The organism is Azorhizobium oxalatiphilum, assembly GCF_014635325.1.
Lineage (GTDB): Bacteria > Pseudomonadota > Alphaproteobacteria > Rhizobiales > Xanthobacteraceae > Azorhizobium > Azorhizobium oxalatiphilum.
In genome coordinates, this window is record NZ_BMCT01000001.1 from 924,557 (window position 1) to 1,150,893 (window position 226,337).

The following is a 226,337-nucleotide window of genomic DNA, read 5'->3' on the forward strand; positions in this document are numbered from 1 at the left end:
CAGGATGATCGTTGGCTTACCATCGCCGTGCGAGGACAGGAGCAATGGCTGGCGCTGCTGGCGGCCATGGGGCGGCGGGAGCTGGGCGAGGATCCTCGCTTCCGCGATGCGGCCGCCCGGCTGCGCAACGCCGCCGCGCTCGATGCGCAGATCGAGAGCTGGACCGGGACACAGATTGCCGAGGAGGCGGTGGTGCGCCTTCAGGCGGCCGGTATCGCAGCCTCCCTTTCCGCCACCACAGCTGACCTTGCGCGCGACGTGCATCTGCGGGATCGCGGCACCATCGTGGACGTGCACGACGCGGACGGAAAGACGCGGGCTGCCCTGTCCGTGCCGATCCGCTTCTCTCGCTCCGAGGCGGGGCTGGCGCGCGGAACACCCATGCTGGGCGAGGATGAGGATTACGTGTTCGGCGAGCTGCTCGGCATGAATGCCGCCGCACGATCCGAACTGATTGAGTCTCAGGTCATCTATTAGAGCCGGAGCCCATGTGCTGCGGCGGACAGGCGGGATGGAGATGAACCAGATCAGCGAGACGTCCGGCGGGGAGAGCTGGCAGGACTGGGTGGGGCGACAGGAAACGGTCAGCGAACTGCTGGCCGCCGAGAAGGTGGCGGCGCTCGCCGCCACGCTGGATGTGGCCATGGCGCCGGTGCCCGGCGACGAACTGCCGCCGGGCTGGCACTGGCTGTTCTTCAATCCGTTCGTGCCGCGCAGCGGCCTCGGGCCGGACGGGCATCCGAAGCGCGGCGGCTTCCTTCCCCCGGTCCCCCTGCCGCGCCGCATGTGGGCGGGCGGGCGCGTGCACTACAGCCGTCCGCTGACCATCGGCAAAATGGCGGCCCGGACCAGCACCATCTCAAAGGTGGAGACCAAATCGGGACGCGCCGGCACTTTGGTGTTCGTCACCGTGGTCCATCGCACCGTCTGCGATGACGTGGAGTGCATCGTCGAGGAGCAGGATATCGTCTATCGCGAGGCGGCGGCGCCGGGCGCGCCGGCGCCGACCCTGACACCGGCGCCCGAGGGCGGGCAGTGGCGCGCGGTTGTCACCCCCGATCCGGTTCTGCTGTTCCGCTACTCAGCACTCACCGCCAACGGGCACCGCATCCACTACGATGCGGATTATGCCCGTGCGGAAGAGAATTATCCGGCGCTCGTCGTGCATGGGCCGCTGACGGCGACCCTGCTGCAGAATTTCGCCGCCGAGCTGCGCCCGGACGCGGACCTGTCCCGTTTCGAATTCCGCGGCGTCCATCCCCTGTTCGTCAGCGCGCCCTTCGTCCTTGAGGCGAAGCTGTCCGAAAACCCCGAAGACGCGCTGGAGGTCTGGGCGCGCGGCCCGCAGGGCGAACTCGCCATGCGCGCCACCGCTCATTTCACCCGCTGAAGGCGGGGTGCGACAGGGACCGTAATCGACAGAAGCGTGATCAACACGCCTGTTCATCGGAAGGAGGAACGCCATGAGGGTGTGTCACGCACCGGAAGCGGTGGCGGTGCTGGAGATCGCGAAGCCGGCGGTCGAGTTCAAGGGCGTGCGCAAGGTCTTCCAATCCCGCAGCGGGCCTTTGGAGGTGCTGCGGGATTTTTCGCTGACGGTGGGCGAGGGAGAGTTCCTGGCCGTCGTCGGGCCGAGCGGGAGCGGCAAGTCCACGGTGCTCAACCTGCTCGCGGGCCTCGATGCCCCCGATGAAGGCGTGATCACCTGCAACAGTCGCTTCGTCGACGGCGTGAATACGGACGTCGGCTATCTCACACAGCACGACAGCCTTTTGCCCTGGCGGACGGTGGAGGAAAATGTCGCCGTGCCGTTGGAGATCCGAGGCGTCCCCATCGCCGAGCGCAGGGAGCGCGTCGGGGCGATGATCGCGGGCGTTGGGCTGAAGGGCTTCGAGCGGCATTATCCCAGCCAGCTCTCCGGCGGCATGCGCAAGCGCGCCATGCTGGCGCGCACGCTCATTTACGACCCCGCCACGCTCCTCATGGACGAGCCCTTCGGTCCGCTCGATGCCCAGCTCAAGCTGGTGCTGCAGGCGGAATTGATGCGGCTGTGGAGCGAGAGCCGCAAGACGGTGATCTTCGTGACCCACGACATCGTCGAGGCCATCACCCTTGCCGATCGCGTGGTGGTGCTGTCGCCGCGCCCCTCGCGGGTGAAGCTGGGCGAGCGCATCGCCATAGGCCGCCCGCGCAGCGTCCATGACGTGCGCTTCGCCCCCGCTTTCGAGGACCATTACCGCCGCCTCTGGGGCGCCATCGAAGCCGACATCGGGAGGCCGCAGCATGACCACCAATGACGTCGCCGCCCCCGCCGGCCGCACCGGTTTCAAGCCCCATGGCAGATCATGGCGGGTGAGCCGGATCTGGGTCTATCGCCTGCTGTTCGCGGTCGGTTTCCTGGCCTTCTGGCAATTCGCCTCGGGCCGGCTGGCCGATCCGTTCTGGATCAGCAGCCCCAGCGCCATCTTCGCCCGCCTGACTGAATGGGTGCGCGCCGGAACGCTCCAGCACAATCTCCTGATTACCTTCAAGGAGACCATCGCCGGCTTCCTCATGGGGGCGACGGCGGGCGTGCTCGCGGCGTGCGTGGCGGGCGCCAGCGACACCATCCGCCGCACCATCGATCCGTTCGTGACCGCCATCTATGGCCTGCCGAAGGTGGCGCTGGCACCGCTGTTCATCATGTGGTTCGGCATCGGCATGGCGCCGAAGATTGTGCTGGCAGCGGTCAGCGTCTTCTTCCTCGTCTTCTTCTCCACGCTGAGCGGTGTGCGCGAGGTGGACCGCAAGATGGTGGACGCCCTGCGCACCATGGGCGCGGACCGGCTCAGGATTCAGCGCTGCGTGATCCTGCCCGCCGCCATGCCGTGGATATTCACCGGCCTGAAGCTTGGCCTGCCGTACGGCTTCGTCGGCGCCGTGGCGGCCGAGATGATGGCCTCCAACGCAGGCATCGGCTTCCTCACGCAGAACGCCGCAGGCCAGCTCGATACGGCAGGCGTGTTCGCCGCCCTGTTCGCCCTCATGGTGGTGACGAGCCTGCTCAACGAGGGGCTGGGGCGGCTGGAAGCGTGGATCTTCCGCTGGCGCTGAGCCGTCGGTTTTCGATGCCAAGGACAACAAGAGAAGACAGGGAGGATCATCATGATATCTCGCAGGTCCGTGCTGCGTGGGATGGGGCAGGCCTCTGCCATCGCCACGCTTCCGTCCTTCAGCCTGACGGCGCTGGCGCAGGCGCCCAAGGCCGTGCCGCTCACCATCGGCATCGGCGGCTACACCTTCGCCTATCTGCCGCTGCTGGCGGCGAAGGCAACCAACATCCTCCTTGAGGAAGGGCTTGATGTCTCACTGGTCAATACGGGCAGCGGCACCAACACGCTCGCCGCCATGCTGGGCGGCAGCATCGAGGTGAGCGGCCTGGTGATGAGCGACGTCATCCTCGCCGCCGCCAAGGGGCAGAAGATCCAGGCCTTCGCGCCGCTGATGTCGCAATATGCCAGCGATGCCATCATCAGCGTTTCGGCCGCGAAGAAGGTGGGCATCGAGCCGGGCATGCCGCTGAAGGAGCGCATGGCGCGCATGAAGGGGCTGGTGCTGGCGGTGTCGGGGCGCGGCAGCGGCATCGACAAGCTGTGGCGCTACATGCTGGCGCTCGGCGGCCTCGACCCGGATCGCGACGTGACGCTCACCGTGGTGAAGCTGGACCAGATGTACTCCGCCCTGAAGTCCGGCCAGATCGACGGCTTCAACACCACGGCCCCGGCGAACAATCGCGCCGTGGACGAGGGGCTGGCCGTCTGGGTGGCGCGCCCCTCGCAGGGGGAGGTGCCGGGCCTTGAGAATTTTCTCTACACCGCCTTGTGCGCCCGCCCGGGCTATACGGCGGACAAGGCGGATGTGGCCGGCAAGCTCACGCGCGGGCTGGCGCGCGCATCGCAGATGCTGCAGGACAATCCGAAGGAGGTCGGGCGCCTGATGCAGAAGGAGTTCTTCGGCCAGACGGATCTGCAGCTGATCGAGAGCGCAGTGGTCGACCAGCGCAAGACCGCCGCCGTGCCGCCGACCCTGAGCCAGCAGCAGTTCGACCAGAATCTGGAGTTCATGGTCCGGTTCGGCCACGACGTGAAGGGCGTGACCTACAGGGATGTCATCGACCCACGCCTGCTGAGCGCGTGAACCGGGCGCGTGAGCCGGATGGCAGGCGCGCGCCGGGAGGCGCGCCCGCCAGGGCTTACGGCCGGCTGGTGAAGAGCCAATGCTCTCCGGCCAGAACGCGGTCCATCCGGCCGGTCACTTCCAGCCGCCGCAGATGCGCCAAGGCTTCGCTCAGGCCGAAGCCGATCTGCTCCGTGGGCAGCGGGCGGAACAGGATCTCCAGCGTATCCATGACCGTGCGCGGCTCGCGGCAGAAGGCGAGCAGCTTTTCGAGGCGTTCCTCGTGATGCGCGGCCAGATCCCGAACGCGGCCCCGGAGCCCGTGGAAGGGCTCTCCGTGCGAGGGCAGGACGAGGGTTTCGTCCGGCAGCTTGGAGAAGGGCACCAGCGAGCGCAGGAAGGCGCCCAGCGGATCATCCAGCGGATCGGACGGATGCGCGCCGATATGCGGTGAGATGCGCGGCAGGATGTGATCGGCGGCGATCAGGATCTGGCGCTCGGCATTGTACAGGCAGACCATTTCGGGCGCGTGCCCTTCGGCGATCATCACCTGCCACGGGCTGCCGAGAAGATCGAAGCGGTCGCCCTCGGATACGCGATGGTAGCAGCGGGGCAAAGGCGACACCCATTTGTGGAACAGGGGGCCTCGCCGCGTCAGAAGCTCCAGATAGTCGTCCGGGGCGGCGCAGCGGCGGGCATGCTCCACCAGTTGCTGGATGATCTCGACCGGCCGCTCGTTGAGCAGCAGGCGCGCCTGCAGCCATTCGATGCGGCTCATGTGGATGGGCGCGCCGGTCTGCTGCTGCAGCCAGCCGGCCAGTCCCACGTGGTCGGGATGAAAATGTGTGACCAGCAGGCGCTCGATCGGCCGTCCCTCCAGCATGGGATGGGACAGCAGCTCGGTGAAGATGGCGCGCGTCTGCTCGTCATCGACGCCGGAATCCACCAGGGTCCAGCCATTCCGGCCGGCCAGCAGCCAGGCATTGACCGTGGTGGGCGGGAAGGGCAGGGGCACCTTGACCCGCAGCAGGCCGGGCACCACTTCGCTCACGTCACACCGCGTGAGCCCTTCCACATCCAACGTCACTCGCACCTCCTACAGAACGCCCCGCGCCATGCCATAGTCGGCGTTCGCAGACCAGAGATCAACGCCCGGACGTATCATGAATCCTCTGCCGCCGGGGCATGTGCCGTTTGCTGCCGGCACGCAAGACGGTACATCGCGCTGCCGATGAGCGGATCTTCACCGCTCTCCTTCAGCCGGCGAAGTCCACGTCCGTGCTGGCCTTGATGGAGACGAAACGGGCCATGGAGCGCAGCGCATTGTCGTGCTCCTCGGCCGTGGCGCCGGCGCAGCAGTCCTCCAGCACGATGCAGGCATAGTCCCGGTCGTGAGCCTCGCGCGCGCCGGCATGGACGACGCCATTGGTGGAGACGCCCGAGAGGATGAGCCGCGTGATGCCGCGCGCCCGCAGGGCCGGTTCGAGCGCCGTGCCATAGAAGGGGCTCACCCGGTGTTTCACGAAGTCGAAGTCTTCCGGTTCCGGCGCCAGCGCCTCCAGCACTTCGGTGCCCCAGCTGCCGAGCTTGAACAGGCCGTTCTCGCGCGCCTTGGAGAAGACCGGCGAGGAAGCGGGGCAATCCTTGTAGTCGGGCGCGAAGCCCACGCGGACATAGCCGATGAGCGCGCCGGCGGCGCGGGCCTTGTCGATGGCGGCGCGGGTGCGGCCGACCACATCGCGCGCCGCCATCTGCGGTACGTAGCTCTTGCCCCCGGCGCCATCGGGATGGACGAGGTCGTTCAGCATGTCCATGACGAGAAACAGGGTGGACGTCATGATGTCACCGTCTCCTGCGCTGATTCATTATCCTTGGCCGCCGGTTTGCGGGCGACTGGTTCCTCTCCCGCGCGCGCCGTCTCGAAGCTCTGGCGGAACTCGTGCCAGCCGGATTCGATGTGGCGGCGCATGGTCAGCATGGCGCTGCCGGCGTCTCCCTCGATGAAGTGGCGCAGCAGTTCGGCATGCTCGGCGGCGGCGCGCTCGGCGCGGCCTTCCACGCGGTTGATGACGTCGAACGGATAGCGCGCCCACAGCACCTGCACGAAATGCAGCGTCTGGGGCAGCTGGGCGAAATCATAGATGCGGCGGTGCAGCCGGTAGTTGATGCCGCGTGCCGCGCTGCTGTCGCCGGCCCTGGCCGCGGCCTCGAACTGGTCGGCGATCTCCTTCAGCTCGGCGATGTCGGCCGAGGTGAGATTGCGGGCCGCGCTTTCCACCAGCTGCGTTTCCAGCGTGATGCGGAGTTTCAGGATCTCGGTGGAGGCGCTGATATCGAAGGGCACGACGGTGGCCCCGCGATAGGAGTTGCTCTCGATATAGCCTTCGGCCTCGAGCAGCTTGAGCGCCTCGCGCACGGGGGTGATGGAGGTGCGCAGCTCCTCGGCGATCTCCTGCTGCTTCAGCCGCGCGCCGCGCGGCAGACGGCCGGAGATGATGCCTTCGCGCAGGAAGTCCGCAACCTGCTCTTCCTTGGTCCTGTATTCCATTGTCGTGCTTCGGGTGCAGGGTTTCGGTTCCGAAAGGCTTCCGGTCCGGAAGCTTCCGTCTCGCCAGCCATAGCATAAGGCGATCCACGACAGAAGAAGAACATATGATGCATGATGCATTATAATGAAGGATGTAGCCTCGCCCGCGTCGCCTGCGTTGTGTTCCGCGCGTTGGTGCGCGGCCCTTGGGTGGTGAAGAAGTCCCCAGCTGTCAGTACGGCACGGGCCTATGCTCGGGAAGATATGCGTGCGCCGGGCGCTGCGAAGGTGCGGCGCCGAGATGCCGCGCAGGTGGCCGGTGATCGCCCTCGCACGAGCCCGTGGCGACAGGTTGGTCAAAAATAATGCATCATGCACTTTAGGTTTGACCGGCTAAGTTCAGTCAACTATCGTTCATTCCAACGGGCGACAAAAGCCCGATCATGGTCCCAGGGAGGCCATCATGAACCGGCGCACAGCGCTCAGGTTACTCGCGTCCGCTGCCATCTCAGCGCATCTCCTGCCATTCCGCTCCGCCTTCGCGGACACAATCGGAATTGATCAGGCGAACAAGACGGTCACCATCGGCGGCTTCACGCCGATCACCGGCCCGGTGCCTTTCTATGCCATCCTCACCCATGCGGCGGAGGCCTTCTTCCGCGCCGCCAACGAGGCGGGCGGCATCAAGGGCTGGAAAGTCCGCTATGTCACCATGGATGACGGTTATGATCCGGCGCGCAGCGTCGCCGTCACCCGGCGTCTGGTGGAGGATGAGAAGATCTTCGCGCTGGTGGCCGCGGTGGGCACGGCGCCCAATGTGGCGGTGATCCCCTATGCCAGGGAGGCGGGGCTCGGCATGTTCGGCCCCATCGGCGGCGCCTCGGTCTTCTTCACGCAGCCGAACGTCTTCCCGCTGCTGCCGGACTATGGCTGGTCGGCGGCCTCCAATGCGGAATACGCGCTGAAGGATCTCAAGCACGAGAAGATCGCGCTCCTGTGGGAGAATGACGAGCTCGGCCGCTCCGCCAAGCGCGGCTTCGACCTCTATATGGAGCAGCAGAAGATCACGCCGGTGGAGTCCGTGCCGTTCGAGGTGAAGACCACGGATTTCACCCCCCACATCCGCCGGGTGGCCAATTCCGGCGCGCAATCGGTGATCCTGTTCGGCTCCAACGCCAATCTGGCCGGCGCGCTGAAGGCGGCGGACCGGCAGGGCGTGGCGGCGAGCTGGTTCGCCCCCTTCTTCACCGCCGATCCCTCCACCTACAAGCTGGCGGGCAAGTTGCTGGATGGGGTGTATTTCTCCTCCTGGCTGCTGCCCGTCACCAGCGATGATCCGGCGATCAAGGCCTATCGCGATGCCATCGGGAAATATTATCCTGATGATCCGGTCGGCGTGTTCGGCCTCAATGGCTGGAGCAATGCGGCCTTGTTCGCCAAGGTGTTCGAGGCGCTGGTGGACAGCGGCAAGCCGATCACCCGCGAGAACCTGATCGCTGCCGGCAACACGCTCACCGATGCCTCGGTCGGCGGCGCTCGCAAGGTGACTTTCACGGCGGAGGATCACCGGGGCACGCGGCAGGAGGCGATCCTTCAGGCGAAGGACGGTGCCTTCACCATGGTCCGCGACTTCCGGCCCTATCCGGCCGTCGCCTTCGACGCCAAGCCCGCCTAGAGCGTTTCATTGTTTCATGGAAACACTGAAACACTCCAACTTGTTGATAGAGAATGTTTTTCGACTTGGATTGCGGAGCAATCAAAGCCGAACATGCTCTAGAGCGTTTCGGTGTTTCATGGAAACACGGAACCGCTCCAGCTCATTGATAGAGACTGTCTTGCCGCTTGGATTGCGGAGCAATCAAAGCCGGACATGCTCTAGCGGCGTTCCGCGGGCGTAACGCCTGCCAGGGATCGCGCGGGCGGTTGGCCGCATCGCCCGCGTCCATGCGTTTACGAGTGCGGCCAGCCAACGGAACAAGGATCAGTCTATGGCTGGATCTCCTGTAAGTGGCCCTCCGCGTCTGGATGGTCAGGTTGCGCTCGTCACGGGCGCGGCCGGTGGTATCGGCCGCGCCGTCGTCCGGGTTCTGGCGGAGGCGGGTGCGCAGGTTGTGGCAACGGACATCGTGGCCGATGCGGACCTCGCCGGGGCCGCAGTCTACAAGCGCTGCGACCTCACCTCCCAAGAGGATAGTGAGCGCCTGATCGACGACGTCTGCGCCGAATTCAAGGCCGTCGACATCCTCGTCCTGTGCGCCGGAAACATCTCCAACAAGCCGCTCTGGGAGAGTACGGACGAGGAGTGGCGGAACGTCTTCGACGTCAATGTGATGGGCGTGGTCCACCCCGTGCGCAAGCTCTATCCGCTGATGGCCGAACGCGGCTATGGCAAGATCGTGGCCCTGGGTTCAATCGCCGCGAAGATCGGCGGCGTGGCGTCCGGCCCCTCCTATGTGGCAGCCAAGTCTGCCGTTCATGGCCTGATGAAATGGGTGGCGAAAGCGGGTGCCGGCAAGGGCGTCTATGCCAACATCATCGCCCCCGGCCCGGTGGAGACGCCCATGTGGGCGAGCGTAACCGGGCAGGCGCCGCCCTCCGCCAATGGCAACGTGCCGCTCGGCCGCTTCGGCGTGCCCGACGACATCGCCCAGAGCATCCTCTTCCTCTGTTCGCCCGCGTCGAACTGGATCACCGGCACGGTGCTCGACGTGAATGGCGGCATGCTGATGGACTGACATCATGGCAGCTCACGAAACCATCGGATTCATCGGCCTCGGCGTCATGGGCGGCCCCATGTGCCGCAACGTGGCGCAGAAGCATCTGGGCTCCGTCATCGCCTTCGATCTCAATGCATCCGCGCTCGCGGACCTCGCCGACACCAAGGCGGTGCCCGCCGGGAGCGTGCTGGAGCTGGCGGGACAGGCCGATGTCATCCTCCTCTCGCTCCCCGGCGATGCGCAGGTCGAGCGGGTCTGCCTCGGCCCCGACGGCATCATCGCCACGGCCCGGCCGGGATCCGTGGTGGTGGATCTGAGCACCACGTCGGTCGCCGCCGCGCGCCGGGTGGGGGAGGCGCTGGCGGCGCGGGGCATCAGCTTTGCCGACGCGCCCGTCGCCCGCACCCGCGAGGCCGCCCGCAAGGGGGAGTTGAGCATCATGGTGGGGGCAGGGGCGGAGACCTTCGCCCGCATCCAGCCGCTGCTGGCCTACATGGGCACGGACGTGACCCATTGCGGCGCCATCGGCACCGGCCAGACCGTGAAGCTGATCAACAACAACCTGCTGTTCGAGCATGTGGTCGCGCTGGCCGAGATGATGGTGCTGGGCGAGCGGGCAGGCGTTGCGCCGCAGACGCTGCTTGAAGCCGTCTCCAAGGGTTCCGGCGACAGCTTCGCCCTGCGCAACCACGGCATGAAGGCGATGCTGCCGCGCGCCTTTCCCGAGAAGGCCTTTCCGCCCGAATATGTGCTGAAAGACATCGACTATCTGCTGGCGCTGGCGAAGGAGCACGGCCTCGATGCCAAGGGCGTCGAGCTGGCGCGGCATTATTACGATGCGGCGCGCACCCATGGCATGTCGGGCCGCTATTTCCCCGGCGTGATTGCTGTGGTGGAGGCGGGCGGCATGCACGACCTCAAGGTCGCCTCATGAGCGCGCTCTCAGCCCTCCCGCAGGATCTGCCGCCGCTGCTGTGGTCGGGCCTCGTGTCCGGCTGCCTCTACGGGCTCGGGGCGTTGGGCCTGGTGATGGTGTTCAAGAGCTCGAAGGTGGTGAACTTCGCCCATGGCAATCTGGCGGGGCTGGCGGCTTTCCTGGTCTATGGCTTCTCCTCCGGGGTGCTGCTGAACCTCTCGTGGGGCAGCGCGGTGGCGCTGGCCCTCGGCCTCACCGCGATCATCGGCGTGCTGGGCTATGCGGTCATCGCGCCGCTGGTGTTCAAGTCGGATCTCACCAGCACCATCGCCACTCTGGGCATCGGCCTGATCCTGCAAGGCACCATCCAGATCGTCTTCGGGGCGGAAATCGTCAGCCTCGAACTGCCCATTCCCTCCTTCGGCTTCGGGCTCGGGAGCCTGCGCATCACGGCCTATGATCTCACCGTTCTGGCCGTCACCGCGCTGATGATCGGCGGGCTGTTCTTCGTCATCGAGCGCACCCGGCTCGGCATCGCCTTCCGGGCGGTGTGCTCCAATCCCTTCGCCAGCCGCGTGTGCGGGCTCAATTTGCGGCTCGTGCATCTGTTCTCGTGGGTGTCCGGCGCGGTGCTGGGGCTTGTTGCGGCCCTGCTCATCGTGCCCACCACCTTCCTCAGCTCCACCACGGTGGCCTCCTTCATGCTCACCGCCTTCACGGCGGCGGTGGTGGGCGGCTTCTCCAGCCTGCCGGGGGCCGCGGTGGGCGGCATCGTGGTCGGCATCGCGATGAATTTGTTCTCCTTCTACGTCTCGCCGGAGTTCATGAACACCTTCCTGCTGGGAGTCATCATGCTCACGCTGAACTTCTTCCCCGATGGACTCCTCGAGAAAGCAGCAGGTGGCCGTGTCTGAGCTGGTGCATCCCAAGGGGGCCATCCGCAGCCCCGCCCGCCCGCTGCCGGAGCTGCGCAACCTGCGCACATGGGCCAGCCTTCTGGTGGTCGCGGTGCTTGCCGTCCTGCCGGCACTGTCCGGCTCCTTCCTGCTCTACAGCCTGTCGCTCTGCTTCGCCAATGCGCTGGCGGTACTCTCGGTGAGCGTGCTGGTGCGCTATGGCGGCGAGGTCTCCATCGGCCACAGCTTCTTCGTGGCGCTGGGCGCTTACAGCGTCGCCATTCTGGAGAAGCATTTCGGCCTCGGACTCTGGATCAGCCTGCCGGCGGCGCTGGCGCTGGGCTTTGTCGCCGGCCTCCTGTTCGCCATTCCCTCCCGTCGCATGTCCGGCATCTATCTGGCGGTGGCCAGCATGGCGCTGGCGCTCTGCCTCCCTGAGCTGCTGATCCATATGGAACGCTGGACCGGGGGCTTCGAGGGGCTCTACATCTCCCGCGATCTGGTGCCAGGCGTGTCAAAGGCCGGGCAGCGCTATTATCTCGCGCTGGCGGCGCTCGTTCTGGTGTGCCTCGCGCTGGCGCATTTCCGCGGCTCGCGGCAAGGCATGGCGCTGCTGCTGGCCCGTGCCCATCCGCGCGCGGCGGAAGCCTTCGGCATCACCCGCAGCTGGGCGCGCATCAGCATCTTCGCCCTCAGCGCCACGCTGGCCTCGCTCTCCGGCGCCGTGCTCGCCTTCGCCAGCTCCACCGTCTCGCCCAACAGCTTCACGCTGTGGTCGGGCATCTTCTATCTGGTGGGCTCGGTGATCGGCCTGCAGGGTACCTCGCTCATCGCCGCGCTGATCGGCGGCGGCGTCATCACCCTCATCCCGCAATATCTCGCCAGTGCAGGGGACTATGTCCCGATCCTTTATGGAGCGGCACTGCTGATCGTGACCCTTGTGGCCAACAGCGGCTCCGGCCTGCGCCGCTTCCTGCCCGGAAAGGCGGCCTGAGATGCAGAGCGCGAACCTCGCCCCTCCATCCCCGCAGCCGGGGGCGCTCATCGCCCATGGCCTCAACCTGTCGTTCGGCGGCATCGAGGTGCTGAAAGGCGTGGATCTTGATCTGCGGCCGGGCCTCGTCACCGGCCTGATCGGCCCGAACGGCGCCGGCAAGACCAGCCTGTTCAACTGCCTCACCGGCCTCTATCGGCCGACGGCAGGGCGGATCGCGCTGGGCGACACCGGCCTCGATGCCCTGTCGCCTGCCCGGCGGGCGGGCCTCGGCATGGTGCGCTCGTTCCAGCACATGGCGCTCAGTCCCGATCTGACCCTGCTGGAAAATGTCATGACCGGGCTTACCTTGTCCCGCCGCAGCGGCTGGGCGAGTGCCTTCCTGCCGCTCCCCGGCGGGCGGGCGGAGACTCAGGACGCGCAGCGGCGGGCCATGGCCGCACTCGATGAACTGGGCATCGCCGCCGCTGCTCATCTCGCCCCGCCGGAGCTGCCGCCGGGCACGCAGCGGCTGGGCGAGATCGCCCGCGCGCTGGTGGCGCATCCGCGCGTGCTGCTGCTGGACGAGCCGGCCGCCGGGCTGAACGCGGTGGAAACGCGGGATCTCACCCGCGCCCTGCGCCGCGTGATGCATCCGGGCCTGATCATGGTGGTGGTCGAGCACGACATGGATCTGATCATGCAGCTCTGCGACAGGATCTATGTGCTCAATTTCGGCAAGGTGATCGCCTGCGGCTCACCCGCCGCGGTGCAGGCCGATCCCGAGGTGCTGCGGGTCTATCTGGGGGCGGACGATGAGTGAGCTTCTGGAGGTGCGCGCCTTGAGCGTGCGCTATGGCGCCACCTGCGGCATAGCGGAGGCCGAGATCAGCGTTCCGGCGGGCGGCGTGGTCTCCCTGCTGGGGGCTAACGGCGCCGGAAAGTCCTCCATCCTGAAGGGCGTGGCGGGGCTGGCGGATGCGCAGGGCGAAGTGATCTTCGAGGGGCGGGATCTCAGCCGCGCCTCCGCGCGCGAGCGTGTGAAGAGCGGCATCGTCTATGTGCCGGAGGGCCGCGAGATCGTCACCGCGCTCACCGTGGATGAGAACCTGACCCTCGGCGGCTTCCTGCTGGACGGGCGGACGCGGGCGGCAAGGCGCAGCGCGATCCTCGACCTGTTCCCGGAGATCGCCAACCGCACGCGTGCGCCGGCCTGGATGCTGAGCGGCGGCGAGCAGCAGATGCTGGCCATCGGCCGTGCGCTCATGAGCGGGCCGCGCCTGCTGCTGCTGGACGAGCCCTCCCTCGGACTGGCGCCACTGCTGATCCGGCGCGTATTCGAACGGCTGGCGCAGATCCGCACCGAAACCGGGCTTTCCATCCTGCTGGTGGAGCAGAATTACGCCATGGTCTCGCGCTTTTCCGATGTGCTCTATTTCGTGCGCAGCGGCCAGATCAGCGGGCATCGCCTCGCCAGCGAGATCGACATGTCCGAGGAGGCCCGGCGCCAGTTGCTGGAATCCTATCTCGGTGCCCGACATTGACGGCTGGGCCGTCGCCCCGATCCGCACAGAACGGCTGATGTTCATCTGAACGTCACAAAACTGACGTCGGACGTTCAATGAGCGTCGATAGGGTCCGCCCGCATGTTCGAACGAACATCGAAACGGGCGGGAATGAACATTACTCCACGACAGCACGGCATCGTCGATCTGGCCCGGCAGAACGGGTTCCAGAGCGTCGAGACGCTGGCGGAACGGTTCGCGGTGACGCCGCAGACCATCCGCCGCGACATCAACAGCCTGTGCGATGCCAATCTGCTGCGCCGGCGGCGCGGCGGGGCGGACTATATGGAGGCCCCGCGTCTCAACCAGCCCTATGACTCGCGCCGCATCATCCATCCGCTCGCCAAGCAGGCCATTGGCGCTCTGGTGGCGGGGCTGATCCCCAATGGCGCGTCGGTCTCCTTCGGCATCGGCACCACGCCGGAATTCGTGGCGCTGGCCATGCAGGCGCACGAGGACCTCACCGTCGTCACCAACAATCTCAACGTGGCGCTGGCGCTGAGCGTCACCCGCTCCAATCGCATCATTCTGCCCGGCGGCACCATGCGCCTGCCCGACCGCGACATGCTCGGCCCGCAGGTGGAGGAAATGTACCGCAGCTACCGCGTGGACTTCGGCGTGTTCGGCGTCGGCGGCATCGAGGCGGACGGCGTGCTGGTGGATTTCGACCGCGCCGAGGTGCTGGCCCGCGCCGCCATGCGCGAGAGCTGCCGCCGCTCCGTTCTGGTGGCCGATGTCAGCAAGCTGGGCCGGCCCGCGCCGGTGCGCGGCGGCCATCTGGCCGATGTGGACATGCTGGTTCTGGATGCGCCGCCCCCGGCCGATTTCGCCGCGCTGTTCGACAGCGCTGATCATGGCGCGCGCCTCAGGGTCGCCGCGTCCGACACCTCCACCCTTGTCGCGACGGGAGCCGGCGCATGACATCTCTCGCCGGCAATGCCGCCGCCGATCCCGCCTTCCTGCGCATCGATCGCGTCACCCGCACCTTCGACGGCGGCGGCGGGGTGAACGATCTGTCGCTCACCATTCCGCGTGGCGGCTTCACCGTGCTGCTCGGCCCCTCCGGATGCGGCAAGTCCACCACGCTGCGCCTCATCGCCGGGCTTGAGACGCCGGACAGCGGCCGCATCGTCATCGATGGACGCGATGTGACCGCGCTGCCGCCCTCGCAGCGCGGGCTCTCCATCGTGTTCCAGTCCTATGCGCTGTTCCCGCACCTGTCGGTGGAGGAGAACATCGTGTTCGGCCTGAAGGTGCGCCGCATCGCCCGTGCGGAGCGTGAGCGCAAGCTCAAGGAGGCGCTCGCCCTCACCGGCCTCACAGGGCTGGAAGCGCGCCGCCCGGCCCAGCTTTCCGGCGGCCAGCGCCAGCGCGTGGCGCTCGCCCGCGCCATCGTGGCCGACCATCCGCTCTGCCTGATGGACGAGCCGCTTTCCAATCTCGACGCCAAGCTGCGCCATTCGGTGCGGCAGGACATCCGCGCCTTGCAGCGCCGCCTCGGCATGACCGTGGTCTATGTGACCCACGACCAGACCGAGGCCATGGGCATGGCCGATCAGGTGATCCTGATGCGGGCAGGGCGCATCGAGCAGATGGGGCCACCGGCCACGCTCTACGAGACGCCGGCCACCGCCTTTGCGGCGGGCTTCCTCGGCGCCCCGCCCATGACGATGATCCCCGGCGATCTCGTGCCGCTCACCGCGCCCGGCGGCTCTGCCCGCGCGCGGCTCGACGTGGGCGTGCGTGGCGAGGCGCTCAAGCTCATGCCGGAAGGCGAGGGGCTGCTGCCAGCCACCGTCATCGCCAGCGAATTCCTCGGCGCGGAGACCTTCGTCTATCTGGCGCTGGCCGGCGGGGCGCAGGTGACGGCCCGTGTGCCCGGCCGCGACGAGCGCGCGCCCGGAACGACGCTCTCGGTGAGCTGGCCGGAGGCCGCCACCCACTGGTTCGATCGCGACAGCGGCGCGCGGATTTCCGCCGCTGCGGTCGCGCCCTCTTCGGCGGCAGGCGCCGCCGGACCGAACCCGTCCGCGCCGGTGCGCGCGGCCGGCTGAGTTTTCCGTTCACCCCTCAACGCGTTGCCTCCCACAGAAGGACACGACCCATGAAGCGCTTTTTCACCGCCGCAGCGGTGGCGGCGGGATTGCTGGCCTCCACCGTCACCTCGTTCGCCAAGACCGAGCTGACCATGTTCTACCCGGTCTCCGTCGGCGGTCCGCTGACCAAGGTGATCGACAACATGATCAAGGGCTTCGAGAAGGAGAACCCGGACGTTGCCGTGAACGCCGTCTATGCCGGCAATTACGACGACACCCGCGTGCGTGCGCTCTCCGCGCTCAAGAGCGGCAAGCCGGCGCAGCTCTCGGTGCTGTTCTCCATCGACGCCTATGACCTTGTCGAGCAGGAGCTCATCGTCCCCTTCGAGGACGTGGTGAAGACCGATGAGGAGAAGGCCTGGCTGAAGAGCTTCTACCCGGCGCTCATGGCCAACAGCATGGTTGAGGGCAAGACCTGGGGCATTCCGTTCCAGCGCTCCACCATCGTCATGTTCTACAACAAGGACATGTTCAAGGAAGCGGGCCTCGATCCCAACAAGCCGCCGAAGACCTGGGACGAGATGGTCGCCTACGGCAAGAAGCTGACCAAGGACGGCCGCTACGGCCTGATGATCCCGTCCACCGGCTATCCCTACTGGATGCTCCAGTGCTTCGCCATCGAGAATGGCAAGGAGCTGATGAGCAAGGACGGCGCCTCGGTGAACTTCACCGATCCGGACGTCATCGCCGGTCTCGCCTTCTGGAAGTCGCTGTCCAGCGAGCACAAGATCTCGCCGGCGGGCATCGTCGAGTGGGGCACGCTGCGCCAGGCCTTCGTGCAGGGCCAGACGGCCATGATGTGGCACACCACCGGCAATCTCTCCGCGGTGAAGGCCGAGGCCAAGTTCGACTTCGGCGTGGCTGAGCTGCCGGCCAACAAGCAACCGGGCTCGCCCACCGGCGGCGGCAACTTCTACCTGTTCAAGAACGCCACCGAGGCCGAGCGCAAGGCGTCCCTGTCGCTCATCCGCTACATGACCGCGCCGGAGCGCGCGGCCGAGTGGTCCATCACCACCGGTTATGTGGGCGTGTCGCCGGCCTCCTACGAGACCGAGCAGCTCAAGGCCTACGGCAAGGAGTTCCCGCAGGCCCTCGTCGCCCGTGACCAGCTCAAGGTCGCCATCGCCGAGTTCTCCACCTGGGAAACCGCCCGTGTCCGCGAGGCGCTCAACAACGCCGTGCAGGCGGCCCTCACCGGCACCAAGACCCCGGCCGAGGCCTTGACGGCGGCGCAGGCGCAGGCCGACGCGCTGCTGAAGCCCTACCAGAAGAAGTGATCTTCTGCTGAACCGGCAGGGGGCGGCCCGTCCGCCCCCTTGCCTTTTCCTCCTCCGCCAGAGACGCCCCGCGAAGACGCTCATGACCCTCACGAGCCCTATGGATACGCGCCCCGCCGATCCGCGCCCGATGGACCCCATCGCCCGCCAGCGGCGGCGCATGACGGCCATCTACGGCTGGCTGCTGGTGATGCCGGCGCTGGTGCTGCTGACGCTGTTCGCCTTCCTGCCCACCATCACCACGCTGTGGGCCAGCTTTCATTCGCGCGGCACCGCGCGCCGCCCCTCCGTCTTCAACGGCGTCGAGAATTATGCGGACCTCCTGGCCGATCCCACCTTCTGGACGGTGATCGGCAACAATGTGCTCTACGCCGCCGTCACCATTCCGGTGTCCATCGCGCTGGCGCTGCTGATGGCGCTGTGGGCGGATGCCAAGCTGCCGGCGCGCGGTTTCGTGCGCAGCGCCTATTTCACCCCCACCGTCCTGCCCATGGTGGCCGCCGCCAACCTGTGGCTGTTCTTCTACACGCCCGGCATCGGCGTCATCGACAGCTTCACGAGCCTGTTCGGCCTGCCCTCCGTCAACTGGCTCGGCCAGCCGCAGACCGCGCTCGGCGCGGTGATGGTGGTGACGATCTGGAAGGAGGCGGGCTTCTTCATGATCTTCTATCTGGCCGCGCTGCAGACCATTCCGCCGGACCTGCGCGAGGCGGCGCAGGTGGAGGGGGCCTCGCGCTTCACCTATCTGCGCCGGGTGCTGCTGCCCCTGCTGATGCCCACCACGGCCTTCATCTTCATCAACGCGCTGATCAATTCGGTGAAGCTGATCGACCATCTCTTCATCCTCACCAAGGGCGGGCCGAACAACGCCACCAAGCTCGCGCTCTACTGGATCTGGGAGATGGCCTTCTCCTATTTCGACCGCGTCCACGCCGCGGCCATGACGGCGCTGGTGCTGCTGGTGCTGGCGGTTGTGGCCATCGTCCAGTTCAGCGTCATAGACAAGCGGATCCACTACCGATGACCGATCTCTCGCTGAGCGATGCCGCACCGCGCGTTCATCCGCGCTTCGATGCCGGAAAGCTGCTGGACACGGCCGGCGCCTGGCTGCTGGCGCTCATCTGGGTGGCGCCGCTCATCTTCGCGCTCTGGGCCTCGCTGCGTCCGGCGGGCATGGCGCTCGATTTCTCGCAGGTCTCGTCCTTGACGCTGGAGAATTATCGCGCCGCATGGCTCGCCGCGCCGTGGCTCACATATGGCGCCAACACGCTGGGGCTGGTGACGTTCACCCTCATCGGCCAGTTCATCCTCTGCACGCTGGCGGGCTATGCCTTCGCGCGGTTCGAGTTTCCCGGCCGCGAGGCGCTGTTCGTGCTGGTGCTGCTCCAGCTCTTCATCCTGCCGGAAGTGCTGATCGTGGAGAATTACGCCATGGTATCGCGCCTTGGCCTCATCGACAGCATCACCGGCATGGGCCTGCCCTATGTGGCCAGCGCCTTCGGCATCTTCCTGCTGCGGCAGGCGTTCAAATCGGTGCCGGTGGAGCTGGAGGAAGCGGCGCGCGTGGAGGGCTGCTCGTGGCTCGGCGTGCTGTGGCGGGTCTATGTGCCGGCTGCGCGGCCGGTGTACCTCGCCTATGCGCTGGTGTCGGTGGCCACCCACTGGAACAATTTCCTGTGGCCGCTCATCGTCACCAACAATCCGGACACGCGCCCGCTCACGGTGGGGCTATCGCTGTTCGGCGCGCCGGAGAGCGGGGTGAACATCTCCATCATCAGCGCGGCGACCCTCATGGTGGCGGCTCCGCTTCTGGTGGCCTTCCTCATCTTCCAGCGCCAGTTCATCCAGGCGTTTCTGCGCGCGGGCATCCGCTGATCCCGCGCGCCGGGCAGACTTTCGCGATGTGCCGCAAGACGTGCCCTGCGGTTTCGCAACCGGCTGGACTTCCACGCTACTTAACAAATGTTGCGTGGTTTTTAGGTACCATTCCAGCGACAGCCTTGTGCAATCTCCGCATGCCATCACTCGCGCCTGGTGTGTGGGGATGTGCGTATGTTCTTCGATCGTTTTTCCGTTTCCTGTTCTGATCGTTCGGCGCAGCGCGTCTCCACTTCACGCCGTCTCCTCACGGCCCTTCTGCTCTCCAGCTCGACCCTTGCCGTCGCTTTCGCGGCTCCGCGTGCGGCAGAGGCGGCGAGCGCCATCCGCATCGTCAATCAGGGCGGCAACGGCAGCAATGCCGAGCACACCTTCGGTGCCTTCTACAATTACGCCACTGCCGGCGGCGCGGCGGCCGGCGTCAGCCTGAACAATGCCACGGCGCTCCCCGGCATGGCCGGCCCCGCCATCGAGCTGGGCTCGGTGGGCGGCAAGGGCGGCACTGGCCTTTATGGCGTGCTGCGCGATGCGCCGGGGGCGGCAGGCGGCAATGCCGGGGCGGTCTCGCTGGTGCAGAGCGGCGATGTCTCCGGCGGCACCAATGTCACCAGCCCGACCGCGCTGCTGATGCTCTATTCCCGCGGCGGCAATGGCGGCTTCGGCTATAGCGGCATGGGCGCAGGCGGCAGCGGCGGCGCCGTGACGCTGAATCTCTCCGCCGAGGTCTTCGCCAACAGCAGCTACACTGCCGGCGCGGTGCTCCAGTCGCAGGGCGGCGATGCGGGCGTGGGCGCGCAGGGCGGCACCACCTCCACCCGCATGGCGCTTGATGGCGGCGGCGCGGGCGGGGCGGTGCGCCTTACCATTTCGGAAGCGGGCTCGATCATCACCTCGGGCGCCTATGCGCCGGCCGTGGTCGCTTCCTCGCTGGGCGGGGCGGGCGGCACGGCAGATACTGGCCTTGGCTCGCGTTACCCCTCCAATGGCGGCGCGGGCGGGACGGTCACGCTCATCAACGACGGCATCGTTGCCACCTACGGCGTGCAGGCCTCCGCCATCACGCTCCAGAGCGTGGGCGGGGCGGGCGGCAGCGCCGGCACCGCCACCTTCTCCACCGCCGTGCCCGGCGGGCGGGGCGGCGATGGCGGCGCGGTGACGGGCACCAATACCGGCGTCGTCACCACCGACGGGGCTTATTCCTTCGGTATTCTCGCCCAGTCGGTGAGCGGCGCGGGCGGTAAGGGGGCTGCGTCCACCTTCACCTCCGGCGGCACCGGGGGCGCTGCGGGCGTGGGCGGCAGCGTCACCATCACCCAGGCTGGCGCCGTGGCCACGCTGGGCACCGGCGCGACCGCCGTCTTCGCCCAGAGCGTGGGCGGCGGATATGCACTGGATGCCTTCCAGGCGACGGCGCCCTCCACGGCCCATGCGGGCGGCGGGGCCGGCGGCAGCAGCGGCATCTTCTTCTGGAACAGCGGCGGCACCGGCGGGGCGGGTGGCAATGGCGGCGCGGTGAGCGTCACCAACAGCAACTGGATCAGCACCCTCGGCGATAAGGCTTATGGCGTGCTGGCGCAGAGCATCGGCGGCGGCGGCGGCACCGGCGGCGTGTCCGCCACCTCGGGCGCCTTCCTCGCCGTGGCGCTGGGCGGGGCGGGCGGCGGCGGGGGCGATGGCGGCCTCGTCACCTTCACCGGCGACATGGGCTATGTGCTGACCTCGGGCGATGCGGCCACGGCCGTGCTGGCGCTCTCCGTGGGCGGCGGCGGCGGCACCGGCGGTTATGCGTCCGCCCAATCCGTGGGCTACGGCCTGTCCGCTTCCTCATCCGTGGGCGGCACCGGCGGGGCCGGTGGCAAGGGCGGGCAGGTGGTGGTGAACAACACCTCCTACATCGCCACCGATGGCAAGGCGGCGCTGGGCATTCAGGCGCTCAGCATCGGCGGAGGCGGCGGCGTGGGCGGCGGCGCCAATGCCTTCGCCGTTGCGCTGCCGGCGGTGACGCCCTCGGGTGATCCCTTGCCCTCGGTCGCCATCTCCAAGGCGGTGGGCGGCTCCGGCGGCACCGGCGGTGCGGGCGGCGGTGTTTCCGTCACCAATGGCGCGGAGGTCTCCACCTTCGGCGATGAGGCGACCGCCATTCAGGCCATGAGCATCGGCGGCGGCGGCGGCACGGCGGGCGATGGCAGCGCCTATGGCCTCGCCATCGCGGCGCCCGGCGCGGCCGCGGTCAACGTCACCACCGCCGTGGGCGGCAGCGGTGGCGGTGGCGGTGCGGGCGGCGCGGTGTCCATCACCAATAGCGGCGACGTGATCACCTATGGCGACCGGGCCATGGGCCTTCAGGCCATTTCCATCGGCGGCGGCGGCGGCAATTCGGGCGCGGCCTCGGTCTCGGCCGATGGCATGAGCCTTTATCGCACCATCGTGCTGGGCGAGAGCATCGGCGGCTCGGGCACCAGCGGCGGCGGTGCGGGCGGGGTGGTGACGATCACCCATACCGGCGCGGTGGAGACGTGGGGCGAGGGCGCGGTCGGCCTGTTCGCCCAGTCCATCGGCGGCGGTGGCGGCAATGGCGGCGGCATCGACGTCTCGGCGGCCTCCGGCCTCTCCTTCGACAAGACACTGAACGATCTCGCGCAGAAGCTGCCGCTGGCCGACAGCCTGACGCTGGTCCATGGCCTCGGCGGCTCGGGCGGCGGGGGCGGCAATGGCGGCACGGTCACTGTCACTGTGGGGGCGGACGCCAGCATCCTTACCCATGGCGCGCAGGCGGATGGCATCTTCGCCCAGAGCGTGGGTGGTGGTGGCGGCACCGGTGGCGGCGGCTCGGCGGCCACCGAGGGCACGCTCGCCATTCGCTACACGGTGGGTGGCACCGGCGGCTCGGGTGGCAAGGGCGGCGCGGTGACGGTGGAGAACAAGGGCGCCATCATCACCTATGGCGACGGCGCGCACGGCGTTTTCGCGCAGAGCGTGGGCGGCGGCGGCGGCGCGGGTGGAAACCTCAGTGCCGATGCCAGCACCACGCCCGATCGCGTGGGCGAGATCTGGGCCACGCTGAAGGATGCGGTGGGCGTGACCGCCTACAACACCTGGGCGGAAGACAAGGGCAATGCCGAAACCAAGGAGCAGCTCGACGCCTTCATCAAGGATCTGCAGGACAGCGACACCTACAAATACCTGTCCGACAGCTTCAAGAATTCCGATTTCTACAAGCAGATGCAGGCCTTCGGGGGCAACATCTCCGACTATCTGGACAAGCAGGCGAAGGGCGCCACCAAGCTGCCGGATCTTTCCCTGACGCTGGCCATGGGCGGCGCGGGTGGCTCCGGCAATGTCGGCGGCGACGTGAAAGTCACCAATGACGGGCTCATCGCCGCTTATGGCGATGTGGCCTATGGCGTCTTCGCCCAGTCGGTGGGTGGCGGCGGCGGGCAGGGCGGCGTCGCCTATGCCTCCGGCACCAACAAGACCAACCTCTCCGGCACGCTCGGCGGCTCGGGCGGCAGCGGCAATCTGGGCGGGCAGGTCTCCGTGACCAATGACGGCGAGATCTTCACCGCCGGGGCCGCCTCCTACGGCGTCTTCGCCCAGTCCGTGGGCGGCGGCGGTGGCGTGGGTGTCGGCGCGCTCTCGGGCGACAACAAGAACCTCACTCTCAATCTCACCATCGGCGCCAAGGGCGGCACCGGCGGGAATGGCGGCAAGGTCTTCGTGACCAACACCGGCACCATCGACACCTATGGCGCCGAGGCGCACGGCATCGTGGCGCAATCGGTGGGCGGGGGCGGCGGCGCCTTCCTCATGAATCCGGCCAATGCCGCGAAGACCGAGGAGAGCACGGCCGAAGGCGATGGCGAGGAAGCCACCGCCGACACCATTCTCGCGCTGCTGAAGGCGGTGGGCATCGAGCAGGTGCCGGCGGCTTCCACCACCAAGGATGCGCCGAAAAAATCCGGCAGCGTCACGCTGGGCGGCGCGGGCGGCGCGTCCGGGGCGGGCGGCGATGTGCTCGTCACCCACACCGGCGCCATCGTCACCTCCGGCGAAGCGGCATTCGGCATTCTCGCCCAGTCGGTGGGCGGTGGCGGCGGCATCTCCAATGCCGCGGGCAGCCCCGGCGGGGTGAAGTATGCGGCCTCCCTTGGCGGCGCGGGCGGGGCCGGCGGCGCGGGCGGTGCGGTGAACGTGCAGTTCCAGAACGATGCCCGCATCGCCACCAGCGGCGACAATGCCATGGGCGTGTTCGCGCAGAGCGTGGGCGGTGGCGGCGGCTATGGCGGCGCCTCCGTGCTTCAGGGCTGGACGCTGCCCATCATCGGCGGCGCGGGTGGAGCCAGCGGCAGTGGTGGGGCGATCAACATTTCCACCGAGGGCCTCGGCAGCACCCTGACGCTATTCACCTCGGGCACCGCCGCGCATGGCGTGTTCGCCCAGTCGCTGGGCGGTGGCGGCGGCACGGTGAGCAATCTCCTGAAGACCGACAGCACCGTGCGCGCCACGCTGTTGCAGGTTTCCAGCGTGCTCAACGGCCTCATCACGGCAGGCGGCGGCAGCGGCACGGTGGTGGACAATATCGACCGTGTGCCGGAGAGCCTGCAGGGCATCGTGCGCCTGCTCGGCAACGACACCGATACGGTGAATACGGTCCTTACCCGCCTCACCAGCCTGCTGGACCAGCGCAGCGCCTCCACCGGCACCGGCGAGGCCATCACCATCAATCTGAAGGGGCTGATCGAGACCTCCGGCAAGGATGCCTACGGCATCTTCGCCCAGAGCGGCTTCCAGGCGCTGGACGGATCGCTGGATTCGAGCCGCATGGGCGGCAATATCGCCATCACCTACACGGGCACGCTGATCGGCGGCTCAGGCGAGGGCGCGGCCATCGGTGTGGATGGCGGCAAGACCAACACCATCACCATCGGCGCGGGATCGCTGGTGGGAGCGGATTCCGGCATGGCGATCCGCGCCTCCTTCGGCTCGGAGACGGTGCGCAATTCGGGCACCATCTTCGGCGACATCAACCTCTCCACCAGCACCGTGACGGGCGAGGTGAACCGCTTCGAGAACCTCTCCGGCGGCACCTATATTTCCAATGCCGGCGGCACGGTGGAACTGGGCACTGCGGGCGTGTTCCAGAATGCCGGCATCTTCAACGTGGGCGGCACCGACGTGATCGGCACCGCCACTGTGAGGGCCGCGCGCTTCCAGCAGATGGCGGGCGGCATCCTCGCCGTGGACGTGACCTCCACGCCCGCCGCCGGGCAGGCGAAGAGCGATCTCCTGAAGGTCACGGGCCAGACCCAGCTGGCCGGCGGCATTCTGGTCAATGTGGTCAACGGCCTGACGCCGGACACCTTCCGCGTCATCACCAGCGACGGTGCGCTCTCCGGCAGCATCGCCACCGCCAGCCCCACGGGTGCGCCCTTCGTCTGGCAGACCAGCATCGCCGGCAAGTCGGTGGACATCTCCCCCGAGGCCCGCTTCGCGCCGGTCAACGGCCTCGGCGCCACCAACAGCGAGCGCTCGGTGATGAACTATCTGCAGACCATCTGGTCTTCGGGCAGCATCGATAGCGACATGGCGCTGCTGTTCGGCGCCTTCGCCAACGTGTCGTCGGCGGAAGACTACATGGCGGGCATCGACGCGCTGGTGCCGGAGGAATCCTCCAGCACCCTCACGTCGCAGACGCTGAACGTGCGTGCCTCGCTGAATGCGGCGCTCAGCTGCCCCATCTTCGAGGGCTCCGGCACGCTCATGCAGGAGAGCAACTGCCACTGGGCGCGGGTGATCGGCAACTGGACCCACCAGACCAGCGCCGCCGACCTCTCCGGCTACGACCAGAGCGCCGTCACCTATCGCATCGGCAGCCAGCGTGAGGTGGTGGACAACTGGTTCGTGGGCGCCACGGCGGGCCTCACCCAGTCCTGGCTCAGCGGCACGGACGGCGGCTCCCACACCGAGGGCACCAGCGGCGATCTGGCGCTCTCGCTGAAGCATCAGGCCGGCCCGTGGCTGTTCGCGCTCTCCGGCCACATGGGCTACGGCCGCTATTCCACCGATCGCACCATGACGATCGGCGAGGATGCCTATACGTCCAGTGGCAGCTCCAGCGTCTATACGGCCGGCGGCCGCTTCCGCGCATCCTACGAGTTTGCCTTCACGGACTGGTATGTGCGTCCCTATGCGGACTTCGACCTGATGTACACCTACATGCCCGCCTATCGCGAAAGCGGGCAGGTGCTGGCGCTGGAATTCTCGTCCGCCGACCAGTTCAACTTCGCCTTCAGCCCCAATGTGGAATTGGGCGGGCGCGTGAATCTCCAGCCCGGCCTGTGGCTGCGGCCCTACGCATCGGCGGGCATGACCTTCCTGGCCAAGGACAACATGCCGGTGGGGGTGGGCTTCGCGGATGACGGCGGCGTGGTGCAGGAATTCACCACCCACGTTCTGCTGCCGGCGACGCAGGTCAATCTGGCCGCGGGGCTCCAGCTGTTCGACACCAAGGGCTATGAGCTGCGTGCCGAATACAAGGCGGACATCGCCGACAGCTATCTCTCGCAGGAACTGAGCGCCCGCTTCGCGGTGCAGTTCTGAGGGCGCGCGATTGTCCCTCTCTTCCCCTGGCGGAAGAGAGGGCCAATCGCACACGGCTACACCAAGGTATGGTCCGGCCACATCCATGCGCTAGGCGGGCGATCCTGCGTATGATTCAAAGCGGACGGCCATCGCCGCATAGTCGGATCACCAAATCGGAGTGACCGACATGACCCGCCTGACCAACATCCTCGCCATCGCTTCCACCAGCGTTCTGCTGGCGACCTCCACCGCCTTCGCCGGCCCGTCCATCGGCCCGGAGAACGAAGTCCAGTACATCGTCTCCGCCCATGAGCGCCTCGTGCCGCAGCCCGGCCGGACCCTGACGGCCCCCGCGATCGCCGCTCCCCATTTCGATCCCCACTGGGGCCCGGCTTTCGACCCCAGCGTCAACTGATCTTCCGCTGGCGCCCGCCCGACGGGCGAAGCGGAAAGCCGCCGCGGCCGGGGCCATTAAGCTGCCCGGCAGACGTATCGCCGAACGGGATGCGCGCCGCGCGGCGGCGGACAGACATCAAGCATGTGATCGCGGCCTCACCTTCGGCTTCGGAGACGGGCGTGATCTTCTCCCCAACGGGTGGAATGCCGGGCCGCGTATCGGTCGGGTAGCACCACTCGGGAACCGTGGCCGGCCGGGTATCGCCCCCCTTCCGGCCGGCCACGGGTTCCTCCCCTTCAAACACATGCGCAGCCGGCCGGACCTTGTGCGTCGCCGGCGCGTTTCCCTTCCAGTCGCGTCCGTATCCCAGCCGCCGCGCCCACTGGCGCCCTGTCCCGAGGAGGCATCGCGATGCCGCGCACCATGGCCTTCACCAGCATGACCGCCGGCCTGCTCCTGCTGGCCGTGAGCGGCGTGATGACGCTCGAACTGATGCTCCCGGCGGCAACCGTGCCGCTGCCGGTGCTGCTCGGCGGCTCCACCGCCGCCACCGCGGCGCTGCCTGCGCTCCCCATCGGGCACGGCTGAGTTTCCAGACAATCCCGCCTTCCCCCGGCGCTGCGGGCTCCGGGGCAGACCTCCCAGCAAAAGGACCACCCCCATGCCTACCGTGACCACCAAGGACGGCGTCGAGATCTTCTACAAGGATTGGGGTCCGAAGGACGCCCAGCCCATCTTCTTCCACCATGGCTGGCCGCTGTCCTCGGACGACTGGGACACCCAGATGCTCTACTTCCTCGGCAAGGGGTTCCGCGTTGTCGCCGCCGACCGGCGCGGCCATGGCCGCTCGGCGCAGGTGAGCGAGGGCCACGACATGGACCATTATGCCGCCGACATGGCGGCGGTGGTGGAGGCGCTGGACCTGAAGAATGCGGTCCATATCGGCCATTCCACCGGCGGCGGCGTGGTGGCGCGCTATGTGGCCAAATACGGCCAGGGCCGGGTGGCGAAGGCGGTGCTGGTGAGCGCCGTGCCGCCGATCATGCTGAAGACCGAAAGCAATCCCGGCGGCCTGCCCATGGAGGTGTTCGACGGCCTGCGGAAGGCGCTGGCCGACAACCGCGCCCAGTTCTTTCTGGATCTGCCCACCGGCCCCTTCTACGGCTTCAACCGCCCCGGCGCGGTGGTTTCGCAGGGCGTGATCCAGAACTGGTGGCGGCAGGGCATGATGGGCAGCGCCAAGGCCCATTACGAAGGCATCAAGGCCTTCTCCGAAACCGACCAGACCGAAGACCTGAAGGCGATCGAGGTGCCGACCCTCGTTCTGCACGGCGATGACGACCAGATCGTGCCCTATCAGGATGCCGGCGTACTCTCCGCCAAGCTGCTGAAGAACGGTACGCTGAAAATCTATCCCGGCTATCCGCACGGCATGCTCACCACCCATGCGGACGTGATCAATCCGGATCTGCTCGCCTTCATCAAGGGCTGAGCAGAAGATCATCGCGAAATGACAGAGGCGTCGGCCACGCGTGGCCGGCGCCTTTGGCTTGTCCGGGCTCTGGATCTGGCGGTAGCGGGGAAGATACGATCGGGCAGCCGGATCGGATGACGGGAACGGCCGCCAGTAGCGTTATGTTGGGCTGGAATAAACCTTCGTATAAGCGGTGGGACTCAAGGCACATGCTACGTTGCGGCATGTCTCGCCTGCACCTTTTGCATGGCTCCTGCGTGGGCGCCCCGTTCCGTGGCGGCTCCGCAGGTGCCCGGCTGGTGGCGAGGCGACCTTTTCGGTCCCAAGCGAAGGAATGGCTCCATGATTGCCGCCAAGATGCCGCTTCCCTCCATGTCCGTTTCCGCCTCTCGCGCCGGTGCGGCTGCGTCTGCTCCGGCAGACGAGCAACTGGCGGTGGTGGTGGATGACGATCCTTCGGTGCGCGAGGCGCTCTCCAGCCTGCTGCGCTCCATCGGCCTCAAGGTCGAGCTGTTCGCCTCGGCGGCGGAGTTCATGGCGGCCCGCATCGCCGATGTGCCGCGCTGCCTGGTGCTGGACATCCGCCTGCCGGGCATGAGCGGCCTCGATTTCCAGCGCCAGATCGCGGCCACCGAGCGCAACATGCCGGTGATCTTCATGACCGGCTTCGGCGATATCCCCATGACCGTGCGCGCCATGAAGGCGGGGGCGGTGGACTTCCTCACCAAGCCGTTCCGGGATCAGGAACTGCTGGATGCGGTGCTGGCCGGCATCGGGCAGGACCGTGATCGCCGCCGCGCCGATGGCGTGACGGACGGCCTCAAAGCCCTCTACGACACGCTCTCCGGCCGCGAGCAGGAGGTGATGACGCTGGTCTGCTCCGGCCTCATGAACAAGCAGGTGGCCGGTGAGATCGGCCTGAGCGAAGTGACGGTGAAGATCTATCGCGGGCAGGTGATGCGCAAGATGAACGCGCGCTCACTGGCCGATCTTGTGCGCATGGCCGAGGCGCTTGGCCTCGAGACCGGCCGGCGCGGCTGAGGACCACCTTCCGTCCGGCCGAAAGACTCCCCATCGCGGCCATGAATGATGACGTTCGCTTCCGATCCGTGGGCCGATGGAATCGGCGCTTGTGGCTATAGCCAACGTTGATCCCGGATCCATTTCGTCCACACATCGCAATGATGTGAACGGCGGCCAGAATATTCTCATATTGGGGGGATCAGGCAGCCTTTCTGGCGCCGGTTGATCTGTGATTGTGGCCGCCATTTGGACAAAAATGGCCGCGCAATTCGCATTTTTGGCGGAAGTGTGATAGTTTAAGATTATCGCATGCCACGGAAGATGGCATCGCAGCCCCGTTTCTGGGGTGCATATCCCCTTCGCATAGCCGGGAGGAAGGTTGGTCGCGTCGCCCCCACGGGGCGTTTGAGCGCGGCATGGGATCAATCGTCTTGGAGTACGTTTTGCACGAAGCAGAGACCCACATTCTCACCGCGCCCGCCGGCGTAATGTCCTCCCAGCGTGCGCAGGACGAGCGGCATCTGGAGCGCGTCGTTTCCCAGATCGACATGGACAAGGGATCGCCCGGCACGCTGCGCGTCGCGGCCTTCGTCGCCGCCATCTGCGGCGGGCTCTATGGCTATGACACCGGCATCATCTCGGGCGCCCTGCTGTCCATGACCGATGAGTTCGGGCTCAATCACCGCATGCAGGAGGTCGTGACCGCCGCCATCCTCGCCGGCGCGGTTCTGGGGGCGCTGGCCACGAGCTGGCTGTCGGAGAAGGTGGGGCGCAAGCGCACCGTGCTGGTGGTCGCGGCGCTGTTCGCGGTCGGGGCCGTCGCCTGCGCGCTGGTGCCCTCGGTGCCGCTGCTGGTGGCCGGGCGCCTGCTGCTCGGCGTTGCGGTCGGCGCCTCCACGCAGGTCGTGCCCATGTATATTTCCGAGCTCGCCCCGCCGGCGAAGCGCGGCAATCTCGTCACCATGTTCAATGTGGCCATCGGCGTCGGCATCCTCGCCGCCAATATCGTCGGCTTCGGGCTGCACGATGTGTGGAGCTGGCGACCCATGGTCGCCATCGCCGCCATTCCCGCTGCCATCGTCTTCTTCGCCATGCTGTTCATGCCCGGCTCCCCGCGCTGGGTGGCCGAGAACCGCGGCCTCGCGCCGGCGGCGGAGATCCTGAGCCAGGTGCGTGACACCCGCCACGAGGTGCGCGCCGAGCTGCGGCAGATCCAGGCCATCGCCCGCGACACCCGGCCGGAGGAGACCGGCTGGCGCGGCATCGGCCAGCCGTGGGTGCGGCCGGCGCTGATCGCGGCGCTGGGCGTCGCCTTCTTCACCCAGTGCGGCGGGCTGGAGATGATGATCTATTACGCCCCCACTTTCCTCGCCGATGCCGGCTTCGGCCGCTCCTCGGGGCTGCTCGCCAGCCTCGGTGTCGCCGGGGTCTATGCGGTGGTCACGCTGCTCGGCTGCCTCTATGTGGACAGGATCGGTCGCCGCCGGCTGATGCTGGTGATGATCCCCGGATCAGTGATCAGCATGATCGGCCTCGGCACCATGTTCGCCATCGGCGCCCATGGCGGGGTCGGCGGCTGGCTCACCATCTTCTTCCTGCTGGCCTTCATGCTGTTCAATTCCGGCGGCATCCAGGTGTGCGGCTGGCTGCTGGGTTCGGAGATGTTCCCGCTTGCCATGCGCGGGCCGGCAACCGCCCTGCACGCCGCCATGCTGTGGGGCTCTAACCTCATCGTCACCGGCACCGCGCTCTCGCTGGTGCATGCGGTGGGGCTCGGCACCACCATGTGGATCTATGCCGGCATCAACTTCCTGTCTTTCCTGTTCGTGCTGTTCTACGTGCCGGAGACGGCGGGCGCGAGCCTGGAGGACATCGAGGGCGCGCTGCGCAAGGGCAACTTCCAGCCCGAGAGCGGGCGCACCGCCATCGCCGCAGCCTGAGGCCGCAAGGTTCGGGGCCGGCCGGCCCGTGGTGGGCGCAAGTCCGCCGCGATCGACCGGTCCCGGTGGCTGCCGCGCCTCGGCACGGCAGACGCCCGGGGGACTGGCCGGTGGCAGACATGCCGCCGGCCAGTTTCCGTTGGTGCGCCTTCATGCGTGGCCGGAGCCGGCTTCCCCGTAGGCGCCTTCATGCAGCGTGGTCTTGCCCCGGAACACCCAATAGGCGTGAGCCTGATAGGCGAGCACGATGGGCAATACCACCACCATCCCCACCGCCACGAAGGCGAGGGACTGCGGGTCCGAAATGCCATCCCACACGGTGACGGCGCGCGGCACCACATAGGGCCAGAGGCTCACCACTAGCCCGATGAGGCCAAGGGCGAACAGGCCGAGCGCGCTGAGGAGGGTGCGCACTTCCGCCCCCTCCCAGATGCCCCGCCACGTGGCGATGACCAGCGCGAGCGTGACGAGCGGCACCGGGGCGAGGAAGGCGATGTTGGGCCAGGCGAACCAGCGCGCGGCCACCTCGGGCACGGTCAGCGCGCTCCATGCGCTCACCAGCGCCATCATGACAGCCACGAGGATGAGCGCCGCATGGGCGATCTCGCGGGCGAAGACCTGCGTGGCGCCGCTCGTCTTCCAGATCAGCCAGCCGGCGCCGATGAGCGCATAGCCGCCGATGAGGCCGATGCCGCAGAGCACGCCGAGCACGCTGAGGAAGCTGAACGGCCCGCCCGCGAAGGCGCCGTTGGCCACCGGCACGCCGTCGATGAGACCGCCGAGGATGAGCCCCTGGCAGAAGGTGGCGAGCAGGGAGCCGGCGGCAAACGCGATGTCCCACACCAAGCGGAAGCGGCTCGCCTGCAATCGGAAGCCGAAGGCGACGCCCCGGAAGATGAGGGCGAACAGCATCAGCACCACCGGCAGATAGAAGGCCGGCAGCAGGATGGTGTAGCCGGCAGGGAAGGCGGCGAGCAGCAGCGTGCCGCCCATCACCAGCCAGGTCTCGTTGCCATCCCACACCGGCTCGATGGAGGCCATCATCAGGTCGCGATCGGCCTCGCGCGGGGCGGCGAGGAAGAGGATGCCGACGCCCAGATCCAGCCCGTCGGCCAGCACATAGACGGTGACGCAGAACACGGCGGCGGCGGCGAAGAGGAGCGGCACATCGGCCGCCAGAAGATGGGCGAGCATGGGGCTCTCCTGTGTTCAGTTGGTCGTGCGTGCATAGGCGGGGGCGCGCCCGGTGGTGTTGGTGCGCGCGAGGCCGGGCTGTTCCAGATCCGGCTCTCCGGTATCCGACGGCCCCTTGATGGCGATGCGGCCGGCGAACCAGAAGAAGCTGAGCAGCAGCACATTGTAGATGAGGGCGAACAGGATCAGTGTCGCCGTCACCGCCCCGGCACTTACGGGAGAGACGGCGTCCGTCGTGCGCAGCAGACCGTAGACGAGATAGGGCTGGCGGCCCGCCTCCGTCACCGTCCAGCCGGCCAGCACGGCCACGAAGCCGAGCGGCGTCGCGGCCATGGCGGCATACTGGAACCAGCGGGCCGTATAGAGTTTTCCACGCAGCCGCAGCACCAGCGCCATCACCGCGAGGCCGAGCAGCAGCATGCCCACGCCCGCCATGATGCGGAAGGCGAAGAACACCACCGGCACATTGGGCTGGTCGGCGGGCGGCACCGCTTTCAGGCCCTGCACTTCGCCGTCCCACGAATGGGTGAGGTACAGGCTGGCGAGGTGGGGGATGTCGAGGGCGTAGAGATTGCGCTGCTGCGCCATGTCCGGCCAGGCGATGACGGTCATGGCCGGGCCCTTGGTGGTGTCCCACAGGCCCTCCATGGCGGCGAGCTTGGTGGGCTGCTCAACAAGCGTATTTCGGCCGTGCAGGTCGCCGATGGCGATCTGGGCCGGGGCCAGCACAAGCGCCAGCCACAGCGCCATGGAGAAGGCTTTTCGCGAGGCCGCCACATGGGTGCCGCGCCACAGGTGAAAGGCCGAGACGCCGGCGATCATGAAGGCGCAGGTGAGGAAGCTGGCGCACACCATGTGCGCGAGGCGATAGGGGAAGGAGGAGGTGAGGAACGCCGCCCCCCAGTCCACCACATGGAAGATGCCGCTGGCGTCCCGCACGGCGCCGGCCGGGGTCTGCATCCAGCTGTTGGCGGCGATGATCCAGGTGGTGCTGATGAGCGCGCCCACCGAGACCATGATGCTGGCGAAGGCATGCATGCCCCGGCTCACCTTGCCCTCGCCGAACAGCATGATGCCGATGAAGCCGGCCTCCAGGAAAAAGGCGGTCAGCGTCTCATAGAGCAGGAAGGGGCCGATGACGTTGGAGGTGGCGCGGGCAAATCCCGACCAGTTGGTGCCGATCTCATAGGAAAGCACGATGCCGGTGATGACGCCCATGCCGAAACCGAGCGCGAACAGCTTCATCCAGAAGCGCATCAGATCGCGGTAGAGGGTGTTGCCCGTGCGCCAGAACATCACGCTCATGAGCGTGACGAAGCAGGATGTACCGATTGAGAAGGTGGGCCACAGGATATGGTAGCCCACGGTGAGGGCGAACTGCAGGCGGGAGAGGTCTGCGGCGTCCATGTCACTTCACTCCCTGCTGGGCCGGAGTTGCACGGCTGGAGAGGACAAGCCGCACCGGCACGCCCTTGGAGGCGGGCGTGTGGCTCTGCGGATCGTGCGCTTCCAGCGGCACGAGCGGATTGGTCTCGGGGTAATAGGCAGCGCAGCCGCCATCCGGGAAGGCGTAGGGCACCACGCGGAAGCTGCGCACCGCGCGCTCGATGCCGTCGTCGGACACGGCGATGATGTCCACCCGGTCGTCCGCCTTCAGGCCGCGCTTGTCCATCTCGGCTTCATTCAGGAACAGCACGTCGCGCTGGTTATAGACGCCGCGATAGCGGTCGGAGCGGGAATAGAGCGTGGTGTTGTACTGGTCGTGGCTGCGCACCGTGGTCAGCCAGAGCGTGTCCGGCTCCCGCTGCCTGGGATCCTCGCACAGGCCCTCGATGACGAGCAGGTTGGCCTTGCCCGTCGCCGTCGCCCACACACGCTCGCGGGCGGTGGAGGCGAGATGGAAGCCGCCGGGCGTCTTGATGCGGGTGTTGTAGCCCTGGAAGATGGGGAACACCGCCTCGATATCCTCGCGGATGAGCGCATAGTCAGCGGTGAGCGCCTCCCAGTCGATGCCGCCGCGCGCGCCCAGCGTGGCGCGCGCCATGCCGGCGATGATGGCGGGCTCGCTCTTCAGATGCGCGGAGGCGGGCGGGTTATGGCCGGTGGAGGCGTGGACCATGGACATGGAATCCTCCACCGTCACGCTCTGCACGCCGCCCGCCTGCATATCCAGCTCGGTGCGGCCGAGGCAGGGCAGGATCAGCGCCTCGCGGCCATGCACCAGATGGCTGCGGTTAAGCTTGGTGGAGATGTGCACGGTGAGGTCCAGCCGGCGCATGGCGTCCTGCGTCTGCACCCAGTCGGGAATGGCGGAGGCGAAGTTGCCGCCGAGGCCGATGAAGACGCGGGCCTCGCCCTTCACCATGGCTTCCAGCGCGGTGACGACGCTATGGCCGTGCGCGCGCGGCGGCTCGAAACCGAAGCGGGCCTTCAGGCTGTCGAGGAAGGCGTCGGTGGGGATTTCGGTGATGCCCACCGTGCGGTCGCCCTGCACGTTGGAATGGCCGCGCACCGGGCAGATGCCCGCGCCCTCGCGGCCCACGTTTCCGCGCAGCAAAGCGAGGTTGGCGATCTGCTGCACATTCTGCGTGCCGTGTTTGTGCTGGGTGATGCCCATGCCATAGACGAGGATGGCGCGCTCGGCCTGCATATAGGCCGTGGCCGCCGCCTCGATGTCGGCGCGCGGGAGGCCGGAGACGCGCTCGATGTGGTCCCAGGTGGTGGCGTCCAGATCGGCGATCAGGGCCTCGATGCCCAGCGTGTGGCCGTTGATGAAGTCCCAGTCCAGCACCGGCGCGCGTTCCTCGCGCCGCGCCGTACGGTCGGCGTCCACCATCACCTTCATCATGCCCTTGAGCACGGCCACATCGCCGCCCACCTTCACCTGAAACAGGCGGGAAGAGATGGGCGTGGAGGTGAGGGTTGCCATCTCCACCGGGTTCTGCGGCGCCTGAAAGCGCTCCAGCGCCCGCTCGCGGAAGGGATTGAACGACATGATCACCGCCCCGCGCCGGGAGGCGTCGCGCAGGTTGGTCATCATGCGCGGCGAGTTGGTGCCGGGGTTCTGGCCGAAGATGAAGATGGCGTCTGCGGTGTCGAAATCCTCCAGCAGCACGGTGCCCTTGCCGACCCCGATGGAGACCGGCAGGCCGACGCTGGTCGCCTCGTGGCACATGTTGGAACAGTCGGGGAAATTGTTGGTGCCGTGCAGGCGCGCGAACAGCTGGTAGAGAAAGGCGGCCTCGTTGGAGGCGCGGCCGGAGGTGTAGAATTCCGCCATATTGGGGTCGGGCAGGGCATTCAGATGCCGCGCCGTGGTGGCGAACGCCTCCTCCCAGCTCACCGGCACATAATGGTCGGTGGCCGCGTCATAGCGCATGGGGTGGGTGAGGCGGCCCACCATTTCCAGATCGAAATCATCCCATGTTGAGAGTCCGCTCACCGTGTGGGTGGCGAAGAACTCCGGCGTGCAGCGCTTCTGGGTCGCTTCCCAGGCCACGGCCTTGCCGCCATTCTCGCAATATTCGAACGGCGAGGGGTTTTTCGGGTCGGCCCAGCCGCAACCGGGGCAATCGAAGCCGCCGGGCTGGTTCATGCGGGAGAGCGTGACCATGCCGGAGAGGGCGATGTCCTGCTCCGCCAGCGCCGTGCCCATGGCTTTCAGGGCGCCCCATCCGCCCGCCGGGCTGTGATAGGGGCGGATGGTTTTTGCGATGCCCATCGGGGCCTCCTGTGGCGCTTGTGTCGAAGGACGGATCAGGCGGCGCGCAGGCCGTTGGCGCAGCGCCAGCGGTGCGGGGTCTCGCCCACGAAGCGGCGGAACACCGTGGTGAAGTGCGCCTGCGTCTGGAAGCCGGCGTCGAGGGCGATCTGAACCAGGCTGTCGCGGGTCTCGCACATCAGCTTCTGCGCGCATTCGATGCGCCGGCGCAGCAGGAATTCATGCGGGCGCAGGCCGGTGGCGATGCGGAACTGGGCGGCGAAATGCATGCGGCTGAGGCCGGCGGCGGCGGCCATGCCGGCGAGCGTCACGCTCTCGGCGAGGTTCTCGTCCATATAGGCGACCACGCGCTTCAGGCGCCACTTGGGCAGGCTGGACATGGTGCGCACGCGGGGCGAGGTGGCTTCCGGCGCGACCAGCTCGGGTGCGTTGCCGGCCGACTGGCGCAGGCCGAGCACGCGGGTGACGATGGCAAGGCGCAGGGCATCGGCATAGAGGCCGCCGAAGCCGCTCTCGTTGCGCTCGGCGACGCTCAGCGCCTGCTTCAGATCCAGGATCACCTGATCCTGCGCAGCGGCATCGCGGCTGGAGAAGGCGGCGGGCGCATCCATGCCGGGCGCCGGAATGGCGATCTCCAGCCCCATGGCGTCGAGCCGCACCCGCAGGGTGCCATTGGCATCGGGCGCGGCCTCGGGGAAGGGCAGGCCGGCGGGACGGGAGATGGCGGGCGAGGCGGGGATCACGTCGAGATACATGGCTGGCTCCTCGATTGGAAAGATTGGGCCGATGTCATGCGCGCGGAGACTTGCCCGTTACTTCGGGAAGGGGGCGAACCCGCACTGGATGGTCTGTTCTGTTTCAGGAAGAGGGTGAAAAGTATTCCGCCTCTCCATGATGAACAGAATAAGCTGCGGGCCGGCCGGAACAACGCTACGTGGGTCTAGGCGTGGCGGTTCTAGGTTTGGGCGGGCCATACTTGAGTATGGTTGGCTGGATTGATTGGGGAGGTGCAGGCGGATTCACATGTGCCGATGGAGAATGACCGGACGGTCAAGGCGATGTCCTCTCCACGCGTCGTGGCCGACATCGGAAACATCCGGCTTTGGGATCAAGTCCGGGGATGACGATGCCCTTGGGGTAATCCGTCGATCAAAAGACCATCAATCGGGCGTGAACGACGCTCTCGCCCGCTCTCAGTAGCGCGGGCTGATGGGGCCCTGCGGGGCCTTGCCCAGAAAAGCCACGACCAGCATGCCGGCGATGGCCGCCCAGAAGCTGATCTGGAAGCCGTCCACATAGGCCAGCACATTGGCCTCGCGCGCCACGGTGGCGGCAAGCCCCGCCATGCCGCGGGCGGTGGCGAGGCCGGTCGAATCGCTGTGCCCCGCATAGTGCGCCGCGAAGCCGGAGAGGGCCTGCATCACCGTGCCCGAATGGGCGGAGACATGCAGGCCCAGCAGATAGGAATGCAGCTGCTCGCGATGGCGCAGCCAGGTGCTCATCAGGCTGAGGCCGATCTCCGCTCCGCCGAGGCGCAGCACCTGCACATAGGCGGCCATGGCGGTGGCCTGCTTCGGGTCCGCGTTCGAGAGGATGTAGACCACCGTGGCGAGGAAGGTGAAGCCCTGTCCCACCGCTTGCACCAGCAGCACGGGCATGAAGCTCCAGGGCGACCACTCATGGGTGAGGTGCGTGCCCATCCGCCCGGCGATGGCGAAGGCGGCAAAGCCGATGAGCATGGTCAGGCGCGCGTCGAAGCGGCGGATCATCAGCACCGCCAGCGGCACCACGAGGATCTGCGGCCCCACCGTTCCCAGCAGGATGGGCCAGCCGGTCTCCTCCGGCCGCAGGCCGATGACCGCAACGAGGAAATTGGGCACCAGATAGCTGTTGGAGAGGCTTGCCACCGTGAAGCAGAGGATGACGCAGAAGGCGAGCAGAAGGTTGCGCGAGGCGATAACGCGATGGCTCGCCCACGGATGGCGCACCAGCATCTCGTTGAGGGAGAAGCACGCCAGCAGTACCACGCCGGTGCCGAGCAGGCTGACGATGAGGCCGGATTGCGCCCAGTCCAGCCGGTTGCCCTGGTCGAGCCCGGTATAGATGAGCGCCCATGCGGTGCCGAACAGCACCATGCCGCCCCAGTCCGCACGCGCCAGCATGTCGCGGTCGGTGCTGTCGCGGGGCGTGCCCAGCGTCACCAGAAGGCCGATGAGGGGGGCGAGGAAGATGTCCTGCCAATAGACCCACTGCCAGCCGAAATGCGCCTCGTAGAAGCCCACCAGCGCCACCCCCGCGCTCTGGGAGAGCGCGAGGCGCAGGGCATAGATGGCAAGCGCCGGCACCCACCAGCTGATGGGCAGGTTGCGCAGGATGATCATGATGGTGGCGGGAATGAACACGCCCAGCAGCAGCCCGCGCACCGCGTGCAGCGCCAGCAGGGCCGGGAAGTCGCTCACATGCGGAATGGCGAGCGAGATGAAGGCATAGACGAGGCTCGGCCAGAACAGCACCCGGCGCACGCCGAAGGTGGCGGCGAGCCAGGCCACCGCGGGTGCGACGAGGATCTGCGGTGCGGTGGCGATGGTGGAGAGCCACGCGCCCTGATCGAAGGAAAGGCCGAAAGCGCCGCGCAGGTCCGGCAAGGCGATGGAGAACAGGCGGGTGTCGAAGCCCACCAGAAACGAGCCGAACAGCACCGCCGCCACCGCGAACACCGGCTGCGGCGGCAGGATCGCGCAGGCGGACCAGAACGAACGCTTGGTGCCGGCAAGCTCGGTCATCTCTCCCCCCTGCGCGGGCGCTCAGTTGGCGGTGGTGGCGACGGCGGGCGTGTCGACCCGGCCGAAGATGTTCCGGTCGTCGCCTTCGCCCACATGGATGCGCGTTTCCACGGACATGCCGGCGCGCAGGCGCTGGGTCAGCGGCTGGCCGGGATCGACCGCGATGCGCACGGGGATGCGCTGTACCACCTTGGTGAAGTTACCCGTGGCATTGTCCGGCGGCAGCAGTGCGAACACCGCGCCGCTGGCCGGGGCGACGCGCGCCACATGGCCGTGCAGCACCTCGCCGGGGAACGTATCCACAGTCATGTCCACCGCCTGTCCGGGGACCACATGGGTGAGCTGCGTCTCCTTGTAATTGGCCATCACATAGACGTTGGGAACGGGCACCACGGAAATGAGGCTGGTGCCAACGTTCACATAGTCCGCCGCCTGCACGAGGCGGGTGCTCACCTGCCCGTCGAAGGGGGCGTTGACGGTGGTGTAGCCGAGCTTCAGGCGGGCGGTCTCAAGGTTGGCCTGCGCCGCCTCCACATTGGCGGCAAGGGTGCCTTCCTGTCCCGCGAGCACGGCGAGCTGGCGCTTCTGCGCCTCGATGGCGGCGGCCGCCTGCCGCACGTCCGCATCCGCCTTGCCCTGCGCGGCGGTGGCCTGCTGGAGCTTCTGCACCGTGCCGGCGATGCCGCCATTCACCAGTGCCTGCTGGCGGTCGAATTCCTGCTTCGCCTGCACCTGCGCGGCCTGCACGGCGGCAAGCTGTGCTTCGGCCTCCGAGACGACGGCCTGTTGCAGATTCTGCTGGTTCTTCAGATTGGCGAGGGCCGCCTGCGCAGCGGCGACGGCGGCCTGGGCGGCGTCGGCGGCGGCCTTGTAATCGGCGGGGTCGATCTCCACCAGCGGCTGGCCGGCCTTCACCTGCTGATAGTCGTTCACCAGCATTTTCAGCACATTGCCGCTCACGCGGGCGCTCAGCGTCGAGACATCGGCGCGCACATAGGCGTCGTCCGTATATTGCTGGGTCTGGGCGGCCACCCACTGGTCCCAGCGCGCATCCGTGAAGGCCAGCATGCCCAGCGCGGTGACGATGGCGGCGGCCGGCAGCAGCAGACGGCGCAGGCTGGCCGCACCCGACACCGCCGGGGGGGCGGTGGGGGCAGGGGGCGCCAGCGCGGCCGGCGGGGGCAGTTCGGTCACGATGCTCATGGGGACCTCCGGCGCGGATCGAAAGGGGGCCTTGGTTCGCGGCTGCTCAGGGATGTCACGGCTTGCGGACGAGGATCGTGCCGGGCCTGCGGCCCATCACATGGCTATGGAGCTGGAGGGCCATGGCGATGGCGGCAAAGGCGATGCCCAGCGTGCACACCAGCATCCAGCCATCCTGCGCGAAGGCGAGGGTGGCGAGCGCCGAGCCCGCCGCGCCGCCGAGGAACATGGCGCCCATGAGCACGGTGTTGAGCCTGGCGCGGGCGGCGGGGCGCAGGGCGAAGACGATGTGCTGGTTGGAGACCAGCGCCGTCTGCATGCCGAAATCCAGCAGCACCACGCCCACCACGAGGCCGGGCAGGGCGCCCCAGATGCCGAACACGAACCAGGAGACGAGCGTGGCGGCAGCGCCCAGCATCACCGCCTGCTTGGCGCCATGCCGGTCCGCGAAGCGCCCGGCCAGCGGTGCCGCGAGGATGCCCACGGCGCCCACGAGGCCGAACAGCCCGGCCACATCCGCCCCCAGCCCGAAGCGGGGTTCGGCGAGGCGGAAGGCGAGGATGGTCCAGAACACGGTGAAGGCGGCGAACAGCAGGGCCTGCGTCAGCGCGGCGAGCCGCAGCTCGGGAAATTCGCCCCACAGTTCCACGATGGAGTGCAGCAGGCGGCCATAGCTCATGGTGGCCTCCGGCGGGCTGTGCGGCAGCACCAGCGCCATCACCCCGCCGGCCACAAGCGCCATGGGCACCGCCAGCCAGAACATCTCGCGCCAGCCCCAGTGCGTGGCGACGAAGCCGGACAGCGTGCGGGAGAGCAGGATGCCGGTGAGCACGCCGGCCACCACCATGCCGACCGTGGCGCCTCGCCGCTCGGGCGCGGCGAGATGGGCGGCCAGCGGCACGATCTGTTGCGCCACCGTGGAGGCGAGCCCGACAGCAAAGGAGGCCAGCACGATGAGCGCCGCGCTGGGCGCGAGTGCCGCCAGCACGAGGGCGGCGGCCAGCGCCACGAACTGCGCCACGATGAGGCGCCGCCGCTCCACCAGATCGCCCAGCGGCACCAGCAGGAACAGGCCGAGCGCATAACCGAGCTGGGTGGCGGTCGGCAGCGTGGCGGTGAGGCGGCCGGGCAGATCCTGCTCGATCACCGCCAGCATGGGCTGGTTGTAATAGATGTTGGCGACCGCGATGCCGGCGGCGGCGGCCAGAGTGAAGGTGCCGACGCGCCCGATCCCGGTCTGGCTGGACGTCATGTGCTGCGTGGTCATGTCTGCCTCCATCGCGCCGTCCGCCACGGGGCCGCGCTTGAAACGCCCGGCCTGATGCCGGACGGTAGTGATCGAGTGCTCCGCAAAGGGGCGGAAGGGACGCCCGGGCATCTGCTTAGGAGGACGGATGCCCGGGCGCTGCGACGGGGGCGCTGCGCCGGGACCTGCGGGGATTTCCGGCGCCCGTGCCCCCGCGCAAGGGGATGCGCGGCGTCCGTCAGGAGGCCGCGTGCGCGGCGCTGGCGACCGCTTCCAGCACGGTGACGAGGCTTTCCACATCACGCGGGCCGTCATAGCGCTGGCCGTTGATGAACAGGCTCGGCGTTCCGTTCACGCCGCTGCGTACGCCGCCCGAGAAATCCGCCTCGATCTTGGCGTCGTAGCGGCCCGCGAAGGCGGCTTCGAGCGCCGCCGCGTCGAGGCCGAGGCGTGCGCCATAGTCCATGAGGCTGAAATTGCCGAGCGCATCCTGATGTTCGTACAGCAGGTCATGTGCTTCCCAGAAGCGGCCGGCGGCGGCCGCAGCCTCGGCGAGTTCCGCCGCGCGCACCGCATGGGGATGCATCTGGCTGAGCGGGAAGTTGCGGAACACGAAGCGCAGCTTGTCGCCCATCAGGCGCTGCACCTCTTTCAGGACCGGATAGGTCTCGCCGCAATAGGGGCATTCATAATCGCCATATTCGACCAGCGTGACCGGAGCATTGGCCGGCCCCTGAACGTGATCGGACGGGCCGACGGCGGGGGTGAGGCGGCTCATGACAGGGCTCCGGAAGCGGGTTCGGCATGCGGGGTGGCGAAGGCGTCGAGCGCATCGAGGATGCCGTCGGCGCCGGGGTTGAGGCCCACCGGCGAGACGTGGCTCCAGCGGATCACGCCGGTGCCGTCGATGACGAACAAAGCGCGGGCCGAGGTGCCCTCATGGTCGCGATAGACGCCGTAGCGGCGGGCCACCTCGCCCTTGGGCTGGAAGTCCGCCAGCAGGGGGAAATGCAGCTTGCGATCCTGCGCGAAGGCGGCATGGCACCACACGCCATCGGTGGAGATGCCCACGAGCTGCGCGCCATAGCGATGAAACTCGGGCAGGATCTGGTTGTAGAGCGCCATCTGGTCGCCGCAGACCGGGCTCCAGTCGGCGGGATAGAAGGCGAGGATCACCGGCTGGCCGGAGAGATCGGACAGCGACAGCTGCTGGTCCGGGGTTGCCGGCAGGGTGAAGTCCGGCGCGCGCACGCCGGCCGCGAGGGCGGTCTCCGGTTCCGTGACGGGCAGGTTGGGCTGAAGGCTCGACATCGCAGGTCTCCTGTCAGGCATTCCAGAAAAAAAGAGCCGGGCGGTGCGGGGGAGGAAACACCGCCCGGCAGGGGCTCACGGGCAGCTGGAGGGACTCAGCGGCGGGTGGCCTCGTAAAGGAACCAGGCGCGGCGTTCGGCCTCGTCGATCCACACTTCGATCAGGCTGGTGGTGGCCACGTCGTTATGCTCCTCGCAGACGGCGTGGGCGGCGCGCAGCTCGGAGATGAGCAGGCGATTATCTTCAGCCAGCTCGGCCAGCATGTCCTGCGCGGTGACGAACTCAGCATCATTGTCGGCGATGCGCTGGAGGCGCTGGATATGGCCGATGGAGCGCAGCGTGGTGCCGCCGATCTTGCGGGCGCGCTCGGCGATGTCGTCGGTCATGGCGAAGATCTGGTCGCCCTGCTCGTCCAGCATCAGGTGATAGTCGCGGAAATGCGGGCCGGACATGTGCCAGTGGAAGTTCTTGGTCTTCAGATAGAGCGCGAACACATCCGCCAGCACGCGGTTGAGGGCGGCGGCGATGTCGCGGGTGGCGTCCGCGCCGAGGTCCGTGGGGGTGCGGAGGGGCGCGATCTGGCGCGCCTGAACAGCCGTGGTCATGATGGCAAATCCGTTTCTGAAACCCGTTGGTCCGACACGGCCCGGCCGATCCGCGCCGGAACGGTGTGTCCCGTGGCGCTGCGTCCGTCGTGTCCTGCCCTCAAAAGCTAGGCGGGGGAGGGGCTTGCCGAAATCGGCCACAGGGTTCGCGGTGGCATACCTTGGTGTGAGGAAGCTGAACGCGGGGATCACCCGGTGCATCGGTTCCCCTGCGTAATGAGTGGCGTTTCAGGGATGTTCACCGGGAAAGCGAAATTTTGTGCTGCGCTGCACAATGTCGCGTCTTGCCTGCCGGCGGCGCGTGGGCGTATGGCATGGGCCAGATGACGGCCCGGGCGGCGCCCTTCGCGCAGCGCCCCGCCGTCCGCCCCATCGAGCCATACCCATGATCGTCCGCGAGAAGCCCGGCGTCCTTTCCCTGTTCCTCGTCGTCAGCCGCAACGGCGGCTCCATGCTGCCGCGCATCTATCCGCAGATCCTGCTGGTGATGGCGCTGTCCGGCCTCATCGTGCTGGGCCACCGCCATGCGCCGCAGTGGGTTCCCTCGGTCAACAGCGGGCCGTTTTCCCTGATCGGCATCGCACTGTCCATCTTCCTCGGCTTCCGCAACAGCGCCTGCTACGAGCGCTGGTGGGAGGCCCGCAAGCTGTGGGGCGAGCTGGTCATCGCCTGCCGCGTACTCGCCCGCCAGACCCTGCTGCTGGATGGCCGGGGCGAGGGCCGGGGCGAGCAGGCGCGGGTGGATGTGGTCACGCTGTCCATCGCCTTCGTGCGCGCGCTGGTGCTGCATCTGCGGCCCGGCGGCGGCGTGGAGCAGGTGCTGGAGCGCCTGCCGGAGGCGGCGCGGGAGGGCTATGCGCGCAGCAACAACCCGCCCTTCTTCATCCTGCGTCTGATCGGCAGCCGGATGGTGGAGGCCCGGCGCGAGGGCCTGCTCAGCGACATCGAGTTCTCGATGATCGACGGCACAGTAGGGCATATGGGGGCCGTTCTGGCCTCCTGCGAGCGCATCCGCAACACGCCGGTGCCCTTCGCCTATTCCCTGCTCCTGCACCGCACGGCGCACATCTTCTGCTTCATGCTGCCGTTCGGCTTCGCCGACCAGATCGGCTGGCTGGCGCCGATCGCGTCGGGCATCGTCGCCTACACCTTCTTCGGCCTGGATACGCTAGGGGACGAGCTGGAGGAGCCGTTCGGGGAGTCACCGAACGATTTGCCCATCGGCGCCATCGCCGAGACCATCACCATCAATCTGCGCGAGGCGCTGGGCGAGACCGACCTGCCGCCGCTTCCGCAGCCGGTGGACTATGTGCTGATGTGAGCCGGGAGGCGGTGCCCCGCCTCAGGCCAGCGTGACGCGGTTGCGGCCGGTGCGCTTGGCCTCGTAGAGCGCCACGTCGGCGCGGGCGATGGCCTCGTCCATGCCCTCGCCGGTCTGCGCGGGGCACAGCACATGCGCGCCCACGCTCACCGTAGTGGGCTCGCGGAAATCGGTGCTGGCGGCGATGGCGGCGCGGATGCGCTCGGCCGCCGCACCGGTGCCATCCGCATCCACCGCCGGCAGCACCACCAGGAATTCCTCGCCGCCGAAGCGGCCGACCACATCCCCTTCACGGCCGGCGGCCACGATGGCGCGGGCGATGGTGCGCAAGGCGTGGTCGCCCTCCATGTGGCCATAGCGGTCGTTATAGGCCTTGAAGCGGTCCACATCGACCATGAGCACGCCGAGCCCGGTGCCGTTCTCGAACGCCGCCGTGTGCAGTTCGTCGATCTTCTGGCGCAGGGCGCGGCGGTTCAGCACCTCGGTGAGCGGGTCGATGGTGGCGAGGCGGGTGAGCTTGTCGTTGGCGGCCTGCAATTCCGCCTGCTGCTCTTCCAGCTTGGCGATGAGCGCCTTCTGGGCGTCGATGCCCTGGACCTGCGCGACGTAGCAGCGCGGCGTACCGTCCGGCTCGCGCACCAGAGCCACGTTGAGCTCGGCCCAGATGACGTGGCCGTCCTTGTGGAGATAGCGCTTCTCCAGCCGGTATTCGGGGATCTCGCCGTCGGTCAGCGCGCGCAGCAGTTCCAGATCGGCGTCGAGATCCTCCCGGTAGGTCACGGTCTGGAAATGGAGGGCCTGGAGTTCGCGCTCCTCGTAACCCAGCAGGCGGCAGAGTGCGGCATTGGCTTGCAGGAAGCGCCCGTTCGCGTTCACGAGGGCCATGCCGATGGCCGCCGTGTCGAAGGCGGTGGAGAGCAAGGCGGTCGTCTCGCGATGCCGCCGCTCGGCCGCTTCGCGCTCCCGGTCCAGCCGGTCGCGCTCGATGATGCCGCCCAGCGTCTGCCCCATGAGGTCCAGCAGGGCGATCTCGGCGGCGTTGAACGGCTCCGGGCGCGGGGTCGCGCCGGCCATGGCGATGACGCCGAACAGGCGGGTGCCGAACAGGATGGGCGAGCCGAGATAGACCTCCGGCCGTTTCTCGCCGGCAAAGGGATGGTCGCGCAGCAGGGGATCGCGGCTCACATGGTGGGAGGCGATGCTGCGCCCGGTGGAGGCGACCGTGTAGGCGAAGGTGGAGCCGAGATCGAGCGTGTCGCCGATCTTCACCGGCACGGTGCAGTCGATGCCGACCATGGCGAGGATGGTGAAGTGGTTGCCGTCCGCCTGCAGGATGAGACCCTTCTCCAGCTCGAACTGCGTCGCCGCCATGGCGAGGAAGTCCGCGAACACCTGCTGCAGGGTGGTGGAGGGGCGGCTGACCAGTTCCTGAAACGCCCGCAGGCGCCGCGTCCAGAGCGCGGCGATCGGGTCGGTGACGGACGGGTGGTGCGGCGTATGCTTCGACATCCGGGTTCCAGCGCAATCACATGTGGCGCCCGCCTGATGACCCGCTCGCCCCGCCGCGCGCTGTCCTGATGGCTGCCCCGAATGGTCGTGAGCAATCAGGATGAAAGCGCGGCAGTGCCCGCGAAGGCCCAGCCTCCCCCGTGGCTTGCCGTTTGGGCAAAGCCATAGCGCCCGCCGGCCTGTTTGTGGAGGTATTTTACGGCCGATCTATGCCATTTTGAAGGTATCTAGTGCTGGAGTCGGCACCCAAGCCATCCTGAACCTGCTCCTGCTGCGCGAGCTCCTGCGCGCGCGGCGTCTCCGTTCCCTCTGCCTGCGGGCAGGGTTCGCGGGTGAGGCGGTCGCTTTCCTCCAGCGCCACGAGCCGCTCGGCCATGGCCCAGTGCAGGTCGCCGCGCCCTTCGGGCCGGCCTTCCTCTTCCCAGAGCTGATGCGCCCGATCCCGGACGCGGTCTTCGATCCGCGACATGCGCGTGTCTCCTCGGCTGCTGCGGGAATGGCTTCAGGGGAAACGAGTGCAGGGGGCGGGGGTTCCACAGCCGGCGGCCGGTGTCTGCGGCCAAGCTTTCCACCCGGCCGGGGAATGCTATAGGAGGCTCAAGCGTATCCGAGGGACGCCAGAAGGGACGCCATGACCGAGATCGCCACCCGCGTCTACAATCACACCTGGAAGATCGACCCGATCGTCCGCTCGGTGCTCGATACGGATTTCTACAAGCTGCTGATGGGCCAGATGATCTTCCGTCGCCACCGCGACGTGAACGTCACCTTCGGCATCCACAACCGCACCAGCCGGGTGCGGGTCGCGGACATCGTGGACGAGGGGGCGCTGCGCGAGCAGCTGGACCATGTGCGCACGCTCAGCCTGTCGCGGGGTGAATCCACCTGGCTGCGCGGCAACATGTTCTACGGCAAGCGGCAGATGTTCTCGCCGGACTATGTGGCCTGGCTCGAGAACTTCCGCTTTCCCGCCTACCATCTCGAAAAGCGGGACGGGCAATACGAACTGACCTTCGAGGGCCCGTGGCTGGAAACCACCATGTGGGAGGTGCCGGCCCTCGCCATCATCAACGAGCTGCGCTCGCGCGCCGTGCTGAAGGATCTCGGCAAGTTCGAGCTGCAGATCCTCTATGCCCGCGCCATGACGCGGGTGTGGGAGAAGATCGAGTTCATCAAGAGCCTCGGCCCGGTGAATCTGGCCGATTTCGGCACCCGGCGCCGCCACGGCTTCCTGTGGCAGGACTGGTGCGTGCAGGCGCTGCGCGAGGGGTTGGGGGCCACCTTCCTCGGCACCTCCAACTGCCTCATCGCCATGCAGCGCGAGGTGGAGGCCACCGGCACGAACGCCCACGAACTGCCCATGGTCTATGCCGCGCTCGCCGACAGCGACGCGGCGCTGGCACAGGCGCCCTATCAGGTGCTGGAGGACTGGCAGCAGGATTATGACGGCAACCTGCGCATCATCCTGCCCGACACCTACGGCACCACCGGCTTCCTCGCCCACGCCCCCGACTGGGTGGCGGGCTGGACCGGCATGCGCATCGACAGCAAGGACAATATCGAGGGCGGCGAGGAAGCGATCGCCTGGTGGCAGTCGCGCGGGCAGGATCCCACGCAGAAGCTGATCATCTTCTCGGATGGCCTCGATGCCGACGAGGTGGCCCGCATCAACACGCGCTTCCGGGGGCGGGCGCGGCTCGGCTTCGGCTGGGGCACGCTGCTGACCAACGATTTCCGGGGGCTGGCCCCGGACGGGGTGCTCGACCCCATCTCCATCGTCTGCAAGGTCATTTCCGCCAACGGCCGTCCGACCGTGAAGCTGTCCGACAATCCCACCAAGGCCATGGGGCCGCCGGACCAACTGGAGCGCTATCGCCGGGTGTTCGAGGTCGGCGCGCAGGCCGAACGGCGCGTGCTGGTCTGAGGACGGTCCATGGTTGGAGCGGCCTTTTCGTATTCAGGTGCCCATATCGCGGCTGCGATCGTCGCGCGGCGCGGTGGCGGTGGCCACCAGCGAGCGGTAGCGGCGCAGCGCCTGCCGGCGCGACCCATCGTCATTGAGGGCGGCTTCCTGCAATTCCGCCAGCACCCACTCGGAGGGCTGCGGCGGCAACACGGCACCGGACGATCCGTCCGCCATCAAGGCGGTCAGGTCGTCGCGCGTCAGCGCGCCCAGCGCATAGGCGGCACAATGGCGCTGGTAGGCGCGGCGTTCGGGCGAGAGCTTGTCCCAGGGCTCCAGCAGGGGATAGCGTTCCTGGGCGGCGAGATGGGCCGCGCGGGCCATCCGCTCGAAGATATGCGACATGATTCCGCCTCGTCACAGGACTTTGTTGCGTCCGAAGATGGGCGTGGTCCACTTTCCCCATTCTTGCCGGTGCTGCGGAAACCCCAGCGTTTCCCGCCCGTGGTGAACGATGCCTTAATCTGGAGGTGGCACGGTGTGGCCATCCCCCTGAGCGGAGAAGACCTATGAAGTTGCGGACCCTGCCGGCGGCGTTGCTTCTCGCCAGCCTGACGGGCGTGCCCGCATGGGCGGACAAGGCGCCGCCCCGCTCGCTGGAGGTGCTGCGCGGCGAGATCGACCGTGTGGACCAGAACCTGCTGCGCCTGCTGAACGAGCGTGCGGCCATCGTCGATGAGGTGGGGCGCTCCAAGTCCGGCACAAAGGCCCCGGTGTTCCGCCCCGGCCGGCAGGCGGCGCTGCTGCGCAAGCTGGTCTCCGCGCAGGGCCTGCAGACCCGCGAGACGCTGACCCGCGTGTGGACCGCCATCATCGCCGGCTCCATCCTGCAGCAGAGACCGGAGTTCACGGTCGCCGTGGTCGATTCGGCCAATGGCGCCACCGCCTTGCTGGCACAGGACTATTTCGGCACCCAGCCGCCGCGTCTCGCGCTGCCCACCGCGGAAGCGGCGCTTTCGGCGCTCGCCGAGCACCGGGCCGACGTGGCGGTGATGAGTCTCGACGGCACGTGGTGGCAGCGCATGCCGGAAGGCGTGCAGGTGCTCGCCTCCGCCCCCCTCGTGCGGGCCGACAGGGAGCGGCCGGCGGCGCTCATCCTCGCGCGGCAGGACATCGACCCGTCCGGCGACGACGTCACGGTCGCCCGCCTGCCGCCCGACGTGGAGCCGGCCGGCGCGGTGCTGCTGGCGTCCGACAGCGGGCGCCGGCTATGGGCATTCGCCAAGGGCGTCGCACTTCCGTCGTCGGCGGAGCCCATAGGCATCTATGCCAAGCCCATCGCGCCGACGCCCTCGGCTGAGGACAAGGCGAGCGCGCGGAAGTAGGCTGCATCAGAACAGACAAACCGGCAGTTGCCTGGAGGAAAGTGGAATGTCTTTGTCTTTGGCCGATTTGAACGTGAAGCTGTTCACCGATGGCGCCGACAAGGCCCAGATCGTCGAGATGGCGAAACAGCCTCATATCGCCGGCTTCACCACCAATCCCTCGCTGCTGCGCAAGGCCGGCGTCACCGATTACGAAGCCTATGCCCGTGATCTCGTCGCCGCCGTTCCCGATCGCCATATCTCGTTCGAGGTCTTCTCCGACGATCTGCCGGAAATCCGCGCCCAAGCCCGCGTGATCGCCACCTGGGGCGAGCATGTCCATGTGAAGCTGCCCATCACCACCACGAAGAACGAGAGCCTGCTGCCGCTGGTGCGGGAGCTGGTGAACGACGGCGTGAAGGTGAACCTGACCGCCGTCTTCTCCGAGCGGCAGGTGGAAGAGGGCGTTGCAGCGCTCGCCGGCGGTGCGCCGTCCATCATCTCGGTGTTCGCCGGCCGTCTCGCCGATCTCGGCATCGACTATGTTCCGGCCGTCGAAAAGGCTGTGAAGCTGTCGCGCGCCACGCCGAACGTCGAGGTGATCTGGGCCTCCACCCGCGAGGTGTGGAACGTGATCGAGGCCGACCGCATGGGCGTCCACATCATCACCGCCCCCGCCGACGTGCTGAAGAAGCTGCCGGCGCTGGGCTCCAAGACCGCCGACGAGCTGTCGCTGGATGCGGTGAAGGCGTTCCGAACCGATGCGCTGGCCGCCGGCCTGACCCTGGACCTGAACGGCCGCGACGCTGCCTGATACCGTGTGCCCGGAGGCTGTCGGCCTTTGATGGCTCCGCGATCCAGGCCGAAAGACAGCATCTGTTGACGTGTCAGAGGCGGACATGACCTGAAGACCGGGAGCGGGCGTAACCATACGTCCGCTCTTCGCTTTTGTGACGCCCGGCTGGCCCCTTGCCGGATTGCACACACGGGCTGCGGTGTTACACTCTGCCCAACTTTGATCATTCGCGTGCAGTTTTGGCCCGGATTCCGGCTTAGCCGAAGCTGCGCTGCAAGGGGAATGCAATGAGGGACGAGACGCACCGGCCCTCACCGGAGCCGAGGTGCGACACGCACGCGGCCCCGGAACGGGTGCCGGCGGAAGCCGTCGCGGACGCGCATGCGTCCTCCGGCGGCTCCTGTGCCGGGACGGAGCAGGGGACCGGAACCGTAGCGCGCGGTTCCGAAACGATCACGGCCGGCAGCTTCCGGGCCGATACCTTCAGGACCGACACCTTCAGGGCGGATACCTGCGGGACGGATACGCCTGCGCCGCTCGCCGGGGCGGGCGCGGAACGCTGCGCGCAGGAGCGGCCCGGACAGGGGCCATGTGGTGACGGGCTCTATGCGGCGCTCGATCTTGGCACCAACAATTGCCGTTTGCTCATCGCCCGCCCCACCGCGCGCAACTTCCGTGTGGTGGACGCTTTCTCGCGCATTGTGCGGCTCGGCGAGGGCCTCGGCGCCAGCGGCCGGCTGAACACCCACGCCATGGACCGGGCGGTGGGAGCGCTGGAAGTCTGCGCCGGCAAGATCCAGGCGCGGGGGGTGAAGCGCATGCGCATCATCGCCACCGAGGCCTGCCGCGCCGCCGCCAATGGCGATGAATTCTGCGCGCGGGTCTCCAACCGCACCGGCCTCGAACTGGAAGTGGTGGACCGCCGCACCGAGGCGGGCCTTGCCGCCGCCGGCTGCGCGCCGCTGGTGGACCCCACCTGCGACGGGGCCATCCTGTTCGACATCGGCGGCGGTTCCACGGAAGTGGTCTGGCTCGGCCGCCGCTCGGCGGGCGATGACGGCCCGCCGCGGGCCCGCATCCGCTCCTGGGCTTCCATGCCCGTGGGCGTGGTCACGCTGGCCGAGCGCCATGGCGGGGTGAAGGTCTCGCACCAGCTGTTCCGCACCATGGTGGATGAAGTGACCCAGATGCTGGACGGTGTGCGCCAGAGCTGGGGCCTGCGCCAGCCCGGCCGCATGCATCTGCTGGGCACCTCGGGCACCGTCACCACGGTGGCCGGCATCCATCTCGGCCTCGACCGTTACGACCGCACGCGGGTGGATGGCGCATGGCTGCATGCGCAGGACATCTGCGAAGTGGTGGACCGGCTGATGGACATGTCCTTCGAGGAACGGGTATCCAACCCCTGCATCGGCGCCCAGCGCGCCGACCTCGTGCTCGCCGGCTGCGCCATCATGGAAGCGGTGCGCGAAGCCTTCCCCACCGACCGGCTGCGGGTGGCCGACCGTGGGCTGCGCGAGGGCATGCTGGTGCAATTGATGCGGGCCGACGGCGTTTGGAAGCGCCATCGCGGCCCCGCTTATACCGTTTCGGAGCAGTATTCTTGACCTCGACCCCCCGCGGCCCCGACGCCCGGCCCCTGAAGGTGCGCGTGAAGAACGCGCGCAGCCGCACCAGCTCGTCGCAGAAGTGGCTCCAGCGCCAGCTGAACGACCCTTATGTCGCCAAGGCCCGGCGGGAGGGCTGGCGGTCGCGCGCGGCCTTCAAGCTGATCGAGATGGACGAGAAGATCCATGTCCTGCGCAAGGGCATGCGCATCGTGGACCTCGGCGCCGCTCCCGGCGGCTGGAGCCAGGTGGCGGCCAAGAAGACCGGTGCGGCGGACGGGCACGGCAAGATCGTCGCCATCGACCTGCTGGAGATGGATTCCGTTCAGGGCGTGATGTTCGCCCAGATGGACTTTCTGGAGCCCTCCGCGCCGGAAAAGCTGTTCGCCATGCTGGACGGCAAGGCGGATCTGGTGATGTCCGACATGGCGGCCAACACCACGGGCCACAAGAAGACCGACCATCTGAAGATCGTGGGGCTGGTGGAGCTGGCGGCGGATTTCGCCCGTCAGGTGCTGGCGCCGAACGGAACCTTCATCGCCAAGGTGTTTCAGGGCGGCACGGAAGGGACGCTGCTGGCGGACCTGAAGCGCGATTACACCAATGTGCGGCATCTGAAGCCGTCGGCGTCGCGCGCCGATTCCGCCGAACTCTATCTCGTCGCCACCGGCTTCCGGGGACAGGCGGACCGCCCGGCCGGGGAGGACGAGGCCTGAGGGGTGAGGGCTCTCACGAGCCCGCATTCACCTCGCCGCGCGGGTCGGGCAGGGTGTCGGGCTTGGCCTCGGGCTTCCCGCGGCCGGACATTTCGGCGCCCGCATCACGCGGCAGCCGCAGGAAGCTGAAGATCGACAGCGCGCTCACCGCCGCCACGATGACGAAGGCCGGGGTGAAATCGGACAGTTCCAGCACCTTCCCCGGCCGGCCGCTGCGCATGTATTCCAGCACCATGCCGACCAGAGCCACGCCCATGGACAGCGACACCTGCTGCGCCACGCTGACGAAGGAGGTGGCCCGGCTCATCTCCTGCTGGGTGACGTCCGCATAGGCGATGGCGTTGAGCGCGGTGAATTCCAGCGAGCGGAAGAAGCCGCCCATGAGCAGCACCGCCGCGATGGCGAGCTGCGGTGTCTCAGGCGTGAACAGCGCATTGGCGGCGATGAAGGCCGAGGACAGCACCGAATTGAACACCAGCACCCGCCAGAAGCCGAAGCGGCGCAGGATGGGCGCGGCGGTGGTCTTCATCACCAGCGCGCCCGCTGAGGACACGAAGGTGAGCATGCCGGAGGCGAAGGGCGACAGGCCGAAGGTGAGCTGAAGCATCAGCGGCAGCGCGAACGGCATGGCGCCCACCCCGATGCGGAAGATGGAGCCGCCCACCACCGCGGCGCGGAAGGTGGGGATGCGCAGCAGCTTGAGGTCGATCACCGCATGCGGCGTGCGCCGGGCATGGCGCACATAGAAGCCGAGCGCGATGGCGCCGATCAGCGTGACGCCCGCCGCCATCCAGTAGGGCACGAGGTGCTGGCCCAGCACCGCGAGGCCGAACACGAGGCCGGACAGGCCGATGCCCGACAGCACCAGCCCGCGCAGGTCGAGCGGCGGCACGTCTTCCTCGCGCACATTCTCGATGAAGCGGGTGGCGAGGATGATGCCGAGGATGCCGATGGGTACGTTGATGAAGAAGATCAGCCGCCAGTCGAAATAGGTGGTGATGAAGCCGCCCAGCGGCGGGCCCATCACCGGGCCGAGCAGGGCCGGGATGGTGAGCCATGCCAGCGCCCCCACCAGTTCCGATTTCGGCACGCTGCGCAGCACCACGAGGCGGCCCACCGGCACCATCATTGCCCCGCCCATGCCTTGGATGATGCGGTAGAGCACGAAGTCCGCGAGGCTCGTGGAGAGCCCGCACAGGATCGAGCCGAGCGTGAAGATGACGATGGCCGAGCGGAACACGGTGCGCGCGCCGAACCTGTCCGCCGCCCAGCCGGAGGCGGGGATGAACACCGCCAGCGACAGCAGATAGGAGGTCAGCGCCAGCTTCAGCGCCACCGGATCGTCATTGAGCGCCGCCGCGATGGCGGGCAACGAGGTGGTGATGACGGTCGAGTCCACCTGCTCCATGAACAGCGCGCAGGCCACGATGAGCGGGATCAGGATGCGGCGGGGCACGGCGGGGCGGACAGGCGCGAGCATCGGGGCTCCGGGGTAAGCGCCGGGCGGCAGGCGCTGGCCCCCATCTAGACCCGTCCGGTTGTGGGCTCTACCCCATGCCGCTGCGTATCAGGCATGAAAATTCGGAAATGACCGGTGGAATTGCAATCTGCGGTATTCCGATGACATTGCAGGCCATGCAGCCCTTACGCGGCCTTTATGTAAGGCCGATGCTTCCGAATGGAGAGCTTACGGGGCGAGGGCCATCTTGCGGGGCGTCGGACGGGTTCACGGCCCGTCGCTTTCCAAGGAGGCGTCATTGCCCCTCGCTTATTCCCTGCCGGTCGAGGCCGCCGATGCGGCCCAGAAGGAGCCCCCCCGATCGTCCGCTCTGCCCGCGCCGCTGCTGGCGCGCATGAACGAGGGCGGGCTGGTGGCCAAGGACCATGTGCTCGTGCTGGGGGCGGATTGCCTCACGCTGGCGCTGGGCCTGTGGCAGGCCGGCTTCACCAATGTGGGCTGCGCCCCGCGTAATCTGGACTGCGTGGCCCACGGCATCACCGACAGCCTGATCATCACCGGCGCGCCCTGCGGCGATGCGCTGGACCGGCTGCTCGCCCGTGCCCGCTTCTCGCTGCGCGACCGTGGCCTGCTGTTCCTGCATTTCGCGGTGGCCCGCAGCTTGTCGCTGCCGCGCCTCTATGCCCAGCTCACCGCAGCGGGTCTCGTGGTGGGCGACATCTCCGCAGATGGCCGGGGCGGCCTGTGGCTGAGCGCCCGTGCCCGTGCCGCGCTGCGCGTGGTGGGCGGCAAGCGCCGGATGGCGCATGAGGAGGAACAGCGCCGGATGGGGGAGGAAAAGCCCTGTGAGGACAAGGCGCGCGGCCTGACCGGCGCGCGCCGCGTCACGCACTAGACGTGTGTTGCGGAGGCGGATTCACGGGGCAGATGGTTTCCATCTGACCCGATCCGGCTCTGACAGGGCTGCCGGCGGAAGCCCGGACCAGCGTCCCCGCAGCGAACGGCCTTCCGCAAGGACGAAGCCCCCGGATCCGTCAGGGTCCGGGGGCTTTGTGCATTCGGGTGTCGGTGCAGCGATCAGAAGAAGCGGCGCTTGGGCGTCTCGCTGTCTTCCTCGGCTCCGCTGTCGCGCAGGCGGGCGGCCTCCTCGCCTCGACGGGCGAACTCCGCGAACGGATCGGCCTCCTCCTCGCGGGCGCGGGCAGCGGGAGGAGCGGCATCAAAAGGGACGGAGGGGCGCTCCGTCGCGGGCTGGGCCCGGGTGGAATCCGTGAAACGGCTGGCCTTGCTCTCCAGCCACGGCAGCGGATAGGGGGCGGCGGCATAGGCCACGCCGTCTTCCTGCTCCCAGGCCACCATGTAGATCTGCTCTTCCGCCGGCAGGCCCGGCAGCGCGAACATCTGGGGCGCTTCACGGACATTGCCGCTCCAGCCCAGCGAGTGGGCGAGCTGGAAAGCCTCGTCGAGGAAAACGGTCAGGGTGGCAATACGATCGGCGCGGGGGGTGAGCCCCATGTCGATCTCCATCAGCTGCCGCAAATAGGCCTCCACGCTGTCGCCCGGCGCCCACTGGGCGCCCGAGGCGAACTGGTAGAGATGAACGCGGGCACTTTCCATGTAATGGCTCCGTCCGGTTCCGACCCTTCAAAAGGCGGCGTGGCGGGGTAGGTTTCAATTATGGCGAGACCAAGTGTAACGCGCGTATCCAAACAAAGCGTATCCATCCGGCTGGGGATGAGATGCTTGCGCTTTGCTGGGGTGAATACGGTTGTACCGCTTGGGTCCCGGCCGGAACGAAACACCCGTCCGGAGGAAAAAGTGATGTCTGACAGAGTGTTAGGCGATCAGGCCGCGAGCGTTGCCACGTAGCCGGCAAAGGTTTCGACGGTCGGATAATCCTCGGTCACGGAGGGATAGAGCTCGACGCCGAACCGATCCTCGATTTCCAGCACGAAATGCACTGCCATGGCCGAATCAAGCCCGAGGCTGGCGAAGGTCGCGTCCGGGGCGATGCCGGCGGCCTCGATCTCCAGCGTCGCGGCAAGGCGCTCCCGGCAGAAGTCGGTGATGTCGGGCAGGGAGGGCATGGCAGGTCCGGGGCTGGGAAAGGGGAGGGAAGCTTTAGGGCGTGAAGGAGGAAACGGTAATCAACGCACAACGGCCGCGTTGCAGAAGATCGTCATCCCCGGACTTGATCCGGGGATCCACGTCGGGCCGATGGTGGCCGGTATGAAGGCGAACTCCACGGCCACCGCTCATGAAATCACCCCATCCTCCCGGCGGAGGGACGTGGATGCCCGGATCAAGTCCGGGCATGACGATGCTTTGCTGCATGGATGCCCAGAGATGAATGTTGACCCCGCTCTATAATGCCGCGTCTTCGGAGGCTGGCTCCGGGGCGCGGGAATCCCACACTTCCAGCGTGCCGTCCAGCCACTGCTGGCGGGTGCGGCGGCGCTGAATCTTGCCGGACGTGGTCTTGGGAATGGTGCCGGTGCGGATGAGCACGATCTTCGAGAGGAAGACCTCGTGATTGTTCGTCACCGCCGCACGCACGGCGGCGAACACGTCCGCCTCCACGATGTCGCGGCGCTTGGTTCGCTCCACTTCCTGCACGAGGATCACCTGCTCGGTGCCGTCTTCGGCCGACACGCTGAACACCGCGCCATAGTCGCGCCGCAGCGCCGGATGCGCCTCGGAGACGGTGGCCTCGATGTCCTGCGGATAATGGTTCACGCCCCGGATGATGAGCACGTCCTTCAGCCGCCCGGCGATGAACAGGTCGCCGTCCGCATCCAGATGTCCGAGGTCTCCGGTGCGCAGGAAAGGGCCGTCCTCTTCCGCGCCTGCGATGCGGGCGCGGAAAGTTGCCTCGCTCTCCTCCGGCCGTTGCCAGTAGCCGCCCGCAATGCTCGGGCCGGAGACCCAGATCTCGCCGATCACGCCCGGCGCGGCGCGGCGCAGCGTCTCGGGATCGACGATGGCGAGGCCCACGTCCGGCATGGCCGGGCCGCAGGCGGGGATGATCTGCGCGTCCAGCTCGCTCTCCGGCGCCGCGATGCGCCGGGCCTGCAAGCCCTTCGCGCTCACGGTGGAGGTCTTTACGCCGCTGCCGCGCGGGGCGGAGGACACCACCAGTGTCGCTTCCGCGAGCCCATAGGTGGGATGCAGCGTGCGGGCGTTGAGGCCATAGGGCGCGAAGGTTTCGGCAAAGCGCACCATGGTGGCCGCGCGCACCGGCTCGGCGCCGTTCACCGCCAGCGTCCATGAGGAGAGGTCCACCCCCTCCATCTGTTCGGGGCGGAAGCGGTCCACGCACAGGTCGAACGCGAAGTTGGGCGCTGCCGCCACCTCGGCCCTGAAGCGGGAGATGTTCCGCAGCCAGTTGAGCGGGCGATGCATGAAGCCGGACGGCATCATGAGCACGCAGGTCGCACCCACATAGAGCGGCTGGAGCAGGTTCAGGATGAGCCCGAGATCATGATAGAGCGGGATCCAGCTCACATGGGTGGAGCGGGCCATATTGCCGAAGCGCTGGCGCATCATCTCAAGGTTCGAGATGAGATTGCCGTGGCTCACCATCACGCCCTTGGGCGCGGAGGTGGAGCCGGACGTATATTGCAGGAAGGCGATATTCTCGCGGCCGAGGCCGAGGTCGGGAATGTCGGACTGATCCACGCCCGCGAGCGCGACCGTGAGATGGTGGATGCCGGCATCCGAGAGGCGCTGGCGCAGGGTCCCGCGCGGGTCTTCGTCCTCCCCCGCCGGGCTCAGCGCGAGGCGCGGGGCGCAATCGGCCATGATGGCGGCGCTGGCATCCTGCGCCGCATTGCGCCGGGGCGGCATCAGCGGCACAGCGATGACGCCCGCCATCAGGCAGGCGAAATAAGCCACCACGAATTCAAGCCCGGACGGGAAGATCAGCAGCGCCCGGTCGCCGGGCTGGGTCTCATCCATCAGCGTGCGGGCGAGGGTCGCGGCCTCGGCAGCGAGCTGGCCATAGCTCAGCTCGGGCTCGATGCCCGGCTTGCCGGAGGAGAAGACAAGGGCACGGGCTTCCGGCGTGGTGGCGGCGCGATGGCGCAGGATATCCACCAGCGAGGAAAAGGGCCGCACGGGAAAGTTCGACATATGGTCCATCATGCCCCGGCCCGTCGCACGTCTGCGGCCTTGCTTGAAAAGCCGGACCTCTCTTGTACGATCCCGGCCTGCCTGCCCATCCCCGCCGCTCCGGATCGAACCCTGACGGCCCGGCCCGCCCACGTGCCCAAAATCATTCCCGCGTCATTCCAATTGTCTCAGCCCGGATTTCAGTTTAGCCGAACCCGCATGATCGTTTCAAACGCAGCGCACACGGCGATGGACAGGTCTACCTGCGGGGGAGCGGCCTGATGGCGGCGGACGATCAGCGCGTCGCGCCCGATTTCTCACGTGAGCGCGACATCCTCTCCACCATGGAGGTGCGCCTGCCCGGCCGCCGCAAGCCGGACGGCACGGTGGCGCAGGATCTCGTGGTGCCGGTGCGGCTGTTCCTCTACGGCCCCTTCCTGCGCCTGCCGGCGGGCCGCTATGCGCTGCGATTCGAAGGGGATTTCCCGGCCCCGCTCCAGAAAGGCCATCCGCTGCTGGGCGTGGAGGTGATCGCCCAGAACCGCATGCTGCGGGCGTGGCGCGACTTTACCCACGAGGAACTGCAAACCGGCGACCGCACGCTCCTGTTCGAGGTGCCGCACGCCCTCTCCATGGAGAGCGGGGCGGATGCGCCGTTCGAGTTCCGCTTCACCGGCTTCGGCACCGCGCGCTTCACCATCACTGGCCTGACGCTGCGCACCGCCTCGGAGGCGGAACTGGCGCAGGCACCGCCCATGCGCTGGCGCATGCTGGGGCGCATCCGCACCCTGCCGCTCTCCGGGGCGGTGGGTGTCTCGCCGGTTACGGTGAGCGCGCTGAAATTCTGGCGCTCGTGGTCGCCGCTCTTCCTGCCCGCCGGCCTGCACCGGCTGGACATCGCCTGCGATCCCGGCCGGGGCGCCGGGCCGGACGAGCCGCTGCTGGAGGTGAGCGTGCGCACCCGCGAGGGCGGCACGCTGGGCACCGAAACCTTCAGCGGCGCGGCGCTCAGGGATGGGGCGGGCAGCTTCCTGTTCGAGGTGCCGCCGGATGCCAGCCTCGACAGCGGCGTGCCGCAGAAGATCGACATCGCGATCCGCCATTTCCGCAACGGCGCGCTGAAGCTGAAGGCGCTCGACATCACCCATCTGCCCGATGGGGTGGGGGCGGCGGAGGGCGTCATTCTGCGCTCCACGCCGCGCGGGGGGACCACGCGGAAGAAGATCCTCATCTTCGGCAATTGTCAGGGCAGCCTCGTCGCCCGCGCCTTCCGTGAAAATCCGGGCTTCTCGAAGCGTTTTTCGGTGAAGCACCATTTCATGGAGCTGCCGCCCAACCTGCACGAGCAGGGGCGCCGCGACATCGAGGAATGCGACCTGCTGCTCATTCAGGACATCAAGGAGTGGGAGGCGTATCCGCTGCGCGCGCACGTCCCGGATGATCTTCCGACACTGCGCTACCCCTGCGTGCGCTTCGCCTCGCTCTGGCCGTTCGATGCCTTCAACGGGCCGGACGACAGGATCGCGCGCAACAAGGATTATCCGAACTTCGAGTTCACCTATTTCGACGGTCTTCTGGCGCGGCTGCGCAAGGACATTCCCGATCCGGACGCGCGCTTTGCCGCCTATCGCGATCTCGACGTGAAGGGCGTCATCGACCCCAGGCGCCTGCACACGTTCGAGGAGAAGCGCCTGCTGGCCATGGACGAGAAATTCCCGGCCGGCATGGGTGCCTACATCCTGGAGAACTTCCGCAGGAAGCGGGTCTTCTACACCACCGCCCATCCCAACGGCGCCATCCTCGGCATGCTGATGAAGCATCTGGCCAAAGAACTGGGGGTGCGCCAGCCGTTCTGGTTCTCAGGCCCGCTGGATTCGCTGAAAAGCCTTCAGATCCCCGTCCACCCCAAGGTGGCCTCCGCCCTCGACGTGACATGGGCCGGCGCGGATGCCCGCTATCTGGTGCGCGGCGAGAAGGTGCGCTGGGAGGACTATTTCCGGAAATACATCAGCTATTACGGGTGAGGACGAAGGCTGATACGCGCCTGTTGCCCCGTTTGAAGCGGGTCTCGGTCCTCTTCGCTCGTCATGCCCGGGCTTGACCCGGGCATCCACGTCGGGCCGACGGTGGCTGTTGTGGCGCATGGGGCTGCCACTGCCGTTCGCCCTTTCGTAGATCGGCCGCCCGGCGGTGGGACGTGGATGGCCGGGTCAAGCCCGGCCATGACGAATGGCGAGGGAGCTTCCCCCCATCGCCTTGACGATGCATGGCTCCCCATGGTCTGTGGCATACAAAACACCAAGACAACACGAGGAGACCGCCCCATGCTGCTGTATCTCGCCGGCCGCTCGCCCAATCCCCGCCGCGTGCAGTTCTTCCTCGCCGAGAAGGGCATCGAGGTGCCGACCCGTACGGTGGACATCGGCGCCAAGGAGAACCGGCTCGCGGAATTCCTGGAGATCAACCCGCGCGCCACCGTGCCGGTGCTGGTGCTGGATGACGGCACCCCCATCGCCGAGAGCATCGCCATCTGCCGCTATTTCGAGGCCGTGCAGCCCGAGCCGAACCTGTTCGGTGCGGATGCCAGGGAGATCGGCCTCGTGGACATGTGGCAGCGCCGGGCCGAAATCGAGCTTATGCAGGCGGTGCAGTTCGCCTTCCGCCATGTGCATCCGGCCATGGCCGAGCGCGAGATCCCGCAGGTGAAGGAGTGGGGCGAGGCCAACAAGCCCAAGGTGCTGGATTTCCTCGGCTTCATGGACCGTGAGCTGGCGGGCCGCGAATATCTGGCGCTGGACCGCTTCACGGTGGCCGACATCACCGCCATCGTCGCCATCGACTTCATGCGGGTGGCGCGCATCACGGCGCCGGAGGAGTTCACCAACCTTGCCCGTTGGCGCGCCGCCGTTTCCGCCCGCCCGGCCGCTGCCGCGGGGGCGTGAGGGGGCGCACCCGCCGCCCGCTGCCTATATGGAGGCGGGACGGCGGGGTGCCGTCGCGCGAAAGGCGCAGCACGAGGCGCACATGGCGAGCGATCGCAGCCGGCTCACCCCCGGCGCGGACATCAGCGCATTTCTGGATGAGGCCGGGGCCGGCGATCCCGCGCTGGCGCATCTGCTTGGCGAAATCCGCGCCTGTACCGTCTGCGTGGACACGCCGCGCGGCAAGCCCATGCCCCATGCGCCGCGCCCGGTGCTGCGCGCTTCGGCGAGCGCCCGCATTCTGGTCGCCAGTCAGGCGCCCGGCACGAAGGTGCATCTCACGGGGCTGACCTTCAACGATGCCTCCGGCGACCGTCTGCGCCAGTGGATGGGCGTGACGCCGGCCGAATTCTACGACACGTCCCGTGTCGCCATCGTGCCCATGGGCTTCTGCTTTCCGGGACAGGATGCCTCCGGCGGCGATCTGCCGCCGCGCCGGGAATGCGCCAGCCAGTGGCACGATCGCCTGTTCGCCGCCATGCCGGCGTTCGACCTCGTGCTGGTGATCGGCCGCCCGGCGCAGCTCTATCATCTGAAGCGCCTCGGCAGGCACGCGCAGATCGGCGCCAGTCTGACCGAGACGGTGGCCAACTGGCGCATGGTGCGGGAGGCGGGGGCGCGGCCGAAGGTCTATGCGCTGCCCCATCCCTCCTGGCGCAACACCGGCTGGCTGAAGCGCAATCCGTGGTTCGAGGCCGACCTGCTGCCGGAGTTGCAGGCCGACGTGGCCCATGCACTGCGCGTGCGGGACGCCACTTAAGATAGGGTTCCCTCCTGTGCCTCGCGTGCATTAGACAGGGTCCAAATAGGGCGCACCGCGCCGTACGAGTTTGGGAGAGAGTTCGATGTCCGACGTCACCGAAGACATGGTCCGCGCCGCGCTGGCCAATGTGCGCACGCCGGACGGCGTTGCCCTGTCCGCGTCGCCTGCTCTGTCGGGCATCGTCGTCACCAGCGGCAAGGTCTATCTGTCCGTGACCGTGGACGCATCGCAGGCCCGCGCCTGGGAGAGCGTGCGCGGCGAGGCGGAAGAGATCGTGCGCCGCATCCCCGGCGTTGCCTCCGCCCTCGTGGCGCTCACCGCCGAGCGCAAGGCCGGCGGGCCGCGCCCCGCCGCCCCGCCGGCAGCCGGCGGGCATGGGCACGGCCACAGCCATGGGCAGGCCCGCGCCGCGTCCGGCGGCATCGAGGTGCCCGGCGTCGCCAACATCATTGCGGTGGCCTCCGGCAAGGGCGGCGTGGGCAAGTCCACGGTCTCGATCAATCTCGCGCTCGGCCTGCGCGATCTCGGCCTCAAGGTGGGCCTGCTCGATGCCGACATCTACGGCCCCTCCGTGCCGCGCATCGCCGGCGTGCATGCCAAGCCCGAGGTGATCGACGGCAAAACCATGCTGCCGCTGGAGAATTTTGGTCTCCAGCTGATGTCCATCGGCTTCATGGTCGAGGAAGACACGCCCATGATCTGGCGTGGCCCAATGGTCATGTCCGCCATCTCGCAGATGCTGCGCGAGGTGAAGTGGGGGCCGCTCGACGTGCTGGTGGTGGACATGCCCCCCGGCACCGGTGACGCGCAGCTCACCATGGCCCAGCAGGTGAGCCTTGCGGGCGCGGTCATCGTCTCCACCCCGCAGGATCTGGCGCTCATCGATGCCCGGCGCGGCATCGCCATGTTCCAGCGCGTGAACGTGCCGATCCTCGGCGTGGTGGAGAACATGGCGACCTTCGTCTGCCCCCATTGCGGCGGCCGCTCCGACATCTTCGGCCATGGCGGTGCGCGCGCGGAAGCGGAAAAGCTGAAAGTGCCTTTCCTCGGCGAGATCCCGCTGCACATGCGCATCCGCGAGATGTCGGATGCCGGCGTGCCGATCATGGTCTCCGATCCCGACAGCCCGCAGGCGGCGGACTATCGCGCGGTGGCGGAGAAGGTGAAGGCCTCGCTCAGCCGCTCCGGCACCTCGGCGCGCCCGGCGCCGCGCATCGTCATCGAGTAGTCTTAGATGACACCCGCCCGTCGCGCCTTCAGCGCGCGGGCGGCGCTCCAGCAGCCGTAGAGCGCCAGCGGCGCGCTCACGGCGGTGAGGAAGCAGGCAGGCATCACATAGGCATCCGCAATGGGCAGGCCCGCCGCATCCCCGAGAATGAGGATGGTCAGGCGCGTCACCACGCCGAGACCCAGTGAGAGCGCGATCAGCAGACTGAACGGCAGCCGCCGCGCCAGCGCCGCCAGCACCAGCCCCACGAGACACGCCAACACGCCGATGGCCGCCAGCGGCGGCAGCACGAAGGGCATGGCGGCGGCGAGGCCGGAGCGGATCATCTGCGAGGTGCGGTAGCGCACATCGCCCAGCGTGCCCGCGCCATCCACCAGCATCTTGCTGATCCGGAACGAACCTTCCGGCGTGCGCACGCGCGAGCCGGCGCTCATCAGATCCCACAGCCGTAGGCGGGTGATCTGCCGGTCCTTCTGCGTCACGTCGATCCAGCAGGCGGCGAGCGGGCAGGTGGCGGTGATGCGCAGCAGCTGTTCACCGGGCGGCGGCGGGCCGGGCCGGCCGGGGGGCGGGGGCAGGGGTTCGAGCGTTGCGGGGATGGCCGCGCCCGCCGCATCCACAAGGCGCATGACCAGCGGCGTTGCGTCCGGCCCGATGAACTGGGCTTCGAGCACCACCTTCTGCATCTGTTCGAGGGTGGGCACCATGGGCGGGCGGTTGAGGAAGGTGAGCGCCTCGGCGATCTCCACCGGGGTGCCGGTGCTCGGCCCGCCGGAAACCGGCCCCCAGTCGATCATCGTCACCTTGCGCAGCGCGCCGATGATGCGCCGGGGCAGCGTCTCCACGAAATCGGGGGCGAGGCGGGGGACGGCGTTGCTGAGCATGCGGCGGCAGGTGAGCCGTCCGTCGGTGCAGGCCGCCTCCACCTCGTCGGCCACCCGCCGGTAATAGGCCTTGGCCTGCTCCAGCGTCTCGTGCTGGCCGAGGCCCTTCACCGCGAACAGGAAGGCCACGTGGAACCAGCCGCCGGCCATGTCGTCGCAGCCGGTCGCGTAATGCGGGCAGCCATTGACCCAGAGCGGCGCGCCGGGCGGGTCCAGATAGGGCTTCAGCGCCGCGAAGGCCGGGCTCACCGCATAGATGCGCATGCGGGTTGCCCGCGACACCGGCACATAGGCCACCCTGTCGCCGTCCTCGACCGAATAAAGCGCGCCCAGCGCCCGCTCGAAGCTGGCTTCCTTGATGGCGACCGTGGTCCAGCTGCCATAGGCGAGGCGGTTGATGCCGGAATAGGCTCCGAACACCAGTGCGAAGCCGAGCCCGAACCAGACCAGCGCAAGACCGGTGGCGGCGAGCCGGGCGGGCGCCCGCGCGCCGCCGTCCGCGCCCGTGCGCACGAGGGGGAAGGCGAGGAACAGCAGGGCGAGCGTGGGCAGCACCCACAGGCCTTCCTCGCGGGTGAGCCACAGCCAGCCGAGCAAGGCGCCCGCGCCGATGCCCCGCCCCGCCATGTCCGGCGCGCGGCCGCGAAACAGCAGCCAGATGACGGCCGCGAACAGGAACAGCGTCTGCCCGCTGTAGATGGCATCGCGCAGCACGCGCAGGCCCGAGGCCATGGCCAGCACCGGCACCATGGCGAGCGCCAGCAGCACGGCGATGCCAAGCGCTGTTGAGCCGGTGACGCGGCGGATGACGGCAGCGAAGGTGAGGCAGGCGGCGGCATGGAACAGTCCGTGCGCCAGCGAGACCGGCAGCCCCAGCCAACTGCCGAGCGCGAGGAAGATGGAGTAGCCGTTGCCCTTGTGCAGGGTCAGGAAATAGTAGGTGCCGAACCAGTTGCCATTGGCGAAGCGGCGGGCCAGCGTGAGGAACAGGCCGTCGTCGAAGGCGGCATCCGGCTGGATGCTGATGGGGGCGAAGGCGTGGGTGATGACGATGAGGAGGGCGACAAGCCCGAACAGGACCGCAACGCCCCTCTGCCGGATCGTCCCGCGATCCATCGCCCAGCCACCCATGGTCCCCACCGTCCCGGACAGGCGCGGCCCCCCGGCCGTGCAACACGGTTTGTGCTCTAGCGGTACGATCGCCCGCTGCGCAAGGGGTTTCCGGTGCGGGGTTGCGCGCCATGGATTTTCGCGCAGGTCCATTCCCCAGTCCCGCAAAACCCACTAGAAGAAAGTCGAGGATGACCTGGCGTCAAAGACCGGGTACCGCTTATGCCAACGGGTGTGCGCCAAATCAAAACACCCAATAAGTGTCCTAGGGAGTGAACATATGAAACGCCGTGAGTTTCTCGCCTCGGCCGGCGCCGGTGTCGCCGCGTCCACCGCCATCGCTATGCCGGCCATCGCGCAGTCCGCGCCGGAAGTGAAGTGGCGTTGCACGTCCTCCTTCCCCAAGTCGCTGGACACCATCTACGGCGCCGCCGAGCTGATGGCCAAGACGGTCTCGGAGGCCACCGACGGCAAGTTCCAGATTCAGGTTTTCGCGGCGGGCGAGATCGTCCCCGGCCTGCAGGCGCTCGATGCCACGCAGAACAAGACCGTGGAGATGTGCCACACCGCCTCTTATTACTATGTGGGCAAGGATCCCATCTTCGCCTTCGGCTCGGCGTTCCCGTTCGGCCTCAATGCGCGGCAGATCAATGCGTGGTTCTTCCACGGCAATGGCCTGACCCTGCTCAACGAATTCTACAAGAAGTATGGCGTCTACATGCTGCCCGGCGGCAATACGGGCGGCCAGATGGGCGGCTGGTTCCGCAAGGAAATCAAGACCGTGCAGGATCTTCAGGGCCTGAAGATGCGCATCGCGGGCATCGCCGGCCAGATCCTCGCCAAGCTCGGCGTGGTGCCGCAGCAGCTTGCCGGCGGCGACATCTATCCGGCGCTGGAAAAGGGCACCATCGACGCGGCCGAATGGGTCGGCCCCTATGACGACGAGAAGCTCGGCCTCCAGAAGGTGGCGCAGTATTATTACTATCCCGGCTGGTGGGAAGGCTGCGCCTCGCTGACCTTCTTCTACAATCAGGAACAGTGGAACGCGCTGCCGAAGAATTATCAGGCCATCCTGAAGGCGGCATCCCTGCAGGCCAATGCGGACATGCTGTCCAATTACGACGCCAAGAACCCGGCTGCGGTGCAGCGTCTGGTGAAGGCCGGCGCCCAGCTGCGCCGCTTCCCGAACGAGATGATGGACGCCTGCTACAAGGTGGCCCATGAGCTCTACGAGGAAATCGGTGCGAAGAGCCCCGAGTTCAAGAAGGTCTATGACGACGCCAAGGCGTTCCGCAACGAGGAATACCTGTGGTGGCAGATCGTCGAATACACCTATGACGACTATATGGTGCGCGCCCGCACCCGTGGCTGATCTGCCGCGCTGCTATTGAGCTGAACCGGCCCGGAGCGATCCGGGCCGGTTTTTTGTTTGGGCCTCTGCTCAACACATGGGAGGCACGTCTCCCGCGCGGACGTGCTCTGTCCGGCGGTCCGGCGCGCTCGTCCCCCATGCGCAACGCGCTCCCTCTCCCGCACCGAAGTCGGATGTTTCCGACTTCGGCACGTTGTTGCCGTAACCGGCATGAGCCGGTTACGGGCGGGAGAGGGCTTTGCCTTCCGTTTCCGGCCCGCGCCGCGAAAGCCTATTTCCCGATCAGCGGCCCCAGCGCCGTCACCACCTTCTGGGCGTTGCTGCGGGCGGTGGCGGGGTCGGCCGCCAGCGAGCGGACGGTCAGCATGTCGCCGTCGCGCAGGATGATGGCGGTGGAGGCGGACATGTCGCCCATGGGCCAGGCGCTGATCCAGCCTACCGCAGGCGCCACCTCCAGCTTCGTGAGCTTGCAGGTGGGGCTCTTGTCCTGACACAGCTTCTCCATGTGCGCGATGCTGGTCTGGCCGGAGCGGATGCGCTGCTCGGTGCCGTCGCTCTGGCGGCCGATCAGCACGTCGATCATGGGATTGCCTTTGCAGTCCTGGCACATGAGCGTCACGCGCTTGGCCTCCGACCGGGCAATGAAGCCGGAGCCCAGAGCCGAGGTCAGTCCGCTCGATACGCTGGTCAGGTCGCGGGTGGTGAAGCCTTCCGCCTGTGCCGGTGCGGCAAGGCTCGCAAGGGCGATGGCGGAAAAGGCGGCGAGGGGAAGTCCGGAAAGGCGCATGGCCGTTCTCCTGTCGGTGCGGGGGGCAGGGGAAAGCGGAAAGCGGAAAGCGGAAGGCGGAAGGCGGCCATGACGGCGGCCTGATGAAGAGGGGCTACTGGCCGATCACCGGACGGACGACGGCCAGCGTCTTGTCCACATAGGCGCGCGCCTGTTCGGGATCGTTGGCGAGCGCGCGCACGGTGAGCTGGTCGCCATCGCGCAGGATGACGGCGGTGGAGAGCGCCTGCCGCCCCTGCGGCTGGGCGCCGATCCAGCCCACGGCGGGGGCCACGTCGAGCATGGTGGCCGTGCACTGGTCATTGATCTTCTTGCAGAGCGCGTCCACTTCCGGCTGCCCGGTCTTGCCGGAGCGGATGTTCTGCTCGATGCGGTCGTTGCTCTCCCGCCGCTTGATGGTGACATCGACCAGCGGGCCGAGGCCCGACTTGCACACGATGGTGACGCGTTGCGGATCAGCCACCGTCTGGCAGCCCTCGCCGAGGGCGGCGCTGACGGTGGTCGCGAAGGGGACGAGGTCGCGGGTCGCGAAGCCTGCCGCATCGGCGCTCGCCGTCATCGGCAGGGTGGCGGCAAGGCCCATCATGCTCGCGATCAACAGGCGCATTGAGTTGGTTCTCCTGAGGGGACGTCGAGGACGTAACGCTCGGGAAGCCAAAGCGTTGCCGTCCGCCTCAGCGATTTTCCAGTCCCTTGGCGGCGCGCTCGGCGCGGATGCTGTCGGCCTCGGTGCGGATCTGGTCGCGCATGCCGATGAGGCCCGCGCGGGCGCTCTGGCGCGCGGCGGCGGGAATGCCGGGGGCGGGGTTGGCCTCGTCCCATGTCAGCACGCGGTCGATGGTGCGGATGAGGGCGGAGATGTCGCCGAAGGCATATTCGTTGATCGGCCGCCCCACGGTTTCCATCAGGGATGAGAACAGTGCCGGCGCGCCGGAGGGGTCGATGTCCGGATGGGCGGCGAGAAAGGCGCGGAAGCGCAGTTGCCCGGAATAGAAGGCGAACACCGCATCCTCCTTCTTGCCGGTGCCGAACAGGCGGTTGGCGCGGCGGATGAGGGCCACCGCCTCCTGCGCATCCGGGGCGGTGGCGGAAGGGACGGCGGGTGCGGGCTGGGCGAGCACGGGCGGTGCGCCGGCCACTGCGAGCAGGAGCAGAAGGGCGAGCCGGTGGACGCGGCGGCCGCGCCGGGGATCGCTGGGCAACGGCACGGTCTTGGCGCGTGTCGGGAGCACGGTCTTGGCCCTTGTGGAGAGGTGCCCGTCAGGGCCGGATGCGGCCATTGCAGGCTGGTCGGCGGGAAGGCGCGTCGGGTCGGCGCCTCAGACGTGGATCACACCCTTGAAGATGAGCGCTGCGGCCACCGCCAGCAGTGGGATGGCGACGAGGCAGAGCGTGAGCGTTATCCGCCGTGCGGTGGTGAGCGGCGGCGTACGCGCCTCGGCGGGCGCCTTGCGGGAGCGCACATAGCCGAGGAGCCCCACCACGAGGCCGCCGCCGACGATCTGGCCGAGGATCCGCGCCGGGGTGACGTCACCGTTCCGGGTGAGATTATACGCCACAAGCGCCAAGGCGATGGCGACGCCCAGCGCAGCATGTCGGAGAATGATGGCAGTACGCAGGGTCATTTCCAGTATCCCGTGGGCCACGGGAGATAACAGATATGATTAAGGTCGAGCAATAGCGGTAACATTTCCGAATGTGGATTGTGGTATGAAGATACAATAGTCTTTTATAATATTTCTATGGCTAGGGATGCGTGTGCAGCGGCGGGGCGTGTGCTGTTCGGATGTGCCTTCCGGACAAAGAAAACCCCCGGAGCGCGGGCGCTCCGGGGGGCTTCGTCAGCGATGCCGGCCTGTCAGGCTCAGCGGGTCGGGCCGGGGGTCGCCTGGGTGCGGCCACCCTCCTGCGCCGGGCCCTTGTGCGGATCCTGCGTGGACACGCCGGAGCGCGGGGTCACGGTGCCGGTGGTATCCATGGTCGAGCCCGAACCGCTGGCGCCGGGCGTCGCCTGGGTACGGCCGCCCGCCTGCGCGGGGCCGGAGTGGCTATCCTGGGTGCTGAGGCCGCTGCGGGGCGTGGGCTGGGAGGCCTTGTCGCCCGGCGTCATGCCGGAGTCCGGCGTATAGCCCGGGGTGGCCTGGGTGCGGCCGCCTTCCTGTGCGGCGCCCTTGTGCGGATCCTGCGTGGACAGGCCGCTCTGGGCGGACGCGCCAACGGTGGACAGGGCCAGAAGGGCAGCGGCGGCAAGGGTGATCTTACGCATTCTCAGGTCTCCTTATGTGTTCCTCTGACCCAACCAACACCCTGTGGTTAAGATGGTTCATTCACACAAAAGCGAAGCCGGCTTCCGTAAATGCATGGAACCAATTGGGCTTGCGACGGCGCAGCTTGATCTGGCCGGGGCCGTTCTCTAGTGTCCGCACGCGCTCCGAAACGAGCGCGTTCCGTCCCGCCACGCGGCGTCGGCAGGGGGCGCTCCGGCCGCCTGATGGCACCGCCGCTGACATGAAGCGCCATGATCGATCCCGCCCTTCTGCCCCACATGCGGCCCGACCGTTCCTTCCAGGGCCTGCTGCTGACCCTCCAGACCTTCTGGGCCAACCAGGGCTGCGTGGTCCTTCAGCCCTATGACATGGAAGTGGGCGCGGGCACCTTTCATCCGGCCACCACCCTGCGCGCGCTGGGGCCGAAGCACTGGAAGGCCGCCTATGCGCAGCCCTCCCGCCGCCCCAAGGACGGCCGCTATGGCGAGAACCCCAACCGCCTCCAGCATTATTACCAGTTCCAGGTGATCCTGAAGCCGTCCCCGGCGAACCTTCAGGACCTCTATCTCCAGTCGCTGGATGCCATCGGCATCGACACGAAGCTGCATGACGTGCGCTTCGTGGAGGATGACTGGGAGAGCCCGACGCTGGGCGCGTGGGGCCTGGGCTGGGAGTGCTGGTGCGACGGCATGGAAGTCTCGCAGTTCACCTACTTCCAGCAGGTGGCCGGCTTCGAATGCGCGCCTGTGGCGGGCGAGCTGACCTACGGCCTTGAGCGCCTCGCCATGTATGTGCAGGGCGTGGAGAACGTCTACGACCTGAACTTCAACGGCCGCGAGGGCGCGGAGAAGGTCACGTATGGCGACGTCTTCCTGCAGGCCGAGAAGGAATATTCCCGGCACAATTTCGAGCATGCGGACACCGACATGCTGCTGGAACAGTTCCGCATGGCCGAGGCCGCCTGCGCCAAGTATCTGGCGGCGGGCGAGGATGGCGAGCGGCATCTGATGGCGCAGCCGGCCTATGACCAGTGCATCAAGGCGTCCCACGTGTTCAACCTGCTGGATGCGCGCGGCGTGATCTCCGTCACCGAGCGGCAGAGCTACATCCTGCGTGTGCGCGAGCTGGCCAAGGCCTGCGGCGCGGCGTGGCTGAAGACGGAAGCCGGCGGCGGTGCCGCCGCCTGAGCCCTTTTGTGGTGCCGCCGCCTGAGGTTTTCGGGCGCGGGCCGGTTCGCTCTATCCTGCATCCGTGAGGGCCGTGCCCGCCGGACGCCCGTTTCGCCCCGAAGGGCCAAAGACCCATGCCTGATCTGCTTCTTGAACTCTTCAGCGAAGAAATCCCCGCCCGGATGCAGGCGCAGGCGGCGGATGCGCTGCGCAAGCTCGTCACCGATGCGCTGGTGGAGCGCGGCCTCATGTATGAGGGCGCGAAAGCCTTCGTGACCCCGCGCCGTCTCGCCCTTGCCGTCCACGGCCTGCCCGGCCGGCAGGCGGACAGCAAGGAAGAGCGCAAGGGACCGCGCGTGGGCGCGCCCGAAGCGGCCATCCAGGGCTTCCTGAAGAGCACGGGTCTTGCCTCCATCGAGCAGGCCGAGGTGGTCAAGGATGCCAAGAAGGGCGAGTTCTACGTCGCCCTCATCGAGCGGCCCGGCAAGGCGACCACCGAAGTGATCGCCGACATCATGCCGGACATCATCCGCACCTTCCCGTGGCCGAAGTCCATGCGCTGGGGCACGGGCACCATGCGTTGGGTGCGCCCGCTGCACTCCATCGTCTGCACCTTCGGCACCGACATCGAAGACCCGGAAGTCATCCGCTTCGAGATCGAGGGCATCGTTTCCGGCGACGTGACGCGCGGCCACCGCTTCCTCGCGCCCGAGGCTTTCCCGGTGCGCCGTCTGGAGGACTGGCTGGCCAAGTTGGAGGCGGCGAAGGTCGTCGCCGACCGCGACCGCCGCAAGGCCATCATCCTCAACGACGCCAAGGATCTGGCGCTGGCCAACGGGCTGGAGCTGGTGGAGGACGAGGGCCTGCTGGAGGAAGTCTGCGGCCTCGTGGAATGGCCCGTGACCCTCATGGGCAGCTTCGAGGAGCGCTTCCTCGACATTCCCGACGAGGTGATCCGCGCCACCATCCGCGCCAACCAGAAGTGCTTCGTGCTGCGCGACCCGCGCACCGGGCGCCTCGCCAACCGCTTCATCCTGGTGTCCAACATCGCCGCCACCGATGGCGGCAAGGCCATCGTGGCGGGCAATGAGCGCGTGATCCGCGCCCGCCTCTCGGACGCGAAATTCTTCTGGGATACCGACCGCCGCACGCCCATGGCGGACCGGCTCGGCAAGTTCGACAACATCACCTTCCACGAGAAGCTGGGCGCGCAGGGTGCGCGCATCGGCCGCATCGTGACGCTGGCGCAGGAGATCGCCCCGCTGGTGGGCGCCGACGCCGCGCTGGCCGGCGAGGCGGCCCGCCTCGCCAAGGCGGACCTGCTCACGGAAGTTGTGGGCGAGTTCCCCGAGCTTCAGGGCCTCATGGGCCGCTATTACGCCCAGCACGAAAACCTGCCGCCGGAAGTCGCCGCCGCCAGCGAGGAGCATTACAAGCCGCAGGGGCCGTCCGACCGCGTGCCCTCCGCGCCGGTTTCCATCGCGGTGGCGCTGGCGGACAAGATCGACACGCTGGTGGGCTTCTGGGCCATCGACGAGAAGCCGACCGGCTCCAAGGATCCTTACGCGCTGCGCCGTGCGGCGCTGGGCGTCATCCGCATCATCCTCGACAATGAGCTGCGCCTGCCGCTGCGCCCGCTCCTCGTGAGCGCCGCCCGCCAGATTCTGGGCGAAGAGCATTACGAGCACAATCCGCACGACGCCCTCGGCGTGGAAAGCTTCGCCGACCGGCTGGTGGGCGAGATCATCAAGGGCCTGACCCGCCGCCTCGCCCACGTGCCGCGGGGTGAGGAGAGCACGGCGGCCGCCGGTGCCGAGCGCATCGAGGGCGCGACGCTGTCGGGCGATCTTGCCGCCGACCTGCTGTCCTTCTTCGCCGATCGCCTGAAGGTGCATCTGCGCGAGCGCGGCGCCCGCCATGATCTGGTGGATGCGGTGTTCGCGCTGGAGGGGCAGGACGACCTGCTGCTCGTGGTGCGCCGGGTGGAGGCGCTGGCCGATTTCCTCGGCACCGAGGATGGTCGCACCCTGCTGGCGGGCTATCGCCGCGCGGTGAACATCCTGCGCATCGAGGAGAAGAAGGACGGCGTGGCCTATAAGGGCCCGGCAGAGGCGAAGCTGCTGAAGGAAGCTGCCGAGGAACATCTGGCCGCCGCCATCGAGACGGTGAAGCATCAGGTGTCCGAGGAAGTGAAGCACGAGCATTTCGCCGCCGCCATGGGCGCGCTCTCGCATCTGCGCGGGCCGGTGGATGCCTTCTTCGACGCGGTGATCGTGAATGCGCCCGAGGCGCCGCTGCGCGCCAACCGCCTGAAGCTGCTCGACGAAATCCGCTCCGCCACGCGCGGCATCGCGGACTTCGACCGCATCGAGGGCTGAGGGGGCGGGCGACCTGTTTGCAAGGGGGATGCCCTCGTTCTTAGTGAGAGGTCGTTGACGCGCAGGGCTTCCCTCCCGCACGACCTATCCCCTCTCCCGCTTGCGGGGGAGGGTTAGGGAGGGGGCAGACCGGGCGGAACATCTGGAAGCCACGTACCTGGCGGAGCGCGTCCCCGCCTGCGGCGGGCCCCCTCCCAACCCTCCCCCGCAAGCGGGAGAGGGCTTTCCCGCGCGCTACCCGCGCAAGTATTTCCAAGTAATATTTTCTTATCCATCTTCGCTGACTGCGCTGGCCGGATAGACCACAGCTGCCTCTTCGGCGTAGGTGGGCTGCGACATTCTCGCGCAGAGCGCGTATCCGCCCGGCAAGCGCACGGACGCCGTCACGCCACCACGCCGACCCTCAGTCCCGCGCCCCTCGCAGCGTCAGGAAACCGGCAATAAAAAAGCCCCGGAGGCCGATGGCATCCGGGGCTTGTCTGGTTAATGAAAGATTACTGGCGATAATGCTGAATGCGTGTGGTGCGCAGGCCCGGCAGGCCGTGACGATCAATGGAGGCCTGCCAGGACAGGAACTCGTCCACCGTCAGCGTATAGCGCTTGCAGGCTTCTTCCAGGCTGATGAGGCCGCCGCGCACGGCGGCCACCACTTCCGCCTTGCGGCGGATCACCCAGCGTCGCGTGTCAGGCGGCGGCAAATCCGCAATTGTCAGCGGACTGCCGTCAGGCCCGATCACATACTTGGCTCTGGGCCGATAGGCATCGGTCATCGTTACGCTCACCCGTTACTACCCCACTCTTGAATTGAACTGTGGCAGAGGGCGATGAAGAATTCCCTAAAGGACAAATGGAGGATGTTGTTTACTTCTCTTAATGGAAGCTGAAACAGGCATTCCTTAACGAATGGCGCATGAAGTTGTTAACCAATTCCGCGCCGTGGTTGCAACATAGGTTGCATCGCTATTTGTCGCCAACTTGGCGCGCCCGGATCAAAGCACAAGAACTGCCGAGTATCCGCGAAGATTGCAGCTGCTCGTCTGCTCATCATGCGCAGATGCGGCGTACGCCCTGTTCTGCCGGGGGCGCGGGGCAGGGCGGGCGAATGCGCGGAAAGCGCCCCTCAGGGCGCGCCGGGCGGGGCGATGCCGGGCTCGGCTACGTTGCGCATCCAGTCGGCAAGGCGGGACATGGCGGCGTCGATGCCCTGCCGGGTCCGCTCATCCGGCACCGCGTCCTCAAGCGCGCCACGCATGCACATGAGCCAGGCATCCCGGTCGGCCGCCTTGATGGGCACGTGCATGTGGCGCTGGCGCATGCGCGGGTGGCCGCGCTCGGGCGTGTAGAGCTTCGGGCCGCCCAGCCATTCGCTGAGGTAGCGCTTCAGAACGTCCTTGGTCTCGGTGAGATCGGGCCGGTGCAGGGAGCGCAGGTAGGCCGCATCGGGCAGGGTGTCCATCCGGTGATAGAAGTCCTCCACCAGCCGGTCGATGGTGGCCGCGCCCCCGATGCGCTCGTAGACGGACACCTCGGTCCCGGCCGTGGCCGCATTCTCCTGGGACATGACCTTCCCTCCCGCCGCAGTGCAGCCTTGCCTGTCATCGCCGGCTGATGGTTCTTCGGGAGGGGTTTCCCGAGGAACGGTATTCCCCGTCGGCACTGTTTCCCCGCAGATGGGGCGTTTACGCCGGCAAATCAATATGGTGCGGGGCTGGAGACGGCGCGCGCTTCGACCGATCTGCGCCGGCAGGCCGCCGCGCCGTCTCCCGCGTGGAGAGGAAGGCACGGCGGCCGATCATCGGCTCAGGCGGCGGAGGCGGCACCTGCTGCGGCAGCGGCGGCGCCCTCGGCCACCGCTTCCGCCTTCAGCACCGACAGTTCCACCTTGGTGAGGCGGAACACGCCGCGCCCGCCGGCCAGCGCCTGATAGGCGGTGGGCACGGCGAGGCTGAGGAAGTTGAACCATTGCTGCGCGGTGAGGGAGGCCGGGGTCTCGCCCGCTTCCACCACCGAGCCGTTGTTGATGAACTTCATGTGCAGGATCACTTCCGGCACGGCCTTGAGGCCCGGATCACGCGCCGCGATGGCGCGCACTTCGCCGAGATTGGTCACTTCGGCAGAGGGCGCCTGGGCGGTGGTTTCCGTTTCACTCATGGGAACACTCCTTTTGCTGGGGGTCAAAGAGAGGTGTCCGCGTCCGGACTGGCGGTGTTCCGGGCGCGGGGTTGGTGATCCGGCGATCAGAGCCCCGAGTCGAAGCCCAGGATCTCGATCTGCACGTCCTCGGTGCCGAGGATCACCGCCTGGCAGGCGAGGCGGGATTTGGAGGAGACGCCGACCATGGCATCGAGCGTCTCATTCTCCTCGCGGGCGACGCGGGAGAGGCCCTTGCGGCCGGCATGCACGAAGATGTGGCAGACGTTGCAGGTCTTGTCGCCCTTGCAGGCGTGGCCGAGCTTGATGTCGCCCTTGGTGAGCACGTCCAGCAGGCTCATGCCTTCGGCGGCTTCCAGCACCTGGCCGGAGGGCATGACGGTGAGAGTGGTCATCTGTACGCTCCTTCTTGTCGTCTCGTCTGATGGTGTCGTTTGGTCCATGCGGGCACACGTCGTCATGTCCTGCCCGTTCGCGGGGCGGGATGATCTTGTGCTCAGTTGAAGGAGGCGGAAGGCCGCCGGGCACGCGCGTCGTCCCGAAAGGTTCCGGCTCCGGTTCGCGTCAGGCGCGCGCTAATAGATGGCCGCGCCGGCCCCCACATTGATGGAGGCGTCCTTCATGGTCTCCACGATGAAGGCGATCTGGTCCTCGGTGAGATGCGGGTGGAAGGGCAGCGCCACCGCGCGGTCGGAGAGCTTTTCCGCCACCAGCAGGTCGCCGCGCCGGTAGCCCATGTCGAAATAATGCCGCTGCAGATGGATGGCCTGGCTGTAGGCCGCCGCATGCACCTGCTCGGTGCGCAGATCCTCCACGATGGCATCGCGGCTGGAGCGCGAGAAGCGGTTGCCCAGATGCACCAGATAGAGGAACCAGTTCACATCCGTCACATCCGGCCCCGTATAGGGGTCCTTGATGCCTTCGAACGACTTGATGTGGCGATAGTAGAGATGCTCCACCGTGCGCCGCCGCTCGAGGATCGCATCGAGCCGCCCCAGCTGTGCGAGGCCGAGGGCGGCGGACATTTCGCTCATGCCCGCCTGATAGGGTGGGGTTGAGCCCACCACCACGGAGGCGCGTTCCTCCAGTCTGTGGGAGCGCGCGCGGCGGGCGTGCATGGCGATGTCGATATCGTCCGTCACCAGCATGCCGCCCTCGCCGCAGGTGATCGCGAAGGGCTGGGAGAAATCGAACACCGAGGCATCGCCGAACGTGCCCACCAGCGCACCCTGATAGCGCGCGCCGATGGCCTCGGTTGAGTCCTCAAGCAGCTTCAGCCCGTGCCGTTCGGCCAGCGCCCGCAGCCGATCCCAGGCGGCGGGGTGGCCGTTGGTGTTGCCGGCGATGATGGCACGGGTGGCCGGCGTGATGCGCGGCTCCGCCTTCTCCGGCGAAAGCGTGCCGGACCAGTATTCCACGTCGGCGAACACCGGCTTCGCGCCGGCGAGGCTGATGGCGTGGGCGGTCTCGCGGAAGGAATAGGGCGAGGCGATCACCTCGTCACCGGGGCCGATGCCATAGGCTTTCAGCGCCAGCAGCAAAGCCATGGTGCCGCTCGGCACCGCCACCGCATGGCGGCGGCCGAGATAAGCGGCGAACGCGGCTTCGAAGGCCGCCACCGTGGGGCCTGCGGAGAGCAGCGCGCCACGCAGCACCGCCTCCACCGCCGCCAGCTCCACCCCGGTGATGTCGGGATCGGAGAGCGGGATCATCTCCACATCGTCGTCCGCGTCTTCGTCCGGCTCCGGCGCGGCGTCCACCGGCACGAGCACGGGGCCCGCGCCCGGCAGCCGGATGACGGTGGAGGAGCCGGGCGCGCCACCGCCATCGATGAGCCGGAGTTCAGTGGCGCTGGGCTCGGTGGGATGCGGCTGCGATGCGCCGGTTCGTTCTGTGGCGTCGGTCATGGCCCCACCTGTCGCATGGCCAGCACCAGTCCGGTGGCGCGGGCGGGATCGTTGGTGAGCTGGACGCAATGGTCGTGGCCGTCCAGCAGGTGCAGGTCGCAGGCGGCAAAGGTGCGGAACGGGGTCTCGGCCACGTCCGAGGCGTCGCAGCGGGTCCAGCTCAGATGCGGGAAGCGGCCGCGTAGGGTGGCGATCACGCCCGCGCCGCCCGCCTCCGCCCCGTTCAGCAGGGCTTCGATGTCCGCAAGTTCACTCGCTGCCAGCGCCATGGTTTCGTTCCCGTTTCCGTATCCGGCCCGCGTCCGCCTGTCGCCTTCCGTGTCGGCTTTCCGCCTTTTCCGTCAGGTGCGTGTCCTTGTTTGGAACGATGCAAATTCATTGCCAGAAGATGCGCTCGGGGTCCTCGTTGAGCAGCGCCAACAGGTCGGCGAGGCGCGGATGGGTGCTGTGCAGCCGCCATTCTTCCAGGCCATGGTTCTTGGCGAACAACTGCCACTCCCCGGTGTCGGGCAGATGGATCAGGCGGGCCACGTCGATGATGCCGCCGGTGGGATCCACCTTGCGCGAGCAGCAGGGGCTGGAGATGCGGTAGCCACCTTCCACCTTCGCCACGGTCGGCGAGACGTAGCGATAGCGCGCGCGATCCTCCAGCGCGCGCTCGATCCGCTTGCGGTCGAGGTCGTTGGGATGGGCCGCCGGGCGCAGCAGCAGGGTGGCCAGGGCTGCGGATGGCATCCGTCTCTCCTCCAGGTCTCTCTAGAGCATGTTCGGCTTTGATTGCTTCGCAATCCAAACCGAAAAACATTCTCTATCAATAAGTTGGAGTGTTTCAGTGTTTCCATGAAACAATGAAACGCTCTAGCGAAGACGCTATCCTGCGTCCCCGGCGCGCCACCAGGCGGTCAGGCCGGGGTGATCTCCTCCTCGAGGCAGCCCACCACGAGGCGTTCGCCGAATTCCACCAGATAGACCGGCATGTTCGCCTCCGTGTGGGTGCCCACGTTCACGATCTCCCCGAGCCCGCCCTCGGGCACGAGGAGCGCCTCCTTCGGCGCACCGGGAAAGGTGCCGTCGTTCACCAGGTCGACGGTGGTGCGGACCCTCTGGCCCCATTGATACTTCGGCAGTCTGGGCTCGAACACGTCACGTCACTCCGGCAGGGGGATGTCGATGTCTTCGCGGGTCTCTGCGGGCTCCAGCTCCTTGCGCTTCATGCCCACGCGGTTGCCGCTGTCCAGGAATTCGACGCCATAGATGTAGAATTGCTGGAGAAATGTTCCGATGCTCACCACGTAGCCGATCTCGCCCTTCTTCGCGAGAACGTCGCCGATCTCGCGGCCGGCATAGGTGCCGTCATTGCGGATGGTGCGGCGGGATTTCACCTTCTGGCCGTAGATGAAGGTGGGCGGGGCATCCAGCTCCACCACATCGCTGTCGCGGACGATATTGCTCATCGCGGGGCCTCCAGAAGTTCCACGCGCCGTCCCGGCGCGGGGCTGTCGCTCGCAGCCAGCCGGGCGCGGGCGGCCTCGCGCACCATCTCGTCCCCATCCTCCACCAGCAGGGCGGCGGCCTGCGGCGTGGCTTCGCTCGCCACCAGATGGCGCACCCGCCAGTCGGGGTCGCCGGCAAGGCGCGCCAGCAGGTCCGGCGGCAGGCGGCGGGCGGCATCGAGCCGCACGGTGGCATCGCGGTCGCGGGTCATGCGCGGCAGCCATTCGGCCGGCACGCGCTGGGCCACCACGCGGCGCACCTCGGTCTCCGGGTCGTCCATCAGCCGCCCCAGCAGAGGCGGGGCGATGCGGCGGGCGATGACGAGGCGCACGTAATAATCCTCGTCCGCCAGCATGGGCAGCAGCTCGCCGTCCTCCAGCAGGGTCACGATGCGGATGCGCACCTCGCGGTGCGGATCGTGGCGCAACGGCAGCACGAGGCGCTTTGGCAGGCGGCGGGCGGCGTTCCAGCGCACCGTTTCCTCCGGATCCTCCAGCAGCGCCGGCAGCAGGAAAGGCGCGGCATGCTTGGCGGCGATCGCCCGCACCTCGAAATGGGGATGCTTCAGATGGCCGTTGGCAAGGCCGGGGTTCCAGTTGAAGAACCGATCAATCCGCCGGGCATAGCGATCCTGCACGCAGGCATGCTTCAGCCGGCAGCGCCCCTCCGCTCGAAGGTCGGCGTGGGCGCACCTGCCGCAGTCGATGTCGTGGCCCTGCCAGTCACGGGCTTCGTCGATGTCATCCATCGGCGTCCGGCTCCGCTTGTGCGGCTTCCGCCCGGTCCGCCACGTCCAGCAGCAGTCGGGCGCCGATCTTGTCGGAGGGGTCGAGTTGCATCAGCTTGGTGGCGGCGGCGCGTCCTTCCTGCAGATCGCCGAGGCGCATCTGCAGATAGGCGTAGCCCTTCAGGGTGAAGAGGAAGAAGCGCGGTTTCAGCGCCTCATAGCTGGAGAAATCCGCGTCCGTGGCGCGCACCTCGCGCCAGTCGGTGGAGAAATTGTTGCTGCGTCCGGCCGTCACGAGACACTCCCGTGCCACGGCCAGGGCCTGCGCCAGCCGGCCCTTGTAGAAATAAAAGCGGTAGAGGCCGATGAGCACCGCCACATGGCCGGGCGCCAGCGCCTGCGCGGCCTTGAGGTGGGCTTCGGCCACGGCGCTGTCGGCATAGGCGAGGCTCGCCGCTTTCAGCTCCGCCTCGGCCGCTTCCGGCAGGCCGCCGCCGAGCAGCGGATCACCCAGCAGCCGGTCCACCCATTCCGCGTCCGCCGTTGAGCCGGCGGGTGCGGCGCCGGCCGCCCGCGCGGCCGCATCCGCCTCAGGGCGGGTCCGGTCGCGGGGCAGGGTGGCGGCGTCCATGAGCGGCCTAGCCCAGCGTCACGATGGGCGAGGCATGCGAAGAGCAGGTGCCGGTGTTCCTGGGATCACGGAAAACGAGGCCGGTCTGGGCCAGGCTGTCCGAGAAATCGATGGTGACGCCCGCCAGCAGCAGCCGGCTTTCCGCCGGCAGGAACAGGCGGACGCCATCGCGCTCCACCACCGCGTCCCCGGTCCTAGGTTCGCGGCAGACACTCATGTCGGCGGACAGGCCGGAGCAACCGCCGGGGCTGAGCACCAGACGGAAGCCGCTCGTCGCATCGCCATCCGCAAGCAGCATCATGCGGATGAAGCGGGCCGCCGCGCGGGTCATCTCGAAGGGCGGTACGAGATGGGCGGAGGCGGTCTGGGGGGACTGGGTAACGGGATCGAGCGACATGAGTGTTTCCTCTTGGCTTTGTCCTGCTGCGCTGTTTGTGTGCCTTGTCTTCGAAGCTCGGGATCGAACGACATTCACTGTGCAACTGCTTTGCAGCAGTAGATCGTCATGCCCGGACTTGATCCGGGCATCCACGTCGGGCCGATGGTGGACGGCAGAAGCGGGGAGCGTGCGGTTCCCGTTCACCAAAGATGCCCACCGCCTTCCCAGCGGAGCCACGTGGATCCCCGGATCAAGTCCGGGGATGACGGTGTTCTGTTGCATCAGCCTCGTTCGAATGCTGATGAGCCTCTCGCCCCACCGGCCCCCTCAGGCCGCGCCCTGATAGCGCGGCTGGGCGGGGTCGATGATGCAGGTCTCGTCCACCGGGCACACGGCCACGCATTGCGGCATGTCGTAATGGCCGATGCACTCGGTGCATTTCGCCGGGTCGATCACGAACACGCCTCCCTTTTCGGAGATGGCGGTGTTCGGGCATTCCGGCTCGCAGGCGGAACACGAGGTGCATTGCGAGCCGACGATCTTGAAGGCCATGTCCGGTCTCCTTTCCTGAGCGCCGGATCAGGCGGCGGAAATGAGCGCACCCTGGCGGATGGCGGCATCGCCGCGCACCTGATGGGTGATCTCGCCGCTGTTCACCTTGTCCAGATAGGCCTTGAACCAGGCGATGGCCGACTTCTCGATGAACTCGTGGGCATACTGGTCCACGGGCTCGATGCCGGCGGCGGTGAGATCGCTCTTCGGGCAGCCGCCGATCTTGGCCACGAACACCGCATGGCAGTCGTTGATGGCCTTGATGATGGTCTCAAGGCTGTCCTCCTCGCCGAAGCCGCCCTGGCAATAGAGATCCACGCGGCGATGGCCGACGAACTTCGCGCCCGAGGTGGAAAGTTCGTAGACCTGAAACTCCTTGGCGTGGCCGAAGTGCTCGTTGATCAGGCCCGAGCCCTTGGTGGCCACCGCGATCAGCAGCTTGATGTCGGAGCTTTCGCCGGCGAGGCTTTCCAGCTCCTCCTGCTTGGCGGCGACCTTGGCCACACGCTCCTGCTCCACCGCCGCCTGATAGGCGCGGCGGGTGTCGATGTCGTAATTCACCTCCATCGCCATGATCTTGTCGGTGGTGAATTCGGCGGAACGGTCCTCGCCCAGCAGGCCCACCGCATCGGCGCGGCACTGTCGGCAATGGCGCATCATGTTCATCTCGCCCTCGCAGCTGTCCTGCAGGGCTTTCAGCTCCTGCGCGGAGGGGCCGCGCTGGCCGGTGAGGCCGAACACGGTGCCGTGCTCGGGGGCGGAGATGAGCGGCATGATGTTGTGCAGGAAGGCGCCGCGCGATTTGACCGCCTTGTTCACCTCCACAAGATGCTTGTCATTGACGCCGGGGATCATCACCGAATTGATCTTGGTGAGGATGCCGCGGGCGGTGAGCATCTCGAGGCCCAGCAATTGGCGCTCGGTGAGCAGCCGCGCACCTTCGATGCCGGTGTAGCGCTTGTGGTTGTAGAACACCCACGGATAGATCTGCGCGCCGATCTCCGGGTCCACCATGTTGATGGTGATGGTGACGTGGTCCACATTGTAGGCGGCGATGGTGTCCACGTGATCAGGCAGGGTGAGGCCGTTGGTGGAGAGGCAAAGCTTGATGTCCGGCGCGGTCTTGGAGATCAGCTCGAAGGTCTTGAAGGTCTTGGCCGGGTTCGCCAGCGGATCGCCGGGGCCGGCGATGCCGAGCACGGTCATCTGCGGGATGGTGGAGGCCACCGCCAGCACCTTCTTGGCCGCCTGCTCGGGGGAGAGCTTCTCGCTCACCACGCCGGGGCGGCTTTCGTTGGCGCAGTCATACTTGCGGTTACAATAGTTGCACTGGATGTTGCAGGCGGGGGCGACCGCCACATGCATGCGCGCATAATGGTGGTGGGCTTCCTCGCTGTAGCAGGGATGGTTCTTCACCTTCTCCCAGATCTCGGTGGGCAGGTCGCCCTGTCCGGCGCCCGAGCCGCAGCTGGCCTTGCCGCTGCCGCCTTCGGTGCCGCAGCCCTTGTGCTCGGCAATGGCCTGCATGATCTCGCCGATATCGACCGCGCCGCTGGTGCCGTCCGTCACTTCCGTCAAGCCGTGCATGTCCGTGTCTCCACTGCTGGCCTGTGCATTCATTGCATTGGTGTGATCTCAGCAACGGCCGTGCCACATGGGTAGGGCTCGGTAAGATTACGTATTTGCAACGGCTTGCGGCCCCGTGTCGGGTGTCGTGTTGCAAACAGGGCGGACGCCCGACAGCAGCCATGTTGGAAAGGTTACAGACGTTGGGGGAGGGGGCGGAGGGGCTCGCCCGCACCGGACAGGCCCTCTCCACCCGCGCGACATGTCCCCTCTCCCGCTTGCGGGGGAGGGCTAGGGAGGGGGCATGCCGGGCGCGACAGCACGGTGCATGACGTGAGATAAGACCGCGCCCGTGGCGACCTTCCCCGCGCTTCGCGCGGCCCCCTCCCAACCCTCCCCCGCAAGCGGGAGAGGGCTTCGCGTTGCGTTGGCGCGGTCTTGCCCCGCAAGCGGGAGAAGGCGTTGCGGCGCACTTGGCGGCTCTCGCCCGCGCGCATCACGCCGCCCGCACGCCGCCCGAAAAAGAAAGCCGCCGCGCCCTTGAGGGGGCGCGGCGGAAGGAAGGGCTGGTCCGCGAATGGGGAGTACGCCCAGCCCCGGAGGAAAGGTCGGCCGGTCAGCCCTGAAGGATCTCCACCGCCCGCGCGAGCGGCACGGCCAGCGGCACGAGGCCCGTCTCCAGCAGGAACTTCAGCTCGTTGCGGGACAGGCCCTCAGGCTCCAGAACCGCGCAGTGCGGGCCGGATGAGCGCTTGGTCACTTGCCGCGCATAGGTGCGCAGCATCTGGTCGTTGAACCGGCAGCCGAGGAACAGGAAGCTGCGCGTGGTGCGGCGATGCTTCACCGCGTCCGGGATCGGCGTCTGGATGTCGATCTCGGTCAGCACCTCCACATAATCGGCGTCCGAGATCAGGAAGTTCTTCGCCGGGGCGACGGCGCCGTGCGGCTTGTAGAGCAGCGTCGTCCAGTCCTCCGCGGCGGCGCGATCGCTTTCAAGGCCGGCGGCGTCGTAGAAGCGATACCAGCGGTCCTCGCCGATGCCGGCGCGGGTGATGCCCTGCGCTTCGCCCCAGCTCGCCGTGCGCGCCGCCTCCATGAGCGCCGTGCGCATGGCGCCGTCGTACCAGCTGTCCACGATGAGCGGCACCGGCAGGGTGGCGAGATGGCGATGGAAGGCGGTGGGCTCCACCTTCGGCGCGAAGGCCTCCGCCATATAGGCGGTCACGGTCGCGCGGTGCTTGTAGCTCTCGATATGCTGGGCGGAGGCCCAGGCATTGCCCTTGGCCCGGCGCGGCAGCGCCACCTTGGTGGCGAAGAAGGCGGCCAGCGCCTCCGGGGCGAGCGGGATATCCGGCTGCGAGAGGGCCAGCAGGCCGGGGCCGAGATAGGGCGCCACCGACCCGGCACGCAGCCGGCCGGCCACCTCTTCGAGCACCTTTTCGGCGTCGGCGGGCGTGGCGAAATCCACCTGCGGGGTCGGGGCGTTCATGGGATCAGCCTTCGTCTTCGCCGCGCTTGCGGGCGTTGATGGTGATGGGCAGGGTGGTGTCGGCGGCCATCTCCGGCAGCTCCAGCACCCAGCCGTTGGCGATGCGGATCCAGCCGCCCCAGAGGCTCTCGTGTTCGCTCTCGACGATCGGCTCCTCCAGGTCCTTCTTGGGGACATAGATGCACAGGCCGGTCTCGGGTGAGCGGCGGATCATGATCTTCATACACAATGCTCCATGGGAAAACGGATCGGGTGCTCAGGCCGGCACGGTCGCGCGCAGCTTCGCCAATATGTCCGGCATCACCGCGAGCACGCGGTCGATGTCGGCGCTCGTCGTCTCGCGCGAGAGCGAGAAGCGGATGGCGCCGCGCAAGGCGGAGGGCGGCACCTGCATGGCTTTCAGCACATGGGACGGCTCCATGGAGCCGGACGAGCAGGCCGAGCCCAGCGAGGCGGCGATCCCGGCCTTGTCGAGATTGTGCAGAATGGCCTCGCCCTCCAGATGAGAAAAGGCGATGTCGCAGGTGTTGGGCAGGCGCCATGTGCCATCCCCCAGCACGAGCGCATCCGGGGCCAGCGCAAGGAGCCGTGCCTCCAGCCGGTCGCGCAGCGCCCGCAGCCGGCCGGCCATGTCCTCCATGCCGGCCAGCGCCAGTGCCGCCGCCGCGCCGAGGCCGATGATGCCGGGCACGTTCTCCGTGCCGCCGCGCCGCCGCCGCTCCTGCGGACCGCCGCGCACCAGCGGCGCGAAAGGCGTGCCCTTGCGCACGTAGAGCGCGCCAACGCCCTTCGGCCCGTGCAGCTTGTGGCCGGAGAGGGACAGCATGTCGATCTGCGTGGTCTTCAGCGCGATGGCCACCTTGCCCACCGCCTGCACCGCATCGGTGTGAAACAGAGCGCCGGCCACATGGGCCATCTCCGCCAGTTCCGCCACCGGGAAGAGCGTGCCGGTCTCGTTGTTCGCCCACATGATGGACACGAGCGCGGTGCGCTTCGACAGGGCCGCCGCATAGGCCGCCCGGTCCAGCCGTCCGCGCCGGTCCACGCCGATGCGATGAACGACGATGGCGCGCGTGGCCTCCAGATGCTCCAGTACGGAGAGGATGGCCGGATGCTCAACGGCCGAGGTGATGATCTCGGACCTCCCCTCGGGAGCTGTCTCCAGCGCGGAGAGCAAAGCGGTGTTGTCCGCCTCCGTGCCGCCGGAGGTGAAGACGATCTCGCTGTCCGAGGCCGCCCCGAGCAACGCCTGTAATTGACGACGGGCGGCGCGCACGCCCTCGGCCACGGTGCTGCCGAAGGCGTGCGCGGAGGAGGCGTTGCCGAACTGGTCCGTGAAATAGGGCAACATCGCCTCGACCACGGAGAGGTCGACCCGTGTCGTGGCGTTGTTGTCGAGATAGACCAGCACGGCGCGCCTCAATGCCTGGCTGGGCCGGCCACGGGGACGAGGCGGACGAGTTCGCCCAGCTTCTCGACGATGCGGCTCTGGATGCCCTCCATGGTGACGCTGGCCAGCTTGCAGAAGACGCAGGCGCCGGTGAGCTTCACCATCACCTTGTTGCCCTCGATGCCCACCAGCACGCAGTCGCCGCCGTCGCGCTGGAGGTTGGGGCGGATCTCCTCGATCACCGCGCGGATGGTGCGCTCGCGCTCGCTCTCCATGGCGGGCGGGGCGTCGAGGGTCTGGGTTTCTTCGATCTGCAATTTTTCGGTCTGCATGGGAACGGGGTCTCCCGAAATGAGCGCGTTTGGGCGGAAGGCGCGTTGAGATCGGCCGAACGGCGGTCAGCCGAAGGATTTGCCGCAGGAGCAGCTGTTGTTGGCGTTGGGGTTCTCGAAGGTGAAGCCGGAGCCTTCCAGCGCGACCACGAAGTCGATGGTGGTGCCGGTGAGGTAGGCGTGGCTCTGGTTGTCCACGAACACCTTCACGCCGTCGCGCTCGATGACGGTGTCGTCGTCGCCGGGCTCGGTCACGAGACCCATCTGGTATTTGTAGCCGGCGCAGCCGCCGGCCTCGACCTGGATGCGCAGGCCGGTGACGGGCCCGGCGGCGCTGCCCATGGCGGTGCGCACGGCGTTCAGCGCGCTGTCAGTCAGATTGATCATGGCGGGCTCCTGTGACGAGAGAGCGTGTCTGTCTCTGTCTCAGCAAGCGTCGTGCCATGGTGCAAAGATTTGGAAACGTTGCAGAATTGTTTGCTGTCTGTGTCGTGAAGCGCACCCGTGTCGGCTTTCCGACAGGGGCGCTTTCCGTCACGACCTCACGCCGTCACGCCCTTCGTCGGATCGCCGCGCCGTCCCAGTCGAGGATGATCTCTTCCTCCAGCCGCACATTCTGGATCACGCCGGGCCGGAACACCGCAAGGCAGGTGCCCCCCGGAAGGCGGACCGAGGGATAAAGCAGGCCGTTGCCGTCCGCCGCACGGATGGAGCGCGCCAGCGCCTGCCCCGCCGGATAGCCGATGGCGGGATCGGCATCGAGGCTCGGGTGGAAGGGCTCGGCGGTGAGATCATGGAAACGGCAGGAGAAGCCCGCCAGCACCTGCCGGTAGGCGACGAATTCATGCCTCGCGCCCGCCTCCCGCAGCGCGCGGGCCAGATGGTAGGAGACTTCCGCTTCCGCCGTATCCGCATCGCGCGCGCCAATGCCGGCGTACCAGGCGCCGCGCTCCTCGTCATTGAAGCGATTGCCCGGCGGGCGGGCGTGGCAGAAGGCGGCGTTGATATAGGTCCAGCCGTAGCCGAAGCTGGCGTTGAGCAGTTCGTCCGGCTCCACACCCAGCGGCAGCGCCAGCGAGCCGAGGCGGGCGGAGGTCAGGCCCTCCAGCGCGTTCAGGATGGCGAGATCGTCCTCATCATCGGCCAGCGGGGCGAGGGCGGGCTCGGTGATGTAAGCGGTGGAGATAAGGCGTACGGTCCGCGCCTCCGTCACGTCGATTTCCCGCATCACAGGCCGCCGCGCAGGCCATCGAGATAGCGGCGGGTGCGCAGCATGGCGGGAATGCCGCCCTCGATCATCAGCGCCACCGGCGTGCGGCCGGCGAACAGGGCGCCGGTGTTGGGCGCCTTGGGCCAGCCGTTCACCATCTCGCCGTTGAACATCAGCCGCAACGCCTTGAACAGGCCGACGATGAGGCTGGCGCGGGTGAGCTTGTCGTGGTCGAGCCGGCCCTTGAAGCTGCCCGCCTTCATGCGGTTCCATGTGGCGATTGGCACGTCGAACAGATCGGCGGCTTCCCCGTTGGTGAGGCCCCAGAAGCCGCAGGCGCGCACCACGGCCTTTACGATCGCGGCGGTCTCCGCCGCTGTCGTGGGGCGGGCGGGGGATGGGTCCGCTGCCGGTATGGCCATGGGATCTCTCCTTTGATCCAATTGACCATATCATATGATATAGGCTGGCGCGGACGCAAGTCCCAGGAGCCGTGGATGGCGCCCTCGGTGAGATGGTCGGCCATGGCGGGGCAGGACGGATTCCAACGCATCCGACGTAAACCTGACACTTTTGTCGCTGAACGCCCGCCGCGGGGGCGCAGACAACGGCCGATGCAACCCTTGCGCCAGAGCGTGCGCGGGCACTGCGCCGAGGGCGGCACCCCATTTGCATGAGGGCATCGAACCGGCGTTTTCGGCCGGCCAAACGGGCTTGAGATCAAGGATGCTCGCATGACCACGCTTGAGAAGACGGTGACTGTTGCCGACACCGCCCTGAGCCGGCTGGAACAGGAGAACCGCCTGTTCAACGCGGTGCTGAAGGGGCCCACCAAGAAGCCAGGCCGCTTCGGCTTCCGCGGCGACATCGCGCTGAAGTTCCAGGCCCAGCTGGCGGACGAGAAGCGCCCGCCGGATTTTTCCATCGAGCAGGTGCTCACCATTGCCGAGGCCGGCGCGCCGACGCTTGAGATTTTCGTGGGCTACATCCACTCCTTCGCCTATCTGCCGGTGGTGGCGGAGGTGATGAAGGGCATTCTGAGCCCCACGGGCACCAACTTCATCTTCTGCAACAACATCGACTTTCTGGCGAAGTATCGCGTGGTGGTGGACGGCATCACCTATTTCGTCCTGCCGTGCGACGAGAGCACGGTGTGGAAGGAGATGACGGACCTGCTCTCCGTGGACAAGAACGACATCAAGAAGCTCGATACGGCCGGCAAGCTGGACCATGTGCTGGACAAGGCCATCGGCTTCAAGGAGCCCTACACGGAGATCACCGTGGAGGAGGGGATCGCCAAGATGGAGCCGGTGAAGAACCGCAACGAGAACCGGCCGGTGTGAGGATCGTTCGGGCTGCGGGTGGGGGTGGTCTGAGGGCCGGTGTGGTGCTTGCCTGTGCGCGCATGGCGTCCGGCATAAGCGTCGTCCGTCCCTTGGCACGCCGCCGCGCGTGACCCCTCCGCTTGCCTGACAGGCTCCCTCTCCCGCTTGCGGGGGAGGGGTGGGGAGGGGGCTGGGCGGAGCATGTAGGTACAGAGCAACGCCGCTGTTTGGCGTGCGCTCAACAAGGACTGTCGTGAGGCTCAACAGTGGGTCTTCTGCGTCGCCCGCAGGCTTTCGCGTCGGCACCAACGCAGCAAAGCATCGTCATGCCCGGACTTGATCCGGGCATCCACGTCGGGCCGACGGTGGGCCGTGTGAATGCCAGCGAGCCATTGCCGCTCGCGTCTAAAGGATCCGGTCTTCTGGTGGATGGACGTGGATGGCCGGAAGTTGGCTTTGCCAACTTCCGCACTTGGAAACCAAAGTCGGAAACATCCGATTTTGGGATCAAGTCCGGCCATGACGAATGGAGAGGGGGCGCCTGCGTGGGGATGGAACTACGGTAGAGAAGCCGTCAGGCGGCAGTTTGCCGAGGGCCGCACAGTCGGCACGGCGTGGATCCCCGGAACACGTCCGGGGATGACGGTTCTATTGGAACTGACGGTCCTCTGTAGTTCCCCTTCGCCCTCCGTGCGCCTCCCGCCGCCCCTAAAGCTGGTCCGCACACGCCCCCGGCGGATCGAACAGGCCGTCGTCCTCGTCCGCGTCTTCCGCCAGCTCCACCCCCACGATGCAGATTTCGTCCTCCAGCACGGCCAGCGCCACCGGCGTCAGGCTCTCGCCCTTGCAGGGGCCGTCCACGCAATTGCCGGTGTGCAGCTCGAACAGCGCGCCGTGCTTGCCGCACATCAGGCGCGTGCCGTTGGGATCGAAGAAGTGGTTGCGCTCCCAGTCCAGATTGCTGCCATGGTGCGGGCAGCGGTTCTCATAGCCGAACACCTGTCGCCCCCAGCGCACCACGATGAGGTTCAGCGGCACATCGCGCCCGTCCGGCCCCACCTTCGCCAGCTGGAAGCTGGCGGCGCGCTGGCTGGGAATGTCGCTCATGCTGCAGATGGCATAGACGAGATCGGTGGACATCGGCTGGCGGCTCCCGCTGGCTGTGAGATCAGTACAACGCAAGAAACGTGCTAAGAGCCCGTTTGGAAAAGTCGGACGGGTCGGTCCGCCGGGTCTTTTCGGCGCCCGGTGCGTCGCAAACTTGCCCCGATGCGCGGCATCGGGGCTGCATTTTCTCCTGCCGGATCACCGAAAATCCCTCGACGGCCCTCCGCCGCCGATTTCCCAAACGGGCTCCAACGGCCGCCGCCGCATCCGTGCGCCGTCCTTTCCCGGATCGTGTAACGGTGGTTGCGAATAGGCCGGCCATGGGTGCCGCCGGCATGGGGCCTGTCGCGTCTGGTCCTGTGGGAAAACCGACGCGCCCTGTGCGACGTGCCTGTCCGGTGCGTGTCGGGCCGCAGCGCCGGGACGGGACGCAGGCTGGAGGAAATCCAGTGACGGCACGGCCCGGCACGCCTGCCGTGGGGCTGGCATGGATCTTGATCGAAGGGGAGCGACACCGATCAAGGAGATCCGACCCATGAACGTCGCGCTGGAGTTTGCATCCGCCTCCCCTGATGAGCTGAAGGCGGCGCTCGCCGGCGGCACGCTCACCCTCTATTCCGTGGCACGTCCCGCCAGCGCCGATCATCCGGTCACGCGCTCCGGCGTGCTGGCCACCCTCACCTTTGCCGCCCCCGCCTTCGGCGAGGCGACCGATGCGGGTGAGACGCCGCTGTTCGTGGCCAATCCCGTCACCGGCGCCGCCACCGGCACCTTCGGCTTCGCGCGCCTCACCACGGCTGATGGCAAGGTGGTGGCGGATGTCTCGGCGGGGGCCGGTCCGCGCGAGCTGAAGCTGGCGGAAGTCTCCGCCGCCAATGGCGGTCCGGTGCGCGTGGTCGGCCTGCGCTTCCTGCCCGAGGCGGCATGGCCCGAGCGGCCGGACTATTTCAACACCCATCCGCGCGCCGGCTATCCGCTGCACAAGGCGGGCTGAGGGCGGACGGGCGCCATCCACGGCCGGGGTCCGCGCGTAAGAGGGCCGGAACGGGGCGATGGCGCCCGGGCATGCGGATGGTGCGTCACTCGGCGCCTTGCGGCCGGGGAGGGCGCGCGGGATATGCGCGCAAGGTGAGACGGTCGGCGCGGGGCGCCGGCCGCAGGCGTGTCGAGACAGGAAGGAGAGGCCCGCATGGCAACGCTGGTGAAAACGACCCTGGACGGCCGCAAGGTGGAGGTCATCGGCCTCGCCATCTGCCTCGACGGGCGGTTGGAGGCGGTGGAACTGACGGACGTGAACGAGCACCCCATGCGCCGCGCCATCCGGGCGACGGCGCCGGAAGCCACCCACATGGCCGGCCGTCTGGCGCTGACGAAGGATGAGGTGCAGATCGTGCGCTCCGCTCTGAATGATGCCGAGACCCGCATGCTGGCGGATCCGGTGGCCATCAATGAGCGCTTCCGCCTCGCCGCCATGCGCAAGGCGCGCGAAGAAGGCATCGAATAGCCGCCGCATCGCGGCCGCAGGACGCCAGATCCCTCCGCCAACGCGCGGATGGGGACGGCGCGGTTGTGACAACTTGTCTTCCCTTCGGTCCCGTCACATTCTGCACCATGCGCGAAGCCTGTTTCGCGCGGGAGGGGCCGGGTCGGGCGCATGCGCCGGGCCATTCGGTGCCGCCGAAGTGCGGGAGCGTGTGTTGAGCGACAAGACCCTTGATGTGGCCGCCGGCGCCGATTGCCCGCACTGCCGTGACATTTCCCATCTCGTGAACGGCGTGAAGCGCTTCAAGGCCCGCTTCTATGAGGAAGCGCCGGGCCTCATGCAGCGCCTCGTATCCGAGGGCCAGTCGCCCGCGACCCTGATGATCTCCTGCTCGGATTCGCGCGTGGACCCGGCCATTCTCGCCGGCGCGGAGCCGGGCGAGCTGTTCGTGGTGCGCAACGTCGCCAACCTCGTGCCCGCCTATGCGCCCGACGACGGCCTGCACGGCACGGGCGCCGCGCTGGAATATGCGGTGCGCGACCTCAAGGTGGACCACATCGTGGTGCTGGGCCATGCCCATTGCGGGGGCATCAAGGCCATGCTCTCCACCGCCGGCGGCGAGCGCCCGCCGCGTGAGTTCGTCACCCCCTGGGTGGAGATGGCGCTCAATGCCAGCCGCCTCCACATTCCCGACGAGACCACGGAAGAGGGCCAGCGGCAGATGCCGCTGGACCATCTCAAGACCGTGCCCTTCCTGGCCGAGCGCGCCTCCATTCTTGGCTCGCTGGACAATCTGATGACCTACCCCTGGGTGCGGGAGCGCGTGGAGGCGGGCACGCTGGCCCTGCACGGCTGGTGGTTCGACCTCGACAGCGGCGACCTCTGGACCACCGATGCCCCCGGTCAGCCCCTCATGCCCGTGCTTTAGGACGGGTGCTGCGCGGCAACCGTCGACGATTGCGCGCAGCAGGTGGCGGAAAGCGGAATATTCCTTCAACATCATTGCATTGCGAGCTATTTTTAAAAGTCTGGTTCAAGCTTGGAGTGCGGCTTCTGGGAGGTTGAAGGGTAGGGCATGCGCAAGCCGGACAGTCTGGTCTATGGCGTCGGCGACCTGCCGCCGGCGCGGGTGGCGCTGCTGGTGGCGGTGCAGCAGGTGGCTTTCCTGTCCGCCCTTCTGGGCGTGCCGGGGCTCGCCGTCATCAGCCTCGGGCTGGACGATGCGCAATTCCTGAATCTGGCCGCCACCACCCTGTTCTGCTCCGGCTTCGTGCTGCTGCTGCAGGGTTGGGGCCGCTTCGGCATCGGTGCCGGCCTGTTCTATCCGCTCCAGTGCACCACGGCGGCGCTGCCGGCCATCGTCTATGCGTCCACCTCGGGCCTCAGCCTCGCCACCAGCTTCACCATGGTGGCGGTGGTGGGGGTGTTCCAGCTCGGCTTCTCCTTCCTGATCACGCGCCTGCGCGGCATCTTCACGGTGGAGGTGGCGGGGCTGGCGGTGTTCCTCATCGGCGTCGGGCTCGGCCAGCAGGGACTGGTGCTGGTGCTCGACGTGTCGGCGGGCGGCGGGCAGGGGGCGACGCAGGGCGCGCCCACTCACCTTGCCATCGCGGCCCTGACGCTCTTCACCCTCGTCATCCTGCACATCTATGTGCGCAGCCGCCTGCGCCTGTTCACCAATCTGATCGGTCTGGGCATCGGGCTCATCGCCAGCATCCTGGCCGGCCAACTCGATCCGCGTCATCTCAAGCTGTTCACCGAGGCGCCGCTGTTCGATTTCCCCCGCCCGCCTCTGTTCGGCTGGGATTTCAGCGTGGGGGCCATCATTCCCTTCGCGGTCACGGGCATCCTGCTGTCGCTCACCTCCATGGGCGTGCAGACCATCGCCCAGCGCAACAATGACCGCGACTGGAAGGCGCCGGACCTGCCGTCCATCGGCCGGGGCCTGCGCGCCGAGGGGCTGATGCACCTCCTCGCCGCCTTCCTGAATGCCCTGCCGCTGGTGGCCTCGGGCGGCGCGGTGGCGCTGGCGGCGGCCTCCGGCTGCACCGCCCGCGTGCTCGCCTTCTGGACCGGCGGGCTGCTGATCCTGTTCTCGCTCATGCCCAAGATCATGGGCTTCTGGCTGCTGCTCCCCAATGCCGTCACCGGCGCCATGTTCCTGTTTCTCGCCACCTTCACCACGCTGAACGGCGTGACGCTGGTGGCGAGCCGGGTCATGGATGCGCGCAAGGTGGTGGCCATCGGCATGGGCTTCGTTACCGCCATCGCCTATGAGCCCATGCGGCACGTGATCGAGGGACAGGCGCCGCAGCTCCGGCTGTTCACCTTCTCCTCCTTCGCCGTCTCGCTGCTGGTGACGGTGGCGCTGCTGGCGCTGTTCCGCATCGGCGTGACGCGCCGGGTGGTGAGGCGCTTCCCCGCCAGCGGGGCGAGCCATGACGAGGTGGCCAATTATATCGAGGCCGAGGGCGGGCGCTGGGGCGCGCGGGTGGATGTGGTGCAGCGCGCCGCCCATGTGGCGTGGCAGGCGCTGGACCTCATCGGCCGCGACTATGTGGATCCGGACAAGCCGCAGATCGAGGTGACGACGCGCCACAACGACATCCTGCTGGATGTGATCCTGCGCTATGAGGGCACGGCGCCCGCGCTCGCCCGCCGCCCGCCCACGGCGGAGGAACTGGTGGAACAGCCGGAGCTGGCGGCCCAGCTCACCGGCTATCTGCTCACGCGCCTCGCGCCCGATCTGCGCATCCAGCGCGTGGGCAGCCAGTGGGAAATCGCTTTCCGCCTGCCGGTGTGAGGGGCGGGCGCCTGCTGTCCCGCCTTGCCTGCCGCCACCAATTCCGCCGCGATCGGCCGTCATGAGCCGCCCGGCAGGTGCGTTCCCGCGCCTGCCGCCCCGGCCGGAACGGCCGCGCTCCAGCAGCGTTCCCAAAGGGGAGGGCGATGTATGACTGGCAGGCGGAGCGTGCATGGCGACACGACGGGACGTGATCCGGGATGCGATTCTGGGCGGGCTTGGAGCGATGGCGGCGGGTGGTCTCGGCGGCGCGCAGATGGCTCTGGCGCAGGACACGCCGCGCCCGCCCGGCCACGGCGTGCAGCTGCCCCGCATGCCGGTACTGCATGTGCCGGCCCGCGATCTGCCTTCACCGCCCCATCTCAACCCGGTGGACCGGGACAAGATCGCCCGTCCCATTCCCGATCCCATGGCCTTTCCCCATCGCGGCGATGTCGCCGCGTGGCGTACGCTGGTGCGCGGGGGGGATCATCTGCTGATGGAGAAGGCGCAGGCGGTGCTCGCCGCCGCCCCGCCCGCCACCGTCCGCGAGGTGACGGCGGGCAGCGCGCGGGTGTTCGTCATCGAGCCGCAGCAGAAGACCCTGCCGGCGGATGCGGTGATCCTCGACATCCATGGCGGGGCGCTGATCTTCGGCGGCGGGGATCTGTGCCGGGATCTGGCGCGGGGCATCGCCGCCGCCTATGGCGCGACCGTCTGGGCGGTGGACTATCGCATGCCGCCCGATCATCCCTATCCGGCCGGTCTCGACGACTGCGTGGCCGCCTACAGGGCGCTGCTTGAGGCGTATCGTCCGGAACGCATCGTGCTGAAGGGAGATTCCGCCGGAGGCAATCTTGCCGCCGCCCTTCTGCTGCGCATCCGCGATGCCGGCCTGCCCATGCCCGCCGGCTGCCTGCTGTTCTCGCCCGAGCTGGACCTTACCGAGACCGGCGACAGTTTCCGCGCCAATCTCGGCATTGATCCGCTCGGCAGCCTGCTGCCGGTGAACCTGCTCTATGCCGGTACGCACCCTCTGGTGGACCCTTATGTGTCGCCCATCTTCGCCCGCGTGGAGGGCTTCCCGCCGACGCTTCTGGTGACGGGCACGCGCGACATCTTCCTCTCCAATTCCGTGCGCCTGCACCGTTCGCTACGCGATGCCGGCGTCTATGCAGAACTGCATGTGATGGAGGCAATCCCGCACGGCGGTTATTCCCCCGGCACGCCGGAGGCTGAAGCGCAGATGGTGGACGTGCGGCGCTTCCTGACCACCGCGCTGACGCCGCGCGAGGAGAGGGGGCGGGCGCTGTCATTGTGATGGGTTGCGAGACGCGGGGCCAGGCTGCATCCTCGCCGGAAACTTCCGTTTCACCGCTGGCCTGCTCCCTCAAGTCGCGCCAACCGCGGGTGGACGTTGCCTGTGGGGGGCTGTCGTGACCGCCAAACTGATGCGCCTGATCAGCGATCTGCCGGCTTCAAGCCGGCGCGTGGAGCTGTGTTACAACCACGCCAAGACGCTCTGCTGGCTACAGCTCACCAATACGGAATTCATCGTTGACCGGCGGGGGCCGGGTTTCGTCGCGGCGCTGATCGGCGCCTATGCGACGCCCGCCGGCTGGAAGACCATGGACCCCGAGACGGCCAACCTCAATCGGGATGTGACGCTGACATTCGGCGACACCATCTGCGAGCGGGTGGGGCTGTTCCAGCGTGCCGTAGCGCGCAGTTGGGCGGGCTTCAGCCATGCCACCGCCCATCGCTATGCCAAGGGGCTCACCTTCGGCCGTGACCTCTCCAGCCCCAGCTTTGTCATGCAGGCCCTTCGGACCGGCTTCGAGGCGATCGGCCTTTACGTCCCGGCCTACAAGGGGACGCGAAATGTCGGTTTCTCGGTGGACGACGCCATCGCCTATCTGCAGGCGCGCGCCCGCAACGTGCCGGTGCCGATCACCGATGCCGCGTTGCATGAATTCGTGCGGGTGGGGCCGGACCCGGCTGGCAGTGTAACTGAAGATCATGTGATCAGGAGTAATCCGGGCGACACGCGCGACATTCCGGCTATCCGCAGTAACCGGATGCTCAACGATGATGGCAAGCTGGCCTATGTCACGGAGCGCGAGGGTATCAAGCTGGAGCGCCTGATCGGCTATGGCTTTCTTGGCGATACCCGCCCGCCGAATGCGATCCGCGAGGCGGGCGGTTTCAACCCTGATCGCGTGCTGGGGGCGAGTATCGCGGCCAAGAGTGCGAAAGACAGGGAAGAGGCGATGACGCACCATCGCCTGATCGAGGGGCAGTTCGCGGGCGGCTACGTCTCGCTCACGAAGTCCGTCGGGCTAGCCAAGGGTTACGGCATCGAGCTGAACGGTCTGGCCGGGATGACTGGTCCGGCCGGCGTGGCCGGTCGGCGGTCCGGCTGGGTCTATGCCTGCTTTGTGGAAGGCGGTTTCAATATTGCGAAGACGGACCAAAACCGGCTTTCTCCCGCTTCGTTCAATGAACAGGTGCTCTCCATGCCGGGCAAGCTGGACTGGGACGACGTCGTCGCTTGCCGCCGTGTCAGCAGGCATGGCACTTTCAAGGGTGATCTCTTCATCAAGCGCAGCTTCTACCTGCAGGATCCCGACGCCTGCATCAAGGTTTTCGAGCTGTTGAGCGGGAGATCACAGGGAGCGATGCCGGTGAAGGCGCCCCAGCCGAAGCAGCCTCCGATGACACCGTCCATCTTCCTGAAGAAAATGTTCCAGAAATAGGTCGGAACCCGCATGCGGGGCGCCCGGCCCGCCGGACGCGAGCGGGCAGGTTCTCGAAATTGGGGGCGCGGTGCCCCCCGCCCCCTCACCAGCACGCCTTCTCGATCCAGTCCGCGACCTTCTCCGCCACCTGTTGTTCCTGCCCGGTGTAGAAGTGGTCGCAATCGGGCAGCACCCAGGTCTCGCAACGGGCGAGGCTCGCAGCGTTGGCGCGTTCCGCATAGGCCTCGGTCGGATAGCCCACGGGGCTCTCCTTGTCGCCGCGCAGATAGAGGGTGGGGCAGCGCACCCGTGCCGCATTCTCCAGCGTGTCCGGCGTGTTGTGTGCGCGATCAAGAAGGCTCTCGGCCGAGATCACCCACCACCAGTCGGGCAGCAGCATCAGTTCGCGGCCACGTCCCTCCGCCACCATGTGTTCCGCCCGCGCGAGGAGTTCCGGCAGGCGGTCCTGCGCCAGCAGGCCGAGGCGGCTCATCTCCACCACATTGGTGGTGCCGCCGGAATGGGCGGACATCATCACCAGCGCGCGGGGCGAGCCGTAATCGTCGCCGCAATGCTGCGCCGCCAGCATGCCGCCGTTGGAATGGCCGATGATGATCGGGCGCTCAAAGCCGCGCGCCGCGAGGAAGTCGGATGCCGCGCGATTGTCGGCGATGCTCTCGTGCGCCAGCTGGAACGAGCCGCCGCCGATGTTGCGCCCGTCCAGCGAGGTAATCATCTCATGGCCGCGCCGGTTGAAGGCGAGACAGGCAATGCCGCGCCTGAGCAGAACCTGCGGCAGGAAGCGGCTGGGGCCGGTGTAGAAATTGTGGCAATTGCCGTGGAACAGCAGCGCCGCCGCGCGGATCTCGCCCGCGTCCGGTGTGTAGAAGAGCCCATCCAGCGGCTCGGCGACGGTGGGGATGGAGACCAGTTCGAGCGGCATGGCGGGAAATCTTCTCGGAACGCGACGCGGTCCTGAGAGGATTGCATGCAATTAAGTTGCCGTCTGCCCCTCGATCGGCATGCGCGTAGCGCTTGGCCTTTCTCAGAGCCCGTTTGGGACATCGGCGGCAGAGGGCCGTCGCGGGATTTTCGGTGATCCGGCAGGAGAAAATGCAGCCCCGATGCCGCGCATCGGGGCAAGTTCGCGACGCACCGGGCGCCGGAAAGACCCGGCGGACCGACCCGTCCGACTTTTCCAAGCGGGCTCTAGAGCATGTCCGGCTTTGATTGCTCCGCAATCCAAGCCGCAAGACATTCTCTATCAAAGACTTGGAGTGTTTCAGTGTTTCCATGAAACACTGAAACACTCCAAGTCCATGGTTGCGTCCGGCGGCCCGATCAGCCGCCCGGCTCCGCCGCCCTGTTGGTGCGCACGCGCAGGCCGTTGACGACCATCTTGTGGGGATACTTCTGCTGCACCGCCGTCACCACCACGGCCATGCTGGTCAGGGGATTGGGTACGTCGGCATTGGCGGGCATTTCCGCCGGCTGTCCGGCAGCGGGGGAGAGCGCCACCACCGTGCCGCCGCCGTCATGCCGCCAGATCACGGTATCTGTGCTCCGCTCGCGAATCTCGAACGTGCCCACCCGATAGCTGCCGTCGGGCTGTGCCACATGCAACTGGCCGCTCACCTCATGGGTGTCCCGGCAGGTCCAGGCCCAGGCCACATATTCCAGATAGAGCGGGAAATGGTTGGTGAAATCCCGCGTGCCCGCCACCACTTCGCTGGCGATCTCGATGCCATCGCGCAGGCGATCGATCTCGCTCGCCCCGATGGTGGCGGCAAGCGCCTGCCGCTGGGCGACGAGGAAGCGCTCGCCATCCCGTTGCAGGTTCAGGTCGTGCCTGTGACGCGCGATCTGGCGCACCATGTGGCCGATGTCCGGGCCGGGCGCGATGAGCGCGCGTAGCTGGGGCGATCCGGCCCGCTCGATGCGCTCCATCAGGCCGGGCGTATGGGGGTGGCTTGTCCGCGTGCCATTCTGCCCGTCGGGGGCAGCGGGGACGGTTTCCGTGTCGGGCGCCGGGCTGTCGGGCTCGGAAATGTCGGGTGCATGGGCGGCCTGCCAGGCGCGAGCGTCCGGGCCGGGGGCGGGGCGGGGGCGCTCAGCCGGAGTGGGGTTCGCGCAGGAGAGCCTCGGCGGCGCCGAAGGTTCCACCCGTGCCAGCCAAGCGGCGGTGCCGACGCTGGCGCCCTGCCGGTAGGCCGGGCTGGCATCGGCCCGCATCCTGCCCGGTGCGGTGATGCGCGGTCGCTCATTGATCGTCTGATTGACCCGGTTCCGCTCCAGCCGCGCCAGCTCCCGGCCCTCCTGCTCGTGCCGGGCCTGATCGTCACGGGCCTGCGCATCGCGGACATCGTTGATGACCCGCTCCAGCGTCGTCGCGCCCGATGCGTCGGCCGACGCGGTCGCGCCATTGCCGGCGGCATCATGCGGGGTCGGGATGCCGCCTGAGGCGGGGGTGTTCGGGTGTCCCAAGCGCGAGGCCATCTCGCCCTCCTGCAAGGCGGTGCTTCAGCGGGTGCGTCATGCTCTCCTGCCGGCGCAGGCACCGGCGCCTGTGGGGCAGGTGCCGGGCGTCCGTCGGGTTCAGGAGGGACTGCGGATTATGATGTCGAACCGAGGAAGAAAGTACCCATGTACGGCATGAAAGCGTGGCCGCTGGCAGTTGTCAAATGATGCGCGAAAGGCGTGCAACTATAGTTTGAAATATAAAATGCATCGCGAGCGATGTGATCTGTGTTCCTGAAAGCATTGCGAGAAATGTAACCAGATGATCGCGCGTGGCCGGCCGCGTCCATCTGTCCGCGCGGCTGTACGGTCCATCCGTGTGCCATCCGGCGCTGTCACGTTGGGAATGTCCGGCGGGCGCCGTTTCGCGCGTGTGCGCTTCAAGGGCCATCCGTGTGCCATGCGGGATGATACAGGGACAGGTGTGGATCTCAGCCGGTGGTGGCGGGCTCCGGCCGGGGCGGGGCCTTGACCATCCGGCGCGCGATGCGGGCGGCGAAGACCTTGGCGGGCCGCTCGAACAGGTCGCCATGCTGGGCCCTAGCCGCCTTCACCAGACGCCGCTGCAAGGTGCGGCTGGCGGCGGCCACATCCGACATGAGCGCCTCGTGGTGGGTGCCCAGCGCCTCCGCCAGGATCGGCCTGAGCGCTTCCAGATCCTGATGAATTCCGAGGATGTCGCGCAGCCTCTGGGCCTTGCGGGCGCGCTTGCGGCCGGCCCCCGCGACGTCCGCCAGAAAGGCCATCTGGTAGCGATGCGTCACCACCGCCTTGCGCAGTTCGTGCAGCGTCTGCGCCTGGCTGAAGTCGGGCTTTGTCCGGGCGCGCCGGTAGCCCTTGGCAAGGCCCGCCGCCACATCCGTCTCCCGTGCCGCCGCCCCCACCGGGCCGGCGAGCGAAGTCCTTGCCCGTTCAAGGAAATCCGTCACCTCGCGGCGATGATCGGCGGGTTCCGCGGCGGCGCTCGGCACCTCGGTCAGCACCTGCTGCGCCCGCTCCGCCTGCCCGCTGTCCAGCAGGCCGGCATGGCTGAGCGCTTCCAGCGCATCCAGCGCCGCCTGCCGGTCTCGCGCCTCGGACAGCTGCCGCGCCGTGGCGGCGGCATCCCGCCGGGCCGCCTTGGCCTCCGGGCCGGGCACCAGACGCAGCAAGGCGCGATAGTCCTTCAGCGCCTTGCGCACCTCATGCACCATCTCCGCCGGCCCATCTGCCCCAAGCGCCTCGGCCGCCTGATCGAGCCGGGCGGTCAGGGCCTCGGCCAGCGCTGCGCCCATGTCGGCCGCAATGCGTGCGGCCAGGGTTTCGCTGGGCGACAGGTCCACTTCAGGGGGAGGGCTTGCGATATCCATGGCCCAAGTGTGCCATATCGCAGGCGTTTCGTCCCCCTGCCGATCAGCGCGGGCCGGTCCTTCCGGCAACCGAGCGGGCGGCGAGGGCGGCAAGAGCAGCCTTGAGCAGGTCGCCCGGAATGAAGATGAGCGAGCCGATCAGCACCTTGTCCACCGGCACCCGCGCGATGGCGGAAAAGACGGGAATGCCAATCAGATAGACGATGCCGATGCCGCCGATCACCGCCGCCGCGAAGCCGCGCAGGAGTGCCGGGCCGGGCAGGCGGGTGGCGAGCCAGCCGGTCACGAACGCCCCGGCCACATAGCCAAGGAGATAGCCGGCCGTGGGCTGAAAGAAGACGCCCGAGCCGCCGCGCCCACCGGAGAGCAAGGGCGCCCCGAGCGCCACCACCAGCAGGAACAGGGCCACCGAAAGCGCACCATCCCGCCCGCCGAGGATGAGGCCGGCCAGCATGACGCCGAGGCTCTGGGCGGTGACGGGGACGCCTGCGGCGATGGGAATATGGAGCGGCGGCACGAGACCCAGGACGCCCATCAGGGCCGCGAACAGGGCGATGCGCACCAGGGAGCGGGTTTCGAGGGTGGCCCCGTGTGTCACCGGCAGGATCCTTCGTGTGTTCAGGCCCAAGGCATTGCCGGGGCAGGAAATTTGCGATCGCCGGATCTGGCGCTCAGCGGCTGTGTTCGTCCCCGACCTTCGGAGGGGGCGGGGCGCTGGCTTCATGCCGTCCGAAGCCGCGCGCGTCCAGTGCCTCGGCCACCTGATCGGCCAGCCGCAACGTGTGAGCGAGGAAACCGGGCAGCAGCGAGAAGGAGGGGCGGCGGGTGCTGCGGGCACGCCACGCCTCCTCCCGACCGCGCCATGCGGCCAGCAGCACCGGCACGAAGCGGATCACCAGCGCCACCGCCAGCGCCAGCTTTCGGGGCGAGACGCCGAAGCGCCTGAGGGGCGCCAGCAGCCGCTCCAGCACGGCCATCATGTCTTCCAGCGCGGTGGAGAGGGTGACGAGATCGGCCAGCAGCACCATGAGCAGGACGCGCACCGTCACCGCGATGCCGTCCATAAGCCCGGCGGGGGTCCAGCCACCGGCCCAGGCCTGGAGCAGGAGCATGAATGCCAGCACCGGCGCCAGCGGCCGCAGCAGGGTCAGGCGGGCCAGCGCCCGCCGGCCGAGGGCGGCATAGGCCAGCAGAACCAAGGCAAGGCCGAAAACCAGCAGTGGCAGGCTTTTGGCCGGCAGAAGGGCGATGGAGGCCAGTGCCAGCGCCGCCAGCTTCACGCCCGCCGGCAGGCGATGCAGCGGCGAGCGACCGGGCAGATAGCCGGACATCATGGCAGAGCGGCCTCCGCGGCTGCGGCGGCGCGCGCCATCTCATGGGCGCGATAGCGCGGCAGCACGTCAGCCGGCGTGCCGTCGGCGACGACTATGCCGGCTTCCAGCCACAGGATGCGGTCGAAATCGGCAAGCAGATCAAGGTCGTGGCTTGCCATGAGAATCTGTTGGGGCAGCCGGGCGAGGCGGGCCAGCAAGGCGAGGCGGGTGGCAAGGTCGAGGCTTGCCAGGGGTTCGTCCATGGCGAGGATGGGCGGGGCAGGGGCAATGGCGGCGAGGATGCAGACCAACTGCTTCTGCCCCTCCGACAATTCCTCCACCGCCCGTTCCCCCCAGCCGGCGCAGCCATGGGCGGCCAGCAGGGCGTCGGCCTGCGCGCGGGCTTCCGCGCGGGCGAGGCCCTGCTCGGCCAGCCCGAAGGCGATTTCCTCCCGCACGGTGGGAAACAGGATCTGGTGTTCCACATTCTGGAACACGAAGCCGACCCGGCCGGGCAGATCGCGCCTGTGTTTGCGGGCATCGAGGTCGGCGACGGTGATGTCTCCGCGCGCCGGGGTGATGAGGCCGTTCAGCAGCCGCAGCAGGCTGCTCTTGCCGGAGCCGTTGGCGCCCACGAGGCCGATGCGCCGTTCCGTGAGGGTAAGGCTGAGGCCCCGGAACAGCGGCGTCTGCCCGCGATCCAGCCACACGTCGCTGAGTACGATCCCGCCCGCTTCGCCCGGGGCCGGGGCGGGTCCTGACCGCTGCATCATGTCGGAAAGCGCCTCATGCCGCCCCATCGCAGCCTTTGCTCGGACACGCAAGTGAGGTCGGCCATTTCGGTCCCTTCCGCCTTTGGTCCGGCTGGGATGTGGAAAGGCGCGGCTATGCGGTCCGGTCGCACCATGGACCTCTTCCAGCCTGATTGATTTCGCCCCGCGCGAGGCGCATAAAGCGACAATCAAATCGTTTGAAATGGCGCCGCAAAAGACGCCGTCGCAGGGAGAAAGCCATGTCGGGTCAAGGGGATCAGCCGGAGAAGCACGGCCGCAAGCTGCGTTCGCAGCTCTGGTTCGACAATCCCGACAATCCGGGCATGACCGCGCTCTATCTGGAACGCTACCTCAACTTCGGGCTCACCCGCGCCGAACTCCAGTCCGGCAAGCCGATCATCGGCATCGCCCAGACCGGCTCCGACCTCTCGCCCTGCAACCGCCATCACCTCGACCTCGCCAAGCGCGTGCGCGAGGGCATCAATGCCATGGGTGGCATCGCTTTCGAATTTCCGGTCCATCCTATCCAGGAAACCGGCAAGCGCCCCACGGCGGCGCTGGATCGCAATCTGGCCTATCTCGGCCTCGTGGAGGTGCTCTACGGCTATCCGCTGGACGGAGTGGTGCTGACCACCGGCTGCGACAAGACCACGCCCGCCTGCATCATGGCGGCGGCCACCGTGAACATTCCGGCCATCGTGCTCTCCGGCGGGCCGATGCTGAACGGCTGGTGGAACGGCGAACGCACCGGCTCCGGCACCGTGGTGTGGAAGGCCCGTGCCCAGCATGCGGCGGGCGAGATCGACTACGACACCTTCATGGACATCGTGGCCTCCTCGGCGCCGTCCGTGGGCCATTGCAACACCATGGGCACCGCCTCCACCATGAACGGCCTCGCCGAGGCGCTGGGCATGTCCCTGCCGGGCTGCGCGGCCATTCCCGCGCCCTATCGCGAGCGCGGGCAGATCGCCTATGAGACCGGCCGGCGGGCGGTGGAGATCGTGTGGGAGGACCTGAAACCCTCCGACATCCTGACCCGCGAAGCCTTTGAGAACGCCATCCGCGTGAATTCGGCCATCGGCGGTTCCACCAACGCTCCCATCCACCTCAACGCCATCGCCCGCCATGTGGGCGTTCCGCTGACCGTGGACGACTGGCAGGATGTGGGTCTCGACATTCCGCTGCTGGTGAACCTCCAGCCGGCCGGCGCCTATCTGGGCGAGGAATTCCACCGGGCGGGCGGTATTCCCGCCGTGGTAGCCGAGCTGATCGCGGAGGGCAAGATCCATGAGGGCGCCCTCACCGTGAACGGGCGCAGCATGGGCGAGAACTGCAAGGGCAAGATCTCGTGGGACCGCGAGGTCATCCGCCCCTATTCCGACCCCATGAAGGAGGCGGCCGGCTTCCTCGTGCTGCGTGGAAACCTGTTCAACAACGCGATCATGAAGACCAGCGTGATCTCGCAGGAATTCCATGACCGCTTCCTGTCCAACCCCGACGATCCCAATGCCTTCGAGGGCCGGGCGGTGGTGTTCGAGGGGCCGGAGGACTATCACCACCGCATCGACGACGCCTCGCTGGGCATCGACGAATACACGCTGCTCTTCATTCGCGGCACCGGTCCGTTGGGATATCCCGGCGGCGCCGAGGTGGTGAACATGCAGCCGCCGGCGGCGCTGCTGAAGAAGGGCATCAATGCGTTGCCCTGCATCGGTGACGGCCGCCAGTCCGGCACTTCGGGCTCGCCCTCCATTCTGAACGCCTCGCCGGAAGCGGCGGCGGGCGGTGGCCTGTCGCTGCTGAAGACCGGCGACCGTGTGCGCATCGACCTGTTGAAGGGCACGGCCGACATCCTCATTTCCGACGCCGAGCTGAACCAGCGGCGGGCGGACATGCAGGCCCATGGCGGCTTCCCCATGCCGCAGAGCCAGACCCCGTGGCAGGAGATCCAGCGCTCCATGGTCGAGCAGTTCGACGAGGGCATGGTCCTGAAGCCCGCCGTGAAGTATCAGCGGGTTGCGCAGACGATGGGCGTTCCGCGCGACAACCACTAGTGCCGTTCCGGCAGGCGCGCGTTGGCGCGCCTGCACCCCCGGAAGAGCGGCCAACCAGAGGCTGGAGCGTTCCGATTTAGTCAGACGGCCGGATGCGCTTCAGGTTTCCGCCATGTCCCAGACGACTTCCCCCGGCATCGGCCCGCAGGGCGAACCCGTGACCGGCGGCCCCGCGCGGCCGCCGGAGCGCGTGACGCTGGAGGGCCGGCACATCGACGTGCGGCCCTTCGACGTGGACCTGCACGCCGCCGACCTGTTCGCCGCCTCCCATGGCAGCGCAGCGCGCGATGCCCTGTGGGACTATCTGTCCGTACCGCCCTTCAAGGATCTCGATGCCTTCCGCGCCTCCTATGCCGAGGCGGCGAAGAAGGACGATCCGCTCATGTTCGCGCTGGTGGACAAAGCCAGCGGCAAGGCGGTGGGCCATGCCACCTACATGCGCATCGAGCCGAAGCAGCGGGTGATCGAGGTGGGCAACATCCTCTACACCCCCTCCCTCCAGCGCAGCCCGGCGGCGACGGAGGCCATGTATCTCATGGCTCGCCACGCCTTCGAGGATCTCGGCTACCGGCGCTATGAGTGGAAGTGCAACGCGCTCAACCTGCCGTCGCGCCGGGCGGCAGATCGGCTGGGTTTCACCTATGAGGGGCTTTTTCGCCAGCACATGATCGTCAAGGGCCAGAACCGGGACACCGCCTGGTTCTCGCTGCTGGACCACGAATGGCCGCACGCCAAGGCGGCTTTCGAGGCGTGGCTGGCGCCGGAGAATTTCGAACAGGACGGCACGCAGAAGCGCCGCTTGCAGGATTTCAGAACAAAATAGGAGAAGGAAACGCCATGACGGGACGTTTGGAGGGCAAGACCGCCCTCGTGACCGCAGCGGGGCAGGGTATCGGCCGGGCCATCGCGGAAGCCTATGTGCGCGAAGGCGCCCGCGTGATCGCCACCGATCTCGATGCGGGCAAGCTCAAGGGGCTGGAGGGGGCGGACCTGCGCGCCCTCGACGTTCTCAGCACGGACGCGGTGAACGCGCTGGCCAAGGACATCGGGGCAGTCGATATCCTGTCCAACAATGCCGGCTATGTGCATCAGGGCTCGATCCTTGAAACCTCCCAGAAGGACTGGGATTTCTCCTTCGATCTCAACGTCACCTCGCTCCACCGCACCATCTCGGCCTTCCTGCCGGGCATGCTGGAGAAGGGCGGCGGCTCCATCGTGAACATCGCCTCGGCGGCTTCCTCCATTCGCGGCGTGCCGAACCGCTATGTGTACGGCACCACCAAGGCGGCGGTGATCGGCCTCACCAAGTCCATCGCGGCGGATTTCATCCTGAAGGGCGTGCGCGCCAACGCCATCTGCCCCGGCACCATCCAGTCGCCCAGCCTCGACGAGCGTATCGCCGCCGTGGCGGCAGAGACGGGCCGCACGCTGGATCAGGTCCGCGCCGATTTCGTGGGCCGCCAGCCCATGGGGCGCCTCGGCAAGGCGGAGGAGATCGCCGCGTTGGCGGTTTATCTCGGCAGCGACGAGAGCGCTTTCACCACCGGCCAGATCCACATCATCGACGGCGGCTGGGTGCTCTGAGCGCCTACTGAACTGTCGTAATTCGCTGATCCTGAAGCGGTTCCTGTCCTCCCGGCGCCACGGGTTCCCTCTCCCGCTTGCGGGGGAGGGGTACGGAGGGGGCAGGGGCGCGTCATCGAAGCGACGCCGCAGCGGACGGAGAGCATTTCCGCGCTGCGCGCGGCCCCCTCCCAACCCTCCCCCGCAAGCGGGAGAGGGCTTTTCCCGTTCATCAGACCAGCCCGCCCACCCAACGAGGCGCGGCAGCATTCTGTCTCAACGACACAGATCAAGGGAGAAACGCATGCGCATACTCGTCATCGGCGGGGCCGGCATGGTCGGTCGCAAGCTGATCGAACGCCTCGCCAAGGAGGGGCGGCTCGGCGGCACGCCCATCACCGCCCTCACGGCCCACGACGTGGTTGCCCCCGCCCGCATCGAGGCCCCGTTCCCCATCGAGACGCGGGTATCGGACATCTCCGTGCCCGGCGAAGCCGAGGCGCTGATCGCGGATCGGCCGGATATCATCTTCCACCTCGCGGCCATCGTGTCGGGCGAGGCGGAAGCGGACTTCGAGAAGGGCTACCGCATCAATCTCGATGGTACGCGCTATCTGTTCGATGCCGTGCGGGCGGTGGAGGGCTATGTGCCCCGCCTCGTCTTCACCTCCTCGCTGGCGGTGTTCGGCGCGCCCTATCCCGAAACACCCATCGAGGATGATTTCTTCCTCACCCCGCTGACCTCCTACGGCACACAGAAGGCCATGGGCGAGTTGCTGCTGGCGGACTATTCCCGGCGCGGCTTCTTCGACGGCATCGGCATCCGCCTGCCCACCATCTGCGTGCGGCCGGGCAAGCCCAACAAGGCGGCCTCGGGCTTCTTCTCCGGCATCATCCGTGAGCCGCTGGCAGGGCAGGAGGCGATCCTGCCCGTCTCCGAGGATGTGGTGCACTGGCATGCCTCGCCGCGCGCGGCGGTCGGCTTCCTCATCCATGCCGCGACGCTCGACACCGCGCCGCTGGGCGCCCGCCGTTCGCTCAGCATGCCCGGTACGGCAGCGAGCGTAGGCGAGCAGATCGAGGCGCTGCGCAAGGTGGCGGGCGACAAGGTGGTGGCGCGCATCCGCCGCGAGCCCGACCCGGTGGTGGCGAAGATCGTCAATGGCTGGCCGCGCACCTTCAATCCGGAACGCTCGACCGCGCTGGGCTTCAAGGCCGAAAGCTCGTTCGAGGAGATCATCCGTATCCACATCGCCGACGAACTGGGCGGCAAGATCGTGGATTGAAAAGAGCGAGGGCGCGGCACGGAAAGGTCCGGTGCCGCGCCATTCTCAGGCAGCGAAGGCCGCCGGCTCCGTGCGGGCCGCAGCGAGGGCGGCGATGCCGTCGCGCAGGCGCGGCAGCAGCGAACGGTAGAGCTGTCGCCGCCGGCGCGGATCGCTGACGGCGCTGGGGTCTTCCAGCGTCCAGGTTTCCACCGGCAGCCGGGCGACGCCGGTCATGCGCTCGATGCGCGGCGCCGCATCGCCCACCAGCGAGACCACGAGGTCGATCCGGGGTGCGCCGGAAAAGCCGAACAGTTCAAGCGGCTTGGACGACAGACCGTCAGAGGGGATGCCTTCCCGGTCGAGGCAGTCCACCAGCACGCTGTCCACTTCCCCGCTGCCGTGAATGCCGGCGCTGAAGGCCCTGATCTGCCTGTGGGCATGGTTGACCATGGCCTCGGCCAGCAGGCTGAGGCCGGAATTGTCCCGGCAGGCGAACAGGATGGATGGGCGCTGCGGAATGTGCGCCAGCGCCTGTGCCGCTTCGCCTTCGGTGGGCGCTGGCGTTCGGGTGAGGGTCATGGAACAGGCCTCCTTCCGAGGAGCACGTCCGGCTTTGATTGCTCCGCAATCCAAGCCGCCAGACGTCCTCCATCCAAACATGAGAGGCGGATTCGCGGGTCAGATTGATGCAATCTGGCCCGATCCGGCTCTGTGCGCCGATGTCCCAGCCATGGACCTCCGGCGCGCCGCGGGACGGGTCATAGCCGTGTCGCCCGACGCCAGGATGACAGTCGCGTGGTCGTGAAAAGGCAGGGGGAAAGGGCGGGATTGCGGGGCAAACCCTGGCCGCACCGCGATCCATTAACCAATTTGCAAATCTTAAACGGGATGTATCCAGAAGCTGGCGCGAATCGTGATTCGCTGAACATGCGGTCTCCGCCGGCAGTGAATCGGAGGCTTTAATGGCGAAGAGCGAAGTTACGGGCGTCGAGGTCAGCCGGATCGCGGCGAAGGCGCTGCGGGATCCGGGGAGCGTGTCCCTGGACGAAATCAAGGTGCTGGCGGCCTCGGCCCTGACCCAGGCTCCGGCCAAGCCGAAGGCGGCTGTGGCTGCCAAGGCTCCCGCCAGCAAGGTGAGCGCGAAGGTGGCCCCGGCCCCGAAGGCGACCGCTGCCAAGAGCGCGGCTCCCAAGGCTGCTGCTCCGGCCAAGGCCGCAAAGGCCGCGAAGGCCGCTCCCAAGGCTGCTGCCGCCAAGGCCCCGGCTGCGAAGGCCGCTGCCCCCAAGAAGGCCGCCGCCAAGGCTGCCGCGCCGGTGAAGGCCGAGAAGGCTCCGGCCAAGGCTGCCGCTCCCAAGGCCGCTGCGCCCAAGGCTGCGAAAGCCGCCGCTGCCAAGCCGGCCGTTGCCAAGAAGGCTCCGGCCAAGGTTTCGCCGGCCAAGGTTGCTCCGGTGAAGACCGAGACTCCTGCCGCGAAGCCGGCCAAGGCCCCCAAGGCTGCCGCCGCGAAGACCGCGAAGGCGCCCGCCAAGGCTGCTGCCCCCAAGGCCGCTGCTCCGAAGGCTGCCGCGCCCAAGGCTGTGAAGGCCCCTAAGGCCGCCGCCAAGGCCGCGCCCGCCAAGGCTGCTGCTCCCGCTCCTGCCGCTGAAGCCGCGCCGGCCAAGGCCGCCGCGAAGCCGAAGGCTGCCCCCAAGGCTGCGGTGAAGGCGGCTGCGAAGCCCGCCAAGGCCCCGAAGGCCGCCAAGGCTGCGCCCGCTGCTGCTCCGGCTGCCGCCCCCGTGGAGGCGCCCGCCGCCGTGGTCGAGGCCGCCAAGGTTGAAGCCGCCAAGCCCGTGAAGGCCCCCAAGGCCAAGGCTGCTGCCAAGCCCGTGACCAAGCCGGCCGCCGCCAAGGTTGCCAAGCCTGTCACCAAGGTGGCTGCGCCGAAGACCAAGCCGGCCAAGAAGGCCTGATTTCAGGCCTGATTTCAGGCCTGACAGTTTCCGCCCCGCGCTCCGGCGCGGGGCACACAAAAAGAAACGCGCGCCCGAAAGGCGCGCGTTTTTCGTTTCCGTGACCATCTCCGGGGGGCCTGCGGTGCAGGCCCCGAAGCGCCGTCAGATCTGGCGTTCGACCATCATCTTCTTGATTTCGGCGATCGCCTTGGCCGGGTTCAGGCTCTTCGGGCAGGCCTGGGCGCAGTTCATGATGGTGTGGCAGCGATACAGGCGGAACGGATCCTCGAGATTGTCGAGGCGCGCGCCGGTGCGCTCGTCGCGGCTGTCCTTCAGCCAGCGGTTGGCCTGCAGCAGGGCCGCCGGGCCGAGATAGCGGTCGCCGTTCCACCAGTAGCTGGGGCAGGAGGTGGAGCAGCAGGCGCACAGGATGCACTCATAGAGGCCGTCCAGACGCTCGCGGTCTTCCTTCGACTGGCGCCACTCCTTCTCGGGGGCGGCCGTGTCGGTCTGCAGCCAGGGCTCGATGGAGGCGTGCTGGGCGTAGAAGCGGGTGAGATCGGGAACGAGATCCTTCACCACTTCCATGTGCGGCAGCGGGTAGATGTTCACCACTTCCTTCACCAGCACCTCGTCCATGCCCTTGGTGCAGGCCAGAGTGTTGGTGCCGCCGATGTTCATGGCGCAGGAGCCGCACACGCCCTCGCGGCAGGAGCGCCGGAAGGTCAGGGTCGGGTCGATGTGGTTCTTGATGTAGATGAGGCCATCGAGAACCATGGGGCCGCAGTTCTCGCGGTCCACGTAATAGGTGTCGATGGACGGGTTCTTCCCGTCATCCGGGTTCCAGCGATAGACCTTGAACTCCGTGACCTTCTTGGCGCCCTGAGGCTTCGGCCAGGTCTTTCCCTTGGTGATCTGAGAATTCTTCGGGAGTGTAAGCTCAACCATTGGTGCGGTCCCAATCACCGGCTGCGCCGGCTGTTCGCTGGAGCCGGCCGGGCGGGGCCGGCTCCGTGGGTCGTTTCAATTCAGCCAGGGGCTCAGTACACGCGCTTTTTGGGCTCGATGTACTGAATGTCGTTGGACAGGGTGTAGGTGTGCACCGGGCGGTCTTCGAGCTTCACCTCGCCTGAGGCGGTGTCGATGTAAGCCAGCGTGTGCTTCATCCAGTTGTGGTCGTCGCGATCCGGGAAATCCTCGCGGGCATGGGCGCCGCGGCTTTCCTGACGGTTCAGCGCGCTGTCCATGGTCACGACGGCCTGAGCGATCAGGTTATCGTATTCCATGGTCTCGATGAGGTCCGAATTCCACACCAGCGAACGGTCGGAGACCTTCACGGCGCTGGAATCCTTGAACACCTTGTGGATCAGGTGGTGGCCCTCTTCGAGCACCTCGCCGGTGCGGAACACCGCGCAGTTGCTCTGCATCACGCGCTGCATCTCGCCGCGCAGCTCCGCCGTGGACGTGTCGCCGTTGGCGTTGCGGAAGCGGTCGAGGCGGGAGAGCGCGAGGTCGGCGCTGTTGGCCGGCAGTTCGCGGTGCTTCTCGCCCGGAGTCACAATCTCGGCGGCCCGGAGCGCAGCGGCGCGGCCGAACACGACCAGATCGATCAGCGAGTTGGAGCCGAGGCGGTTGGCGCCGTGCACGGACACGCAGGCGGCCTCGCCGATGGCCATCAGGCCGGGCACCACCTTGTCCGGATCGCCGCCCACCTTGTTCAGCACCTCGCCGTGATAGTTCGTCGGGATGCCGCCCATGTTGTAGTGCACGGTCGGGATGACCGGGATGGGCTCGCGGGTCACGTCCACGCCGGCGAAGATGCGGGCGCTCTCGGAGATGCCCGGCAGGCGTTCGTGCAGGATCGCCGGATCGAGGTGATCCAGATGCAGGAAGATGTGGTCCTTGGCCTTGCCGACGCCACGTCCCTCGCGGATCTCCATGGTCATGGAGCGGGAGACGACGTCGCGCGAGGCCAGATCCTTGGCGGAGGGGGCATAGCGCTCCATGAAGCGCTCGCCTTCCGAATTGGTCAGGTAGCCGCCTTCGCCGCGCGAACCCTCGGTGATGAGGCAGCCCGAGCCGTAGATGCCGGTCGGGTGAAACTGCACGAACTCCATGTCCTGCAGGGGCAGGCCGGCGCGCAGCACCATGCCGCCGCCGTCACCCGTGCAGGTGTGGGCGGAGGTGGCGGAGAAGTAGGCGCGGCCGTAGCCGCCCGTGGCCAGCACCACGAGGTGCGAGCGGAAGCGGTGGATGGTGCCGTCGTCCATCTTCAGGGCGATGACGCCGCGGCAGCGGCCTTCCTCGTCCATGATCAGGTCGATGGCGAAATATTCGATGAAGAACTCGGCCTTGTGCTTCAGCGCCGCGCCATAGAGCGTGTGCAGCATGGCATGGCCGGTACGATCGGCGGCGGCGCAGGTGCGCTGGGCGGTGCCCTTGCCGAAATGCGTGGTCATGCCGCCGAACGGGCGCTGGTAGATCTTGCCGTCCTCGGTGCGGGAGAAGGGCACGCCCCAATGCTCCAGCTCGTACACGGCGGCCGGCGCGTTACGCACCAGATATTCGATGGCGTCCTGGTCGCCCAGCCAGTCCGACCCCTTCACGGTGTCGTACATGTGCCACTGCCACTGGTCCTCGCCCATGTTGCCGAGCGAGGCAGCCACGCCACCCTGGGCGGCAACCGTGTGGGAGCGGGTGGGGAACACCTTGGTGATGCAGGCGGTGCGCAGGCCGGCTTCCGAGCAGCCCACGACTGCGCGCAGGCCGGCGCCACCGGCGCCCACCACGAGCACGTCATAGGTATGGTCGATGATGGGATAGGCCTGGCCGTTCACGCCGGGCGCGGCCGCTCCGTTGGTGGCTTCGGACATGTCAGCCTCCCAGACTGATCTTGAGCACGGCGAAGGCGCCGGCGAGGCCGATCACGGTGGTGAAGAAGGTGTTGCCGATGACCAGCGCCACTTTCATGCCTTCCGTGTGGATGTAGTCCTCGATGACCACCTGCATGCCGAGGCGCATGTGCACCGTCACCGACAGCAGGGCCAGCAGCATGATGACCGCGACCACCGGATTGGCGAGGGTGGTGTGCACGGTGCTGTAGCTCTCGCCGAGCACCGACATGACGATGATGAGGAAGGCAACCGTCAGGATGAGGTTGCCGAGCGCGGTGAGTCGCTGAAGGAAGAAATGGTGCGTGCCGGAACGGGCAGAACCAAGTCCGCGGACGCGGCCGAGTGGGGTGCGCATGGGGCTGTGCATGATGCGTGGCCTCTCAGCTCTTGATGGCTAGGCCGATGGCCCACACGACGATGGTCAGGGTGATGGAGCCGCCCAGCGTCAGTTTGGCGAGCAGCACACGTTCCTTGGGGCCGAAGCCGTGCAGCATGTCCCAGATGAAGTGGCGCATGCCGCCGAGGGCGTGATGGAGCAGGGCCCAGGTGTAGCCGAGCAGGATCAGGCGGCCGATCCACGAGCCGGCGACCGTGGAAAAGGTCGCGTAGGCGCTCGGCGATGCGGCAGCGGCCAGCAGCCACCAGACCAGGATGGCCGTGCCGAAGTACAGCGCGCATCCCGTGATGCGGTGCACGATCGACATCATCATCGTGATGAGGGGACGATAGATCTGAAGGTGGGGAGATGTCGGGCGCATAATGCGGGGCGGGCTGTCGGCCATGGGCCTCCTCCGGAAATCGACCGATCAGGTATCCCAATCGTTGCCAGTTCGCAACAATTCCAAAGCAGGGGGTCCCGATCTGTTTGGGTGGTATGGCGCAGCGCAACCGGCCTGCCAAGCATTCAGTGCCCGCATTCCCGACAAGGCTGGTGCCCGAGGATTGCGGATATCGCTGGTCCCATGGGTTAATTCTGGATCGGTGCGGGCTGGTTCCGGCGTGGTCGGACCTGTGCCCGCGAAACCTTGGAACGAAACGATTTGTGGCGCTGATTGCAGGACCATCCGGAGCGGATGTGCTTGCGTGGAAATAATTTCCACTTTGCAGTGGCTCAAAACAAAACAGCGCGGGCAGAGCCCGCGCTGTTCCTCATGAAAGAATGTTCCGAAAAGGATCAGAACTTGTAGGTGATACCGGTGCTGATCAGCCACGGATCGAGCTTGGTGGAGCCGGTGTAGGGGGTGGAGCCCACCACCACGTCGAAGTCGGGCTCCAGGAAGAGCTTCTTCACGTCGACGTTCCAGCCCCAGTGCTTGTCGAGCATGTAGTCGAAGCCGACCTGCAGGGCCCAGCCCCAGGTGTCCTTGATGTCCAGATCGGTGACCTGGTTGGCATCCTGCTTGTAGAAGAAGGTGTAGTTCACACCCGCGCCGACGTAGGGCTTGAAGTTGCCGAAGTCGGTGAAGTGGTACTGCAGCAGCAGGGTGGGGGGCAGCAGCCAGGTCTTGCCGACCTGCAGGCCGTCGATGCTGCCGCGGCCGGTCACGTAGCTGTAGGTGGTGCCGAGGATGAGCTCAGCCGCCCAGTTCTTCGTGAAGTAGTAGGTGATGTCGAGCTCGGGGATCACCGTGTCCGAGGTCTTCAGGCCCGAACCGGCGATGCCGTTGACCGAACCGCTGTCGTTGGTCACCACGCCGGTGACGCGCAGACGGATCTGCCAGGGGTTCCAGGTCTCGACCACCACGGGGGCCTTCACCGGATACTTGGTGGCGAGGTCGGCAGCCGAGGCCGGAGCCGCGCCGATCATCATCGCACCCATCAGCATGGTGCCCGCCAGCAGGCCCGTGCTCTTGATCTTGCCCATCGCCCAACCCGACATAAGTCCAAACTCCAATTCGGAAAATTCCAAGGCGGACATTGCTCTTTCACTGCTGTGGATGTTTGAGGCAGATCAAATTCCACGGCCCTCGCCGGCCGGTGTTGCCGGCTTGCAACAGGGGGCGTTGCGCCACATTGTGGCCGCAGGAATGGCGCGTTCCTTTGGGATTCGCGCCCGCCGGCTGGTGGCGGAGGGCTGGCGCAGGGGCAGCATGCGACGGGGAGACGCGGGAACCCGGACGCTTTGTCGAGGCCATCAGCGTATCTGGGAAGCGTGTGCATGATTTTGAACGGTGCCGTTCCGAGGCGGCTGGGCCTCGCATTCCGCCTGCTCGCCATGTGCCTCCCACTGGCCGGCATGGCGGTGCTTTCCACCGTCCCCGCAGCGGCGCAGGAGCAGGTGAGCGAGCGCCGCCTCACGGTGGGCAAGGAAAAGCGCAGCTATCTCCTCTCCCGTCCCGAAGGCGCGGCAGGGCCGCTGCCGACGGTGATCGCCCTGCATGGCGCGGGAGAGAGCGCCGAAGGCTTCATGGGCTATCTGGGGCTTGAGCCCACCGCCGCCGCGAATCGATTCGTGGCCGTCTATCCGCAGGGCATCGGCCGGGTGTGGAACGACGGCCGCCCGGCAGCCATGCGGCTCAAGGCGGTGCTCACCCCCGGCGACGACGTGGCCTATCTGATCTCGCTCACCGCCCAACTGGTGGCCGAGGGCATCGCCGATCCGAATCGCATCTATCTGATGGGCATCTCCAACGGCGGCTTCATGGTGGAGCGCATGGCCTGCGAGCATGCGGACCTCTACGCCGCCTTCTCCGTGATCATGGCCACCGCCCCGGCCAACTATCGCGAGGAATGCCGGCCCAGCCGGCCGGTGCCGATCATGTTCATCCACGGCACGGCGGACCCTGTGATCGCCTGGGACGGCTTCTGGACGCCCATGGGCGCCACCCTGTCGGCTCCCGACAGCGCGCAGCTCTATGCCCGCCTGAACGGCTGCGGCGAGCCGCAGGTGACGTCGCTGCCCGATCTGGAGCGGGTGGACGGCACGACGGTGGGCCTGTTCCGCTGGCAGGGGTGCGCCGCGCCGGGCGAGGTCGCGCTCTATCGGGTGGAACGGGGCGGGCACCAGTCACCGGCGCGGGTGGAGACCAGCCCGGAACTGGCCACCATGTTCCTGGGCCTGCGCAATCGCGACATCGACGCTGGTGCCGAAAGCTGGGCGCTGTTCTCCCGCCATGCGCTGGGGCCGGCAGCCCAGCCGGCCGGAACAGGAACGGGCGTGCCGGGCGGGGTGCCGCTGCCGCGTCCCTCGCCTCTGAAACAGAAAAGCGCGGGGCAGGGAATTCCCGCCACCGCGCAATAGCTTGAGATGATGAGGCGCCGGCTTTGGGCCGGCGCCTTTTTTGTCAGTGGGCGGTTTCCTTGCCCTGCCAGTCGGCGGGCTCCGGCGCCACGGCGGCGGCTTCCGCCGCCGAGCGGGCGAGGAAGCGGGCACGCCAGGGCTTCAGCACGAACATGGCGAGGAAGGCCGCGCCGAGGTTGAGCGCCATGGCGATGGCGAACACCGCCGACCAGCCGTAATGGACGGCGACGATGCTGGCGGCCGGCACCAGAAGGGCGGCGGTGCCCTTGGCGGTGTAGAGCATGCCGGCATTGGTGGCGGCATACTTCGAGCCGAAGGTGTCGCCGCAGGTGGCCGGGAACAGCGAGTAGATCTCGCCGAACACGCCGAAGAACAAGGCCGAGAAGATCACGAAGACGGTCGGATTCTGGCCGTGGTACACCAGCATCAGCAGCGAGCCGGCGGCCACCGTGAAGGCGATGAACATGGTGTTCTCGCGGCCGATGTTATCCGACACCCAGCCGAACAGCGGGCGGCCGAAGCCGTCGAAGATGCGATCCAGCGAGATGGCGAAGGTGAGCGCCGCCATCTGCACGCCGAGCAGCGTCACCGGCACGTCGGCCACCTTGAAGTCGTGGGCGATGGGGGCGATCTGCGCCGCCGCCATCAGGCCGCCGGAAGCGACCATCACGAACATCGCATAGAGCAGCCAGAAGATGGGCTTGGAGAGCGTCTGGCGGGGGGCGTAGTCCACCTTGCTCTGGGGCAGGCGGGACAGCTTCTTCGGCGCCGCCATGGTGGCCGGCGGCTTGCGGATGAAGAAGGAGAGCACCAGCACCACCACGCCCTGGCCGATGCCGAAGGTGAGGAAGGCGGCCTCATAGCCGTGGCTGGCGATCATCTGGGCGATCGGGACCACGGTCAGCGCCGCGCCCGCGCCGAAGCCGGCGGCAGTGACACCGGCCGCGAGGCCGCGATTGTAGGGGAACCACTTCAGCGCGTTACCAACGCAGGTGCCATACACCGAGCCGGCGCCGATGCCGGCGACCACGGAGGCGAAGTAGAGCACGAACAGGGAGTTGGCGACCGAATTGAGGGCCCAGGCGGCGGCGATCATGACCGCGCCGAACATGAGCACCACGCGCGGGCCGTAGCGGTCCACGAACCAGGCTTCCACGGGCACGAGCCAGGTTTCGGTGAGGACGAAGATGGTGAAGGCCAGCTGGATGGCCGCGCGACCCCACTGGTGCTTGGCCTCGATGGGGTCGACGAATAGCGTCCACCCATATTGCAGGTTTGCGATCATCGCCATGCAGACGACACCGCAGGCGAGCTGAATCCAGCGCTGGGATTCCCCAGCCGGCTGAGCGGCTTGAGCCATGTTCTAACCTCGTGCGTTTCCAAATATCTGAAGGCGGCCATCTGCGTGGCCTTGGAGCCGGGAGCCGGCTCGCAGAGGTTTTCGGCTAAGCCGGAAACCCGCCTTGTCGACGCGTTCAACAACCCTTCTCCGCGCCGGGCCCTGTGGGCTTCCGGGGCGGGCGTCCCCTCGGCCTCAGGCCGCGGGAACGGATGACGACACCTCCGGCCAGCCCGTTGGCGTGCGGGCTAACCGGCGGAGAAAGCGGACCTTTCGTGCTTCGGAATGGGCTCTGGTATGCCAGATTCAGAATACGTTTGACGCATCGGACCAGAGACTTGGGCGGCGCGCAAGTCGTGACGTAGCGGAATACGTAACGTTATCAATGACTTACGTTAGGTTACATGACGTAACGTAGTATGCGCGCAAAAGGGTATGCGGAGCGCGCATGGCGCGTTCCGCGTGCAGGACGACAGGTCGGGGGAGGCGGGGTGGCGAGGCGGGACGTCGCCTCAGCGCGGGATCAGCACCCAGTAGTCGAGGTCGAGGATGACGCTCGGGTCGTAGTCGTCCCCGGTCTTCGCCGGCAGGCCGGCGCAGGGCTGGTCCTTGGTGGCGATGGTGCGCAGGCGCAGCGCGCCCACATCCTCGCGGCCGGAGATCTCCTGCGCGTCCAGAACCTCGCTCCAGGCGAACACGGTGAGCCCGGCGAACAGCGGCGCCACATGACGCCCGCCATTGATGCCAGCCACGTGGAAGGCATTGGCAAGGCCGTTGAAGGACAGGGCGCGGGCGATGGAGATGACGTGCCCGCCATAGATCAGCCGGCGGCCAAAGCGGCCGGCGCCTTCCGTATATTGGTTGAAATGCACCTTTGCGGTATTCTGGTAGAGGCGAGTGGCGACCATATGCTCGGCCTCCTCCACCGTCATGCCGTCCACATGGTCGATGCGCTCGCCGATGGAATAGTCGCTGAAACGATAGGGGCTGCCGGACAGCTCGAAGCGCCAGTTCTCCACGTCCAGCGCCGGCACGGCGTTGCCGAGCGCGTCCGGGGCCAGCGCTGCGGGCAAAGTGGGCACATGGGTTTCCAGCACCGGCGCCTTGGGATCGCGCTTGCGCACCATCACCCAGCGCACATAGTCCAGCACCTCGGTGCCGTCCTGATTGAAGCCGGTGGAGCGCACATAGACGACGCCGCTCTGCCCGTTGGAATTCTCCCGAAGGCCGATGACCTCCGACACCGCGGTCAGCGTATCGCCGGGATAGACGGGGGCGAGGAAGCGCCCGCCCGCATAGCCGAGATTGGCCACCGCATTGAGCGAGATGTCCGGCACGGTCTTGCCGAACACCACATGGAAGACGAGCAGATCGTCCACGGGCGCGCGGGCATAGCCGATGTCCTGCGCGAAGGTGTCGGCGGATTGCACGGCGAAGCGGGTGCCATAGAGCGCGCTGTAGAGCGCGACGTCACCGCTGGTGATGGTGCGCGGGGTCGCGTGACGGATGACCTGTCCGAGCGAAAAATCCTCGAAAAAATTGCCGGCGCTCGTCTTGCCCACGGTGTCCCCCGCCTGATGCGTTTCCCGGCGGATATGATCGCAGAGCGGCGCCCCGCGGCGCAACAGGGACGATGGCGCACAGGCGGCACATCGAGCGAAGTCTGGGGCGAAGCTTGCAGCCGGGGCGCGATGGTGGCTGCTTCCGGTTGCCCCGCGCCGGAGCTTCACCTATTGGAACTCCAGCATTCCGTAGATACCGGATCGGTTCTGGAAACTTAAAAGCCGCGAGGGGCGAACGTGTCGGGGTCCGCCAGCCAGAAACTGTCTTTCCAGGCCATGATCTTCGTGGCCTGCCTGTTCCCCTTCTACATATTGGCGGCCACCCTCACCAATTCGGCGGCGGTGCTGACCGATCTGCTGGCCACGTCTTTCGATCTCACCTCGCTTACTGCCTGCTGGCTGGTGCTGCGGATCGCCCATGGCCGTGAGAAGGGGCGCTTCTCCTATGGCCTTGGAAAGCTGGAGAATCTCGCCGAGCTGATGATCGCCGTGCTGCAGGTGGTGCTGGTGGTGATCGCCGGCACGCGGGCGATCCATGGCCTGCTGAATCCCGAGCATGTGGAAGGCGCCATGCTGGGCCTCGCCGTGACGGCGGTGGCCATGGCCGGCAACATCTATCTGAACCGCAAGGCGAAGCGGGTGGCGGAAGAAACCCGCTCGCCGGTGATCGCGGCGCAGGCGCGGGTGCATCTGGTCTCTGCCGTCTCGTCTGGCTCGGTGTTCGCGGTGACGGTGATCACCTCCACCTTCCATGCCGACTGGATCGCCTATCTCGACCCGCTCGCCTCTTTCGTGGTGATCGGGCTGATGATGTTCAACATCTACGAAATGCTCACCAATTCCATCGGCAGCCTGCTCGATCAGGCCATTGGCGAGGCGGGCCAGCTGCGCATCCTGCGGGCGCTGGCGAGCCATTTCGATGCCTTCGAGGAACTGGGCGAGATCCGCACCCGGCAGCACGGCGGCAAGATGATGGTGGACCTGCATCTGGGCTTCGACCCGGCGTGGACCGTGGCGCAGGCACAGGCGGCGGCGGCCGGCATCAGGACGGCGGTGCAGACGGAATTCGCCAGCGTGGGCGACGATGTGGACGTGTCCATCGTGCTGATCCCGCACGCGGCGGAAGAGGCTGCGGCCTGAAGCTTCCGAGGGAGCCGGAGGCGGCCTTCGTCGCCCCCGGAAAGCACCGTCTTTTCAGGCTTCTGTCAATAATCCGACAGGGTAATGTCGTCGGACCAGTCGCCGGGGACATCCTTCACGATGGCCTGCCCGCAGATGACCCGGCCCTTCAGCGGATCGAAGGTGAGGGTGGGGGCGCCGTGCAGTTGCCAGCCCTTGTTGAGCGCCGCCGAGACGCGCTTGCAGAAGGCGTTGTCGTCGGGGCCGGTGAGATAACGATAGAGCTTCATACCCACTCCTTGAACGACCCCGCCGCGCTGTCCGGACGGCGGGGCACTTCCTGAATTCCATTAGCCTGATCAGGCGTTTGCGGCGATGGCGTCGGCCAGTGCCACGGTGCGGCGGGCCATGTCCGCATGCATGCGCTCCACCATCCGCCCGTCCATCTGCAGCACGCCCTTGCCGGCGTTTTCCGGCTGGTCGAACAGGTCGATGATCGCCCGTGCCCGCACCACTTCGGCTTCCGGCGGGGAGAAGGCGGCGTTGCAGGGTTCGATCTGGCCGGGATGGATCAAGGTCTTGCCATCCATACCCATCTCCACGCCCTGACGGCATTCGGCGGCAAAGCCTTCGGTGTCCTGAAACTGGTTCCAGACCCCGTCCAGCACATCGATGCCATAGGCATGGCCGGCGGCCAGAACCTGCATCAGCCAGCCCATCATGGGGGCGCGGCCGGGTGTCAGGGCGGCGCGCGTCTCTTTTGCCAGATCGTTCGTGCCGAGCACGAAAACCTTTAGTCGCGTCAAAGGGTTGAGGGAGGATTGGGCAATCGGCTTGATGTCGAGTATGGCCAGCGGGGTCTCGATCATGGCCCACAGCGCCACGGTGCGGGGCACGCCCAGAGCATCGAGGCGGGCGCCGGCCACCAGCAGCTGTTCGGGATCCTGCACCTTGGGCAGCAGGATGGCGTCGGGCTTCGCGGCTGCTGCCATGGCGAGGTCGTCATGGCCCCACGGCGTCTCCAAGCCATTGACGCGAATGATGATTTCCCGCGCGCCGAAGCCGCCGGCAGCCACCGCCTCGCCGATCCGGCTGCGGGCATCGGCCTTGGCATCGGGGGCGACCGCATCCTCCAGATCGAGGATCACGCCGTCGCAGGGAAGGCTTTTGGCCTTCTCCAGCGCCCGTGCATTGGACCCCGGCATATATAGAACACTGCGACGCGGACGGATGCTCATGGCCACGGATGCCCCCCTTTTGTCACCAACGGACAAAGGCCCCTGCACATGCGCGCATGGACCCAATTCGCGAGGCCGGCCTTGCTGCCCGGCCCGGACCTCGCCCGCCGCCCCACCATGCCTGCAAAGGCGAACGGCATCAGGGGCTTGGCGCGCGCGGCGCGGGCCGTCCGCGCTTGTGCGCGGCGTGGCCTCGGCCTTAGCCTAGCCAGCAAAGAGGGGCTCTGTCACGCGGCGCGGGCCGCGTCATGGCACAGGGACAGCGCCCGATGGCACGCGGATGGCACGGAACATGGCACACGCCATGGCACATTGGCGCCGGCGGAAGCCCGGTCGAGGTCGGGGGAGGGGGCGATGCGCGTTTCGGGAGGGGTTCTTTCGAAGGTATCGGGTGCGGGGCAGGCGCTGCCGGATGTGGTCGGTCTCGACGGCTGCCCCGGCGGCTGGATCGCGGCGCACTGGTCGGGGGCGGGGACGCTGACGCTCTCGCGGATCGCGCATCTGGCGGATCTGTTTCCGGCGGGGGCGATGGCGCCCGTTGCGGCCATCGACATTCCCATCGGCCTGCCGGCGGTGGCGGGGGAGGGCGGTCGCCCGCCGGAACGCCACGTGCGGCCGCTGCTCGGGGGGCGGCAGTCCAGCGTGTTCTCGGTGCCCTCACGGGCGGCGGTGGAGGCGGCGGCGGATATCGCCGTCCCGGAGGGGGAGCGCTACCGGCACGCCTGCGCGGTGGCGCTCGAAACCTCGCAGCCGCCGCGCAAGATCTCCAAGCAGGCCTTCATGATCTTCCCGAAGATACTGGAGGCGGATGCGCTGCTGCGGCATCGTCCTGATCTGCCGCTCACCGAATGCCATCCCGAAGTGAGCTTCTGGGCGATGAATGATAAGCAGCCACTCAGCCTGCCGAAGAAGGTGAAGGGCGCCCCCGACATGCCGGGCCTCGTCCTGCGCATCGGCCTGCTCGCCGCGCAGGGCCTGCCGGTGGACCGGCTGACGCGGGAGAGGGCGCGCAGCCTCGGCGCCGGGCTGGACGATCTGGTGGATGCCTGCGCCTGCGCCTGGAGCGCGCGCCGCATCGCGCTGGGCACCGCGCTGTCCTTCCCCGACCCGCCGGAGCGGGACGGGTTCGGGCTCAGGGTGGCGATCGTGGCGTGAGGGGGCGGGCCTGTCCCGCCCAACGGGCCGACAAGCCTGTGAGATGTGGGGCCGGATGGCGCAATCGTGAGGACCCCCGCGTTTTTCGGCAGGGTGTGCCCGTGTATAATCCCGCCTCAATCCTGAGGTGAATTCAACAGTGCCCGCCGCGAATTTCAACGACCTGACCGCCTTCCTGGCAGTCGCCCGAGAGGAAAGTTTTACCCGTGGCGCCGACAGGCTCGGCCTGTCTGCCTCCGCGCTCAGCCACACCATAAGGGGCATGGAGGAGCGTCTGGGGGTGCGCCTGTTCACCCGCACCACGCGCAGGGTGGCGCTCACGGCGGCCGGCGAGCGGCTGCTCACTTCCGTCGGCCCGCTGCTGGACGAGATCGAGTTGCAGGTCGCCGCACTGGGCGAGCTGCGCGACCGTCCGGCGGGGATCATCCGGCTGACCTGCACCGATCATGTCAGCGAACATCATCTGCACCGGAAGCTGGTGCCCTTCCTGCGGGCCTATCCGGACATCCGGATCGAGATCCTGCTGGACTACGGGCTCACCGACATCGTGGGCGAGCGGATCGATGCCGGCATCCGTCAGGGCGAACTGCTGGGCAAGGACATGATCGCCGTGCGCATCGGCCCCGACTGGCGCTTCTCGCTGGTCGGCGCGCCGTCCTATTTCGAGCATCACCCCATCCCGCAGACCCCCCACGAGCTTGCGGGCCACAATTGCGCCGGGCTGCGGCTGACCACCAGCGGGCGGCTGTGGGCGTGGGAGTTCGAGAAGGACGGCAAGCCGTTCAGCGTGCGTGTTGAGGGCCAGCTCACCTACAACAGCATCATGCCGGGCCTGCAGGCGGCCCGCGATGGCCTGTGCCTCGCCTATCTGCCGGACGACCTGACCCGGGAGCCCATCGCGCGGGGCGAACTGATCGAGGTGCTGGAGCCCTGGAGCGTGCGCTGCGAGGGCTTGCATATCTTCTATCCCAACCGCCGCCAGCCCACGGCGGCCTTTTCCGCGCTGCTGGAGGCGCTGCGCCATCGCGCCTGACGCGCTCCGCGGGATCACGCCTGAAGAGGCTCACCGCACCAGCAGCACGTCATGCCCGATGGTGCCCATCAGCTCGGCGGCGTGGTTGCCCAGAAGCGCCTGCATGGCGGCGCTGCGGCCGCGCCCGCCCAGAACCGCGAGCGGATGGCGCAGCGTGTCCGCAGACAGGTTGATGGCCAGATCCGGCGGACCGTCCACCAGCCGGGGGGCGATGCGGCCGTGCAGGGGCACAAGCTCCGGCCGGTTGAGGAATTTCTGCATCTCCGCGCTCGCCCAGGCATGGCCCACCTCGCGCGCCGTCTCCGCGCCGATGCGGGTGGCGAAGGGCCGGGCGAAGCCATGCACCAGAGTGATGCGCACGTCCGGCACGAGGTCGGCCGCCGCCAGCAGCGCGTGTGCCGAGCGATCGGAGAAATCGGTGCCGACCACGATGCCGTCATAGGGCGCGTTCGGCCGCTCCTTCACCACCAGAAGCGGAATGGCCACATGGCGGGCGAGATAGTCCACGGCGGTGCCGAGCACGAAATCGGTGACGTGATTGTAGCGCGCCGCGCCCACCACGATCACCGCCGCCTGCCGGCGCTCGGCCGCGCCCGCCACCACCTTCGGCGGCGAGCCGGCTTCCAGCACCGTGTCGAAGGGCGTGCCCAGATGCTCGGTCTGGCGGATGAGGATGCGCCGGGCGCGCGCGGCGCGGGCGGCTTCCACCTCCTCCGGCCCGGTGCCGAGCACATGCACGATCACCAGCCCGCTGCCGCGCTGCTGCGCCAGCTGCGCGGCGCGGTCGAGGGGCCGGTCGCTGCGCGCGGTCAGGTCCGTGGCGATGAGGATGGGAGACGTCACGACCGGATCCTGCGCGCGGGAAGACAAGCGCCCCGCCTTGACGAAGGGGCAGGCGCTTATACCGGCATTCCCCGCGCGCAAAAAGATGGTGCGCCCGCCTGGAGCATGTCCGGCTTCGATTGCTTCGCAATCCAAGCCGCAAGGCAGTCTTTATCAAAGAGTTGGAGCGCTGCGCCCCGCATGGTGGCGGGCAAGGTGCAGGCGATCGTCCAGGGACGAGCAGGCCACAGCCAGCACGATGCCGATGAGCGCGCCCGCCAGCGTGTCCAGCACCCGCTCGGGCGCCATGGCGGCACCCGCCAGACGGAGCGCGGTGCCCTGCGGGGAAGCCAGCGTGCTCATGAGCAGGGCCATGGGCGTCACCAGAATCTGGCCGAGGGCATAGTTGACGCCGATGATCATCTCGGTGGCCACCTGCAGCAGCACCACCAGCGCGATCACCGTCCATACAGAGGGCTCCTGCAGCAGGATCAGCCACACCAGACCGGCGCCCACCATGGTGCCGGCCATGCGTTGCAGGGCGCGGGTCATGGTCAGATGCAGGTGGGTGCCCTGCATCACCGCCAGCGTGCCCATGGCCGCCCAGGCGGGGTGATCGGCGCCGCAGGCATGAGCCGCCAGCGCGGAGAGGCCGCAGGCGAGGCTGATGCGCGCCGCCGCGACGAGGCGATGGGAGAGCGGGCGCGGCGGTTCCACCGGAAAGGGCGCATCGGGGCTGGCCTGCCGGCGGAAGACCTCGGTGCCGGCGCAGATGAGGAGGGCGAGCGCCGCCACCAGCGCCACCGCCAGCGTCTGTTCCAGCACCGCGGCGGCGCTGTCCGCATGGCCCATGGCGGCGCCGGCAGCAAACACGAAGATCAGCGCCCCCGGCGGCCCGAAGCGGGCGCTCACCGCGACGAGGAAGAACAGGCCGCAGGCCAGCGCCAGCAGCACCAGCTGTCCGATCATGGGCAGGCCGAGCGCGGCGGCACCCGACATCACCAGCACCGCGAGGATCTGGCACAGAGCGGCGCGCAGCACGATGCCGTTGCGCTGCCGCGTCGGGGCGAAGCGGCCGAACAGGGCCACCAGCGCGCCCAGCGCCGCAGTGCCGACCAGATGGGCGAAGGGGGAGGCAACCACCAGCGGCAAGGCGATGGCGGCGGTGAGGGCCGCCTGCACGCCCGCGAGGGCCGAGTTGCGCAGGGAGGGCTGGGCGGACAAAGCGAGGCTCTCGCGCAACTGCGGGCGCCCGGCGAGCGCCCGCACGGCATCGCGGCGGCGGGCGGCGGGCAAGGTGGGGCGCGAGGTGGGATGCAAGGCGCCGGCGGGCGTGTCGCTCACTGGCCGGCCTCCGCCGCGCGCTTCTCCGTCAGCGCTGCCAGACGATCCTCGATGCGGTCGAAATGGGCGAGCATGCGGGCGAGTTCGGCGTCCGTCAGATCGGCCAGCATCTCCTCCTCGCCCTTGATCAGTTCGCGCCGGATCTCCGCCACCCGCTTCTCGCCCTCGACGGTGAGGTGGATGAGGCGGGCGCGGCCGTCGGCGGCCGTGAGGCGGCGTTCCACCAGTCCCTGCCGGCCGAGGATATCCAGCAGGCGCACGAGGCTGGAGCCATCGATGCCCACCAGCGCCGCCAGCTCCTTCTGGGTGAGGCCGCCGCCGGTCTCCTTCAGATGCACCAGGGGCACCCAGGTGGCATCGGTGAGCCCGAGGGTGGCGAGCCGCGCATCCAGCGCCCGCCGCCAGCGCCGGGCCAGCAGCGAGAAGCGGATGCCGAACCGATGGCGGGGGGAGGGGGCGTCCGGGGCTGGCGTGTCGGGGGCAGTCATGCCGCTGAGGAAACAGAAACTAGATTGAATTGCAATTCAAATCATATGCAGGGCGCGGACGCCATCGCGGGGAAGACCTGATGGGAAGCCTTGGCAGGACTGGGGAAACGGCACGCAGGTGGGGGCGGCGTGCGCAAACGTGAGCCCAGTCGCGCTCGCGAAAAAATGTGCACATTTTGGCGCGGCGGCTCTGGAATTGGTGCCGGGGGCAACTACCATGGTGTGGCAGCTCCGGGGCAGCCTCGGCGTGCAGCATGGCCGTGAATGCCGTGGGAAGGGTGGGGGACCCGATGACGACGCTTGCGCTTCAGCTTTCGACCAAGCTTCAGGATACGCTTTACGCCGGTGCCGGCACGCATAACGGCATCTATGCCTATGCGGTCTATTGGGATGCCTCGGGCACCCGCCATCTCACGCAGCTGGTGGATAATGGCGCGGCGACCGCCGCCCTCTCGGGTGGCACCGCCAGCATCGACCTGCCGCAGATGAGCGGCGGCAAGATCTATTTCCTGATCCAGGATCGCGACCCCTCCGATACCAGCACCGATATCTCCACGGCGATCACCACTGAGTCCCAGATCAGCAGCGCCAGCGCCACGACGCTGAACTACCGCTATGACAGCTTCGAGTTCACGCTCTCGGGCACCACCGGGGATGCGGGCAACCTGACCTCGGTGAACGGCTTCGGCCTGCCCATGGAACTGGCCGTGGGCAGCCAGAGCGCCAGCTACAAGATTTCCGGCGCCGCCATGTTCTCGGCCCTGTCGGGCACGGCGAGCGGCGTCTCCTCCACCTTCGCCTCGGTGGGCGGGGCGCTGGATGGGCTCGGCCGCATGATCAATGCCCCAGCCGGCGATTCCACTGCCTTCCCGGCCTCCGACTGGAGCGCCTATGTGGAGGGCTTCAAGACCAGCGAGCCGGGCCTCATCGTCTCCGGCCTCTTCAACGGCGCGCCGGATGCCAACAACGCCTGGCACAACGCCGGCTATTTCGCCTACACGCTGACCTGGGATCCGACCCACGCCAATATCGACGGCACCACCGGCACCTTCTGGCTCTCGCCCACGGACCAGAGCCAGATCAAGGGCTACATCCAGATCACGCCCGCTGAGCTGGAGAACAGCATCTACCAGACACTGGGCACCGCCTACGTCTACCAGAACAAGACCGACGCCAGCCCCTACACCATCGCCTATTCCGGCACGGACGCGATGAATGTCGGCGCCAACAACCAGTGGGGCGAGGTTCTCACCCAGTTCGTCACCGGCTTCTCCGCCGGCTATTTCGGCGCCCTCGGAACCCCGCTCAACAGCGGCGTGACGACCCCCGTCCACCTCAACAACAGCATCAACTGGGACCCCACCTACGCCTTCGGCAACAATGTGAACTATGGCGCGGCGGCGCACTTCTGGGATCACTATTCGGCGGTGTTCTACGCCAACTCCAATTCGTATGGCTCGAACTATTCCGACAATGTGATGAGCCAGTACGATCAGGGCGGTCCGCTGATCTCGCTCTATGACGCGGCGACCAGCACCAATGTGAGCACCATCAACCTCACCCTGTACGATCTGTTCGACGCCACGGACGTGCCGGCCGGCTATGTGACGCCGACGATCAACAATTACATCGCCGGCCCCTACACGCCGGTGTCCGCCACCACCAGCGGCGCCAACATCTCGCTGAGCTTTTCCGACGGCTATGTGGTGCTCGATGAAAGCGACACCGCCGTTACCCTGCGCTTCCAGACGGCGGCGGGCGTGTGGCAGGAGGTGATGCTCTCCTCGGCCAACAATACCAATGGCAACACCCTGTGGGACACCTGGACCATCGTGAACAACAACGGTACCTGGTCGGCCAACGGGGCGAACGCCGGCCAGCCGGCGGGCTCCATCAACATCACCAATCCGCCGCTGCCGGACGGCGGCACGGGCTGGTACCAGATCGTGGTCCAGAACACCGCCGCCACCACGGTCAAGACCTATAATCTCTATGTCAGCGCCAGCGGCGGCAGCTTTTCCGCCACCGCGCCGGCCATCGACGGGCTGGCCCATATCGGCTCGGCCACCGCGAGCAATCTGGCGATCGCCTTCTTCAACGGCAGCGGCTCATCGCTCAATCCGGCGCTGCTGACGGACCTGACGCTCTCCACCAACGCCACCGCCTTCGCCAACCTGCACAATGGCTATGTCCAGCCCTTCGCGCCGGTGGTGGGGGATATGTCCTCCGGCGCCTTCGCGGCGCTTGGTGGTCAGACGCTCAATTCCACCGCCGCCCCCGTCGCCATGACGGCGGCCGCCACCGGCTCGGGCCAGCTCGCCTTCAGCTGGTCGGGCTCGGACCCCTCCAACTGGTGGAGCGCCGCCGACAATGCCAGCCACGGCGGCCTCGCCCCGCCCGTGGCCCATTACACCAACCGCGTGGGGGCGCAGAACACGGCGCTGGTGTCGGTGGCCGAAACCGACGGTTCCTACAACACGCAGCTGTTCTCCCTCGTGGATATCGACGGGCTGTGGTTCACGCCCACGCTCAAGCTGGGCAACGGCACCTACACCGCCCAGATGACGGAATACCTGCCCGGCGGCATCACGCCGGCCTATCAGATGGCGCCGACTTCGGCACAGGTGACGTTCACCGTGAACATTCCCACCCTCGGCCTCAGCGCCAGCGGCGCCGCGCTGGAGCTGGACACGACGGTGGCGCCGGGCGTCAATGGCAACTGGATTCGCTTCTCCGCGTCCGCCTCCGGCTCGACGCTGCCGAAGGATTCGACGCTGCTGCTCTATGCCACCGATGCCCTCGGCAACCTTGTCGGCCGTGACGGCCACACGGGCGCGGGCGTCACGCTGGCCGATGCCACGCTGGGCAAGATCGGCGTCATCGTCAGCGATAGCGGGCAGCTGCTCTTCAGCGGCCTGCAGCAGCTGCATCTTGCCGCCGGCCTGCAACTGCATTTCGCCGTCGAGAGCGGAAACGGCAGCGTGGACATGTCCCCGATGACCATGGTCACGGCGGGCAGCGACGGCACGGCGCATATCATCGTGGGCGGCATGGTGCTCACCGCGCAGACGCTCAACGATCTGACCGACGCTGCCCAGCTGGCGCAGACGCAGAACGAGACCGACCTGCCGCTGCTCTATCTCACCCATGGCGAGACGCTGTCGCTGGACATCTCCGGCTCGGGCGCCAACACCAACACGCTCGGCTTCGTGCATATGGAGACCGACGGGGCCGGCCATTACAGCGTCGGTGGCGTGGCCTATGGCGACACCGATGCGTTCCGCGCCGCCGTGCTGGCCAATTTCGACGGCGGCACCACCTTCGTGCGTGGCGGCGAGACCGCCTTCAGCGCCAGCTGGACGGTGGCCGGCACGGACGGCTTCTATGCCCCGGTGCTGCTGACGCCTCATGGCGACGTGCTGGTGGTGGGCCATGCCCATGCGGGCGGCTACGAATATATCCGCATGTATGGGGAGAACACGTTCGCGTTCGAGGACGTGACGGCCGCGCGGGGATCGGACTTCGATTACAACGATCTGGCCATGCGCATCACGCCGCTGGCGCCCGTCGTCTGAGGCGCGGCTCCGGCCGCTACCTGTTGTCTGGGCGCGGCTCCGCCGCGACCTGCCCCGGATAAAAGTCCGGCCCGGCGCCAGGAAGGCAGCCGAGCCGGACAAGGGGGTTCTGGTATTCGTCGAAAACGTGGCCTGCGAACCCCGCGCGGGGCGATGACCGCAGGCCTCAATCAGCTCGTCCGGCAGTTACACAACGCGCCGGACGGTGCCCGGCCGCCCCAGGGGAGCGGCCGGAAAGTTCAATCAGAACTTGTAGTTCACGCCAGCGCGGACGGTGTGGAACTTGTTGTCCACGGTGCCGCCGCCGGTCAGGATGTTGCCGAAGTCGCTATCGCCGAGGTCGACGTAGTTGTACTCGGTCTTGATGGTCCAGTTGTTGGTGAGAGCGTACTCAATACCACCGCCAACGGTCCAGCCGGTCTTGGTCTCGGAGCCGTCCAGGTAGGACAGGCCGGTCGCGTCCAGAGCAGCAGCTTCGGTCTTGGTCTTGCCGTAAGCGAAACCGCCGGTCACGTAGGGCAGCACGCGGTCGAAGGCGTAGCCGAGACGGGCGCGCACGGTGCCGTAGTAGTCGAGCGAGTTGTTCAGCGAGGTGACGGAACCGGCCGAAGCGGAGGTCACGTCGCTCTCGATGCCCGACCACTGGATGTCGGTCTCAAGGCCGAGCACCACGTTGTTGGCGAACTGGAAGTTGTAGCCGATCTGGCCGCCGGCGATGAAGCCCGAGGCGTTCGACGACGAGGTCGACAGGTCGGAGAAGGTGTAGTTCTTGTCGCCGCCGCCGAAGCCGGCGTTGGCGCCGATGTAGAAGCCGGTCCAAGAGAAGACCGGGGCCACGGCCACGACCGGAGCCTTCACCGGGTAGCGGGTGGCGAGATCGGCCGCGGAGGCCGGAGCAACGATCGCCATGGCAATGGCGGAAGAGAGCAGAAGACGCTTCATGTTTATTACCTTTTGAACCAGCCCCCGATGGCCCCTCTTTTACAAGATCCATCCGAGAACGCTGTTGCGAGCCGGCAACAGGAAAAAGCAGGTCCGGCGTCATTGGTTGTAATCGCAAGGACGATTGCAGCCATAACGCGCAAAAAGGTATGATATTGACTTTATAATCGCTTCAGATTGTCTTTTTTGATCGATCTTGCTTTTTTGCGCAGTGGACAATCAGCGTAAATAAATCGTTGCACGACGAGGAACGAAGATCAATTCCCAGTAATGACATATTTTGGCCCAAGGCCGAGCGTGTTTGCCCCATTTTCGTCGTCGGATGTCGCTGCGTCATCTTGCGCTACGTCAGGCCTCCTGCCGCTGCGGATGCCGGCTCAATTGACACAATATTCAAGTGAATTGGAGCGCCTTCCCTTGCGGTGGAGCGCGCGGCGCGGCCTGTCCGCGGGGCCGGCGGGGCGGTGTGCGCTCCGGTCCGTCCTCCCGCCCGCACCTGCCGCAGGGCAGCCTTGCGTGTACCGGCGCGTTTTTACGACCTTGGGACCATTCCAGTGGGCCCCCGCGCACCCTTATGGTGCCGCTTCCCCCCGTTCCTAAGGAACAGAGAGAGCCCGATGCCCCACACGTCTGCCCGCGACCGGATCCGTCTTGCTTCCCTGCGCGAGAAGATCGTCTCCGCCGAAGAGGCCGCCAGCCATATCCATGACGGCATGGTGGTGGGCATGAGCGGGTTCACCCGCGCGGGTGAGGCCAAGGCCGTGCCGCTGGCGCTCGCCGCCCGCGCCCGCACCCATCCGCTGAAGATCAGCCTCATCACCGGCGCCTCGCTGGGCAATGATCTCGACAAGCAGCTGGCCGAGGCCCATGTGCTCGCCCGCCGCATGCCGTTCCAGTCCGACCCCGCGCTCCGCCGCGCCATCAATGCGGGCGAGGTGATGTTCGTGGACCAGCATCTGTCCGAGACTGTTGAGCATCTGCGCACCCGCCAGCTCGGCCCCATCGACGTGGCGGTGGTGGAGGCGGTGGGCATCACGGCCGATGGCGGCATCATCCCCACCACCTCGGTGGGCAATTCCGCTTCCTTCGCCATCCTCGCGGAAAAGGTGATCGTGGAGCTGAACGTCTCCCAGCCGCTCGCGCTGGAGGGGCTGCACGACATCTATATCCCCACCAGGCGCCCGTTCCGCGAGCCGATCCCGGTGGTCGGCCCCGACAGCCGCGTGGGCCTGCCCTTCATTCCGGTGCCGCCGGAGAAGATCGCCGCCATCGTCATCACCGATCGCGGCGACAGCCCCTCGAACGCCATGCCAGCGGACGCGGAGACCGCGGCAATCGCCGGCCATCTCATGGGCTTCCTGGAAGGGGAGGTCGCGGCCGGCCGGCTCACCGAGCGGCTGCTGCCCTTGCAGGCGGGCATCGGCACCATCGCCAATGCGGTGATGATGGGCTTCATCGACAGCCCGTTCCGCGACCTGACCATGTATTCCGAGGTGCTGCAGGATTCGACCTTCGACCTGTTCGACGCCGGCAAGCTGAATTTCGCCTCCGGCTCCTCCATCACCCTTTCGCAGCCGAAGGCGGAAGCCGTGATGGCGGACATCACCCGCTACAAGCCGCGCCTCGTGCTGCGGCCGCAGGAGGTGTCGAACCATCCCGAGATCATCCGCCGGCTCGGCATCATCGCCATCAACACGGCGCTGGAATTCGACATCTATGGCAACGTCAATTCCACCCATGTGAACGGCACGCACATGATGAACGGCATCGGCGGCTCGGGGGATTTCGCCCGCAATGCCTATCTTTCGGTGTTCGTCACCAAGTCCACCGCCAAGGGCGGGGCGCTCTCCAGCGTGGTGCCCATGGCCAGCCACGTGGACCATACCGAGCATGACGTGGACGTGGTGGTGACGGAGATCGGCCTCGCGGACCTGCGCGAACTGGCCCCGCGCGAGCGGGCGCGGGAGATCATCGCCAATTGCGTACATCCGCTCTATCGCGAGGCGCTGAGCGATTATGTGGAGCGTGCCACGGCGCGCGGCGGGCACACGCCGCACATATTGGAAGAGGCGCTGTCCTGGCACATCCGTGCCCGCGACGGCGGCCGCATGGTCGAGCCCCTGCACCTCGCCGCCACCGCATGAGGCGTGACCGGCTCTTCGTCTGTGCGGACCCGGATGGCGGCATTTGAGCCGGGAGCCGACTAAACTGTTGCCTATGAAGGGTCACGCTCGTCGATCAAGGGATCGGGTGCCGCGAAGTCCGAAAGGCGGGAGAGATCCGAGATCGCGACGATGCTCCCTTTGCTCTGCACGCCATATGCCGATAGCGAGGCGAAGGCGCGCGAGAGGTTTTCCGGCGTCATGCCCAGCCGGGCCGCAAGGGTGCGCTTTTCGCAGGGCAGCTCAATTTGTCCCGAGCCGCCCTGTTCGGCTTCTGCCCGCAGCAGCCAGTTCGCAAGCCGCTCGGCGGAGGTGCGCAGCTTGAGGCTCTTCAGGTCGCGGATGGTGGAGCGATAGTCGCTGGCCAGCTCCATGACGATCGCACGCATGAAAGGTAGCTCCCTCTCCATCGCCATGCGCACTTTTTCGGCGGGGATGAGCAGCAGCTGTGACTTGGCGAGCGTCCGCGCGGATTGCAGGTAGATCTGATCCTTGAGCACGGCCGCCAGAAGGAACAGCCCGACCGGCCGTATAAGCTCGATGGTCGTCTCCCGGCCGTGGCTGGTCGCGAACATCTCCACCGTGCCCTCCACCACCACATGGAGAAAATCGGCCCGCTCGTTCTCGCTGATCAGGACCACGCCGGGCGGAAACCGCTGCAGATAGGCCGCGTCCATCAGCTGCGCGAAGGCTTCGTCGCCCAGTGAGCGGAAGAGAGTCAGGTCACGCACCGCAGCCGCATCCTCAACACGCATGGACCTTGCCTCGCTTCCCGTGACCCGATTGATAATTATCAATCAAAAGTATCAAAGACGTCAAATCGACAGTTATTTAATGTCAACCGCCGTATAGACGGCGGTCAATTATTATATGAATCCTGTCTTCTATTGAATAATTCTGATTCAGATCAAGGTTGTGGCTCTCTCGCGGCGTGACTTTGCGGTCGCGCAACAGATGCGCGAACGGCGCGAGAGCATCATGCCAGCCATCCATGACATCGATCGGGGCAAGCAGCGCAACGCGCTTGCCATGAGTACGGTGGCTTTTACCACCTGCTTTGCGGTCTGGACCATCTTTGCCATCATCGGCGTTTCCATCCGCAGGGAACTCGGCCTCAGCGAGACCCAGTTCGGCCTGCTGGTGGGCACGCCCATCCTCACCGGCTCGCTCATCCGGGTGGTGCTGGGCATCTGGACCGACCGCTACGGCGGCCGTCTCGTCTTCACCGCCACCATGCTGGCGGCGGCGGTCGCCACCTTCCTGCTCTCCTATGCCACCACCTACCCGCAGATGCTGGCGGCGGCCCTTGGCGTGGGCATCGCCGGTGGCTCGTTCGCGGTCGGCGTGGCCTATGTGTCGCGCTGGTATCCGGCGGGCAAGCAGGGCACGGCGCTGGGCATCTTTGGTGCCGGCAACGTGGGATCGGCGGTCACGAAGTTCCTCGCCCCCTTCGTGATGGTGGCCTTCGGCTGGCAGATGGTGGCGCAGGTCTGGGCCGCCGCCCTCGTGGTCATGGCCGCCATCTTCTGGTTCAGCACCACCGACGACCCGGTGCAGGCCGAACGCCGGCGCACCGGCGTGCGCCCCAAGAGCGCGTGGCTGGAACTTGAGCCGCTGAAGAACGTGCAGGTCTGGCGCTTCGCCATCTACTACTTCTTCGTCTTCGGCGCCTTCGTGGCGCTGGCGCTGTGGCTCCCCCAGTATCTGATCAACGTCTACGGCCTCGACATCAAGACCGCCGGCATGATCGCCGCCTTCTTCTCGGTGCCGGCGAGCCTGTTCCGCGCCTATGGCGGCCACCTCTCGGACGTCTATGGCGCGCGGCGCGTGCTCTACTGGACCTTCCTGGTCGGCATCGCCGCCACCTTCGTCCTGTCCTATCCGCCCACGGACTATGTGGTGCAGGGCCTCAACGGACCCATCGCCTTCCACATGGAAATGGGGCTCGTCGGCTTCACCGTCGCGGTGTTCGTGCTGGGCTTCTTCATGGCGCTGGGCAAGGCGGCGGTCTACAAGCACATCCCCGTCTACTATCCCGCGCATGTGGGCTCGGTCGGCGGCCTCGTGGGCATGATCGGCGGCCTCGGCGGCTTCCTTCTGCCCATCCTGTTCGGCGTGCTGCTCGACCTCACCGGCCTCTGGACCAGCTGCTTCATGGCGCTGTTCCTGCTGGTGTCCGGCGCCCTCGTGTGGATGCACGTCTCCATCCGGCAGATGGAGCGCGAGGCCGGTGGCGCGGTGCTCGCCCGCCTGCCGCAGCTGCCCGAGATGCAGGGCCTGCCCGAGCCGGTGGCCACGCCCAGGGCGTCCGGCGCCGTCCTCACCGACTGGCGGCCGGAGGATCCGGAGTTCTGGACGAAGACCGGCCGCGCCATCGCCCGCCGCAACCTGTGGCTCTCCATCCCCGCCTTGCTGCTGTCCTTCGCCATCTGGCAGGTGTGGTCGGTGGTGGTGGCCAAGCTGCCGCTGGTGGGCTTCACCTTCACCACGGACCAGCTGTTCTGGCTCGCCGCGCTTCCTGGCATCTCCGGGGCCACGCTGCGCATCTTCTACTCCTTCATGGTGCCCATCTTCGGCGGGCGGCTGTGGACCACGTTGACCACCTGGTCGCTGATCATTCCGGCGCTGGGCATCGGCTATGCGGTGCAGAATCCCGACACGCCCTATGTGGTGCTGCTCATCCTCGCGCTGCTGTGCGGCTTCGGCGGCGGCAACTTCTCCTCCTCCATGGCCAACATCTCCTTCTTCTTCCCCAAGGCGGAGAAGGGTAATGCGCTGGCGCTCAATGCCGGCCTCGGCAACCTCGGGGTGAGCGTGGTGCAGTTCGTGGTGCCCCTCGCCATCACCGCGGGCGTGTTCGGATGGATGGGCGGCGATCCGGCCATGGTGAAGGGGCAGCCGCCGCTGTGGCTGCAGAATGCGGGCTTCGTGTTCGTGCCCTTCATCGCCCTCTCGGCCTTCGCCTCCTGGTTCGGCATGAACGACATCGCCGATGCCAAGGCCTCGTTCGCGGAGCAGGCGGTGATCTTCCGCCGCGCCCACAACTGGATCATGTGCTGGCTCTATACCGGCACCTTCGGCTCCTTCATCGGCTACTCGGCGGGCTTCCCGCTGCTGGCGAAGGCGCTGTTTCCGGATGTGAACGCGCTCCAGTTCGCCTTCCTCGGTCCGCTGGTCGGCGCGCTCTCGCGCTCCGGCTCCGGCTGGCTGGCGGACAGGCACGGCGGCGCCCGCGTCACCATCTGGGCCTTCGTGCTGATGATGATCGGCGTCTCGGGCGTGCTGTGGTTCATCGGCATCCGCGAACAGCCCGGCGCCTTCTGGGGCTTCTTCGCCTCCTTCCTGCTGCTGTTCTTCGCCAGCGGCGTCGGCAACGCCTCCACCTTCCAGATGATCCCCGCGATCATGACCAGGGAGATGGAGCGGCTGATGCCGGAAGCCGGCCCGGACACCCGCCGCAAGCAGGCGGAGAAGGAAAGCGCCGCCATCACCGGCTTCACCGCCGCCATCGCCGCCTTCGGGGCCTTCTTCATCCCCAAGGGCTACGGCACCTCCATCGCCCTCACGGGCGGCCCCGAAGCCGCGCTCTGGGCCTTCCTCATCTTCTACGTGAGCTGCCTCGTCCTCACCTGGGCCGTCTACACCCGCAAGGGCGGCCTGCTCCACGACATCGAGCGCGCCCGTCGCGGCGCGTCCAGCCGGCCGGCTGCGGCCGAATAATCAAGGGCGACACTGATGTCCCATTTTCTCGATCGCCTCACCTTCTTCAACAAGACCGTTGAAGAGTTTTCCGACGGCCACGGCATCGTCACCGACGAGGACCGCTCGTGGGAGGACGGCTACCGCAAGCGCTGGCAGCACGACAAGATCGTGCGCTCCACCCATGGCGTGAACTGCACCGGCTCCTGCTCGTGGAAGATCTACGTCAAGGGCGGCATCGTCACCTGGGAAACCCAGCAGACGGACTATCCGCGCACCCGGCCGGACCTGCCGAACCATGAGCCGCGCGGCTGCGCCCGCGGGGCCTCCTACAGCTGGTATCTCTATTCCGGCGCGCGGGTGAAGTACCCGATGATCCGCGGCCGGCTGCTGAAGCTCTGGCGCGCCGCCCGCACCAGGCTGTCGCCGGTGGCCGCCTGGGCCTCCATCGTGGAGGATCCCGACAAGCGCCGCTCCTACATGGCGGTGCGCGGCCACGGCGGTCTCGTGCGCAGCACCTGGGACGAGGTCAACGAACTCATCGCCGCCGCCAATGCCTATACGGTGAAGGCCCATGGGCCGGACCGGGTGATCGGCTTCTCGCCCATCCCGGCCATGTCCATGGTCTCCTACGCGGCGGGCTCGCGCTATCTCTCGCTGCTGGGCGGCGTGTGCATGTCGTTCTACGACTGGTACTGCGACCTGCCGCCCGCCTCGCCGCAGACATGGGGTGAGCAGACCGACGTGCCGGAGAGCGCCGACTGGTACAATGCCGGCTTCATCATCGTGTGGGGCTCCAACGTGCCCCAGACCCGCACCCCGGACGCCCATTTCTACACCGAGGTTCGCTACAAGGGCACGAAGAGCGCGGTGGTGAGCCCGGACTATGCCGAGGCCACCAAGTTCGCCGACATCTGGCTCGCTCCCAAGCAGGGCACGGACGCGGCGCTGGCGCTGGCCATGGGCCATGTCATCCTGCGCGAATACCATCTCGAGCGGCAGGTGCCGTATTTCGAGGACTATGCCCGGCGCTATTCGGACATGCCCTTCCTCGTCCGCCTCGTGGAGAAGGACGGGCGGCTGGTGCCCGAGCGCCTGCTGCGCGCCTCCGACCTGCCCGGCGGGCTGGGCGAGGCCAACAATCCCGAATGGAAGACGGTGGCCATCGACGAGGCCACGGGTGCGTGCGTCGCCCCGCTCGGCTCTGTGGGCTACCGTTGGGGCGAACAGGCCAAGTGGAATCTCGAAGAGAAGGACGGCGCCGGTCGCGACACCCGCCTGCGCCTGACGCTGGCCGGGGACGAGGCCGACATCGCCGCCGTGGACTTCCCCTATTTCGGCGGCCGGGCGACGGAGCATTTCGTCGCCACGGAGCATGGCGAGATCCTCACCCGCAACGTGCCGGTGCGCACGCTGGACGGCGCCGATGGCCAGCCGGTCACGGTCGCCACCGTGTTCGACCTGATGATGGCGAACTACGGCATCGACCGGGGCTTCGGCGGCGACCATGTGGCCGCCGACTATGACGCGGACGTGCCCTTCACCCCGGCGTGGGCGGAGCGCATCACGGGCGTGAAGCGCGACGCCATCATCACCGTGGCGCGCGAGTTCGCCACCAATGCGGAGAAGACCAACGGCCGCTCCATGGTCATCCTCGGGGCGGGTCTGAACCACTGGTACCACATGGACATGGCCTACCGGGGGATCATCAATCTCCTGGTGTTCTGCGGCGCCATCGGCCAGTCGGGCGGCGGCTGGTCGCATTATGTGGGGCAGGAGAAGCTGCGACCGCAGACCGGCTGGCAGCCGCTGGCCTTCGGCCTCGACTGGAGCCGCCCGCCGCGGCACATGAACTCCACCTCCTTCTTCTATGCCCACACCGACCAGTGGCGCTACGAGACACTGACCGCGTCCGAGATCATCTCCCCCACCGCGCCGGAAGGCGACTGGGACCGCAGCTTCATCGACTACAACGTGAAGGCCGAGCGCATGGGCTGGCTGCCCTCCGCGCCGCAGCTGAAGCAGAACCCGCTGGAGATCGCCAGGGCCGCGAAGGCCGCCGGGCTGGAGCCGAAGGACTATGTGGCGCAGGGCCTGAAGTCCGGCGCGCTGGAGATGTCCTGCCACGACCCGGACGACCCGGCCAACTGGCCGCGCAACATGTTCGTGTGGCGCTCCAACCTGCTGGGCTCCTCCGGCAAGGGGCACGAGTATTTCCTCAAGCACCTGCTGGGCACCACCCATGGCGTGATGGGCAAGGACCTCGGCGCCGAGGGCGCGGTGCGCAACCGCGAGGTGGCGTGGCATGAGGAGGCCCCGCAGGGCAAGCTCGACCTGCTGGTGACGCTGGACTTCCGCATGTCCACCACCTGCGTCTACTCGGACATCGTGCTGCCCACCGCCACCTGGTACGAGAAGAACGACCTCAACACCTCCGACATGCACCCCTTCATCCACCCGCTCTCGGCGGCGGTGGACCCGGCGTGGGAAGCGCGCTCGGACTGGGACATCTACAAGGGCCTCGCAAAGGCCTTCTCGCAGGTGAGCGGCGAGGTGCTGGGGGTGGAGGAGGACGTGGTCCTCACCCCCATCCAGCACGACACCGCAGGCGAGATGGCCCAGCCCTTCGATGTGGCGGACTGGAAGCACGGCGAGATCGACCCGGTGCCCGGCCGCACCATGCCGTCCGTCGCCGTGGTCACACGCGACTATCCCAACCTCTACGACCGCTTCACCGCGCTTGGCCCGCTGATGACCAAGGTCGGCAATGGCGGCAAGGGCATCGCCTGGAACACCGAGCATGAGGTGGCCGCACTCGCCGCCCTCAACGGCGTGAAGGCGAAGGGCGCCGCCGCCGGCCAGCCGCGCATCGAGACCGACATCGATGCCACCGAAGTCATCCTGATGCTGGCACCGGAGACCAATGGCGAGGTGGCGGTGAAGGCGTGGGAGGCGCTCTCCAAGGCCACCGGCCGGGAGCATGCCCATCTGGCGCTGCCCAAGGAGGACGAGAAGATCCGCTACCGGGACATCCAGGCCCAGCCGCGCAAGATCATCTCCTCGCCCACCTGGTCCGGCATCGAGAGCGAGAGCGTCTGCTACAACGCCGGCTACACCAATGTGCACGAGCTCATTCCGTGGCGCACGCTCACCGGTCGCCAGCAGCTCTATCAGGATCACCTGTGGATGCGGGCCTTCGGCGAGGGCTTCGTGACCTGGAAGCCGCCGGTGGACCTGAAGACCATCGCCGGTGTGAAGGGCCGCCAGCCCAACGGCCATACGGAGATCGTGCTCAACTTCCTCACCCCGCACCAGAAGTGGGGCATCCACTCCACCTATTCCGACAACCTGATGATGCTGACGCTCAACAGGGGCGGCCCGGTGGTGTGGATATCGGAGACCGACGCCGCGCGCGCCGGCATCGTCGATAACGACTGGGTGGAAGTGTTCAACGTCAACGGCGCATTGACCGCCCGCGCCGTGGTCTCCCAGCGCATCGCCGACGGCATGATGCTGATGTACCACGCGCAGGAGAAGATCGTGAACACGCCCGGCTCCGAGCTGACCGGGCACCGGGGCGGCATCCATAATTCGGTGACGCGTGTCGTCCTGAAGCCCACCCACATGATCGGCGGCTACGCCCAGCAGGCCTACGGCTTCAACTATTACGGCACCGTGGGCTCCAACCGCGACGAATTCATCGTCGTCCGCAAGATGGCGGAGGTGGACTGGCTCGAAGGCCCGCTCACCACCGCACTGCCCGAAAATCCCGGACCGAAGACCCTTGCGCCGATGGAGGCTGCACAATGAAGATCCGTGCGCAAATCGCGATGGTGCTGAACCTCGACAAGTGCATCGGCTGCCACACCTGCTCGGTGACGTGCAAGAACGTGTGGACCAACCGCGAAGGCGTCGAATACGCCTGGTTCAACAATGTCGAGACCAAGCCCGGCGTCGGCTATCCCCGCGAGTGGGAAAACCAGGAGAAGTGGAACGGCGGCTGGCGGCGCAAGAAGAACGGCCGCATCGAGCCGCGCATCGGCGCCAAGTGGCGGGTGCTCGCCAATATCTTCGCCAATCCGGACCTGCCGGAGATCGATGACTATTACGAGCCCTTCACCTTCGACTACGAGCATCTGCACACGGCGCGGGAGAGCAAGGCCTTCCCCACCGCCCGCCCGCGCTCGGCCATCTCCGGCCAGCGGATGCAGAAGATCGAATGGGGCCCGAACTGGGAGGAAATCCTCGGCGGCGAGTTCGAGAAGCGCGCGCGTGACGTGAATTTCGAGGCCGTGCAGAAGGACATCTACGGCCAGTTCGAAAACACCTTCATGATGTACCTGCCGCGCCTGTGCGAGCACTGCCTCAACCCGGCGTGCGCGGCCTCCTGTCCCTCGGGCGCCATCTACAAGCGCGAGGAGGACGGCATCGTCCTCATCGATCAGGACAAGTGCCGCGGCTGGCGTATGTGCGTGTCGGGCTGTCCCTACAAGAAGATCTATTACAACTGGTCCTCGGGGAAGTCGGAGAAGTGCATCTTCTGCTATCCGCGCATCGAGGCCGGCCAGCCGACCGTGTGCTCGGAGACCTGCGTCGGGCGCATCCGCTACCTCGGCGTGCTGCTCTATGACGCCGACCGCATCGAGGCGGCGGCCAGCGTGCCGGACGAGAAGGACCTCTATCAGGCCCAGCTCGACCTGTTCCTCGATCCCAGCGATCCGGCGGTGATCGCGCAGGCCCGCGCCGATGGCGTGCCGGAAGCCTGGCTGGAAGCCGCGCGCCATTCGCCGGTGTGGAAGATGGCCATGGAGTGGAAGGTGGCCTTTCCGCTCCATCCCGAATACCGCACCCTGCCCATGGTCTGGTACGTGCCGCCGCTCTCTCCCATCCAGTCGGCCGCCGCCGCCGGCAAGATGGGCGTCAACGGCGACATGCCGGACGTGCGCTCGCTCCGCATCCCGCTGCGCTACCTCGCCAATCTGCTCACGGCTGGAGACGAGGAGCCGGTGGCGCTCGCTCTTGAGCGTATGCTCGCCATGCGCGGCTACATGCGCGCCAAGACGGTGGACGGGCGCCTCGACGAGCGCATCGCCGCCGAGGTGGGGCTCACGGGAGCAGCCATCGAGGACATGTACCAGGTGATGGCGATCGCCAATTACGAGGATCGCTTCGTCATCCCCACCGCCCACCGCGAGTGGAGCGAGGATGCCTACGACCTGCGCGGCTCCTGCGGCTTCTCCTTCGGCAACGGCTGCTCCAGCGGCAACACGCAGACCAACCTGTTCGGCACCCGCCAGACGCCGAAGGCACGCAATCCGATGGAGGTGGCGTGATGGCCATCGAGACCCTCGCCTTCAAGGCGCTTTCCGCACTCCTGACCTATCCGGACGCCGCGCTGGTCGCGGCGGTGCCGGAGATCGCGGCAGCGCTCGCCGCCGATGATCTCGTCGACACGGCCGCGCGCGACGCTCTGGCCCCGCTTCTGGAGGGCCTGCGCACGCGGGATCTCTATGACCTGCAGGCGGACTATGTCGAGCTGTTCGACCGCTCCCGCAAGCTCTCCCTGCACCTGTTCGAGCATGTGCATGGCGAGAGCCGAGACCGGGGGCAGGCCATGGTGGACCTCGCGGCCCTGTATGAGGGCGGCGGGCTGAACCTGTCGGCCAACGAACTGCCGGACTACCTGCCGCTGTTCCTCGAATATCTCGCCACCCGCCCGCTCGACGAGGCGCGCGGACTGCTGGCCGATACCGACCACATCCTCGCGCTGCTGGAAGAGCGGCTCGGCGGCCGCTCCTCGCCTTATGCCGCCGTGTTCTCGGCCGTGCGGGCGGCGGGCGGCGTGGCTTCGAGCACCGCCTTGCCGCAGGAGGACACCGCACCGCTCAGCGCGGCGGACGAGCTGAAGGCGCTCGATGCCGCGTGGGAGGAGACGGCAGTCGCCTTCGGCCCCGGCGAAGCCCTGGGCGGCTGCTCCGTGGACCGCCTGCGTACCCAGATCCGGGCCGCCCAGCGCGATGCCCGCCTCGCCACCGCCTGAGGGAGACGATCCATGTCTGCGCTCAACTCGGCCCTGTTCGGCTGGTATCCCTACCTCTGCCTCACCGTCTTCCTGCTCGGCAGCCTCATCCGCTTCGACCGCGAGCAGTACACGTGGAAGACCGGCTCGTCGCAGCTCCTGCGGCGGCGTCAGCTGCGGCTGGGGTCCAACCTGTTCCATGTGGGCATTCTGGTGATCTTCGCCGGCCATGCGGTCGGCCTGCTGACCCCGATCTGGGTGTTCGACATGCTGGGCGTCAGCCATTCCTTCAAGCAGGGACTGGCAATCACGGCGGGCGGCATCGCCGGCGTCGCCTGCTTCATCGGCATCTCGCTGCTGGCCCACCGCCGGCTGTTCGACCCGCGCATCCGCGCCACGTCGAGCTTCGGCGACACCGCCATCCTGCTGATCCTGTGGGTGCAGCTCACCCTTGGTCTCTCCACCATCTTTGTCTCGCTCGGCCACATGGACGGGCATGAAATGGTGAAGTTCATGAACTGGGCACAGGGCATCATCACCCTCCAGCCATCGGCGGCCGCCTACGTGTCGGACGTCAATCCCATCTTCAAGGCGCACCTGCTGTTGGGCATGACCATCTTCCTGGTCTTCCCCTTCACCCGGCTGGTGCATGTGTGGAGCGCGCCGGTCTGGTATCTCGGCCGTCCCGGCTATCAGGTGGTGCGCACGCGCTTCGCCGGCGGCGCAAGAGCCGCGCGCAGCGGCGCGCCCAAGCCCGCCTTCACGCCGGCCGTGCGCCCCACGCACGTCATGCCCGTCAATCCCGCGGAGTGACAGCCATGGTGACACTCGTCATAGACCATGCCGCGCGGCGCGCCGACGCCGCCCACCCCCACGAGCATGCCCCACACGAGCACGCCCCCCAGCCGCGCGACACCACCCCCTCGCGGGAGCGGGTGGTCATGTCGGCTGTCAGCGTCAACGGGGTTTCCATCTCCCGCAAGGCCATAGCGGCGGAGGTGCAGAACACGCCCGCCCGTACGCCGGCGGAAGGCTGGTTCGCCGCCGCCCGCGCGCTGGTGGTGCGCGAACTGCTGTTGCAGGAAGCCCAGCGCCTCGCCATTCCCCTCGACCCGCAGGGGGACGCGGATGGGCGCCGCGAGACCCACGAGGAAGCGCTGATCCGCGCGCTGCTCGCACAGGAAGTTCGGACGCCGGTGGCCGACGAGGACACGCTGCGGCGCTTCTACGACAACAACCGCCGCCGCTTCATGTCGGCCCCGTTGTGGCAGGCGGAGCATATCCTCTGCGCCGCCCGCCGCGATGATGCCGCCGCTTTCGCCGCTGCGCGCGCCAAGGCGGAAGCGCTCGCAGCGGCATTGACCGCCGCACCGGAGCGCTTCGCCGACCTCGCACGGACGCAGTCCGACTGCCCCTCGGCGGCGGTTGGCGGCAGCCTCGGCCAGATCACCCCCGGCGACACCACGCTGGAGTTCGAGGCCGCATTGCGGTCTCTTGAGCCAGGGGTCATCTCCGCGCCGGTGGAGACGCGCTACGGCGTCCATCTCATCCGCGTGAACCGCTACGTGGAGGGGCGCCCGGTTCCCTTCGAGGCCGTGCGGAAGGAGATCGCCGCCTATCTGGCCGATCATGTCTCCCGTTCCGCCGAGGCGCAGTACATCGCGCTCCTTGTCGGGCGGGCGGACATCAAGGGCATCGCGCTCGATGGCGCCGACAGCCCCCTCGTGCAGTAGGAGGCGCTCATGTTCGGTGCTCTGCTTTCGGCATTGGAGGACCCCGAGGTCTGCGGGCGCCTCCTCTCCAGCCTCGACGCACCGGAGGTCTCCGCCCGCCTCGCGCGCGTCGCGCAGGCGGAGGGCCGGCCGGCGGCCGACGTGATGGCGTCGCGGATCTGGAATTTTCTCGACACCGCGTCCGATGACCATTTTGTCCAGCTCATGGGCATCATGAATCAGGCCCGCGACCCCGGCCTCGCCGCCGTCCGCGCCATCCTCGCAGCGACGTTGCCGGAGGAGGTCGCATGACCGGCTGCGGTCTCGTCGACCTGTTCGGGCGGCGGATCTCCTATCTCCGGCTGTCGGTGACGGACCGCTGTGATCTGCGCTGCGTCTATTGCATGTCCGAGGACATGACGTTCCTGCCGCGCAACCAATTGCTCACGCTCGAGGAACTGGATCGGCTGGCCTGCGCTTTCGTGCGTCGGGGCGTTCGCAGGATCCGCCTGACCGGCGGCGAGCCGCTGGTGCGCAAGGGGCTGATGGAGCTTGTTTCCAGCCTCTCCCGCCACCTCGTCTCGGGATGTCTGGATGAACTCACGCTCACCACCAACGGCACGCTTCTCGCCCACCATGCGCAGGCGCTTGCCCGGGCGGGCGTGAAGCGCATCAATGTGTCCCTGGATACGCTGGACGCGGCGCGCTTCCGCGCCATCACCCGGCGGGGCAATCTCGGGGTGGTGATGGAAGGCCTGCTGGCGGCGCAGGAGGCGGGACTCAGGATCAAGCTCAATGCGGTGGCGCTGAAAGACGTCACCGAGCACGAGATCCACGATCTCATCGCCTTCGCGCACGGGCGGGGTATGGATCTCACGCTCATCGAGACCATGCCGCTGGGCGATGTGGGCGCGGACCGAACGGACCAGTATCTGCCGCTGAGCACACTTCGGCGGATCATCGAAAGCCGGTGGACCCTCACCGACACCAGCGAGCGCAGCGGCGGTCCGGCGCGGTATGCGCGCGTGGCCGAGACCGGAGGGCGCATCGGATTCATCACGCCGCTGACCCACAGCTTCTGTGAAACATGCAATCGCGTGCGGGTGAGCGCCACCGGCGTGCTCTACACCTGCCTCGGGCAGGAGGCGCAGGTGGACCTGCGCACACCGTTGCGCGCGTCCGAGGGCGACGCCCTGCTGCATGCAGCCATCGATGCGGGAATCCGCGCCAAGCCGCGGGGGCATGACTTCGCAATTGCCGGCAACGGCCGCCCTGCGCTGTCGCGCCATATGTCGGCGCTGGGTGGGTGAGCCATGGGGCCGCATCGGGCGTCTCACCATTTCCGATCGCGCGGCGACCGGGACCCGGCTCGCGCGGGCCATCGCCTTTTTCTTGAAGATCTCATCGGCGCCGGCCGGATCGCGGCCGATCCGGCGGTGGTCCGCGCCTTTCGGCAGGAGTCAGCACAATGGACGATGTCACCCTTGCCCGCGCCCTCCACGTACTGGCGGTTGTCCACTGGATCGGCGGCCTCGCCTTCGTGACGCTGGTGGTGCTGCCGCTCTCCCGCACATTGATCGGGGTGCAGGGCACGACGCTGTTCGAAGTGATCGAAAACCGCTTCTCCGGGCAGGTGCGCTGGTCGGTGCCCCTGGCGGGCCTCTCCGGGTTCTGGATGGTCGTGCGCCTGGATCTGTGGGACCGGTTCCGGGATCCTGCCTTCTGGTGGATGCACGCCATGGTCATCCTATGGGTGCTGTTCATGCTGCTGCTCTTCGTGATCGAGCCGATACTGCACCGCTGGGTGGTCAGCATGGCCCGACATGCGCCGCCGGCGACCCTGCAGCGCATCACCACCATGCACTGCGCCCTGCTCTCGATAGCTGCATTGACGATATTCGGCGCGGTGGCCGGAGCGCACGGGCTGTTCCTGTTCTAGAGCAGGTCCGGCTTTGATGGCTTCGCGATCCAGGCGACAGGACATTCTCCCGGCGCAACAAGGCATCGCTCCGGGAGATGCCGAGGGGGACGTTCGCGATCTCGGCGCAAGCGCGGGCAGGTCCGCCATCCACCGGACATAACCGCCGTTTGCTGCTCCTAAACCACTGGCGGGACATGTTGCGCGCATTCCAGCCGGAGGCGCGATGTGGAAACTGTCCTCTATGAACCCGTCAAGCGCTTCCTCGAGCAGCTCGGCTACACGGTCAAAGGCGAGGTCAGGCACTGCGACATTGTCGGCATGCGGGAGGGTGATCACTCGGTGGTGGTGATCTGCGAACTGAAGCTGACGTTCAACCTCGAACTGATTCTTCAGGGGGTCGACCGGGCGAACATCGGGGATGAGATCTGGCTGGCCGCGCAGCTTTCCACCACGGGCAGGGGGCGGGAAAGCGATCCACGCTATCGCAATCTCTGCCGCCGTCTCGGCTTCGGTTTGCTGGGAGTCTCGAAGTCCGGTCTCATCGACGTCATCGTGTCGCCGACCGCGCCGATGCCACGGAAAGACACCCGTCGACGGTCAAGACTGGTGGAGGAACATAAGCGACGCCAGGGGGATCCCGTTCCCGGCGGCGGCACACGCAAACCCATCATGACAGCGTATCGGCAGCAGGCCCTCGGCTGCGCCGCGGCCATGGCAGCCTCACCGCAGCGTCCGCGCGATCTGAAACATTCATTCCCGGATGCCCAGAAAATTCTCCGCGACAATGTGTATGGCTGGTTCCAGCGTCTGGAGCGCGGCGTCTACGGGCTCACGGATATCGGGCGGAGCGCATTGGCGTCGTGGTCCCCCGACCTTCCCGCATCCCTTGAGGGCGAAGGCGGGACCACGAGACCTGCGCCCTAGGGTCTAAACCCAACGGATAGATTGTGATTCAATCGGCTCAAGGAGAGATCAAGCTCATGAGCCGATTGAAATGACCTGGCCTCACTTTGCCTCGCGGCCATCGTCTCATGCTGGCTGCGCTGAGCCTGGACCCCGGCCAACGCTACCGGTATTGTTCAATACATTCATGTAATCCGCGAAAGACTTGTCGAAAGATGCCATGAGGTCTTCGAGAGCGCCTCCGCCGCTCACACCATCAAGACTGGCATCGCTCAGTTGAACCGGCAGACCAAGCATGCGCTGGTTCATCAATGCAATGTCGTCGCTGGATAAGTGACAGCCGTGACGCGCCGCGACGGTTGCAATCGCGCCGGCGATTTCCGCTGGCGGCAGATCTTTGGTCGCGGCCGCCAACTCAGCCTGAAGTCCGGGGGTCGTCGCGGCACTGTCCAGAAATTCCACGGTAGCTTCTATCGACATAGAGATGTCCTCGCGACGCGTTGAATATCGTCAATTCCAGCGCTCAAATTGGGATAAGGATACCTACCTGTCAATCATCTCGCGGGCTAGGGGATCATGCGCGCAGCGTCAGCGATCCGGTGATCATTCAAAAGCTGCTTTTGGCGCCTTCAGGCGGTCCCGCTGATGCCATCCACCGCTCTCAGCCGGGTGATCGCAAAATCCGTGAAGGCCCGGATCACGGGCCGCATGTAGCGGACCGAGGGATAGGCCAGGAAGGCTTCCGTCGACCTGATGCTGTAGTCGGGCAGCACGCGGACCAGACGCCCCTCGGCGAGGGCATCGGCTACGAGGGGATGCTGGACGGGGCCGACGCCGCGTCCGTCGCACAAGGAGGCGACCAGCACCTGCGCATTGTTCGTCCGCAGAACCGGACTCACGCTCACGCTGAGTTCGCCGTCCTCATGCTGAAGGCTGAGCGTATCGGACGGCGCGGGAATGGCGCTGGCCATGATGACATCCACCTCCGAGAGACGCCGGGGATCATCCAATCCGCCGATGCGCGCGAGGTAGGACGGCGCCGCCACGAGAAAGCGCCGGATGAAGCCGATCCGGCGCACGATGACGTTCCGCGCCTCCGGCCGCCCATAGCGTACGGCCAGATCGAAGTCCTCATGCACCAGGTCGATCACGCGGTCTTCCAGTACGAGTTCCATGCTCACGCCGGGATGGGCGGCCTGGAAATCATTCACGATCGGATGGATGTGCCTCGATCCGATGCAGCTCGGCACATGCAGGCGAATCCGCCCCTCGATGACGCCGGCCTCCCGGCGTGAATCCTCCAGCGCGGCGTCGATCGCCCCCAGGGCCGGCTGGGCGACCTCATAGAGCCGCTGGCCCTGCGGAGTGGTCCGCACGAGCCGGGCCGAGCGCTCCAGCAGGCGCGCGCCCACATGCGCCTCCAGATTCCGCAGATGCTTGCTCACGGCGGGTTGGGACACGGCGAGGTCGCGCGCGGCGGCGGTCATGGAACCGCGCTCCACCGTACGGACGAAGGCGCGAAGCGCGAGCGTGAGATCCATCTATGCCACATGGTTATGATTGTAATCACCTCATAGCCGATGGACGTGGCGAATGCGAGGCGCTTCTGTCCGCACGTCTCCTCTCAAGCAGGTTCGTGCCCATGCCTCTGACCCGTCGTGCCGTCCTCATCGGAGCACCGGCTCTCCTGTCCGGCTGCGTCACCCGACCGACGGTCGATGAAACCGGCATGCCGTCGCGCATCGTCGATACCCTGCACATGGGCATGTATGCCGCGCTGGAGGGCGAGCCGTTTCCTGTCCCTGCGGTCGACCTGTCGGAGATCGATCCGCGCTTCCTGCGGCAGATCGTGTCGTACCCGACGCCCCATCTGCCGGGCACGGTCGTCGTCGATCCGGGGCAGCGATATGCCTATCTGGTGGGGGAGAATGGGCGCGCACTGCGTTACGGCGTCGGCGTCGGCAAGCAGGAGGCTTTCAATTTCCAGGGCGCGGCGCTGGTCGGCCGCAAGGCGCATTGGCCGCGCTGGACGCCCACGGCGAACATGATCAGCCGCGAGCCTGCCCGCTACGGTCCTTTCTCTGGTGGACTGGCTGGTGGGCCGGGCAACCCTCTGGGCCCACGGGCGCTCTATCTCTACCGGGACGGCAGCGACACGCTCTACCGGCTCCACGGAACCGTCGAGCCGTGGACCATCGGCACCATGGTCTCGTCGGGCTGCGTCAGGCTGATCAATCAGGACATCGTCGACCTCTATCGCCGTGTCCCGGTCGGCTCCAGGGTCGTGGTCCTGCCGGCGTGATGCGGCGCTTCGGCTCAATGGCTCATGACGACGGGCGACGTCCGTGCGTGCAGCCGTCTCCATCTGCCTTTGAGCATGAGATCAGTAAAAGTAGGAGAACAGGCCATGAAATGGGACTATCTTGTGGTGGAGAATACTCTGGACGCCGGCGCCATCGGGAAGCTGGGGGCTGATGGATGGGAGCTGGTCGCGGTCGTCTCCCCCGCACACTTCGTGTTGCATTACTTCTTCAAGCGGGAGGCACGCGCCTGACCCGCGTGAGAGGCGGCTGGCGCCGCCTTCCGGCAATCCCTGACAGGAGGCATCGAAATGGCACAGCGTGACGCGGTTTTCCCCGCCGGTCGGCATGACCTCTATTCCTCGCAGACCTATTCCGCGGCGATCCGGTCCGGTGATCTCCTGTTCGTGTCCGGTCAGGTTGGCAGCCGCAGTGACGGTTCGCCCGCACCGGATTTCGAGGCCCAGGTGCGCCTCGCCTTCGCCAATCTCGAAGCGACCCTGAAGGCGGGGGGATGCGGGCTTGACGACATCGTCGACGTCACGAGCTTCCATACCGACCCCGAGCGTCAGTTCGGCACGGTCATGGCCGTCAAGAGCGAGGTCTTCCCGAAGCCCCCTTATCCGAACTGGACGGCGATCGGCGTGAACTGGCTCGCGGGCTTCGACTTCGAGATCAAGGTCATCGCCCGTATTCCCGGCTAATCGTCGGGCCGGCGGGATGCCGGGCGGGGACCCGCTACGCCAGCCATGGGCAGGCGGACATGAACCGTTTCGTCTCCATCGGCGACGACTTCGGCTTCGCCACCCGCGGTTGACCGGCGCAGGCGCCGGCTTGCGCGGCTCCTGCCAGTTCGTTGCGGGCGACTGGTACGCCAAGCCGGGGCTGGATCTCGACCTGCGCCATGCCAGGCTGCAGCGCCTGGACTTTCATGTGAGAAAGCGATTGAGCGGAAGCCCTCGTCAGGCCGTGAACGATCGCAGTGTATGCGGAGTATAACCTTTGGTAAGGTCTTGCATTCTGGATTTTCATTGAAATAATATTATATATCTTCAAATATTGTAATATATGTCGTATTTCGAAGGTGGCGTGGCCAATAATGCGCAAGGGGCGCTCATGATTGTGCGGCGGTCGGGCGGATGGATCCTGTCTGTTCTGGTTCTTATGGCTGCCATGCAGGTCTGCAGCGCGGCGGGCGCGGTGAGGAAAGGAGAGGTCGACAGTCGGCTTCCCGTTGCTCCCGTGAATGAGGAGGTGCTGAGGATCGATGGCGATCCCGCCCGCCCGGTGAAGCTGGAAGTCACGCTCTACAAACCAACGGGACCGGGCCCATTTCCATTGGCCGTGTGGAACCACGGCGCGCGCGGCAACAGGATCGCCGATCAGCAGGAGCGTGATCGCTACAGCGTTGCGGCCTATTATTTCCTCTCGCGGGGCTATGCTGTCGCGCTACCGATGATGCGAGGCTATGCCAAATCCGGCGGCACTCTGCTGACCGCTGGCTGCGATCAGGGACAGGTGGGAGCCAGCAACGGCCGGGACATCCGCGCGGTGATCGAGGCTCTGGCCCGGCGACCGGATATCGATGGCAGCCGCGTGGTGGTGGGTGGTCAGAGCTTCGGGGCGTGGAACACACTCGGCATGGGCATGGATCCGCCCCCCGGGGTGCGTGGCCTGATTGCGTTCAACGCCACGCTGCGCACGTCAGATTGCAGGGCGCAGGATGCCGGCATGGTCACTGGCGCATGGCAGTTCGGCGCCAGCACACGGCTTTCCTCGCTCTGGTTCTATGGCGACAATGACAAGCTGATGCCCGTCGCTTTGTGGCGTTCGGTGGTGGAGGCCTATGAAAAGGCGGGCGGGCAGGTGGAATTGGTGGACTTCGGGACGTTTCGTTCGGATTCCCACGATCTCCTGTCGGACACGGAGAGCCATCGGCTCTGGGTGCCGCAGTTGGATGCCTTCCTTGCCCGCATCGGTCTGCCTCACACTGAGGCTTATGGCGGATATATGCCGCATCCGGGTCCTGTGGCCACCGGCTGGGCCGACCTCAAGGACGCTGCCGCCGTGCCCTACCTGAACGAGCGGGCCCGCGCGCTCTATCGCCAGTTCCTGAAGGCGCCCACGCCGCGCGTTTTTGCGATCTCACCGACTTTCGTCCGAGAACTCCACGGCGGTTATGATCCGCTCGGGCATCTGCTGGCGGAATGTGCACGGGATCACCTGCCGTGCGAAGTCTATGCGGTGAATGACGATGTGGTGTTCGTTGGCGACAAGGTGTTTCTGGCTCCGGCCAGATTCGCGATACCGGTGAACGGCAGCCAGAACATGATCACGTCCACGCGTGTGAGGCGAAGCTGCGGCGAGCCTGTTGGCACGGGTATCGAGATCCTTACCCCGCCCACCCATGGCACAATCACACCAAGGCCGGAGAGCGACGCCCCTTGCAGTGCCGCCGTGGTAACGCCGACTGTCCTCACCTACAGGCCGGAGCGTGATTTTGCCGGCGTCGATGCGATGGTCGTCCGGATAACCTCGCTGGACCGGACGCGGGAAACCTATCGCATGGAGATACGGGTGGGTGCTGCCCCGATGTTGCGATCGAAGGGGCCGACAAACGTTGGTCTGCCGTGCGACATTGCCCCCTGGAACTGTCCGCGCAATCCTGCTCCGCAACGTTAGATGTGCCCGCTGCATCAACCGCATCGAGAGCCATGATCAGGGCCGCATCGCCGTCAATGGGCAATGCGAGACGCTGAGCGATGATGGCGCGCGCGCCACGGCGCGCGGCGGGCACACGCCGCACATCCTGCAAGAGGCCGGCCGGTCCCTCTCATCCCGGAGGCGTTCGGTCAGCCCGTCGCTTGTGATCGCTCGATCACGATCGCGATGCCCTGGCCGCCGCCGATGCAGAGCGTCACGAGGCCGTAGCGCCCGCCGGTGCGCTGGAGTTCACCGATGGCCTTGATGGCCAGGATCGCCCCCGTCGCGCCCACCGGATGGCCGAGCGCGATGGCCCCGCCATTGGGGTTCACCTTCGCCGGATCGAGCCTCAGCACCTTGGTGACGGCGCAGGCCTGCGCCGCGAACGCCTCGTTGGATTCGATGACGTCGAGATCGCCGGCCGCAAGGCCCGCTTTCTCCAGCGCGATCCGTACCGCCGGCACCGGGCCCATGCCCATTTCCGATGGGTCCACACCGGCAATGCCATAGGACAGCAGCCGGGCCAGCGGCCTGAGGCCCCGCGCGCGGGCCGCCGCGGCATCGGCCAGGACGAGCGCGGCGGCGCCGTCATTGATGCCGGAGGCGTTGCCCGCCGTCACCGTTCCGCCCTTCCTGAACACCGCCTTCAGCCTGGCCATGTCGTCCACATTGGCGTCGGCGCGGACGTGCTCGTCCGTATCGAACACGACGGTGCCCTTGCGGGTGGTGAGTTCGAACGGGGCGATCCCGGCCTTGAAATGCCCGGCCGCGACCGCCTGCGCCGCCCGGCGATGGCTCTCCACGGCGGCCTCGTCCTGCTGCCGGCGGCTGATGCCGTAGCGTTCGGAGACGTTCTCGGCGGTGACGCCCATGTGGCCGTGGCCGAAGGGGTCGTTCAGCACCCCGATCATCATGTCCACCACCTGCGTGTCGCCCATGCGCTGGCCCCAGCGCGCCGCCGGCATGAGATAGCCGCCCCGGCTCATGCTCTCGGCCCCGCCCGCCAGCACGATGGCGGCATCGCCGAGCCGGATCACCTGCGCCGCGCTGACGATGGCCTGAAGGCCCGAGCCGCACAGGCGGTTGACGGTGAGGGCCGGGGCCTCCTTCGGCACGCCCGCCCCCATGGCGATGGCACGGGACAGGTACATGTCCCGCGCTTCCGTATGGATGACATTGCCGAACATGGCCTGCTGCACATCCTCCGGCGCGATGCCCGCGCGGGAGATGGCGGCCTTGGCGGCATGGATGCCCAGTTCGATGGGCGCGATGTCCTTCAGCGATCCGCCGAAGCTGCCGATGGGCGTGCGCGCGCCGGATAGGAAAACCACCTCTGTCATGGGCCGTCCCCTTGTTGTTCATGTCACCCCGCTCACGCGGGCGATACGCAGGATGGGCGGGCCAGCCGCCAGGCGATCTGCGGCAGGCGGTCGGCGCCGAAGAAGCCCTCGCCGTCCACCACGAAATAGGGCGATCCGCACACACCGGCGGCCACGGCGGCATCCACCGCCTCGGACAGGCAGTGTTTTGCCTGAGGATCGGAAACAGCGGCGCGCGTGTCGGCGGCGCTCATGCCGAAGGGGGCGGCGCATGAAATGAGCACCGTCTCATCCGCCAGCGAGCGGCCCTCCACCATATGGGCGTGCAGAAGCGCGTGGGCGAGATTGCGCGCATCCTCCGGTGCCTGCCGGACATGCGCATAGAACAGGCGCGCGGCCAGATGCGTGGAGATGCCCAGCTGCGCGGGCAGGGTGAAGGGAACGCCGTGGAACTCGGCCGAGCGCACCATGTCCGCGACGAGATAGGCGCGCCGGGCCGGCACGTCGAGCGGCGGGGGAATGTTCTGCGCCTTGAACACCGCCCACAGCAGCATGGGGCGCAGGTCGATGTCCCGCCCGTACATGGTCGCCAGCCGCGCCAGACCGGGCAGGGCGAACCACGCATAGGGCGAGGCGAAATCGAAATAGAAGCGGATGGGGGCGGCCATGGTCAGAAACGGAACACGCCGTAGCCGGGGTCTCCCAGCGGGGCGTTGAGCGAGGCCGAGATGGCGATGCCGAGCGCATTGCGGGTATCGAGCGGATCGATGATGCCGTCGTCCCAGATCTCGGACGTGGAATAATAAGCGGAGAGCTGTTCCTGATAGGCGGCGCGGGTGTCCTCCCACACCCGCTCCAGCACGGCGGCGTCCACGTCCGCGCCATCGCGGCGCAACTGGTTGGCCTTCACCTCGGCCAAAGTGTTGGCGGCCTGATCGCCCCCCATGACGCCGATCTGGTGGTTGGGCCATGTGAACAGGAAGCGGCTGTCGAAGGCGCGGCCGCACATGCCGTAATTGCCGGCGCCGAATGAGCCATTGCACATCACGGTGAATTTCGGCACCCGCGAGCAGCTCTGCGCCATGATCATCTTGGCGCCGTCCTTGGTGATGCCGCGCCGCTCGTATTCGCGGCCGATCATGTAGCCGGTGATGTTCTGGAGGAAGACGAGGGGCGTGTTGTTCTGGTTGCACAATTCGATGAAATGGGCGCCCTTGAGCGAGGAATCATTGAACAGGACGCCGTTGTTGGCAAGGATGCCGACCTTGAAGCCCCAGATGTTGGCATAGCCGCAGATCAGCGTGGTGCCATAGGCCGGCTGGTATTCGTGGAAGCGGCTGCCATCGACGATGCGGGCGATGATCTCGCGCATGTCGAACTGCTTCTTGATGTCGTCGGGCACGATGCCGTAGATCTCCTGCGGATCGTAGAGCGGCGGCTCGGGCGTCTCCCGCTGGCAGGCCCATTTGGGCGCGCGATCCCACTGGGCGACGATCTCGCGGCCCATATGGATGGCCTGATCCTCGCTGGCCGCCGGATAATCGCAGGTGCCGCTGACGGAGGTGTGCATGTCGGCGCCCCCCAGTTCCTCCACCGTCACCTCCTCGCCGGTGGCGGCCTTCACCAGCGGCGGGCCGCCGAGGAAGACGGCGCCGGTGCCGCGCACGATGACGCTGTAATCGGACAGGCCGGGAATATAGGCGCCGCCCGCCGTGCAGTGGCCGAACACCAGCGCCAGTTGCTTCACCCCCTGCCGCGAGAGCAGCGACTGGTTGCGGAAGATGCGGCCCGCCATGTACTTGTCGGGAAACACCTGCGACTGAAGCTGCAGGAAGCCACCGGCGGAATCGCACAGATGCACCACCGGCAGGCGGTTCTCCATGGCGATGTCGAGGGCGCGCACGATCTTCTTGGTCGTCAGCGGATACCAGGCGCCGCCCTTGACCGTGGGATCATCGGCGCGGATCACCACCTCGCGGCCGGATACGACACCGATGCCGGTGATGGAGCTGGCCGAGGGCGCATCCCCGTCATAGGCCATGTTGGCGGCCAGCGAGGAGAGTTCCAGAAAGGGCGTGCCGGGATCGAGCAGCTTCTCGATGCGCTCGCGCGGGCGCATCTTGCCCTGCCGTTCCAGCCGGTCGAGATCGCGCTGCGGCCGGTTGTGGCGGGCCGCCTCCTGCCGCTCGCGGAAGCGGGCGACCAGCTCACGATTGTGGGCGGCGTGGCGCCGGAAATCGGCGCTGCCGGTGTCGATCATGGAACGGATGGCACGCATGGCTACTGATCTCCCTCCACGGGCGCGAGGCGCGCGACCACTTCGTCCTTCTCGAACGTGTCTCCGGCCCCCTTCAGCACGGCAAGCAGCGTGCCCGCGCGCGGGGCCACCAGCGTGGTCTGCAGCTTCATGCTTTCGATGGTGAGCACCGCCTCGCCGCGCGTCACCGCCGCGCCCGCCGCCTTGTGGACCTGAACCACCGCGCCCGGCATGGGGGCGAGGATTTCATCCCGGCCGTGACCGGAGCCCTCGGCCTCGTCCAGCGGGTCGATGACCTCCACCGCGATGGCGCGGCCATCGAGATGCAGAAGGACGCTGCCGCCGCTGCTGACGCGGGCGAATGAGACCGCCGCGCCATCGAGCACCAGCGTGCCGGGCCCGTCGCATTCGCGCCCCGGATCGTCGATGGTGTGGTGGCGGCCGTCGATGCTCACCACCAGATGCGGGCGACGGGCGATGATCTTCACCTCGTGGAGGTCGTCCCCCAGCTTCATCTTCATGGCTCAGTTCCTCCAGCCGCCCATGCTCGCCTGCGGTTCCGGCACATCGGCCACCAGCGCGCGGAAGATGCGCTGGCCGAGTACGGCGGCGATCAGCGTGCGGTCGAGCGCGTCGTCGGCAAGGGGCTGCGGCGAAAGGCTTTCGGCATGTTCGGAGACGAAGGCGGTGTGCAGGTCGCCGGCGCGGAAGGCGGGATGGGCGAGCACGCGGGCGAGATAGTCCACATTGGTCTCCACCCCGAGCAGCGCCAGATCGCGCAAGGCGGCGATGGTGCGCTCGATGGCGGCGGCGCGGTCGCCGCCATCCACCACCAGCTTGGCCAGCATGGGGTCGAAATCGGCCGTGACCTTCTGGCCTTCGCGCAAGGCGTTCTCGAACCGGATGCCGGGGCCGTGCGGCGCGTGGAGATGGCGCACCGCGCCGGTGGCGGGCAGGAAGCCGCGATCGGGCGCTTCCGCGCAGATGCGGCACTCGATGGCGTGGCCGCGCGCCACGATGTCGGCTTGCGCGGGCAGGGGGGCGCCACCCGCGATCTCCAGCTGCATGCGCACCAGATCGAGGCCGGTGATCATTTCGGTGACGGGATGCTCAACCTGCAAACGGGTGTTCATCTCCAGGAAGAAGAAGCGCCCGTCGGCGCCGAGGATGAATTCCACGGTGCCGGCATTCCTGTAGCGCGCAGCCGCCGCGAGGCGCACCGCCGCCTCGCAGATCTCCGCGCGCAGCGCCGCCGGCAGGCGGGCGGCGGGGGCTTCCTCGATGATCTTCTGGAACCGGCGCTGCACCGAGCATTCGCGCTCGAACAGATGGATGGCCCCGCCAAGGCCGTCGCCGAACACCTGCACCTCGATATGGCGGGGGCGCTCCACATAGGTCTCGGCATAGACGCGGCCGTCGCCGAAATAGCGCTGGGCCTCGCTGGCGGCGAGGCGGGCCGCCTCGCGCAGGCCGCCCGCCTCGCGCACGATGCTCATGCCCTTGCCGCCGCCGCCGGCCGATGCCTTGATGAGCAGCGGAAAACCGATGCGCCCGGCCTCGGCGGCAAACGCGTCAAGGTCTCCGGTGGGCATGACGGAGGGCGCCACCGGCACGCCATGAGCCTCGGCGAACTGCCGCGCGGAGATCTTGTCGCCCATCAGCGCGATGGTCTGCGCATCGGGGCCGATGAAGGTGAGGCCGGCCTCCGCCACCTGCCGGGCGAAGCCGGCATTCTCGGACAGGAAGCCGTAACCGGGATGGATGGCATCCGCCCCCGTGGCGCGGGCGGCGGCGATGATCTGCGGGCCGTCCAGATGGGCGGCCACCGCCGTGTCGCCGGCAAGCGCGATGGCGTGGTCCGCGCCGGTCACGTGCGGGGCATCGGCATCCACGCGATGGAAGATCGCGACGGTCTCGACGCCCATCTGGCGCAGGGTGCGCTGGATGCGCACGGCGATCTCGCCGCGATTGGCGATCAGCACGCGCCGGATGGCCGGCTGCGGCGCGGCGCGGGAGGTGGCGAGCGAGGGGCTCATGCGGCCGCTCCTGGGGTGTGAGGAGAGGCCCAGCCGGCCAGCGGGCCGCCGGTGGCGAGCCATGCGGCGGGCACGGCGACCGGCATGTCGAGCAGGATCTGGGCGAGGGCCTTGCCCTGCGGGTCATAGCGCAGCGAGGCGATGCCGCCGCCGCCGAGCCCCTCGTGCAGCAGGATGTTGAAGCCGGCGAGGCCGGGCCATTCGAAGACCTCGATGGCCCCGCCCGCCACATGGGCCAGATAGTCGCGCACCGTTTCCGGCGTCAGCTGGTGTCGCAGCAGGGGCACGAAGTCCGGCCGGCGGGCCAGCACGGCGATATTGGCGATGTCTCCCTTGTCGCCGGAGCGGCCATGGGCCAGCGCGATCAGGGGCACTTCGGCCAGCGGGCCGGGCAAAGGGGGAGGGGTGTCCGGCGTCGGCGTGTGCGGAATGGTGGCGGCGGCCGCGGGGGGAACGGCCGCCGCCGGGGGCACGGAACTGAGCATCTGCTCGTCCCGGCCATCGAACACCATGCGGACGGGCACGTCCGCCTTGTCCACCAGGAAGGAGAACAGCCGCACCACGGGCTGCGGCTCGGGGCGGCCGCCGGCAAAGCCGGTGATGCCCTGCGCCATGGCGGTGGCGGCGGGATATATCTCCTTGGCGAAGGTCTCCAGCGCCTCGCGCCGGGGGTGGCGCACGGCCACCTTCAGCACCACCTCGCGCGCGTCCTGCGCCCGGCTTGCGGCGCCGTAATTGGCCTCGCCGCCGAGCACTTCCACCGAGGTTTCGGTGAAGCCGTCATATCCTGCCTCGCGCATCAGGCGTTCGGCGCGGGTGAGGATGGCGCGGCCCACGGCCTGCGCTTTCGCCACCGCCTCGCGGCCCGCGATCATCATGGTGCCGGTGGCGCGAAAGCCATCCGCGAAGGTGGCGCTGGCCTTGTAGCTGGCGGTGGGCGGCCCGCCGCGCGCGCCGCTGACCCGCACCCGGTCCGGCCCCGTGTTCTCAAGCCGGATGTGCGACCAGTCGCAGCTCACGTCGGGCAGGATGTAGGCGGTGGGATCGCCCACCTCATAGACCACCTGCTCGGCGACGGTGCGCACGTTCACGAGGCCGCCGGTGCCCTCCGGCTTGGTGATCTCGAACGTGCCGTCCGCCTGACATTCGGCGATGGGGAAGCCCATGCGGTCCCATCCCTCCACCTCGCGCCAGTCGGTGAAGATGCCGCCCGTGACCTGCGCCCCGCATTCCAGCAGATGCCCGGCGAGGCTGCCGGCGGACAGGTGGTCGAAATCGTCCGCCGACCAGCCGAATGCGTGGATCAGGGGGCCGAGCACGAGGGCGGAATCCACGCAGCGGCCGGTGAGCACGATGTCGGCCCCCGCATCCAGCGCAGCGGCAATGGGGAAGGCGCCGAGATGGGCATTGATGCTGAGCAGGCGCTCGGGCATCGGCTGGCCGGAGAACATCTCCACGATGCCGCGTGCGCGCAGCGCATCGCATTTCGGCAGCAGATCGTCGCCCTCCACCACCGCCACCTTCAGGGTGGCGCCCTCTTCGGCGAAGACCTGCTCAAGAGCGGCGCGGCAGGCGGCGAGGTTGACGCCGCCGGCATTGGTGACGACGCGGATGGAGCGCTCCGATATCTCGCGCGCCAGCGGGCGCATGACGCTGGTGACGAAATCCGTCGCATAGCCCGCGTCCGGCCTCTTCGCCTTCATGCGGGCGAGGATGGACATGGTGATCTCGGCCAGATAGTCGAGCACCAGATAGTCGATGCCGCCGGAGCGCACGAGCTGGCGGGGCCCTTCGGGCGTATCGCCCCAGAAGCCCGCGCCGCAGCCGATCCTGATGCTGCCCGTCATGGCGCTCACTCCGCTGTCCATTGCGGGGCGCGCTTTGCCGCGAAGGCGGCAAAACCCTCCCTGGCATCCTCCGTGCGGGCCATGTTGGCGAGCATGAACTGGGCGTATTCCAGCGCCGTGTCCACCGGCATCTCCCGCACCTTACCGAGCGCCTGCTTGCCAAGGCGGATGCCGGTGGGCGACTTGTCGGTGATGCGCCCGAGCAGCCAGTCGGTCTTCGCGTCCAGCTCGGCGGCGGGCACGGCATAGTTCACGATCCGGTCGGCCAGCGCCGCCCTGGCGGTGATGGGCTCGCCGGTGAGGCACATCTCCATCAGCAGGCGGGCGGGCACGGTGCGCAGCAGCGCGGGCAGGATCATCATGGGGAACAGGCCGACCTTCACCTCGGTCACGCCCAGCAGCGCATCCTCGCGCGCCACCACCAGATCGCAGCCGCTGACGAGGCCGAAGCCGCCGGCCAGCGCATGGCCGTTCACCCGCGCCACCAGCGGCAGGCGGCAGGCCTCCATGCGGCGGATGAGGCCGGCCACATAATGGCGGGGGTCGGCGGCATCGATGGTGAAGGGCGTGCCCTCGGCATTGGGCTGCAGATCGCCTCCGGCGCAGAACGCCTTGTCGCCGGCCCCGGTCAGCACCACGGCGCGCACGCCGCGATCCGCCTCGGAGGCGTCGAGGCCGGCGCAGATCCCGGCGGCGACATCGGCATTCAGGGCGTTGCGTCTGGCCTCGCGGTCGATGGTCAGGGTCATGACCATGCCCCGGCGCTCGGTTCTCACGACTGCGCTCATCGTCCTCCCCCTTTTATTATCGGGCCGGTTGGTGGCGGCCGGGGTCCGTTTCGTAATAACTGATTTCAATTCATCAACACTGTCAACAGACCCGCTTCGCAGCTGCGAGAAGAGTTGCGAATCCCATTATCAGGACGGTTCCGCTTGACGCATTCCGGGCGCTCTGCCACCGTTATGAAAACAGTTCATTAAATCCGAATGGACAGGAACTGAGGCGCTGCCGGACCAACCGGCGGGCAGGGGAGGACCAGATGTCGGCCATGGAGACCTGGACGCCGGACAATGCCGCCCCCGGCGGGGGATTTGACCTCACCGACGACCAGCGGGTGATCCTCGATCAGGCGGATCGCTTCGCGCGCAAGGAGCTGTACGGCTACAGCGCGCGCATGGACGCGGACGAGTGGTGGCCGCCGGACGCCTTTTCAAAGATCGGCGAGGCCGGGCTGTTCGGCATCACCATCGCCGAGGAATTCGGCGGCGCGGGGCTGGATCTGGTCGCCGCCGGGCTGGTGCTCCAGGGCTTCGCGCGCTGGAACCACGCACTGGCGCTGAGCTGGGTGGCGCATGACAATCTGTGCGCCAACAACATCTATCGCAACGGCACCGACGCGCAGCGCCGCAAATACCTGCCCGATCTGTGCGCGGGCAGGACCATCGGCTGCCTCGGCCTCACCGAGCCGGGCGCAGGCTCCGATGCGCTCGGCTCCATGCGCACCACCGCCCGGCGCGAGGGCGACCATTATGTGCTGAACGGCTCCAAGATCTACATCACCAACGGGCCGGTGGCGGATATCCTGCTGGTCTATGCCAAGACCGACAAGGCGCGCGGCGCCCATGGCATCTCGGCCTTCATCGTCGAGAAGGACATGCCCGGCTTCAAGGTTGCGCAGAAGCTCACCAAGATGGGCTATCGCGGCAGCCAGACCGCCGAGCTGGTGTTCGAGGACTGTCGGGTGCCGGCCGGGAACCTCGTCGGAGAGGAGAATGCCGGCGTCGCGGTGGTGATGAGCGGCCTTGATCTGGAGCGGGCGATGATCGCGCCCCTGTGCCTGGGCGTCGCCGAGCGGGCGCTGGAGCTGTCCATCGAATATGCGAAGACCCGCCGGCAGTTCGGCAAGCCCATCGGCAGCTTCCAGATGGTGCAGTCCATGCTGGCGGACATGTATGTGGCGGTGGAGACCATCCGCAGCTTCACCTACCGCACGCTGGCAGCCGCGGCGCCGCTGGAAGTGGGCGGGGGCGGGCGGGGGGATATTCACATGCTCACCGCCGCGTCCGTCATGTATGCGGCTGATGCCTGCCATCAGGTGCTGGACAAGGCGGTGCAGATCCACGGCGGCTCCGGCTATATCTGGGAGTCCGAGATCAACCGCCTGTTCCGCTCCACCAAGCTGCTGGAGATCGGCGCCGGCACCACCGAGGTGCGCAAGCTGATCATCGCCGGCGAGCTGCTGAAGGACTTGAAGGCACATGGCTGAACAGGAGAGCGGCGCGCGGGAGCCGGCGGAGTTCGGCCTCGATGATGCGGCGCTGGCCGCCCACCCCACCGTCTATGCGGCCGATGCCTTCGCCGGCCGCACCGTTCTGGTGTCCGGTGGGGCCGGCGGTATCGGCCGCGCCGCCGCATGGCTGCTCGGCCGGCTGGGCGCGCGGGTGGTGCTGGCGGGGCGCAATGCGGAGAAGCTGGAGGGCGCGCGCACGGCCATGGCCGCCCACGGCCTCTATGTGCGCACCGCCGTGGTGGATATCCGCGAGCCGGAGAGCGTGGCGGCCCTGTTCGCCAGGGTGGCGGCCGAGGCGGGCGGCATCGACATGCTGATCAACAGTGCCGGCGGGCAGTTCCCGCAGGCCGCCATCGACTTTTCGGCGAAGGGCTGGAACACGGTCATCAACACCAACCTCAACGGCACCTGGCACATGATGCAGGCTGCCGCCCGTGCGTGGCGCGATGCGGGGCGGGCGGGCAGCATCGTCAACATCGTGGTGGTGACGACGCACGGTTTGCACGGCGTCGCCCACACCATCGCGGCGCGGGCGGGGGTCATCGGGCTCAGTCAGGCGTTGGCGGTGGAATGGGCGCCGCTGGACATCCGCATCAATTGCATCGCCCCCGGCGTGATCGAGACCCCCGGCTGGCGGGTCTATGACCCCAAGGCGGTGGCCGCCTATCCCAGATCCAACCCCATGATGCGCAATGGCTCGACATGGGAGGTGGCCGAGGCCTGCGCCTATCTGGGCGGGCCGGCCGGCGGCTTCGTCACCGGCGAGGTGCTCCATGTGGCCGGCGGCAGCCAGCTCTGGGGCGAGACCTGGACCATCGAGAAACCGGATTATTTCCGGGTGTGATGTCGCCTTCGGGCCGCTTCCCGTTCCTCCCCCTCCCCAGCGGGAAGCGCGCGGCGCCGCGTCCACACGGATGCGGCGCCGCCCCGTTCAGGCCAGCCAGCGCTTGCGCCGCCGATAGTGCTTCACGGCGTGGTAATCCACCTTCTGCGCACCGCCGAGATAGGCGTCCTGAATGTCCGGATTGGCGGCCAGCGCCGCGGCCGTGCCGCTCATGACGATGCGGCCCTGATCGATCAGATAGGCCGTCTCGACGAGGTCCAGCGCCGCCACGGCATTCTGTTCCACCAGCAATATGGCAACGCCCGACACGGCATTGATGCGGCGGACGATGTCGAATATCTCGTCCACCAGAAACGGTGCGAGGCCGAGGCTGGGCTCGTCGAGCAGGATGAGCTTGGGCTCGGTCATCAGCGCCCGTGCGATCGCCAGCATCTGCTGCTCGCCGCCGGAGAGGTAGCCGGCCTGCGCTTTGGCGCGCTCCGCCAGACGCGGGAAATGCGTGAACATCTCCTCCACCATCCTTTTCACCTTCGCCCGGTCCGGATGCATGGAGGTGGCGGCGATGAGGTTCTCCTCCGGCGTCAGATGCCCGAAGACGTGCCGGCCCTCCAGCACATGCACGAGGCCCCGGCGCACCCGCGCGGGTGGATCCAGCACGCGCATGTCCTCGCCGTCGAACGTGACCTGCCCGCGTGTCACCAGCCCGCGCTCGGCCGCCAGCAGGCCGCTGATGGATTTGAGCACCGTGCTCTTGCCGGCGCCGTTGGCCCCGAGCAAGGCGACGAGCCCGGCTTTCGGCACCTCCAGCGACACGCCCTTCACGGCCAGGAAGACGCTGTCGTAGACCACCTCGACATTGTTGAGAACGAGCAGGCTCATCAGTGCGCTCCATCTCGCCGGTCACGGGCCGGCAGGCATCGGCGACCTTCGGCACCGGGCGGGTGCCGAAGGCCGGCCGGCTTGCTATTTTCCGGACTTCTGGAATTCGGCCGCTGTGGTGCGGATCTCGTCCCAGACCACGTCCTGATAGGCCGTGAACCAGTCCGTGGCCGGCACGAATTTGGTGCCGTCCCAGCGCGCGATGCGGGCCTTGCCGCCGCCCTGATGGTCCTGCGGCGTCACCGTGGTGGGCGGGATGAGGCCCTCGGCCTCGAAGTTCGTGATGGAGCTGAGCCCGGCGTTCAGCCACTCGCCCGAGATCGGCCCATTGGGCGCCTTGGCGAAGGCCTGCCGCACGCCCTCGACCATGATGGAGGTGATCATCACGCCGTAATTGTAATAGGCCGTGCCCACCTTCTCGGCGGCACCGGAACCCTTGCCGGGCTCCACCACCTCCTTGAGGATCTGCTGGATGAGCCTGGGCTCACGGCCGGAGGCACAGGGCTCGACCTTGAGCACACCGGCCGCCTGCTGGCGGCCGACCACGTCCATGTCGCTCTCCGACAGCCACACGCTGGAGGAGACCTTGGACAAGGGCAGGCCGTTGCGGATGGCCTCGGTGAGCGCCACCGTCTGCCCCACGCCCGCGCCCCAGAACACCACCCAGTCCGGGCGGGCGCGGCGTACCTGTGGCCAGATGGCGGACTGGTCGTTGCCCGGCGGCGTGTAGGGGAAGGTGCTGAGCTCGAAGCCCAGTTTCTCCTGCAGGCGCTTCAGGATGGGCAGCGGCTCCTTGCCGAAGGGCGTGTCGATATGCACGAAGCAGATCTTCTTGCCCTTCAGATCGCCGCCCGACTGGGTGCGGAAATAATCGATGAGGAGGGCGATCTGCGTCCAGTAATTGGGCGAGAGCGGGAAGATGTAGGGAAAGACGGTGCCGTCCGCCGCATCGCTGCGGCCGGAATAGGCGGTGATGAGGTTGATCTTGTCGGCAAGCGCACGCGGGGTCAGCGCGCGGGCGGCCGGGGTGCCGAGCGGATCGACCAGAATGGCGCCCTGGCTCTTGGCGCGCTCATATTGCTCGATGGCGCGGGGCAGATCGTTGCCCTGGTCGGACACCTCGGCGAGGATGCGATAGCCATTGATGCCGCCGCGCGCATTCACCAGCGCGATATAGTCCTTCTGGCCCTGGCTGTATTCGGCGGTGACGAAGGTATAAATCTTGGTGAAGTCCTGCGGCATCGCGAAGCGGATGACCTTTTCCTGCGCCGCCGCCGGATCGATCCGGAACTGGGTGGCCAGAGCGATCACCGCGGCCTGGGACAGCAAGGTTCGGCGTGTGACGGACATGGATTCCTCCCGATATTATTTTTGACTCTTTGCTCAACTCCATCGGACAAGACGTCGGGCTGCGGGGCGTTTCACCTGTTGTGGCGCAGCGGCCAGACCATGAAATAGTTGCGGGCGTTGTTGTAGATCTTGGCAAGTCCCAGCGGCTCCCACAGCAGGAAGCCCACGATCATCGCCCCATACAGCATCAGCGGCAGATGGGCCCGCAGGTCCGCCGAAATCCCCACCCCGAACGTATCCGCCCCGAAGGCGACGGCGTGGTTGAGGACGATGGGCGCGAACAGGATCAGCGCCGCGCCGAAGAAGCTGCCGAGCACGCTGCCGAGGCCGCCCACGATGACCATCGCCACCAGCTGGATCGACAGGTCGAGATGGAACTGGTCCGGCGAGACGGCGCGATAATAGCTGACCGCCATCACGCAGCCCACCATGCCGCCGACGAAGGACGACACGAAGAAGGCCACCAGCTTGAAGCGGAAGGAATCCACCCCGATCACCGCCGCCGCATAATCCTTCTCGCGCACCGCCGCGAGCGCTCGGCCGAAGCTGGTGCGCCGGACGTTGAGCATGAACAGAACGATGCCCACGCAGATGAGCAGGGCGAAATAATAAGCGGCGGCATCACTGGCCAGCGACACGCCGAGAAAGCGGACCGGAGGCACCTGAAGCGTGGCCTGCGAGCCGCCGCTGATGATGCTGAAATGGCTGATGATGAAATCCACGATATACTGCATGGCGAGCGTCGCCATGGCCAGATACAGCCCCTTCACCCGCAGGGCCGCGGCACCGAACAGGCTGCCGATGGCGGCACTGGCCAGCCCCCCGGCCAGCAGGGCCAGCTCCAGCGGAATGCCCGCCCGCAGCAGGTGCACGGAGGCATAGGCGCCGATGCCCATCACCGCGCCATAGCCCAGATGCACCTGCCCGGCGCCGCCCATCAGCAGGTTGAGGCCGAGCGCCGCCGAGGACCAGATGATCCACGGCAGCAGATAGGTGACGAGATAGATGCGGTCGAACGCGAAGGGGGCCACCAGCAGGATGGCCAGAACCGTGGCGACGAGGCCGCGATCGAAGGCGAAGGGCCAGAGCTGGCGCTCGTCCTGATAACGGGTGTGGAGGATCCCGGCGCGGCGATAGAACATCAGACCCTCTCGATATGCTCGCGGCCGAACAGGCCGTGCGGCCGCAGCAGCAGGGTGAGAAGAATGATCACGGAGGCCACCACATCCCGCGTGCCGCCGCCCACCAGAGGATCGAGAAGGCCGGTGGCGAGGCTCTCGGCAAGGCCGATCAGCACGCCGGCGAGGAGCACGCCGGGAATGGAATCGAGCCCGCCGAGGATGGCGATGGCCAGTGCCTTGATGAGGAGGAGCGAGAGCGACCAGTCCACGCCCTGCGTGGAGCCCCACAGGATGCCCGCCGTGGTGGCCATGGTGGCGGACAGGCCCCAGGCGATGGCCACCGCCCGGTCCACCCGGATGCCCACCGACCAGGAGGCCATCTGGTCATCGGACACCGCGCGCATCATCAGGCCGAGGCGCGAGTTGAAGAAGGCGATGGACAGCGCCACCAGCGCCAGGGAGATGAGGCCGCCGATCATGGTGGCGCGGTTGATGAGGATGTCGCCGATGAAGAGCGGGTCGTTGGGAATGCCCACGTCCAGCTTCTTCACGGCGGCGCCGAATATGCCCGGCAGCACGCCGCGCAGCATGATCTCGATGCCGATGGTGAGCATGATGACCATGATCACCGGCTGACCGATCATGCGCCGCAGCGCGAGCCGCTCCGTCAGCAGCCCGGCGCCGAACATGACGATGAGGCCAAGGGGGATGGCCAGCCACATGGGCGCGCCGAGCTGGGCCGAGATGGCCCAGACCACATAGGCCCCCATCATCGCCAGCGCGCCCTGGGCGAGGTTGGCGATGCCGGATGTCTTGTAGATCAGCACCAGGCCGGCGGCCACCAGCGCATACATGAGGCCGATGAAGATGCCGTTGACCGAAAGCTCAAGAATGAGTGCGAACTCCATGTCTCACACCTTCCGGATCTGCAGTTCCCGGCGCAGCGTGCCCCGCCGGCCGCCGTCATAGGTGATCGCCGCCTCGAAGGCGACGCGCTCCGAGCCGTCGTAAAGGGCGTCCGCCAGCACGGCGTAATTGGTCTCGATCACGCTCCGGCGCAGCTTGCGGGTGCGCGTGACCTCGCCGTCGTCGGCGTCGAAGTCCTTGTGCAGATTGATGAAGCGGCGGATGCGCAGGGCATCGGGCTGGGTAGTGTTGACCTGCGCGATGAGGCCGGCGACGAGCAGGCCCACCTCCTCCTTCTGCGACAGCTCCGCATAGGAGGCATAGGCGATGGCGCGCTGCTCGGCCCAGTGCCCCACCGCGTCATAATCGATGCACACGAGGGCGGTCAGCTCCTCCCGCCCGGCGCCGAACACGGCCACGTTGCGCACGAAAGCGGAGAACTTCAGGCGGTTCTCGATGAAGTTGGGAATGAAGCGCTCGCCAAGGCTGGTGCGCACCACCTCGCTGACGCGCCCGAGCACCACGAGGCTGCCGTCCTGCTCCAGATAGCCGGCATCGCCGGTGCGCAGCCAACCCTCGTGCAGGGCGCTCTCGGTGGCGGCGTCATCGTCGAAATAGCCGTCGAAGACGGAGGCGGCCCGGATGAGGATCTCGCCCGTCTCGTCGATGCGCACCTCCACGCCGGGCAAGGCGGGGCCCACGGTGTGGCCGCTGATGCTGTCCTCGCCCTGTGCGGCGGAGAGGGCGCAGGTTTCGGTCTGGCCGTAGAACTGCTTCAGCTTGATGCCCAGCGCGCGGAAGAACAGGAAGGTGTCATCGCCCATGGCCTCGCCGCCGGTGAAGGCGCGTTCCGCGCGCGAGAGGCCGAGATAGTCCTTGATGGGGCCGTAGATGACGAACTCCCCCACCCGGGCCACCAGCCGCTCGGCCAGGGTGAGGCTGCCGCCGGCCATGCGCTTGCGCTCGGCGGCGATGGCGCGGGGCATGAAGAAATTGAACAGGCCGCGCTTCAGGGGCGTGGAATCCGCCATTCCCACCTGAATGCGGGTCAGCATGTTGTCCCACGCGCGGGGGGCGGCGAGATAGAAGGTGGGGGCCACCTCGCGCAGGTCGTGCAGCGCCGTCTCCTGCCGCTCGGGCACGTTGATGGTGGCCTGCAGCAGCAGGCCGGCGCTGACCGTGAACACGAAGTCGCCCACCCAAGCGGTGGGCAGATAGGCGAACAGTTCCTCGTGGCGGCGGAAATGGCCGCCGGCTTCCGCACCCGCGACGCCGGCCACGATGTTGCGGTGGCGCAGCGGGATGCCCTTCGGCGTGCCGGTGGTGCCGGAGGAATAGAGCAGCACGGTGATGTCGTCCGGCCCGGTGCGGTTGATCAGGTCCGAGGCGAGGCGCGGCTGCTGCGCCAGCCGCGCGCGGCCGCGGGCGATCACGTCGTCGAGGGAGATGACGTCGCCGGCGGCATAGGTGGAACTGCCGCGCCGGTCGTCATAGATGATGCGCTCCGGCCGTCCGGTGCGGGCGCGCACCTCCAGCAGCTTGTCCACCTGCTCCTGATCCTCGGCGAGCGCGATGCGCGGCTTGCCGAAGCGCATGTAGGTGGGGAATTCGTCCACCGGGACATCCGGAAACACGGGGGAGGGGAAGGCCCGCAGCATGTTGGCCGCGACCATGGCGAAATACATCCGCACCCGGTTGTCGCCGACCACGGTGAAGGCTTCCTCGGGGCCGAGGCCCAGATCCTCCAGCCCCGCCGCCATGGCGAGGATCTCCTGCTGAGCATGCGCCCAGCTCCATTCCTGCCAGACCCCGAACTCGCGCTCGCGAAAGCCGATGCGGCCGGGCGCTTCGGCGGCGTTGGCGGCGACGGCCGCCACCAGCGTGGCGGGGCGCCCATCGGATGTGCGCGGCCAGATGCCCGGCGCTGCGAGGCGGGCGGCGGTCATGATGCCGTCCCCGCGTGGCGCGCGGCGGCCCGCTCGCCCAGATAGGCTTTCACCACCTGCGGCTGGGCGATGGCCGTGGCGGGGTCGCCCCTGGCGATCACCTCGCCATAGCACAGCACCACCACCTCGTCGCAGATGGCCGTCACCACATCCATGTGGTGCTCGATGATGAAGATGGTGACGTCGCGCTCATCACGGGCATCGAGGATGAAGCGGGCGATATATTCCTTCTCCTCCTGGTTCATGCCGGCCATGGGCTCGTCCAGAATGAGGAAGCGCGGCTGGGCCACCAGCGCGCGGGCCAGCTCCACCCGCTTCTGCAAACCCATGGGGATGGCTTCCACGGGTTCGTCGCGGATGTCCTGGAGCTGCATGAAGTCGATGATTTCCTCCACCACGCGGCGGTGGGCCAGCTCCTCGCGCTCGGCCCACACCCAGTAGAACAGGGAGGCGAGGGCGCTCGGGCGCATGTGGACGTGGCGCCCCAGCAGCACGTTGTCGAGCACGCTCATGCCCTTGAAGAGGGCGAGGTTCTGGAAGGTGCGCGCGACCCCGCAGCGCGCCACCTTGTGGGGCGCCATGCGGGTGATGTCCGCGCCGAACAGCTCCACCCGCCCCGCATTGGGCGGATAGAAGCCGGTCATCACATTGACCATGGTGGTCTTGCCGGAGCCGTTGGGGCCGACGAGGCCGAAGATCTGTCCCTGCCGGACCTCCAGATCGACCCCCTTGAGCGCCCTGAGGCCGCCGAAGGAGCGCTCGATGCCGTGACAGGACAAAGCGATATCCGTTGCCGGGGCGTGGCGCGACAAAGGGGCCGCAGGACGCACGTGTGGCGCGCTGGCAGGGGTCAAATGCTGTTCCTCCCCGGTGGGGCAGGCCGGCGTCGAGGCCTTGGCCTGTCAGCGGATTTTTCCGCCATTTTGAGTTATTGAACACTCCTCATTATCAAGTGTCAAGAAGCTCTGATTGCCGCGAATACTGCATCGCAACATCGCTTTAAATGACAATATTTTGCTCATTTGGAGAAAATGAATTACCCTCATGAAGGTCTTCAAAAATGCCGCGGATGCGGACCGGAGGGGGCAGATGGACGGCATGGCGGAGCCCTATGATGCCCGTGACACGCAGCCTGCCGCGCTGCGGCTGGAGGAACTGCTGCGCCGCACCGCCCGTGTTGTCGGCGGCTACGCCGATGCGGGCGCATTCGATATGGCCGCGCTCGGTGCCCTGCCGGTGATCCGTAAGTCAGCCTTGCCCGCGCTGCAGGCCGGTCTGCCGCCCTTCGGCGGACTGGTCCGGCAGCCTGCGGCCGACTTTCCGCGCCTGTTCCTGTCGCCCGGCCCCATCTGCGAGCCGCAACTGTCCGCCCCCGACGGCTCCAATGCCGCCCGCGCGCTCCATGCGGCCGGTTTCCGCCGGGGCCACGTGGTGCTGAACACCTTCAACTATCACCTCACGCCCGGCGGCTTCCTTATGGACGAGGCGGCCCGCGCGCTCGGCTGCGCGGTGATCCCGGCCGGGGCCGCGGCCACCGAGCAGGTGCTTCAGGTCCTGTCGCTCTATCAGCCGGAAGCCTATGCGGGCACGGCCGACCATCTCAACATCATCGCGCGCGCCGCCGATGCGGCGGGCGTCGGCTTTTCGATCCGGCGGGCGGTGGTGGCCGGCGCGGCTGTCCCCTCGTCCCTCCGCGCCAGCCTGCGTGAGCGCGGGGTCGCGCTCTTCGAGCTGTATGGGACCGCCGAACTCGGCATCATCGCCTATGAAACATCGGATCACGACGGGCTGGTCGTCAATGAGGATCTGCTGGTGGAGATCCTGGATCCGGCCACCGGCGCGCGGATGGCGGAGGGCGACACGGGCGAAATCGTCGTGACCCGGCCCGATGCGCGCTATCCGCTGGTGCGCTTCGCCACCGGCGATTTGTCCGCGTTCACCCCCGGCGCCGGCAGCGCCAGCCACACCGCCCAGCGGCTGCGGGGCTGGCTGGGGCGGGCGGATCAGGCGGTCAAGGTCAAGGGCATGTTCGTCGTTCCCGCCCATCTGGCGCAGATCCGGCAGGCGCATCCGGAGGTGGTGCGGGCGCGGTTCGTCATCTCGCGGGCCGACGAGCGGGACGTGCTGACACTGGAGGCTGAAGCGGAGATGCCGCAGGCCGATCTGGAGGCGCGCCTTGCCCGGACCCTGCGTGCCGTGACGCGCCTCGGCGGCACGGTGTGCCTCGTTCCGCCCGGAAGCCTCGGGGAAGAGGCGGGCGGCATCGTGGATAAGCGGCGCTATGACTGATGCCGGCGGCGGATTGCCATTCGGCATCCCATGCCTATGAATTGCGAGCGATACGGGGCCGCGAAGCGCGGATGATCCGGGGACCGGTGCGGAAAGGCAGAGTATGGGCAAGGCAGGGACGCAGGAGAAGACGCGGACGCGGCGTCATGCCAACCGCTTGCCGGCCGAGAAGCGGATCTCCGACATCCTGGCCGCGGCCCGGCAGGTGTTCACCGAGCGCGGATATGACGATGCCCTGATCTCGGAGATCGCCGAGCGCGCGGGGGTGGTCGAGGGCAGCATCTATCGCTTCTTCACCAACAAGCGCGACCTGCTCGTGAAGGTGGTGGAGATCTGGTACGAGCAGATGCTGGAGGAGGATCGGGCCCAGTTCGCGGCCGTGAAGGGCACCTGGAACCAGATCCGCTTCGTCGTGCTCCAGCACCTCTATTCCATCCGTCGTGAGCCGGGGCTCAGCCGGCTGGTGTTCCAGAAGCTGCGCTCGGAACCCAATTATCGCGAAACCCGGCTGTTCCAGCTCAACCAGTCCTATACCCATCGCATCATCGACATCGTGCGCGCCGCCGTGGCGAGCGGCGAATTCCGGCCGGACGTATCGGCGGGCCTCGTCCGCGATCTGATCTTCGGCGGCGTCGAGCATCGCACCTGGGCGTTTCTGCGCAACGAGGGCGACTTCGATCCCGTGGCGCTGGCGGATGATCTGGCGAACATGATCTACCGGGCACTGGCGGTCGCGGATCGGGTCGCGCCGGATCAGGCCGAATTGATCGCCCGGCGCCTCGAGGACGTGGCCGACCGGCTGGAGCGCGTGGCGGCGCGGGAGGCGAAAGCGTGAGCGATTGTGCGCGGGTCCGTCGCCGCATGAGGTGTTAAGGTATACTGGTAAGTATCATCAATCGTTGACGAACCCGGCCCCAACCGGCAAAACAGACGCTGGGTAATGCGTGGGTGGGGGTGTGTGATGGCGAGTGCGGATCCGACCGGGCCGAAGGGCGGCCTCTATGGCAGCGCCTTCCTCGACACCTCGTCGCTCGATCCTAACGTGCGCGCCACCATGATGGGCTATTACTGGGCCACCCAGTATGGCGGCACGCAGGCGACCACGGTCTTCACCTATGCCTTCGCCACCTCCGACGCGGATTTCGACATTCCCGGCGGCTATCCGGAGGCCGACTATGTGGACATCGCCTCCGAGCTGAGCGCGGTGCAGAAGGACGCTGTGCGCCTTGCCGTGGCGCAGCTGAGCGCCTTCACGCAGCTGAGCTTCGTTGAATCCGCCTCCGCCACGGCGGCGAACGCCACGCTGCGCTTCGCCAACTATCAGGATGAGGGCTCGGAATCGAATTTCCCGCCCAATGCCGGCAGCTATGCCCCCTCGGACAGCCGCTTGGCCGGCGACACCTGGCTGGGCCTCAACGGCGATACCACCGGCAATTACATCGGCACCGATGAGTATCTGACCATCATCCATGAGATGGGGCATGCCTTCGGCCTGAAGCACGGCCATGATTCCGATTACAATGGCGGGCTCTCGGCGGATCGCAACGGCACCGAATTCTCGGTGATGACCTACGCCAGCTATATCGGCACCGATCTGTCGCAGGGCCTTTCCACTGCCTGGCGCGGCAGCGCCCCGCAGGGCTACATGATGTACGACATCGCCGCCCTGCAGGCCTATTACGGCGCCAATTTCAGCGCGGTGGGCACCACGGCGGTCTATAGCTGGGATGCGGTCACGGGCCAGCAGTACATCAATGGCGAAGCGGCCCCGCTCACCGGCGTGTCCGAGACCGGCAAGATTCTGCAGACCATCTGGACGCAGGGCGCCACCGCCACCTACGACTTCTCGAATTTCTCCGAGGACCAGCTCGCCGACCTGCGGCCCGGCCAGTGGTCCACCTTCTCCCGCGCGCAGCTGGGTGATCTCAACAACGCCGTGCCGCAGGGCACGCTGGAGTATCAGGCCAAGGGCAATGTCTATAACGCGCTGCTCTATGAGGGCGACACCCGCTCGGCGGTGAGCGGCCTCATCACCGGCAGCGGCAACGATACGCTGATCGGCAACGATATTGATAACCTGCTCATCGCCAATGCCGGCGACGACCACATCACCACCGGCGCCGGCAACAATCGCGTGTCGGGCGGGGCAGGGGCGGACACCATCGTGTTCGGCAGCGGGCACAACATCCTGTTCGACGCGCTGGCGGACCTGAATGGCGACGCGGTGTTCGGCTTCTCGGCGCTCGGCCGGGTGGACATGCTCGGCAGCCGGCTCACCGCCGCCACCTACAGCCTGACCCATGATGCGGCCACCGCCACCTTCGCGTCCGGCGGCAGCGCCTTCCAGCTCTTCGGCGATTTCTCCGGCGGCGACTTCATGACGGTGGCGCGCGGCAGCGGGGCGGAGGCCATCACCTATCTGAGCTTCGGCACCTTCCTGCCGACGCTGTCCGAGGGCGCGGCCGTGGACGCGAGCCTGATCAACGGCATCGCCAACCAGCCCTATCTGTCGGGCGATGGCGGGGTGAGCTTCACGCTGGAATTCACCTCGGCGCAGTCGGGCTATCGCAATATGCTCGGCACCTACAACATCTCCGTGGACGGCAGCATTTCGGACGTGCGCATCCTGTTCGGCGACACGTCGGTGGAAGCGGGCGGCACGACGCTCAGCCTCGGCCAGCCGGGCAATGGCGACAGCGTGGGCTTCTTCCTGATCCAGGACGGGTTCAACCGCTACGGCTCGCTGCCGGACGACATCTCCTTCCTGTTCGAGGCGGGCTCCACCACGCCGGTGCTGCACAGCCAGCAACTGGCGCTCTACGGCGCCACCGTCTTCCACTCCACCGCCGCCTACAATGCGGATGGGCTGGATCATGTGCTGAGCGGCATCTCGTCGGATGCCTCCTCGCTGGTGATCGGCTTCGAGGACGTGGCGCGCGGCACGGCCGACGACGATTTCCAGGATGTGGTCTTCACCCTGCACGCGCACGACGGCTTCCTGCTGGTGTGAGCGAAGGGCGCACAAGACCGCCTTCCCTTCGTTCCTGCGGGGGGGGGGGGGGGGGGCGTTCCGCGCGCCGCAGCCTCTTGGCTGCCTCCCAAACGCAAAACGGCCCGCCAATGGCGGGCCGTCGTTACTCTCAAAGCCGGTCTGAAAGGATCAGGCGGCCTTGCTGCGGGAGGTGATGAGCTTGCGGTTCATCAGCACTTCCGCGATCTGCACCGCGTTCAGCGCCGCGCCCTTGCGCAGATTGTCCGACACGCACCAGAAGGCGATGCCGTTGTCCACGGTCGGGTCGTCGCGCAGGCGCGAGATGTAGGTGGCGTCCTCGCCCGCCGCTTCGTGCGGGGTCATGTAGCCGCCCGGCTCGCGCGTATCCACCAGCAGGACGCCCGGCGCGTTGCGCAGGATCTTGCGGGCGTCTTCCGCGGACAGCTCCTTCTCGAACTCCACGTTCACGCTCTCGGCGTGGGAGATGAAGACCGGCACGCGGACGCAGGTGGCCGTGAGCTTGATCTTGGGGTCGAGAATCTTCTTCGTCTCGACATTCATCTTCCACTCTTCCTTCGTGAACCCGTCCTCCATGAACACGTCGATCTGGGGGATCAGGTTGAAGGCGATCCGCTTCGGGAACTTCTTCGCCTCGACCGGGTCGGAGACGAAGACCGCGCGGGTCTGCGAGAACAGCTCGTCCATGGCATCCTTGCCGGCGCCGGAGACGGACTGGTAGGTGGAGACCACCACGCGGGTGATGGTGGCGGCGTCGTGCAGCGGCTTCAGCGCCACCACGAGCTGCGCGGTCGAGCAGTTCGGGTTGGCAATGATGTTCTTCTTGGTGAAGCCGACGATGGCGTCGGCATTCACTTCCGGAACGATCAGCGGCACGTCGGGATCGGTCCGCCACTGCGAGGAATTGTCGATGACGACGCAGCCCTGCGCGCCGATCTTGGGCGACCATTCCTTCGACACGGACCCGCCGGCCGACATCAGGCAGATGTCGGTGTCGGAGAAGTCGTACGTGGCGAGATCCTTGCACTTCAGGGTTTTGTCACCGTAGGAGACCTCGACGCCGACAGACCGGCGCGATGCCAGAGCGACAACCTCGTCGGCGGGGAAGCCCCGCTCGTCGAGGATCGAGAGAATCTCCCGGCCCACGTTTCCCGTGGCGCCGACGACGGCGACCTTGTAACCCATGACAAATCCTTGAGTGTCGTGTCCGTGGGACTTTTGAACCCAAGCCCCTGCGGGCTGTTACACCAAAGTCCCTTCGGACATGTTGTCCGGCACGAGAGGCCGGAACCGCGCGTTCTTAAGGAATCAGGCGACAAGTTGCAATGTGGGAAGCTGGCTTGCCGCGCGCAAGCCACTCTGCCGCGCGCAAGGGAAAGGCCCGCACCAGCCTGTATGGCTAAGGAATACCTGCCGTGGGGTCCGATCCTGCAACGGCAAGGCTTGCCGTCCCGCTCACGGTGTGGCCCTTCCGACACGCGCCTGCGCGTCGCGGCAGGGAACCGGGGAGGGCGACCAAGGGTTTCTTGCTTCGTTCAGACTTCTGCCGTAATCGGAATATCGGTGGTTTCGCGGGAGGTTGTCATGCGTGTCGCGCCGCTTTTTGTTCTGGCCGCTGCCGCGATGGTTGCGGTTACAGCGTTCGCGCCGTCCGCGAATGCGCAGTCCGATGGCCCCGTGCTCAGCGGTCCCCGCAAGCCCGTTCTGGCCCAGAAGAAGACCCGTATCGAGATCGTCAAGCGCTCGCCGCTCGACGCCGGCACGGTGGTGAAGCCCGGCTCCAAGTCCTATCTGGACTATGCGCTGCCGGCGAACGTGCTCTACCCGACCAACGGCCCCAGCTCGGACCATTACGGCGTCGTGCCGGTGTCCGCCGCTCTGCCCGGCCGCTGGGACCTGCCCGGCTTCTGAGCCGGCGGTTTTCCGCACCAGACATCTGCTCCTTCGGGAGCCTGAAGCCGTCCGCAATGACTGTTGCGGGCGGCATTTGCGTTTCTACGGCCGGTGGCAGGCAGCTCCTGCGTTTGGCCGCTGACGGCGGGTTCTTTCTGCATTTCGCCGCCGATGGCGAGCAGCTTCTGCATTTCGCCGCCGATGGCGGCAGGGGCGGTTGCCGGCTGCTGCCCCTCGCGTCGCGCCGTTGGCTATGTTGTGCCCATGAGTGAGCACCCGCCCGAGCCTCAGCCCGCGTCATCGCAGCCCGCACCGCCGCCCCCGCTCCCCCGTCGCCGCTATCGCGTGCTGCGGGCGCTGGGCGTCATCTTCGTCTTTCTGATGCTGGGCCTCGCGGTGCAGCTCCGCCACCTCCAGACCATGCCCATCGGCACCGGGGAGAGCCAGGGCTCACCCGATGGCCGCTACGTGGCCTCCGTCATGGACTATACGGAGCGGCACTTCTTCACCGGCGAGCCGCGCAATTGGTTCGAGTTCGAGATCGAGGGCCCCGGCTTCTCCTACAGGCAGACCGGCACGCCCATCCCAGGCCCCTATTTCGGCTCGCGCTCCTCCTATTCGGTGATCCACTGGGAGCCGGATTCCTCCGCCGTGCGCTTCGTCTTCCCCGGCGCCGAGCTGCGCTTCAAGGTGGGGCCGCAGGAAAAGTAAGGCGCCGAAATTCCTTGCTGTTCCCGTGCGGCATCCGATGATGGTGCGGCCGGCAGGGGCCGGCAGGGTGACGTGATCCGGGGTGTCTGATGCGTATAGCGGTGATTTCCGACGTCCACGGCAATGCCATCGCCCTGAAGGCGGTGCTGGAGCATCTGAAGTCCGCTCATGCGGACCTCATCGTCAATCTGGGCGATCTCGTCTCCGGCCCGTTCGATCCGGCGCTCGCCGCCGACATGCAGATGGACCTCGACGCCGCGACGCTGGCCGGAAATCACGAGCGGCAGGTGCTGGCGGGCAGCACCGGCCGGGTGGATGCCTTCGCCCGGCAGCGCCTCTCCGCCGCCCATCTGGACTGGATGGCCCGCCTGCCGCCGACCCTGTCGCTGGCCGATGGCGAGGTGTTCGCCTGCCACGGCAGCCCGGCGGGGGGCGATCTGGAATATATGCTCGAAGACGTGTCCGAGGGGCGGGTGCGGCTGTCGGAGGAGGACGCCATCCGCCCGCGCATCGCCGGCATCGGCGCGGCGAAGGTGGTGCTGTGCGGGCACAGCCACACGCCGCGCCTGCTGACCCTCGACGGTGTGCTGCTGGTCAATCCCGGCAGCGTGGGTCTGCCCGCCTATCGCGACCTCGAGCCGCCGCACGTGGTGGAGACCGGCGCCCCGCACGCCCGCTATGCGGTGCTGGAGCGGCTCGCCAGCGGCTGGGCGGTGGACATGCGCGCCGTGCCCTATGATTTCGAGGCGGCGGGCAGGCAGGCGGAACAGCACGACCGGCCCGACCTCGCCCATGCGGTGCGCACCGGCACCTACCGGCCCGGCATCGGCAAGACCCATCCCCACCGCTGACCAATCCACATCCCGGAGATGGGATAGGGACTTTCCCCGAACGCACATGACAAATGCCGCCGGCCCCGGCATAAGACGCCGCGAAACGGCCTGCCGCAGCGGAGCGGCCGGGGCAGGAACGGCACCGGCCGGGGAGGGGACATGTCCAGCGTTATTCCGGGCTTCCGCCTCTCGCTGGGCGTCACGCTCACCTATCTCTGCCTGATCGTGCTGCTGCCCGTGGCGGCCCTGCTGTTGCAGGCGGCGGATGTGGGCTTTGCCCGCTACATCGCCATCATCACCTCGCCGCGCACGCTGGCCTCGTTTCAGGTGACGCTCACCACCGCCGCCATCGCCACCCTGTTCAACGCGGTCTATGGCCTCGCCCTGGCCTGGGTGCTGGTGCGCTATGAGTTTCCCGGCAAGCGCCTGCTGGATGCGCTGGTGGACGTGCCCTTCGCGCTGCCGACCGCCGTCGCCGGCCTCGCGCTCACCGCGCTGTTCGCCAAGAACGGCTGGTATGGCGCGCCCTTGGCGCAATGGGGCATTCAGGTGGCCTATGCGCCCGCCGGTATCGCCTGCGCCATGGCCTTCACCTCCATTCCCTTCGTGGTGCGCACCGTGCAGCCGGTGCTGGAAGACCTTGCGGCGGACGTGGAAGAGGCGGCCGCCACGCTGGGCGCCTCGGATCTGCGCATCTTCTGGACGGTGATCCTGCCGGCGCTGTTCCCGGCCTTTCTGGCCGGCTGCTCGCTGGCGTTTGCCCGCTCGCTGGGCGAGTTCGGCGCGGTGGTGTTCATCGCCGGCAACCAGCCGTTCCGCACCGAGATCGTGGCCCTGCTCGCCTTCATCCGGCTGGAGGAATATGACTATCCGGCCGCCGCCGCGATTGCCGCCACCATGCTCGGCCTCGCCTTCCTCATGCTGCTGACCGTCAACGCCATTCAGGCGTGGCACCAGCGCCGCACCATCCGGGAGGACTGACCCATGGCGGATGCGCGCCCTTCGGACGCCCCCACCCGCCGCCGCGTCGGCGACGGCCTTCTCACCCGGATCGTGCTCATCGGCAGCGTGCTGCTGGTGACGCTGTTCGTGCTCATCGCCCCGCTCACCTCCATTTTCACCGAGGCGTTCGCGCGCGGCGCGGCGGCCTATTTCGACAGCCTCACCAAGCCGGACACGCTGCACGCCATGCAGCTCACCCTCATCACCGCGCTGGTGTGCGTGCCGGTGAACGTGTGCTTCGGCATCGCGGCGGCGTGGACTGTCGCGAAGTTCTCGTTCCCCGGTCGCGGGGTGCTGATGGCGCTGATCGAGCTGCCCTTCTCCATCTCGCCCATCGTGGCGGGCGTGGCCTATCTGTTCGTCTATGGCGCGCAGGGGCTGCTGGGGCCGTATCTGGAGATGTGGGACATCAAGATCATGTTCGCCACACCGGCGATCATCCTCGCCAGCCTGTTCGTGACTGCCCCGTTCGTGGCGCGCGAGATCGTGCCGCTGATGATGGCGCAGGGCCGCGAGGAGGAAGAGGCGGCGGTGACGCTGGGCGCCTCGGGCTGGCGCATCCTGCGCACGGTGACGCTGCCCAACGTGCGCTTCGCGCTGCTCTACGGGGCGGCGCTGTGCAACGCCCGTGTCATGGGCGAGTTCGGCGCGGTGTCGGTGGTGTCGGGCAACATCCGGGGCCAGACCTCCACCATGCCGCTGCAGATCGAGCTGCTGTATCAGGACAGTCAGGTGGCAGCGGCCTTCGGCGCGGCGACCGTGCTGGCCGGCGTGGCGCTGGTGACGCTGGTGGCCAAGCTGATCATCGAGCGGCTGGACGCCGAGCGCGCGCGGCTCAACGTGGCGCGCGGCGCGGGGCACTGAGGAGTTTTTCTCCGGGGCCACATGGCGCTGCTCTCAAGGCTGAGGGCCCTTGCCGCTCCCTTGAAACCGTCATCCCCGGGCTTGTCCCGGGGATCCACGCCGTGCCGACCTTACACCGTCGGAATGGGGCGAACGCTGCCGTTTCGACCATTGGCCATCCCTTCCATCCAATGGAAGGGCGTGGATCCCCGGGACAAGCCCGGGGATGACGGACGGTGAGGGGGCTAGGGAGGCTAGAGGGGGCGGGTCGCGTGCGACAGCCCCTGTCGCGAACGCGCCGAAAGCCGGACAGGGCACGTCGAACATGCGCCGCCGGGCGGTACAGGCGCGCATAAAGGCAAGCTGCATCAAGTCGTTGGCCCGGTGGCACGGCGGTTGCTTGGAAAGCCTCGTCCTGTCATCAGCGAAAGCGGCGGATGAGACCCATGCTTGCCAAGACGCCCGCTATCCCTCTCCCGTCTTCCGGTCCCACGCCCGCCGCGCAGCGCACGGCCTTTCTTAATGACACCACGCTCAGGGATGGCGAGCAGGCGCCCGGCGTCGCTTTCACCCGCCGGGAAAAGATCGAGATCGCCGAGGCGCTGTGCGCCGCCGGCGTGCCGGAGATCGAGGCCGGGACGCCCGCCATGGGCGATGACGAGATCGAGACCATCCGCTCCATCGTGTCGCTGAACCTGCCCATGCGCGTGATGGCCTGGTGCCGCATGAACGAGGCGGACCTGATGGCGGCGGTGGCGGCGGGCGTGCGCATCGTCAATGTCTCCATTCCCACCTCCGACAAACAGCTCGCCGGCAAGCTGGGCAAGGATCGTGCGTGGGCGCTGGGCAAGGTCGGCGAGATGGTCGCCTTCGCCCGCAAGCTCGGCTTCGAGGTGGCGGTGGGCGGCGAGGATGCCTCCAGAGCTGATCCCGATTTCCTCTGCCGCATCGCCGAGGTGGCGAAGGCGGCGGGCGCCTTCCGCTTTCGGCTGGCCGACACGCTGGGCGTGCTGGAACCGTTCGGCACCTGCGCGCTGGTGCGCCGGGTGGCGGCGGCCACCGATCTGGAACTGGAATTCCACGCCCATGACGATCTCGGCCTTGCCACCGCCAACACGCTGGCGGCGGTGATGGGCGGGGCGCGCCACTGCTCGGTGACGGTGGCCGGCATCGGCGAGCGCGCCGGCAATGCGGCGCTGGAGGAAGTGGCGGTGGCCCTGCGCCAGACAGCGCGAGCGGAAACCGGCATCCAGCCCGCCGCCCTCGGGCCGCTGGCCGAGCTGGTGTCGCACGCCGCCGGTCGCCCGGTGCCGCGCGGCAAGGCCATCGTGGGCGCCGACATCTTCACCCATGAGAGCGGCATTCATGTCTCCGGCCTGCTGAAGGACCGGGCCACCTATGAGGCGCTGAACCCGGAAGTGCTGGGGCGCGGCCACAAGGTGGTGCTGGGCAAGCATTCCGGCCTTCAGGCGGTGGAGAAGGCGCTCGCCGACATGGGCCTGACGGTGGATGCGGACCGGGGCCGGGTGATCCTGGCGCAGGTGCGTGCCTTCGCCCAGCGCACCAAGGCCAATGTCTCGCCCGAGATGCTGATGCGCTTCTATCAGGACAGTTTCTCCGGCGCGGCCCTGCGGCTGCGGCGCGCGGCCATGGAGGGCGCGCGATGATCATGGGCTCACGCCGCGAGGCGGCCGCCGTGCTGCCGGCCGTGGTCGAGGCGCCGGCCGCGCCCGGTTTGTGGCGGCAGATCCGGGCGGATGTGCGCTGCGTGACATCGCGCGATCCTGCGGCGCGTTCCACGGCTGAGATCGTGCTCACCTATCCCGGCGTGCATGCGGTGATCTGGCATCGCATCGCCCATCGCCTCTGGCGGGGGCGGGCGGGCACCGGCGGGCGCTTCGGGGCACGCTTTCTGGCGCGCGTCATCTCGTGGTTCGCGCGCCTCGTGACCAATGTGGACATCCACCCCGGCGCGCGCATTGGCCAGCGCTTCTTCATCGACCATGGGGCCGGCGTGGTCATCGGCGAGACGGCGGAAGTGGGGGACGACGTGACGCTCTATCACGGCGTCACCTTGGGCGGCACCTCATGGACGCCGGGCAAGCGGCATCCGACGCTTCTGGATGGCGTGCTGGTGGGGGCGGGGGCGAAGATCCTGGGTCCGATCACGGTCGGGCCGGGGGCGCGGGTGGGCGCGAACTCGGTGGTGATCGAGGACGTGGCGCCGGGCATGACGGTGGTGGGCATTCCCGGCCGGGTGGTGAAGCCTTTGAACGAGCGCCGCCGCCTCGGCGACGGGCGCATCGATCTCGAGCATCATCTGATGCCGGATCCGGTGGGGGAGGCCATCTCGGCGCTGCTGGACCGCATCGAATTCCTCGAGGCGCGCCTCGCGCATCATCAGGAGGCGGGCCATGTGCCGGGCGTGCCGGGGCCGGGCGGCCCCTGCGTGGACGTGCGGCTGGGACCATCGCCCGCCCGCCGCGAGCACCCGGCGCTCGGGCTGTCCTGACAGTCCGTTTGGGAAATCGGCGGCAGAGGGCCGTCGAGGGATTTGCGGTGATCCGGCTGGAGAAAATGCAGCCCCGATGCCGCGCATCGGGGCTGGGCCTTGCGCCGGACCGGCCGGGGTTTCACCGATCGCAGCCCGTGAAGCCGGTCCGACCGCTTCGAGAGAGGCGTCCGGTTTGACCCGTGCCGTCCGGCCTGGCCCGCCGACGTTCTCATGGCCGTAGGGATTCTGGAGCATGTCCGGCTAGGACGGATCGACCTTCCGGCCGGAGAAGCGCAGGACCGTGTAGCCGGCGAGACCGGCGAGCAGCGAGCCGGCGAGGATGCCGTACTTGACGCGCTCCTGCAGGGCCGGATCCTCGAACGCCAGCAGGCCGATGAACAGGCTCATGGTGAAGCCGATGCCACACAGCAGGGCCACGCCCAGCATCTGGCCCCAGTTTGCATGCGCCGGCAATTCCGCCCAGCCGAGGCGGGTCATCAGCACCACGGCGCCGAACACCCCGCCCAGCTTGCCCAGCAGCAGGCCGGCGGCCACGCCCAGGGTTAGCGTGTCCTGCAGCACGGCGGGCGTCACATGGGCGAAGGACACGCCGGCATTGGCGAAACCGAAAATCGGTACGATGAGGAAGGCCACCGGCGCGTGCAGCCAGTGCTCCAGCCGGTGCAGCGGCGAGGACTCGTGCGCGGCGTCGGGCGTGTCCCTGGCGGTCCGCAGCGGGATGGTGAGCGCCAGCAGCACGCCGGCGATGGTGGCATGGACCCCGGACAGGAAGACCAGCACCCACAGCACCGCACCGAGCACCAGATAGGCCGGCAGCTTCCGATAGCCGGCAGTGCCCAGCCCGCGCAGGATGGCGAATACGAAGGCTGCGCCGAGCAGCGCGTAGATGTTGATCTGCGCGGTATAGAACAGGGCGATGACGATGACAGCGCCGAGATCGTCGATGATGGCGAGCGCGGCCAGGAACACCTTCAGCGAGACTGGCACGCGGCTGCCCAGCAGCGACAGCACGCCCAGTGCGAAGGCGATGTCGGTAGCGGCCGGGATCGCCCAGCCGCGTAGCGCGGCGGGATCGGCGAGGTTGAAGGCGACATAGACGAGGCCAGGCACGATCATGCCACCCAGGGCTGCCACCCCGGGCAGGGTACGGCGGGCCCAGGTGGAGAGCTGGCCGTCCAGCACCTCGCGCTTGATCTCCAGCCCCACCAGCAGGAAGAACAGCGCCATCAGCGCATCATTGATCCAGTGCAGAACACTGAGCGGGCCGACATAAGCGTGAAGCGCATCGAAATAGGCCGATGCGAGGGGCGAGTTGGCGACGATGAGCGCGGCCAGCGCCGCCGCCATCAGGATGATGCCGCCAGCGGCTTCGGAATGCAGGAAGGCGCGCAGGGCCGAGGCCGGGCGACGGATGACGGAGTTCATGGTCATCAGATCGCCTCCGGCCCGATGGCGGCAGCGCGAGGCCGAACAAGGCCAAAATGCAGGCAATAGACGCGATCACGCGCAAGGACGCGCCAGAAAGGCAGCAGCATCGTCACAGGTCTCCGACACTGGCGGCCCGACCAATGCATGAACCTGTTCGCCCTTGACGGGACACGAACACCCGCTGCTCCTATCGCACCTTCGGCACGTGGTCGCAAGTCTTGGCGCCGGCCCACTGGCGGCCGCACCTCATCTGCAGAACACAACGGATTTCGATTGCCGTGCGATCTTCGCCGGGAGACGTTCGCTCTTCAGCTGTCAGGCTGGACATGGCGGTCCGGGGCATGGCAGCGGAGCCGATCGACGCTGCGCCCATCACCGCGTTGCACGCTTGCGTGGCCACGCCTGCCTTGCAATGGCTGTCTTGCCACTTCGGTACGTCCGGCCCGGAGGCTGGCCGGGCGGGACGTGCCTTTTCGTGTCCGTGCCGATACGGCTAGAGCATGTCCGGCTTTGATTGCTGCGCAATCCAAGCGACAAGACATTCTCCATCAAGGAGTTGGAGCGTTTCAGTGTTTCCATGAAACACTGAAACGCTGAAATACTCTAGCTCAGCAGGCTCACCTTGCCGGTGGCGAGATCGTACACCGCGCCCACCACCTGCACCTTCTTCTCCGCCACGAGGCCGGAGAGGATGGGCTTGGCGGTCTTCAGCCGGTTGACGTTCAGCGCCACGTTGGCGGCGATGGAGGCGTCCAGCAGGTTGGCGGGTTTCTGGGCCTTCGCCGTCTCCACCGCCGGCTTGATGGAGCGCACCAGCTCGGGCAGATGGCCCGGCAGCTTCACCTTGTCCTTCAGCACCTTGATGGCCGCATCCACGGCGCCGCAATTGCTGTGGCCCAGCACCATGATGAGCGGCGTACCAAGGAATTTCGCGCCATATTCCAGGCTCGCCAGCCCGTCGTCATTCACGAAATTGCCGGCGAGGCGCACCACGAACAGTTCGCCCGGCCCCTGATCGAAGGCCAGTTCCGGCGCCACGCGGGAATCCGCGCAGGAGAGGATGGCCGCGAACGGATATTGCGCGCTCGCCCGCGCGGCGCGGCCGGCGGTGAAATCCTTCTGCTCCGGGGCGCTGGCGGCATAGCGGCCGTTGCCGTCCATCAGCCGCTTCAGCGCGGCGTCGGGCGAGATGGCGTTCGGCGGCGGCGTCTGCGCCAGCGCGGGCAGAGCGAGGCCGCCCAGAGCGCTGAAGGCCCCGGCGGCGAGGAAGCCGCGACGGGAAAGGCCGAAGCCGGGCCGGCTGTCAGAAGAATGGCTGCCGGAAATGTGGCTGCAACTGGGGTGATCGCACATGGACGGGCCCTCGGGACGGGGAAGGACGGAACGGGAAAAAGAAGTGCTGGCGCTGAAGGTCTGCGCCGGGCCTGAGGCCGGCGATTCGACATGCGCCCGGACGTACGTACCGGGGGCGTATACTTGGCAGGTGAAGTGCGGCACAAAAGGACAAACTTTGCAGGTATCCGCCCGTGCCAGCAAAACCTCGTTCCGTGCCGCCGGCCGACCGGCCGGCTGATCTGCTTCCCGGTGATTTCACCGCTGCCGTGGCGCGCCTTGAGGCGCATCCGCAGTTCAGGTCCGTTCTTTCGCGCTATTGCCACACGGTGGCCGCGCAGGCGCCGGAGGGCTGGCCGCTGGTGAAGCTGCTGGATCAACTCGCCCGCTACATGATCTGCTATGTGATGATCCACAATTATCATGCGTGGCGGCAAGGCTCCGGCCCGCCGCCCACGCTCTCCGCGCTGCAGGGCGCGGTGCAGTCCAGCGCGCGGCAGACGGCGGGCTTCGTGGCGCAACTGAAGGCGAGCCGGCTCGTGATGGTGGAGCCCGATCCGGCGGACCGGCGGGTGAAGCATCTGCGCCCGACGCCGGACGTGGTGTTCGAGGTGGGCCGCTCGGTGCTGGCCTTCGTGGCGGCGGCGGAAGAGCTGTCGGGCGGGGCGACCGCGCGCAGCGCCCTGCTGGCGGCGCATGCGGACGCGCTGGGCGACCTGCTGCGCCGTTCCGCCGCCTTCGTGCTGGCGCACGGCACGCTGATCCATCCCTTTCCGCGCGTGCTGTCCTTCGCCCGGCGCGATTGCGGCTATCTGCTGCTGTGCGCGGTGATGGGCGCGCATTACGCCGCCACCGTGCCGGGGGCGGCGCCGGCTTTGCCGCTGAGCTATCGCGCGCTGGCCGGGCGGCTGCGGGTCTCGCCCGCCCATGTGGGCAATCTGCTGCGCGATGGGGAGCGGGAAGGCTGGTTCGCCACCGACGCGCGTGGCCGCCTTGCCTTTATGGATCCCACGCTCAGCGCGGAATTCGAGCTGTGGGGCGCGTGGCAGATGGCACATTATCTGGCGCTGGCCGGCGAGACGGCGGAGGCGTTCGCCCCCGCCGGAGTGGCCTGAGAGCCCGGCCTGAACCTCAGTCGGCGGGTGCCGGCCTTGGGGGCGGGGCAGTCAGCCGGCGGGCGTCGGCCTTGGGGCGAGGTAGTCAGCCGGCGGGCGCCGGCCTTGGGGGCGGGGTGATCAGCCGGCGGGCGCCGGCTGGGGGGCCTGTTCGGGGGCGCTCTCCTGCGGCACCGGGCGGAAGGTGAGCGCGACGAGCACGGCCAGCAGGCCGAGGACCCATGCCCCCACATAGAGCCATGTGTAGGTGGCGAAGCTGTCATAGATCAGCCCGCCGGTGATCGGCCCCGTGGCCATGCCGAGGGCGCCGGCCATGCTGGTGCCGCCAATCACCGTGCCCATGAGGCGCAGCGGGAAGTTTTCCCGCGCGATGACGGCATAGAGCGGCATGATGCCCGCATAGATGAAGCCGAACAGGATCGCCGCCGCATAGAAGGAGGCGAGCCCGGAGGCGAATACATAGGCCAGCGCCCCGAAGGCCTGCGCCAGCAGGCCCAGAATGAGGATCTGCCGGGCGCCGAAGCGATCGCCCAGAAGGCCGAAGGCGACGCGGCCGAACAGACCTGCAAACCCCTCGGCGCTGTAGATGGAGACGGCGGCGATCACCGGAATGCCGCAGGTGATGGCATAGCTCACCGTGTGGAAGATCGGGCCCGAGTGGGTGGCGCAGCAGAAGAAATTGGTGGCGCACAGCACCATGAATTGCGGCGAGGCCAGCACCTGCCGGGTGGTCATCTCCCGGGCGGCGGGCGCGGCCGGCTCATCCGCAGATGCGGGGGCGGCCGGATGGGCCAGCGCCGGAGCACGGCGCACAAGCAGGGCAGCGGGGATCATCACCACCGTCACCAGCAAGGCGATGATCTGCATGGAGGTCCGCCAGTCCTGCCATGTGATCAGCCAGGCGGCGAAGGGCGCCATGGTCATGGGCGCGATGCCGATGCCGGCGGAGACGAGGGAGACGGCGAGGCTGCGATGGGTGTCGAACCAGCCGGTCACGCAGGCCATCATGGGCGGGAGGATGGCGGCGGTGGCGGTGCCGGCCAGCAGGCCGAACAGCAGCTGGAAGGCGAGGAGCGAGGGCGCGAGGCTGGCGAGCGTGAGGCTCGCGGCCAGCAGCACGGAGCCGGCGAGCACCACGGGCCGCGGCCCCAGGCGATCGGAGAGGCTGCCCCACGCCATGCTGGCAAAGGCCATGGCGAGAAAGCCGATGGTCATGGCCGTCGAGACGCCGGTGACGGACCATCCGGTATCGTGCGCGATGGGGCGCAGGAAGACGGGCAGCGAGAACATGGCACCGGCGGCCATGCAGCCCATGACCCCGCCCGCGCCCACGATAACCCAGCGATAGTGCCTGTGGTGCATCCATCCCTCCCGCTCGCTGCCGGTACGCTGCCCGCGCCGGCTCTTCTGGAAGACGCATCTCCCCGGCGGATGCCGACATCATGCCCCGGAAAAATGCCGGGGCAGTAGGAAACCTGCGCCCCACCTCGTTCTTGCCCCTCCCATCCCCCCGCTACCGGCATTGCCCACAAACGAGCCATGCGAAAATGGCGGGGTGCGACCTCTTGTACCAAAACTATTAGGCTCCTAATAAATAGCATGCCTTACGAAACTCCCCATACGTCACCGGCGGCGACCTCGATTTTCGGCCAGCTGGTGATGCAGGTGAACCGCCTGTGGCGGAAGGAGCTGGACCATGCGCTCGCCGCGCACGGCCTCTCCCAGGCCACCGCTCTGCCGCTTCTCATGCTCTCGCGCCGCGATTGCATGCGGCAGGGCCAGCTGGCGGAGGAACTCGGCATCGAGGGGCCCTCCCTCGTCCGCCTCATCGACATGCTGGCTGCCGAGCAACTGGTGGAGCGTCGCGAAGACCCCGCCGACCGCCGCGCCAAGACCCTGCACCTCACGCCGGCCGGCCGCGAGAAGGGCGCCGAGATCGAGACCGTGGTGGCGGGTGTGCGTGCTCGCATCCTCTCCGACGTGGCGCCCGCCGATCTGGAGCTGGCGCTCGACGTGCTGCGCACCGTGGAAACGCGCCTCCAGCACGAGGCCGAGGCCCGCCGCGCGGGCACGCCTGAGCGGGAAGCCAATGCACGCGGCGGGGAGGCGGCGTGATGTTTCCGAAGCTCGCCGCAATCCTGCCGCCGCCGCCGCGCGCCACCGACTGGCTCTTCTCCCTGAAGACCTTCGCCGCGGGCATGCTGGCGCTGTTCATCGGCCTCTATTTCGGGCTCGAAAAACCCTATTGGGCGCTCGCCACCGTCTACATCACCTCCACGCCCATGTCGGGCGCGCTGTCCTCCAAGGCGGTCTACCGGGTGGCGGGCACCGCCATCGGCGCCACGGCGGCGGTGGTGCTGGTGCCGCTGTTCGTCAATGCGCCGGAATTCCTCAGCCTTGCCCTCGCTCTGTGGGTGGGCGGATGCCTCGCCATCTCGCTGCTGGACCGCACGCCGCGCTCCTATCTGACCATGCTGTCGGGCTATACGGCGGCCCTCATCGGCTTCTCCTCGGTCTCCGATCCCGGCGCCATCTTCGACACCGCCGTGGCGCGGGTGGAGGAGATCGTGCTCGGCATCACCTGCGCCGGCCTCATCGGCCATCTGGTGTTCCCGCGCCATGCCGGCCCCATGGTGGCCCAGCGCATGAATGCGTGGCTGAAGGATGCCGCCGATCTCTCGCTGGATGCGTTCCGGGGCGAGGCCGGGCCGGAGGTGCGCCGCAAGCGCGCCAAGCTCGCCTTCGATGCCACCGAACTGCATGGCCTTGCCGTGCATCTGGCCTATGACCATTCCCATTTTCGCGGCACCACGCGGCAGATGCAGGCCCTGCGCGGCCGCATGCTGCTGCTGCTGCCGCTGCTCGGCGGCATCGGCGCCCGCATCTCGGTGCTGAAAGAGGCCGGCGCGCTGCCGCCGGCTCTGGATGCCGTGCTGTCCGGCCTTGCCGGCTGGACGGCGGCCGGCGAGGCCGCCAATCCGGCCGAGGCGGCGGAGCTGCGCACGCGGCTGGAGGCCCTGCGCCCGCAGACCGGGCCTGCGAGCGACTGGCACGACCTCCAGCTCGCCTATCTGGTGGACCGGCTGAAGCTGTTCATGGACGTGCGCGAGGAATGCCGCGACCTGTGGCTGGCGGTCAAGGACGGCAAGGCCAGCCTGCCGCAGCGGCTCGGCACCCATCGCCGCGTGCCTTCGGCCGATACGGTGCATCGCGACCCCAGCCTGGCCCTGTGGTCGGGTGCTGCGGCGGCGCTCTCCATCCTGCTGTTCTGCGGCTTCTGGATCCTCACCGGCTGGACCGACGGCACGGGCGCGGCCGAAATGGTGGCGGTGGCCGCCTGCCTGATGGCGAGCCAGGACGACCCGGCCCCCGCCATCGTCTCCTTCACCCGCGCGGCGGCAGTCGCGGTGGCGGCGGTTGTGGTCTATTCCTTCGCCATCCTGCCGGCCATCGACGGCTTCCCGCTGCTGGCGCTGGCGCTCGGCCTTTATCTCATCCCGGCCGGCGCGCTCATCTCCATGCCGGGCTGGGGCCTTGCCGGCCTCGGGCTGGCGGTGAATTTCGCCGCTCTCGTGGGCGTGCAGGAGCGCTTCTCGGCGGACTTTGCCTCCATTCTCAACAGCGACATGTCGGCGCTCATGGGCATGCTGTTCAGCGCGCTGGTGCTGGCGCTGGTGCGCACCCTGTCTGCCGAGCAGGCGCTCAGCCGGTTGCTGGCGGCCAATGCGGAGGATCTGGCGGGTGTTGCCGCCGGTCCCGCGCAGGCGGCGGCCGAGCCGCTCGCCGTGCGCATGCTGGACCGTCTCGGCCTGATGACGCCGCGCCTCGCCCGCGCCAAGGCGGAAGGCCGTGGCCCCGGCACCAGCCACGCGCTGCGCGAGGTGACGGCGGCCATCAATGTGGCCGACCTGAAGCGCGCCCGCGTGGCACTGCCCATTGCCGCCCGCAGTGCCATTGATACGTTGCTCAGCGACGTGGCGGCGCGGGCGCGGGGCATCGCCGACGATGCGGCCTTCGATGCCGCCATGGCCGGCGTGCGCGATCAACTCGACGGGGCGCTGCGCGCCGTGCTGGCGGCGCCCGCCGGCGGCCGGCGCGATGACGCGGCCACCGCTCTCGTGGCGCTGCGCTGTTCGCTGATGCCCGACGCGCCGGCCTTCGCCGCGTCGGCGGCGGCCCTGCCGGCACCCCATGCCCATTGGAAGGAGGCCGTGTGATGGCCGATTTCGATCTCTACGGGGTGTTCCTGCCCCACCTCCTCGTGCTCGCCGTCGTCGCCTACGGGCTGCTGGCGGTGCTGCGCCGGATCATGCAGCGGGCGGGTGTCTACCGCATCGTCTGGCACCGCGCGCTGTTCGATGTCTGCATCTATGTCCTTGTGCTCGGCGGCATCGTCGAGCTGTCCCTGAAATGGTCCCCCCTGTGATGAAACGCTATCTCGCCAGCGCCGGGCGCATCGGCGTCACCCTCGTTGCCCTCGTCCTCGCCGGGCTTATGGGCCACCACCTCTGGTACTATTACATGGAGGAGCCCTGGACCCGCGATGCGCGGGTGCGCGCCTCCATCGTGGAAGTGGCGCCCGATGTCTCCGGCCTCGTGTCGCAGGTGCTGGTGGGCGACAATGCCACCGTGAAGAAGGGCGATCCCATCCTGCGCATCGACCCGAAGCGGTTCGAGATCGCGCTGGCCCAGTCGGAGGCCTCGCTCGCGGCCAAGAAGGCGGCCATGTTGCAGGCCCAGCGCGACTATGACCGCGCCCAGCAGCTCAACGAAATGGCGGTCTCCCGCCAGGCCCGCGAGCAGGCCGAGACCACGCTGGCGCAGGACAAGGCGGCGGTGGCGCAGGCGGAAAGCGACCGCGACCTCGCCGCCCTCAATCTGGAGCGCTCCACCCTGCGCGCGCCCGTGGACGGCATCATCACCAATTTCGACCTCAAGCCCGGCAAGTATGTGAGCGCGGGCAGCGGCGTCGCCGCGCTGGTGGACAGCTCGTCCTATTACGTGGCCGGCTATTTCGAGGAAACGAAGCTGCCGCGCATCGAGGCCGGCGACAAGGTGAAGATCCAGCTCATGGGTACTGATCACGTGCTCACTGGACGGGTGGAGAGCATCGCCGCCGGCATCGAGGACCGCGAGCGTTCGGACGGCACCAGCCTCCTGGCCAATGTGACGCCCACCTTCACCTGGGTGCGGCTCGCCCAGCGCGTGCCGGTGCGCATCGCGCTCGACCCGCTGCCCGCCGGCACGCGCCTCGTGGCCGGTCGCAGCGCCACGGTGGAGGTGCTGCCCGGCACGGCCCCCGTGACCGCCAGCGCGGCCGACGCCGCGCAGCCTCAGGTGCGCTGAACCGCGTCCGAGAGGCCCGAACCGGTATGGATTGCGCGCATTTGATGTGCGCAGCCCCCCTCCGGGCGTGACAGGATGCCGGCCCGGCTTTAGAACGGACCTTGGATCTCGCTGGGGCAGGGCGACATCAAAATGCCTCCACGGCCGCCCATGAGGGTGGCTGAAAGAAGGGGCGTCGAGAGGGGACACGTCGCGGCATGCCGCGATGGTGATCCGCAACGACCAGGACTGACCGGGTGCATGCACATTGTGACCGATAGCCCGGGTGCGCCGCAGGGCGCGCCCACCGATGCCCGCCCGCGTGCCGATGCCGCCCCCGCCGCCGACACCGCGTCTCATCCCGCCTGGCACGCCTGGACCCGCTGGCCGCCCGAGCCCGCCGCAGGCATTCCCGAGCTGGTGGAAGAGGACTTCGTGCTGCGCGTGCTCGATCGCATCGAGGCGGATTTCTCCCGCGTGGACGATCTGGAGGCACTGGCGGATCTGGCCGGGCTGAGCCCGTTCCATTTCCACCGCCGCTTCGCCGAGGTGATGGGCGAGACCGTGGTGTCCTACGGGCGCCGCATCCGGCTGGAAGCGGCGGCGAGCCGCATCTGCCGCACGCCCGCTTCCATCCTGCACACTGCCCATGCGGTGGGCTATGGCAGCCAGGCGGCCTTCACCCGCGCCTTCTCGCGCCGCTTCGGCCTGACCCCCAACCGCCTGCGCGCGCTGGCCGCCCGCGCCGCACCCGCGCCGCGCCTGCTGCATCACGATTTCGTGGCCGGGGCGCAGGTGACGCGGCAGGAGGACGTGACGCTGCTCGCCATGCGCTTCCATGGCGGCTTCGATCGCATCTCCAGCCACTGGGCGCGCTTCGGCGCGGCGCTGGAGGCCGCCGGCATCGGCGATGGAAACCTCAACGCCATCGGCCTGATGCATGATGATCCGGCGCTCACCGCGCCGTCCTTCATGCGCTTCGACTGCGCGGTGGTGGATCCCGACCCATTGGCGCCGCCTCCGGCCGCGCCCTTCCGGCGGCTGGTGCTGCGGGCGGGCACGTTTGCCGGCGTCGCGGTGTCGGGCACGCCGGACCTGATCGCGGAAGCGGCCTTCGCCCTGTGCGCGGTGTATCTGCCGCGCAGCGGCCGGATGATCGGCCGCGCACCGGGCAGCATCCACTATCAGGCCCCGCCGTGGCAGGCGGGCGAGGCCGTGGAGGCCATGGTGCGGGTGCCGGCGGACACATAGAGCATGTCCGGCTTTGATTGCTCCGCAATCCAGGCCGCAAGACATTCTCTATCAGAGACTTGGCGCGTCAGCGCGGGAAGAACAGGGGCTCGTAATCCATGGCGCCGTGGAAGACGTGGAGCACGAGCAGCCTGTCACCGTCGATCCGATAGAAGATCAGATACTGGCCCTGCACGCACCGGCGGATGCCTTCCGCTTCATGAGGCGGGGCCAGTGGATAGGCTTTCGGTGTGGCGCGGATCTGGCTGATCCGCTGCCGGATTTCGCGCGCGAACCACGCGGCACGTCTGGGATTGTCACGTGCGATATATGCGGTGATGGCCGCAAGGTCCGCTTTGGCTTCATGGGTAAAGCCGAGCTTCACCGCCTTCCGGCCTTCGATTTTTGCCGGCCGGACGTTTTTTGAAGCCCGGCAGCGGATGCCTCCCGCTCTGCCTGCTCCTGCTCAGCCGCCATAGCCTCATATTTGGCTTCCAACTGGTCCAGGAATTCATCGCCATCAACGACGCGCCCTGCCTCTGCATCGGCCAAGCCGCGCGCGAGCGCGGCGTTCAACGCGGCAAGGCGGGTCTCGCGCTCCTGAAGCAGCCGCACGCCCTCGCGCAGCACCTCGCTCTTGGAGCCGTAGCGGCCGGTGGACACAAGCTGCGTCACATAGGCTTCGAGCGTCTGCCCGAGATCGGCGCTGATGGGCATGACAGGATCCTCCGTTCAGAGGATCATGTCATGCGCCAATAACTATTATCAAGGCCGGGCCAAAAGCCTCACGGCTGCAGGGTCGCCAGCGCCGGGTCGCGGCCGGCGCCCAGATCCTGGTCGAGGCGCGGGGCGATGCGGCGGGCTTCGGCCACCAGCGCCGCCGTGAGCGGGGTGGTGGGCTCGCGGTGCGGCACCACGAGGCCGATGGAGTGGGTGATCTCCGGCTCCACGATGGGGATGGAGCGCAACTGCGAGGTCAGCCCCAGACTGTCCGCCAGCATGGCCGGCATGACGGAGGACCACTGGCCCGTGCGCACATGGGTGAACAGCACGATCATGGAGTTGGACTCCAGCGTCGGCTTCTGCGCCGCGCCGGAGCGGGCCAGCAGCCCGTCCACGATGCGGCGGTTCTGCATGTCGGGGGTGAGCAGGCAGAGCGGCAGCTCGGCGATCTCGGCCCACGTTACCTTGTCGCGGTCGCCATATTTGGCGCTGGGGGCGGTGACGAGGCGATAGCGCTCCCGATAGAGCGGCACCGTGTTCACCCGGCCCAGCGGCTCGTTGTCGAGATAGGTGAGGCCGGCGTCGATCTCCAGATTTTCGAGATGGTTCAGGATCTCGATGGAGGTGGAGGAGATGACGGTGAAGCGCACGTCCGGGTGGCGGGCGCGGAACGGCGTGGTGAGCGCCGCCACCATGGGCAGAGCGGTGGGGATGGCGGCGATGCGCAGCGGGCCGGAGAGGCCGCGCTTCAAGGCGTCGATGTCCTGCCGCATGGCGCGGCTGTCGGCCACGATGCGGCGCGCCCATTCCAGCGTGCGCTCGCCCTCGGGGGTGAAGCCCATGAAGCGCGAGCCGCGCTGCACCAGCAGCACGCCCAGCGTGTCCTCGAGCTGCTTGATGCCGGCGGAGAGCGTCGGCTGGGTGACGCCGCAGGCTTCCCCGGCGCGGCCGAAATGGCGCTCGCGTGCGAGGGCGATGAGATATTCCAGCTTGTCGATCATCGCCCGTCCGCCTGCTTCCGCCCCAAGGTCCGCCCATCCCGTCATGACGCGGGGGCGCGGCTCTTCTATGGCCTTGAGCTAAAACGATTCAAGGCTGAACGTCCATTCCTCCTCCGCAGGGGGCCTGTGGGGGAACAGAAGGCGGCGCCGGAAGGTTGGCCGGACAATCTCCCCGCGCAGAGAGGACATGTCCGTGCAGAGCAAGCTCCTGGCGGAGGCCGACGGCCTCCGCACCTTCGCCATCATCCTGGAGACCGGCGACGAGGTGATGGCCTCGCTGAAGGCCTTCGCACAGGCGGAAGAGCTGGCGGCGGCCCAGTTCTCGGCCATCGGTGCCTTCCGCGATGCGGTGATCAGCTATTTCGACTGGGATACGAAGAGCTATATCGACATCCCCGTGGACGAGCAGGTGGAGGTGGCCTCGCTGACCGGCGATGTGACGCTCGATCCCGAGGGCAAGCGGGCGCTGCATGTGCACACCGTGCTCGGCCGCCGCGACGGCAGCGCGCGTGCCGGCCATCTCACCAAGGGCCACGTGCGCCCGACGCTGGAAGTGGTACTCACGGAAACGCCCGCGCATCTGCACAAGCGGCATGATCCGGAAAGCGGGCTGGCGCTGATCCGCATTCCCTGATGCGGTGGGCAAGTGGAATGCGGTGGACACATGGAATGCGCCGGCAAATGGAAACTGTGCAATTGCCCCTGCGTCATCTTCTATTTCGCCGGTAATGGCCCAGTTCTGCCCAAATGCCAAGTATCCCTGTTGCGGTGCGTCGGCTCCTCAACCGGCAGATTCAAAAATTCTTAAGCATTGAGGCAGGATTTGTCGCAGGTTTTGCCGGGAACCAAAGCGCTGCTTCAGCACTTTCTCCCGCGCACCCCTGCGTGCCTGTATATCAGGTGGGAGAATTCAAGATGAAAAGTGCCATTGTTTGTGCGGCGGCCCTTCTGGGCGCGCTCACGCTCGGCACCGTGTCCGCGTCTGCTGCGAGCCCGATCTCGCCGCCCGCGACCTCGGCTTCGGCGGGTAGCCTGGTGGAACAGGCCGCCTGGGTCTGTGGCCCGAACCGCTGCAACTGGGTGACTGGCCGCCCGCGCGGCCCGGTGCCGCCGTGGGCCCGTGGCTGGGGTCCGCCGCGCCGCGCCAATTGCTACTGGGTCCGCCAGTCCCGCCCCGGCCCGGACCGCTGGGTGCAGGTGTGCGGCCGTCGCTGACGGCGGGCACGGCCTGATGTGATCTGCGGCGGGTTTCCCCGCCCCTTGAGAACGGCGCCTTCGGGCGCCGTTTTTCGTTTGGGGAGGGGCCCGTTCTTGTGGATGGTTGATTGGGAACGTCCGCCAAGGGGGCGCCGTCCCGCTCTGGACCTGCGTCGCTTGCCCCCTCCCTAGCCCTCCCCCGCAGGCGGGAGAGGGGACAGGTTGCTTGGGCTGAGACGTTGCTTGTGAGAACAGGGTTTTCCCCGCCCGGATGCCGGGCTGGCCCCATGCGGTTGGCGCGACAGGCTCCCTCTCCCGCTTGGGGGGAGGGGTGGGGAGGGAGAAAGGACGCGGCCGTGTGTGCGTGAGCGGACCGCCGGAAACGGTCCGTCCGGCCCTTACTCCCCAGCCGCCTGACGGGCGAGGGGATAGACGGCGGCGCTGGGCGCGTTTTCGGCGGCCCCTTCGGTGCGGGCATCCTCCGCGCGGGCGGCGCGGATGCGGGCGGCCAGCGTGATGCCGGTGCCGGCGGGCTCGTCCTGTGCGATCAGGCTGGAAATGGTGGCGCTGCGCCCACCCTCCGCCCGCGCCGCCACCCGGGCGGCAAGGTCGAGGATGGTCTGCTTCAGCAGCCGGTTGGCGTCATCGCCGGAAGCGGCCAGCGCGGCGGCGAGATCGGCGGGCAGCAAAGCCGGGGGCGGTGCGACCGCCGCTTCGGGCGCAGGCACCTCGCTCCCGCCCTCGACCGGCGTGCCATCACCGAGGCTGGCGGTTTCCGCCAGAACCGCGTCACGGGCGGCGCGGGCGCGCTCCAGCGCGCTGCTCATCATGGCATGGTCGGCGCGCAGCATGTTCAGCTCGTCGGACTGCCGGCGCAACTCCGCCTCGGCCGCCGCCGTCTCTTCCATGCGCTTGTGCTCCAGCACCTGCAGAGCGCTCTGGGTGCTGTCGAGGTCGCCCCTGGCCAGCGTCAGGGCGGTGTCCAGTTCCTGCGCCTGCGTGGTGCGGTCGGCGAGCGCGGTGCCGCGCGCCTCGGACACCTCGGCGGCGGCGATCAGCGCCTGTTGAGCGGCGCTCAGCTCGCCGGAGAGGCGGGTCTCGGTCTGGCCGGCGCGTTCGCCGAGGCTGGTCAGTTCGGCACGGGCGCGGGCGAGGTCGGCTTCCGTGGTCTTGAGCGTGGCGCCGGTGGCCGCATGGGCCTCCTGCTCCTTATCGAGCTGGCGCGACAGCTCCATGATGCGGCCGTCGCGGAGCAGCAGGGTGGTCTCGCGCTCGGCCAGCGTCACCTGAAGCTCTTCCACGCGGCTGGTGGCCTCGGCGAGCGCGGTGCTGGTGGTGGCGAGCGCGGCGCGGGTGTTGGCCAGCGTCGTGGTGGCCTGCTCCAGCAGCATGGAGGTGTCGGCAAAGCGGGCGGTCAGCGTCTCGTGGGCGCTGGTGAGCGCCGTGTGCGCGAGGGTGAGCGCGTCATGCTCGGCGGTCTTGGCGGTGAGGCGCTTGTCGAGATCGAAGGCTTTCAGCCGCAGCTGCTCGATGGTGGCGGCATGGGCGACGATGGTCTCGCGGGTCTGGTCGAGCTGGAGTTCCAGCCGGCGCTGGGAGAGCGCGAAGGCCGCGCGCTGCTGGTCCTTGTCCGCCTGCACCTCGAAGATGGAGACGGGCACGGCCGCTTCCACCCGCCGCGTGGTGAGGCGGACGGCGCGATGCCAGACGGCGGGCAGCACGAGGAGCGCGATCAAGGTCGCGCTCAGGGCTCCCAGTGCGAAGAACATGATCTGCTCGATCACGCGGTACCTGCTTTCATCCGGGCCAAGACCAACCTTCGGGTCAAGATGGGCCGGGCGGGTCCATTCATGCCACGCAAACGGGCGCCATGCCACAGTGCAGCATCGGCGCCCGTCTCTTGACCTTGCGTTTTGGTTACGTCCGGGCGGTGTGTCGGGATCAACGCGGCGGCACTATTTCCGCCACGCTGAAGCCTGCCGGGGTCAGAAGGGGTTCCAAGTGGGCTGGGCGGTGAATTTCAGATAGCCGATGTTGGCGCCGAGGCGCACGCCGACGCCCGAGCGGATCGGCACCACCACCACATTGTCATTGGCGAGCGCAGTCATGCCGAAGCCGGCCACGAAATAGGCCGAGCCGGTGACGCCGCCGAAGCGGCGGAATACGTCGTCCACGGTGCGCAGGTTATAGACCAGGATCATGGTCCGGCCGCCGTCGCCGCCGAAGTCCCAGCCGATGGACGGGCCCTGCCAGTACATCTTCAGGTCGCCGGCATTGCGGGTATAGAGCGTGCCCTCGCCATAGCGCAGGCCGCCGACGAAGGCGCCGGTGCCTTCCTGGCCGAGGATGTAGCCATTGGGCTCGCCCCACTGGGAGACGGCCTTCTGGATGGTGAGCGCGAGGCCCTTGGAGACCGAGCCGAAAAAGGAATGGCCCTTGGCCACCAGCTCGTTCTGGGAATAGGTGCTCTGCTGCTGATAGCCGCGCGGCTGCTGGGGCTGGTAGCCACCGCCGCTCTGGCCCTGATAGGCGCCGCCACCGCCCTGATAGGTACCCTGGCCCTGATAGGGCTGGCCCTGCGAACCATAAGGCTGCTGCTGGGCCGCGGCCGGCGCGGCGAAGCCTGCGACCAGTGACGCGAGCATGGCGGCCCCGGCGAGGGGACGGACCAGAGAAGAGCGCGGGATGGTCATGCGGAAGATCTCGCGTTTGGCGTCGGGACTTCGAGGGCCGCGAATCGGCAATCCGATCGTCTGCCCTCTCTGTGACGCGGACAAGGCGCGGCACAAGGCCAAGCCTCAGATGGGGGCGACGGCCGGCAAAGCAATGCCCGGCGAGGGAAAGCTGTTCCCCGCACCGGCATGGCCCGGCCGCGCGCCGGGTGATGGCCGAGCTTTGGCTGGCAAATCTAAACCGGCCGTTAACCCTGTGGGCGGGGCACGGGGACGTGAGGGGAAGGGAGGGTGAGGTTCAGCCGGTGTGGAGATGCAGGGGAACGTTTCTCTCTAGAGGGTCGTCATGCCCGGGCTTGACGATCTATTGCTGCATGGAGGACCCTTTGCCCTCCACTAAATCCGCGCAGACGTTGTAATTTGTGCACGCTGCTCGCTTTCGACCGCCCTCACGCCGCCGGTGCGCCCTCGGCGATGAAGCCCAGCACCTTGAAGCCGTTCTCCGGGTGGCCATAGGTCAGCGGCGTGCCGTCCGGGCGGCGGATGCTCCCGCCCGCCGCGACCACCAGCGCATGGCCGGCGGCGCTGTCCCATTCCATCACCGGCGACAGGCGGGGGTAGATATCCACCTCGCCCTCGGCCAGCAGGCCGAACTTGAGCGCCGAGCCGGCAGAGATGCAGTCCGTCTCCCCGAGCCCGTCGATGAGGGCCTGGGTGTCCGCATCGCAATGGGAGCGGCTCGCCGCCACCTTCAGGCCGCTCGAAGGACGGGGGCGGCAGCGGATCGGGGCGAAGCTGTCCGGGGAGACCGCATCCTCCGGGGCGCGGATGGCGCGGAAGGCGGCGCCGGGGGCGGCAGCATAGAGCAGGCCCTTGGCGGGGGCATAGACGATGCCGAAGGTGGGCGTGCCGTCCTCCACCAGAGCGATATTGACCGTGTATTCGCCATTGCCGGAGATGAACTCGCGGGTGCCGTCCAGCGGGTCCACCAGCAGGAAGCGGCGGCCGGGCTCGGGGATATTGCCGCAGGAGGCGGCTTCCTCGGCCACGATGGGCGTGCCGGGCAGAAGCGCCGCCAGCGCCGGGCAGATGAGATCCTCCGCCGCCTGATCGGCATCGGTGACGAGGCTCCTGTCGGCCTTCACACGCGCGGCGATGCCCGCCGCCTCGATGCGCCGGATGGCGGCCCCGGCATCAAGCGCGATGCGGGCGAGGGCGGTGAGCAGGATCATGTTGTCAGCGGCGGATTGGGGCATCACGGCAAAGCTCGGAAAAGGGCTGGATGGCCTGCCGCACCGCAGCGCGCAGGGGATGAAAGTGGTTCTTCATAGGACCAATGGGCGGGATCGCGAAAGCCGTGGGGCTCCCGCTCAAGCTTGTAGCCGGCGAATTCCGCGTATATCAGAGCGCGCACGCGCCGTTCCGCGGGACTCTGGTTGCGCTGCATCGCGATGTGTGCGCCCATCGGTTTCGCGTCCTTCGGCTTCCGGAACCGTTTTACGGATACGCCATGTCTTCCGAGCCCACCGTCACCATCTCGGCCCTCGATCTGGCCGCGCTTCTGTGCTCGCGCGTGTGCCATGACGTGATCAGCCCCGTGGGCGCCATCGTCAACGGCCTTGAGGTGCTGGAGGACGAGGACGCCGCCGACATGCGCGAGGTGGCGCTGGACCTGATCGCCAAGAGCGCCCGTCAGGCCTCCGCCCGCCTTCAGTTCACCCGCATCGCCTTCGGGGCGGCGGGCTCCTCCCGCGCCATGCTTGACCTCGGCGATGCCGAGCAGGTGGTGCGCGGCATGATGGAAGACCAGCGCACCAAGATCGAATGGCTGCTGCCGCGCGAGCTGCTGGCCAAGAACCGCGTGAAGCTGCTCCTCAACATGATGCTGCTGACCGTGATGACCATTCCGCGCGGCGGCACCATTCAGGTGAGCCCGGTGGGCACGGGCGCCGAGATGGGCTTTGCCATCGCCTCCACGGGTGTTTCCGCGCGCATCCCCCAGAGCGTGCTGCCGCTGCTGGCCTGCGAGACGCCGGAAAGCGGGCTCGATGCCCATGCGGTGCAGCCCTTCTATGCCGGCATGCTGGCGCGCGACTGCGGCCTCGTGCTCGGCTTCGCGCAGGATGGCGAGACCGTCACGCTGTCCGCGACGGCGGGCTGAGGGACCTATCCGCTTCTTTCCCGAACAACGGGCGGCCGTGCGGCCGCCCGTTTTCGTTTCTCAGCCTTCCCGTCCCACGCTCTTCAGCGCGAAGATGTAGGACAGCGCCACTTCCTCCAGCCGGTCGAAGCGGCCCGCCGCGCCGCCGTGGCCGGCTTCCATGTTGGTGCGCAGCAGAACCGGATCGGTGCCCGTGTTCTTCTCGCGCAGGGACGCCACCCATTTGGCCGGCTCCCAATAGGTCACGCGCGGATCGGTGAGGCCCGCCAGGGCGAAGAGCGCCGGGTAGGCCTGCGCCGTCACATTGTCCACCGGCGAGTAGCCGCGAATGGTGGCGAAGGCCTCGGCGTCGAGAATGGGATTGCCCCATTCGGGCCATTCCGGCGGGGTGAGGGGCAGCGTGTCATCCAGCATGGTGGTGAGCACGTCCACGAACGGCACTTCCGCGATGATGCCCTTGAACAGATCCGGCCGCATGTTGGCGATGGCGCCCATGAGCATGCCGCCCGCAGACCCCCCATGAGCGACGATGCCTTCAGGTTTCGTAAAACCTTCCTTCACCAGATGCTCGGCGGCGGCGATGAAATCGGAGAAGGTGTTGGTCTTCTTCTTCAGCTTGCCGTCCGTGTACCAGTGCCAGCCCTTCTCGGTGCCGCCGCGGATATGGGCGATGGCATAGACGAAGCCGCGATCCACCAGCGACAGGCGCGTGGTGGAGAAGCTCGCCGGCATGGACATGCCATAGGCGCCATAGCCATAGAGCAGGCAGGGCGCCGAGCCGTCGAGCGGGGTGTCCGCCCGGTAGAGCAGCGACACCGGCACGGTTTCGCCGTCCGGCGCGGTGGCGAACAGGCGGCGGGTGACATAAGCGGCGGGGGCGTGGCCGCTCGGCACTTCCTGCCGCTTCAGCAGGGTGCGTTCGCGGCTTTCCACCTCATAGGCCCACACTTCCGACGGCGTGGTCATGGAAGCATAGGTGAAGCGCAGGGCTTTGGGCGCGAATTCATAGGCGCCGTCGAGGCCGAGCGAATAGGCCTCTTCCGCGAAGGCGATGGGATGCTCGTCGCCGTCGCTCCAGCGATGCAGCACGATGCGCGGCAGGCCGTCCTCGCGCTCGAGGCGAACCAGATGATCGCGATAGGCGGTCTGCGACAGGATCATCCGCCCGGTGCGATGGGGCACCAGATCGCGCCAGTTGGCCTTGACCGGATCATTGACCGTAGCGGTCACGATCTTGAAGTCTTCCGCGCCGTCGGCATTGGTGAGCAGGATCAACAGGCCGGTGCCGTCCGGGCCCGGATGGTGCTCCACGTCATAGCGCAGGCCAACCGAGCGGGCGTTCACCAGCCGGGGCCTGGCCTGCGGGTCGGCGAGATCGAGCAGATAGACTTCGGAGGTCTCGTGGTCGCCGCAGGCGATGAGGCCGAAAGCTTTCGACTGGGTCTGCCCCAGCGACACGAAGAAACCCTTGTCCGGCTCCTGATAGACGAGCGCGTCGGTGGCCGGATCGGTGCCGATCAGGTGGCGATAGACGAGGGAAGGACGATGCTCCGCATCGCGACGGATATAATAGAGTGTCGCATTGTCCGTACCCCACAGGATGTCGCCCGTGGTGTCGATGATGACATCGCCAAGGTTTTCGGCCGTCGCCACATCGCGGATGCGCAGGGTGAAGAGTTCCGAGCCGGCTTCATCGGCGGAGAAGGCGAGGCGGGCGTGATCGGGGCTGTGCTGGACGCCGCCGAGACGGAAGTAAGCCTTGCCCTCCGCTTCCTTGTCGCCGTCGAGCAGGATCACTTCCTCGCCGAGGCTGCCGTCGTCCCGCAGCGGGCGGCGGCAGGCGAGGGGATGCTGGCCGCCGGTGCGGTGACGCGAAAAGTAAGCAAAGGGCCCGTCGGGCAGCGGCACGCCGGAATCGTCTTCCTTGATGCGGCCGCGCATTTCCGCGACCAGCGCGGTCTTCAATGCATCGTGCGGTGCGAAATACGCATCGCAATACGCATTCTCGTCTTCGAGATACGTACGGATGTCGCCATCGAGCACGGATGGGTCACGCATCACCTCGCGCCAGTTGTCCGCCCGCAGCCAGGCATAGGCGTCGGTGAGGGTGACGCCATGCAGCGTGCGCGACTGCGGCCGGCGCGGGGCGGTGGGAATGGGGCCATTGGCCGCAAGAGTCTCAGGCTGCACCGTTATCCTCGCTACTGTCGTCGGAAAGGAGAAAGCGCGCCGGGCTGCTCTTGCGCAAGCGCATAAAGCGTGGGGGCGCATCTTGGGAAAAGCTGTTCGCGGAAGCGGGGGCCGCCGAGCCGTGGCGGACGTGATGCATTCCGAGCGATCTATCTTCCACATTATTTAATATGGCGATGTCGATGAGCGGGTGAAAGCCGGCCCGCGCCCCGAATAACGGGTGTGTTACGGCCGGGGTCGCAGGGAGAGCCTTCCGTCTGCTGTCGCGGCGGGACGCGGAGAGGCTGTACAGCGTGCTGTTCTGTCGCATGACGCGAACAGGCTCCGGGGACAGGCGGCAGAACCAGTCTTCGTGGCTGCGCCGGCTCTTGTCCGGGGAAACTTGGCGGGGCATGGCACGCCTTTTGATACAATTGGATAAGTTCTTCGCGCGTGAGGTAGGTATCGGAGCGGCGAAGCGCAACCGCTGACGCAGCGGCGTGCGCTTGGTGTCGTCGGCGCGGGAGGGTTGCTGCGCAGGATGCGGCATGTGGTCTTTACACGTTATAGTGCTGCTCCGCCTTCTCCCCCTTTTGTGAAAGAGCTGGGAAGAAGAACCGTGTCTTAGCGCAAAATGAACTTGCAATTCATGTCGGATCAACCTAGGTAGGCAGAAGCGGCGCTCATTCGAATCGCTGCGTCGTCGCAGCGTGGGGCGCGCGACAGCGTTAGTGCGAACATTGCCGGCTCGATGGAGCGCGTACCGTCCGAATTTTGATTCAAACTTGAAGAAAGACCCATGAGCGACGCAACGGAATCGACCACCTACATCGAGCTGGCGGCGGATATTGTCTCGGCCTACGTCAGCAACAATTCGGTGTCCGCGACGGACCTGCCTGCCCTCATCAATGAGGTGCATGCGGCACTGCAGCGCGTTTCCAAGGGCGAGAGCGAGGCGGCCCCCGAGCCGTTGAAGCCCGCCGTGCCGTTGAAGAAGTCCGTGACGCCCGATTTCATCGTCTGCCTGGAAGATGGCAAGAAGTTCAAATCGCTGAAGCGTCACCTGCGTACCCAATATAACATGAGCCCCGAGCAGTATCGCGAGAAGTGGGGTCTTCCGCCGGACTATCCGATGGTTGCGCCCAACTATGCCGCCGCCCGCTCGGAACTGGCCAAGCAGATGGGTCTCGGCCAGCAGCGTCGCCGCCGCCGCTGAGATCAAGCTTAGACTGCGCTATCAGGGGCGCCCGCGACAGGACTGTCGCGGGCGCCCTTTGTGTTTTCCGCCGCTTTTTTGACTGTAGAGCATGCGGTCAATCTCGCGACTGCACACATTTTCTCTTGAGCGCGCTCTTATTCGGCGCATTTTCTACTGTGTTTGCAGGTGTGCAAGTATGCACGTCAGGGTCGCGCGGCGCGGACATGCGCGCGCCGGTTTGCTTCCTGCGCGACTGATCATCCCGCCGATCGCCGGGGCATTATCGGGTAATCATTTCCGGCCATCATTCGGGCGCACCGGCGCGGGGCCGGCTGCCCTGCGCGCCAGTGCGGCCATCCGGCAGAGCGCGGCATGCCGGGCGGGATCATAGCCCGGCGCACCCGCGCGGGCGGCCTGCCGCATGGCCCGCAAGGCCGAGGCGATCTGCGGAGCGTCCGGCGCGAACACCGCCAGTGCCGCCGTGCGCCGGCCGATGTCGGCCTCCTTCTCCTGTGTGGTGAAGCCCCGGATTCCGCGCCCCTGCGGCCGCCGCCCGGCGGCGCTTCCTTGTCTGCGTGTCAGGGGGAGGGGCGTGGCAAGGGTTGTCGGCGATGGGGAAGCAACGGGAGGCATGGGCAGGATCCTTTCCGGGCCAGCATGCGCGCCCCTCGGAGGGGTGGGGATGAGCGCAGCGCTCGCCGCCGTCCGTCACTCCTGCGCAAACGCCTGACGCGACTGGACTTTCCGGCCGCCGTTTTTTCTGGAGCGTAACGCTGCGGAGCGGTTTCTTCCCCACCCCCGCAGCGGCGCACGATCTGTCCTCCTTCGGGGGAGGGGGCGGAAGTACGCGCCGATGTGCCCGGTGCGCGCCGGGCTTTGAGGACGCTGCGACCCGTCGTGCCGGATGTGATCCCGGCCACTGCTCGCATTGATAGGCATAAATTCTCTGCAATGCACGCACTGCTGCGCATGCCGGGCAAGTTATTTGCAGGCAATGGTTTTTGTGATGGCGGCGGGGGCGTTCCCTGTGTATTTTGCTTGTGGACATGGGACGATGATCGTAGGAAATTAATCCTTTACTCAGGAGAATTTCCATGACCTGTCTTATTCCTCGCGGTCCCCTGTCCCGGCGCCGCCGCCATTGTTCCCGCACCTGCTCCGTGTCGATGCTGCTGGCGCGCACGCCGCTGGCCTTGCCCGCGCCTGCGGCGGCGCCCGTCCTGCCGATCCCGGCCCAGGATGCCGATCCCGCCTTCCTGTGCCGCCTCGCGACGGCGCTGGCGGCGCGGCGCCGGGCGGCGGCCGGCCCCGCCCCGGAGGGCGCACCGATCGTCAGTGCGCGCCAGCTCGCCATGTATCTGGCCCATGTGGTGCTGGGCCTGTCGCAGGTGCAGGTGGCCCATCGTTTCGGCCGTGACCGCCGCACCGTGGCCCATGCCCTGAAAAGGGTGGAGCAGCGCCGCGACGAGGCCGGCTATGACGCCGAGGTGATCGCCGCCGAGCAACTGCTGCGCTGGGTGGTGCAGCCATGAGCCCGCGCGCCCGAAGGATCACGCTCGCCGGCACCACAGGCGAGCCCGCACCAACCCAGCCCGCCGGCAGCCCGCCGCCGGTGCGCCGCGCCGGCCGCAAGCCGGATACCCGGAAGACGGCGGCCCGGCATCGCGCCACCCGCACCGTGCGGATGGACGGCGAGAGCTGCACCGTGCTGGCGGACGAGAGCCCGCTGGGCTGGCTGGCGAGCCGGCGGGGACGGGATGGGCAGCCGCTCATTTCCACCGCCCAGTTCGCGGCCGGGGAGCGGCTGCGCACGGACTTCACCACCGCTCGCCTCACGCCCCGCGTCACCACCGACTGGTCGGTGCTGGGATCGGGCGGTGGCGGCAGTCCGGGCAGCTTCTCCGATGCGGTGCTGGCCGCCAAGGCCCGGCTCGCCGCCGCACTGCGGGCGGTGGGGCCGGAACTGAACGGCGTGCTGCTGGATGTCTGCTGCTTCCTCAAGGGGCTGGAGACGGTGGAGGCCGAGCGCCAATGGCCCGCCCGCACCGCCAAGGTGGTGCTGGGCCTCGGGCTTGACCGTCTGGCCCGGCATTATGGCCTGGCCGGGGAGGCGCAGGGCCGGGCGCGGTCGCCGCTGCGGCATTGGCGTGCCGCCGAAGGGCCGGACGGCGCGGGCTGACGCCCCGCGCCGAACCGGCAGGCGGGCAGGCCCGGCACCGGCGGATGCCGTTCCGCCGGTGCCGGCGCCTGCCCGGTTTTCGACCCCCATGCAGCCGGGCGGACAGGTTGCGCCGCGAAAAGATGGAGCAAAACCGCGCATCGGGCGTTGATCGACTGGTGCCGGAGCGGCGTCTTGGCCATTGGGGATGGTACTTTTGTGGCTAAAGGCGCAGCCCGGCAATCGTAAAGCCAAGCGGGGATCAGCACCTGATCCGGTCCATGTCTTGCCGGTGCCGGCACCGGAACGGACCTTTCCGTATCCATCCGTGGGCTCATCTTTCGGGCGATGCAGAACAGCTTTCCCTGATCGGAGCACCACTGGACCATTGTGTCATCGCGGAGTTCCCGATGAAGCGAATGCTCGTCACCGTCTTCCTCTTCCTCGCCCTGCCGGTGTGGTCCGCCCAGGCCCAGCAGCCCGAGGCGCCGCCCGCCAATGCCGCCGCAGCCGATCCGCTGGGCGAACTGGTCAAGGTGATGAAGGATGACAGGTTGCGGGGTGAGCTGATCCGCAAGCTGGAAGAGGTGCAGCCCGGCACCGCGCCCGCCGGCGGCACCCCCGCTGCAGTGCCTGCCGCCGCTCCCGCCGCCGCGCCGGAAAAGCCGGCGGATGACGGCAAGGCGGTGCTCGGCAATGGCGGCCTCGTGGCCGGCGTCATCAGCTGGCTGCGCGATCTCGGCACGAGATTGCCCACGGCGGCCCTTGGCGCGCCCATCGACGTCAAGCTGGATCAGGCCGGCGACCAGATCGAGCGCCGCCTCTCCGCGCCCGAGGTGGGCGACCAGTTGCGCGACTTCGGCGTGCGGGCCGTGCCGGGCTGGCTGATCATCACGGCGGTGGCCTTCATGACGCTGCTCTATATCCGCCGCCGCATCCGCACCCGCGTGGCGAAGTCCGCCACCGTGGGGCAGGTGGCGCGGGAGGCGTCCATCCGTGGCCTGCTGGGCCTGCTGCCGCTGGTCGTCTGCCTGTCCATCGCGGCACTGTGGCCGCAGGTGCTGGGCCTGACGCGGCAAAGCGCGGTGATCTTCTTCAGCTTCACGGTGCCGCTGGCGGTGGGGCTCTCCATCGCCGAGCTGCTGTCCTGCGCGCTGGTGCTGCTGGCGCCCTCGAAGGGCTGGCGGATCGTGGCCTATGCGCAGCGCCGCCTGACCCCGCTGGCGGGCCTGCTCGCGGGCGTGGCGGTGGCCGGCTCGCTGATGGCGCTGCCCGAGCTGCGCAGCCTCATCGGCCCGGCCACGGCGGACATCCTCTCGCTGGTGCTCGACCTCGCGGTGCCGCTGATCGCGCTCCATGTCATCGTCAGCCAGCGCCGCACGGTGCGCGCGCTGATCGTGAAGGGCCACCACGCCAGCGCCGAAGCCGCGCCGTGGGATCGCGCCACCCAGTGGCTGGGCGCCCACTGGCATCAGCTCGGCATGGTGTTCGTGGTCATGAACATCGCCACCCGGCTGTTCGGCACGCAGGGCAGCGGCTTCATCGTGCAGTCCTTCCTGTCGGTGGCCCTCATCGTGCTGGCGCTGATCGTGTCGGCGGCGCTCAGCCGGTTTGGCGAGCGCCGCAACAACCGCGTGCGCCGGCCGGTGCGCGCGGCCACGCGGGTGATGGTGCTGGATCGCCTCGGCAACATGGGCTTCCGGCTGGTCCAGTTCGCCATCGCTCTGGTGGCGGTGATCGCCTGCCTCCAGCTCTGGAGCGTGGATGTGATCACCTGGGCCAACAGCCGCGCCGGCGCCTCGGTGGTGGGGCCGATCGTGTCCATCGCCATCGTGTCGCTGGCGGCATGGGTGCTGTGGGTGGTGCTGGATGCCTGGATTTCCGGCGTGCTCACCCCCGCCGACGCCCGCCATCAGCGCTCGGCGCGGGTGATGACCCTGCTGCCGCTGCTGCGCAACGTGGCGTTCGTGGCGCTCTCCGTGCTGACGGTGATCGGCATCCTGTCCAATCTCGGCATCAATGTCGCGCCGCTGATCGCCGGTGCCGGTGTGGTCGGCCTCGCGGTGGGTTTCGGCTCCCAGCAGCTGGTGCAGGACGTCATCACCGGCCTGTTCATCCTGCTGGAGGATACGCTGGCCATCGGCGACGTGGTGGATACGGGCGGGCGCTCGGGCACGGTGGAGGCGCTGACCATCCGCACGGTGAAGATCCGCGATGGCGACGGCGCGCTGCACTCCATCCCCTTCTCCACCATCAAGGCGCTGAAGAATTCCTCGCGCGGCTTCGGCGTCTATACGGCGGGGGTGACGCTGGATGTGAGCGCCGACGTGGAGCGGGCCATCGAGGTGTTCAAGGAGGTCGGCGACGAGGTGCAGAAAGACACCCGCTTCCGGGGCAAGATCATGGCACCGCTGGATGTCTGGGGCGTGGACGTGGTGGGCCTCGACGGCATCGTCATCAAGGGCGCGATCAAGACCCTGCCGTTGCAGCAATATGGCGTGGGCCGCGAGATCAATCGCCTGCTCAAGGAGCGTCTGCAGGCGGCCGGCGTCCGCCTCGCCTCCCGCGTCCCGGCCTTGAGCGGGACGGCGGAAGCGGCGTGAGGGTGTGAAGAGGATGCGGGGCGCGCGGGTTGCGCGCGCCCCGCACGCTTTCAGATGTCGTACTGCCAGCGCGCGGGCGCGAAGGCGTAAGCATTGCCGCTGCGCACCACATGGCCGGGGCCGGGGAAGACGAGGTGCATGCCGGACACGTCCAGCCCGTCCGCCGCCGCCATGTCCAGCATGGCCTTGCGGGTCTTCACCGCCAGCGCGCCGTCCACGTCGAACACCACGCCCCACGCCGGTTGCGCGAATTGCAGGTGCGGCACGTGGATGATGTCGCCCCAGATCAGATGCTGGCGGGCGCCGCTCGCCACCCGCACCCCCACATGGCCCGGCGTGTGGCCGGGCAGCTCCATGATGGTGACGCCGGAGACGACCTCCTGCCCGTCGCGCTCCAGCAGGGTGGTGCGCCGGGCATAGGCGTTGAGCGCCGCGCGGGCGGCATCGAAGGCGCCCCTGAAGTCGGCGGGCGCGCGGGTGCGCATGGCATCGTCGGTCCAGTAGGCCCGCTCCTTCGCATGCACCAGCAGTTCCGCATTGGGGAAGGCGGGGGCACCGGCGGCGGTGAGCATGCCGCCGATATGGTCCAGATGCAGATGGGTGATGAGCAGCACGTCGATGCTCTTCGGGTCGATGCCGGCCGCAGCGAGGTTGCGGTTGAGCTTGCCTGCCCCGGCGCCCAGCGCGGTGCCGCCGCCGGTGTCCACGAGGATGCGGCGCTTCGGGGTCTCGATGAGATAGGCGTTGAAGTCGATGGGCAAATCGCCGGGCGGCACGAAGGCGGCACGGCCGAGCGCATCGGCTTCCGGCCTGGTGGCGCCCGTCACCGCCGCCAGCGGCAAGGTGCCGTAGCCGTCGGCGATGGCGGTGATGACGCTGTCGCCCACCGGGATGCGATAGACGCCGGGCACCTGCGCCCTTGGGACGGGGGGCTTCGATGCGGGGCCGGCGGCGGTGGCGGCGGCGGGCAGGCCGATGGTCGCTGCGGCGGCAAGGCCGGTGACGGCGAGACCGGCGTGCGAGAGCAGGCCGCGACGGGAAAGGGGGAGAATGTCGGTCATGGATGCCTTCCAGCACAGGTTGTCGGGGCTGGAGATCGCCTTTACAAAACTGACTTTCAATTCACTGATCCGCACAGGATCTGTTCAGTTTTGTACGAGGCCCATCCCTTGGAATGGAGTGACCTGCGCATCTTCCTCGCCGTGGCCCGCACCGGCACCCAGAGCGCCGCCGCCAAGGCGCTGAACCTCAGCCATCCCACCATCGGCCGGCGGCTGCGGGCACTGGAGGCGGCGCTCGGGCAGGCGCTGTTCCAGCGCACGGCGGAGGGGTTCGTGCTCACCGACGAGGGCACGGCCATTCTCGCGCTGGCCGAGGAGATGGAGGAGGCGACGCAGGCCATCCGGCGCCGGGTCTCCGGCGCGGAGGCCCTGCTGGCCGGGCGGCTGCGTGTGTCCTGCTCGGATTGGGTGGGCGCGTTCGTGCTGCCGGAGGTGGTCGGTGCCTACGCCGCCGCGCATCCGCAGGTGGAGGTGGACCTCTTGAGCGCCAGCCGGCTCTACAGCCTGGCCCAGCGCGAGGCGGACATCGCCTTCCGGGTGGTGCCGTTCGAGGAAGCGGACATCGTGCAGCGGCGCCTCGCCGTACTGCCCTTCGCCGCCTATGCGGCAGCGGACGTGGCGCCGCGCGTGGGCGCAGGCGGGGCCGGGCTGACGCTGATCGAGGATGCGCCGCACGGCGAGCGCGACGTGCTCGCCCAGAGCTGGCTCAGGCAGCGTCTGCCGCAGGCGGGGCGGGTGTTCCTGTCCAACAGCCGCACGGTGCAGGCCCGGCTCTGCGTGGCGGGCGTGGGCCTTGCCTGCCTGCCCCGCGCCGTCGGCGACCGGACGGCGGGGCTGACGCGCCTCGATCTCGGCGCCGAGCCGCCGTCGCGTGAACTCTGGATGGGCTACCACCGCGACCTGAAGCGCCTCACCCGCTTGCGCGCCTTCGCCGATACGGCGGTGCGGCTGCTGGCGGGGTAGGGCCGTATCCGGCCGCCCTCAGGCTTCCGCCAGCACCGCCTGTGCGTCGGCGCGGATGCGCTCGACCATGGAGCGCAGGCCGTTGGAGCGCTGGGGCGTCAGATGGCCCTCAAGGCCGATCTGGCGGAACACCGCCAGCGCATCGGTCTTCAGGATGGCATCCGCGCTCTTGCCCGAGAGAATGGTGAGCAGCACCGCCACGAGGCCGCGCACGATATGGGCATCGCTGTCGCCCTGATAATCGAGCACGGTGCCGTTCGGCCCGTCATGACGGGTGCCGATCAGCCACACCTGGCTGGTGCAGCCCTGCACCTTGTTCGCCTCGGTGCGCAGCTCCTCCGGCAGCGGCGGCAGCTCCTTGCCCAGCTCGATCACGAAGCGGTAGCGGTCCTCCCAGTCGTCCAGGAGGGCGAAGTCCTCGATCAGTTCCTCGACGGACTTGCCCGAGGCGGCGGTGTTGGCTGCGTCCATGAAACACTCGTCCTGAAAGCGCGTCCGGGTCCGGCCGGCGAAGGCTCAGGTCGAACGGAAAGCTCGGGTTTCGCCGCGCGGGCGGCATCGTGCTTTCCATATAGGCGCTGGCAGCGCGGCTTGGAAGGAAAAGGGGACTCTGGCTCTCAGGCCGGGCGACGGGGCGGCAGCGGCATGCCGGGGGCAGGGGCTGCGGGGGCCGCGGGCTCGCCGCTCCAGGCGGGGCTCAGATCCTGCGGGGTCAGGCCATGGGGCGCGGGTTGCGCGGCGTTCTGCTGGGCGGGTTCGGGCAGGGCCGGGCTGTGCTCGCCCTTCTGGGCGCCGATGGTCTCATAGACCCAGCGGGCACCGGCCTGCGCCTTGTCGGTGATGTGGCTCAGCATCTCGCCGCCCACCGCGCACGCCTCCGGCTGGCGCTGGCAGAAGCCGCGCGCATCCGAAATGGCCGCCTGCACGGCGCCGAACGCCTCGAACGCGCCCACCTGCCTGCCGCCATCGGAGGTGAGGCCGATGGGCAGGATGAGCAGGATCAGGCCGATCCAGAAAGCCATGCGGATCAAGAAGAACATCACGCCCTCATGCGCACCGGATATGGGCTGCCTGTCGGCTCGCCCCTGCGAAATCCCGAAACCGCCTCCGCCGGCCTCGAACCTCGAACTACCTTGGCCGAAGCTAACAGAGACAGGCGCGCGAGGCAGCGGAGCGGGGCCCTCGCCCTCCACTTCTTTGCAAGACATCGTTAACGCTGATGCCACCTGACCCTGCCGCCACGACACCCTGCCGCAGCTGTGCCCTGGCCGGGGCCGGGGCGTTTAGGGTTCGCTTAAAGCCTTCCGTGCCATGGTCCTGCCATTGTCACTGAGGGCGCCGCTGGGGCGCCGGTCTCACGGTGGGCAGATGGACTGGGTCTTGAGCGATCATCGGCAGAGCGCAGGCAGTCTCGGAGCGGAGCGCACGCAGGCGCCCGCGCGCCGGGGGCTTGCCTCCATGCGCGACCTCGCGGGCGTCGGGCGCTACAGCGCCGCCGGCCTCGGGGCGCTGGCGCTGATGTGCGCGCTGGCCGGCGGCGGCCTGCTGCTGGCGGCGGCCATCGGCCTGTCCGAGAGCGGCGTTGCCGAAGGCGGCTGGCTGCTCGGCTGCGGCCTCGTCTCCGCCGCCCTTGCGGCTGTGGCGGCGGGCCTCTCGCTCGCCGCCGAGCGTCTCGACCGCTCCATCATCGGTGCCGATTTCGCCCTCGTGACCCTGCATGGCCGGGCCGGCGAGGTGATCCAGCTGGAACATGCCGACGGCCCCCGCGCGCATCTGCCGGACGATGCCTTCGCCGGGCAGGGCCTGTTCGACCGCGTGCTGGTGCCGGACCGTCCGGCGTTCCTCAATGCGCTGTCCGCCGCCACCGCCGGGGCCAATCCGGCCGAGAGCCTGTGCGAGGTGCGCCTGCGCTGCGAGGCCGAGGGCGCGGCCCCCGATTTCGTGTGGATGGAAATGCGCTGCCTGCCGGCCGGCGAGGAGCGGGCGCGGGTGCTGTGGCGCGACATTCATGTGGCCAAGCTCCAGGCCGAGGCGGACCATGTGGCCCGCGCCGAGGCCGAGCGCGCCAATCTGGCCAAGAGCCGCTTCCTCGCCGCCATGAGCCATGAGCTGCGCACGCCGCTCAACACCATTCTCGGCTTCTCCGAGCTTTTGGCCACCGACACCGATCAGCGCATCGACCCGCGCCGCAAGGAGGACTACGCCCGCATCATCCACGAGAGCGGCCAGCACCTGCTCGGCGTGGTGAACGACATCCTCGACCTCTCGCGGGTGGAGGCGGGCGCCTACGAGCTGTCCTTCGAGGCGGTGGACGTGCCGCAACTGGTGGACGGCTGCGTGGAGATGATCGCGCTCGACGCGGCGCGGCGTTCCATCAAGGTCACGAGCATCCTGCCCGCGCGCCTGCCGCGCCCCATGGCGGATGCCCGCGCGGTGCGCCAGATGGTGCTGAACCTGCTCTCCAACGCTGTGAAGTTCTCCGAGCACGGCGGCCATGTGGAAGTGAACGTTTCGGCGCAGAACGGCGTGCTGGGCATCGCCGTGCGCGATGCGGGCGCCGGCATGACGGCGGACGAGCTGGCCCGCCTCGGCGAGCCCTTCTACCAGACCGGCGATGCCGAACGGCGCGCGCGCGGCAGCGGCCTCGGCCTCGCCGTGGTGCGGGCGCTGGTGCAGCTGCATGACGGCGCCTTCGACGTGGCGAGCACGGTCGGCGGCGGCACCACCGTCACCGTCAGCCTGCCGGTGAAGCGTTCGCCCTCGGTGCTGCAGAGCGTGGTCGCCCCCTTCTCCCGTGCGGGCGAGGATGACGTGATGCGCGCGCCCGCCACCGGCCTTGCGGGTACTGGCCTTGCAGGGCTTGCCGGCCTTGCCGGCGAGGGGCGCCGCTTCGCATGAGGATCGACTTCGGCAACACCCGCGAGGATAGCCGCGCGCCGCAGAGCGATTATGAGCGCGGCTACGACGCGGACGATTTTGATGATATCGCGGGCGGCGATCCCTATGCGGAGATGCAGGCGCTGAAAGCCGCCCGCCGCCAGCGCCGCCGCGATTTCGCGGCCGGTACGGTTCTGGCCGCCGCCACGGTCGCGGTGCTGGTGAACGTGTTCGCCTTCCAGCACGGCAACAAGCCCAATTTCATGTTCGGTTTCGCGCTGCCCGACACCATCCGCACGCGCCTCGCCCTCGATCCCGTCGAGCCGGCCGCACCCAAGCCGGCGCCCAACGCGCCGCAGCCCTCGGCGGCCATGACCGCGCCCGCGCCGCTGGCCTCCGTTGCGCCCCAGCCGGCGCCCGCGCCTGCGGCCCCGGCCGGCCCGCCGACCTCGCTCACCGCGCTGATCAACGGCACAGCACCGGCCCCGGCCCGCCAGCCGCAGCCGGTGGTGGCGGACGTGCAGCGCGAACTCGCCCGACGCGGCTATTATGACGGCCCCGCCGATGGTCTCACGGGGCCGAAGACGGAGGCCGCCGTGCGCGCCTTCGAGCAGAGCGCGCGGGTGCGTGTCACCGGTGAGGCCAATGAGGCCACCCTCAACCAGATCCGCCGCAGCACCGTGAATGCGGGTGCCGGCGGCATGCTCCCGCCCGCCAGCGTGCCGGGGGGCGGCGACGTGACCGGGGCCATCCGCCCGCCGGGCAACATGCCGTCGTCATCGCGGGTGCTGGGCGTGCAGCGCACGCTGGCCAAGCTCGGCTACGGCCCGCTGAAGGTGACGGGGCAGATGTCGCCGGAGACCCGGCAGGCGGTGCAGCGCTTCGAGCGTGACCGTGGCCTGCCGGTGGACGGTGAACTCTCCGACCGCATGGTGCGCGAGCTTGCCACCGTGTCCGGCATGGCGATTGACTGATCGGATGATCAGGGAGTTCCGCGCATGCGGCTGAAGAGTGCCATTTTCGTTTCCGCTCTGCTGCGCCGTGCGCAGGTGGAGGGCGCATTCGCGGCGGTGCGCCGTCGCGGCGCGGAGGAGGCGGGCGCCATCTTCGTGAAGGTGACACGGCTCGACGGCACCGCCGCTTTGTATGGCCCGGCGCCGCAGAGCGAGATCGAGGAAAGCTTTCCGGCGGACCGCATGTTCGCCCCCGTCGTCGCTCCCGGCGCGCCGGAAGCGGATGCGGAGGCGCGCATCACCAAGGAAGTGCGGTTCGATCCGGACCTGTGGCTGGTGGAGATCGAGGACCGAGAGGGCCGCAGCTTTCTGGATCTCGCGCCGGAGTGAGTTTTCGCTCAGCATTCTGGCGCGTGCCTCGGCATAGAGCGCACCACGCTCCCTCTCCCGCTTGCGGGGAGGGGTGGGGAGGGGGCCGCGCGCAGCGCGGGACGGCGCGTCGTTCCCCGTCTCCTGACCATCAGCCCAATAGCGGGTCCACCCGGACTGCCCCCTCCCTAGCCCTCCCCCGCAAGCGGGAGAGGGGACATGTCGTGCGGGCGGGGAGGGCGCTCATGGTTGCGGGAGCTCAGGGCTGCGGGAGCCGGGCGAAGGGCACTTATGCAGCAGAAGCCCGGCCAGCAGGCCATCCGGCCCGTGTGGACAAAACATACGCACCTGCCCTTTTATGACCGCATTTACCGGTCATAAACCATCCCAGAGCGACAAAGGCTCTCCGCGCCGCATCGGCGCTTTTCACCCCGACATAACATCAAGCAAGAGCCGATCCGGTCGGCCAGCCGCAATCGTCGCGCCAATTGATCGACGCCAGCGGCAGTTTCAAGGACATCATGCATAATCTGAAGACCAAGACGCCCGTCGTGCGTCCGACCACTACCCCCGTTTCCGTCAAGCCCCATCAGCCGCCCTGCGGCATGACCCGCGAAGACCTGCGCCAGATCATCCTCGAACAGATCGGCTGATCAGCGCCTGCGCCGCGCGCCTCTTCCCTCACGCCTCGGTCAGCGAGCGCAGGGGGCCGAGGCCGGCGAGATGCACGCAGTTGCGCCCCGCGATCTTGGCCGTATAGAGCGCCTCGTCGGCGCGGGCGTACAGACTTTCCGCCGTATCGCCGTCAAGCCCCGGAGCCACCCCCGCCGAGAAGGTGTAGGCCAGCTCCGGATGCTCGGCGATCGGCCGGGTGGCGCGGATGGCGTCGAGCATATGCTCCACGCGCACGCCCGCCGCCTCCAGCCCCACCCCCGGCAGCACCAGCAGAAATTCCTCGCCGCCCACGCGGCCGAACGTCTCCACCCGCCCCACGAGGCGGTGGATGCGCACGGCAAGGTCGCGCAGGATACGGTCGCCCACATGGTGGCCGTAGCGGTCGTTGATATGCTTGAAATGGTCGAGGTCCAGCACCGCAAGGCTGCCCAGCCCGCCATCCGGCCCCGGCCGCGCCAGCATCTCCTCGATGCGGGCGATGACGAAGCGGCGGTTGGCAAGGCCGGTCAGCTCGTCCGTGTGCGAGGCCCGGATGGCGAGATCGCGATCCTGCCGCACCTGCCTCTGGCCGGCGCGCATGGAGGTGATGTCGCTGGCGATGCACAGCATCCAGCCTTCCTCGTCCACCGTCTCCGTCATCCAGAGCCAGCGCCCGTCGTGCAGATCGGTCTCGAAGGCGCGGAAGCGCGTCTTGCCGCGCCGCGACACGGTGGACAGCAGCCAGCCCTCGAAATCCGTGGCGCGGATCACCGTGCCACGCCCGAGCGGGAAGTTGCGCCGCATCAGTTCCGCCCAGGTCGGCGTCTCGCCCCGCTCCAGAAAGAAGGCGGCGCGGAAGGCGGCATTGGCGGCGCGCAGGCGGTCGGTCCCGTCATACGCCGCCATCAGGACGGGGGACTCTTCGTACAGGTCGAGGAGCTTGCTGCTCAAAGGGTCCATCTGATCGACGGGTCCAGGATCTACGGGGCCAAGATCTACGGCTCCATGCGGACACGCTTGCCGTGCCGGATGGGCGCATCATAGGAAATAACGGCCGTTGTCGCACCTGTGTCGCGGGTTCCTGCGGTGGCGGGCGCCCGCCCATGCCCCGCTGCCGTTGCGGATGGCTTTCCTCTTCGCCGCCAACGCTCTAGACGTTAAGGCAGACGCAGAAACAGCGCACGGGAAGGCGGCCATGGAGACGGTCGAGGTCGGAGAGATTGTCATTGGCGCGGGTGTGGTGGGGCTCGCCTGCGCGGCGGCCCGCGCCCGGCAGGGCCGCGAGGTCTATGTGCTGGAGGCCGGCCCGCTCATCGGCTCCGGCATTTCCTCGCGCAACAGCGAGGTCATCCATTCCGGCGTCTATTACGAGACCGGCACCCTGCGCCACCTGCTCTGCGTGGAAGGCCGCCGCCGGCTCTATGCCTATTGCGACCTGCACGGCGTCGGCCACCGCAAATGCGGCAAGCTGGTCGTCGCCACCAATGACGCCGAGGCCGAGAAGATCGCCGGCATCGCCGTGCGCGCGAAGGAGAATGGCGTCGAGAATACCGAGCTGATCGACGGCGCCGCCGCCATGGCGCTGGAGCCGGCGCTCAATGCGGTGGCGGCGCTGAATGTGAAGGAAACCGGCATCCTCGACACCCACGGCTACATGCTGGCCCTGCAGGGCGAGGTGGAGGATGCGGGCGGCGCGGTGCTGCTGAACCACAAGGTGGTGTCCGGCACGGCGCGGGCCGGGCGCTTCACGCTTCAGCTGGAGACACCCGAGGGGCCGCTGGAACTGGTGGCCCGCTCTCTGGTGATCGCCGCCGGCCCGTGGACCCATCAGGTGGCCGGGCGCATCGCCGGCTACGACATTTCCGGCATTCACCCGCTGGTGCTGGCGAAGGGCTCGTATTTCTCCTACGCCGGCAAGCCGGTGTTCTCGCGCCTCATCTATCCCGCGCCCATCGACGGCGGGCTCGGCACCCATGTGACGCTGGACCTTGCCGGGCGCATGCGCTTCGGGCCGGACGTGGAATGGCTGGAGACGGGCGATCCGGACGCGGTGAACTTCGCCGTGGATCCGGCCCGAGCCGAGGGCTTCTACGCCAACGTGCGCCGTTTCTGGCCGGGCCTGAAGGACGGCGCGCTCACGCCGGACTATGCCGGCGTGCGGCCGAAGCTGGCCCTGAAGGGCACGCAGGCGGATTTCCTCATCCACGGGCCCGAAACCCATGGCATCGAGGGACTGGTGGGGCTGTTCGGCATCGAGAGCCCGGGCCTCACCTCCTCGCTCGCCATCGCCGATCGGGTGAGCGGCCAGCTGGAACCGGCGGCGGTGGCGGCCTGAATCCCATCCCAATGGTGCTTCGGTGTGGTTTCTGATCCGCTCGCCTGCGGCATATGCGTTTTGATGGCTTCACCAGCCAAGCTTCAGGAAACCTTCAGGTTGGATCGACGTTACTGTCATACGATCCACTCTGGAGGACAGGGCCATGTCGTGCGTGGTTCCATTCCCGACCGAGCATCCCCGAACCCGCGCCGCCGTCACGGGCGGCGCCAGTGCACAGATCTACATCCTTCCCGTGGTGCGCATCGAGCGTCACCCCGAGACGGAACTGCCGATGCCCAAGGTGCCGATGCCGCGTAAGCATCATCATCCGCTGGCGCCCTTCTTTTCCGGCGGAGACTGGCGCGCCCGCTGAGCGGTTACGCCCCCGCCAGGAACGCGACAGCGCGCCAATGGCGACGCCCGGCTCATGATGCCCGGGCCTGGACGCCCGGCCGGCGACGACTTCACTCGCCCCCGCTCTTGCGTGTTTCTCGCCCCTCGCTCTTGCCCCTTGGCCCTTGGCCATGGCCTCCGGACCGCGCCCGGCGCGGCGGCGCTTCATGCCCGAGGCATTTGCCTGGCCGGCCTCTCTCGGGCGTCCGCATGCAATGAAAAAGATTGGCCGTATCGCGGTTATTTCAGCCAATACATGTGATGGAAATAACACGCTCCCCGTCTTCTCGATCTCGGCCCCGCGCGGCATCGTAAAAACTGGCGCAACGACTATCCTCCGCTTGAGACCATGCTAGGCTACCTCCCGATTTGTTGCGGTGGGGACTGCGTCGTGTCGAAAAAGGCCTCTCTTACGTCGTCTCTGCTGACGTCCTGCGCCCATTTTACGGTGGTGGGGCTCGCGCTGTGCGCCGGCAGCGGCGCCGCGCTCGCGCAGTCGCTGTCGCCCTATTCCGGCGTCACGGACTCCTTCCTCGGCAGCGGCGCGCTGATGCCGGCCTCAAGTCCGGGCACCGCAGGCACCATCGATACCAGCGGGCTCGTCAGCACCATCAGCATCATCTCCTCGCTGGCGGTGGGCTCAAGTTCGGGCGCGACCAGCTATACGACGCTGGATTACGGCACCACGGGCACCTTCCTCACCGGCATTCGCGGCAACACCATCGTCGGCAATTACGTGGTGCCCGGCACCACCGCCACCGGCGGCCTGCTCTACAATATGAGCACCGGCCAATGGTCGGCCATGCCGGAGGCGACCGCCAATGGCGTGAACTATCCCGGCGCCATCGGCTCCTCGCCCTATGGGCCGAGCTTCGGCAACATGGGCGGCGTGCTGCGCACGGTCGGCAGCTACATCACCTCCGCGTCCTCGCCTTACGATCTCAGCTATCTCTATGACGCGGCGGCCGCGCCCGGCCAGCAGCTGACCACGCTGGTCTATCCCAGCTCAGGTAGCGATCCGACCCTCTACACCATTGCCCACTCGACCTTCGGCAACACGGTGGTCGGCAATTACGACACCCGCCTCGCCACCGGAAATGCCTTCATCTACAGCATCTCCACCGGCACCTATGTCACCAACAACATGCCCGGCGCGGTCAGCACCACCGCTTATGGCGTCTATGGCGACATGATCGCGGGCGGCTATGCCAATGTGGCGCCGGGCGGCGGCATCGGCTTCGAGCACGGCTATCTCTACAACACGCTCACCGGCACCTGGACCACCTACGACCATCCCGGCGCCATCATCACCCATCTGGAAGGCATCACCGGCGCCGGGCGCTCGGGCGAATACAACATGGTGGCCGACTGGGTGACGGCCGATGGCGTGGTGCATGCGGGCGTGCTGCATGTGGACGCGCTCGGGGTCGCCACCTGGTATGAGATCAACATCCCCGGCGCGGCGCTGGTGTCCTCCAACTCCGCTTATGGCGACACGGTGGTGGGCATCTATCTGCTGCCGGGATCGAGCACGCCCTATGGCTATGTGGCCACCATTCCGGGCATCTACAATCCCATCCGCAACACCGGCACGCTGACCTCGGATGCGGTGAATACGGCGGCTCTGTCCGGCCGCAAGGGCGACGACATCGTCAACAGCGGCACCGTGCTGATGACCGGCAATGGCGGCGTCGGCATGCGCGGCGAAACCTATGGCGTGCTGACCAACCTCGGCACGGTGCAGGCCACCGGCGTGGTCGGCGCGGCGGTGGAACTGCACGGCGTCTACGGCACCTTCCTGAACTACGGCACCATCCAGGCCCCCGCCGTGGCGGACGCCTTGCGCACCGGGCCGGACAGCTACGGCACGGTGATCGTGAATGCCGGCGTCATCGACGGCCGCATCGCCGCCACCGCCGGCCCGGAAAAGCGGTTCGAGAACAGCGGCTGGCTGGGCGTTTCCGGCACCGGCGTCTCCATCACCCATCTGCTCAGCGGCACCTTCGTGCAGACCGCCGCCGGCACGCTCTCCCTGCGCGTGACCTCGACCGGCAACGACTTTCTGGGGATCACCGGCACCGCCCGGCTGGCCGGCACGCTGGCGGTGCCGTTCCAGACCTCGACGCTCGCCAACAGCTACAATCTCATCGCGGCCACAGGCGGCATCAGCGGCACCTTCACCACGCTCGCCACGTCGGGCCTGCCCTCCTATGTGGGCGCGTCGCTGGATTATTCCACCAACAACGTGGTCCTGAAGCTCACCTCGCAGATGGCCCAGCAGGCCGGCTTCTCGGCCAATCAGTCGGCGACCGGCGGGGCGGTGGACAGCGTCTTCAACAGCGGCGTCACCTCCGCCACGGGCAATGCCACGGCGGCGGCGCTGGGTAGCCTCTATGGCCTCGGCCCGGTCCAGCTTGGGGCGGCGCTGAACGCCTTGTCCGGCGAGGCCCATGCCAGCGAGCAGTCGGTGCTGCTCACGGACGGCCTGTTCACCCGGCAGGCGCTGCTGGGGCGGCTGCGGCAGCTCTCCTATGGCGGGGCATCGGACGCCACGGCGGCGCTCGGCTATGGTGGCGATGCACTGGCCTACAGCGCCGATCCGCAGGGCAAGCCGAGCGGGGCGGGTGCGTCCATCGCCAAGGCGCTCAAGGCTCCCGTGACGGAGCCCGACCAGACGCGCGGCCTCGCCATGTGGGCGCAGGGCTATGGCAGCTGGGGCAGTCTCGACGGCAATGGCAATGCATCCGGCATCAGCACGTCGCTGGGCGGCATCCTGGCCGGCTTCGACAAGCGCCTCGGGCCCGACACCACCATGGGCGTGGCGCTGGGCTATTCGCAGTCGAACGCCACCGTGGGGGCGCTGGCCAGTTCGGCGCAGGCGGACAGCGGCATCATCGCCGCTTACGCCGGCACGAACCTTGGGGCGTGGAGCCTGCGCGGCGGCGTCAGCTACACGCTGAGCCAGGTGGACACCACGCGCACGGTGCAGGCGGTCGTTTTCGCTGACCGCGCCAGTGCCCAGTACAATGCGGGCCTCGCGCAGGTGTTCGGCGAGGTGGGCTATGGGCTGAGCTATGGCGCTGTCGCGCTGGAGCCGTTCGCCGGCCTCGCATGGGCGCATCTGAACACGCAGGGCTTCACCGAGACCGCCAGCGCCGTGGGGCTGACCAGCGGTGGATCCTCGTCGGACGTGGGCTACAGCACGCTCGGCCTGCGGGTGGCCAGCGACATTGCGCTCGCCAACGGCATGGTTCTGGCGCCGCATGTCTCGGCCGCCTGGCAATATGCCTTCGGTGATGTCACTCCCACCGCCGCTTTGGGCTTCGCCGGCCTCACCGGCACCGGCTTCACGGTCTCTGGCGTGCCGATCGCCGCCAATACCGCGCTGTTCGACGTGGGCGCCGACCTCAAGCTGAACACGGCGGTGAAGGTGAGCCTGTCCTATGTGGGCGAGTTCGCCTCCAGCGCGCAGCAGAACGCCGTGAAGGGCAGCTTCACCTGGAATTTCTGAGGGGGGCGCGGCGGCGGATCGGCAGTCAACGCGCGCTTTCCCAACAAAGCGCCGTCATGGCCGGGCTTGTCCCGGCCATCCACGCCGTGCCGACAGTGTAAACCTCTGCAGGCTGTTCCGAGCGGAACCGCGTGGATGCCCGGGACCAGCCCGGGCATGACGGTTTTTTGCTGCATTGGTGGCGCTGTGACTGTCGCTCGGTCTCCGAACCCGACGCCGCCCTCAGCTCGCCGACGGCGCGCAGGTGGCGGCTTCGAGCTGGTGGCGGATCATGTCGCGCATGTCCCGGTCGCGGGAGAAGGCGCGCACAAGAGCAACGCCCGTGGTGGAAGGCGAGGTGACTACCAGCCGGTCGGCGGCGGTGATTTCCTCATCCTCGGGCATGGCCGCCTTCTGGGTCGGCGTCATCAGGTCCAGCTCGATGACGCGCCCGGCCGCCTTGTCGCTGAGCGCATAGAAGCCCACGCCCCGCGCCGTGTAGAAGGACACCGACGTATAATCAGCGGTTGCAGGCACGCGGATCTTCAGCGGCTGCTTCGACAGATCATAGAGACAGACGGCGGTGATGAAGGCCGGATCCAGCATGGGCAGCGCCCCGCTGGCGGAGGTGGTGTCGGGCAGCAGCACCAGTTCATTGATCGGATGATCCGCCGCCAGCCGCCGGAAGGCGGCACGATCGGCCAGCGCCGGCATGGCGAGGATCGACACCAGATGCACCAGCGCCGCCAGCACCAGAATGATGGCGAGGCGCAGCAGGATGGAAGGCCGCGCCGCCTTCGCCGGCAGGCGCCAGCGCCACGGGTTCGGCAGGCTGCCCTTGAGCGGCGCCAGCGCGCGGCGCGGGCCGCGAAGGGATGTTCCCCGCAGACTCGTTCCCCGCAGGCTCATGGGCAGGCCTCCGTGGTGATGGTGGGCAGGATGGCTGCATCCACCACGCCGGAGGCGAAGCTGAAGGGCGCATCATAGAGCCGCAGCGCCACCTGCACGTCGTGCCGGGCGCCGGTGGGCACCCAGTTGCCGGAATGGGCGCGCGGGCTCAGCACGATGTCGAGGTCGCCGGCCGTGGAATAGACCGGCTCCGCCGAGGTGAAGCCGTGGCGCTCGGCGCCGTTGTCGATGAGCGCGCCCTTGCCGTCCATGACGGTGAGCGTCCACAGCCGGGCCTGCGGCAGGCGGCCGGAGATGCGGATGTCGCAGCGCCCGTCCAGCCCCTTGCCGGCGCTGTCCTGCCGGGCGAGGAACAGGAGGCCGTCCGCCAGTTCCAGCGGCAGCTCGCCGGAGCGGGCGACGAAGGCGCGGGCGTAAGGATCGGCCTGCGTGGTGCCGGAGCGCGGCCAGCCTTCCCACGCCCCCGCGCGCACGAGATCCATGCCGCGTGACTTGGTGACGGCAAGCCATGTGGCGCCGAGCCCGAGGCCGGCGGCGATGGCGAAGGTGGCGACGAGGGAGAAGGCGCGCACGGAAATCGGGCCGTCAGTTGGCGCGGCCGGCCGGTTCCACCGAGGCGGTGGGGCCGGCGGGGCGCTGCGCGGGCAGGGGGGCGGCTTCCTTGAACAGCCGCTCCAGACGGCTGAGGTCGGCGGCGGCCTTGGGCGACAAAGTGATGGGCCGCTCGTTGGCCTCCAGCCCGGGCACCTCGATGGGCGGGGGCGGCGGGTCGAGCTTGGGCGCCGGCTCGTTGCCGAGGCCGGGAATGGTCTTCAGTTCGATGCCCTGATGGGCATAGGCCATCACCTTCTGCCACGTCATGGCGGGCAGGGTGCCGCCGGTCATGCGGTTCATGGACTGGTAGTCGTCATTGCCGAACCAGACGCCGCCCACATAATTGCCGGTGAAGGCCATGAACCACGCGTCGCGATAGGCATTGGTGGTGCCGGTCTTGCCGGCGACCTTGATGTTCTCCAGCCGCGAGCGGCGGCCGGTGCCGTTCTCGATCACGTTGTTCAGCATGGGATTGATCATGCCGATGATGTCCGGCGGGATGAGCTGCTTGGGCTTGGGCGCATCGCGGTCGAAGCGCCAGAGCACGGCGCCGTCGCCGATGCGGATCTCCACCATGGCGTGGGGATAGACGCTCTTCCCGCCATTGGCGAACACCGAATAGGCGGTGGCCATGTCCACGAGGTTCACTTCCGCCGCGCCCAGCGGCAAAGCCGGCGAGGTCTTCAGCTCGGAGGTGATGCCCATGGAGTGGGCGAGGTCGATGATCTTGTTGCGGCCATAGCGATCGCCGAGGCGCACCGCCACCGTGTTCAGCGAATGCTGGAGCGCGGTCTTGAGCGTGATGGTGCCCATATAGCTGCGGCCATAGTTCTGCGGGCACCAGTTGCCGTTGCAATACGGCGCATCCACCACCTTGCTGTCCGGCCTCATGCCGCCGATCAGCGCGGTGGTGTAGACGAAGGGCTTGAAGGAGGAGCCGGGCTGGCGCAGGGCGTCGGTGGCGCGGTTGAACTGGCTCTCGCCATAGTCGCGTCCGCCCACCATGGCGCGCACGGTGCCGTTGGGCTCCATGATGACGATGGCGCCCTGATTGACCTTGTAGTCCTTGCCGAACTCGCGCAGCGACTGGTCCAGCGCCGCTTCCGCCACCAGCTGGATGTTGGGATCGAGGCCGGTGCGCACCACGAAGGAGCGCTCGTTCACGCTTTTCGGCAGCGTGTCCACGAACTTGCGGACCTCGGTGAAGGCGTAGTCCAGATAATAGTCGGGCACCGCATTGTCGCGGCGATCGATGGGCGTGGCGGGGCTGCGGCGGGCACCGAATACCTGACCCTCGGTCATGAAGCCGGCATCCACCAGATTGTCGAGCACGGTGGAGGCGCGGGCGCGGGCGGCGGGCAGGTTGATGTGGGGCGCGAACTTGGTGGGGGCCTTGAACAGGCCGGCCAGCATGGCGCTCTCGGCCAGATTCACCTCGCGCACCGACTTGCCGAAATAGTAGCGCGCCGCCGCATCCACGCCGTAGGCGCCGCCGCCGAGATAGGCGCGGTCGAGATAGAGCTTGAGGATCTGGCTCTTGGTCAGCCGGCTTTCCAGCCACATGGCCAGGAACGCCTCCTTGACCTTGCGCTCGATGGTGCGCTCGTTGGACAGGAACAGGTTCTTGGCCAGCTGCTGGGAGAGCGAGGAGCCGCCCTGCCGCACGCCGCCGGCCCGCGCATTGGTGACGACGGCGCGCAGGGTGCCGCCCACATCGATGCCGAAATGCTCGTAGAAGCGCCGGTCCTCGGTGGCGAGCGTCGCCTTGATGAGGGTGTCGGGGATTTCCTCCAGAGGCACGGTATCGTTCTGCTTTACCCCGCGCTCGCCCAGCACGTTGCCGTAGCGGTCGAGGAAGGTGACGGCCAGTTCCGTGCGCTTCAGCCAGTCGTCGGAGGTTTCCTGGAAGGCGGGGAGCGCGAGGGCCAGCAGGGCCACGAAACCGGCGGCGCCGAGCGTGAAGCCCTCGGAGGCCATGCCGACGAAGAAGCGCGGAACGCCGCTCAGGGAGAAGCGGTCCATGAAGGCGGAATAGCCGGCCGCCGACCGGCGCGTGAAGGCGCCGAGCCGGAACATCCCGCTGTCGATGCGGGAATCCAGATCGAGCAGCGCATTGCGCAGCCACTTCCGGAACGGGGATCGCTCGCCTTCGCTCACCGCAGCAGGACCATCATCTTTCTCGCCGTGGCGTCGCGGCACGGGGGCCGTGATGTCGCGGGCTTTGAGCCGTTACGCACTTGAGCACGCAGGGGCGGATTCACGCTTCAGATTGAGGCAATCTGAAGTGATCCGGCTCCGGAGCCGTTACGCATCAATTCCGGCATGCGCCTGCGGCCCTGAGGCGGCGGGGCTGCCGGTCCCATCTCCACCCCAGCATATAGCGCGGCGCCATCCTTTTCGCGAGGTGTTCACGTAACGCCCTCGTGTGGTTGCGGCGATCCGCTGGGGACGGCCCTTCATTTCGCCGTGCCTATGGGATAGCTCTACGCCTTATGTCTCAACCTCCGGTAACTACGCTTCCATTCTGGCGCACCACCCCGCTGGCGCAGATGACTGACACCCAGTGGGAAAGCCTCTGCGACGGCTGCGGCCGCTGCTGCCTCGTCAAGCTCGAGGACGAGGACTCGGGCGACATCGCCTATACGGACATCGGCTGCCGGCTACTGGATGGCGAGACCTGCCGCTGCACCGACTATCCCAACCGCCAGCAGCAGGTGCCCGACTGCGTGCGCCTGACGCCGGAGGTGCTGGACACCATCGGCTGGCTGCCGCCCACCTGCGCCTACCGGCTGGTGGACGAGGGCAAGGATCTGCCGTGGTGGCATCCTCTGGTGTCGGGCGATCCGGCCACCGTGACCGCGGCGGGTGTTTCTGTTTCGGGGCGCGTGGCGGGGCCGGAGGATCGTTTCGGCATGATGGAGCTGATCGCCCACGTGGTGGCCTGGCCTTTGCGCTGGCCCCGCAAGGCGAAAGCCCCGCCGGTGGCCGCGCCGAAGGCGAAGCGGCGCGCCTAGGACAGACGCCGCGAAGGCTTTTGCGGCGCGCCCTTGCCCCCTCCCTAACCTTCCCCCGCAAGCGGGAGAGGGGACAAGTCGCTATGGCTGATGGGACCGTCGTAAAATGGCGGACCGCAAAGCCCTCTCCCGCTTGCGGGGGAGGGTTGGGAGGGGGCAAGGCGGGCCCGTCGGGGGAGCGCGACCTGCGGGATCGGCGCAATGGCGGGCGCGCTGGAAACTATTGTCGCGGCGACAGGCGGAGAGGGCGCTCAGCCCCCTCCCTAACCCTCCCCCGCAAGCGGGAGAGGGGACAGGTTGCTCTGGCCGGAAATGGTTTGCAGAATATCGGGCGGGCAACGCCCTCTCCCGCTTGGAGAGGGTTGGGAGGGGGCCAGGCGGGTCATGTCGGGCGAGCGCGACCTTCGGGATTGGCGTATCGGCACAGGCCATCGGAAGCGTGCGCGCACCCTGCGCTCAGACATGACTGATGCCGAGCAGGCCCTCTGGCGGCAATTGCGCGGACATCGCCTTGGCGGGCTCAGCTTCCGGCGTCAGCATCCGCTCGCGATCTATGTGGTGGATTTCGTCTGCTTGCCCGCGCAATTGGTGATCGAGCTGGATGGCGGGCAGCACTTCGAGGAGCCGGGGCGCGCACGTGACATGCGGCGCGATGCGGTTCTGTCCCGGCTCGGTTTCCGCATGCTGCGTTTCAGCAATTTGGATGTCCTGAAGAACATGCCGGGTGTGCTGGAAACCATCACCGCGGCTACGCGCGACGAGGGCGCTCAGCCCCCACCCTAACCCTCCCCCGCAAGCGGGAGAGGGGATAGGTCGCTATGGCTGATGGGACCGTCGTAAAATGGCGGACCGCAAAGCCCTCTCCCGCTTGCGGGGGAGGGTTGGGAGGGGGCAAGGCGGGCCCGTCGGGCGAGCGCGACCTGCGGGATCGGCGCAATGGCGGGCGCGCTGGAAGCCATCGCCGCGGCAACAGGGGCAGAGGGCGCTCAGCCCCCTCCCTAGCCCTCCCCCGCAAGCGGGAGAGGGGACAGGGTGCGTGGGCGGAGAGGGTCAGTGCGTGCTGGCGGTGACCGGGGCGCGGCGGGTCGCGGAGGCCGCGTGGGCGCGGGCGCCGTTGGCCTTGGTGGTGCGCGGCTTCGTCGTGCGGGTCTTCGCAGCGCTCGTCTTGGCGGCGCTGGTCTTGGCGGTCGCCGACTTGGCCGTGGCCGTCTTGGCGGCCGCCGACTTGGTCGCCGACTTGGCGGCGGATTTGGCCGCTGACTTCGCCCTGGACACCGCACCCTCGGCCTTCGCCTCGGCACCCTTCAGCTTGGCCTCGGCGCTCTTCGCGGCCGAGGACGCAGCAGACTTGGCCTTGCGCGCGGTCTTGCGCACCGCCGTGCCGGCCTCGTCCGCCATCTTGCCGGCGGCGGCCTTGGCCGAGCGCACCTCGGAGGTCAGCGCGCGCGTGGCCGGGCGGCGGCGCGGGGCGCTGCGGGTGAGCTGGCGGGGCGCGTCCGACTCGGCCTCGCTGCGGCTGTTGCGGATCACCAGCGCAGCGGCGCCGATCAGGCCGATCACGCCCAAAAGGCCGCCCCGCCGAATGCCCCAGGTCACCAGCGCGCTGCTGGCGATGCCGGAGGCCCAGCGGCCGAGGGCGGCGATGTTCTGAGGTCCCGTCATGGTTGCTCTCCCGTAAATGTGCGACGGCGTCCGTCGTTACCTGCAACAGCAACGCTCGGAAGGGGGAGAACGGTTCCCTGCCTTCGGAACGGGCAGGGAATGCGGCGAGCCTGTGGCGCGCCGCCCGCTGCGATCAAGGCTCGGGGGCCAGCCATGCGCATTCCGCGCTTTTCCGCTGCGGGATCAAGGCGTACTTCAAAACATGGCCAGCCTGCATGCAGGCCGACCGCCCCAGCGTTTCCGAACGAAAACTCATTGCCTTCTCTGACCGCGCGCCCGAAGCGCGCCGGACGGGCTCCCTGAGTCGGACGAAGGGTGGAGGTGGACACCTCGCAGGAGGCCCACCGGACCTGACGTCGGCTCCGCGCAAGACCGGCCGGCCATGCTCGCTGCGAGCGGACACGAGAGACGAAGCCTTATCGTTCGTTGCGCATAGTCGTTCGCGTTTCCAGCCGCCCTGAGGGCGGCAGTGCT

Annotated in this window: 207 protein-coding genes and 1 pseudogene (1 of these 208 cut by a window edge); 104 read left to right on the forward strand and 104 right to left on the reverse strand. The window is 67.7% G+C overall.

Annotated features, from left to right (window positions below):
- The 5 genes from IEW24_RS04165 to IEW24_RS04185 all read left to right on the forward strand — a co-directional run.
- Positions 1-477: the 3' portion of a CaiB/BaiF CoA transferase family protein gene (locus tag IEW24_RS04165; protein WP_188575677.1), read on the forward strand. 714 nt of this gene lie to the left of the window's left edge; only the last 477 of its 1,191 coding nucleotides appear in the window; the start codon falls outside the window, past its left edge; it ends in the stop codon at positions 475-477.
- 40 nt (positions 478-517) lie between these two features.
- Positions 518-1,390, forward strand: coding sequence for an HTD2 family dehydratase (locus tag IEW24_RS04170; RefSeq protein WP_188575679.1), 873 nt, complete (start codon positions 518-520; stop codon positions 1,388-1,390).
- A 73-nt stretch (positions 1,391-1,463) separates the two neighbouring features.
- Positions 1,464-2,297, forward strand: coding sequence for an ABC transporter ATP-binding protein (locus IEW24_RS04175; RefSeq protein ID WP_188575682.1), 834 nt, complete (start codon positions 1,464-1,466; stop codon positions 2,295-2,297).
- Positions 2,284-3,093 (forward strand): ABC transporter permease, encoded by an 810-nt coding sequence (locus IEW24_RS04180; protein ID WP_188575684.1) that lies wholly within the window; start codon positions 2,284-2,286, stop codon positions 3,091-3,093. Before IEW24_RS04175 ends, IEW24_RS04180 begins: the two co-directional genes overlap by 14 nt.
- Before the next feature lie 51 nt (positions 3,094-3,144).
- Entirely contained in the window at positions 3,145-4,176 is a 1,032-nt protein-coding gene (locus IEW24_RS04185) for an ABC transporter substrate-binding protein (RefSeq protein WP_188575686.1), read from the forward strand.
- A gap of 55 nt (positions 4,177-4,231) precedes the next feature.
- Here IEW24_RS04185 and IEW24_RS04190 read toward each other — a convergent pair whose 3' ends face one another.
- The 3 genes from IEW24_RS04190 to IEW24_RS04200 form a co-directional block, all read right to left on the reverse strand.
- Positions 4,232-5,242: an MBL fold metallo-hydrolase gene (locus tag IEW24_RS04190; protein ID WP_188575688.1), complete on the reverse strand. Its 1,011-nt coding sequence runs from the start codon at positions 5,240-5,242 to the stop codon at positions 4,232-4,234.
- 169 nt (positions 5,243-5,411) lie between these two features.
- On the reverse strand, positions 5,412-5,993 hold the full coding sequence (locus IEW24_RS04195) for a cysteine hydrolase family protein (protein WP_188575690.1): 582 nt from the start codon (positions 5,991-5,993) through the stop codon (positions 5,412-5,414).
- Positions 5,990-6,703 (reverse strand): GntR family transcriptional regulator, encoded by a 714-nt coding sequence (locus IEW24_RS04200; RefSeq protein WP_188575692.1) that lies wholly within the window; start codon positions 6,701-6,703, stop codon positions 5,990-5,992. The genes IEW24_RS04195 and IEW24_RS04200 overlap by 4 nt, the downstream gene beginning before the upstream one ends.
- Before the next feature lie 442 nt (positions 6,704-7,145).
- Here IEW24_RS04200 and IEW24_RS04205 point away from each other — a divergent pair, with 442 nt between their 5' ends.
- The 18 genes from IEW24_RS04205 (at position 7,146) to IEW24_RS04290 (ending at position 30,416) form a co-directional block, all read left to right on the forward strand.
- Positions 7,146-8,357 (forward strand): ABC transporter substrate-binding protein, encoded by a 1,212-nt coding sequence (locus IEW24_RS04205; RefSeq protein ID WP_188575694.1) that lies wholly within the window; start codon positions 7,146-7,148, stop codon positions 8,355-8,357.
- A 313-nt stretch (positions 8,358-8,670) separates the two neighbouring features.
- On the forward strand, positions 8,671-9,417 hold the full coding sequence (locus IEW24_RS04210; protein ID WP_188575696.1) for an SDR family NAD(P)-dependent oxidoreductase: 747 nt from the start codon (positions 8,671-8,673) through the stop codon (positions 9,415-9,417).
- 4 nt (positions 9,418-9,421) lie between these two features.
- Positions 9,422-10,333: an NAD(P)-dependent oxidoreductase gene (locus IEW24_RS04215; RefSeq protein ID WP_188575697.1), complete on the forward strand. Its 912-nt coding sequence runs from the start codon at positions 9,422-9,424 to the stop codon at positions 10,331-10,333.
- On the forward strand, positions 10,330-11,229 hold the full coding sequence (locus IEW24_RS04220) for a branched-chain amino acid ABC transporter permease (RefSeq protein WP_188575699.1): 900 nt from the start codon (positions 10,330-10,332) through the stop codon (positions 11,227-11,229). The genes IEW24_RS04215 and IEW24_RS04220 overlap by 4 nt, the downstream gene beginning before the upstream one ends.
- Positions 11,216-12,205: a branched-chain amino acid ABC transporter permease gene (locus tag IEW24_RS04225; protein ID WP_244644146.1), complete on the forward strand. Its 990-nt coding sequence runs from the start codon at positions 11,216-11,218 to the stop codon at positions 12,203-12,205. The genes IEW24_RS04220 and IEW24_RS04225 overlap by 14 nt, the downstream gene beginning before the upstream one ends.
- 1 nt (position 12,206) lies before the next feature.
- Positions 12,207-13,007 carry an ABC transporter ATP-binding protein gene (locus tag IEW24_RS04230; RefSeq protein WP_188575703.1) on the forward strand — a complete coding sequence of 267 codons (801 nt, stop codon included), beginning with the start codon at positions 12,207-12,209 and terminating at the stop codon, positions 13,005-13,007.
- A complete protein-coding gene (locus IEW24_RS04235) occupies positions 13,000-13,728 on the forward strand; it encodes an ABC transporter ATP-binding protein (protein WP_188575706.1) in 729 nt (242 codons plus the stop codon). The genes IEW24_RS04230 and IEW24_RS04235 overlap by 8 nt, the downstream gene beginning before the upstream one ends.
- Before the next feature lie 132 nt (positions 13,729-13,860).
- A complete protein-coding gene (locus IEW24_RS04240; RefSeq protein ID WP_188575708.1) occupies positions 13,861-14,670 on the forward strand; it encodes a DeoR/GlpR family DNA-binding transcription regulator in 810 nt (269 codons plus the stop codon).
- Positions 14,667-15,803 (forward strand): ABC transporter ATP-binding protein, encoded by a 1,137-nt coding sequence (locus IEW24_RS04245; RefSeq protein ID WP_188575709.1) that lies wholly within the window; start codon positions 14,667-14,669, stop codon positions 15,801-15,803. The genes IEW24_RS04240 and IEW24_RS04245 overlap by 4 nt, the downstream gene beginning before the upstream one ends.
- A 50-nt stretch (positions 15,804-15,853) precedes the next feature.
- Complete coding sequence (locus IEW24_RS04250; RefSeq protein ID WP_188575712.1) at positions 15,854-17,122, forward strand: ABC transporter substrate-binding protein; 1,269 nt, start codon at positions 15,854-15,856, stop codon at positions 17,120-17,122.
- Positions 17,123-17,252: 130 nt separating this feature from the next.
- Positions 17,253-18,146 (forward strand): carbohydrate ABC transporter permease, encoded by an 894-nt coding sequence (locus IEW24_RS04255; RefSeq protein ID WP_188577343.1) that lies wholly within the window; start codon positions 17,253-17,255, stop codon positions 18,144-18,146.
- Complete coding sequence (locus tag IEW24_RS04260) at positions 18,143-18,997, forward strand: carbohydrate ABC transporter permease (RefSeq protein WP_188575714.1); 855 nt, start codon at positions 18,143-18,145, stop codon at positions 18,995-18,997. Before IEW24_RS04255 ends, IEW24_RS04260 begins: the two co-directional genes overlap by 4 nt.
- Before the next feature lie 177 nt (positions 18,998-19,174).
- Complete coding sequence (locus IEW24_RS04265) at positions 19,175-25,600, forward strand: autotransporter outer membrane beta-barrel domain-containing protein (RefSeq protein WP_188575716.1); 6,426 nt, start codon at positions 19,175-19,177, stop codon at positions 25,598-25,600.
- Positions 25,601-25,769: 169 nt separating this feature from the next.
- Positions 25,770-25,997: a hypothetical protein gene (locus IEW24_RS04270; RefSeq protein ID WP_188575719.1), complete on the forward strand. Its 228-nt coding sequence runs from the start codon at positions 25,770-25,772 to the stop codon at positions 25,995-25,997.
- A 393-nt stretch (positions 25,998-26,390) separates the two neighbouring features.
- Positions 26,391-26,567, forward strand: coding sequence for a hypothetical protein (locus IEW24_RS04275; RefSeq protein WP_188575721.1), 177 nt, complete (start codon positions 26,391-26,393; stop codon positions 26,565-26,567).
- 73 nt (positions 26,568-26,640) lie between these two features.
- On the forward strand, positions 26,641-27,471 hold the full coding sequence (locus IEW24_RS04280; RefSeq protein WP_188575723.1) for an alpha/beta fold hydrolase: 831 nt from the start codon (positions 26,641-26,643) through the stop codon (positions 27,469-27,471).
- A 354-nt stretch (positions 27,472-27,825) separates the two neighbouring features.
- Entirely contained in the window at positions 27,826-28,494 is a 669-nt protein-coding gene (locus IEW24_RS04285) for a response regulator transcription factor (RefSeq protein ID WP_188577346.1), read from the forward strand.
- A gap of 425 nt (positions 28,495-28,919) precedes the next feature.
- Positions 28,920-30,416 carry a sugar porter family MFS transporter gene (locus IEW24_RS04290; protein WP_244644148.1) on the forward strand — a complete coding sequence of 499 codons (1,497 nt, stop codon included), beginning with the start codon at positions 28,920-28,922 and terminating at the stop codon, positions 30,414-30,416.
- Between the two features lie 150 nt (positions 30,417-30,566).
- Here the strand turns inward: IEW24_RS04290 and cydB are convergent, their stop codons facing one another.
- The 10 genes from cydB to IEW24_RS04340 all read right to left on the reverse strand — a co-directional run bounded on the left by cydB (position 30,567) and on the right by IEW24_RS04340 (position 42,479).
- Positions 30,567-31,610 (reverse strand): cytochrome d ubiquinol oxidase subunit II, encoded by a 1,044-nt coding sequence (gene cydB, locus IEW24_RS04295; protein WP_188575725.1) that lies wholly within the window; start codon positions 31,608-31,610, stop codon positions 30,567-30,569.
- 15 nt (positions 31,611-31,625) lie between these two features.
- Positions 31,626-33,017, reverse strand: a complete 1,392-nt coding sequence (locus IEW24_RS04300; RefSeq protein ID WP_188575727.1) for a cytochrome ubiquinol oxidase subunit I — start codon at positions 33,015-33,017, stop codon at positions 31,626-31,628.
- 1 nt (position 33,018) lies between these two features.
- Positions 33,019-35,331 (reverse strand): FdhF/YdeP family oxidoreductase, encoded by a 2,313-nt coding sequence (locus tag IEW24_RS04305; protein WP_188575728.1) that lies wholly within the window; start codon positions 35,329-35,331, stop codon positions 33,019-33,021.
- A gap of 35 nt (positions 35,332-35,366) precedes the next feature.
- Positions 35,367-36,086 (reverse strand): helix-turn-helix domain-containing protein, encoded by a 720-nt coding sequence (locus IEW24_RS04310; protein WP_188575730.1) that lies wholly within the window; start codon positions 36,084-36,086, stop codon positions 35,367-35,369.
- Positions 36,087-36,524: 438 nt separating this feature from the next.
- A complete protein-coding gene (locus tag IEW24_RS04315) occupies positions 36,525-38,114 on the reverse strand; it encodes an MFS transporter (RefSeq protein ID WP_188575732.1) in 1,590 nt (529 codons plus the stop codon).
- 21 nt (positions 38,115-38,135) lie between these two features.
- Positions 38,136-39,317, reverse strand: a complete 1,182-nt coding sequence (locus IEW24_RS04320) for an HlyD family secretion protein (RefSeq protein WP_188575733.1) — start codon at positions 39,315-39,317, stop codon at positions 38,136-38,138.
- A 55-nt stretch (positions 39,318-39,372) separates the two neighbouring features.
- Entirely contained in the window at positions 39,373-40,584 is a 1,212-nt protein-coding gene (locus IEW24_RS04325; RefSeq protein WP_188575735.1) for an MFS transporter, read from the reverse strand.
- A gap of 217 nt (positions 40,585-40,801) precedes the next feature.
- Positions 40,802-41,341, reverse strand: coding sequence for a DsbA family protein (locus IEW24_RS04330; protein ID WP_188575737.1), 540 nt, complete (start codon positions 41,339-41,341; stop codon positions 40,802-40,804).
- Positions 41,338-41,874 (reverse strand): redoxin domain-containing protein, encoded by a 537-nt coding sequence (locus IEW24_RS04335; protein WP_188575739.1) that lies wholly within the window; start codon positions 41,872-41,874, stop codon positions 41,338-41,340. The genes IEW24_RS04330 and IEW24_RS04335 overlap by 4 nt, the downstream gene beginning before the upstream one ends.
- Before the next feature lie 95 nt (positions 41,875-41,969).
- Positions 41,970-42,479 (reverse strand): Dps family protein, encoded by a 510-nt coding sequence (locus IEW24_RS04340; RefSeq protein ID WP_188575742.1) that lies wholly within the window; start codon positions 42,477-42,479, stop codon positions 41,970-41,972.
- A gap of 385 nt (positions 42,480-42,864) precedes the next feature.
- Between IEW24_RS04340 and IEW24_RS04345 the strand changes: the two genes are divergently transcribed.
- The gene (locus IEW24_RS04345) at positions 42,865-43,800 is read left to right on the forward strand and encodes a bestrophin family protein (RefSeq protein WP_188575744.1); all 936 of its coding nucleotides are present in this window, start codon (positions 42,865-42,867) and stop codon (positions 43,798-43,800) included.
- A 21-nt stretch (positions 43,801-43,821) separates the two neighbouring features.
- Here IEW24_RS04345 and IEW24_RS04350 read toward each other — a convergent pair whose 3' ends face one another.
- Together IEW24_RS04350 and IEW24_RS04355 are read right to left on the reverse strand one after the other, a co-directional pair.
- Positions 43,822-45,309 (reverse strand): sensor domain-containing diguanylate cyclase, encoded by a 1,488-nt coding sequence (locus tag IEW24_RS04350; protein ID WP_188575746.1) that lies wholly within the window; start codon positions 45,307-45,309, stop codon positions 43,822-43,824.
- 196 nt (positions 45,310-45,505) lie between these two features.
- Entirely contained in the window at positions 45,506-45,778 is a 273-nt protein-coding gene (locus tag IEW24_RS04355) for a DUF2934 domain-containing protein (protein ID WP_188575748.1), read from the reverse strand.
- Between the two features lie 162 nt (positions 45,779-45,940).
- Between IEW24_RS04355 and pncB the strand changes: the two genes are divergently transcribed.
- Positions 45,941-47,233, forward strand: a complete 1,293-nt coding sequence (gene pncB / locus IEW24_RS04360; RefSeq protein WP_188575750.1) for a nicotinate phosphoribosyltransferase — start codon at positions 45,941-45,943, stop codon at positions 47,231-47,233.
- A 33-nt stretch (positions 47,234-47,266) separates the two neighbouring features.
- On the opposite strand, the gene IEW24_RS04365 is transcribed toward pncB, so the two are convergent.
- The gene (locus IEW24_RS04365; RefSeq protein WP_188575752.1) at positions 47,267-47,617 is read right to left on the reverse strand and encodes a hypothetical protein; all 351 of its coding nucleotides are present in this window, start codon (positions 47,615-47,617) and stop codon (positions 47,267-47,269) included.
- A gap of 164 nt (positions 47,618-47,781) precedes the next feature.
- On the opposite strand from IEW24_RS04365, the gene IEW24_RS04370 reads away from it, so the two are divergent.
- From IEW24_RS04370 to IEW24_RS04385, 4 genes are all read left to right on the forward strand, one after another.
- Positions 47,782-48,597, forward strand: a complete 816-nt coding sequence (locus IEW24_RS04370) for a chorismate mutase (protein ID WP_188575754.1) — start codon at positions 47,782-47,784, stop codon at positions 48,595-48,597.
- 46 nt (positions 48,598-48,643) lie between these two features.
- A complete protein-coding gene (locus tag IEW24_RS04375; RefSeq protein WP_188575756.1) occupies positions 48,644-49,390 on the forward strand; it encodes a transaldolase in 747 nt (248 codons plus the stop codon).
- Positions 49,391-49,659: 269 nt separating this feature from the next.
- Positions 49,660-50,979, forward strand: a complete 1,320-nt coding sequence (locus IEW24_RS04380; RefSeq protein ID WP_244644150.1) for a Ppx/GppA phosphatase family protein — start codon at positions 49,660-49,662, stop codon at positions 50,977-50,979.
- Positions 50,976-51,695 (forward strand): RlmE family RNA methyltransferase, encoded by a 720-nt coding sequence (locus IEW24_RS04385; RefSeq protein WP_188575759.1) that lies wholly within the window; start codon positions 50,976-50,978, stop codon positions 51,693-51,695. The genes IEW24_RS04380 and IEW24_RS04385 overlap by 4 nt, the downstream gene beginning before the upstream one ends.
- 13 nt (positions 51,696-51,708) lie before the next feature.
- Here the strand turns inward: IEW24_RS04385 and IEW24_RS04390 are convergent, their stop codons facing one another.
- A complete protein-coding gene (locus IEW24_RS04390; RefSeq protein WP_188575761.1) occupies positions 51,709-53,175 on the reverse strand; it encodes an MFS transporter in 1,467 nt (488 codons plus the stop codon).
- A 277-nt stretch (positions 53,176-53,452) separates the two neighbouring features.
- On the opposite strand from IEW24_RS04390, the gene IEW24_RS04395 reads away from it, so the two are divergent.
- The gene (locus IEW24_RS04395) at positions 53,453-54,049 is read left to right on the forward strand and encodes a hypothetical protein (RefSeq protein WP_188575763.1); all 597 of its coding nucleotides are present in this window, start codon (positions 53,453-53,455) and stop codon (positions 54,047-54,049) included.
- A gap of 182 nt (positions 54,050-54,231) precedes the next feature.
- Here IEW24_RS04395 and IEW24_RS04400 read toward each other — a convergent pair whose 3' ends face one another.
- The 3 genes from IEW24_RS04400 to IEW24_RS04410 all read right to left on the reverse strand — a co-directional run bounded on the left by IEW24_RS04400 (position 54,232) and on the right by IEW24_RS04410 (position 57,285).
- Positions 54,232-54,771: a hypothetical protein gene (locus IEW24_RS04400; protein ID WP_188575765.1), complete on the reverse strand. Its 540-nt coding sequence runs from the start codon at positions 54,769-54,771 to the stop codon at positions 54,232-54,234.
- 227 nt (positions 54,772-54,998) lie between these two features.
- Entirely contained in the window at positions 54,999-55,241 is a 243-nt protein-coding gene (locus IEW24_RS04405; protein ID WP_188575766.1) for an acyl carrier protein, read from the reverse strand.
- 277 nt (positions 55,242-55,518) lie between these two features.
- Positions 55,519-57,285: a fatty acyl-AMP ligase gene (locus IEW24_RS04410; protein ID WP_244644152.1), complete on the reverse strand. Its 1,767-nt coding sequence runs from the start codon at positions 57,283-57,285 to the stop codon at positions 55,519-55,521.
- 260 nt (positions 57,286-57,545) lie between these two features.
- Between IEW24_RS04410 and IEW24_RS04415 the strand changes: the two genes are divergently transcribed.
- From IEW24_RS04415 to IEW24_RS04430, 4 genes are all read left to right on the forward strand, one after another.
- Positions 57,546-59,288, forward strand: a complete 1,743-nt coding sequence (locus IEW24_RS04415; protein WP_188575768.1) for a WcbI family polysaccharide biosynthesis putative acetyltransferase — start codon at positions 57,546-57,548, stop codon at positions 59,286-59,288.
- 300 nt (positions 59,289-59,588) lie between these two features.
- Complete coding sequence (locus IEW24_RS04420) at positions 59,589-60,206, forward strand: glutathione S-transferase family protein (RefSeq protein ID WP_188575770.1); 618 nt, start codon at positions 59,589-59,591, stop codon at positions 60,204-60,206.
- Between the two features lie 82 nt (positions 60,207-60,288).
- Entirely contained in the window at positions 60,289-61,005 is a 717-nt protein-coding gene (locus IEW24_RS04425) for a uracil-DNA glycosylase family protein (RefSeq protein ID WP_188575772.1), read from the forward strand.
- A gap of 85 nt (positions 61,006-61,090) precedes the next feature.
- Positions 61,091-62,236: an Mrp/NBP35 family ATP-binding protein gene (locus tag IEW24_RS04430; RefSeq protein ID WP_188575774.1), complete on the forward strand. Its 1,146-nt coding sequence runs from the start codon at positions 61,091-61,093 to the stop codon at positions 62,234-62,236.
- A gap of 2 nt (positions 62,237-62,238) precedes the next feature.
- Here IEW24_RS04430 and IEW24_RS04435 read toward each other — a convergent pair whose 3' ends face one another.
- Positions 62,239-64,251, reverse strand: a complete 2,013-nt coding sequence (locus tag IEW24_RS04435; protein WP_188575776.1) for a hypothetical protein — start codon at positions 64,249-64,251, stop codon at positions 62,239-62,241.
- A gap of 259 nt (positions 64,252-64,510) precedes the next feature.
- Here IEW24_RS04435 and IEW24_RS04440 point away from each other — a divergent pair, with 259 nt between their 5' ends.
- The gene (locus IEW24_RS04440) at positions 64,511-65,602 is read left to right on the forward strand and encodes a TRAP transporter substrate-binding protein (protein ID WP_188575778.1); all 1,092 of its coding nucleotides are present in this window, start codon (positions 64,511-64,513) and stop codon (positions 65,600-65,602) included.
- A gap of 271 nt (positions 65,603-65,873) precedes the next feature.
- On the opposite strand, the gene IEW24_RS04445 is transcribed toward IEW24_RS04440, so the two are convergent.
- The 5 genes from IEW24_RS04445 to IEW24_RS04465 all read right to left on the reverse strand — a co-directional run bounded on the left by IEW24_RS04445 (position 65,874) and on the right by IEW24_RS04465 (position 68,655).
- Positions 65,874-66,389: a hypothetical protein gene (locus IEW24_RS04445; protein WP_188575779.1), complete on the reverse strand. Its 516-nt coding sequence runs from the start codon at positions 66,387-66,389 to the stop codon at positions 65,874-65,876.
- Positions 66,390-66,483: 94 nt separating this feature from the next.
- Positions 66,484-66,996: a hypothetical protein gene (locus IEW24_RS04450; RefSeq protein WP_188575781.1), complete on the reverse strand. Its 513-nt coding sequence runs from the start codon at positions 66,994-66,996 to the stop codon at positions 66,484-66,486.
- 67 nt (positions 66,997-67,063) lie between these two features.
- On the reverse strand, positions 67,064-67,621 hold the full coding sequence (locus tag IEW24_RS04455; RefSeq protein WP_188575783.1) for a hypothetical protein: 558 nt from the start codon (positions 67,619-67,621) through the stop codon (positions 67,064-67,066).
- 87 nt (positions 67,622-67,708) lie between these two features.
- Positions 67,709-68,014: a hypothetical protein gene (locus tag IEW24_RS04460; protein ID WP_188575785.1), complete on the reverse strand. Its 306-nt coding sequence runs from the start codon at positions 68,012-68,014 to the stop codon at positions 67,709-67,711.
- A 239-nt stretch (positions 68,015-68,253) separates the two neighbouring features.
- Positions 68,254-68,655 (reverse strand): hypothetical protein, encoded by a 402-nt coding sequence (locus tag IEW24_RS04465; RefSeq protein WP_188575787.1) that lies wholly within the window; start codon positions 68,653-68,655, stop codon positions 68,254-68,256.
- A gap of 252 nt (positions 68,656-68,907) precedes the next feature.
- On the opposite strand from IEW24_RS04465, the gene IEW24_RS04470 reads away from it, so the two are divergent.
- Both IEW24_RS04470 and glyS read left to right on the forward strand, forming a co-directional pair.
- Positions 68,908-69,843, forward strand: a complete 936-nt coding sequence (locus IEW24_RS04470; protein ID WP_188575789.1) for a glycine--tRNA ligase subunit alpha — start codon at positions 68,908-68,910, stop codon at positions 69,841-69,843.
- Between the two features lie 116 nt (positions 69,844-69,959).
- The gene (glyS, locus tag IEW24_RS04475; RefSeq protein WP_188575791.1) at positions 69,960-72,203 is read left to right on the forward strand and encodes a glycine--tRNA ligase subunit beta; all 2,244 of its coding nucleotides are present in this window, start codon (positions 69,960-69,962) and stop codon (positions 72,201-72,203) included.
- Between the two features lie 494 nt (positions 72,204-72,697).
- Here the strand turns inward: glyS and sciP are convergent, their stop codons facing one another.
- From sciP to IEW24_RS28705, 21 genes are all read right to left on the reverse strand, one after another.
- On the reverse strand, positions 72,698-72,973 hold the full coding sequence (sciP, locus tag IEW24_RS04480; protein WP_188575793.1) for a CtrA inhibitor SciP: 276 nt from the start codon (positions 72,971-72,973) through the stop codon (positions 72,698-72,700).
- A 350-nt stretch (positions 72,974-73,323) separates the two neighbouring features.
- Positions 73,324-73,764: a group II truncated hemoglobin gene (locus IEW24_RS04485; RefSeq protein WP_188575795.1), complete on the reverse strand. Its 441-nt coding sequence runs from the start codon at positions 73,762-73,764 to the stop codon at positions 73,324-73,326.
- A gap of 239 nt (positions 73,765-74,003) precedes the next feature.
- On the reverse strand, positions 74,004-74,354 hold the full coding sequence (locus IEW24_RS04490) for a hypothetical protein (RefSeq protein WP_308468356.1): 351 nt from the start codon (positions 74,352-74,354) through the stop codon (positions 74,004-74,006).
- An 86-nt stretch (positions 74,355-74,440) separates the two neighbouring features.
- The gene (locus IEW24_RS04495) at positions 74,441-74,749 is read right to left on the reverse strand and encodes a 2Fe-2S iron-sulfur cluster-binding protein (protein WP_188575797.1); all 309 of its coding nucleotides are present in this window, start codon (positions 74,747-74,749) and stop codon (positions 74,441-74,443) included.
- 180 nt (positions 74,750-74,929) lie between these two features.
- A complete protein-coding gene (locus IEW24_RS04500) occupies positions 74,930-76,066 on the reverse strand; it encodes a DegT/DnrJ/EryC1/StrS family aminotransferase (RefSeq protein ID WP_188577355.1) in 1,137 nt (378 codons plus the stop codon).
- A 191-nt stretch (positions 76,067-76,257) separates the two neighbouring features.
- Entirely contained in the window at positions 76,258-76,530 is a 273-nt protein-coding gene (locus IEW24_RS04505) for a DUF6129 family protein (RefSeq protein ID WP_188575799.1), read from the reverse strand.
- A 106-nt stretch (positions 76,531-76,636) separates the two neighbouring features.
- Positions 76,637-76,996, reverse strand: a complete 360-nt coding sequence (locus tag IEW24_RS04510) for a DUF3024 domain-containing protein (protein ID WP_188575801.1) — start codon at positions 76,994-76,996, stop codon at positions 76,637-76,639.
- A 167-nt stretch (positions 76,997-77,163) separates the two neighbouring features.
- Positions 77,164-77,403 carry a nitrogen fixation protein NifZ gene (locus IEW24_RS04515; RefSeq protein WP_188575803.1) on the reverse strand — a complete coding sequence of 80 codons (240 nt, stop codon included), beginning with the start codon at positions 77,401-77,403 and terminating at the stop codon, positions 77,164-77,166.
- Positions 77,404-77,409: 6 nt separating this feature from the next.
- On the reverse strand, positions 77,410-77,715 hold the full coding sequence (locus tag IEW24_RS04520) for a nitrogen fixation protein NifZ (RefSeq protein ID WP_188575805.1): 306 nt from the start codon (positions 77,713-77,715) through the stop codon (positions 77,410-77,412).
- The gene (locus IEW24_RS04525; RefSeq protein WP_188575807.1) at positions 77,712-78,503 is read right to left on the reverse strand and encodes a 4Fe4S-binding leucine-rich repeat protein; all 792 of its coding nucleotides are present in this window, start codon (positions 78,501-78,503) and stop codon (positions 77,712-77,714) included. The genes IEW24_RS04520 and IEW24_RS04525 overlap by 4 nt, the downstream gene beginning before the upstream one ends.
- Positions 78,496-79,113, reverse strand: a complete 618-nt coding sequence (locus IEW24_RS04530) for a hypothetical protein (RefSeq protein ID WP_244644153.1) — start codon at positions 79,111-79,113, stop codon at positions 78,496-78,498. The genes IEW24_RS04525 and IEW24_RS04530 overlap by 8 nt, the downstream gene beginning before the upstream one ends.
- Positions 79,114-79,120: 7 nt before the next feature.
- A complete protein-coding gene (locus tag IEW24_RS04535; protein WP_188575809.1) occupies positions 79,121-79,510 on the reverse strand; it encodes a HesB/IscA family protein in 390 nt (129 codons plus the stop codon).
- 309 nt (positions 79,511-79,819) lie between these two features.
- The gene (locus IEW24_RS04540) at positions 79,820-80,044 is read right to left on the reverse strand and encodes a YfhL family 4Fe-4S dicluster ferredoxin (RefSeq protein ID WP_188575811.1); all 225 of its coding nucleotides are present in this window, start codon (positions 80,042-80,044) and stop codon (positions 79,820-79,822) included.
- A gap of 27 nt (positions 80,045-80,071) precedes the next feature.
- Positions 80,072-81,631 (reverse strand): nitrogenase cofactor biosynthesis protein NifB, encoded by a 1,560-nt coding sequence (gene nifB / locus IEW24_RS04545; RefSeq protein WP_188575813.1) that lies wholly within the window; start codon positions 81,629-81,631, stop codon positions 80,072-80,074.
- A 595-nt stretch (positions 81,632-82,226) separates the two neighbouring features.
- Positions 82,227-83,099 carry an SIR2 family NAD-dependent protein deacylase gene (locus tag IEW24_RS04550; RefSeq protein ID WP_188575816.1) on the reverse strand — a complete coding sequence of 291 codons (873 nt, stop codon included), beginning with the start codon at positions 83,097-83,099 and terminating at the stop codon, positions 82,227-82,229.
- A gap of 4 nt (positions 83,100-83,103) precedes the next feature.
- Positions 83,104-83,322 carry a putative nitrogen fixation protein NifT gene (nifT, locus tag IEW24_RS04555; protein WP_188575818.1) on the reverse strand — a complete coding sequence of 73 codons (219 nt, stop codon included), beginning with the start codon at positions 83,320-83,322 and terminating at the stop codon, positions 83,104-83,106.
- Positions 83,323-83,355: 33 nt separating this feature from the next.
- Entirely contained in the window at positions 83,356-84,510 is a 1,155-nt protein-coding gene (gene nifS, locus IEW24_RS04560; protein ID WP_280514955.1) for a cysteine desulfurase NifS, read from the reverse strand.
- Between the two features lie 8 nt (positions 84,511-84,518).
- Positions 84,519-84,821 (reverse strand): NifU family protein, encoded by a 303-nt coding sequence (locus IEW24_RS04565; RefSeq protein WP_373870003.1) that lies wholly within the window; start codon positions 84,819-84,821, stop codon positions 84,519-84,521.
- 66 nt (positions 84,822-84,887) lie between these two features.
- Entirely contained in the window at positions 84,888-85,208 is a 321-nt protein-coding gene (locus IEW24_RS04570) for a HesB/IscA family protein (protein ID WP_188575823.1), read from the reverse strand.
- 163 nt (positions 85,209-85,371) lie between these two features.
- Positions 85,372-86,034 (reverse strand): RES family NAD+ phosphorylase, encoded by a 663-nt coding sequence (locus IEW24_RS04575; protein ID WP_188575825.1) that lies wholly within the window; start codon positions 86,032-86,034, stop codon positions 85,372-85,374.
- A 14-nt stretch (positions 86,035-86,048) separates the two neighbouring features.
- Positions 86,049-86,453, reverse strand: coding sequence for an antitoxin Xre-like helix-turn-helix domain-containing protein (locus tag IEW24_RS28705; RefSeq protein ID WP_188575827.1), 405 nt, complete (start codon positions 86,451-86,453; stop codon positions 86,049-86,051).
- A 312-nt stretch (positions 86,454-86,765) separates the two neighbouring features.
- On the opposite strand from IEW24_RS28705, the gene IEW24_RS04585 reads away from it, so the two are divergent.
- Complete coding sequence (locus IEW24_RS04585) at positions 86,766-87,374, forward strand: hypothetical protein (protein ID WP_188575829.1); 609 nt, start codon at positions 86,766-86,768, stop codon at positions 87,372-87,374.
- A 690-nt stretch (positions 87,375-88,064) separates the two neighbouring features.
- On the opposite strand, the gene IEW24_RS04590 is transcribed toward IEW24_RS04585, so the two are convergent.
- Positions 88,065-88,496, reverse strand: coding sequence for a Rieske (2Fe-2S) protein (locus IEW24_RS04590; RefSeq protein ID WP_188575831.1), 432 nt, complete (start codon positions 88,494-88,496; stop codon positions 88,065-88,067).
- Positions 88,497-88,998: 502 nt separating this feature from the next.
- On the opposite strand from IEW24_RS04590, the gene IEW24_RS04595 reads away from it, so the two are divergent.
- The 6 genes from IEW24_RS04595 (at position 88,999) to IEW24_RS04620 (ending at position 95,484) form a co-directional block, all read left to right on the forward strand.
- Positions 88,999-89,457, forward strand: a complete 459-nt coding sequence (locus tag IEW24_RS04595; protein ID WP_188575833.1) for a hypothetical protein — start codon at positions 88,999-89,001, stop codon at positions 89,455-89,457.
- A gap of 195 nt (positions 89,458-89,652) precedes the next feature.
- The gene (locus IEW24_RS04600) at positions 89,653-89,967 is read left to right on the forward strand and encodes a hypothetical protein (protein ID WP_188575835.1); all 315 of its coding nucleotides are present in this window, start codon (positions 89,653-89,655) and stop codon (positions 89,965-89,967) included.
- Positions 89,968-90,160: 193 nt separating this feature from the next.
- Entirely contained in the window at positions 90,161-90,874 is a 714-nt protein-coding gene (locus tag IEW24_RS04605) for a carbonic anhydrase (RefSeq protein ID WP_210324124.1), read from the forward strand.
- Between the two features lie 147 nt (positions 90,875-91,021).
- Positions 91,022-92,749, forward strand: coding sequence for a solute carrier family 23 protein (locus IEW24_RS04610; RefSeq protein WP_188575837.1), 1,728 nt, complete (start codon positions 91,022-91,024; stop codon positions 92,747-92,749).
- Positions 92,750-92,921: 172 nt separating this feature from the next.
- Positions 92,922-94,049, forward strand: a complete 1,128-nt coding sequence (locus tag IEW24_RS04615; RefSeq protein ID WP_244644154.1) for an alpha/beta hydrolase — start codon at positions 92,922-92,924, stop codon at positions 94,047-94,049.
- A 115-nt stretch (positions 94,050-94,164) separates the two neighbouring features.
- Positions 94,165-95,484 carry a hypothetical protein gene (locus tag IEW24_RS04620; RefSeq protein ID WP_188575838.1) on the forward strand — a complete coding sequence of 440 codons (1,320 nt, stop codon included), beginning with the start codon at positions 94,165-94,167 and terminating at the stop codon, positions 95,482-95,484.
- Between the two features lie 85 nt (positions 95,485-95,569).
- Here IEW24_RS04620 and IEW24_RS04625 read toward each other — a convergent pair whose 3' ends face one another.
- The 6 genes from IEW24_RS04625 to IEW24_RS04650 form a co-directional block, all read right to left on the reverse strand.
- Positions 95,570-96,409 carry an alpha/beta hydrolase family protein gene (locus tag IEW24_RS04625; protein WP_188575839.1) on the reverse strand — a complete coding sequence of 280 codons (840 nt, stop codon included), beginning with the start codon at positions 96,407-96,409 and terminating at the stop codon, positions 95,570-95,572.
- Positions 96,410-96,807: 398 nt separating this feature from the next.
- Complete coding sequence (locus IEW24_RS04630) at positions 96,808-97,962, reverse strand: hypothetical protein (RefSeq protein WP_188575842.1); 1,155 nt, start codon at positions 97,960-97,962, stop codon at positions 96,808-96,810.
- 452 nt (positions 97,963-98,414) lie between these two features.
- Entirely contained in the window at positions 98,415-99,332 is a 918-nt protein-coding gene (locus tag IEW24_RS04635) for a CHAD domain-containing protein (protein ID WP_188575844.1), read from the reverse strand.
- 43 nt (positions 99,333-99,375) lie between these two features.
- Entirely contained in the window at positions 99,376-99,930 is a 555-nt protein-coding gene (locus IEW24_RS04640) for a biotin transporter BioY (RefSeq protein WP_244644155.1), read from the reverse strand.
- A gap of 73 nt (positions 99,931-100,003) precedes the next feature.
- Positions 100,004-100,666 (reverse strand): energy-coupling factor transporter transmembrane component T family protein, encoded by a 663-nt coding sequence (locus IEW24_RS04645; protein WP_188575846.1) that lies wholly within the window; start codon positions 100,664-100,666, stop codon positions 100,004-100,006.
- Entirely contained in the window at positions 100,663-101,418 is a 756-nt protein-coding gene (locus tag IEW24_RS04650) for an energy-coupling factor ABC transporter ATP-binding protein (protein WP_244644156.1), read from the reverse strand. The genes IEW24_RS04645 and IEW24_RS04650 overlap by 4 nt, the downstream gene beginning before the upstream one ends.
- 239 nt (positions 101,419-101,657) lie before the next feature.
- On the opposite strand from IEW24_RS04650, the gene IEW24_RS04655 reads away from it, so the two are divergent.
- From IEW24_RS04655 to denD, 4 genes are all read left to right on the forward strand, one after another.
- On the forward strand, positions 101,658-103,472 hold the full coding sequence (locus IEW24_RS04655) for an IlvD/Edd family dehydratase (protein ID WP_188575849.1): 1,815 nt from the start codon (positions 101,658-101,660) through the stop codon (positions 103,470-103,472).
- Between the two features lie 112 nt (positions 103,473-103,584).
- Positions 103,585-104,295: a GNAT family N-acetyltransferase gene (locus tag IEW24_RS04660; RefSeq protein WP_188575851.1), complete on the forward strand. Its 711-nt coding sequence runs from the start codon at positions 103,585-103,587 to the stop codon at positions 104,293-104,295.
- A 14-nt stretch (positions 104,296-104,309) separates the two neighbouring features.
- Positions 104,310-105,056 (forward strand): SDR family oxidoreductase, encoded by a 747-nt coding sequence (locus IEW24_RS04665; RefSeq protein WP_188575853.1) that lies wholly within the window; start codon positions 104,310-104,312, stop codon positions 105,054-105,056.
- A 283-nt stretch (positions 105,057-105,339) separates the two neighbouring features.
- Complete coding sequence (denD, locus tag IEW24_RS04670; protein ID WP_188575855.1) at positions 105,340-106,320, forward strand: D-erythronate dehydrogenase; 981 nt, start codon at positions 105,340-105,342, stop codon at positions 106,318-106,320.
- A 45-nt stretch (positions 106,321-106,365) separates the two neighbouring features.
- Here the strand turns inward: denD and IEW24_RS04675 are convergent, their stop codons facing one another.
- Positions 106,366-106,881 carry an arsenate-mycothiol transferase ArsC gene (locus IEW24_RS04675; protein WP_188575857.1) on the reverse strand — a complete coding sequence of 172 codons (516 nt, stop codon included), beginning with the start codon at positions 106,879-106,881 and terminating at the stop codon, positions 106,366-106,368.
- 383 nt (positions 106,882-107,264) lie between these two features.
- On the opposite strand from IEW24_RS04675, the gene IEW24_RS04680 reads away from it, so the two are divergent.
- On the forward strand, positions 107,265-108,251 hold the full coding sequence (locus IEW24_RS04680; protein ID WP_188575859.1) for a hypothetical protein: 987 nt from the start codon (positions 107,265-107,267) through the stop codon (positions 108,249-108,251).
- Between the two features lie 144 nt (positions 108,252-108,395).
- Here the strand turns inward: IEW24_RS04680 and IEW24_RS04685 are convergent, their stop codons facing one another.
- From IEW24_RS04685 to IEW24_RS04705, 5 genes are all read right to left on the reverse strand, one after another.
- The gene (locus IEW24_RS04685; protein ID WP_188575860.1) at positions 108,396-109,181 is read right to left on the reverse strand and encodes a succinate dehydrogenase iron-sulfur subunit; all 786 of its coding nucleotides are present in this window, start codon (positions 109,179-109,181) and stop codon (positions 108,396-108,398) included.
- A 92-nt stretch (positions 109,182-109,273) separates the two neighbouring features.
- Positions 109,274-111,106 carry a succinate dehydrogenase flavoprotein subunit gene (sdhA, locus tag IEW24_RS04690; RefSeq protein ID WP_188575862.1) on the reverse strand — a complete coding sequence of 611 codons (1,833 nt, stop codon included), beginning with the start codon at positions 111,104-111,106 and terminating at the stop codon, positions 109,274-109,276.
- A 1-nt stretch (position 111,107) separates the two neighbouring features.
- Positions 111,108-111,494, reverse strand: a complete 387-nt coding sequence (sdhD, locus tag IEW24_RS04695) for a succinate dehydrogenase, hydrophobic membrane anchor protein (protein WP_244644157.1) — start codon at positions 111,492-111,494, stop codon at positions 111,108-111,110.
- Between the two features lie 13 nt (positions 111,495-111,507).
- On the reverse strand, positions 111,508-111,909 hold the full coding sequence (sdhC, locus tag IEW24_RS04700; protein WP_188575864.1) for a succinate dehydrogenase, cytochrome b556 subunit: 402 nt from the start codon (positions 111,907-111,909) through the stop codon (positions 111,508-111,510).
- Positions 111,910-112,301: 392 nt separating this feature from the next.
- Complete coding sequence (locus IEW24_RS04705; protein ID WP_373870004.1) at positions 112,302-113,006, reverse strand: OmpW/AlkL family protein; 705 nt, start codon at positions 113,004-113,006, stop codon at positions 112,302-112,304.
- A 279-nt stretch (positions 113,007-113,285) separates the two neighbouring features.
- Here IEW24_RS04705 and IEW24_RS04710 point away from each other — a divergent pair, with 279 nt between their 5' ends.
- Complete coding sequence (locus tag IEW24_RS04710; protein ID WP_188575866.1) at positions 113,286-114,368, forward strand: CE1 family esterase; 1,083 nt, start codon at positions 113,286-113,288, stop codon at positions 114,366-114,368.
- Between the two features lie 43 nt (positions 114,369-114,411).
- Here the strand turns inward: IEW24_RS04710 and oxlT are convergent, their stop codons facing one another.
- Both oxlT and IEW24_RS04720 read right to left on the reverse strand, forming a co-directional pair.
- Positions 114,412-115,728, reverse strand: coding sequence for an oxalate/formate MFS antiporter (gene oxlT, locus IEW24_RS04715; RefSeq protein WP_188575868.1), 1,317 nt, complete (start codon positions 115,726-115,728; stop codon positions 114,412-114,414).
- A 491-nt stretch (positions 115,729-116,219) separates the two neighbouring features.
- Positions 116,220-117,269, reverse strand: a complete 1,050-nt coding sequence (locus tag IEW24_RS04720) for a MaoC family dehydratase (protein WP_188575870.1) — start codon at positions 117,267-117,269, stop codon at positions 116,220-116,222.
- A gap of 237 nt (positions 117,270-117,506) precedes the next feature.
- Between IEW24_RS04720 and IEW24_RS04725 the strand changes: the two genes are divergently transcribed.
- On the forward strand, positions 117,507-118,409 hold the full coding sequence (locus tag IEW24_RS04725; protein WP_188575872.1) for a cation diffusion facilitator family transporter: 903 nt from the start codon (positions 117,507-117,509) through the stop codon (positions 118,407-118,409).
- Between the two features lie 65 nt (positions 118,410-118,474).
- Here IEW24_RS04725 and IEW24_RS04730 read toward each other — a convergent pair whose 3' ends face one another.
- Positions 118,475-118,678 (reverse strand): DUF1737 domain-containing protein, encoded by a 204-nt coding sequence (locus IEW24_RS04730; protein WP_188575874.1) that lies wholly within the window; start codon positions 118,676-118,678, stop codon positions 118,475-118,477.
- Positions 118,679-118,747: 69 nt separating this feature from the next.
- On the reverse strand, positions 118,748-119,632 hold the full coding sequence (locus IEW24_RS04735) for an HpcH/HpaI aldolase/citrate lyase family protein (RefSeq protein ID WP_188575876.1): 885 nt from the start codon (positions 119,630-119,632) through the stop codon (positions 118,748-118,750).
- Positions 119,633-119,980: 348 nt separating this feature from the next.
- On the opposite strand from IEW24_RS04735, the gene IEW24_RS04740 reads away from it, so the two are divergent.
- Both IEW24_RS04740 and IEW24_RS04745 read left to right on the forward strand, forming a co-directional pair.
- On the forward strand, positions 119,981-120,781 hold the full coding sequence (locus tag IEW24_RS04740; RefSeq protein WP_188575878.1) for a DUF429 domain-containing protein: 801 nt from the start codon (positions 119,981-119,983) through the stop codon (positions 120,779-120,781).
- A 139-nt stretch (positions 120,782-120,920) separates the two neighbouring features.
- A complete protein-coding gene (locus IEW24_RS04745) occupies positions 120,921-121,814 on the forward strand; it encodes a LysR family transcriptional regulator (protein WP_188575880.1) in 894 nt (297 codons plus the stop codon).
- A gap of 30 nt (positions 121,815-121,844) precedes the next feature.
- Here IEW24_RS04745 and IEW24_RS04750 read toward each other — a convergent pair whose 3' ends face one another.
- The 3 genes from IEW24_RS04750 to IEW24_RS04760 all read right to left on the reverse strand — a co-directional run bounded on the left by IEW24_RS04750 (position 121,845) and on the right by IEW24_RS04760 (position 124,468).
- Positions 121,845-122,657, reverse strand: coding sequence for a universal stress protein (locus tag IEW24_RS04750; protein ID WP_188575882.1), 813 nt, complete (start codon positions 122,655-122,657; stop codon positions 121,845-121,847).
- A gap of 153 nt (positions 122,658-122,810) precedes the next feature.
- The gene (locus tag IEW24_RS04755) at positions 122,811-123,980 is read right to left on the reverse strand and encodes an FUSC family protein (protein WP_244644159.1); all 1,170 of its coding nucleotides are present in this window, start codon (positions 123,978-123,980) and stop codon (positions 122,811-122,813) included.
- The gene (locus IEW24_RS04760; protein ID WP_188575884.1) at positions 123,977-124,468 is read right to left on the reverse strand and encodes a MarR family winged helix-turn-helix transcriptional regulator; all 492 of its coding nucleotides are present in this window, start codon (positions 124,466-124,468) and stop codon (positions 123,977-123,979) included. Before IEW24_RS04760 ends, IEW24_RS04755 begins: the two co-directional genes overlap by 4 nt.
- A 290-nt stretch (positions 124,469-124,758) precedes the next feature.
- Between IEW24_RS04760 and IEW24_RS04765 the strand changes: the two genes are divergently transcribed.
- On the forward strand, positions 124,759-128,043 hold the full coding sequence (locus IEW24_RS04765) for a hypothetical protein (RefSeq protein WP_188575886.1): 3,285 nt from the start codon (positions 124,759-124,761) through the stop codon (positions 128,041-128,043).
- Positions 128,044-128,286: 243 nt separating this feature from the next.
- Here the strand turns inward: IEW24_RS04765 and IEW24_RS04770 are convergent, their stop codons facing one another.
- A complete protein-coding gene (locus tag IEW24_RS04770) occupies positions 128,287-128,985 on the reverse strand; it encodes an outer membrane protein (RefSeq protein ID WP_188575889.1) in 699 nt (232 codons plus the stop codon).
- Positions 128,986-129,602: 617 nt separating this feature from the next.
- Here IEW24_RS04770 and scpC point away from each other — a divergent pair.
- A complete protein-coding gene (gene scpC / locus IEW24_RS04775; RefSeq protein ID WP_188575891.1) occupies positions 129,603-131,129 on the forward strand; it encodes a succinyl-CoA:acetate CoA-transferase ScpC in 1,527 nt (508 codons plus the stop codon).
- A 71-nt stretch (positions 131,130-131,200) separates the two neighbouring features.
- Here the strand turns inward: scpC and IEW24_RS04780 are convergent, their stop codons facing one another.
- Positions 131,201-131,902, reverse strand: a complete 702-nt coding sequence (locus IEW24_RS04780) for a cyclic nucleotide-binding domain-containing protein (RefSeq protein ID WP_188575893.1) — start codon at positions 131,900-131,902, stop codon at positions 131,201-131,203.
- A 223-nt stretch (positions 131,903-132,125) separates the two neighbouring features.
- Here IEW24_RS04780 and IEW24_RS04785 point away from each other — a divergent pair, with 223 nt between their 5' ends.
- The 10 genes from IEW24_RS04785 to IEW24_RS04830 all read left to right on the forward strand — a co-directional run bounded on the left by IEW24_RS04785 (position 132,126) and on the right by IEW24_RS04830 (position 145,422).
- Entirely contained in the window at positions 132,126-134,867 is a 2,742-nt protein-coding gene (locus tag IEW24_RS04785; RefSeq protein WP_188575895.1) for a nitrate/nitrite transporter, read from the forward strand.
- Between the two features lie 15 nt (positions 134,868-134,882).
- Entirely contained in the window at positions 134,883-138,656 is a 3,774-nt protein-coding gene (locus IEW24_RS04790) for a nitrate reductase subunit alpha (protein WP_188575898.1), read from the forward strand.
- Positions 138,653-140,179, forward strand: a complete 1,527-nt coding sequence (gene narH / locus IEW24_RS04795; RefSeq protein ID WP_188575900.1) for a nitrate reductase subunit beta — start codon at positions 138,653-138,655, stop codon at positions 140,177-140,179. The genes IEW24_RS04790 and narH overlap by 4 nt, the downstream gene beginning before the upstream one ends.
- Positions 140,179-140,886: a nitrate reductase molybdenum cofactor assembly chaperone gene (gene narJ, locus IEW24_RS04800; RefSeq protein ID WP_188575902.1), complete on the forward strand. Its 708-nt coding sequence runs from the start codon at positions 140,179-140,181 to the stop codon at positions 140,884-140,886. Before narH ends, narJ begins: the two co-directional genes overlap by 1 nt.
- 12 nt (positions 140,887-140,898) lie before the next feature.
- Complete coding sequence (gene narI / locus IEW24_RS04805; protein ID WP_188575903.1) at positions 140,899-141,678, forward strand: respiratory nitrate reductase subunit gamma; 780 nt, start codon at positions 140,899-140,901, stop codon at positions 141,676-141,678.
- A 128-nt stretch (positions 141,679-141,806) separates the two neighbouring features.
- Positions 141,807-142,598 (forward strand): peptidylprolyl isomerase, encoded by a 792-nt coding sequence (locus tag IEW24_RS04810; RefSeq protein ID WP_373870029.1) that lies wholly within the window; start codon positions 141,807-141,809, stop codon positions 142,596-142,598.
- Between the two features lie 9 nt (positions 142,599-142,607).
- Entirely contained in the window at positions 142,608-142,889 is a 282-nt protein-coding gene (locus tag IEW24_RS04815; protein WP_188575907.1) for a hypothetical protein, read from the forward strand.
- Entirely contained in the window at positions 142,886-143,887 is a 1,002-nt protein-coding gene (gene moaA / locus IEW24_RS04820; RefSeq protein ID WP_188575909.1) for a GTP 3',8-cyclase MoaA, read from the forward strand. The genes IEW24_RS04815 and moaA overlap by 4 nt, the downstream gene beginning before the upstream one ends.
- Before the next feature lie 158 nt (positions 143,888-144,045).
- Positions 144,046-144,516 (forward strand): hypothetical protein, encoded by a 471-nt coding sequence (locus IEW24_RS04825; protein ID WP_188575911.1) that lies wholly within the window; start codon positions 144,046-144,048, stop codon positions 144,514-144,516.
- Positions 144,517-144,723: 207 nt separating this feature from the next.
- Entirely contained in the window at positions 144,724-145,422 is a 699-nt protein-coding gene (locus tag IEW24_RS04830; protein ID WP_188575913.1) for a DUF2161 domain-containing phosphodiesterase, read from the forward strand.
- Between the two features lie 105 nt (positions 145,423-145,527).
- Here the strand turns inward: IEW24_RS04830 and IEW24_RS04835 are convergent, their stop codons facing one another.
- Together IEW24_RS04835 and IEW24_RS04840 are read right to left on the reverse strand one after the other, a co-directional pair.
- Positions 145,528-145,863 carry a hypothetical protein gene (locus IEW24_RS04835; protein WP_188575914.1) on the reverse strand — a complete coding sequence of 112 codons (336 nt, stop codon included), beginning with the start codon at positions 145,861-145,863 and terminating at the stop codon, positions 145,528-145,530.
- A 167-nt stretch (positions 145,864-146,030) separates the two neighbouring features.
- On the reverse strand, positions 146,031-146,942 hold the full coding sequence (locus IEW24_RS04840) for a LysR family transcriptional regulator (RefSeq protein WP_188575916.1): 912 nt from the start codon (positions 146,940-146,942) through the stop codon (positions 146,031-146,033).
- 101 nt (positions 146,943-147,043) lie between these two features.
- Between IEW24_RS04840 and IEW24_RS04845 the strand changes: the two genes are divergently transcribed.
- From IEW24_RS04845 to IEW24_RS04860, 4 genes are all read left to right on the forward strand, one after another.
- Positions 147,044-147,703, forward strand: coding sequence for a L,D-transpeptidase (locus IEW24_RS04845; RefSeq protein ID WP_188575918.1), 660 nt, complete (start codon positions 147,044-147,046; stop codon positions 147,701-147,703).
- 105 nt (positions 147,704-147,808) lie between these two features.
- A complete protein-coding gene (locus tag IEW24_RS04850) occupies positions 147,809-147,955 on the forward strand; it encodes a hypothetical protein (protein ID WP_188575920.1) in 147 nt (48 codons plus the stop codon).
- Positions 147,956-148,012: 57 nt separating this feature from the next.
- Positions 148,013-148,405: a RidA family protein gene (locus tag IEW24_RS04855; protein ID WP_188575922.1), complete on the forward strand. Its 393-nt coding sequence runs from the start codon at positions 148,013-148,015 to the stop codon at positions 148,403-148,405.
- Positions 148,406-148,769: 364 nt separating this feature from the next.
- Positions 148,770-150,383, forward strand: coding sequence for an alpha/beta hydrolase family protein (locus IEW24_RS04860; protein ID WP_188575924.1), 1,614 nt, complete (start codon positions 148,770-148,772; stop codon positions 150,381-150,383).
- 170 nt (positions 150,384-150,553) lie between these two features.
- On the opposite strand, the gene bktB is transcribed toward IEW24_RS04860, so the two are convergent.
- The 7 genes from bktB to IEW24_RS04895 are packed head-to-tail and all read right to left on the reverse strand — an operon-like array spanning position 150,554 to position 158,651.
- A complete protein-coding gene (gene bktB / locus IEW24_RS04865) occupies positions 150,554-151,744 on the reverse strand; it encodes a beta-ketothiolase BktB (RefSeq protein WP_188575926.1) in 1,191 nt (396 codons plus the stop codon).
- Between the two features lie 32 nt (positions 151,745-151,776).
- Complete coding sequence (locus IEW24_RS04870) at positions 151,777-152,391, reverse strand: 2-hydroxychromene-2-carboxylate isomerase (RefSeq protein ID WP_188575928.1); 615 nt, start codon at positions 152,389-152,391, stop codon at positions 151,777-151,779.
- 2 nt (positions 152,392-152,393) lie between these two features.
- Positions 152,394-154,001, reverse strand: coding sequence for an acyl-CoA carboxylase subunit beta (locus tag IEW24_RS04875; RefSeq protein ID WP_188575930.1), 1,608 nt, complete (start codon positions 153,999-154,001; stop codon positions 152,394-152,396).
- 2 nt (positions 154,002-154,003) lie between these two features.
- Positions 154,004-154,501, reverse strand: a complete 498-nt coding sequence (locus IEW24_RS04880; protein ID WP_188575932.1) for an acyl-CoA carboxylase biotin carboxyl carrier protein subunit — start codon at positions 154,499-154,501, stop codon at positions 154,004-154,006.
- Between the two features lie 3 nt (positions 154,502-154,504).
- On the reverse strand, positions 154,505-156,016 hold the full coding sequence (locus IEW24_RS04885) for an acetyl-CoA carboxylase biotin carboxylase subunit (protein WP_188575933.1): 1,512 nt from the start codon (positions 156,014-156,016) through the stop codon (positions 154,505-154,507).
- Positions 156,013-157,863: an acyclic terpene utilization AtuA family protein gene (locus tag IEW24_RS04890; protein ID WP_188575935.1), complete on the reverse strand. Its 1,851-nt coding sequence runs from the start codon at positions 157,861-157,863 to the stop codon at positions 156,013-156,015. The genes IEW24_RS04885 and IEW24_RS04890 overlap by 4 nt, the downstream gene beginning before the upstream one ends.
- Positions 157,864-157,868: 5 nt before the next feature.
- Positions 157,869-158,651, reverse strand: a complete 783-nt coding sequence (locus IEW24_RS04895; RefSeq protein ID WP_188575937.1) for an enoyl-CoA hydratase-related protein — start codon at positions 158,649-158,651, stop codon at positions 157,869-157,871.
- A 251-nt stretch (positions 158,652-158,902) separates the two neighbouring features.
- Between IEW24_RS04895 and IEW24_RS04900 the strand changes: the two genes are divergently transcribed.
- Complete coding sequence (locus tag IEW24_RS04900) at positions 158,903-160,129, forward strand: acyl-CoA dehydrogenase family protein (RefSeq protein WP_210324125.1); 1,227 nt, start codon at positions 158,903-158,905, stop codon at positions 160,127-160,129.
- A complete protein-coding gene (locus IEW24_RS04905; RefSeq protein ID WP_188575939.1) occupies positions 160,122-160,997 on the forward strand; it encodes an SDR family oxidoreductase in 876 nt (291 codons plus the stop codon). Before IEW24_RS04900 ends, IEW24_RS04905 begins: the two co-directional genes overlap by 8 nt.
- Positions 160,998-161,084: 87 nt before the next feature.
- On the opposite strand, the gene IEW24_RS04910 is transcribed toward IEW24_RS04905, so the two are convergent.
- From IEW24_RS04910 to IEW24_RS04935, 6 genes are all read right to left on the reverse strand, one after another.
- The gene (locus IEW24_RS04910; protein WP_188575941.1) at positions 161,085-161,876 is read right to left on the reverse strand and encodes an ABC transporter ATP-binding protein; all 792 of its coding nucleotides are present in this window, start codon (positions 161,874-161,876) and stop codon (positions 161,085-161,087) included.
- Positions 161,877-161,960: 84 nt separating this feature from the next.
- A complete protein-coding gene (locus IEW24_RS04915; protein ID WP_188575943.1) occupies positions 161,961-163,226 on the reverse strand; it encodes an ABC transporter substrate-binding protein in 1,266 nt (421 codons plus the stop codon).
- Between the two features lie 71 nt (positions 163,227-163,297).
- Positions 163,298-164,368, reverse strand: a complete 1,071-nt coding sequence (locus IEW24_RS04920) for a branched-chain amino acid ABC transporter permease (RefSeq protein WP_188575945.1) — start codon at positions 164,366-164,368, stop codon at positions 163,298-163,300.
- Positions 164,368-165,255 carry a branched-chain amino acid ABC transporter permease gene (locus tag IEW24_RS04925; RefSeq protein ID WP_188575947.1) on the reverse strand — a complete coding sequence of 296 codons (888 nt, stop codon included), beginning with the start codon at positions 165,253-165,255 and terminating at the stop codon, positions 164,368-164,370. The genes IEW24_RS04920 and IEW24_RS04925 overlap by 1 nt, the downstream gene beginning before the upstream one ends.
- Before the next feature lie 3 nt (positions 165,256-165,258).
- Complete coding sequence (locus IEW24_RS04930; protein WP_188575949.1) at positions 165,259-167,199, reverse strand: AMP-binding protein; 1,941 nt, start codon at positions 167,197-167,199, stop codon at positions 165,259-165,261.
- Positions 167,196-167,978 (reverse strand): ABC transporter ATP-binding protein, encoded by a 783-nt coding sequence (locus IEW24_RS04935; protein WP_244644161.1) that lies wholly within the window; start codon positions 167,976-167,978, stop codon positions 167,196-167,198. The genes IEW24_RS04930 and IEW24_RS04935 overlap by 4 nt, the downstream gene beginning before the upstream one ends.
- A gap of 265 nt (positions 167,979-168,243) precedes the next feature.
- Here IEW24_RS04935 and IEW24_RS04940 point away from each other — a divergent pair, with 265 nt between their 5' ends.
- The 3 genes from IEW24_RS04940 (at position 168,244) to IEW24_RS04950 (ending at position 172,498) form a co-directional block, all read left to right on the forward strand.
- Complete coding sequence (locus IEW24_RS04940; RefSeq protein WP_308468376.1) at positions 168,244-169,488, forward strand: phenylacetate--CoA ligase family protein; 1,245 nt, start codon at positions 168,244-168,246, stop codon at positions 169,486-169,488.
- A 103-nt stretch (positions 169,489-169,591) separates the two neighbouring features.
- A complete protein-coding gene (locus IEW24_RS04945) occupies positions 169,592-170,323 on the forward strand; it encodes a TetR/AcrR family transcriptional regulator (RefSeq protein ID WP_188575951.1) in 732 nt (243 codons plus the stop codon).
- Between the two features lie 126 nt (positions 170,324-170,449).
- Complete coding sequence (locus IEW24_RS04950; RefSeq protein WP_188575953.1) at positions 170,450-172,498, forward strand: DUF4114 domain-containing protein; 2,049 nt, start codon at positions 170,450-170,452, stop codon at positions 172,496-172,498.
- 150 nt (positions 172,499-172,648) lie between these two features.
- On the opposite strand, the gene IEW24_RS04955 is transcribed toward IEW24_RS04950, so the two are convergent.
- Entirely contained in the window at positions 172,649-173,683 is a 1,035-nt protein-coding gene (locus IEW24_RS04955; protein ID WP_188575955.1) for an aspartate-semialdehyde dehydrogenase, read from the reverse strand.
- A 399-nt stretch (positions 173,684-174,082) separates the two neighbouring features.
- Here IEW24_RS04955 and IEW24_RS04960 point away from each other — a divergent pair, with 399 nt between their 5' ends.
- The 7 genes from IEW24_RS04960 to cysE all read left to right on the forward strand — a co-directional run bounded on the left by IEW24_RS04960 (position 174,083) and on the right by cysE (position 180,292).
- Complete coding sequence (locus IEW24_RS04960) at positions 174,083-174,409, forward strand: hypothetical protein (RefSeq protein ID WP_188575957.1); 327 nt, start codon at positions 174,083-174,085, stop codon at positions 174,407-174,409.
- A 246-nt stretch (positions 174,410-174,655) separates the two neighbouring features.
- A complete protein-coding gene (locus IEW24_RS04965) occupies positions 174,656-175,102 on the forward strand; it encodes a hypothetical protein (protein WP_188575959.1) in 447 nt (148 codons plus the stop codon).
- Between the two features lie 89 nt (positions 175,103-175,191).
- Positions 175,192-175,953, forward strand: coding sequence for a metallophosphoesterase family protein (locus tag IEW24_RS04970; RefSeq protein WP_188575961.1), 762 nt, complete (start codon positions 175,192-175,194; stop codon positions 175,951-175,953).
- A 141-nt stretch (positions 175,954-176,094) separates the two neighbouring features.
- Positions 176,095-176,916, forward strand: a complete 822-nt coding sequence (gene cysT, locus IEW24_RS04975; RefSeq protein ID WP_188575963.1) for a sulfate ABC transporter permease subunit CysT — start codon at positions 176,095-176,097, stop codon at positions 176,914-176,916.
- A gap of 3 nt (positions 176,917-176,919) precedes the next feature.
- Positions 176,920-177,801, forward strand: a complete 882-nt coding sequence (gene cysW / locus IEW24_RS04980) for a sulfate ABC transporter permease subunit CysW (protein ID WP_188575966.1) — start codon at positions 176,920-176,922, stop codon at positions 177,799-177,801.
- A 425-nt stretch (positions 177,802-178,226) separates the two neighbouring features.
- Positions 178,227-179,447 (forward strand): homocitrate synthase, encoded by a 1,221-nt coding sequence (nifV, locus tag IEW24_RS04985; RefSeq protein WP_188575968.1) that lies wholly within the window; start codon positions 178,227-178,229, stop codon positions 179,445-179,447.
- Positions 179,444-180,292: a serine O-acetyltransferase gene (cysE, locus tag IEW24_RS04990; protein ID WP_373870007.1), complete on the forward strand. Its 849-nt coding sequence runs from the start codon at positions 179,444-179,446 to the stop codon at positions 180,290-180,292. Before nifV ends, cysE begins: the two co-directional genes overlap by 4 nt.
- A 243-nt stretch (positions 180,293-180,535) precedes the next feature.
- Here cysE and nhaA read toward each other — a convergent pair whose 3' ends face one another.
- On the reverse strand, positions 180,536-181,726 hold the full coding sequence (nhaA, locus tag IEW24_RS04995) for a Na+/H+ antiporter NhaA (RefSeq protein WP_188575970.1): 1,191 nt from the start codon (positions 181,724-181,726) through the stop codon (positions 180,536-180,538).
- 600 nt (positions 181,727-182,326) lie between these two features.
- A complete protein-coding gene (locus tag IEW24_RS05000) occupies positions 182,327-183,076 on the reverse strand; it encodes a carbonic anhydrase (protein WP_188575972.1) in 750 nt (249 codons plus the stop codon).
- 173 nt (positions 183,077-183,249) lie between these two features.
- Here IEW24_RS05000 and IEW24_RS05005 point away from each other — a divergent pair, with 173 nt between their 5' ends.
- The gene (locus tag IEW24_RS05005; protein WP_188575974.1) at positions 183,250-184,170 is read left to right on the forward strand and encodes a helix-turn-helix domain-containing protein; all 921 of its coding nucleotides are present in this window, start codon (positions 183,250-183,252) and stop codon (positions 184,168-184,170) included.
- A gap of 120 nt (positions 184,171-184,290) precedes the next feature.
- Here the strand turns inward: IEW24_RS05005 and IEW24_RS05010 are convergent, their stop codons facing one another.
- The gene (locus IEW24_RS05010; protein WP_188575975.1) at positions 184,291-185,532 is read right to left on the reverse strand and encodes an MFS transporter; all 1,242 of its coding nucleotides are present in this window, start codon (positions 185,530-185,532) and stop codon (positions 184,291-184,293) included.
- A 237-nt stretch (positions 185,533-185,769) separates the two neighbouring features.
- Between IEW24_RS05010 and IEW24_RS05015 the strand changes: the two genes are divergently transcribed.
- The 5 genes from IEW24_RS05015 (at position 185,770) to IEW24_RS05035 (ending at position 190,746) form a co-directional block, all read left to right on the forward strand.
- Positions 185,770-186,285, forward strand: a complete 516-nt coding sequence (locus IEW24_RS05015) for a MarR family winged helix-turn-helix transcriptional regulator (protein ID WP_188575978.1) — start codon at positions 185,770-185,772, stop codon at positions 186,283-186,285.
- A complete protein-coding gene (locus IEW24_RS05020) occupies positions 186,285-188,387 on the forward strand; it encodes an FUSC family protein (RefSeq protein WP_244644241.1) in 2,103 nt (700 codons plus the stop codon). The genes IEW24_RS05015 and IEW24_RS05020 overlap by 1 nt, the downstream gene beginning before the upstream one ends.
- Positions 188,387-188,596, forward strand: a complete 210-nt coding sequence (locus IEW24_RS05025) for a DUF1656 domain-containing protein (RefSeq protein WP_188575982.1) — start codon at positions 188,387-188,389, stop codon at positions 188,594-188,596. The genes IEW24_RS05020 and IEW24_RS05025 overlap by 1 nt, the downstream gene beginning before the upstream one ends.
- Positions 188,596-189,516 carry an efflux RND transporter periplasmic adaptor subunit gene (locus IEW24_RS05030; protein ID WP_188575984.1) on the forward strand — a complete coding sequence of 307 codons (921 nt, stop codon included), beginning with the start codon at positions 188,596-188,598 and terminating at the stop codon, positions 189,514-189,516. The genes IEW24_RS05025 and IEW24_RS05030 overlap by 1 nt, the downstream gene beginning before the upstream one ends.
- Positions 189,517-189,765: 249 nt before the next feature.
- Positions 189,766-190,746 (forward strand): helix-turn-helix domain-containing protein, encoded by a 981-nt coding sequence (locus IEW24_RS05035; RefSeq protein ID WP_188575985.1) that lies wholly within the window; start codon positions 189,766-189,768, stop codon positions 190,744-190,746.
- A gap of 67 nt (positions 190,747-190,813) precedes the next feature.
- Here IEW24_RS05035 and IEW24_RS05040 read toward each other — a convergent pair whose 3' ends face one another.
- The 3 genes and pseudogenes from IEW24_RS05040 to IEW24_RS05050 all read right to left on the reverse strand — a co-directional run bounded on the left by IEW24_RS05040 (position 190,814) and on the right by IEW24_RS05050 (position 192,449).
- The gene (locus IEW24_RS05040; RefSeq protein WP_188575987.1) at positions 190,814-191,110 is read right to left on the reverse strand and encodes a type II toxin-antitoxin system RelE/ParE family toxin; all 297 of its coding nucleotides are present in this window, start codon (positions 191,108-191,110) and stop codon (positions 190,814-190,816) included.
- A gap of 68 nt (positions 191,111-191,178) precedes the next feature.
- Positions 191,179-191,442: pseudogene (locus IEW24_RS05045) on the reverse strand (type II toxin-antitoxin system ParD family antitoxin); the annotation flags it as partial.
- Between the two features lie 68 nt (positions 191,443-191,510).
- Positions 191,511-192,449 carry a LysR family transcriptional regulator gene (locus IEW24_RS05050; protein WP_188575990.1) on the reverse strand — a complete coding sequence of 313 codons (939 nt, stop codon included), beginning with the start codon at positions 192,447-192,449 and terminating at the stop codon, positions 191,511-191,513.
- A gap of 193 nt (positions 192,450-192,642) precedes the next feature.
- On the opposite strand from IEW24_RS05050, the gene IEW24_RS05055 reads away from it, so the two are divergent.
- Positions 192,643-193,083: a PPC domain-containing DNA-binding protein gene (locus IEW24_RS05055; RefSeq protein WP_373870008.1), complete on the forward strand. Its 441-nt coding sequence runs from the start codon at positions 192,643-192,645 to the stop codon at positions 193,081-193,083.
- A 281-nt stretch (positions 193,084-193,364) separates the two neighbouring features.
- Positions 193,365-193,664 (forward strand): hypothetical protein, encoded by a 300-nt coding sequence (locus tag IEW24_RS05060; RefSeq protein ID WP_188575993.1) that lies wholly within the window; start codon positions 193,365-193,367, stop codon positions 193,662-193,664.
- Positions 193,665-194,044: 380 nt separating this feature from the next.
- Here IEW24_RS05060 and IEW24_RS05065 read toward each other — a convergent pair whose 3' ends face one another.
- The 3 genes from IEW24_RS05065 to cysQ all read right to left on the reverse strand — a co-directional run bounded on the left by IEW24_RS05065 (position 194,045) and on the right by cysQ (position 197,574).
- Complete coding sequence (locus tag IEW24_RS05065; protein WP_188575994.1) at positions 194,045-195,430, reverse strand: coiled-coil domain-containing protein; 1,386 nt, start codon at positions 195,428-195,430, stop codon at positions 194,045-194,047.
- Positions 195,431-195,631: 201 nt separating this feature from the next.
- Positions 195,632-196,339, reverse strand: coding sequence for a DUF1134 domain-containing protein (locus IEW24_RS05070; RefSeq protein WP_244644163.1), 708 nt, complete (start codon positions 196,337-196,339; stop codon positions 195,632-195,634).
- A 428-nt stretch (positions 196,340-196,767) separates the two neighbouring features.
- Positions 196,768-197,574 (reverse strand): 3'(2'),5'-bisphosphate nucleotidase CysQ, encoded by an 807-nt coding sequence (gene cysQ, locus IEW24_RS05075; RefSeq protein ID WP_188577383.1) that lies wholly within the window; start codon positions 197,572-197,574, stop codon positions 196,768-196,770.
- 254 nt (positions 197,575-197,828) lie between these two features.
- Between cysQ and chpT the strand changes: the two genes are divergently transcribed.
- A complete protein-coding gene (gene chpT / locus IEW24_RS05080) occupies positions 197,829-198,479 on the forward strand; it encodes a histidine phosphotransferase ChpT (RefSeq protein WP_188575996.1) in 651 nt (216 codons plus the stop codon).
- 60 nt (positions 198,480-198,539) lie between these two features.
- On the opposite strand, the gene IEW24_RS05085 is transcribed toward chpT, so the two are convergent.
- On the reverse strand, positions 198,540-200,675 hold the full coding sequence (locus IEW24_RS05085) for a S9 family peptidase (protein WP_373870030.1): 2,136 nt from the start codon (positions 200,673-200,675) through the stop codon (positions 198,540-198,542).
- Between the two features lie 772 nt (positions 200,676-201,447).
- Between IEW24_RS05085 and IEW24_RS05090 the strand changes: the two genes are divergently transcribed.
- Positions 201,448-201,864 (forward strand): Ros/MucR family transcriptional regulator, encoded by a 417-nt coding sequence (locus IEW24_RS05090; RefSeq protein ID WP_188576000.1) that lies wholly within the window; start codon positions 201,448-201,450, stop codon positions 201,862-201,864.
- Positions 201,865-202,137: 273 nt separating this feature from the next.
- On the opposite strand, the gene IEW24_RS05095 is transcribed toward IEW24_RS05090, so the two are convergent.
- A complete protein-coding gene (locus IEW24_RS05095) occupies positions 202,138-202,479 on the reverse strand; it encodes a hypothetical protein (protein ID WP_188576001.1) in 342 nt (113 codons plus the stop codon).
- A 461-nt stretch (positions 202,480-202,940) separates the two neighbouring features.
- On the opposite strand from IEW24_RS05095, the gene IEW24_RS05100 reads away from it, so the two are divergent.
- The 3 genes from IEW24_RS05100 (at position 202,941) to IEW24_RS05110 (ending at position 206,607) form a co-directional block, all read left to right on the forward strand.
- Positions 202,941-203,378, forward strand: a complete 438-nt coding sequence (locus tag IEW24_RS05100) for a helix-turn-helix domain-containing protein (protein ID WP_244644165.1) — start codon at positions 202,941-202,943, stop codon at positions 203,376-203,378.
- Positions 203,375-204,025, forward strand: a complete 651-nt coding sequence (locus IEW24_RS05105; RefSeq protein WP_188576004.1) for a DUF6456 domain-containing protein — start codon at positions 203,375-203,377, stop codon at positions 204,023-204,025. Before IEW24_RS05100 ends, IEW24_RS05105 begins: the two co-directional genes overlap by 4 nt.
- 389 nt (positions 204,026-204,414) lie before the next feature.
- On the forward strand, positions 204,415-206,607 hold the full coding sequence (locus IEW24_RS05110) for a mechanosensitive ion channel domain-containing protein (RefSeq protein ID WP_188576005.1): 2,193 nt from the start codon (positions 204,415-204,417) through the stop codon (positions 206,605-206,607).
- A gap of 50 nt (positions 206,608-206,657) precedes the next feature.
- Here the strand turns inward: IEW24_RS05110 and IEW24_RS05115 are convergent, their stop codons facing one another.
- Positions 206,658-207,668 carry an MBL fold metallo-hydrolase gene (locus IEW24_RS05115; protein ID WP_188576006.1) on the reverse strand — a complete coding sequence of 337 codons (1,011 nt, stop codon included), beginning with the start codon at positions 207,666-207,668 and terminating at the stop codon, positions 206,658-206,660.
- Positions 207,669-207,776: 108 nt separating this feature from the next.
- Here IEW24_RS05115 and IEW24_RS05120 point away from each other — a divergent pair, with 108 nt between their 5' ends.
- Positions 207,777-208,631: a LysR family transcriptional regulator gene (locus tag IEW24_RS05120; protein ID WP_188576008.1), complete on the forward strand. Its 855-nt coding sequence runs from the start codon at positions 207,777-207,779 to the stop codon at positions 208,629-208,631.
- 18 nt (positions 208,632-208,649) lie between these two features.
- Here IEW24_RS05120 and IEW24_RS05125 read toward each other — a convergent pair whose 3' ends face one another.
- Together IEW24_RS05125 and IEW24_RS05130 are read right to left on the reverse strand one after the other, a co-directional pair.
- A complete protein-coding gene (locus IEW24_RS05125; protein WP_188576010.1) occupies positions 208,650-209,102 on the reverse strand; it encodes a SufE family protein in 453 nt (150 codons plus the stop codon).
- A 146-nt stretch (positions 209,103-209,248) separates the two neighbouring features.
- A complete protein-coding gene (locus IEW24_RS05130) occupies positions 209,249-209,671 on the reverse strand; it encodes a DUF5330 domain-containing protein (protein ID WP_188576012.1) in 423 nt (140 codons plus the stop codon).
- Between the two features lie 340 nt (positions 209,672-210,011).
- Here IEW24_RS05130 and IEW24_RS05135 point away from each other — a divergent pair, with 340 nt between their 5' ends.
- The 4 genes from IEW24_RS05135 (at position 210,012) to IEW24_RS05150 (ending at position 213,483) form a co-directional block, all read left to right on the forward strand.
- Positions 210,012-211,529: a sensor histidine kinase gene (locus tag IEW24_RS05135; RefSeq protein ID WP_188576014.1), complete on the forward strand. Its 1,518-nt coding sequence runs from the start codon at positions 210,012-210,014 to the stop codon at positions 211,527-211,529.
- Complete coding sequence (locus IEW24_RS05140) at positions 211,526-212,482, forward strand: peptidoglycan-binding domain-containing protein (RefSeq protein WP_188576016.1); 957 nt, start codon at positions 211,526-211,528, stop codon at positions 212,480-212,482. Before IEW24_RS05135 ends, IEW24_RS05140 begins: the two co-directional genes overlap by 4 nt.
- Before the next feature lie 24 nt (positions 212,483-212,506).
- Entirely contained in the window at positions 212,507-212,851 is a 345-nt protein-coding gene (locus tag IEW24_RS05145; RefSeq protein ID WP_188576018.1) for a DUF1491 family protein, read from the forward strand.
- 467 nt (positions 212,852-213,318) lie between these two features.
- Complete coding sequence (locus tag IEW24_RS05150) at positions 213,319-213,483, forward strand: hypothetical protein (protein ID WP_188576020.1); 165 nt, start codon at positions 213,319-213,321, stop codon at positions 213,481-213,483.
- A 28-nt stretch (positions 213,484-213,511) separates the two neighbouring features.
- On the opposite strand, the gene IEW24_RS05155 is transcribed toward IEW24_RS05150, so the two are convergent.
- Complete coding sequence (locus IEW24_RS05155; RefSeq protein ID WP_188576021.1) at positions 213,512-214,444, reverse strand: GGDEF domain-containing protein; 933 nt, start codon at positions 214,442-214,444, stop codon at positions 213,512-213,514.
- 235 nt (positions 214,445-214,679) lie between these two features.
- Between IEW24_RS05155 and IEW24_RS05160 the strand changes: the two genes are divergently transcribed.
- The 3 genes from IEW24_RS05160 (at position 214,680) to IEW24_RS05170 (ending at position 219,705) form a co-directional block, all read left to right on the forward strand.
- On the forward strand, positions 214,680-215,819 hold the full coding sequence (locus tag IEW24_RS05160) for an NAD(P)/FAD-dependent oxidoreductase (RefSeq protein WP_188576023.1): 1,140 nt from the start codon (positions 214,680-214,682) through the stop codon (positions 215,817-215,819).
- A gap of 145 nt (positions 215,820-215,964) precedes the next feature.
- The gene (locus IEW24_RS05165; RefSeq protein WP_188576025.1) at positions 215,965-216,174 is read left to right on the forward strand and encodes a hypothetical protein; all 210 of its coding nucleotides are present in this window, start codon (positions 215,965-215,967) and stop codon (positions 216,172-216,174) included.
- Between the two features lie 411 nt (positions 216,175-216,585).
- Complete coding sequence (locus IEW24_RS05170; protein ID WP_244644166.1) at positions 216,586-219,705, forward strand: autotransporter outer membrane beta-barrel domain-containing protein; 3,120 nt, start codon at positions 216,586-216,588, stop codon at positions 219,703-219,705.
- 222 nt (positions 219,706-219,927) lie between these two features.
- On the opposite strand, the gene IEW24_RS05175 is transcribed toward IEW24_RS05170, so the two are convergent.
- Genes IEW24_RS05175 through IEW24_RS05185 form a run of 3 tightly spaced genes read right to left on the reverse strand, consistent with a single transcriptional unit; the run spans position 219,928 to position 223,344 of the window.
- Positions 219,928-220,593 carry a DUF1254 domain-containing protein gene (locus IEW24_RS05175; protein ID WP_188576027.1) on the reverse strand — a complete coding sequence of 222 codons (666 nt, stop codon included), beginning with the start codon at positions 220,591-220,593 and terminating at the stop codon, positions 219,928-219,930.
- Entirely contained in the window at positions 220,590-221,165 is a 576-nt protein-coding gene (locus IEW24_RS05180; RefSeq protein ID WP_188576028.1) for a DUF1214 domain-containing protein, read from the reverse strand. The genes IEW24_RS05175 and IEW24_RS05180 overlap by 4 nt, the downstream gene beginning before the upstream one ends.
- A 13-nt stretch (positions 221,166-221,178) precedes the next feature.
- Positions 221,179-223,344, reverse strand: a complete 2,166-nt coding sequence (locus IEW24_RS05185; protein WP_244644168.1) for a transglycosylase domain-containing protein — start codon at positions 223,342-223,344, stop codon at positions 221,179-221,181.
- 335 nt (positions 223,345-223,679) lie between these two features.
- On the opposite strand from IEW24_RS05185, the gene IEW24_RS05190 reads away from it, so the two are divergent.
- Both IEW24_RS05190 and IEW24_RS05195 read left to right on the forward strand, forming a co-directional pair.
- On the forward strand, positions 223,680-224,201 hold the full coding sequence (locus IEW24_RS05190; protein ID WP_188576030.1) for a YcgN family cysteine cluster protein: 522 nt from the start codon (positions 223,680-223,682) through the stop codon (positions 224,199-224,201).
- A 384-nt stretch (positions 224,202-224,585) separates the two neighbouring features.
- On the forward strand, positions 224,586-224,984 hold the full coding sequence (locus IEW24_RS05195) for an endonuclease domain-containing protein (protein ID WP_244644170.1): 399 nt from the start codon (positions 224,586-224,588) through the stop codon (positions 224,982-224,984).
- A 267-nt stretch (positions 224,985-225,251) separates the two neighbouring features.
- Here the strand turns inward: IEW24_RS05195 and IEW24_RS05200 are convergent, their stop codons facing one another.
- A complete protein-coding gene (locus tag IEW24_RS05200) occupies positions 225,252-225,863 on the reverse strand; it encodes a hypothetical protein (protein WP_188576032.1) in 612 nt (203 codons plus the stop codon).
- Positions 225,864-226,337: the final 474 nt, after the last annotated feature.

Coding starts and splice junctions, on each gene's coding strand:
- IEW24_RS04170 (WP_188575679.1), top strand. CDS start 518: ATGAACCAGATCAGCGAGACGTCCGGCGGGGAGAGCTGGCAGGACTGG.
- IEW24_RS04175 (WP_188575682.1), top strand. CDS start 1,464: ATGAGGGTGTGTCACGCACCGGAAGCGGTGGCGGTGCTGGAGATCGCG.
- IEW24_RS04180 (WP_188575684.1), top strand. CDS start 2,284: ATGACCACCAATGACGTCGCCGCCCCCGCCGGCCGCACCGGTTTCAAG.
- IEW24_RS04185 (WP_188575686.1), top strand. CDS start 3,145: ATGATATCTCGCAGGTCCGTGCTGCGTGGGATGGGGCAGGCCTCTGCC.
- IEW24_RS04195 (WP_188575690.1), bottom strand. CDS start 5,993: ATGACGTCCACCCTGTTTCTCGTCATGGACATGCTGAACGACCTCGTC.
- IEW24_RS04200 (WP_188575692.1), bottom strand. CDS start 6,703: ATGGAATACAGGACCAAGGAAGAGCAGGTTGCGGACTTCCTGCGCGAA.
- IEW24_RS04205 (WP_188575694.1), top strand. CDS start 7,146: ATGAACCGGCGCACAGCGCTCAGGTTACTCGCGTCCGCTGCCATCTCA.
- IEW24_RS04210 (WP_188575696.1), top strand. CDS start 8,671: ATGGCTGGATCTCCTGTAAGTGGCCCTCCGCGTCTGGATGGTCAGGTT.
- IEW24_RS04215 (WP_188575697.1), top strand. CDS start 9,422: ATGGCAGCTCACGAAACCATCGGATTCATCGGCCTCGGCGTCATGGGC.
- IEW24_RS04220 (WP_188575699.1), top strand. CDS start 10,330: ATGAGCGCGCTCTCAGCCCTCCCGCAGGATCTGCCGCCGCTGCTGTGG.
- IEW24_RS04230 (WP_188575703.1), top strand. CDS start 12,207: ATGCAGAGCGCGAACCTCGCCCCTCCATCCCCGCAGCCGGGGGCGCTC.
- IEW24_RS04235 (WP_188575706.1), top strand. CDS start 13,000: ATGAGTGAGCTTCTGGAGGTGCGCGCCTTGAGCGTGCGCTATGGCGCC.
- IEW24_RS04240 (WP_188575708.1), top strand. CDS start 13,861: ATGAACATTACTCCACGACAGCACGGCATCGTCGATCTGGCCCGGCAG.
- IEW24_RS04245 (WP_188575709.1), top strand. CDS start 14,667: ATGACATCTCTCGCCGGCAATGCCGCCGCCGATCCCGCCTTCCTGCGC.
- IEW24_RS04250 (WP_188575712.1), top strand. CDS start 15,854: ATGAAGCGCTTTTTCACCGCCGCAGCGGTGGCGGCGGGATTGCTGGCC.
- IEW24_RS04255 (WP_188577343.1), top strand. CDS start 17,253: ATGGACCCCATCGCCCGCCAGCGGCGGCGCATGACGGCCATCTACGGC.
- IEW24_RS04260 (WP_188575714.1), top strand. CDS start 18,143: ATGACCGATCTCTCGCTGAGCGATGCCGCACCGCGCGTTCATCCGCGC.
- IEW24_RS04265 (WP_188575716.1), top strand. CDS start 19,175: ATGTTCTTCGATCGTTTTTCCGTTTCCTGTTCTGATCGTTCGGCGCAG.
- IEW24_RS04270 (WP_188575719.1), top strand. CDS start 25,770: ATGACCCGCCTGACCAACATCCTCGCCATCGCTTCCACCAGCGTTCTG.
- IEW24_RS04275 (WP_188575721.1), top strand. CDS start 26,391: ATGCCGCGCACCATGGCCTTCACCAGCATGACCGCCGGCCTGCTCCTG.
- IEW24_RS04280 (WP_188575723.1), top strand. CDS start 26,641: ATGCCTACCGTGACCACCAAGGACGGCGTCGAGATCTTCTACAAGGAT.
- IEW24_RS04285 (WP_188577346.1), top strand. CDS start 27,826: ATGTCCGTTTCCGCCTCTCGCGCCGGTGCGGCTGCGTCTGCTCCGGCA.
- cydB (WP_188575725.1), bottom strand. CDS start 31,610: ATGCTCGCCCATCTTCTGGCGGCCGATGTGCCGCTCCTCTTCGCCGCC.
- IEW24_RS04300 (WP_188575727.1), bottom strand. CDS start 33,017: ATGGACGCCGCAGACCTCTCCCGCCTGCAGTTCGCCCTCACCGTGGGC.
- IEW24_RS04305 (WP_188575728.1), bottom strand. CDS start 35,331: ATGGGCATCGCAAAAACCATCCGCCCCTATCACAGCCCGGCGGGCGGA.
- IEW24_RS04310 (WP_188575730.1), bottom strand. CDS start 36,086: ATGTATCTCGACGTGATCCCCGCCTCGCCCGCCATCTCCCGTCCCGCC.
- IEW24_RS04315 (WP_188575732.1), bottom strand. CDS start 38,114: ATGACCGAGCTTGCCGGCACCAAGCGTTCGTTCTGGTCCGCCTGCGCG.
- IEW24_RS04320 (WP_188575733.1), bottom strand. CDS start 39,317: ATGAGCATCGTGACCGAACTGCCCCCGCCGGCCGCGCTGGCGCCCCCT.
- IEW24_RS04325 (WP_188575735.1), bottom strand. CDS start 40,584: ATGACCACGCAGCACATGACGTCCAGCCAGACCGGGATCGGGCGCGTC.
- IEW24_RS04330 (WP_188575737.1), bottom strand. CDS start 41,341: ATGAGCCGCCTCACCCCCGCCGTCGGCCCGTCCGATCACGTTCAGGGG.
- IEW24_RS04335 (WP_188575739.1), bottom strand. CDS start 41,874: ATGTCGAGCCTTCAGCCCAACCTGCCCGTCACGGAACCGGAGACCGCC.
- IEW24_RS04340 (WP_188575742.1), bottom strand. CDS start 42,479: ATGACCACGGCTGTTCAGGCGCGCCAGATCGCGCCCCTCCGCACCCCC.
- IEW24_RS04345 (WP_188575744.1), top strand. CDS start 42,865: ATGATCGTCCGCGAGAAGCCCGGCGTCCTTTCCCTGTTCCTCGTCGTC.
- IEW24_RS04350 (WP_188575746.1), bottom strand. CDS start 45,309: ATGTCGAAGCATACGCCGCACCACCCGTCCGTCACCGACCCGATCGCC.
- IEW24_RS04355 (WP_188575748.1), bottom strand. CDS start 45,778: ATGTCGCGGATCGAAGACCGCGTCCGGGATCGGGCGCATCAGCTCTGG.
- pncB (WP_188575750.1), top strand. CDS start 45,941: ATGACCGAGATCGCCACCCGCGTCTACAATCACACCTGGAAGATCGAC.
- IEW24_RS04365 (WP_188575752.1), bottom strand. CDS start 47,617: ATGTCGCATATCTTCGAGCGGATGGCCCGCGCGGCCCATCTCGCCGCC.
- IEW24_RS04370 (WP_188575754.1), top strand. CDS start 47,782: ATGAAGTTGCGGACCCTGCCGGCGGCGTTGCTTCTCGCCAGCCTGACG.
- IEW24_RS04375 (WP_188575756.1), top strand. CDS start 48,644: ATGTCTTTGTCTTTGGCCGATTTGAACGTGAAGCTGTTCACCGATGGC.
- IEW24_RS04380 (WP_244644150.1), top strand. CDS start 49,660: ATGAGGGACGAGACGCACCGGCCCTCACCGGAGCCGAGGTGCGACACG.
- IEW24_RS04390 (WP_188575761.1), bottom strand. CDS start 53,175: ATGCTCGCGCCTGTCCGCCCCGCCGTGCCCCGCCGCATCCTGATCCCG.
- IEW24_RS04400 (WP_188575765.1), bottom strand. CDS start 54,771: ATGGAAAGTGCCCGCGTTCATCTCTACCAGTTCGCCTCGGGCGCCCAG.
- IEW24_RS04405 (WP_188575766.1), bottom strand. CDS start 55,241: ATGCCCTCCCTGCCCGACATCACCGACTTCTGCCGGGAGCGCCTTGCC.
- IEW24_RS04410 (WP_244644152.1), bottom strand. CDS start 57,285: ATGTCGAACTTTCCCGTGCGGCCCTTTTCCTCGCTGGTGGATATCCTG.
- IEW24_RS04415 (WP_188575768.1), top strand. CDS start 57,546: ATGGCGGCGGACGATCAGCGCGTCGCGCCCGATTTCTCACGTGAGCGC.
- IEW24_RS04420 (WP_188575770.1), top strand. CDS start 59,589: ATGCTGCTGTATCTCGCCGGCCGCTCGCCCAATCCCCGCCGCGTGCAG.
- IEW24_RS04425 (WP_188575772.1), top strand. CDS start 60,289: ATGGCGAGCGATCGCAGCCGGCTCACCCCCGGCGCGGACATCAGCGCA.
- IEW24_RS04430 (WP_188575774.1), top strand. CDS start 61,091: ATGTCCGACGTCACCGAAGACATGGTCCGCGCCGCGCTGGCCAATGTG.
- IEW24_RS04435 (WP_188575776.1), bottom strand. CDS start 64,251: ATGGGTGGCTGGGCGATGGATCGCGGGACGATCCGGCAGAGGGGCGTT.
- IEW24_RS04440 (WP_188575778.1), top strand. CDS start 64,511: ATGAAACGCCGTGAGTTTCTCGCCTCGGCCGGCGCCGGTGTCGCCGCG.
- IEW24_RS04445 (WP_188575779.1), bottom strand. CDS start 66,389: ATGCGCCTTTCCGGACTTCCCCTCGCCGCCTTTTCCGCCATCGCCCTT.
- IEW24_RS04450 (WP_188575781.1), bottom strand. CDS start 66,996: ATGCGCCTGTTGATCGCGAGCATGATGGGCCTTGCCGCCACCCTGCCG.
- IEW24_RS04460 (WP_188575785.1), bottom strand. CDS start 68,014: ATGACCCTGCGTACTGCCATCATTCTCCGACATGCTGCGCTGGGCGTC.
- IEW24_RS04465 (WP_188575787.1), bottom strand. CDS start 68,655: ATGCGTAAGATCACCCTTGCCGCCGCTGCCCTTCTGGCCCTGTCCACC.
- IEW24_RS04470 (WP_188575789.1), top strand. CDS start 68,908: ATGATCGATCCCGCCCTTCTGCCCCACATGCGGCCCGACCGTTCCTTC.
- glyS (WP_188575791.1), top strand. CDS start 69,960: ATGCCTGATCTGCTTCTTGAACTCTTCAGCGAAGAAATCCCCGCCCGG.
- sciP (WP_188575793.1), bottom strand. CDS start 72,973: ATGACCGATGCCTATCGGCCCAGAGCCAAGTATGTGATCGGGCCTGAC.
- IEW24_RS04485 (WP_188575795.1), bottom strand. CDS start 73,764: ATGTCCCAGGAGAATGCGGCCACGGCCGGGACCGAGGTGTCCGTCTAC.
- IEW24_RS04490 (WP_308468356.1), bottom strand. CDS start 74,354: ATGAGTGAAACGGAAACCACCGCCCAGGCGCCCTCTGCCGAAGTGACC.
- IEW24_RS04495 (WP_188575797.1), bottom strand. CDS start 74,749: ATGACCACTCTCACCGTCATGCCCTCCGGCCAGGTGCTGGAAGCCGCC.
- IEW24_RS04500 (WP_188577355.1), bottom strand. CDS start 76,066: ATGATCCCGCTCTCCGATCCCGACATCACCGGGGTGGAGCTGGCGGCG.
- IEW24_RS04505 (WP_188575799.1), bottom strand. CDS start 76,530: ATGGCGCTGGCAGCGAGTGAACTTGCGGACATCGAAGCCCTGCTGAAC.
- IEW24_RS04510 (WP_188575801.1), bottom strand. CDS start 76,996: ATGCCATCCGCAGCCCTGGCCACCCTGCTGCTGCGCCCGGCGGCCCAT.
- IEW24_RS04520 (WP_188575805.1), bottom strand. CDS start 77,715: ATGAGCAATATCGTCCGCGACAGCGATGTGGTGGAGCTGGATGCCCCG.
- IEW24_RS04525 (WP_188575807.1), bottom strand. CDS start 78,503: ATGGATGACATCGACGAAGCCCGTGACTGGCAGGGCCACGACATCGAC.
- IEW24_RS04530 (WP_244644153.1), bottom strand. CDS start 79,113: ATGGACGCCGCCACCCTGCCCCGCGACCGGACCCGCCCTGAGGCGGAT.
- IEW24_RS04535 (WP_188575809.1), bottom strand. CDS start 79,510: ATGTCGCTCGATCCCGTTACCCAGTCCCCCCAGACCGCCTCCGCCCAT.
- IEW24_RS04540 (WP_188575811.1), bottom strand. CDS start 80,044: ATGGCCTTCAAGATCGTCGGCTCGCAATGCACCTCGTGTTCCGCCTGC.
- nifB (WP_188575813.1), bottom strand. CDS start 81,631: ATGCACGGCTTGACGGAAGTGACGGACGGCACCAGCGGCGCGGTCGAT.
- IEW24_RS04550 (WP_188575816.1), bottom strand. CDS start 83,099: ATGAACGCCCCGACCCCGCAGGTGGATTTCGCCACGCCCGCCGACGCC.
- nifT (WP_188575818.1), bottom strand. CDS start 83,322: ATGAAGATCATGATCCGCCGCTCACCCGAGACCGGCCTGTGCATCTAT.
- IEW24_RS04565 (WP_373870003.1), bottom strand. CDS start 84,821: ATGCAGACCGAAAAATTGCAGATCGAAGAAACCCAGACCCTCGACGCC.
- IEW24_RS04570 (WP_188575823.1), bottom strand. CDS start 85,208: ATGATCAATCTGACTGACAGCGCGCTGAACGCCGTGCGCACCGCCATG.
- IEW24_RS28705 (WP_188575827.1), bottom strand. CDS start 86,453: ATGGCCATACCGGCAGCGGACCCATCCCCCGCCCGCCCCACGACAGCG.
- IEW24_RS04585 (WP_188575829.1), top strand. CDS start 86,766: ATGACCACGCTTGAGAAGACGGTGACTGTTGCCGACACCGCCCTGAGC.
- IEW24_RS04590 (WP_188575831.1), bottom strand. CDS start 88,496: ATGTCCACCGATCTCGTCTATGCCATCTGCAGCATGAGCGACATTCCC.
- IEW24_RS04595 (WP_188575833.1), top strand. CDS start 88,999: ATGAACGTCGCGCTGGAGTTTGCATCCGCCTCCCCTGATGAGCTGAAG.
- IEW24_RS04600 (WP_188575835.1), top strand. CDS start 89,653: ATGGCAACGCTGGTGAAAACGACCCTGGACGGCCGCAAGGTGGAGGTC.
- IEW24_RS04610 (WP_188575837.1), top strand. CDS start 91,022: ATGCGCAAGCCGGACAGTCTGGTCTATGGCGTCGGCGACCTGCCGCCG.
- IEW24_RS04615 (WP_244644154.1), top strand. CDS start 92,922: ATGGCGACACGACGGGACGTGATCCGGGATGCGATTCTGGGCGGGCTT.
- IEW24_RS04625 (WP_188575839.1), bottom strand. CDS start 96,409: ATGCCGCTCGAACTGGTCTCCATCCCCACCGTCGCCGAGCCGCTGGAT.
- IEW24_RS04630 (WP_188575842.1), bottom strand. CDS start 97,962: ATGGCCTCGCGCTTGGGACACCCGAACACCCCCGCCTCAGGCGGCATC.
- IEW24_RS04635 (WP_188575844.1), bottom strand. CDS start 99,332: ATGGATATCGCAAGCCCTCCCCCTGAAGTGGACCTGTCGCCCAGCGAA.
- IEW24_RS04645 (WP_188575846.1), bottom strand. CDS start 100,666: ATGATGTCCGGCTATCTGCCCGGTCGCTCGCCGCTGCATCGCCTGCCG.
- IEW24_RS04650 (WP_244644156.1), bottom strand. CDS start 101,418: ATGATGCAGCGGTCAGGACCCGCCCCGGCCCCGGGCGAAGCGGGCGGG.
- IEW24_RS04655 (WP_188575849.1), top strand. CDS start 101,658: ATGTCGGGTCAAGGGGATCAGCCGGAGAAGCACGGCCGCAAGCTGCGT.
- IEW24_RS04660 (WP_188575851.1), top strand. CDS start 103,585: ATGTCCCAGACGACTTCCCCCGGCATCGGCCCGCAGGGCGAACCCGTG.
- IEW24_RS04665 (WP_188575853.1), top strand. CDS start 104,310: ATGACGGGACGTTTGGAGGGCAAGACCGCCCTCGTGACCGCAGCGGGG.
- denD (WP_188575855.1), top strand. CDS start 105,340: ATGCGCATACTCGTCATCGGCGGGGCCGGCATGGTCGGTCGCAAGCTG.
- IEW24_RS04675 (WP_188575857.1), bottom strand. CDS start 106,881: ATGACCCTCACCCGAACGCCAGCGCCCACCGAAGGCGAAGCGGCACAG.
- IEW24_RS04680 (WP_188575859.1), top strand. CDS start 107,265: ATGGCGAAGAGCGAAGTTACGGGCGTCGAGGTCAGCCGGATCGCGGCG.
- IEW24_RS04685 (WP_188575860.1), bottom strand. CDS start 109,181: ATGGTTGAGCTTACACTCCCGAAGAATTCTCAGATCACCAAGGGAAAG.
- sdhA (WP_188575862.1), bottom strand. CDS start 111,106: ATGTCCGAAGCCACCAACGGAGCGGCCGCGCCCGGCGTGAACGGCCAG.
- sdhD (WP_244644157.1), bottom strand. CDS start 111,494: ATGCACAGCCCCATGCGCACCCCACTCGGCCGCGTCCGCGGACTTGGT.
- sdhC (WP_188575864.1), bottom strand. CDS start 111,909: ATGGCCGACAGCCCGCCCCGCATTATGCGCCCGACATCTCCCCACCTT.
- IEW24_RS04705 (WP_373870004.1), bottom strand. CDS start 113,006: ATGTCGGGTTGGGCGATGGGCAAGATCAAGAGCACGGGCCTGCTGGCG.
- IEW24_RS04710 (WP_188575866.1), top strand. CDS start 113,286: ATGATTTTGAACGGTGCCGTTCCGAGGCGGCTGGGCCTCGCATTCCGC.
- oxlT (WP_188575868.1), bottom strand. CDS start 115,728: ATGGCTCAAGCCGCTCAGCCGGCTGGGGAATCCCAGCGCTGGATTCAG.
- IEW24_RS04730 (WP_188575874.1), bottom strand. CDS start 118,678: ATGAAGCTCTATCGTTATCTCACCGGCCCCGACGACAACGCCTTCTGC.
- IEW24_RS04740 (WP_188575878.1), top strand. CDS start 119,981: ATGCGCGTTTCGGGAGGGGTTCTTTCGAAGGTATCGGGTGCGGGGCAG.
- IEW24_RS04760 (WP_188575884.1), bottom strand. CDS start 124,468: ATGACTGCCCCCGACACGCCAGCCCCGGACGCCCCCTCCCCCCGCCAT.
- IEW24_RS04765 (WP_188575886.1), top strand. CDS start 124,759: ATGACGACGCTTGCGCTTCAGCTTTCGACCAAGCTTCAGGATACGCTT.
- IEW24_RS04770 (WP_188575889.1), bottom strand. CDS start 128,985: ATGAAGCGTCTTCTGCTCTCTTCCGCCATTGCCATGGCGATCGTTGCT.
- scpC (WP_188575891.1), top strand. CDS start 129,603: ATGCCCCACACGTCTGCCCGCGACCGGATCCGTCTTGCTTCCCTGCGC.
- IEW24_RS04780 (WP_188575893.1), bottom strand. CDS start 131,902: ATGCGTGTTGAGGATGCGGCTGCGGTGCGTGACCTGACTCTCTTCCGC.
- IEW24_RS04785 (WP_188575895.1), top strand. CDS start 132,126: ATGCCAGCCATCCATGACATCGATCGGGGCAAGCAGCGCAACGCGCTT.
- IEW24_RS04790 (WP_188575898.1), top strand. CDS start 134,883: ATGTCCCATTTTCTCGATCGCCTCACCTTCTTCAACAAGACCGTTGAA.
- narH (WP_188575900.1), top strand. CDS start 138,653: ATGAAGATCCGTGCGCAAATCGCGATGGTGCTGAACCTCGACAAGTGC.
- narJ (WP_188575902.1), top strand. CDS start 140,179: ATGGCCATCGAGACCCTCGCCTTCAAGGCGCTTTCCGCACTCCTGACC.
- narI (WP_188575903.1), top strand. CDS start 140,899: ATGTCTGCGCTCAACTCGGCCCTGTTCGGCTGGTATCCCTACCTCTGC.
- IEW24_RS04810 (WP_373870029.1), top strand. CDS start 141,807: ATGTCGGCTGTCAGCGTCAACGGGGTTTCCATCTCCCGCAAGGCCATA.
- IEW24_RS04815 (WP_188575907.1), top strand. CDS start 142,608: ATGTTCGGTGCTCTGCTTTCGGCATTGGAGGACCCCGAGGTCTGCGGG.
- moaA (WP_188575909.1), top strand. CDS start 142,886: ATGACCGGCTGCGGTCTCGTCGACCTGTTCGGGCGGCGGATCTCCTAT.
- IEW24_RS04825 (WP_188575911.1), top strand. CDS start 144,046: ATGGACGATGTCACCCTTGCCCGCGCCCTCCACGTACTGGCGGTTGTC.
- IEW24_RS04840 (WP_188575916.1), bottom strand. CDS start 146,942: ATGGATCTCACGCTCGCGCTTCGCGCCTTCGTCCGTACGGTGGAGCGC.
- IEW24_RS04845 (WP_188575918.1), top strand. CDS start 147,044: ATGCCTCTGACCCGTCGTGCCGTCCTCATCGGAGCACCGGCTCTCCTG.
- IEW24_RS04850 (WP_188575920.1), top strand. CDS start 147,809: ATGAAATGGGACTATCTTGTGGTGGAGAATACTCTGGACGCCGGCGCC.
- IEW24_RS04855 (WP_188575922.1), top strand. CDS start 148,013: ATGGCACAGCGTGACGCGGTTTTCCCCGCCGGTCGGCATGACCTCTAT.
- IEW24_RS04860 (WP_188575924.1), top strand. CDS start 148,770: ATGTCGTATTTCGAAGGTGGCGTGGCCAATAATGCGCAAGGGGCGCTC.
- bktB (WP_188575926.1), bottom strand. CDS start 151,744: ATGACAGAGGTGGTTTTCCTATCCGGCGCGCGCACGCCCATCGGCAGC.
- IEW24_RS04870 (WP_188575928.1), bottom strand. CDS start 152,391: ATGGCCGCCCCCATCCGCTTCTATTTCGATTTCGCCTCGCCCTATGCG.
- IEW24_RS04875 (WP_188575930.1), bottom strand. CDS start 154,001: ATGCGTGCCATCCGTTCCATGATCGACACCGGCAGCGCCGATTTCCGG.
- IEW24_RS04880 (WP_188575932.1), bottom strand. CDS start 154,501: ATGAAGATGAAGCTGGGGGACGACCTCCACGAGGTGAAGATCATCGCC.
- IEW24_RS04885 (WP_188575933.1), bottom strand. CDS start 156,016: ATGAGCCCCTCGCTCGCCACCTCCCGCGCCGCGCCGCAGCCGGCCATC.
- IEW24_RS04890 (WP_188575935.1), bottom strand. CDS start 157,863: ATGACGGGCAGCATCAGGATCGGCTGCGGCGCGGGCTTCTGGGGCGAT.
- IEW24_RS04895 (WP_188575937.1), bottom strand. CDS start 158,651: ATGAGCGCAGTCGTGAGAACCGAGCGCCGGGGCATGGTCATGACCCTG.
- IEW24_RS04900 (WP_210324125.1), top strand. CDS start 158,903: ATGTCGGCCATGGAGACCTGGACGCCGGACAATGCCGCCCCCGGCGGG.
- IEW24_RS04905 (WP_188575939.1), top strand. CDS start 160,122: ATGGCTGAACAGGAGAGCGGCGCGCGGGAGCCGGCGGAGTTCGGCCTC.
- IEW24_RS04910 (WP_188575941.1), bottom strand. CDS start 161,876: ATGAGCCTGCTCGTTCTCAACAATGTCGAGGTGGTCTACGACAGCGTC.
- IEW24_RS04915 (WP_188575943.1), bottom strand. CDS start 163,226: ATGTCCGTCACACGCCGAACCTTGCTGTCCCAGGCCGCGGTGATCGCT.
- IEW24_RS04920 (WP_188575945.1), bottom strand. CDS start 164,368: ATGTTCTATCGCCGCGCCGGGATCCTCCACACCCGTTATCAGGACGAG.
- IEW24_RS04925 (WP_188575947.1), bottom strand. CDS start 165,255: ATGGAGTTCGCACTCATTCTTGAGCTTTCGGTCAACGGCATCTTCATC.
- IEW24_RS04930 (WP_188575949.1), bottom strand. CDS start 167,199: ATGACCGCCGCCCGCCTCGCAGCGCCGGGCATCTGGCCGCGCACATCC.
- IEW24_RS04940 (WP_308468376.1), top strand. CDS start 168,244: ATGAAGGTCTTCAAAAATGCCGCGGATGCGGACCGGAGGGGGCAGATG.
- IEW24_RS04945 (WP_188575951.1), top strand. CDS start 169,592: ATGGGCAAGGCAGGGACGCAGGAGAAGACGCGGACGCGGCGTCATGCC.
- IEW24_RS04950 (WP_188575953.1), top strand. CDS start 170,450: ATGGCGAGTGCGGATCCGACCGGGCCGAAGGGCGGCCTCTATGGCAGC.
- IEW24_RS04955 (WP_188575955.1), bottom strand. CDS start 173,683: ATGGGTTACAAGGTCGCCGTCGTCGGCGCCACGGGAAACGTGGGCCGG.
- IEW24_RS04960 (WP_188575957.1), top strand. CDS start 174,083: ATGCGTGTCGCGCCGCTTTTTGTTCTGGCCGCTGCCGCGATGGTTGCG.
- IEW24_RS04965 (WP_188575959.1), top strand. CDS start 174,656: ATGAGTGAGCACCCGCCCGAGCCTCAGCCCGCGTCATCGCAGCCCGCA.
- IEW24_RS04970 (WP_188575961.1), top strand. CDS start 175,192: ATGCGTATAGCGGTGATTTCCGACGTCCACGGCAATGCCATCGCCCTG.
- cysT (WP_188575963.1), top strand. CDS start 176,095: ATGTCCAGCGTTATTCCGGGCTTCCGCCTCTCGCTGGGCGTCACGCTC.
- cysW (WP_188575966.1), top strand. CDS start 176,920: ATGGCGGATGCGCGCCCTTCGGACGCCCCCACCCGCCGCCGCGTCGGC.
- nifV (WP_188575968.1), top strand. CDS start 178,227: ATGCTTGCCAAGACGCCCGCTATCCCTCTCCCGTCTTCCGGTCCCACG.
- cysE (WP_373870007.1), top strand. CDS start 179,444: ATGATCATGGGCTCACGCCGCGAGGCGGCCGCCGTGCTGCCGGCCGTG.
- nhaA (WP_188575970.1), bottom strand. CDS start 181,726: ATGACCATGAACTCCGTCATCCGTCGCCCGGCCTCGGCCCTGCGCGCC.
- IEW24_RS05000 (WP_188575972.1), bottom strand. CDS start 183,076: ATGTGCGATCACCCCAGTTGCAGCCACATTTCCGGCAGCCATTCTTCT.
- IEW24_RS05010 (WP_188575975.1), bottom strand. CDS start 185,532: ATGCACCACAGGCACTATCGCTGGGTTATCGTGGGCGCGGGCGGGGTC.
- IEW24_RS05015 (WP_188575978.1), top strand. CDS start 185,770: ATGCCTTACGAAACTCCCCATACGTCACCGGCGGCGACCTCGATTTTC.
- IEW24_RS05020 (WP_244644241.1), top strand. CDS start 186,285: ATGTTTCCGAAGCTCGCCGCAATCCTGCCGCCGCCGCCGCGCGCCACC.
- IEW24_RS05025 (WP_188575982.1), top strand. CDS start 188,387: ATGGCCGATTTCGATCTCTACGGGGTGTTCCTGCCCCACCTCCTCGTG.
- IEW24_RS05030 (WP_188575984.1), top strand. CDS start 188,596: ATGAAACGCTATCTCGCCAGCGCCGGGCGCATCGGCGTCACCCTCGTT.
- IEW24_RS05050 (WP_188575990.1), bottom strand. CDS start 192,449: ATGATCGACAAGCTGGAATATCTCATCGCCCTCGCACGCGAGCGCCAT.
- IEW24_RS05060 (WP_188575993.1), top strand. CDS start 193,365: ATGAAAAGTGCCATTGTTTGTGCGGCGGCCCTTCTGGGCGCGCTCACG.
- IEW24_RS05070 (WP_244644163.1), bottom strand. CDS start 196,339: ATGACCATCCCGCGCTCTTCTCTGGTCCGTCCCCTCGCCGGGGCCGCC.
- cysQ (WP_188577383.1), bottom strand. CDS start 197,574: ATGCCCCAATCCGCCGCTGACAACATGATCCTGCTCACCGCCCTCGCC.
- chpT (WP_188575996.1), top strand. CDS start 197,829: ATGTCTTCCGAGCCCACCGTCACCATCTCGGCCCTCGATCTGGCCGCG.
- IEW24_RS05090 (WP_188576000.1), top strand. CDS start 201,448: ATGAGCGACGCAACGGAATCGACCACCTACATCGAGCTGGCGGCGGAT.
- IEW24_RS05095 (WP_188576001.1), bottom strand. CDS start 202,479: ATGCCTCCCGTTGCTTCCCCATCGCCGACAACCCTTGCCACGCCCCTC.
- IEW24_RS05100 (WP_244644165.1), top strand. CDS start 202,941: ATGACCTGTCTTATTCCTCGCGGTCCCCTGTCCCGGCGCCGCCGCCAT.
- IEW24_RS05105 (WP_188576004.1), top strand. CDS start 203,375: ATGAGCCCGCGCGCCCGAAGGATCACGCTCGCCGGCACCACAGGCGAG.
- IEW24_RS05110 (WP_188576005.1), top strand. CDS start 204,415: ATGAAGCGAATGCTCGTCACCGTCTTCCTCTTCCTCGCCCTGCCGGTG.
- IEW24_RS05115 (WP_188576006.1), bottom strand. CDS start 207,668: ATGACCGACATTCTCCCCCTTTCCCGTCGCGGCCTGCTCTCGCACGCC.
- IEW24_RS05125 (WP_188576010.1), bottom strand. CDS start 209,102: ATGGACGCAGCCAACACCGCCGCCTCGGGCAAGTCCGTCGAGGAACTG.
- IEW24_RS05130 (WP_188576012.1), bottom strand. CDS start 209,671: ATGTTCTTCTTGATCCGCATGGCTTTCTGGATCGGCCTGATCCTGCTC.
- IEW24_RS05140 (WP_188576016.1), top strand. CDS start 211,526: ATGAGGATCGACTTCGGCAACACCCGCGAGGATAGCCGCGCGCCGCAG.
- IEW24_RS05145 (WP_188576018.1), top strand. CDS start 212,507: ATGCGGCTGAAGAGTGCCATTTTCGTTTCCGCTCTGCTGCGCCGTGCG.
- IEW24_RS05155 (WP_188576021.1), bottom strand. CDS start 214,444: ATGGACCCTTTGAGCAGCAAGCTCCTCGACCTGTACGAAGAGTCCCCC.
- IEW24_RS05160 (WP_188576023.1), top strand. CDS start 214,680: ATGGAGACGGTCGAGGTCGGAGAGATTGTCATTGGCGCGGGTGTGGTG.
- IEW24_RS05165 (WP_188576025.1), top strand. CDS start 215,965: ATGTCGTGCGTGGTTCCATTCCCGACCGAGCATCCCCGAACCCGCGCC.
- IEW24_RS05175 (WP_188576027.1), bottom strand. CDS start 220,593: ATGAGCCTGCGGGGAACGAGTCTGCGGGGAACATCCCTTCGCGGCCCG.
- IEW24_RS05190 (WP_188576030.1), top strand. CDS start 223,680: ATGTCTCAACCTCCGGTAACTACGCTTCCATTCTGGCGCACCACCCCG.
- IEW24_RS05195 (WP_244644170.1), top strand. CDS start 224,586: ATGTCGGGCGAGCGCGACCTTCGGGATTGGCGTATCGGCACAGGCCAT.
- IEW24_RS05200 (WP_188576032.1), bottom strand. CDS start 225,863: ATGACGGGACCTCAGAACATCGCCGCCCTCGGCCGCTGGGCCTCCGGC.